Origin of the sequence: Thalassospira sp. TSL5-1 (genome assembly GCF_001907695.1) — a bacterium.
Classification (GTDB): domain Bacteria; phylum Pseudomonadota; class Alphaproteobacteria; order Rhodospirillales; family Thalassospiraceae; genus Thalassospira.
The window spans coordinates 1,437,526-1,601,296 of sequence record NZ_KV880638.1 but is presented as its reverse complement, the minus strand read 5'-3'; the positions used below and the strand labels follow the sequence as shown (position 1 = coordinate 1,601,296).

General features: G+C 54.7%; 151 protein-coding genes. 76 read left to right on the top strand and 75 right to left on the bottom strand.

Translation table 11 applies throughout. From position 1 onward, the window contains the following. The first annotated feature begins 657 nt into the window (after nt 1-657). Nucleotides 658-2,040 (top strand): M23 family metallopeptidase, encoded by a 1,383-nt coding sequence (locus tag LF95_RS16905; protein ID WP_252509801.1) that lies wholly within the window; start codon nt 658-660, stop codon nt 2,038-2,040. 273 nt (nt 2,041-2,313) lie between these two features. On the opposite strand, the gene LF95_RS16900 is transcribed toward LF95_RS16905, so the two are convergent. Both LF95_RS16900 and cyaY read right to left on the bottom strand, forming a co-directional pair. After that, the gene (locus tag LF95_RS16900; RefSeq protein WP_073956143.1) at nt 2,314-4,110 is read right to left on the bottom strand and encodes an ABC transporter transmembrane domain-containing protein; all 1,797 of its coding nucleotides are present in this window, start codon (nt 4,108-4,110) and stop codon (nt 2,314-2,316) included. 50 nt (nt 4,111-4,160) lie between these two features. Continuing rightward, on the bottom strand, nt 4,161-4,493 hold the full coding sequence (cyaY, locus tag LF95_RS16895; protein WP_073956142.1) for an iron donor protein CyaY: 333 nt from the start codon (nt 4,491-4,493) through the stop codon (nt 4,161-4,163). 224 nt (nt 4,494-4,717) lie between these two features. Between cyaY and rpmE the strand changes: the two genes are divergently transcribed. Together rpmE and LF95_RS16885 are read left to right on the top strand one after the other, a co-directional pair. Next, nucleotides 4,718-4,945, top strand: a complete 228-nt coding sequence (gene rpmE, locus LF95_RS16890) for a 50S ribosomal protein L31 (protein WP_073956141.1) — start codon at nt 4,718-4,720, stop codon at nt 4,943-4,945. Between the two features lie 227 nt (nt 4,946-5,172). Further along, a complete protein-coding gene (locus LF95_RS16885) occupies nt 5,173-6,915 on the top strand; it encodes an adenylate/guanylate cyclase domain-containing protein (RefSeq protein WP_073956140.1) in 1,743 nt (580 codons plus the stop codon). A 112-nt stretch (nt 6,916-7,027) separates the two neighbouring features. Here LF95_RS16885 and LF95_RS16880 read toward each other — a convergent pair whose 3' ends face one another. Both LF95_RS16880 and LF95_RS16875 read right to left on the bottom strand, forming a co-directional pair. After that, nucleotides 7,028-7,480, bottom strand: coding sequence for a DUF1465 family protein (locus LF95_RS16880; protein ID WP_073956139.1), 453 nt, complete (start codon nt 7,478-7,480; stop codon nt 7,028-7,030). Nucleotides 7,481-7,873: 393 nt separating this feature from the next. Then, nucleotides 7,874-8,068 (bottom strand): DUF1192 domain-containing protein, encoded by a 195-nt coding sequence (locus LF95_RS16875; protein WP_073956138.1) that lies wholly within the window; start codon nt 8,066-8,068, stop codon nt 7,874-7,876. A gap of 138 nt (nt 8,069-8,206) precedes the next feature. Here LF95_RS16875 and LF95_RS16870 point away from each other — a divergent pair, with 138 nt between their 5' ends. From LF95_RS16870 to LF95_RS16860, 3 genes are all read left to right on the top strand, one after another. Beyond that, nucleotides 8,207-9,250 carry an NAD(P)H-quinone oxidoreductase gene (locus tag LF95_RS16870; RefSeq protein WP_252509800.1) on the top strand — a complete coding sequence of 348 codons (1,044 nt, stop codon included), beginning with the start codon at nt 8,207-8,209 and terminating at the stop codon, nt 9,248-9,250. Between the two features lie 277 nt (nt 9,251-9,527). After that, on the top strand, nt 9,528-10,217 hold the full coding sequence (locus LF95_RS16865; protein ID WP_073956137.1) for a DUF1013 domain-containing protein: 690 nt from the start codon (nt 9,528-9,530) through the stop codon (nt 10,215-10,217). Nucleotides 10,218-10,379: 162 nt separating this feature from the next. Beyond that, the gene (locus LF95_RS16860) at nt 10,380-11,189 is read left to right on the top strand and encodes a DeoR/GlpR family DNA-binding transcription regulator (RefSeq protein WP_073956136.1); all 810 of its coding nucleotides are present in this window, start codon (nt 10,380-10,382) and stop codon (nt 11,187-11,189) included. Nucleotides 11,190-11,197: 8 nt separating this feature from the next. On the opposite strand, the gene LF95_RS16855 is transcribed toward LF95_RS16860, so the two are convergent. Beyond that, nucleotides 11,198-12,106, bottom strand: coding sequence for a LysR family transcriptional regulator (locus LF95_RS16855; protein ID WP_073956135.1), 909 nt, complete (start codon nt 12,104-12,106; stop codon nt 11,198-11,200). Between the two features lie 111 nt (nt 12,107-12,217). Between LF95_RS16855 and LF95_RS16850 the strand changes: the two genes are divergently transcribed. The 3 genes from LF95_RS16850 (at nt 12,218) to LF95_RS16840 (ending at nt 14,746) form a co-directional block, all read left to right on the top strand. Then, nucleotides 12,218-12,805 carry a GNAT family N-acetyltransferase gene (locus tag LF95_RS16850; RefSeq protein WP_073956134.1) on the top strand — a complete coding sequence of 196 codons (588 nt, stop codon included), beginning with the start codon at nt 12,218-12,220 and terminating at the stop codon, nt 12,803-12,805. A gap of 70 nt (nt 12,806-12,875) precedes the next feature. Then, nucleotides 12,876-13,523, top strand: coding sequence for a GNAT family N-acetyltransferase (locus LF95_RS16845; RefSeq protein WP_252509799.1), 648 nt, complete (start codon nt 12,876-12,878; stop codon nt 13,521-13,523). Further along, nucleotides 13,520-14,746 carry an MFS transporter gene (locus LF95_RS16840; RefSeq protein WP_073956133.1) on the top strand — a complete coding sequence of 409 codons (1,227 nt, stop codon included), beginning with the start codon at nt 13,520-13,522 and terminating at the stop codon, nt 14,744-14,746. Before LF95_RS16845 ends, LF95_RS16840 begins: the two co-directional genes overlap by 4 nt. A 138-nt stretch (nt 14,747-14,884) precedes the next feature. Here LF95_RS16840 and LF95_RS16835 read toward each other — a convergent pair whose 3' ends face one another. The 3 genes from LF95_RS16835 to LF95_RS16825 form a co-directional block, all read right to left on the bottom strand. Continuing rightward, a complete protein-coding gene (locus LF95_RS16835) occupies nt 14,885-16,795 on the bottom strand; it encodes a propionyl-CoA synthetase (protein WP_073956132.1) in 1,911 nt (636 codons plus the stop codon). A gap of 531 nt (nt 16,796-17,326) precedes the next feature. Next, nucleotides 17,327-17,491 (bottom strand): YdcH family protein, encoded by a 165-nt coding sequence (locus tag LF95_RS16830; RefSeq protein WP_073956131.1) that lies wholly within the window; start codon nt 17,489-17,491, stop codon nt 17,327-17,329. A 531-nt stretch (nt 17,492-18,022) separates the two neighbouring features. Beyond that, nucleotides 18,023-18,499, bottom strand: a complete 477-nt coding sequence (locus tag LF95_RS16825; protein WP_073956130.1) for a TIGR02444 family protein — start codon at nt 18,497-18,499, stop codon at nt 18,023-18,025. Nucleotides 18,500-18,748: 249 nt separating this feature from the next. Between LF95_RS16825 and LF95_RS16820 the strand changes: the two genes are divergently transcribed. Continuing rightward, the gene (locus LF95_RS16820) at nt 18,749-20,824 is read left to right on the top strand and encodes an FIST N-terminal domain-containing protein (protein ID WP_083607742.1); all 2,076 of its coding nucleotides are present in this window, start codon (nt 18,749-18,751) and stop codon (nt 20,822-20,824) included. Between the two features lie 72 nt (nt 20,825-20,896). Here LF95_RS16820 and LF95_RS16815 read toward each other — a convergent pair whose 3' ends face one another. After that, nucleotides 20,897-22,003 carry an ATP-dependent 6-phosphofructokinase gene (locus LF95_RS16815; RefSeq protein WP_073956129.1) on the bottom strand — a complete coding sequence of 369 codons (1,107 nt, stop codon included), beginning with the start codon at nt 22,001-22,003 and terminating at the stop codon, nt 20,897-20,899. Nucleotides 22,004-22,138: 135 nt separating this feature from the next. Here LF95_RS16815 and LF95_RS16810 point away from each other — a divergent pair, with 135 nt between their 5' ends. Beyond that, a complete protein-coding gene (locus LF95_RS16810; protein WP_073956128.1) occupies nt 22,139-22,345 on the top strand; it encodes a YdcH family protein in 207 nt (68 codons plus the stop codon). A 141-nt stretch (nt 22,346-22,486) separates the two neighbouring features. Here LF95_RS16810 and LF95_RS16805 read toward each other — a convergent pair whose 3' ends face one another. Continuing rightward, complete coding sequence (locus LF95_RS16805; protein ID WP_073956127.1) at nt 22,487-23,326, bottom strand: GGDEF domain-containing protein; 840 nt, start codon at nt 23,324-23,326, stop codon at nt 22,487-22,489. Between the two features lie 327 nt (nt 23,327-23,653). Between LF95_RS16805 and purE the strand changes: the two genes are divergently transcribed. Then, nucleotides 23,654-24,154 (top strand): 5-(carboxyamino)imidazole ribonucleotide mutase, encoded by a 501-nt coding sequence (gene purE, locus LF95_RS16800; protein ID WP_073956126.1) that lies wholly within the window; start codon nt 23,654-23,656, stop codon nt 24,152-24,154. A gap of 165 nt (nt 24,155-24,319) precedes the next feature. Continuing rightward, nucleotides 24,320-25,429: a 5-(carboxyamino)imidazole ribonucleotide synthase gene (locus LF95_RS16795; protein WP_073956125.1), complete on the top strand. Its 1,110-nt coding sequence runs from the start codon at nt 24,320-24,322 to the stop codon at nt 25,427-25,429. Nucleotides 25,430-25,497: 68 nt separating this feature from the next. Here LF95_RS16795 and LF95_RS16790 read toward each other — a convergent pair whose 3' ends face one another. Beyond that, nucleotides 25,498-25,716 carry a hypothetical protein gene (locus tag LF95_RS16790; protein WP_073956124.1) on the bottom strand — a complete coding sequence of 73 codons (219 nt, stop codon included), beginning with the start codon at nt 25,714-25,716 and terminating at the stop codon, nt 25,498-25,500. A gap of 40 nt (nt 25,717-25,756) precedes the next feature. Here LF95_RS16790 and LF95_RS16785 point away from each other — a divergent pair, with 40 nt between their 5' ends. Then, the gene (locus LF95_RS16785) at nt 25,757-26,401 is read left to right on the top strand and encodes a thermonuclease family protein (RefSeq protein ID WP_073956123.1); all 645 of its coding nucleotides are present in this window, start codon (nt 25,757-25,759) and stop codon (nt 26,399-26,401) included. Nucleotides 26,402-26,529: 128 nt separating this feature from the next. Here the strand turns inward: LF95_RS16785 and LF95_RS16780 are convergent, their stop codons facing one another. Together LF95_RS16780 and def are read right to left on the bottom strand one after the other, a co-directional pair. Continuing rightward, nucleotides 26,530-27,231: a COQ9 family protein gene (locus LF95_RS16780; protein WP_073956122.1), complete on the bottom strand. Its 702-nt coding sequence runs from the start codon at nt 27,229-27,231 to the stop codon at nt 26,530-26,532. A 1-nt stretch (nt 27,232) separates the two neighbouring features. Continuing rightward, nucleotides 27,233-27,799 (bottom strand): peptide deformylase, encoded by a 567-nt coding sequence (def, locus tag LF95_RS16775; protein WP_073956365.1) that lies wholly within the window; start codon nt 27,797-27,799, stop codon nt 27,233-27,235. 223 nt (nt 27,800-28,022) lie between these two features. Here def and rpsU point away from each other — a divergent pair, with 223 nt between their 5' ends. Then, entirely contained in the window at nt 28,023-28,226 is a 204-nt protein-coding gene (rpsU, locus tag LF95_RS16770) for a 30S ribosomal protein S21 (protein ID WP_008891676.1), read from the top strand. A 133-nt stretch (nt 28,227-28,359) separates the two neighbouring features. On the opposite strand, the gene LF95_RS16765 is transcribed toward rpsU, so the two are convergent. Then, complete coding sequence (locus LF95_RS16765) at nt 28,360-29,124, bottom strand: SDR family oxidoreductase (RefSeq protein WP_083607792.1); 765 nt, start codon at nt 29,122-29,124, stop codon at nt 28,360-28,362. A gap of 283 nt (nt 29,125-29,407) precedes the next feature. Here LF95_RS16765 and LF95_RS16760 point away from each other — a divergent pair, with 283 nt between their 5' ends. Then, nucleotides 29,408-30,247, top strand: a complete 840-nt coding sequence (locus LF95_RS16760; RefSeq protein WP_143182070.1) for a hypothetical protein — start codon at nt 29,408-29,410, stop codon at nt 30,245-30,247. Nucleotides 30,248-30,258: 11 nt separating this feature from the next. On the opposite strand, the gene LF95_RS16755 is transcribed toward LF95_RS16760, so the two are convergent. Continuing rightward, nucleotides 30,259-30,864, bottom strand: a complete 606-nt coding sequence (locus LF95_RS16755) for a hypothetical protein (RefSeq protein WP_073956120.1) — start codon at nt 30,862-30,864, stop codon at nt 30,259-30,261. A 270-nt stretch (nt 30,865-31,134) separates the two neighbouring features. Here LF95_RS16755 and LF95_RS16750 point away from each other — a divergent pair, with 270 nt between their 5' ends. Further along, complete coding sequence (locus LF95_RS16750; protein WP_215905691.1) at nt 31,135-31,734, top strand: LysE family translocator; 600 nt, start codon at nt 31,135-31,137, stop codon at nt 31,732-31,734. A 77-nt stretch (nt 31,735-31,811) separates the two neighbouring features. On the opposite strand, the gene LF95_RS16745 is transcribed toward LF95_RS16750, so the two are convergent. The 4 genes from LF95_RS16745 to LF95_RS16730 all read right to left on the bottom strand — a co-directional run bounded on the left by LF95_RS16745 (nt 31,812) and on the right by LF95_RS16730 (nt 35,533). Continuing rightward, nucleotides 31,812-32,372 carry a GNAT family N-acetyltransferase gene (locus LF95_RS16745; RefSeq protein ID WP_168173721.1) on the bottom strand — a complete coding sequence of 187 codons (561 nt, stop codon included), beginning with the start codon at nt 32,370-32,372 and terminating at the stop codon, nt 31,812-31,814. 145 nt (nt 32,373-32,517) lie between these two features. Then, nucleotides 32,518-33,915 (bottom strand): NAD(P)(+) transhydrogenase (Re/Si-specific) subunit beta, encoded by a 1,398-nt coding sequence (locus tag LF95_RS16740; protein ID WP_073956117.1) that lies wholly within the window; start codon nt 33,913-33,915, stop codon nt 32,518-32,520. A 15-nt stretch (nt 33,916-33,930) separates the two neighbouring features. After that, the gene (locus LF95_RS16735; protein WP_073956116.1) at nt 33,931-34,362 is read right to left on the bottom strand and encodes an NAD(P) transhydrogenase subunit alpha part 2; all 432 of its coding nucleotides are present in this window, start codon (nt 34,360-34,362) and stop codon (nt 33,931-33,933) included. Then, nucleotides 34,355-35,533, bottom strand: coding sequence for a Re/Si-specific NAD(P)(+) transhydrogenase subunit alpha (locus LF95_RS16730; protein ID WP_073956115.1), 1,179 nt, complete (start codon nt 35,531-35,533; stop codon nt 34,355-34,357). The genes LF95_RS16735 and LF95_RS16730 overlap by 8 nt, the downstream gene beginning before the upstream one ends. Nucleotides 35,534-36,400: 867 nt before the next feature. Here LF95_RS16730 and LF95_RS16725 point away from each other — a divergent pair. Continuing rightward, entirely contained in the window at nt 36,401-38,125 is a 1,725-nt protein-coding gene (locus LF95_RS16725; protein WP_073956114.1) for a hypothetical protein, read from the top strand. A gap of 79 nt (nt 38,126-38,204) precedes the next feature. Here LF95_RS16725 and LF95_RS16720 read toward each other — a convergent pair whose 3' ends face one another. Continuing rightward, the gene (locus LF95_RS16720; protein ID WP_073956113.1) at nt 38,205-39,581 is read right to left on the bottom strand and encodes an ABC1 kinase family protein; all 1,377 of its coding nucleotides are present in this window, start codon (nt 39,579-39,581) and stop codon (nt 38,205-38,207) included. A gap of 1 nt (nt 39,582) precedes the next feature. Further along, a complete protein-coding gene (locus LF95_RS16715) occupies nt 39,583-41,358 on the bottom strand; it encodes a M3 family oligoendopeptidase (RefSeq protein ID WP_073956112.1) in 1,776 nt (591 codons plus the stop codon). Nucleotides 41,359-41,524: 166 nt separating this feature from the next. Between LF95_RS16715 and LF95_RS16710 the strand changes: the two genes are divergently transcribed. From LF95_RS16710 to LF95_RS16700, 3 genes are all read left to right on the top strand, one after another. Continuing rightward, nucleotides 41,525-43,342, top strand: coding sequence for an AMP-dependent synthetase/ligase (locus tag LF95_RS16710; protein ID WP_073956111.1), 1,818 nt, complete (start codon nt 41,525-41,527; stop codon nt 43,340-43,342). A 259-nt stretch (nt 43,343-43,601) separates the two neighbouring features. After that, nucleotides 43,602-44,438: a substrate-binding periplasmic protein gene (locus tag LF95_RS16705; protein WP_168173720.1), complete on the top strand. Its 837-nt coding sequence runs from the start codon at nt 43,602-43,604 to the stop codon at nt 44,436-44,438. Nucleotides 44,439-44,566: 128 nt separating this feature from the next. Beyond that, on the top strand, nt 44,567-44,980 hold the full coding sequence (locus tag LF95_RS16700; RefSeq protein ID WP_073956109.1) for an ATP-binding protein: 414 nt from the start codon (nt 44,567-44,569) through the stop codon (nt 44,978-44,980). Nucleotides 44,981-44,989: 9 nt separating this feature from the next. Here LF95_RS16700 and LF95_RS16695 read toward each other — a convergent pair whose 3' ends face one another. Both LF95_RS16695 and clpB read right to left on the bottom strand, forming a co-directional pair. Next, on the bottom strand, nt 44,990-45,805 hold the full coding sequence (locus LF95_RS16695; RefSeq protein WP_083607740.1) for a DUF4197 domain-containing protein: 816 nt from the start codon (nt 45,803-45,805) through the stop codon (nt 44,990-44,992). Nucleotides 45,806-45,961: 156 nt separating this feature from the next. Further along, nucleotides 45,962-48,556 carry an ATP-dependent chaperone ClpB gene (gene clpB, locus LF95_RS16690; RefSeq protein ID WP_073956108.1) on the bottom strand — a complete coding sequence of 865 codons (2,595 nt, stop codon included), beginning with the start codon at nt 48,554-48,556 and terminating at the stop codon, nt 45,962-45,964. 437 nt (nt 48,557-48,993) lie between these two features. Between clpB and LF95_RS16685 the strand changes: the two genes are divergently transcribed. Then, entirely contained in the window at nt 48,994-49,761 is a 768-nt protein-coding gene (locus tag LF95_RS16685) for an MOSC domain-containing protein (RefSeq protein ID WP_073956107.1), read from the top strand. A 30-nt stretch (nt 49,762-49,791) separates the two neighbouring features. On the opposite strand, the gene LF95_RS16680 is transcribed toward LF95_RS16685, so the two are convergent. The 11 genes from LF95_RS16680 to LF95_RS16630 all read right to left on the bottom strand — a co-directional run bounded on the left by LF95_RS16680 (nt 49,792) and on the right by LF95_RS16630 (nt 65,737). Next, nucleotides 49,792-51,384: a type IV secretory system conjugative DNA transfer family protein gene (locus LF95_RS16680; RefSeq protein WP_073956106.1), complete on the bottom strand. Its 1,593-nt coding sequence runs from the start codon at nt 51,382-51,384 to the stop codon at nt 49,792-49,794. Between the two features lie 487 nt (nt 51,385-51,871). Continuing rightward, nucleotides 51,872-52,927, bottom strand: a complete 1,056-nt coding sequence (locus tag LF95_RS23555; protein WP_073956105.1) for a DUF4167 domain-containing protein — start codon at nt 52,925-52,927, stop codon at nt 51,872-51,874. Between the two features lie 394 nt (nt 52,928-53,321). Next, entirely contained in the window at nt 53,322-54,224 is a 903-nt protein-coding gene (prmC, locus tag LF95_RS16670; RefSeq protein WP_083607739.1) for a peptide chain release factor N(5)-glutamine methyltransferase, read from the bottom strand. Nucleotides 54,225-54,231: 7 nt separating this feature from the next. Continuing rightward, on the bottom strand, nt 54,232-55,314 hold the full coding sequence (gene prfA, locus LF95_RS16665; RefSeq protein ID WP_073956104.1) for a peptide chain release factor 1: 1,083 nt from the start codon (nt 55,312-55,314) through the stop codon (nt 54,232-54,234). Beyond that, entirely contained in the window at nt 55,311-56,681 is a 1,371-nt protein-coding gene (gene hemA / locus LF95_RS16660) for a glutamyl-tRNA reductase (RefSeq protein WP_073956361.1), read from the bottom strand. The genes prfA and hemA overlap by 4 nt, the downstream gene beginning before the upstream one ends. A gap of 7 nt (nt 56,682-56,688) precedes the next feature. Then, on the bottom strand, nt 56,689-57,930 hold the full coding sequence (hisS, locus tag LF95_RS16655; protein ID WP_073956103.1) for a histidine--tRNA ligase: 1,242 nt from the start codon (nt 57,928-57,930) through the stop codon (nt 56,689-56,691). Nucleotides 57,931-58,037: 107 nt separating this feature from the next. Beyond that, nucleotides 58,038-59,150 carry a flavodoxin-dependent (E)-4-hydroxy-3-methylbut-2-enyl-diphosphate synthase gene (ispG, locus tag LF95_RS16650; RefSeq protein ID WP_073956102.1) on the bottom strand — a complete coding sequence of 371 codons (1,113 nt, stop codon included), beginning with the start codon at nt 59,148-59,150 and terminating at the stop codon, nt 58,038-58,040. Between the two features lie 174 nt (nt 59,151-59,324). Continuing rightward, nucleotides 59,325-60,611: a helix-turn-helix domain-containing protein gene (locus tag LF95_RS16645; protein ID WP_073956360.1), complete on the bottom strand. Its 1,287-nt coding sequence runs from the start codon at nt 60,609-60,611 to the stop codon at nt 59,325-59,327. 168 nt (nt 60,612-60,779) lie between these two features. Further along, nucleotides 60,780-63,059, bottom strand: a complete 2,280-nt coding sequence (gene ptsP / locus LF95_RS16640; protein ID WP_073956101.1) for a phosphoenolpyruvate--protein phosphotransferase — start codon at nt 63,057-63,059, stop codon at nt 60,780-60,782. Nucleotides 63,060-63,064: 5 nt separating this feature from the next. Further along, nucleotides 63,065-64,093, bottom strand: coding sequence for an NAD(P)H-dependent flavin oxidoreductase (locus LF95_RS16635; protein WP_073956100.1), 1,029 nt, complete (start codon nt 64,091-64,093; stop codon nt 63,065-63,067). 423 nt (nt 64,094-64,516) lie between these two features. Next, complete coding sequence (locus LF95_RS16630; RefSeq protein WP_073956099.1) at nt 64,517-65,737, bottom strand: aspartate kinase; 1,221 nt, start codon at nt 65,735-65,737, stop codon at nt 64,517-64,519. Between the two features lie 328 nt (nt 65,738-66,065). On the opposite strand from LF95_RS16630, the gene LF95_RS16625 reads away from it, so the two are divergent. The 4 genes from LF95_RS16625 to LF95_RS16610 all read left to right on the top strand — a co-directional run bounded on the left by LF95_RS16625 (nt 66,066) and on the right by LF95_RS16610 (nt 68,746). Further along, nucleotides 66,066-66,746 (top strand): HAD family hydrolase, encoded by a 681-nt coding sequence (locus LF95_RS16625; RefSeq protein WP_073956098.1) that lies wholly within the window; start codon nt 66,066-66,068, stop codon nt 66,744-66,746. Between the two features lie 100 nt (nt 66,747-66,846). Continuing rightward, nucleotides 66,847-67,602 (top strand): bifunctional 2-polyprenyl-6-hydroxyphenol methylase/3-demethylubiquinol 3-O-methyltransferase UbiG, encoded by a 756-nt coding sequence (ubiG, locus tag LF95_RS16620; RefSeq protein ID WP_073956097.1) that lies wholly within the window; start codon nt 66,847-66,849, stop codon nt 67,600-67,602. Nucleotides 67,603-67,628: 26 nt separating this feature from the next. Further along, nucleotides 67,629-68,159, top strand: a complete 531-nt coding sequence (locus tag LF95_RS16615) for a GNAT family N-acetyltransferase (RefSeq protein WP_073956096.1) — start codon at nt 67,629-67,631, stop codon at nt 68,157-68,159. 32 nt (nt 68,160-68,191) lie between these two features. After that, complete coding sequence (locus LF95_RS16610; RefSeq protein ID WP_073956095.1) at nt 68,192-68,746, top strand: GNAT family N-acetyltransferase; 555 nt, start codon at nt 68,192-68,194, stop codon at nt 68,744-68,746. On the opposite strand, the gene LF95_RS16605 is transcribed toward LF95_RS16610, so the two are convergent. From LF95_RS16605 to LF95_RS16595, 3 genes are all read right to left on the bottom strand, one after another. After that, a complete protein-coding gene (locus LF95_RS16605) occupies nt 68,735-70,192 on the bottom strand; it encodes a GGDEF domain-containing protein (RefSeq protein WP_143182069.1) in 1,458 nt (485 codons plus the stop codon). The genes LF95_RS16610 and LF95_RS16605 overlap by 12 nt on opposite strands. Beyond that, nucleotides 70,161-70,385 (bottom strand): hypothetical protein, encoded by a 225-nt coding sequence (locus tag LF95_RS16600; protein ID WP_143182068.1) that lies wholly within the window; start codon nt 70,383-70,385, stop codon nt 70,161-70,163. Before LF95_RS16600 ends, LF95_RS16605 begins: the two co-directional genes overlap by 32 nt. A 195-nt stretch (nt 70,386-70,580) precedes the next feature. Further along, nucleotides 70,581-71,018: a DUF1178 family protein gene (locus LF95_RS16595; protein ID WP_073956092.1), complete on the bottom strand. Its 438-nt coding sequence runs from the start codon at nt 71,016-71,018 to the stop codon at nt 70,581-70,583. A 580-nt stretch (nt 71,019-71,598) separates the two neighbouring features. On the opposite strand from LF95_RS16595, the gene LF95_RS16590 reads away from it, so the two are divergent. The 4 genes from LF95_RS16590 to LF95_RS16575 all read left to right on the top strand — a co-directional run bounded on the left by LF95_RS16590 (nt 71,599) and on the right by LF95_RS16575 (nt 75,674). Then, nucleotides 71,599-73,086, top strand: coding sequence for an alkaline phosphatase (locus LF95_RS16590; protein WP_073956091.1), 1,488 nt, complete (start codon nt 71,599-71,601; stop codon nt 73,084-73,086). Nucleotides 73,087-73,160: 74 nt separating this feature from the next. Then, entirely contained in the window at nt 73,161-73,604 is a 444-nt protein-coding gene (locus LF95_RS16585) for a twin-arginine translocation signal domain-containing protein (RefSeq protein ID WP_073956090.1), read from the top strand. Between the two features lies 1 nt (nt 73,605). After that, nucleotides 73,606-74,331: an ABC transporter ATP-binding protein gene (locus tag LF95_RS16580; RefSeq protein WP_073956089.1), complete on the top strand. Its 726-nt coding sequence runs from the start codon at nt 73,606-73,608 to the stop codon at nt 74,329-74,331. Beyond that, the gene (locus LF95_RS16575; protein ID WP_073956088.1) at nt 74,328-75,674 is read left to right on the top strand and encodes an FtsX-like permease family protein; all 1,347 of its coding nucleotides are present in this window, start codon (nt 74,328-74,330) and stop codon (nt 75,672-75,674) included. Before LF95_RS16580 ends, LF95_RS16575 begins: the two co-directional genes overlap by 4 nt. 83 nt (nt 75,675-75,757) lie before the next feature. Here the strand turns inward: LF95_RS16575 and LF95_RS16570 are convergent, their stop codons facing one another. The 3 genes from LF95_RS16570 to LF95_RS16560 all read right to left on the bottom strand — a co-directional run bounded on the left by LF95_RS16570 (nt 75,758) and on the right by LF95_RS16560 (nt 77,930). Continuing rightward, on the bottom strand, nt 75,758-76,585 hold the full coding sequence (locus LF95_RS16570; protein WP_073956087.1) for a carbon-nitrogen hydrolase family protein: 828 nt from the start codon (nt 76,583-76,585) through the stop codon (nt 75,758-75,760). Between the two features lie 142 nt (nt 76,586-76,727). Continuing rightward, nucleotides 76,728-76,985, bottom strand: coding sequence for a glutaredoxin 3 (gene grxC, locus LF95_RS16565; RefSeq protein WP_073956086.1), 258 nt, complete (start codon nt 76,983-76,985; stop codon nt 76,728-76,730). 81 nt (nt 76,986-77,066) lie between these two features. Then, nucleotides 77,067-77,930, bottom strand: coding sequence for a ComF family protein (locus tag LF95_RS16560; protein ID WP_252509797.1), 864 nt, complete (start codon nt 77,928-77,930; stop codon nt 77,067-77,069). Nucleotides 77,931-78,205: 275 nt separating this feature from the next. Here LF95_RS16560 and LF95_RS16555 point away from each other — a divergent pair, with 275 nt between their 5' ends. Then, nucleotides 78,206-79,120: a methyltransferase domain-containing protein gene (locus LF95_RS16555; protein ID WP_073956085.1), complete on the top strand. Its 915-nt coding sequence runs from the start codon at nt 78,206-78,208 to the stop codon at nt 79,118-79,120. A gap of 10 nt (nt 79,121-79,130) precedes the next feature. Here the strand turns inward: LF95_RS16555 and LF95_RS16550 are convergent, their stop codons facing one another. Next, nucleotides 79,131-79,349, bottom strand: a complete 219-nt coding sequence (locus LF95_RS16550) for a DUF6500 family protein (RefSeq protein WP_073956084.1) — start codon at nt 79,347-79,349, stop codon at nt 79,131-79,133. Nucleotides 79,350-79,476: 127 nt separating this feature from the next. Between LF95_RS16550 and sfsA the strand changes: the two genes are divergently transcribed. Together sfsA and map are read left to right on the top strand one after the other, a co-directional pair. After that, entirely contained in the window at nt 79,477-80,199 is a 723-nt protein-coding gene (gene sfsA, locus LF95_RS16545; protein WP_073956083.1) for a DNA/RNA nuclease SfsA, read from the top strand. A 250-nt stretch (nt 80,200-80,449) separates the two neighbouring features. Beyond that, nucleotides 80,450-81,256, top strand: a complete 807-nt coding sequence (gene map / locus LF95_RS16540) for a type I methionyl aminopeptidase (protein ID WP_073956082.1) — start codon at nt 80,450-80,452, stop codon at nt 81,254-81,256. 81 nt (nt 81,257-81,337) lie between these two features. Here the strand turns inward: map and LF95_RS16535 are convergent, their stop codons facing one another. The 5 genes from LF95_RS16535 to LF95_RS16515 all read right to left on the bottom strand — a co-directional run bounded on the left by LF95_RS16535 (nt 81,338) and on the right by LF95_RS16515 (nt 85,844). Continuing rightward, on the bottom strand, nt 81,338-82,627 hold the full coding sequence (locus LF95_RS16535) for an MFS transporter (RefSeq protein ID WP_252509796.1): 1,290 nt from the start codon (nt 82,625-82,627) through the stop codon (nt 81,338-81,340). 70 nt (nt 82,628-82,697) lie between these two features. Continuing rightward, nucleotides 82,698-83,267 carry an isochorismatase family protein gene (locus tag LF95_RS16530; protein ID WP_073956081.1) on the bottom strand — a complete coding sequence of 190 codons (570 nt, stop codon included), beginning with the start codon at nt 83,265-83,267 and terminating at the stop codon, nt 82,698-82,700. Nucleotides 83,268-83,417: 150 nt separating this feature from the next. Further along, nucleotides 83,418-83,876: a MarR family winged helix-turn-helix transcriptional regulator gene (locus tag LF95_RS16525; protein WP_073956080.1), complete on the bottom strand. Its 459-nt coding sequence runs from the start codon at nt 83,874-83,876 to the stop codon at nt 83,418-83,420. Between the two features lie 228 nt (nt 83,877-84,104). After that, a complete protein-coding gene (gene fabF, locus LF95_RS16520; protein WP_073956079.1) occupies nt 84,105-85,373 on the bottom strand; it encodes a beta-ketoacyl-ACP synthase II in 1,269 nt (422 codons plus the stop codon). A 36-nt stretch (nt 85,374-85,409) separates the two neighbouring features. Next, nucleotides 85,410-85,844 (bottom strand): MarR family winged helix-turn-helix transcriptional regulator, encoded by a 435-nt coding sequence (locus LF95_RS16515; protein WP_073956078.1) that lies wholly within the window; start codon nt 85,842-85,844, stop codon nt 85,410-85,412. A 153-nt stretch (nt 85,845-85,997) separates the two neighbouring features. Here LF95_RS16515 and radC point away from each other — a divergent pair, with 153 nt between their 5' ends. Continuing rightward, a complete protein-coding gene (gene radC, locus LF95_RS16510) occupies nt 85,998-86,927 on the top strand; it encodes a RadC family protein (protein WP_252509795.1) in 930 nt (309 codons plus the stop codon). Then, complete coding sequence (locus LF95_RS16505; protein WP_073956077.1) at nt 86,927-87,319, top strand: VOC family protein; 393 nt, start codon at nt 86,927-86,929, stop codon at nt 87,317-87,319. The genes radC and LF95_RS16505 overlap by 1 nt, the downstream gene beginning before the upstream one ends. On the opposite strand, the gene LF95_RS16500 is transcribed toward LF95_RS16505, so the two are convergent. Next, complete coding sequence (locus LF95_RS16500; RefSeq protein ID WP_073956356.1) at nt 87,316-88,524, bottom strand: ROK family transcriptional regulator; 1,209 nt, start codon at nt 88,522-88,524, stop codon at nt 87,316-87,318. The genes LF95_RS16505 and LF95_RS16500 overlap by 4 nt on opposite strands. 123 nt (nt 88,525-88,647) lie before the next feature. Between LF95_RS16500 and LF95_RS16495 the strand changes: the two genes are divergently transcribed. From LF95_RS16495 to LF95_RS16475, 5 genes are read left to right on the top strand one after another with little or no spacing between them, the layout of a single operon-like run. Next, the gene (locus LF95_RS16495; RefSeq protein WP_073956076.1) at nt 88,648-89,889 is read left to right on the top strand and encodes an extracellular solute-binding protein; all 1,242 of its coding nucleotides are present in this window, start codon (nt 88,648-88,650) and stop codon (nt 89,887-89,889) included. A gap of 46 nt (nt 89,890-89,935) precedes the next feature. Continuing rightward, the gene (locus LF95_RS16490; RefSeq protein ID WP_073956075.1) at nt 89,936-90,820 is read left to right on the top strand and encodes a carbohydrate ABC transporter permease; all 885 of its coding nucleotides are present in this window, start codon (nt 89,936-89,938) and stop codon (nt 90,818-90,820) included. 2 nt (nt 90,821-90,822) lie between these two features. After that, nucleotides 90,823-91,671: a carbohydrate ABC transporter permease gene (locus LF95_RS16485; RefSeq protein WP_073956074.1), complete on the top strand. Its 849-nt coding sequence runs from the start codon at nt 90,823-90,825 to the stop codon at nt 91,669-91,671. Nucleotides 91,672-91,676: 5 nt separating this feature from the next. Continuing rightward, entirely contained in the window at nt 91,677-92,735 is a 1,059-nt protein-coding gene (locus LF95_RS16480; protein WP_168173719.1) for a carbohydrate kinase family protein, read from the top strand. A gap of 1 nt (nt 92,736) precedes the next feature. Then, complete coding sequence (locus LF95_RS16475; protein ID WP_073956072.1) at nt 92,737-93,825, top strand: ABC transporter ATP-binding protein; 1,089 nt, start codon at nt 92,737-92,739, stop codon at nt 93,823-93,825. A 93-nt stretch (nt 93,826-93,918) separates the two neighbouring features. On the opposite strand, the gene LF95_RS16470 is transcribed toward LF95_RS16475, so the two are convergent. Continuing rightward, nucleotides 93,919-94,485, bottom strand: coding sequence for a 4'-phosphopantetheinyl transferase family protein (locus tag LF95_RS16470; RefSeq protein WP_073956071.1), 567 nt, complete (start codon nt 94,483-94,485; stop codon nt 93,919-93,921). 341 nt (nt 94,486-94,826) lie between these two features. Between LF95_RS16470 and LF95_RS16465 the strand changes: the two genes are divergently transcribed. The 17 genes from LF95_RS16465 (at nt 94,827) to LF95_RS16385 (ending at nt 110,802) form a co-directional block, all read left to right on the top strand. Then, nucleotides 94,827-95,228: a hypothetical protein gene (locus LF95_RS16465; RefSeq protein ID WP_083607735.1), complete on the top strand. Its 402-nt coding sequence runs from the start codon at nt 94,827-94,829 to the stop codon at nt 95,226-95,228. Between the two features lie 19 nt (nt 95,229-95,247). Continuing rightward, nucleotides 95,248-96,063, top strand: a complete 816-nt coding sequence (locus tag LF95_RS16460; RefSeq protein ID WP_143182067.1) for a beta-ketoacyl synthase chain length factor — start codon at nt 95,248-95,250, stop codon at nt 96,061-96,063. Beyond that, on the top strand, nt 96,056-96,931 hold the full coding sequence (locus tag LF95_RS16455; RefSeq protein ID WP_168173718.1) for a lysophospholipid acyltransferase family protein: 876 nt from the start codon (nt 96,056-96,058) through the stop codon (nt 96,929-96,931). Before LF95_RS16460 ends, LF95_RS16455 begins: the two co-directional genes overlap by 8 nt. After that, a complete protein-coding gene (locus LF95_RS16450; RefSeq protein WP_073956069.1) occupies nt 96,918-97,181 on the top strand; it encodes a phosphopantetheine-binding protein in 264 nt (87 codons plus the stop codon). Before LF95_RS16455 ends, LF95_RS16450 begins: the two co-directional genes overlap by 14 nt. Beyond that, on the top strand, nt 97,178-97,441 hold the full coding sequence (locus LF95_RS16445) for an acyl carrier protein (protein ID WP_252509794.1): 264 nt from the start codon (nt 97,178-97,180) through the stop codon (nt 97,439-97,441). The genes LF95_RS16450 and LF95_RS16445 overlap by 4 nt, the downstream gene beginning before the upstream one ends. Then, nucleotides 97,422-98,009 (top strand): COG4648 family protein, encoded by a 588-nt coding sequence (locus LF95_RS16440; RefSeq protein ID WP_073956068.1) that lies wholly within the window; start codon nt 97,422-97,424, stop codon nt 98,007-98,009. The genes LF95_RS16445 and LF95_RS16440 overlap by 20 nt, the downstream gene beginning before the upstream one ends. Before the next feature lie 23 nt (nt 98,010-98,032). Then, nucleotides 98,033-99,736: an ApeI family dehydratase gene (locus LF95_RS16435; RefSeq protein ID WP_168173717.1), complete on the top strand. Its 1,704-nt coding sequence runs from the start codon at nt 98,033-98,035 to the stop codon at nt 99,734-99,736. Between the two features lie 15 nt (nt 99,737-99,751). Further along, on the top strand, nt 99,752-101,491 hold the full coding sequence (locus tag LF95_RS16430) for a glycosyltransferase family 2 protein (protein ID WP_073956066.1): 1,740 nt from the start codon (nt 99,752-99,754) through the stop codon (nt 101,489-101,491). Nucleotides 101,492-101,557: 66 nt separating this feature from the next. After that, nucleotides 101,558-101,965 (top strand): acyl-CoA thioesterase, encoded by a 408-nt coding sequence (locus LF95_RS16425; protein ID WP_073956065.1) that lies wholly within the window; start codon nt 101,558-101,560, stop codon nt 101,963-101,965. After that, nucleotides 101,962-102,600 (top strand): LolA family protein, encoded by a 639-nt coding sequence (locus tag LF95_RS16420; RefSeq protein ID WP_073956064.1) that lies wholly within the window; start codon nt 101,962-101,964, stop codon nt 102,598-102,600. The genes LF95_RS16425 and LF95_RS16420 overlap by 4 nt, the downstream gene beginning before the upstream one ends. Next, the gene (locus LF95_RS16415; RefSeq protein ID WP_073956063.1) at nt 102,597-105,014 is read left to right on the top strand and encodes an MMPL family transporter; all 2,418 of its coding nucleotides are present in this window, start codon (nt 102,597-102,599) and stop codon (nt 105,012-105,014) included. The genes LF95_RS16420 and LF95_RS16415 overlap by 4 nt, the downstream gene beginning before the upstream one ends. Continuing rightward, entirely contained in the window at nt 105,007-106,266 is a 1,260-nt protein-coding gene (locus tag LF95_RS16410; protein ID WP_073956062.1) for an NAD(P)/FAD-dependent oxidoreductase, read from the top strand. The genes LF95_RS16415 and LF95_RS16410 overlap by 8 nt, the downstream gene beginning before the upstream one ends. Next, the gene (locus tag LF95_RS16405; protein WP_073956061.1) at nt 106,263-106,973 is read left to right on the top strand and encodes a DUF3261 domain-containing protein; all 711 of its coding nucleotides are present in this window, start codon (nt 106,263-106,265) and stop codon (nt 106,971-106,973) included. Before LF95_RS16410 ends, LF95_RS16405 begins: the two co-directional genes overlap by 4 nt. After that, nucleotides 106,970-108,253, top strand: coding sequence for a beta-ketoacyl-[acyl-carrier-protein] synthase family protein (locus LF95_RS16400; RefSeq protein WP_083607731.1), 1,284 nt, complete (start codon nt 106,970-106,972; stop codon nt 108,251-108,253). The genes LF95_RS16405 and LF95_RS16400 overlap by 4 nt, the downstream gene beginning before the upstream one ends. A 55-nt stretch (nt 108,254-108,308) precedes the next feature. Further along, nucleotides 108,309-108,809 (top strand): hotdog family protein, encoded by a 501-nt coding sequence (locus tag LF95_RS16395; protein WP_073956060.1) that lies wholly within the window; start codon nt 108,309-108,311, stop codon nt 108,807-108,809. Nucleotides 108,810-108,826: 17 nt separating this feature from the next. After that, nucleotides 108,827-109,552, top strand: coding sequence for a 3-oxoacyl-ACP reductase FabG (gene fabG, locus LF95_RS16390; protein WP_073956351.1), 726 nt, complete (start codon nt 108,827-108,829; stop codon nt 109,550-109,552). After that, nucleotides 109,549-110,802, top strand: a complete 1,254-nt coding sequence (locus tag LF95_RS16385; RefSeq protein WP_073956059.1) for a beta-ketoacyl-ACP synthase — start codon at nt 109,549-109,551, stop codon at nt 110,800-110,802. The genes fabG and LF95_RS16385 overlap by 4 nt, the downstream gene beginning before the upstream one ends. Before the next feature lie 96 nt (nt 110,803-110,898). Here the strand turns inward: LF95_RS16385 and LF95_RS16380 are convergent, their stop codons facing one another. After that, nucleotides 110,899-111,750 carry a MipA/OmpV family protein gene (locus LF95_RS16380; protein WP_168173716.1) on the bottom strand — a complete coding sequence of 284 codons (852 nt, stop codon included), beginning with the start codon at nt 111,748-111,750 and terminating at the stop codon, nt 110,899-110,901. A 170-nt stretch (nt 111,751-111,920) separates the two neighbouring features. Further along, nucleotides 111,921-113,468 carry a helix-turn-helix domain-containing protein gene (locus LF95_RS16375; RefSeq protein ID WP_073956057.1) on the bottom strand — a complete coding sequence of 516 codons (1,548 nt, stop codon included), beginning with the start codon at nt 113,466-113,468 and terminating at the stop codon, nt 111,921-111,923. A gap of 356 nt (nt 113,469-113,824) precedes the next feature. Between LF95_RS16375 and LF95_RS16370 the strand changes: the two genes are divergently transcribed. The 3 genes from LF95_RS16370 to LF95_RS16360 all read left to right on the top strand — a co-directional run bounded on the left by LF95_RS16370 (nt 113,825) and on the right by LF95_RS16360 (nt 118,849). Further along, nucleotides 113,825-114,370, top strand: a complete 546-nt coding sequence (locus LF95_RS16370) for a PadR family transcriptional regulator (protein ID WP_252509793.1) — start codon at nt 113,825-113,827, stop codon at nt 114,368-114,370. Nucleotides 114,371-114,442: 72 nt separating this feature from the next. After that, a complete protein-coding gene (locus LF95_RS16365) occupies nt 114,443-115,630 on the top strand; it encodes an efflux RND transporter periplasmic adaptor subunit (RefSeq protein WP_073956055.1) in 1,188 nt (395 codons plus the stop codon). 24 nt (nt 115,631-115,654) lie between these two features. Continuing rightward, nucleotides 115,655-118,849 (top strand): efflux RND transporter permease subunit, encoded by a 3,195-nt coding sequence (locus tag LF95_RS16360; RefSeq protein WP_073956054.1) that lies wholly within the window; start codon nt 115,655-115,657, stop codon nt 118,847-118,849. Between the two features lie 193 nt (nt 118,850-119,042). On the opposite strand, the gene pssA is transcribed toward LF95_RS16360, so the two are convergent. From pssA to LF95_RS16340, 4 genes are all read right to left on the bottom strand, one after another. Next, nucleotides 119,043-119,900, bottom strand: a complete 858-nt coding sequence (pssA, locus tag LF95_RS16355) for a CDP-diacylglycerol--serine O-phosphatidyltransferase (protein WP_073956053.1) — start codon at nt 119,898-119,900, stop codon at nt 119,043-119,045. After that, complete coding sequence (locus LF95_RS16350; RefSeq protein WP_083607730.1) at nt 119,900-120,589, bottom strand: phosphatidylserine decarboxylase; 690 nt, start codon at nt 120,587-120,589, stop codon at nt 119,900-119,902. Before LF95_RS16350 ends, pssA begins: the two co-directional genes overlap by 1 nt. A gap of 437 nt (nt 120,590-121,026) precedes the next feature. Beyond that, on the bottom strand, nt 121,027-122,193 hold the full coding sequence (locus LF95_RS16345; RefSeq protein WP_073956051.1) for an Ig-like domain-containing protein: 1,167 nt from the start codon (nt 122,191-122,193) through the stop codon (nt 121,027-121,029). 314 nt (nt 122,194-122,507) lie between these two features. Then, entirely contained in the window at nt 122,508-123,545 is a 1,038-nt protein-coding gene (locus tag LF95_RS16340) for a hypothetical protein (RefSeq protein WP_073956050.1), read from the bottom strand. A 329-nt stretch (nt 123,546-123,874) separates the two neighbouring features. On the opposite strand from LF95_RS16340, the gene LF95_RS16335 reads away from it, so the two are divergent. The 3 genes from LF95_RS16335 (at nt 123,875) to LF95_RS16325 (ending at nt 127,033) form a co-directional block, all read left to right on the top strand. Next, on the top strand, nt 123,875-124,459 hold the full coding sequence (locus LF95_RS16335) for an LOG family protein (protein ID WP_073956049.1): 585 nt from the start codon (nt 123,875-123,877) through the stop codon (nt 124,457-124,459). Between the two features lie 152 nt (nt 124,460-124,611). Continuing rightward, on the top strand, nt 124,612-125,706 hold the full coding sequence (locus LF95_RS16330) for an NAD(P)/FAD-dependent oxidoreductase (protein WP_073956048.1): 1,095 nt from the start codon (nt 124,612-124,614) through the stop codon (nt 125,704-125,706). A gap of 247 nt (nt 125,707-125,953) precedes the next feature. After that, nucleotides 125,954-127,033 carry a cytochrome-c peroxidase gene (locus LF95_RS16325; protein WP_073956047.1) on the top strand — a complete coding sequence of 360 codons (1,080 nt, stop codon included), beginning with the start codon at nt 125,954-125,956 and terminating at the stop codon, nt 127,031-127,033. Between the two features lie 101 nt (nt 127,034-127,134). Here LF95_RS16325 and LF95_RS16320 read toward each other — a convergent pair whose 3' ends face one another. Further along, complete coding sequence (locus LF95_RS16320) at nt 127,135-128,064, bottom strand: LysR family transcriptional regulator (RefSeq protein ID WP_073956046.1); 930 nt, start codon at nt 128,062-128,064, stop codon at nt 127,135-127,137. A gap of 227 nt (nt 128,065-128,291) precedes the next feature. Between LF95_RS16320 and LF95_RS16315 the strand changes: the two genes are divergently transcribed. Further along, nucleotides 128,292-129,278 carry an EamA family transporter gene (locus tag LF95_RS16315; RefSeq protein WP_073956045.1) on the top strand — a complete coding sequence of 329 codons (987 nt, stop codon included), beginning with the start codon at nt 128,292-128,294 and terminating at the stop codon, nt 129,276-129,278. Between the two features lie 212 nt (nt 129,279-129,490). Here LF95_RS16315 and LF95_RS16310 read toward each other — a convergent pair whose 3' ends face one another. Further along, the gene (locus LF95_RS16310; RefSeq protein WP_083607729.1) at nt 129,491-131,128 is read right to left on the bottom strand and encodes a DHA2 family efflux MFS transporter permease subunit; all 1,638 of its coding nucleotides are present in this window, start codon (nt 131,126-131,128) and stop codon (nt 129,491-129,493) included. Then, nucleotides 131,128-132,231, bottom strand: a complete 1,104-nt coding sequence (locus LF95_RS16305) for an HlyD family secretion protein (RefSeq protein ID WP_073956044.1) — start codon at nt 132,229-132,231, stop codon at nt 131,128-131,130. Before LF95_RS16305 ends, LF95_RS16310 begins: the two co-directional genes overlap by 1 nt. 107 nt (nt 132,232-132,338) lie before the next feature. Between LF95_RS16305 and LF95_RS16300 the strand changes: the two genes are divergently transcribed. Both LF95_RS16300 and LF95_RS16295 read left to right on the top strand, forming a co-directional pair. Then, nucleotides 132,339-132,992 (top strand): TetR/AcrR family transcriptional regulator, encoded by a 654-nt coding sequence (locus LF95_RS16300; RefSeq protein ID WP_073956349.1) that lies wholly within the window; start codon nt 132,339-132,341, stop codon nt 132,990-132,992. A 254-nt stretch (nt 132,993-133,246) separates the two neighbouring features. Then, the gene (locus LF95_RS16295) at nt 133,247-134,464 is read left to right on the top strand and encodes an NADP-dependent isocitrate dehydrogenase (RefSeq protein WP_073956043.1); all 1,218 of its coding nucleotides are present in this window, start codon (nt 133,247-133,249) and stop codon (nt 134,462-134,464) included. Nucleotides 134,465-134,674: 210 nt separating this feature from the next. Here the strand turns inward: LF95_RS16295 and LF95_RS22840 are convergent, their stop codons facing one another. Then, nucleotides 134,675-135,331, bottom strand: coding sequence for a hypothetical protein (locus LF95_RS22840; protein ID WP_143182066.1), 657 nt, complete (start codon nt 135,329-135,331; stop codon nt 134,675-134,677). 151 nt (nt 135,332-135,482) lie between these two features. Between LF95_RS22840 and LF95_RS16280 the strand changes: the two genes are divergently transcribed. Both LF95_RS16280 and LF95_RS16275 read left to right on the top strand, forming a co-directional pair. Continuing rightward, nucleotides 135,483-136,019: an RNA polymerase sigma factor gene (locus LF95_RS16280; RefSeq protein WP_073956040.1), complete on the top strand. Its 537-nt coding sequence runs from the start codon at nt 135,483-135,485 to the stop codon at nt 136,017-136,019. Further along, a complete protein-coding gene (locus tag LF95_RS16275) occupies nt 136,016-137,011 on the top strand; it encodes a hypothetical protein (RefSeq protein WP_073956039.1) in 996 nt (331 codons plus the stop codon). Before LF95_RS16280 ends, LF95_RS16275 begins: the two co-directional genes overlap by 4 nt. Before the next feature lie 58 nt (nt 137,012-137,069). On the opposite strand, the gene LF95_RS16270 is transcribed toward LF95_RS16275, so the two are convergent. From LF95_RS16270 to LF95_RS16240, 7 genes are all read right to left on the bottom strand, one after another. Then, nucleotides 137,070-137,624: a hypothetical protein gene (locus LF95_RS16270; protein WP_073956038.1), complete on the bottom strand. Its 555-nt coding sequence runs from the start codon at nt 137,622-137,624 to the stop codon at nt 137,070-137,072. Between the two features lie 119 nt (nt 137,625-137,743). Next, the gene (locus LF95_RS16265) at nt 137,744-138,244 is read right to left on the bottom strand and encodes a hypothetical protein (protein WP_073956037.1); all 501 of its coding nucleotides are present in this window, start codon (nt 138,242-138,244) and stop codon (nt 137,744-137,746) included. Between the two features lie 145 nt (nt 138,245-138,389). Beyond that, nucleotides 138,390-139,262, bottom strand: a complete 873-nt coding sequence (locus LF95_RS16260) for a pirin family protein (protein WP_073956036.1) — start codon at nt 139,260-139,262, stop codon at nt 138,390-138,392. Between the two features lie 139 nt (nt 139,263-139,401). After that, on the bottom strand, nt 139,402-140,619 hold the full coding sequence (sbmA, locus tag LF95_RS16255) for a peptide antibiotic transporter SbmA (protein ID WP_073956348.1): 1,218 nt from the start codon (nt 140,617-140,619) through the stop codon (nt 139,402-139,404). Nucleotides 140,620-140,801: 182 nt separating this feature from the next. Further along, on the bottom strand, nt 140,802-141,404 hold the full coding sequence (gene wrbA, locus LF95_RS16250; RefSeq protein WP_073956035.1) for an NAD(P)H:quinone oxidoreductase: 603 nt from the start codon (nt 141,402-141,404) through the stop codon (nt 140,802-140,804). A gap of 201 nt (nt 141,405-141,605) precedes the next feature. Further along, nucleotides 141,606-142,613, bottom strand: a complete 1,008-nt coding sequence (glpQ, locus tag LF95_RS16245; protein ID WP_073956347.1) for a glycerophosphodiester phosphodiesterase — start codon at nt 142,611-142,613, stop codon at nt 141,606-141,608. Between the two features lie 262 nt (nt 142,614-142,875). Then, nucleotides 142,876-144,549: a M20/M25/M40 family metallo-hydrolase gene (locus tag LF95_RS16240; protein ID WP_073956346.1), complete on the bottom strand. Its 1,674-nt coding sequence runs from the start codon at nt 144,547-144,549 to the stop codon at nt 142,876-142,878. A gap of 122 nt (nt 144,550-144,671) precedes the next feature. On the opposite strand from LF95_RS16240, the gene LF95_RS16235 reads away from it, so the two are divergent. Next, a complete protein-coding gene (locus LF95_RS16235) occupies nt 144,672-145,088 on the top strand; it encodes an Lrp/AsnC family transcriptional regulator (RefSeq protein ID WP_073956034.1) in 417 nt (138 codons plus the stop codon). 85 nt (nt 145,089-145,173) lie between these two features. Here the strand turns inward: LF95_RS16235 and LF95_RS16230 are convergent, their stop codons facing one another. The 3 genes from LF95_RS16230 to LF95_RS16220 form a co-directional block, all read right to left on the bottom strand. Continuing rightward, the gene (locus LF95_RS16230) at nt 145,174-145,800 is read right to left on the bottom strand and encodes a HEPN domain-containing protein (RefSeq protein WP_073956033.1); all 627 of its coding nucleotides are present in this window, start codon (nt 145,798-145,800) and stop codon (nt 145,174-145,176) included. A 6-nt stretch (nt 145,801-145,806) separates the two neighbouring features. Beyond that, the gene (locus tag LF95_RS16225) at nt 145,807-146,847 is read right to left on the bottom strand and encodes a ParA family protein (protein ID WP_073956032.1); all 1,041 of its coding nucleotides are present in this window, start codon (nt 146,845-146,847) and stop codon (nt 145,807-145,809) included. 133 nt (nt 146,848-146,980) lie between these two features. Next, nucleotides 146,981-148,165 carry a vWA domain-containing protein gene (locus LF95_RS16220; protein WP_073956031.1) on the bottom strand — a complete coding sequence of 395 codons (1,185 nt, stop codon included), beginning with the start codon at nt 148,163-148,165 and terminating at the stop codon, nt 146,981-146,983. Nucleotides 148,166-148,446: 281 nt separating this feature from the next. Here LF95_RS16220 and LF95_RS16215 point away from each other — a divergent pair, with 281 nt between their 5' ends. Continuing rightward, nucleotides 148,447-148,779, top strand: a complete 333-nt coding sequence (locus LF95_RS16215) for a helix-turn-helix transcriptional regulator (RefSeq protein ID WP_083607728.1) — start codon at nt 148,447-148,449, stop codon at nt 148,777-148,779. Then, a complete protein-coding gene (locus LF95_RS16210; protein ID WP_252509792.1) occupies nt 148,766-150,085 on the top strand; it encodes a type II toxin-antitoxin system HipA family toxin in 1,320 nt (439 codons plus the stop codon). Before LF95_RS16215 ends, LF95_RS16210 begins: the two co-directional genes overlap by 14 nt. Before the next feature lie 5 nt (nt 150,086-150,090). Here the strand turns inward: LF95_RS16210 and LF95_RS16205 are convergent, their stop codons facing one another. Continuing rightward, complete coding sequence (locus LF95_RS16205) at nt 150,091-150,936, bottom strand: AAA family ATPase (protein WP_073956029.1); 846 nt, start codon at nt 150,934-150,936, stop codon at nt 150,091-150,093. A gap of 178 nt (nt 150,937-151,114) precedes the next feature. On the opposite strand from LF95_RS16205, the gene LF95_RS16200 reads away from it, so the two are divergent. Further along, a complete protein-coding gene (locus LF95_RS16200) occupies nt 151,115-151,909 on the top strand; it encodes an SDR family NAD(P)-dependent oxidoreductase (RefSeq protein WP_073956028.1) in 795 nt (264 codons plus the stop codon). 111 nt (nt 151,910-152,020) lie between these two features. On the opposite strand, the gene LF95_RS16195 is transcribed toward LF95_RS16200, so the two are convergent. Continuing rightward, nucleotides 152,021-153,631: a Rieske (2Fe-2S) protein gene (locus tag LF95_RS16195; RefSeq protein ID WP_073956027.1), complete on the bottom strand. Its 1,611-nt coding sequence runs from the start codon at nt 153,629-153,631 to the stop codon at nt 152,021-152,023. 88 nt (nt 153,632-153,719) lie between these two features. Here LF95_RS16195 and LF95_RS16190 point away from each other — a divergent pair, with 88 nt between their 5' ends. After that, entirely contained in the window at nt 153,720-154,376 is a 657-nt protein-coding gene (locus LF95_RS16190; protein ID WP_073956026.1) for a helix-turn-helix transcriptional regulator, read from the top strand. A 43-nt stretch (nt 154,377-154,419) separates the two neighbouring features. Continuing rightward, complete coding sequence (locus LF95_RS16185) at nt 154,420-155,280, top strand: tetratricopeptide repeat protein (protein WP_073956025.1); 861 nt, start codon at nt 154,420-154,422, stop codon at nt 155,278-155,280. 76 nt (nt 155,281-155,356) lie between these two features. On the opposite strand, the gene LF95_RS16180 is transcribed toward LF95_RS16185, so the two are convergent. Together LF95_RS16180 and LF95_RS16175 are read right to left on the bottom strand one after the other, a co-directional pair. Next, nucleotides 155,357-156,679: an MFS transporter gene (locus tag LF95_RS16180; protein ID WP_168173715.1), complete on the bottom strand. Its 1,323-nt coding sequence runs from the start codon at nt 156,677-156,679 to the stop codon at nt 155,357-155,359. A 90-nt stretch (nt 156,680-156,769) separates the two neighbouring features. Beyond that, the gene (locus LF95_RS16175) at nt 156,770-157,477 is read right to left on the bottom strand and encodes a TetR/AcrR family transcriptional regulator (protein ID WP_073956023.1); all 708 of its coding nucleotides are present in this window, start codon (nt 157,475-157,477) and stop codon (nt 156,770-156,772) included. 236 nt (nt 157,478-157,713) lie between these two features. Between LF95_RS16175 and LF95_RS16170 the strand changes: the two genes are divergently transcribed. Beyond that, nucleotides 157,714-158,619, top strand: a complete 906-nt coding sequence (locus LF95_RS16170; protein WP_073956022.1) for an AraC family transcriptional regulator — start codon at nt 157,714-157,716, stop codon at nt 158,617-158,619. Nucleotides 158,620-158,731: 112 nt separating this feature from the next. After that, entirely contained in the window at nt 158,732-160,105 is a 1,374-nt protein-coding gene (locus tag LF95_RS16165) for a DUF2254 domain-containing protein (RefSeq protein WP_073956021.1), read from the top strand. A gap of 158 nt (nt 160,106-160,263) precedes the next feature. On the opposite strand, the gene alaS is transcribed toward LF95_RS16165, so the two are convergent. The 3 genes from alaS to LF95_RS16150 all read right to left on the bottom strand — a co-directional run bounded on the left by alaS (nt 160,264) and on the right by LF95_RS16150 (nt 163,592). Next, nucleotides 160,264-162,918 (bottom strand): alanine--tRNA ligase, encoded by a 2,655-nt coding sequence (alaS, locus tag LF95_RS16160; RefSeq protein ID WP_073956020.1) that lies wholly within the window; start codon nt 162,916-162,918, stop codon nt 160,264-160,266. 158 nt (nt 162,919-163,076) lie between these two features. Continuing rightward, nucleotides 163,077-163,382 carry an NIPSNAP family protein gene (locus tag LF95_RS16155; protein WP_073956019.1) on the bottom strand — a complete coding sequence of 102 codons (306 nt, stop codon included), beginning with the start codon at nt 163,380-163,382 and terminating at the stop codon, nt 163,077-163,079. Nucleotides 163,383-163,451: 69 nt separating this feature from the next. Beyond that, a complete protein-coding gene (locus LF95_RS16150) occupies nt 163,452-163,592 on the bottom strand; it encodes an entericidin (RefSeq protein ID WP_073956018.1) in 141 nt (46 codons plus the stop codon). Nucleotides 163,593-163,771 lie beyond the last annotated feature (179 nt).

Here is a 163,771-nt window from a genome sequence, read left to right as displayed (position 1 = left end):
CAAGAAGTTAGCGCAAAAAGGGAAAACACACGAGAATAGCGGCAAAAATCACCGCAAATGGCAAACGCCCTCCCCACCCGCCAAGATTAAACCAGCCAGCTTTTGATCTGGGTAAAAGACGGTCACGTCAGAATTCTATACGGTGCCACTATAGATAAGACATATAAGTCACCATTTTCAGCAGTGCAGACCTGTTATTAACGAGAGGTAACCCCCATAGAGTTTAAGGGGCGGCCAAGGAAGATAGGCGAGTATCGCCAAAAGAGCTTGAAAGACGACAGGCATTTCGACGGTTTGTTAGGCTGAACTGCGCGATATGGCACATCCGCACCCTAAGTGACAAACAACGGAGGGCAAGAAAGGTGTTTGAGTGAAACGGATATAAACGGCGTGAAAATCAGATGATTAAGACATCGCCTTTTTCCTGCCACGGTCGCAGGGCAAATCGCGCCCGCCACGAAGGACTCTTTTCGCGGGGTTTTCAACACTTCTTAAACCATCCTGCTGGCACACTGACTTAGGCAACCAGGCATGGCCTTTTGGGAATTTGGGTTTCAAAAGTGCTAGCCATTTTGTATAAGATTTCCGCCGATGTTGCCAAAAAGAGCAACTCGCTGGGTACACTGCATTTTTTAAGGACAGGGGAGATCTGCGGCAATGGCCGGAAGACAATTTATATCGTTTGCTGCACTTGCGGCCATTCTTGGCGGAACAACCGGCTATATTCTTTCCAATTCAAACCCTGGCCATGACAGCCCGCTTTCTGCCTATGCCGCAGAAACAGCAAGCATGCCCAAACCAGCCATGTCGCCGAAACAAAAAGTTTCGGAGATTTCCGAAGTCTCTGACGAAATCGCATCGGTACCGGAAACGATACCGGAGCTTGAAGGTTCCGAAAAAAGTTCAGAAATTTCATCGCGGCAAAATACCGTCGTTCTGGAGAAGGGTTCCAACCTGATGGCCGTTCTGACCAGTGCCGGTCTTGACCGTTCGGTGGCTTATAATGCCATTGAAGCGCTGCGCGATGTATATAATCCGCGCAAATTACGGGCCGGTCAGGAATTTGACCTGGTTTATGCCAGCGAAACCAGCGGCGATACCGGCGACCTCCTCGATACTCTGCGCTTTCAGCCCGATGCCGAAACCATTGTGTCCGTCTCTCGGACCGATGAGGGCTTTAGCGCCTCGACCGACAAGGTTGAACTTTCCAGCAGCCCGAACGTTGCCAGCGGCACCATTGATCAAAGCCTGTTTATGGCAGCCGAAAAGAACGGCATGCCGATTTCGGTGCTGATGGAAATGATCAAGCTTTATAGTTATGACGTTGACTTTCAGCGCGACATCCAGCCTGGCGACAGTTTTGAAGTCATGTATGACGACATGAAAAACGCCAAAGGCGATTTGGTGCGGCATGGCGACATTACCTATGCCAGCATGACCATCCGGGGGCAGAAATACCGCCTGTATTCCTATACCGACAGTGACGGCAACCAGGATTTCTATAATGAAAAAGGCGAATCTTTCCGCCGTGCCCTAATGCGTACCCCGATCAATGGTGCGCGCCTGTCATCGGGCTTTGGCATGCGCAAGCATCCGGTTCTGGGATATAGCCGCATGCATAAAGGTGTTGATTTCGCCGCCCCGACCGGAACCCCGATTCTGGCCGCCGGGAATGGCACCATCGAACGCATTGGTAAAGTCGGTGGCTATGGCAACTATATCCGCCTGCGCCATAACAGCACCTATGAAACCGCTTATGGACATATGTCGCGTTTCGCCAAGGGACTGCACACCGGGTCGCGTGTCAAGCAAGGCGATGTGATCGGCTATGTCGGCATGTCCGGAACGGCAACAGGCCCGCATCTGCACTTTGAAATCCTCAAGGCAGAGCATCAGGTTAACCCGATCAATGTAAAAATGCCAAGCGGCCGTACCCTGGCAGGCAAAGAACTTGATCGTTTTCATGCCACGTCCGAACAGTTGCAAAAGCAATATGCGCAACTTGCCATCGAAGGCGCAAAGGTTGCCAGCGCCGACTAAGCCCTGTTTCGCGATATCACACTCCCCCACCCTGCCAGTCCAACTGGCAGGGTTTCTTTTTGGCTGTTTGTTGGAACTTGATCCGAAGGTTTGAAAATCGCAACGTAGAGCAAGGAGACATGGCAAGCGCCCCCCACTTATAAAATTTCGGCGCTATCGCCCACACTACGGGCTTGCATCGGCCCCAAAAAAACGGCCTGGCAATGACCGGGCCGTTTTTACGAAGGGGGATGCGTCAGCCGAAGCGGGCCAACTGATCAAAACGGTAAGACCTTATGCCGCATCGCGTTCAAACTGCAACTTTGCCAGACGGGCATAAAGAGGACTGGTTTCAAGCAATTCGTGATGCGAACCAATGGCAACCAGTTGACCATCCTCGACCACGGCAATCCGGTCCGCATGCAGGACGGTTGACAGCCGGTGCGCAATCACAAGGGTCGTGCGCGACTTCATGATGGTTTCCAGCGCCTTTTGCACCACCTGTTCGCTTTCGGCATCCAGCGCACTGGTGGCTTCGTCAAGCAGCAGGATGGACGGGTTGCGCAAAATTGCCCGGGCTATGGCAATGCGTTGACGCTGACCGCCGGAAAGGCGCACGCCCTTTTCACCCAGGAAGGTATCAAAGCCATCAGGCAGGCGATCAAGGAATTCGCTGGCATGGGCTGCTTCGGCGGCAGCACGGACATCCTCGTCACTGGCATCTGGGCGGCCATAACGGATGTTATCCCAGGCATTGGCGGCAAAAATCACCGGGTCCTGGGCGACAAGGCCCAAACGTTCGCGCACGGCAATCGGGTCCGCCTTGCGAATATCGACACCATCCACCGAAATCGTACCCGATGCCGGATCGTAGAACCGCAACAACAACTGAAAGACCGTGGTTTTCCCCGCCCCCGAGGGACCAACCAGCGCCACCGTTTCGCCCGCCTTAACATCGAGCGAAAAACCGGTAAGGGCGGAACGGTCCGGCCGGGCCGGATAGTGAAATGTGACATTTTCAAATGTCACATTGCCCTGATGGGCAGCCGGCATAGCCAAAGCATTGACCGGAGCGGCAATGGTCGGGCGGGTTTCAAGCAGAGCCACCAGGCGTTCAGCCGCACCAGCCGCACGCTGCAGATCGCCAATAACCTCGCTAATGGCGCCAACAGACCCCGCCACGACAACGGCATAAAAGACAAAGGCTGACAATTCGCCTGCCGAGATCGCGCCGCTTAGAACATCGTGGCCGCCGATCCAGAGGATGACACCAACGGCACCAAAAACCATGATAATGACGATGGCCGTCAGCAGCGCCCGGGCCGAAATGCGCGAAACCGAGGTTTTGAATGCCCCTTCAACATGGGTGGCAAATCGGCCAGTCTCGATTTCTTCATGCGTGTAGGCCTGCACCGTGCGCAGCGCATTGATCGATTCTTCGGAAAAGGCACTGACATCGGCAATGCGATCCTGGGAGTCGCGCGAGAGGCGACGGACCTTGCGACCGTAAAATATGATCGGCACCACCACAAGCGGCACCACCAGCAGAACAAGCGCCGTCAGTTTGGGGCTGGTGATGGCCAGCATGGCCAGGCCACCAACAAACATCAGGATATTGCGCAGCGCAATCGATACGCTTGATCCGATCACCACCTGCAACAGAGAAGTGTCGGTTGTCAGGCGTGACAACACCTCGCCGGTGCGGGTGACTTCAAAAAAGCCAGGATCAAGACGGATAATGTGGGCATAAACAGCGCGACGAATATCTGCCACGACACGCTCGCCAATCCAGGACACCAGATAAAAGCGCGAATAGCTGGCAAGCGCCATCAGGATAGTAAACCCGAACAGCACAAACAGCGCCTGGTCAAGCAGACCGCCATCACCATCAGCAAAGCCCCTATCTACCAGGAAACGCAAACCATTCCCCAGAGCAAGCACGGTGCCCGATGCCACAACAAGGGCAAGGGCCGCACCGGCGATCTGTAATTTATAGGGTTTGATAAAAGGCAGGATAGCCCGCAAAGAAGAGAGATCGCGGCTCCGATCTCGATCTTCGAGGCGGGGAGACTTTCGCGGAGAGGTCGCCACGGCAATATTCCAGTTCTATAATATCGACAGGAAAACGCCAGACCAAGGATTTAGTCCAGCGCGATCTTGTGACCGGTCTTAACAGCAAGATCGGTAGCAAGTTGTTCGTGCAAGGTCGTGGCCCCCCGGGTGGAGCGCCAGCTTTCGGTATCCTCGTCATAATCGTAATGGCTCGCACCACTGACGGGTGACGACATCCAGATCTGACGGTTAAGGGCATGCTTATTGATAATGAACTGTTCGCCCGAATCGAGTTCGATGGTCAGAATACCGGCTTCGAGGTCAACGTCAATCTTGTCGCCGACGGCATCGTCAATCACATCAGAGATATTTTCAATGGTCTCGTCCGCAAGGCGATGAAAAAGGGTTTCTTCAAGGGCCACAATCAAACTCCGTCTGTCAGGCGGGCGGGCTTTGGGCCCTGCCCGTGATCGTTTCGGTCTGCTGGCGCACCATACTATATAAGGGCAGTCACGCAAGTAACCTTCATCAAACTGGGGCGGGAAAATATTCGTTTTGCCATATCTGAGATATTTCCGGTCACAGGGGTTGCGTAAGCTGATTTTTTCCCTTATACACCGCGCTTCAAATTCCGGAGTGATAGGCGATGAAACAAGACATCCATCCCGATTACCATGAAATCACCGTTCAGATGACGGACGGCAGCACCTACACCACTAAGTCGACCTGGGGTAAACCGGGCGACGTCATGAAGCTTGACATCGATCCGAAGAGCCATCCGGCTTGGACTGGTGTTCATCGTCTTCTTGACAGCGGTGGGCAGCTTGCCAAGTTCAAAAAGCGTTTCGCTGGTTTCAATATCGGTAACAACTAAGAACACAAATCGCAATTCTGCGATTTTTGGGATTATCGCCCGCCGCATCAAGACGATGCAGCGGGCGTTTTTCTTTGTCTATGCCCCTTTATATATGACTGTGCATCCCTCATATGCCTTAATCAGGCTATGGTATGAGCGACGGTTTCTTGCCATAATCACACCGGGGACAGAATGATCAAAGCGGCCGACATGATTTACATGCGGTTTTCGCGGGGGCGCGAAGGATGAACCAGGTGATCACGCGCAAGCAGATCAGCTATGAAATCTACATCAAGGACCGGTCGGGAAAATGGGTGATCCACGCCCATTATAGCGGTGCGCAAAAGCAAACCGCCGAGGAAGAAACCCATCAGCTTGAGCGCGAATCCCATGTCATGGCCGTCAAGCTGATTCGCGAAGTTTACAATAGCGAAACCAATAGCGCTGACGAATATGTCGTCTATCAAACGCGGGATACGGAAAGCCGGGAAAAAATGGCTGCCGCCCGCACAGCCAATGCCATTGAGCATGTTGCCGAGGCCGAGGCTCCTGCTAGCGGCACGCCCCCTGCCCCCAAACAGAAAACCGAAAAAAAGCACAAAAAGAAAGATGTCGGCATTGTCGGCCTGATCCTTAAATTGATGCTGGCCTTTTGCGGTGCCATTGCCATTGGCCTGGCCGTGATGATTGGAACGGCACGATTGCTGGAATATCTGCCTGGTATGGGCGTTCATGTGAGCCAAGGGGTGTTTGAAAAGGCGAACTTTTTTGCCTTCATCCTGGGATTTATCGTATCCGTCACCCCGATGATGATGGCCTTGACGCGCAATTTCCGCACCAAAGACAAAAAAAGCAGCAAGAACGACAACAGCACCGACACGCCCCAACGCCCCATCCCGACGGGGCCCAGTGAAGAGCAAATGCGCCAGGCCCGCGCGGCAGCCTTGCGCCGCAGCCTGGAAGAAAACCGCTCGCTTCTGGACGAAACACCAGATGATGCGACGCCTTCGCGCTCCGAAGATAATTACAAAAACGACGACGATGCCAACCTTCCCCCAGAACCGGTGGCGCAAACCCCGGCCTTACAGGCAACACGTCAAACCATGCGGGATTTCATGGCCGGGTCGGTTGTTGCGATTGGCAAAACGCTACCGAAACTGGATGCCTATCACAAATTTGGCGTCAATCTGTATGTTGCGGGTGCGTGTGATGCCTGTGCGGAACGCAATGAATTGCCGCGTGAGCAGGGCCGTAACATCCTGAAAGACTGCGTTGCTGCCCTTGGAGCCAAGGGCAAAATGTCCGACACCTTTTGCGCCAGCCTGGAGCAGTATCTGCTGGAACCCAAATATAACGACATGTATGGCGCGGGTCGTGACTCGATGCTTGATTACATCAAGGACGAAAAAAGCCTTGCGCGGTCTGTTGCGCGTGCCCTGGATTCCTGGTCGGAAAAACCATCATCCGAGCCAACCAAAGGCGGCAAGAAAATTCATGCCCTGATGTTTACCGATATTGTCAATTCTACCCAGTTAACCCAGGAACTGGGCGATGTCGGCGCCCAGGAGATCATTCATGTTCATAACAACATCGTGCGCTCCGCTTTGCTGAACAATTACGGCAAAGAGGTCAAACATATGGGGGATGGGATCATGGCCGTATTTCCATCCTCCAATACTGCCGTTGAAGGGGCGCTGGAAATTCAGCGGCAAATGGCAAACCACAATGCCCGTGGTGATGGGGAATTTCATGTGCGCATCGGCATTAATGCGGGCGAGGCCATTACCGAGGAAAACGATCTGTTTGGCACGGTTGTGCAACTCGCCGCACGGGTATGCGCCGCAGCAAGTGGTGATGAAATCCTGGTATCACCGGCGGTAAAGGAAACCTATGCCGGAAAAAGGGCGCGTTTCAAATCGCTGGGAACCCGGGAACTGAAAGGATTTAGCGCACCGATCGAGATTTTTGCAGCCTTGAGCCGAAAGTAGACAGCCTTGAGCCGAAAGTAGGCAGCCTTGAGCCGAAGACGAGCCGCCCCTGAAAAACCAATTTCAGAAAACCCGACTTTCAAAAAACCAGGACAAAGAATGCGCTGCCTGATCACTCCTCGGAGCGGTGACGTGCCGCTACCTGAAGCTCCATACGGGCGGTGCGCATATACAGGGAATGAGCCCGTTCCATCAGGTTTAAAAGAGCCGGCGTGACTGATGAACACCGATCCCGCTCGTCCTGAATACAGATCTTGATGTCCACCATCAGATCGTCGTCATCCACAGCCTCTTCCCAGCCAATTTCCCCTGCCTCCACCGCGCGCACGGATAACAGCCACGCCATTGCACGAATCAGCCGCGTAGTCATCCGCATTTCCTCGCGAAACTGTGCAATGGCGGAATCACTGAGAATATCGAATTTTTCGCGACGGCGATGGGCAGACAAATAATCCCGCGCCTCGACCAGAAGGGTCAGGGCTTCGTCATAGGTGCGGGAAAAAGGAACAATGACAAAGTTACTGTCATAGTTGCTTTTGCCATAAAAGGGCGGATCATATGTCATTCAAAACATATTGGACTATCCAGATAATAGTTCAAGCATGTCTGATGTCAAAAAAGCGAAGAGGCCGCCCCGATGGGACGACCTCTGCCTCTACCTGCTAAACTTGCCGGACTGTTTTATTTTTTGCGAATCTATACGCTGGTCTATTGTGCGGTCAAGCGGATAAGTGACGGAAATGTGACCGTGCGTATTAGTGCGTATGGCCCCAAAAAGAAAAGAGCCGCCCTTTTACGGGCGGCCCAGTTTAACAGGGAGGCATCGAAACATCACGTTCGACAAGGGGTCAACACTGAACCCTTGATCTTACATATAGGGTGGCAGCATTAACATTCAATGAACCCAGGGTTTATTTTGTCAAATTTATGACAACCCCATGAATTGCCAGCTAAATCATCAGGTCCGAAACAGGGCCTCTGCCCCTTTTCGCACACCGTCACGCGCCACAAGCGTCTGTTCGACACGGTCAATTTCGCTTTGCAGGGCGGTTTTATAAGCCAAAAGGTTTTCAATCGACATATCATCCAGATTGCGGGGAATCCCGACAGACATACCGGCTGCGGCACTTGCCAAAATCTCTTTCTGATCCATTTTCGCCCTCCAGTGTTGTTTTGCCAAAAAGGACACTGCATCCAAGGCCATTGTTAGCATGAGGTTGCCGCCTTGGGGCACGGCCTGACAACCATATGGTAATAAAAGCCTTTCACGTTACGATCTGCAGACTAGATAATGACCGAACATCACTTTCGCCATAAAGGATACGCCATGAATGTGGAAAAAATTCCCGAAAGCATGAAAATCATCGCCATTGAAAATAGCGGGGAAAACGGCAGATTGACGCTGGAAACAGCCCCCTGCCCCACACCGGGAAAAGGCGAAGTTCTGGTCAAGGTCGCCGCTGCGGGTGTTAACCGGCCTGATTTAATGCAGGTTGCGGGTATGTATCCGCCCCCGCCTGGCGCGTCTGACATTCCAGGCCTGGAACTGGCCGGCCATATTGTTGCCTGTGGAGAGGATTGCGACGGCCTGGAACCTGGCATGGCCGTGTGCGCGCTGGTGGCCGGCGGGGCCTATGCCGAATATGCCCTTGTCCCTGCCCCGCAATGCCTGCCGGTTCCCAAAGGCTTGTCCCTGATAGAAGCCGCCTGCCTGCCGGAAACGTTTTTCACCGTCTGGCACAACGTGTTTGACAAGGCCGCCCTTCAGGAAGGCGAGGTGTTTTTGATACATGGGGGCACATCGGGCATTGGCACCACTGCCATCCAGATGGCAAAGGCCCTGGGGGCCACGGTGATTGCCACCGCCGGAAGTGCCGACAAATGCCAGGCCTGCCTTGATCTGGGGGCTGATTACGCGATCAATTACCGCGAACAGGATTTTGTCGAAGCGGTCAAGGACATGACCAACGGCAAAGGTGCCAATGTTATCCTTGATATGGTGGCGGGTGATTATATCGGACGCAATTTCAAATGCGCCGCCCAGGACGGACGCATTGCCGTGATCGCCTTTTTGGGCGGGCCAAAGGCCAATACCAACTTCCTGCCGCTTTTGACCAAACGTTTGACCCTGACCGGATCCACCCTGCGCGCCCAGCCGGTTGCAGCAAAGGGCGCCATCGCACAGCGCCTGCACAAAACCATCTGGCCGCTGATCGAGGAGGGTAAGATCAAACCGGTGATTTACCGCGAAGTTGCGTTTGATGCGGCACAAAGCGCACACGACATCCTCAAACAGGGCGACCATATTGGCAAAGTTGTCCTGAAAATGACCTGAACCGGCACCAAATCCGTTTAACAGGGCATTTAATGGCAAAAAATCTGGCGGGTAAAAATATTATTGCCCGTCAGATGCAACAGAATGTTGCTTTTAGCGGCGCATTGACCGAAAAGAACGCTGTGATGCGTTAGGGAGTCGCGCACGGCGAACCTATGGTTAACCTGCTGCGTTGCCGAATCATCAAAAGAGATTATATTCTGGGGCAGATCTTGCCGCGTTTTTGGGCTTTTACCCATCGCCGGTCTCCAGAAGTTAAATGATAACAGGAGGAATTATGGCTCAGCCCCTCATGCCGAAAGCAACTGCTGTATGGCTTATCGACAATACCGGCTTGTCATTCCGGCAGATTGCCGCCTTCACCGGGTTGCATGAACTTGAAATCCAGGCAATTGCCGACGGCGATGTCAGCCAGGGAATCGTTGGTCGCGACCCGATCGCCAATGGCCAGTTGACCCAGGCGGAAATCAGCCGTTGTGAAGCCGATCCACGCCAGATCCTGAAACTGGCAAAGTCGGACCTGCCGCGTCCGCGTTCACAGTCAAAAGGCGCGCGTTACACCCCGGTGTCCAAACGCCAGGATCGTCCGAATGCCATTGCCTGGTTGCTCAAGCACCACCCGGAACTGGCCGATGCGCAGATTTGCAAACTGATTGGCACCACCAAAGACACGATTGGCAAGATCCGCGATCGTAGCCACTGGAATTCAGCCAATCTCGTCCCGCGTAATCCGGTGACGATGGGTCTTTGTACCGAGCTCGACCTTGAAAAACAGGTCGTGATTGCGCGCAACAAGAACCCGGAAAAGATCGTTCGCGATGTCGAGCCCGATCCGCTGCCCGAAGAATTGCAGATCCGTCCGGAGCCGGAATATCCCGGTTCGGAAAAGGAAAAGCACAAAGACGAAGACCGCAACAAATCGTCGGTCAATTACAAAGAAGCTGCCGAGAACCTGTTCCGCAGCTGATTTGTCTCCATCGCATGTTAAAAAGGTCGCTGAAAGGCGGCCTTTTTCTTTTGGCCCCTCAAATTGTTTTCATATGAATGCAGCCGAACCGTCATATTAGTGAAATGCGCCTGCGCTAGCATTCATTCGCACCTTAAAACAGGCCAATAGAAAAACAATTTTATGCAAAAACGACCAACCGAACGTCAGGCCAGCATTGTCGAAACAGTCCGCGCCGACGGTTTTCGTACCATCGAAGACCTTGCCGACCGCTTTCAGGTGACAGCCCAGACCATCCGCCGGGATGTTAACGCCTTATGCGAAGAAGGGTTGCTGCGCCGCCGTCATGGTGGTGTCGAACCCGCACTGGAGCATGAAAACATCGCCTATCGGGCGCGCAAGGTTTTGCATGTGAATGAAAAACGCAAAATCGCCGCCCAGGTTGCCCGGCATATTCCAGATGGCGCGTCGCTGTTTTTTTCCATTGGCACAACACCGGAACTGGTGGCAAGCGCACTTTTGCAGCATCGATCGCTAAGGATTTTTACCAATAACCTGAATGTGGCCTATGTCGCCGCCACCAATGACAGCTTTGACGTCACACTCATTGGCGGGCGACTGCGCAACCGGGACCGCGATGTTCTGGGGCCAGAGGTTGAGGCATTTTTCAACAGCTACAAGGTTGATTACGGTATTTTCGGTGTGGGCGGCATTGATCCGGATGGCAGCCTGCTTGATTTTGACGAACATGAAGTGCGGGCACGTTCGGCGATCCTTGCCAACTCACGCCAAAACTATCTGGTCGCCGATCACACCAAGTTCGGCCGTAACGCGGTGGTTCGTGGCGGCAATATTTCGCAGGTTACCGCCTTTTTCACCAACACTGCACCCCCCGATGCCATGAGCGCGATGATTCACAAATCCGGTGTCGAACTACATGTGCCGGAACCTGACGCCGAATTTCCAACATTTTACGTCCCGGAAGACCATTAGACTTCAAGTTACGTGTCATTTTGCACATGGTCCTTTTGGGCAGCGGCGATAATGCCGTCCCGCACCGCCCGCAAACCCAGGGTTAGGGTTTTGTCCCGCCGCATCACAATGGCAAGGTCGCGGCCCATTGCCGGTTCCAGTGGGCGGGCCCGCACTGGCAGGTTTGACCGCCCGTCGATCACGGCCATTGATGGCAAAATCGATGCCCCCAGCCCCGCCCCAACCAGTTCCTTGATTGCTTCGACGCTGCCCAGTTCCATCACCGGGCGAAAATGGCTCCCGGCACGACGTAACCAGCCATCAGCAAGCGTTCGGGTATTTGCCCCCTGTTCAAACAGGACAAGCGGCATTTGCACCATTTCAGGGGGCGAAACCGGGCCTGGCGCCAAATGGTCGGCCGCAAAAATTGCCACGAACGGGTCTTTCATCACCGGGGTGATTTCAAGCGCACGGCTCGCCAGGGGTAAGGTCACAAAGCCGATATCCAGCTCGTTATTTTCGATCAAACGCGCCATATCGACCGTATTGCCAGTTTTCACCGATATTTCCAAGTCCGGATAATCCTGCTGAATACCGGCCAAAACCGCCGGTAAAAAGTAAATACAGGCCGTTGCGCCACATCCAATCCGCACCTGCCCCTTAACACCTTTTCCAAACGGCGCAACGGCATCCAGGGCATTGCGAACTGCCTGATCAATCGGGCCAATTTGCGCACGCAATACCTGGCCTGCTGCCGTTGGCATGGCACGTTTACCAATCCGTTCAATCAGCCTTACGCCAAGGCGCGTTTCCAAAAGTTTAACCTGCTGGCTAACTGCGGGCTGGCTCAGGTTTCGGCGCTCTGCCGCGGCTGAAAAACTGCCCAAATCCACCACATCGGCAAAGGCCTGCAATTGGTCAAGGTTGAACCCACGCACTATAAAAACACCTTATCATTTGCATAAAAATTCAAATGAACACTGATAGTAAAAAACAATCTATGTTTTGCCAATCCCCGACAATACATCACAACAATCAAAGTCATATCCATGTCGGACACACACACCCAAACAGCCCCCACCGCCGCCATGCCAGCAAGTGAACTCACCGAAAACACCGACATTGAGACCGGAAAATTTCTGATCCGCGATGCAGCCCCGTCGGATATCCCCGCCATTCAGGGTATTTACCGACAGGCCGTCGAAGAGGGTACTGCATCCTTTGAGGAAATTGCCCCTGACATTGAAGAAATGGCCCGCCGTCAGAAGGCTTTGCAGGAAAAGAACTTTCCCTATCTTGTCGCAATAGAGCGCGAAACCGGCCAGCTATGCGGTTATGCCTATGCCGGGCCTTATCGCCCACGCGCGGCCTATCGCCATTCGATTGAGGATTCCATTTATATCCTGCCGGAATTTCACGGTCAGGGCATTGGCAGTATTTTGATGCAGCACCTCATTGCCCGATGCGAGAAGGGACCGTGGCGTCAAATGGTCGCGGTTATTGGCGACAGCCAGAACAAAGGATCGATTGCCCTGCACCGCAAATATGGGTTTGAACTGGTTGGCACATTACGCAATATCGGCTTCAAACTTGACCGCTGGCTTGACTGTGTCTTGATGCAACGCCCCCTGAAGTAAGCAACACGGCACAACAATCAACGCATGTTTTGCGCATGCGATATAGCCTTTTGAAAACAGAGACATGCCAATGCCCGACACCCAGGAAATGCTGCCATCCTGCCAATCTGCTGGCTGCATTATTTCAGATATCGACAGCCCGAATACGCGGCATGGCACAATCAAAATCCGCGATGCTGTAACATCTGATATTCCCGCCATTCACCGCATTTACCGCCAGGCGGTCGAGGAAGGCACCGCATCGTTTGAGGAAATCACCCCGAACGAAACCGAACTGGCCCACCGCCTGGCCGCACTGCTGGAAAAAGGCTATCCCTACCTGGCTGCCATTGATGGTGAAACCGGCCAGCTATGCGGTTATGCCTATGCCGGGCCCTATCGCCCGCGGTCGGCTTATCGCCATACGGTCGAGGATTCGATCTATGTTGCGCCAGAATATCATGGCAAAGGCATTGGCAGCCTTTTGCTGCATCACTTGATCATGCGATGCGAGGCCGGACCGTGGCGGCAAATGATTGCCGCTGTGGGTGACAGCGCCAATAAGGGCTCGCTTGCCCTGCATCGCAAACACGGCTTCGTCATCACAGGCACATTTTACAATGTGGGTTATAAATTTGGCCGATGGCTTGATTCCGTGCTGATGCAGCGCCCCCTGCATTCCGCTGCCCCCCTGATACCTGCAGCAACATTACCACTCGAAACCCCCAGCACAAAATGATCACCACCGGGCTGGTCATTCGTCTTGGCATCGGCCAGTTAATTGGATGGGGCACCAGCTATTATCTGATTGGCAATTTTGGCCCCGGGCTGGCTGTCTTAAACGGCTGGAATGATGCCATCATTTATGCGGGTTTTTCCTTTGCCCTGCTGGTGATGGGGGCCGTATCCCCGCTATGCGGCCGCTTGATTGACCGTCATGGGGGCCGACCGGTCATGGTGGCAGGTGCCGTGTTTCACGCAGCAGGTTGTCTCCTGCTTGCCCTGACCAGCTCGCTTTGGGGCTATTTCACCGCATGGTTCTTACTGGGTATCGCCATGCGCCTCACCCTTTATGATGCCGCCTTTGCCACCCTGGCCCGTCTTGGGGGTGTCCATGCCAGACGGGCGATGGGGCAAATCACCCTGTTTGGCGGGTTGGCCTCCACAATCTTTTGGCCGCTGGGGCATTATCTTGATGCCCGCTTTGGGCTGATGGGGGCATTGTTTTGTTATGCCGGCTTTGCCCTGCTGGCAATCCCGCTGAACCTGTCGATACCGGCAAAAGGCAAACCTGCCAGCATAATGCCAGATCACGAAAAGCCGTCAGAACCCGTGCTCGTCACGATGGCAAACCATAAAATGGCCGCCGACACGCCGCTTGATCCACGTCAGCAAATGATGTGCGGGTTGCTCTATGCCTTTATCATGTCGCTGATCAATATCATTAATGCCGCCATGTCCGCCCATATGATACCGCTATTGGCAGGGTTGGGGCTGGTTATGGCACAGGCAATCAATATCGCCAGTTTGCGTGGTTTTGGGCAATTGGCCTCCCGGCTGGCCGAAATCCTGTTTGGGCGCAATTTCAACCCGGTAACGATCACCCTGTTTGCCTCCGCCCTGTTGCTCGTCTCCTTTATCATTGGCTTTGCCGCCGGGTTTTCGATCCTGGCTGCCATCGTTTTTTGCATCAGCTTTGGTGCGGCAAACGGCATCCTGACAATTACGCGCGGCACCGTCCCGTTACTGATTTTTGATCCCGCACATTATGGCACGCAGGTGGGCCGCCTGCTGCTGCCGGGCTTCATCCTGTCAGCCCTCGCACCATCATTTTTTGCCTTCGCAATTAATGGCGTGGGGGCCAAGGCAACCCTGGCCATTTTATGCCTGCTGGCGCTGGCAACCCTGGTTGGCGCAATCGCGCTTTATGCCGTTTTACATAAAAAGCCGTCCGCCACCTGAAAAGGTCGCGGACGGTCAAGGACATTCGGGCCCAACAAGGTAGGTACATCGGCAGGACAGGCCCGAACGGAGTGTTGCCCTGGCTACCGTCACATTGCCAATATCACCAATGTCACGGCAGTGATGGGATCAAAACACTTAGTTCCCGGCCGCCTCACGGGCGTAGCCAATATCGCGGAGCGCCGTGGTGATTTCGGGCAAAATCGCCGGATCATCAATCGTTGCCGGGGTCTTATAGCTTTCACCATCGGCAATCGAACGCATGGTCCGGCGCAGAATTTTACCCGACCGGGTTTTGGGTAAACGATCCACCACCGTGGCCTGCTTAAAGGCGGCAACCGGGCCAATCTGGTCGCGCACCATGGCAATCACTTCGGCGACTACTTCCTCATCCGGGCGGTTCACCCCGGCCTTTAACACCAAAAAGCCCAACGGCACCTGCCCCTTAAGGTCATCATGCACACCAATCACCGCACATTCGGCAACATCCTGATGGCCTGACAAAACCTCTTCCATTGCCCCGGTGGACAGGCGATGCCCGGCAACATTGATAATGTCATCGGTGCGCGACATCACGTAAATATAGCCATCCTCGTCAATGAAACCGGCATCGCCCGTGGCGTAATATCCCGGATATTCCGCAAGATACGAGGAGACAAACCGTTCGTCATTCTGCCAAAGGGTTGGCAGGGTTCCCGGCGGCAAGGGAAGTTTTGCGACCAGTGCACCAATCTTGCCACGCGGTACTTCGTGGCACCCTTCATCCACCACGCGCACATCCCAGCCGCATACCGCAACGGTGGGGGAGCCATATTTAATCGGCATCAATTCAATGCCGCGCGGGTTGGCGCAAATCGACCAGCCGGTTTCGGTTTGCCACCAATGGTCAATCACCGGCACCTGCAAATGCCGCTCTGCCCATTGCAATGTGTCCGGGTCGGACCGTTCCCCTGCCAGATACAGGGCCTCAAAACACGACAGGTCGTAATTTTTCATCAATTCGGCATTGGGGTCGTCGCGCTTGATGGCACGAAAGGCCGTAGGGGCGGTAAACAGCGCCTTGACCCCGTGCTGCGAAATAACCCGCCAGAAGGCCCCGGCATCGGGCGTGCCCACCGGCTTGCCCTCATACATCACCGTGGTGCAACCGGCCAAAAGCGGGCCATAAACAATATAGGAATGGCCAACAACCCAGCCCACATCCGATGCCGCCCAAAAAACATCACCGGCAGAAACCCCATAAATGTTTCTCATCGACCAATGCAGCGCCACCATATGCCCGCCATTATCGCGCACAACGCCTTTGGGCTGGCCGGTCGTGCCGGATGTATAAAGCACATAAAGCGGGTCAGTAGCCGCAACCGATACACAGTCAGCCGGGCTGGCGGCCGCACATTCATCGGCCCAGTCAAAATCGCGGCCATCGTTCATTTCGGCGGTTGCCTGGGGCCGCTGCCAGACAAAAACCGTTTCCGGGTTGTGGGTGGCCTGCTCAATCGCGCGGTCCAGCAAGGGTTTATAGGCAATCACACGGCTGCCTTCGATGCCACAACTGGCCGACAGGATTAGTTTTGGTTTGGCATCATTAATGCGGGTTGCCAGCTCGTGGGCGGCAAAACCGCCAAACACGACCGAATGAATGGCCCCGATCCGCGCACAGGCCAGCATCGCCATTGCCGCCTGCGGGATCATCGGCATGTAAATAATCACAAGGTCGCCCTTGGCAACACCGCGTGCGCGCATCGCCCCGGCAAGTTTCGCCACTTCGTCGCGCAATTCGGTATAGGTGTAGTGGGCAACCGTATCGGTGACCGGGCTGTCGTAAATCAGGGCATTTTGCGCCCCGCGACCTTCTTCGATCTGGCGGTCCAGCGCGTTATAACAGGTATTGACCATACCACCCACAAACCAGCGCGGTACCGGCTTGGCGTCCAGATCAATCACCTTGTCCCATTTTTTATCCCAGGACAGGGCATTGGCGGCATCCGCCCAGAATGTCTCACGATCAGCAATGGATTGGGCGTAAATATCCTGGTAGCGACCCGGCATTGGCGTTTTTCCTCCCGCTTTGCGGTCATTTTGACCATTTTTGGTACCCGGATTTTGCCTCCCTTCACATCGGGGGCAATACCGGTTTCGCGATGGCCCGATAATTCCGCATCATAATACCGATTTATTGTCAGCACTTCCCTTAGACATTGGTCGATCCCGGAGGAACAACAGCGTCACGCGCAAAATGTGAGCATTAAGGAAGAAAAGAAGGGAATTGGGACCACGGCCAGTTGGGCAACCGGCTGATGAAAAGAAGTGTATCGCGTCGCCTATCTTTACCAAAGGACGAATTGTAACAGCCTTGATCAAAGCAGCGTGACAGGTTTTATGAAAGCGGCGTTATCCCTGTAACAGGCAGGCATAACAGACCAGAAGAACGGGCCGAAATAAGCAGCCCGAACATATTTGCCGCCTCACGGTGTGGGCACAAACCGGAGGCGGCGTAAAAGGGGTGTTCTTTACATCGGCAAAAGCTACGTGTGATGGTTCAAATCCACGGCACTTTTACCAAAAACAGCATCATCCTTTTTAATGAGTGATCCGACTGATTTCGTCTTTGATTTCAAGTTTGCGCCGTTTGATACTTGTAATGCGCGTTAGATCAGGGGACGGTCGACATTGCTCCGCATGGAGCTCCTGCTCGAGCGTGGCATGTTTGGCAGTGAGAGCTTCGATATGGGATTGAACGCTCATTCGCCTACTCCTCATTCCTGACATTACCCACACCAAAATGGTAGTAATTCTGTAACGTAATTGCCAGTCTTTCCGCGCATGTTTTGTGCAATTTTATCGGTCGCTGGCTAATAACCTGTCGCAAAAAACGCAATTATCGACCGATTTTCAGTGACTTCGGAGCCCTCTATAACAATGTGATTTTCTTCACACAAACTCCCGAGTTATCACACGCCTACGATCAATCCCTACCGGGGCAATGCGTACGGACGAGAAAACAAAGACTATAAAAAATCCATTATTTTCAATAAGTTTTCACCAAACGACACGCCATTTCGACAAGAAAACCATTGCCCGGCCCTACGCCAAAACCCTCATAAATAAACGGATTTTGCGCCATCCTGCGCCCACTCACCCTGTGATTTCACGAGTCGCGGATCATAATCAACCCAAAGGCACACTGGCACCGCTTAACCCAAGATGTGCCGTTCACATCACACCGCCCCATCCAGGATCAAAATCGGGCAAAAGAATTGGTCGCCAAGCAAAATCTCAGCCTGCATCAACCCGTGCCAATTGACCAATCAGGAAACGCAGGGCTTCGTTACATTCATCCTGGCTCAGGTCAAAGCGGGTGGGCGAAAGATACGCTCGCATGGGCGCAGTGCGATCCTGGTTGGCGGGGATCACCTCAACCGCAGCGATCAGAATTTCCTGCTCCAGCCGTTCGGCAACCAGTTCATCCTTCTTAAGCTGCTCACGCAGGGCCTGCACCCCAACAGAAGGATCATCGCGTAAATAACGTCGGGTTGCACGCAAAGGCGAAATAACATTTTCGCGCCAGGCCCGCACCGCATCTTCCAGTGCGGAAATGCTGTGCGGAGCCTTGTCCTGCAAACCAAGCCAGGCCAAGAACAGCAACAAATTAACATCCAGCCCACATTTATCCTGCAATGACAGGCACATAGGGGCCACACCCGGCCGCCCGTAAAAGGCAACCGTAAAGTTCCACAATGCTTTGGCGTCCATTCTGCTCGGCTCTGCTTTATTTGCCATAACGGGCATCAACGTCCCTTCGGCATTTTTGTTTTTAAGAGATCGATATTAGCGCAAATCCGGTTCAATGAACCTGTTATTTTCGCTGGAATTGGCCCGTTTTAACCAAGGATTGATATAAAGCATCACCCCGCCTTCTTGAGAACCTATAATTCAAACCAAATATCACCATGCAGACTGGGGATACCGCACTCAGTACGGGCCTGGCTGCTGTGCTACACAATGAGGGTGGGGACAATGTTCAATTTTCTGCAAAAACGTTCTCAAAAAACTGCAGATACATCACTAACAAACAAGAGCGAACCAGTATATGACGAAGACAAAACCAAGCAAAAAACAATAATAAAGACTGAATATATTCGTGTTTTAAACACCAATTCGCATTTGTCCGGGCTTTCCGAAGACAGCTTCCGTTTCAATGGACAAAATGCCCATCTTGTTCTGGTTCTTGTATCTCCATATCTCGATTTTCCTGGCATTATCAACAAAATCAGTCGTTTATGTGCCGGAGCCACCGTTATCGCAACAACAACGGCAGGGGAACTTTGCAACACAAACAACACGGCACAGGAAAAGTTGTATTGCGCGGCCAAAGACGGATGGGACAATGTCGTGATGCAGGTGTTCGGGCCGGACATATTTGATCAAATCTCGATCCACAGCATCAATCTGGCGAATACCGATATCAGGTCCGGCAAACCATCAAAGTCACATGATCAGCGCGTAAAAGAAATTGAACAGAACCTTCAGCAGGTGCGCGTTCCTTTTGACATTGATGCCCGCGATACCTTTGCACTTACCTTCATTGACGGGTTGTCTGCTTCCGAAAACTATTTCATGGAAGCCGTTTATAAATGTAACCGGTTCCCGTGCATCTTTATCGGCGGTTCGGCAGGCGGAAAGCTGGATTTCCAAAAAACGCTGCTTTTCGATGGCAAGCAAGTATTGGAAAACCACGCCGTTATCCTTTTTGCCAAAACCACCAAACAGGTGAATTATGGCATCCTGAAATCACAAAATTTCAAGGCCACGGGAAAATCACTTGTTATCATTGAAGCAAGTACAGAGTTGCGCCAGGCAAAATCCGCCGTCAATGTTGATACGCTTGAGGTCATTCCGATTATTGATGCCCTGTGCGACATGATGAAATGTCGGCGGGACAATTTGGAACACAGTCTTCAGGGTTATACATTTGCGGTGCGCCTCAATGGCGAATATTTTGTGCGCTCCGTCGCCGAAATTGATTTTGCGGCCAATGTCGTAAACTTCTATTGTGATGTAAGTCCCGGTGACGAGCTTCATTTGCTTAAAGCAACAGATTTTGCCCGGCAAACCCGTGATGACATGGCGGATTTCCTCAAAGACAAGCCCAAACCCATCGCGGCCATCCTGAATGACTGCATTTTACGACGCCTTGGCAATCAGAATGCCCTATCCGCGCTTGATGGCGCCTGGAACATTCCCGTTGCCGGTTTTTCAACATTCGGCGAACTGCTGGGCATCAATGTCAACCAGACACTAACCGCCATCGTTTTTTTCAAAGCCGAGGAAAACCGCGAATTCCGCGACAGTTATGTTCATGACTTTCCGCTAAGATATGCCGGATTTTCCCGCTATTTTACGGAAACACGTCTGAAACGCCAGGGGTTGATCAATGATATGCGGCAGCTCCTGATTGGACGTCTGACCGAATTTATTGAAAAATCCTCTGACCAAAGCAGCCAGTTAGACCAAATCGTCAGTCAAACAGGCGAGCTGCGCGAAAGTGTTGAAAGCATGCAGCAGGACATGCACGCCCGTATTCAATCCGTCGCACAAGCGGATCAACATGGCCTGCTTGAACAGGAATTCACCAAGGTTGCAAATGTCGTTCAGCGTCTCAATGACATTGTCGGCATCATTGATGGCATTACCAGCCAAACCAACCTGCTCTCACTCAATGCCACCATCGAGGCCGCCCGCGCCGGTGAGGCAGGCAAGGCATTTGCAATTGTCGCCAATGAAGTACGATCACTCGCCTCGGATACAAAATCGGCACTTGAAAAAACCCGTGATTCGCTGACGGAAGTCGAACAATCGATGACGGTCCTCGGCCAGCATATTGCCGCCTCCGAAGAACGCCTTTCACGGGCCTCAAGCGATTACGACCAGATTTTTGGCCAGCTAGAGGCTCTATTTACCTCCTTCTCCGAGATCAACCGGGTGGTTGGTGACATTGGTGAAATGTCGCATGATCAAAAATCGGTTATGGATCAGGTGGAAGCCGATTTGCTACGCCTGCGCCGCATTGATACCTAACATCAGGGCCGGTTCCGGCGGACGGAACGGCCCTGATCCTAAGGCGATTTGCGCCTGATCAAGACGGATACTTTAAACGGTTTTGGCCGTTCTTTTCGTTTCGGGCGGCGTGCCCATATAGGCCCCCAACCCGATCGCGGTCGCAACCATCGTTTCGCCGGTATCAACCAGGCGCGGGCCGGTAATGACGTCGGCCATTGGCACATCAACAACGCGGCGCTGCTGCCAGGCAACAACCCGGTCAAACTTTCCTTGCGCAATCAAGTCAACCGCGTGCACCCCAAAGGTCGATGCAATCAACCGGTCACGCGGTGAAGGTGTACCGCCGCGCTGCACATGGCCCAGCACCGTCACACGGGTTTCCCAGCCTGTACGTTCGCCCAGTTTTTCCGCCAGCCAATGACCGACACCACCATAAACCGCCTTTTGTCCATCATGGCCCGATGTCACGGCATCGCCTTTATCGGTTTTGATCGCCTCGGCAACAATCACCAGCGCATGGTTGCGCCCGCGTTTGCGAATATTCAGGCAATGCTGCGCCATGTCTTCCAGGTCATAATCCATTTCCGGGATCAAAATCACATCCGCCCCACCTGCAATGCCGGCAAACAGGGCAATATGCCCGGCATCCCGGCCCATGACCTCCAGGATCATAATGCGTTCATGCGAGGCCGCGGTGGGTTGCAAACGGTCCATCGCATCCACCGCCACATTGACCGCCGTGGTAAAACCAACCGAATATTCGGTATGGGCCAAGTCGTTATCAATGGTTTTGGGAATTCCCACCAAATTAATACCGCCTTTTTGTGCCAGCTGGCGCAAAATCGCCATGCTGCCATCCCCGCCAACCCCGATCAGGGCATCCAGTCCCAGGGCTTCGTAACCGGCAATGACCTCGTCGGAGCGGTCGGCAAAGCTGCCATCGGGCATGGGATAATGAAACGGATTACCCTTGTTGATCGTGCCCAGAATGGTGCCGCCCAAACGCAACATGCCATCGTTATTGACATAATCATTCAAGGGAACGACCGAGGGCGGGCGCTGCAAAAGACCATGTGTGCCCTGCCGGATACCAACAACATCCCAGCCATATCCCAGCACGGCGCGGCGCACCACCGCCAGAATAACGGCATTCAGCCCGGCACAGTCGCCACCACTGGTTAAAATTCCGATCCGCATCAGACATCTCCCGTAACGGTTTTTCATCGTTTTTATAAAACAGACGATGGGGGCGGCACATTATTCATGTGGGTTCACGCCCGCTTTCTGATAGTATGGCAGACTGTTCGCGTCGACAAAGAAGCTGGATCAAAAATGGACGAAATCAATCAGATCGAGATTGAAAAAAAATTGGCTACTCTGCGCGAGGAACACCGCGACCTGGACATCGCGATTGCCGAAATGGCAAGTAATCCGCGCCACGATCAATTGCGCCTTGTCCGCCTAAAAAAACGCAAACTGGCCCTAAAGGACGAGATTCGCTATGCCGAGTCGCAAATCCTGCCCGATATTATTGCCTGATTTTACGGCTGAATTGATCACAAATTCCCGCTTCTGACCATATTTTTGCAACGCAACATCAAATGCTTGCGCTGTGCCCCTATGCTCGCCCCTCGCATATGCGTTTAACGGTATATTCCGGGTCAATTCAGTCTGTGCGGATTATTCCGGGCTGGATGTGCCTTGTATACGCGCCAGTGAATAGCGCAATTCGCGGTCAACCCCACCCATCACCGTGGTCAGGGATTCCCCGGGACCAATTTGATAGACCCCAAAAACCAGCCGGTATTCAACCGGCTGACCATCCCAGAAATAGGTTGCCCGATGCAGCCGGTCGCTGATCGCCTGGGTGCGACGCCAGCCTTCGGCAGCATCCACATTATACAGCAGGGCTGCAAAATCGTTGCAGCCCAGATAACCCACCTGATGGGGCGGCTGGATATATAACCGTAAAAATTCGGCCAGCTGCGCAATCATCGCGTCCTTGCAGGACTGCCCGTGTGTCTTGGAAAGGGTATCAAGATCGGCAATTTCGCACAGCAAAAGACAACGGGGCAATGCAGGCGGCGGTGACACCGCAATTTCATTTTCCAGAATTTGCATGAAAGACGGCCGCGACAGCAGGCCGGTAAACGGGTCCTGCACCGATTTACGCGCCAGTTCCTGCTGGTGTTTCTGCACGGTTTCAAGCTGTGTGACCAGCGTATCCACCCGCGACATCAGGCGCGAAAGGGCCCGTTCCACCGCTGGTGTTATCTGATCGGAGGGTATTCCCAAAAGATTGGCCGCATCCACCGGATCACGACCAGCACCACCAGAGCCACCAGACGCCCCCTCGCCAAAAGGGCCCCGCTTATCAGCAGAATGATCCTGACCAGAGGACGACGAACCACCACCATCGCCATCGGGCGTGGCACGACCATATGCCTGGGCGGCCTGAATGGCCTGTCTTGCGGCGGGGTTCCTTCCTTCGGAACCGGCACCGTAGGATGACAGTGTCATCCTGGGTTCTGTGACTTTCATGTCCGGGTTCTCGCGCTACCTGCGTTCTGGAACGACCTGACTGGCATTATTCCATATTGCATCGTAATACAATCAGGGGTTAAAATCCATTGCTAGAATACTATACTGATAGATATTCAACCTCAGCGAGGGTGAAGGTGAATTTCGGCGAAAATATGGGCGTTTTTGCCCCTCTTCGCCCCGATGCCGTTTTTATTGGCATTTCCCAGCACAGAGTGGCGTTGCGCTTGCATGACGGGACGACCTCCCTATAATGCGGCCTTCACAAAACAACGCCTCAAATCAGCAGAGAAACGGAGCCCCATCATGAGCGAACCCCGCCCGGCAATCGGCATTATCATGGGTAGTCAGTCTGACTGGGAAACCATGAAAAACGCGGCCGATATTCTTGATACGCTGGGGGTCGCCTATGAAACGAAAATCGTTTCGGCCCATCGCACTCCGGACCGTTTGGTTGACTATGCCAAAACCGCCAAATCCCGTGGTTTGAAGGTCATCATCGCCGGCGCGGGCGGTGCCGCCCATCTGCCCGGCATGACGGCGGCCATGACACCACTTCCCGTGCTTGGTGTTCCGGTGCAAAGCCGCGCGCTCAAGGGTATGGACAGCCTGCTTTCCATCGTGCAAATGCCCGGTGGCGTGCCGGTGGGAACCCTTGCCATTGGGGCTGCCGGGGCAAAAAATGCCGGGCTGATGGCCGCTGGCATCATGGCCCTGATGGATGACGCCCTGGCCGAGCGCCTGGATGCCTGGCGCCAAAGCCAGACCGATGCCGTTGCCGAAGAACCGGTTGACCCGGCAAGCTGATAATCGGGCCGATATGGCGCATCCCCAAGATGCGCCATTTTTGCGTATGTGTATTTTGACGCAGGCGCGATATAGTGCCCGCCGGTTTCAAAAGCGCGAACACCGCCTTTCGATACCCGATCACAATAACCCTGCCCTGACTGGCCGTTCCAATCCGAGGATTTCATGACCAACGACTTTGACAAACGCATCATTGCGCCTGGCAGCACCATTGGCATTATGGGCAATGGGCAACTGGGCCGCATGGCCGCCCTGTGTGCGGCAGAGCTGGGATACCGCGTCCATGTCTTTGGCCCCGGAAAAGACAGCCCGACCGAGCAGGTGTGCGACAAGGCCACCGTGGCCGACTATACCGACTTCACCGCCCTGAAGGAATTCGCCAATAGCGTCGATGTCGTGACATTCGAGTTCGAGAATGTCCCCTATGATGCGGTCAAGCTGCTCTCGGGCATTGTCCCGGTCCGTCCGGGCTGGCAGTGCCTGCATATTTCACAAAACCGCCTGCGCGAAAAAACCTTCTGTAACGAACATGGTATTGGCACCGCCCCGTTTGCCGCTGTGCGCTCGCTCGCAGATCTGGAAGAGGCTGTTGCCAAGCTGGGCCGCCCGTCGGTTTTGAAAACCACCGAAATGGGGTATGACGGCAAGGGGCAGGTTAAAATCACCGATGAAACCAACCTGGCCTCTGCCTGGGTGGACATGAATGGTAGCGAAGCCATCCTTGAAGGCTTTGTTGATTTTGAACGCGAGCTTTCCGTGATTGTGGCACGCGGGATTGATGGCAAAATGGCCTGTTTCTGCCCAGTGGAAAACCGCCATGCCAACCATATCCTTGACGTGACCATCGCCCCGGCACATATCCGCCCGGCCCTGCGTAGTGAAGCCGAAAAAATCGCCAAAATTCTGGCCGAAAAAATGGACTTTATCGGCCTTCTCGCTGTGGAAATGTTTGTCACCCGCGATGGCAAACTGCTGGTTAACGAAGTTGCCCCGCGCCCGCACAATTCCGGCCACTGGACGATTGATGCCTGTGTCACCAGCCAGTTTGAACAGTTCATCCGTGCCGTTTGCGGCCTGCCGCTGGGCGACCCGGAAAATCACTCGGATGCCGAGATGAAAAACCTGCTGGGCGAGGATATCGAAGCCTGGCAGGCAATTTTGTCCGACCCGGATGCCAAACTGCACCTTTATGGCAAGGCCGAAGCCAAACCGGGCCGCAAAATGGGCCATGTCACCTGGCTGCGCCCGGCAAAAACCGGTAAACCGGCCAAATAAACAGGCCGAAGCAACCCAACAAACATCCTACCCCTTCCTGATACCCCGCCTTCCCCAGGCGGGGTATTTTATTTGATAAACAGGATGATCGCGGCAATAACGGCGAAGATCACCAGCCCCCAAATTTCCATTTCCCCTGCCAATGCCGGTTTTACCGGCCCGCCATTGCCCGGCCATACTGGGCAGCACCACCCGCTCTTGGCTTGGATGCACCGGCTTACACCTGCACCCCGGCCCATCACCATCACATAGGCGGCATAATCTGCCTGCCAAAACTGGCATTGCATTTGCTCTTATCCCGGCAGGTTCTTTTTGAGGCGACGGACAATGCAAAAACTTACTGCCCTTCTGGCACTTCTTTGCACAATCATTCTGGCCCCGGCAGGCTGGACCGCAACGGCCCGGGCCAGTTCCATCAATCCCGGTGCCGCCGGTTTCCCGGTTGTAAACCGGGCCGATCAGCTTCAGTTCGGGGCGATGGCGGTGGATCTGTTTGGCATTCGCGCCCCGCAACCCGGCACGGTTTGCCGGGCAGAAGGCATTTCCTTTCATTGTGGCGATGCCGCAGTACAGGCCGTGCGCCGTATTGTTCAGGATTACGCCGTTTCCTGCGAAAAGGTTTCCAACAGCCAGCTTTTCCCGATGCTGACCGAATGCCATATCGGCCAAAGCGACCTCAACCGCCTGATCCTGCGGGCTGGCTGGGCGATGGTAGATATGAATGTGTGCGACAATTACCCGCGCTGCAAAACCTATATCGCCGATCAAAACTTTGCCCGCGACAACCGCAAAGGCATGTGGCTGGGAACCCCGCCCGAAAGCCTGGTCGTCGCCACCCGCAAATCCGACACCAAAACCGCGCCGGGCACCAATGCTGCCGCCCGCGATGCCATTTTTAAAATCGATCTTGCTGCCGAAATGAAGGCCCGCAACGCCCCGGACCGCACCCTGATCAGCTTTTTGATGCCCTAAATCGATTTGTCTTTAATCTGGCAATAATAACTGGCCTGCATCGCCCGTCCCCTAAAAAAGCCCCGCTGCGCAATCCAATCGCAGCGGGGCTTTATTGTTTGGGCTAGCCCGTCAAAGATATAACCGGCTTATCGCGCCCCACTAAACTGGCGGGCAATGCGGCCCGGCGTCGGAATGCAGGAAGCAATTTTGCGCCCGACACGAAACCCGGTTTCGGCCACCTTGCCTGCCTTGCCTAGGCTTGATTTCACCTTGGGGATCATCATGACATTGCCGATCCGGCGGTTCATGAAATCCCAGGTCTCCTTATGCCCGTCCGAGCTGTCTTCCAGCCAATACATCAGGGTCGATCCATAAACCCCGGCCAAAAGGCCGCGTTTGGTGTACCAGTTATGATCAGTCGAGGTATCGCCCGCCGCCTGCCACATCAAATCAACGGTTTTTGCCGTCATCCGCAGGCTTTTGGGCAGGTTTTGCGGCAATGACAAATGCGCAACTGCCGCCCGCACGGCATCCTTGTAAGGCTCGACCAAATCCAGGCGCACACGAATGGCCGCCCCGATACGGTCACGGATCTTCATCGATTTGATGTCCATCGCTGCCAGGCGGTCCATCATGTCACGATCGGTCAGGGCGACAAAATGTTCAATCACCTGGCCAATCCCGGCGGGGAACAGGCGGTCCACTTCCATTTCCGGCCAGCCCAAATCACCTGCAGCCGTGCGCAGCGTGGTTTTGCTCCAGCCGTCAAACGCAACATGTTCCAGGGCGGCGCGCACCAGTTGGTCGCGCTGCTCGGCGATACGGGCAAAACTTTCCTCAACGGACATGTCAATTCTCCTGTTGCGTATCATTGCGGCCCGAAACATCGGGCGGGTCGCGGCGTAATTCGTCGGTAAAGCCCATCAGGGTCATATCATCCATACGTTCAGGATACATGACTCCGATCAAATGATCATATTCATGCTGCACCACACGGGCGTGAAAACCACTGGCAATTTTTTCCACCGGTTCGCCATTTTCGTCGATCCCGCGATAGCGAATTTTGTCCCAGCGCGGCACATATCCCTGAAAATCAGGGATCGACAGACACCCTTCCCAACCGCCAACCTTTTGCGCATCATCCAGCGGTTCGATCTCCGGGTTGATCAAAACCGTCAGTGGCACTTCGCCATCATCATCGCCCTTTCCCGCCCGGCTGGGTGGCACAAAAAAGATCATCACCGCAAGCGAGCGAAATACCTGGGGGGCGGCCAAGCCAACACCGCCTGCATCGGCAAGGGTTTCGATCATATCGGCAACAAGGCGCGTTATTTCAGGGTCGTTCGGGTCATCCACCCGCTCTGCCACCTTGCGCAAAACCGGGTGCCCCATACGGGCAATTTTCAATATCGACATGGCATTATATCCAATCAAACCCTTTAGGGGGCTAAAAACTCCCCCATATATAAAGGGCAAAGCCGCACCGGGCAAACGTTGTGCGCGATCATGCAAGCAGCCCCTTTCCTTTTTCTTAACTTTGCACTATATAACAGCCACGGTCATTGGTGGCCGCATTAGCATCCGGTCGGCAAATCTGCCTTCCGGCTTATTGTGTATTATTGAAAGGAGCGTGGTTTCCGTGCAGGTAATCGTTCGCGACAACAATGTCGATCAGGCTCTGAAGGCGCTTAAGAAAAAGATGCAGCGCGAGGGCATTTTCCGCGAAATGAAACTTCGTCGTCACTTTGAAAAGCCGTCGGAGAAAAAAGCGCGTGAAGGGGCGGAGGCAATCCGCCGGGCTCGCAAGCTGGAGCGTAAGCGCATCGAGCGCGAAGGCTTCTAAAGTCTTTTTCACTTTCGGGGTTCCTCGAACGTGACTGTACGGTTGAATTTAGCGCGCTAAATTCGAACCCGTGCGCCAAACCCGCCTCGGAGCAATCCGGGCGGGTTTGGTTTTTTATACCCCTGATTTCAGATCAGGCAGCCTTGCAGATCGAATTGCCGCCATCGGCCAGCATGGCGGTTCCGGTGACAAAACTTGACGCATCGGATGCCAGGAACAGGGCCGCCTTGGCAATTTCTTCCGGCTCGGCAATCCGGCCCAGTGCATGGAACTTTTCTACCATCGCCCGTGCTTGCGGATCATTGGCATAACTTGCGGCCATCGGGGTATCCGTTCCGCCCGGCAGCAGCGCATTAACCCGCACATTGGCCCCGCCATATTCCACCGCCAGACATTGCGCCATGCCAATCAGGCCCATTTTGCTGGCGGCATAGGCCGTCATCCCCGCCAATCCGATGGTGTGCCCGACAAAGGTGGACGTAAAAATAACCGATCCGCCACCACGCTTCACTATTTCGGGCAGCTGATGCTTCGCCCCGAACATCGCCGAGGTCAGGTTGGTGCGCAATGCCTGGTCCCAGTCGTCTTGTTCAATATCGACCAACGCCCCGGGCGATCCCAGCGTCCCGGCATTGTTAAACCCGACATCAAGCCCGCCATATTCCCCAATGGCCGCATTGACCAGCGCCTTGGCGAACGCCTCGTCACAGACATCGCCTGCAAGGGCAAAGGCCTCGCCGCCCGCAGCGGTAATATCACGCACAACCGCATCAAGCCGATCAGCATTGCGTGCTCCAAGTACAAGCTTCGCCCCCTCGGCGGCAAACAGCCTGGCCGACGCGGCGCCGATCCCGGAACTGGCCCCGGTGATAATCACAATTTTGTCTTGAAGTAACATGATCTTTCCCATCCATCTGGCACCGACCCAAAGGCATGCGGCGCAATCAACGATGAAGAAAAGGTATGCCCAGCCCCGAAAATCTGCTCGCCAGTTTCGGACGCAACGTTTTAATCGTATTCAATGGCCTGGAACCTGGCCGAACCCCGGCCCTGTATTTGATCCCGCATGGCGGGTATTGTGGTTTATAGTCGGGGCCACCAGACTAGGACACCATTGCATCAAAATGCGAAGGCGCTATCTTCTCCCTAATAGCTGACATGCCTGATCAAAGGAGTATGACGTGCCATCCCACCTCCCGACACGGCCCTTGCCAAACACCGGCAAATTGCACCTTTTGCGCCCCCTGCTGGGCACGGCATTGGTGATGGCACTGGTAATGTTTATATCGGACAATACTGCCCTGGCACAAAACGCATCCCCATCGGCAGCGTCAGCGACAAAGACGGCAACATCCGATGCAGCATCCACATCCGGAACCCTGTCAGACACGACCGACGGCAACAAAAGCGGCGATACCGGCACCGCAAAGGACGCAGCACCAACCCCTGCGCCGCATTGTGACAGCGACCATATGTCACTGTGTGAAGATACCAACGAACTGATCTGGTCCAAGGGCTTTGCCGATAAAGTCGGCACCTTTGTCGGCCCCGGAACGGCAAGCTGGCTTGCCGGTAATGCCAGCCGGATTGATCAGATGATCCAGGTGTTAAGCGGCCCACCGCAAATCCGGCAAAAAATCGGCGATGACTTATGGCTATATGGCGCCTGTCGGGCCCATAGCTGCCCGGAAAAGGGTGCCGTAATTGTCACGGGCAAGGGCGACATCTCCGCAACGGCCATTTTGCATTTTGCCTGCACCACGACATGTCAGGATGACTATACCCTGACCATCCTGGGCCCCAAGGATGACAAAACCCTGACCGATGCCATTAAAAACTGGGCGCAAACCACCATCGATGACGACGCCCGTGAGTTTAAAAAGGCCACCCCGCCCAAAATTGCCACGATCGAACATCTGGCCCCCGGCGCCGCGACCAAAGACACATCAACCGACAAATCTGCACCCGCTCACTCAACTTCATCCGGCGACAAAAAATCCGCCCCGGCTGCGACGAAATAAGCGCCAACAGGTTACCCTTTTGGTGCGTCATCCCCCGGCCAGAGCCAGCGAAGCAGACCGTCAATCATCCCGGCCTTGTCAGCCTTGTCCGCAACGGGAACAGCCCGCACCAAAAGGCCAAACTGGGATCGGTAAACGGTGTAAACATCCTGCGTTGAAATGTCGGTATAGGTCGAACTGCCGTACTCGGCATCCACCAGGAAATTCCACGGCACCAGCCAGCTACTGACCGATCCGCTATATTTGGATGCCAAATTATAGGCCCGGTGCGGCCCACTATTTTGCGCCTCTATATCGGAAAACCGGCCTTCGAGCCGTTCCAGCCGATAACGCGCATCCATACCCAAAATATTGGCCCAGGGTTTTAGCTTCACAAACTGCGCATCCATACGAAACTGGTCGCCATAAATCACATATTTGCGCGGAATATCCTCGCCCGGCAGGCGCAAATAGGCATTGAATTCCTCTTTCCCCACCTGCTCGAACGTCACCGTCGCCACCGGCACTTCGTCGGTCAGGCGGGTATAGGTCAAAACAATCCCGAATATCGATAGCGCCAGTGCTGCTGATAGCAGCACAATCGCAAACAGGGATATTCTGACAACACGGATTTTCAAACCACACTCATCCCATCAGCTTCAAAACCGGGACCAGTGTCACCCGGTCTGGTTTTACAAACAAGCCCGAATGACAATACGCCAAACTGCCCAACAGCCCCGAACCACCGTGATTTGAACGAACTCCGCTCCTGTTTAAGGCTCGTCTTTAAACGTCTTATAAGTTATGGATGATGGAAAGGGCTTTCACGATATACTGTTAAGACATGATGATCGAAAGGTAGAGCCTTGAGTTTAGAAACATGGCTGGCATTCACAGGCGCGTGCATCGTGTTAACGCTCATTCCCGGTCCCAGCGTCCTGTTGGTCATCGGGCAATCCCTTACGCGGGGGAAAAGGGCTGCAGTCATGTGTATCATGGGTGATGTCATCGGCAGTATTGTGCTTATGGGCCTGTCCTTTGCCGGTGTAGGCGCAATCCTTGCAGCCTCTGCCACGCTTTTTCAAATCGTCAAATGGACAGGGGTGATCTACCTTGCCTGGCTGGGATACAGACAAATTGCCGAAGCCCGCCAAACCCCGACAACTGACACAGACGCAACCACCAAACCCGCCGAGGCAAACCAACCCCATTCCGCCTGGCGCAGCTTTTGGGCTGGCACCATAACCGCCATTCTGAATCCCAAAGCCATCATTTTTTATATGGCCCTCCTGGCACAGTTCATTAATCCACAGGCCGGCTTGGCGGCACAACTGGTTATCCTGACCCTGACATCCAGCCTTGTTGTCATGGTGCTTTTAACCGGCTATGCACTGCTTGCGGCACGCGCCGGACAGATATTTCAAAGCAGGCAGGCCCAAAAGCGCATTGGATATGCAGGCGGCACATTCATGATTGGCGGAAGCGTTTTAATGGCAACCACCCGCTAACGCCCTTTGCCTTTCATCGGTCAGAAGGCTTTCGCAAAAACCTTGCAAGCGCTTCACCGGGCTAAAGCGATTTGTCTTTAAACAGCTACGCTCTCAAACGTCGCACGGGTGATCTGGAAATAACGGCATAGTTCGTCGCGCTCCCGGGCAGAGGCATAATGGCAGCGGTCACCGGCCTGCGACATGCCCCACGACCGCATCACGCCAAACGAGGCGGCATTTTCAGGCTGCGCACCGGCCTCGATCACACCAACATCCAGCATCTCAAAGGCCGCCGCCAGCAAAACCGGGCCCATTTCACGCGCATAGCCTTTGCCATGTGCCTTTAGCCCCAACCAGTACCCGGCCCCGGCTCTTCTGCCATCATCCGCATCGCGAAACACGCTGAAATAACCAACAACAGCACCTGTTTCCCGCTCCACAACCACCAAAGGCAGCATGTTACCGGCCTGTGCTGCTTCACGGTCCCGCACAATGCGCGCGAAAGCCTTTTCCTCGGTATAGGGAAGCGGCCAGGATGCCAGCCAGCGCGAGATCTCCGGCACCATCAGCGCCGAAATCTGCCCGGCATCCGCTTCCTGCACACAACGCAGCGTCAAGCGGGGTGTTTCAAGGATGCAATCGCGAAAATCCGGCATAATCATCCTCCCATGCGGCGGCAAAACAGAACAGGCTATAGCGAATTTTACACATCACGCTGCCCGGAGCGAGCGGTTTTGTCGATGCAAAAAGGGGCAGCCCAATGGACTGCCCCTTCCGTCACTGTTTGATCAAAAAGATCAATCACGCATCCAGATGTCCGACGATTTCCTCGCACATCTTTTTGGCATCACCAAACAGCATCATGGTGTTGTCCTTAAAGAACAGTTCGTTCTGGATACCGGCATAACCGGCCGACATGCCACGTTTGATGAACAGCACCGTTTTGGCCTTTTCCACATCCAGAACCGGCATACCGAAAATCGGCGATGACGGGTCGGTTTTGGCCGCCGGGTTGGTGATGTCGTTTGCACCAATGACAAAGGCCACATCGGCGGTGCCGAAATCACGGTTGATTTCATCCATTTCGGCAACGTCTTCATAAGGCACGCCCGCTTCGGCCAGCAGCACATTCATATGACCCGGCATACGCCCGGCAACCGGATGAATGGCATAACGGACCTTCACACCTTCGGCCTTCAAAAGGTCGGCCATTTCGCGAAGGGCATGCTGCGCCTGGGCCACCGCCATGCCATAGCCCGGCACAATGATAACGCTCGATGCGTTTTTCATGATAAAGGACGCATCATCCGACGAGCCGGATTTCACCGGACGGTCGGAATCACCCCCCACAGCAGCGGCACCACCGGCCTCAGCGCCAAAGCCGCCGAGGATGACATTGAAGATCGAGCGGTTCATGCCCTTGCACATGATATAGGACAGGATAGCCCCCGACGCGCCCACCAGCGCACCGGTAATGATCAGGGCATTGTTTTGCAGGGTAAAGCCAATGCCGCACGCCGCCCAACCCGAATAGGAATTGAGCATCGAGACAACGACGGGCATATCGGCCCCGCCAATCGGAATGATCAGCGTGATGCCCAGCATAAGCGCCAGCACCACCACCAGCCAGAAGGCAAAGTGGCTTTCGGTCGAAACAAACAGAATGCCGACCACAACAATGGCGATGCCAATGCCAAGATTAAGCAGATGCTGGCCCGAAAACTGGACCGGCGTGCCCGAAACCAGGCCCTGCAATTTGCCAAAGGCCACCAGTGAACCGGTAAAGGTAATCGCCCCAATGGCAACGCCCAGGCCCATTTCAATCAGGCTGGCCGGGTGAATGTCCCCCACTGTGCCAATGCCATAGGCGCCGGGCGAATATAGGGCGGCACCGGCCACAAACACAGCGGCCAGACCAACCAGCGAGTGAAAGGCCGCCACAAGCTGCGGCAGGGCCGTCATCTTGATTTTAAGGGCAATAACCGTACCAATCGCCCCGCCAACCAGGATGCCGACAATAATGGTGGTGTAAGACAGCACTTCTGGCGAGGCCAGTGTGGTGAAGATCGCAATCGCCATACCGACCATACCCAGCATATTGCCGGTCCGGGCGGAATCAGGTGATGACAGGCCGCGCAAGGACAGAATGAAGCAGACCGAGGCGACCAGATACAGGAAAGCCGAAAGGTTTTCCGACATGATGTTTCCCCTTCCCTACTTCTTTTTCTTGAACATCTGCAACATGCGTTGCGCGACGATAAAACCACCGAAAATGTTGATCGAAGCCAACACCACGGCGACAAAGCCCATCACCTTGGAGATGTTCATATCCACCGGGCCGGACGCCAGAAGCGCACCAACAATGATGACCGATGAAATGGCATTCGTCACCGCCATCAGCGGCGAATGCAGGGCGGGGGTGACTTTCCACACCACGTAATAGCCGACAAAGCAGGCCAGAACAAAAACCGTCAGGCCAATCACGGTGGGGCTAACCCCGCCCGATGATGCGGCATGGGCGGCACCACTGGCAACGTCATGCGCGCCCGAGGCAAGCTGGTCGGCCAGTTTTGCGGCCTTTTCCGCCAAACCAAGGGCGGAATCCCGCACGTCATTGGCAGATTGTGTGACAGATTGATCAACCATTTTCTGCCTCCGTTTCCTTCTCGGCCTCACCACCAAATTTCGGATGAACCATTTTGCCATTCTGTGTCAGCATGGTTTCGGCGATGATCTGGTCTTCGCGGTTAATAACCATTTCCTTCTTTTCGCCATCCACCATCAGGGTGACAAAATTCAGCAGGTTTTTGGCATACATCGCGGTTGCATCGGCAGCGACGGAACTGACGATATTGGACGGGCCAATAATTTTAACGCCATTCTCCGTCATCGTGCTTTCGCCCGGCTTCACCCCGGCAACGTTGCCACCGCGCTCGGCGGCCAGGTCAATAATGATGGAGCCATTTTTCATGCCCGCCACCATATCGGCCGTGACAATTTCAGGCGCCGGACGGCCAGGAATAAGGGCCGTGGTAATCACGATGTCGGTTTTTGCCAAAACTTCCTTGAGCTTGGCTGCCTGCTTCTTTTTATAGTCGTCAGACATTTCACGGGCATAGCCCCCGGCCGTTTCGGCCGTGGCGGCATCATCATCCTCGACCTCGATAAAGGTGCCGCCAAGGGATTGCACCTGTTCCTTAACCGCCGGGCGCACGTCAAAGGCGGAAACCACCGCACCAAGGCGTTTGCCCGTGGCAATGGCCTGCAAACCGGCCACACCGGCGCCCACCACCACAATGCGAGTTGGCGCAAGGGTGCCTGCCGCTGTCATCATCATCGGAAAGATGCGGCCAAATTCGTGGGCGGCATCAATCACGGAACGATAACCTGCCAGGTTGGATTGCGAGGACAGCACATCCATCGACTGGGCGCGTGAAATGCGCGGCACCAATTCCATGGCAAAACTGGTCAGGCCGGCCTCGGCCATCTTGCCAATCAGCTCTGCCCGGTCATAGGGTTCGATCAAACCAATAACCGTGGCACCCTTTTTATAGGCGGCAAGCTCATTGGTTTTCCCCTCGACCATCGGCGGGCGCACCTTGAGGATGATATCGGCATCCTCAGTCGCGGCCTTCGCTGTTTTGGCAATGGTTGCCCCGGCATCTACATAGCGATCATCGGCAATGGATGCGTATTCGCCTGCACCGGTTTCGATCACCACCTCAAACCCCAGACCCGTATATTTTTTAACGGTGTCCGGTGTGATGGCAACGCGCTTCTCACCGGGCCATATTTCCCTTGGAACGGCCAGCTTCATCGCGTCGTACCTCCTTCCCTTTTTATAACAATCCTGTCTGGTATGTCGGTATTTCTTATTGTACCGCCCCTGTTTCCGGGGCTTTGGTATTGTTTTGTTAAACCCTTGTCCGGCAGGCCGGTTTCACGCCCTGGCATCATCACAACCCTTGGCAAAACGGCCTAATGACCTTTTCCCGCAGGGTGCCAAACTTCCGCCAAGGATGAAAAAAGGCGGCTCCTCTGAACAAACAGAAGAAACCGCCCGCTTTCCCACCACGCTTTCCGAGGCAACAAAGCCTTGGTGACAAACCGGGTCCCACCCGCCAGTGATGCTCAGGACAAACATTCACCAGCGCCCCGCTTTGTCTGCGTTGATTGCAAGATGCGACTTTCTTTTCATGATCTCAACAGCAAAACCTTGGAAAAACACCAGTTAACTTATTTATGGTTTACAATAACGATTTTCTTTCATGTGCGAAAAACCACACACATCTTTATCTGTGTGGAATAGGTGTCATTCCCGGATGAAAACAATCAACCTGCTGTTTTCCCTCACTTTCCTACATCCAGCATAGAACCCTTTACGGCAATAATACAACAACAATACACCTTAGGGTTTTCACCCCTGCCAAATTAAAGCACCATAAACCAATGCTTTCTTGGGGAAAGCTCGCAGTCAGTCCGGGAAATTTATTTCGGGAAACATCACATCAAAGTGGTTCTTAGAGCACTGTTTGCAGGCACAAACGGGAAAAAATACCCATTGCAGAAATACCGTTTGCGAATCGTCGCCAGCGTTTCTGGCGTCACAAGCTGTCGCGCATGCCGTCCAACAAATCCGGATTCCTTTCCGAAATCAGGGATTTTTTTAGAACGGGGACAGATCATGAGACAGAAAAAACGCCTTTTACATCTGGCAGGGGCAACCCTCGCCATCTGGAGTCTTTCGGTTCTTGCTGGCGCATCATCCGCCAGCGCGCAAACCTATTTTCCCGGCGATGTTGATAAAAGCCAATGCAGCCTGAGCAGCAAAGAATTTCAAACCTGGATCACATTACCGCTATTTGGCCTGACCAGCCCGGTTTATGACGAAACCAGCGGAATGCCCTATATCTTTCCGGTCAATGGCCCGGATTTTGCCGACAAAACCGCCAATCACTGCGACTTTTACAAATGGGGTGCCCAGATGTTTCTGTGGATGACCTCAACCATTGATGACGTCGGCAAACAGCCCGCCGAACCGCAATACCCGGCGACCCTGCCCTTTGTTTTCAACACCGAATTTTTCTATCGCCTGTCAAGCGACCACACAAAACTGCTTAAGCAAGGCGAAAGCGTTCAGGGCGACAATCTGGCCATCAGCCTGCGCGCCGCCAAAAATGACGAAGACGAAAGCATCGGCCAGGCAGGTGGCAATGGCGTGTTACTGACACAACCCCCAGCCGAAACAGGCAAACAATCCTCGCTGACCTATTACGGCATCCATACAAACCGGCAATATGGCTATTTCCTGAGCCTTTATAAAAACCTGTTGTCAGGCAAGACCAAGGGCACCCCGCTGGCATCGCAATTCCCCACCACGGCGGCGGAAACCTGCGCCATTTTGAAATATGCCGAACAAAACAACTATGTTGAAAAGGGCCTGATCCCGACCATTATCGAAAAGAAACTATGTCCGAAAAACAGCAATGATACAGCAATGATGGCAACAGCAGAACCAACCGCGCCGGCCCAGGGTTCATCGATCATTCCGCAAATCGAACCGGCTGTCGATTTTCTGTCACTGGCGGTCGAGGTTAAAACAAGCTGGGTCGAGGCCGCATCCCTGCCCACCGGCAGCAAAAACAAATATATCCGGCAAAACCTGCAAATTCCGATCTATGACCGCTCCGACCCCAACCACTGGATAGTCAAAGACTCTGCAACCCGTGAAATGGCGCTGGTTGGCATGCACGTTGTCGGGACGGTCAAGGGCCACCCGGAAATGATCTGGGCCACCATCGAGCATGAAAACAACGCGCCCAATGGCGTTTATTATTACATGAACGACAAAAACAAAGTCGTCGCGGCATCGGACCCAAAAACCAAAACCGGCTGGATTTATTCCGATGGCGACATTGTCGATACCGTCACCGAATATGCCAAGGGCTGCGATGATTCCACAATGCCCACCGGTTGCGTCGCCAAAAGCGACATTGTCAGCGCCGATGGCAATGATCCCATCGCGCCATCCAATGTGACCCGCCTGAACCCGTGGGGCATCAAACAGGTATCAAGCACCACCGAAACTAATGCCGTTTCGCAAACCACACAGATCATCTCGCTCAACCGCGATGTCAAACGCCACCTGAAGGCCCAAAGCCCCACCGACCCGCGCCAGTATTACTTCCTGAGCGGTGCCGTCTGGACCAGCGATGGCAGCATTCCCGAAAAAAGCACGGCAAAGGCCATTACCGGCTCGCCCATGCTGGCCAATACCTCAATGGAAACCTTCGAGCAAAGCTCGGGCTGCTTTGGTTGCCATAACACTTTCAAGTCGCCCAACGGTCTGAAAATCAGCCACATTTTTAATGGCATCAGCCCGGACCTGCCGACCGTTTCTGGCAAATAGGTCCCGGCTTTGGTTGATAAAACCGGCGGGGCCGGATCATAACGATCCGGCCCCGTACTATTGGCTTTATTCCTGCCAGTTATTCAGGGCGTTCCAGCCCCACCTTTTCAAGGGCTTCATTCTGGTTTTGTGCCAATTTGGCAACATCAAAATCTTGCACCAGATCATGGAAAATCCGGTACCAGTTCACCTTGGCATCCAGCCGTAAAAACACCGACCCCAGCCCCACAGCCGCCCGGTCCACCAGCACAAATTCGCGCGGCGGCTTTACACCACCCAAACGGCGCAATTCCGCATGCACCTTGCCCGCCACTTCCGCGCCATAGGCCACCGAATTACTTTCTTCCATCTTGCGTTCGCGGTCATCAAGCAACGGCCCATACACAAACCCTGCCCAGATGTTCAGCACATCGATCAGTTCATTTGAAAGGTTGGTAAAGCCCCAGCTTTCATAGGCCGCCACCGCCCGATCCCGGTCATTATCGCGCAGGGCATGATACAGCGAAATCACCGCCTCGACAAAACCCGGCTGGAACACGCGGATACAGCCAAAATCCAGCAAATTGACGCTTAGGTCATCACGCAGGGAATAATTGCCCAAATGCGGGTCACCGTGAATGACACCATATTTATAGAACGGCACATACCAGGCCCGAAACATGTTCAGTGCCACCTGGTTGCGTTCCGCCTCAGTCGGGTTACGATCAACAAAGGCCTGCAATTTACCGCCCTGAAGCCAGGTCATGGTCAAAAGGCGGCGGCTTGTCAGATCCATGACCGGTTCGGGCACATGCACATGGGCTTCATCGCGCAACATATGCCCATAAAGCGCCATTTGCCGCGCTTCACGTTCATAATCCAGCTCTTCACGCAGGCGCGCGGCCAGCTCCAGCTGGATGTTTTCCGCATCAATCGCGCTGTCATAACGCCGGTAAATGGCAAAGGCAGCGCGAAGCTGTTTTAAATCGGCCTCAACCGTTGCGGCCATATCGGGATATTGCAGTTTACACGCTACATCGCGACCATCGGGCAGGGTTGCCTTATGCACCTGCCCCAATGAGGCGGCAGCTGCGGCATCCTTGCCAAAATCGGCAAATTTCTCCTGCCAGCCCGCGCCCAGTTCGGTGCGCATCCGGCGTTTGACAAACAACCAGCCCATGGGCGGGGCATCGGCCTGCAGGCCTGCCAGCGCATCGGCATAGTCGCGCGGCAAAGCATCGGGGATGGTGGACAGAATTTGCGCCACCTTCATCAGCGGGCCTTTCAGCCCGCCCAAGGCGGCGGTTAAATCGGCAGCGTATCGACCATGATCAACCTCGCCGCCGAAAACCTTTCCTACCGCAAGGCGCGTCGCCAGTTTCCCGGCAGACGCACCGACGCGGGCATAACGACGCACCCGCCCACCAAAACGATTATCTTCGGATTGGCGAAAATCGTCGTCGTTATCATCGCTCATATCAGGAAAGTTCCTCCAGTTCGTCAATCAGGCGCTTGATCATGTTAAGCCCGCGCTGCCAGAAGGCCGGGTCCGACGCATCCAGCCCAAACGGTGCCAGCAATTCCTGATGACGCTTGGTGCCGCCGGCTTTCAGCAGGTCAAAATATTTCTGCTGAAACCCTTCTTCGGAATGCTGGTACACGTCATAAAGCGAATTCACCAGGCAATCGCCAAAGGCATAGGCGTAAACATAAAACGGCGAATGGATGAAATGCGGGATATATGACCAGTAATATTTATATTCCTCGTCATAACGGATCGCATCACCCAGACTTTCCTTTTGTACGTCCAGCCAGATCTCGCAGATCTCATCCACCGTCAATTCCGCTTCTCGGCGTTTGGCATGGACACGTTTTTCAAACTCGAAAAACGCAATCTGGCGCACCACGGTGTTGAGCATATCCTCAACCTTGCCTGCCAGCATGATGCGGCGCATCTTCGGGTCGCTTTCGGCGCGTAGCATCGACTGGAAGGTCAGCATTTCGCCAAAGACCGATGCGGTTTCCGCCAAAGTGAGTGGCGTATCAGACAGGAAATAGCCCTGTTCGCCCGCCAAGATCTGGTGCACGCCGTGACCCAGTTCGTGCGCCAGCGTCATCACATCGCGGGTTTTGCCATGATAATTTAGCAACAGATAAGGATGTGCCGACGGCACGGTCGGATGCGCAAACGCGCCCGATGCCTTGCCCGCGCGCGGCGGCACATCAATCCACGGGTTATCAAAAAACCGTTTGCCAATCGCGGCAAGGTCGCCAGAAAATTCTCCATAGGCCTTCAGCACGGTATCACGGGCCGTGTCCCAGGCAATTTCACGGTCATCATCTTCGGGCAGCGGTGCGTTCCGGTCCCAGTAATCAAGCTGATCAACACCAAACCATTTGGCTTTCAGCTTGTAATAACGGTGCGACAAATCACCATAGGACGACGTCACGGCTTCGCACAGGGCCTCGACCACATCGTCTTCCACCTGGTTGGACAGGTTGCGCGCACTAACCGGAGTGGCAAAACTGCGCAGGCGGTCATCAATTTCTTTGTCTTTGGCAAGGGTGTTGGTGATGTGCGAAAGCAATTTGATATTTTTGCCCAACACATCGCCAATGGATTTCGCGGCAACCTTGCGGTCTTCCACCTTGGTCGAGGACAGCATATTGGCCGCCTCAGACATCGTCAGGTCCTGACCATTGATGGGAAAGCGCAATTCGGCCATCGTCTGGTCAAACAGGCGGATCCACGCGCCTGATCCGGCCACTTCGCGCTCATGCAAAACCTGTTCGACTTCATCGGAAAGCTGGTGCGGGCGGAAAGACCGATTTTCATCAAGCCACGGGCGATAACGCGCCAAATCGGCACTTTCATCATATTTCGCCTGCAGGGCCGCTTCCTCGATCCGGTTCAGCTCCAGCCCGAAAAACAGGGTAAAGCTGGAAATCGTGGTGAGTTGTTCGCGAACACCCTGATAAAACTGGCCAATGGCCGGGTCGCTGCCGTCACCGGCATGAAGAAGGCCCGCAAACGAGCCAATTCGGCCGCAAATTTCCGAGATGCTTTCATATTCGGCAATGGCACCGGCCAGCGCATCGCCAGAAAGGCTGGCAAGTTTGCCCTGATATTCCTTCTGGAATGCCTCCGAACGCTGTTTGGCATCGTCGAGATCACGGCGAATGGCCGGGTCTTTGGCATCCGCATAAAGATCACTCAGATCCCAGGTCGGCAGGTTCTTGTTTATCGCGTTCATTGGTCCTCCAGATCGTTCGGAACATAAAAGTCTTTGCTGCGATATAAGACAAAGATATTTTCATCGCCAGCGCGAGCGGACAAAAAGATCAAAACAGTTGATCTTGCGGCCATTGGCACATGCGCCGTAAAGCTTATATATATGAAAACAATAACAGGGAAACGCCATGACGAATTTGCAGGATTATGCCCGTTGGCAGAACTTGCCTTCGATGTTTTTCGACCTGGCCGCGAAAAATAGTGACAAACCCCTTTGGTGGACCAAATCAGCCGAGACGGATGAATTTGTCCCCACCACCTGGCGCGAAGCTGCCCGCCAGGTCCGCGCCCTTGCCCGCTCCCTCTACAAATTGGGCGTTCGGCCCGGGGATCGGGTTATTTTGCTGTCGGAAAACCGTACCGAGTGGGGCATTGCCGATCTGGCGATCATGTGTGTGGGCGGGTTAACCGCCCCGGCCTATTCCACCAATACCGAACGCGACCATTTACATATCATCGAGGATTCCGGTGCCAGCCTGGCGATTATTTCCACCAAAAAACTGGCAAAGCCCTTTTTGCATGGTGCGCTGGATTCCGGGCGGTGCCGCCACGCCATCACGATAGAGGATTGGGGGCAAAATTTTGTGGGCGGCATCACCATTTCCAAATGGGATGACATGATTGCCCAGGGCGAGGCCCTGGATGACGATGTGGATGCCTGGGTTGCCAATATCAAACGCAGCGATACCGCCAGCCTGATTTATACATCGGGCACCGGCGGCGCACCCAAGGGCGTGATGCTCAGTCACGGGGCGATTATTAACAATTGCGCCGGAGCATTCGACATTATCGATGCCCTGGGGCTTGATGAGGAAATATTCCTGTCCTTCCTGCCGCTGTCGCATTCTTACGAGCATACCGCCGGGCTGTATTTTCCCATCAGCCTGGGCGCGCAAATTTACTATGCCGAAAGTCTCGATAAACTGGCGGCCAACCTGGCCGAAGTTCGCCCAACCATCATGACGGCGGTGCCCCGCCTTTATGAAATGCTGTATCAACGCATGAGCCGCACCCTGGAAAAGGAAGGTGGCTTCAAGCTCAAGCTGTTTAATCTGACGCTGCGTCTGGGCCGTAAAAAATATGAAGGGGAGCGCTTGAACCCGATCGAATGGGTCCAAAATCTGGTGTGTGAACTGCTGCTACGCCGCAAACTGCGCCAGCGGTTTGGCGGTCGCCTCAAGGCGATGGTTTCTGGCGGGGGGCCGCTGAATTATGAACTGGGTGTGTTGTTTGTATCGTGTGGCCTGCGCATTTTGCAGGGCTACGGCCAAACCGAATTCAGCCCTGTGGTGTCGTGCAACCGGGCGGAAAACAACAAATTGCGCACCGTTGGCCCGCCCATGCTGGGTGTTGAATGCAAAATCGCCCCGGACGGCGAAATTCTTTTGCGCGGCGAAAGCCTGATGCAGGGTTACTGGAACCTGCCCGAAACCACCGCCCAAACCATTATTGATGGCTGGCTTCATACCGGCGATATCGGCCAGTTGGATGATGAAGGCAACCTGATGATCACGGACCGCAAGAAGGACATTATCGTCAATTCCGGCGGCGATAATATCTCCCCCCAACGGATCGAAGGCTTGCTCACCCTTGAAACCGAAATTGCGCAGGCAATGGTGTACGGCGATGACCAGCCCTATCTGGTTGCCATTCTCTGGCCCGAAGAAGACGTGATGCGCGAATTTGCCCGCGCGAACGGGGTGGAAAACAAAATCGAAATCCTTTCGGAAAATGAAGACTTCCGCAAACTGATCCGAAAGGCCGTAGACCGAGTCAATACCCGCCTTTCCACCATTGAAAAAGTGCGCAGTTTTACCTTTGCCGACAGCGCCTTTAGCATCGAAAACGAAATGCTGACGCCATCGATGAAAATTCGCCGCCATAAAATTCGCGCGGCCTATGAACAACGCATGAAAGCGCTTTATCAGCGCAAACGCCAAAATTAAGAAACCCATCCACAAACGCACAAGCCAGGTATCTGTCAAAGAAATCTGGTTTGTGCGCTAAAGAGACATTGCTTTAGATCGGCACACTACGCCGATTGCCATACTTGTATCCGCATCATTGCCTCCCCAAATAGAAAAATACCGGCAACATACTATCGTACTGATTGCGCGAAACATGGCGTAAATTCATAATCAGGAAATGGAAAACTCACATCGCAATCAAGGGTCTCATACCCACAGGCAGGCGGGAATCTCCACCTTGCCAGCACTGTCATGCGCCGGTTTTTTCCTATTTTTCCTTGCCTGTTGCCTGCTGTTTCTTCTCTCATCCCCGGTTCGCGCCCAGCAGACCTGCCAGCATATCAAGGCCGGTTATAGCTATTATCCGCCTTTTTCCTATCAAACCGCAGATGGCCGGGAAGCGGGTGCCTCGGTAGAGGTTACCAAACGCGCCTTTGCCTACATGAATGTCGATATTGAACTGATACAAATGCCGTGGGCCCGCCTGTTACAGGAAGCCAAAGATGGCCATGTCGACCTCATCACGGCCGCCTACCGCACCGAAGAACGCCAGTCCTGGGCCAGCTACAGCAATATTCCCATTGGTTATGAGCGGATCGTCGCCATCCATGCCCAGACCTTTAACAAAGCCCACATTACCTTAAATGATTTACGCCGCAAACGCGGTTTGATCCGGCGCGGCGACAGCCACGGCCAGATGGTGGACACCGCCATTGCCAAACAGCAACTGGACGTTTTCGAGGTTCCCGAAATCGATGACGGCCTGCGCATGGTCAGTGCCGGTCGGGCCGACTATTTTCTAACCAGCGACGCCGTCGCCCGCAACATGCTAAAACAAAGCACCTTCCCCGAACTGGTATTTGACCGGCTGGAAGTTGATGGCGAGGCCCTTTATACCCTGTTTTCACGCAAAAGCGTCTGTCATCACCTGTTGGCCCGTTTCAACGAAACCGTCCGTGCTCTTTACCGTCACGATTTGATGCCAAACGCTCTGGTGCAGTATTTACGCTCCGTCGGATCACCCATTGTTTTGGGAATGGACAATAAAACCACCCCGTCAATGCTGGGAAACTGACTGCGAATACCACCAGATCAAAACCATCCATCCGCCTGTTTTAGAACAATATCATACTGGAACTTGCCGACATATTCTGCCAAGTTAAAGCTGATAACATCCTGAAATTTCCTCTTGGTTCCGGCGGCATGACGATAGAAAACACGCATCCCACCCTCACGCTGGTGCGCGGGCTTCCCGGCTCGGGCAAATCGACACTGGCCCGCCGTCTCTGCCAGGCCGACAACCACATCCAGCTGGAAGCCGATATGTTCATGACGGATGACACGGGAAATTACCGTTTTTCCAGAGCAAGGCTGGGCGAGGTCCACAAACGCTGCGAAACCGAAACCCTACGCCATTTGCGTGACGGCCACCATGTTGTGGTCGCCAACACCTTCAGCCAGGTCTGGGAAATGCAGCCCTATCTTGATATGGCATCGGATATGGGCATCACGATTCAAATCATCGAATGCCAGGGCCAGTTTAAATCCATCCATGACATTCCAGACCGCAATGTGCGCGAAATGCGCAACCGCTGGGAAAAACTGCCGCAGGTTTGATGGCAGATATCACTGCGCGGCAGAAAATACCTTTTTCAAAACATCGGTTGTCCATTGCCCCGGATTGTTGCGAATTTCGCCTTCCTGCTGGGCCAGGTAATGAAACAGCCCCTTCATCGCCGCATCGGTGGCATAATCAGTCAGAGATGTTTTGACGTCGGGCACCATTGGCAGGCTGTCATACTGGCCCAGCATCTGGTCATAAAGCTGCAAGGCTCCGGTATCAGACAGCGCGTCATTCATCACCGGGCGCATATCCTCGGCAATACGGGTCCCGGAAACTTTTTGCAAATATCGGGTCGCGGCATCATCCGGCCCTTGTAAAATTTCCTTGGCATCGGCGACCGTCATTTTCTTGACCGCATCGACCAGAATATCGCCAGCATTATCCATCGCACTTTCCGCGGCACGGTTCATGCGCAGTTCAATTTCATCGCCATAACTGCCCATCCCGGCCTTGGAAAGCAGGGTTTGTGCGCGTTTTACCGTGGCTGGCAGCGGGATATGCGCCACAGGATCGGCATTAAAGCCATCCTTTTTGCCCAGCATCGCCGTTACCGCACCAATGCCCTTATCAAGCGCCTGACGCAAACCATCGTCCACCACCCCCTGCGACAAACCGGAAAGATTGCCGTTTTTCGTACCAGTCGTACCGGTCGCATCCCCCGACGATGATGCCTCGCCGCCCATAACCGTGCCCAGCGCCTTTTTGGCTGAATTAAAAAACGAATTTTCCGCCTGTGCCGACGGCGTGATTGCCAAAACACCGGCCCCCATAACCATAACAAAAGCCGCGCACGTAATTCTTGATGAAAACAGGGACATAAAAGCAGGCTCCGGTTGGGTGAAATGATCGATAAAGTCTACCCTAACTGATCAAACTTCGCGGCTAAAATATGTTTGTACAAAAAACACCCGGCATCCAAAGATACCGGGTGTTTCAATTACGACCAATCAGGGGTGCAAACCCGGATGGTGGGGTTAATCAGACACTTCAACCTTCTTGCCATTAAGCAGCAACACGCCGCCTTCGGCCGAGACAGGCACCGTCATGCCATCGCGCACGCCACCTTCCAAAATTTGCATCGCCAGCGGGTTTTGCAAATAACGCTGGAACACGCGCTTGAGCGGACGGGCCCCATAAACCGGGTCATAGCCCTTATCGGCCAGCCAGCTTTTGGCGAAGTCATCCAGCTTGAGCGTGATCTTGCGATCCACCAACAGCTTCTCAAGGCGGCCCAACTGGATATCAACGATGTAATCCATCTGGGCACGTTCCAAACGATGGAACAACAACACTTCATCCAACCGGTTCAGGAATTCGGGCCGGAAGGACCCCCGCACCACTTCCATCACCTGGCTGCGCACTTCACTGGTATCGTGCCCTTCACCCAGATTAGACAAAATTTCAGAGCCCAGATTGGAGGTCAGAATGATCAGCGTATTGCGGAAATCCACCGTGCGTCCCTGCCCGTCCGTCAGGCGGCCTTCATCAAGCACCTGAAGCAACACGTTAAAGACATCCGGGTGGGCTTTTTCCACCTCGTCAAACAGCACAACCTGATAGGGGCGACGACGAACAGCCTCGGTCAATGACCCGCCTTCTTCATAGCCAACATAACCGGGAGGGGCACCAATCAGCCGTGCCACGGCATGTTTTTCCATGAATTCGGACATATCAATGCGCACCATTGCCTGTTCATCATCAAACAGGAACTGTGCCAGAGCCTTGGTCAGTTCGGTTTTACCCACGCCTGTCGGCCCCAGGAACAGGAACGAGCCAATCGGCCGGTTCGGGTCCTGCAACCCGGCACGGGCACGCCGCACCGCATTGGAAATGGAACGTACCGCATCATCCTGCCCAACCACACGTCTGCGCAGGACATTTTCCATATCCAGCAGCTTTTCACGCTCGCCTTCCAGCATTTTATCCACCGGAATACCCGTCCAGCGCGACACCACCGAGGCAATATGCTTTTCGGTCACGGCTTCGTCTTTCAGGCCGGTATTGGCCTGATCTTCCTCTGCCTTGACCAGCAGGCGTTCCAGTGCCGGGATTTCCTGATATTGCAACTGCCCGGCCCGCTCCAGGTGACCATCGCGCATCGCACGTTCCAGTTCCCCGCGGGCCTGATCAAGCTGTTCCTTGATATGGGTTGATGCCGCCAGTTCGTTTTTCTGCGCTTCCCATTTCGCGGTCAGCTCGGCAGATTTGTCCTCAAGGTCCGAAAGTTCCTTGTCCAGCCGACCCAACCGGTCCCTGGAGGCAACATCCTCTTCCTTTTTAAGGGCCTCGCGTTCGATTTTCAGCTGAATGATCCGACGGTCCAGTTCGTCAATTTCTTCCGGCTTTGAATCCAGCTCCATGCGTAGGCGAGATGCAGACTCGTCCATCAAATCGATGGCCTTGTCAGGCAAAAAGCGGTCGGTGATATAGCGGTTGGACAGGGTTGCTGCCGCGACCAGCGCGTTATCGGCAATACGCACCCCATGGTGAAGTTCGTATTTTTCCTTGATCCCACGCAGGATCGAAACCGTGTCTTCCACCGTCGGCTCGCTGACAAATACCGGCTGAAAACGCCGTGCAAGGGCGGCATCCTTTTCGATATATTTGCGATATTCATCCAGCGTGGTGGCCCCGACGCAATGCAGTTCCCCACGGGCCAGTTTCGGTTTCAAAAGGTTCGACGCATCCATCGACCCTTCGGATTTACCGGCCCCAACCAGGGTGTGCAATTCATCAATAAACAGGATCACCTCGCCCGCTTCGGCTTCGATTTCGGACAAAACGGCTTTCAGGCGTTCTTCAAACTCGCCACGGAATTTGGCACCGGCAATCAGAGCCCCCAAATCCAGCGACAGCAGCTTTTTGCTTTTCAGGGTTTCGGGCACATCCCCCTTCACAATACGCAGCGCCAACCCTTCGGCAATGGCGGTTTTACCCACACCGGGCTCACCGATCAAAACCGGGTTGTTTTTGGTGCGACGTGAAAGAACCTGCACCGCACGGCGAATTTCCTCGTCCCGGCCAATCACCGGGTCCAGTTTACCGTCACGGGCCGCTTCCGTCAGGTCGCGGGCGTATTTTTTAAGGGCGTCATACTGGCTTTCCGCACCGGAACTGTCTGCCGTGCGGCCCTTGCGCAAATCGTTAATCGCGGTATTCAGCTTTTGCGCCGTCACACCGGCATCCGCCAGCACTTTGCCCGCCACCGATTTGGCATCCAGCGCCAAAGTCAGCAACAGCCGTTCCGCGGTGACATAGCTGTCACCGGCCTTTTTGGCGACCTTTTGTGCTTCGTCTACCAGACGCGCAAATTCGCTGGAAAGGTAAACCTGTGCATTCGCACCCGTTACCTTTGGCAGCTTTGCCAGTTCCTGTTCGGTAAGTTCCAGCGCACGCTTGGCATCCCCGCCCTGTGCCTTGATCAGGTTGGCCGCAAGGCCTTCCTCGTCATCCAGCAGCACTTTAAGCAGGTGAATAGGAACCAATTGCTGATGATTTTCGCGCAGAGCCAACGACTGGGCCGACTGCAAAAATCCCTTGGACCGGTCGGTAAATTTCTCGAATTCCATTATCTGTCACTCCTTGAGCCAACAGGCACATTTCTGCGGACCTTCTTGGAAGCATCCGCGCCAATGATGGTGCTCCCATCTGCCCTTATCTTACAAGAACAGCACAGGAACATCCTTGATATGTGACAAGCTTTTGTCTGCGCAAGTACCCATTCTCACAAACAGGCAAGTTTTTCGCATTTACACTGATTTTAAGAAATCCAACCGGGCGAAACAGCAGGCAAATACCTGAAACAATTATTTATTTTAACACAACCCCACACGCATTTTCCATGCTTTTGCCAATAGCCTCCCCTCAGGCACCGCACATTGTATCACTTGAAAATCAGGACAATTGCGGGCTTGCCGAAGAAGGATGCAGTCTTTAACGTCAACCCTATCAGAATGACGATAAAGGCGTGCCACCACGGCCCTTTACCAACAAACAGGCAAATAAAATGGCAAACGGTGAACTTGGCGCCATCATGCGCTATCCGGTCAAGGGGCTTCGCGGTGTTGAAATAAACACGGCCACCATCAATGCAGGAACAATGATCCAGGATGATCGCCGCTACGTGCTGGCCAGCAGTACATCGCTTGGTCAGGGCGGGCTGGATGGCTGGGCACGCAAAAGCAATTTCCTGCAACTGGTTAACACGCCAAAACTTGCCGAACTGGGCATCGATTATAACGATGAAACCACGACCCTGGCTATTTCGCGCAACGGTCGCACCATTTGCAAAGGCAACCTCGAAGATGCGATGGGCCGCACCGTGATCGAGGATTTCCTCTCTGCCTTTCTGAAAAACGACATTGCCGGTTCGCCTAAAATCATGTCAGTACCCGGCACCCATTTTGGCGACATGGAACAGCCTTATATTTCGCTGCTCAATCGCGACTCGATCCGCGATTTTGGCGACCGCATCGCCAGCCAGCCTGTGGACCCGATGCGCTTTCGCGGCAACCTTTTGGTGGATGGCCTGCCCGCCTGGTCGGAACTGGAATGGCACGAAAACCAAAAAATCACCATTGGCGATGTTTCCTTTCGCATGATCCACCCCATTACCCGCTGCAAGGCCACCTCGATCAACCCCGATACCGCGCAATCCGATATCAATGTGCCGCTTTTGCTGCGCAAGGGGATGAACCACCTTTTTATGGGGGTTTATCTGGAAGCCACCAGCAGCGGCACGATCAAACCGGGTGACAGTATTTCGGTGGCCTGAGGTTAGGGTTCCAAAGCCTTTTTCTCGCTGTCAAAACGTGGGCGGACGGGTTGCCAAAAGGCGGAAGGCATCGTCTTCCGCCCATTGCAGGCGCGCGGCACGAATAGGCGGCAGTTCCTTGCAAAACAGCAATTGTGTGTCTGGCGGCATCCGGGCAACCTCGACCGAGGTCATCATCGGGTCCTTATCCCGGCTGCGTAAATGCACAGGAGCGTCGCTTTGCGTACTGCTTTTACCCGTATCGGCAAAGCGCGACATCGCCGTCAATCCGGCGGCCCAATCCAGATCAAACGCGCCATCCTGCCCGTAAATCTGCACAACATCGCTACGCCCCACCACATTTTCCCAATTGTGGCACACATCCATCACCGCGCTGACGCCGGAAAAACACGGCCACAATATCAGCCCCGCATTGCCATTGCCGCCCCCGCCCAGCAACCGTTCAAGCTGCACCATCCGCCCCAGCGTTTCGACCCGGTCCAACATCACCAGATATGACGGCAATTGCCGCCCATCACGACTGGAAATCAGCAATAACAGGCATCCCAGCATCGCCCGACACCAGGCCAGCAACGGAACGTCATAACTTTCGGGTGGCGTCCCAATAACAAATATCGATGCCCCCCGTTCGGTAATATCTTCCAGGGTAAAACTTGTATTGCGGGTGGCATTTTCAACCGGCCCCAAATCGAACACGGCGGTTGCGTTCCGGCAGGCTTCCAGAATTGCAGCACGCTGCTCTTCGGGCATGTCCAGGATCGACAGCGCGATATCGCAAATGCGCCCTTCCGCAACATCAATATCCATCAATTCACCCAGCAACGGGTAAAACCGATGCGGGGGCAATGTCAGGTTCCGGCGCATCTCGGCCAAGTGGCGGGCATTTTCATTTTCGTTACGATAGGTATGCAGGATCAGCCCCTGTAACAGGACACGCGCGACACGGGCATCCTGCGGGTCCAGATCTTGCACAAAATGCGGTGCCAGCAAAAGATCGGCAATCATGCCCGCATCCGTCACCAGCGATGCCCCCTCGGGACGCATAAAATCAAGCGGGTTGAACCTGTCCGATGTGCTGCCCGATCGCCCGAACGGGTCCAGCACAATCACCTTTTGTCCCAATTGGGCACGCCGGTCGCGCACGGCTTTGCACACCAGGCCGTCATTTTCAAAAACCAGCAAATTATCCCGGCTGGTCAGGGCATTGGGGATGACGCTGCTTTGGTAAAAATCAAGGGACGCATTGCAAAATGTCATCAGTCGCCGGACCGATTGCAAACCAATCATCACCGACGTTTCCAGCACCCGCCCCAAATATATTTGCGGGTCCGCCGCCAGCACACCAGCCTGCTCCAGGGTGCTCTTATCCGCCCAGTGGTCATTGCGTTTTTCTTCTGCGGCCTCTTGTACGGCGGATGGCTCAGCTGGTTTTGTGTTTTGGGGGCTGTCCGTCAAATAAGGGGCGAGCAGGCCCACAAATAGCCGAACCACCAGCGGTATCACGCCGCAGGTCAACCCGGCCAGAATCAGCGCCTCGTCATGTGCGGTCATGCCGATCACCACAACAAGCGCGCCCAGCGCCAGCATCAAAACCATCAATACCCTGAAGCCAGCAGGCCCCATTGCATCCTCCCCAATCACCCGCCCCAATCAACGGGATCTCATTCGCCTGCCCGCACAGGCTGATTTCTCAGCCAGCCCGACACTTCCCTTGCCGATTATTCCTGGTTACGGCCCGGTTTGCTGCCCGCTTTCTCGCTTCATCGATCCCGCTACACCCCGGCCGCCCACGCCTCGCCATTACCAGCGTGCCGGTGGCGGATGATTTTCGTGCCTTGGCACAATCACAACCGCCCCAAAAACAGAACGATCATTCCATATTTTTACTTGAAAATCAGAAAACGAACGGAAACCCGACGGCCAAACAGTACAAAACCTTATACCATCACAGGATGCAGGTTTATACCGAACGCAAAGCGCCTTGCACAGTCGCAGTGTGTAATAATCCGAAACTGTTTATCGATAAAAACCAACCCCACAAAGCAAAATCCCCGACCATGAAAGGATCGGGGATTTTAAAAATCATGCCATCATACAAAGCGATAATGGATCAGGCGGAAACCTTTTCAGTTTCGCTTTCGTTGCCTTCTTCCCCGTCTTCACGGCTGCCAACGCGGCTGCGACCACGGCGTGCTGTCGGATGACGGCCCCGTGTCCGGGTGGTCGAGGCAGCACGCTTGCGCGGCTTCTTCTCTTCACCGGTTTCGCCATCATCTGCTGCAACGGCATCCGCAGGGGCTGCAGAGGCGGAAGGAGCATCATCGCCACTTACCGCAACCGGCGCATCGTTATCGGTAGCGGAATTTTCAGCAGCCTTTGCAGCCGCCGTTTTGCGCGGAGCACGCGGCGTTGTGGTCCGCCGGGCGCGTGTTGCACGTTTCGGTGCAGCATCCGCATCAGCACCACCATCAACATCCGATGTTTCCGGTGCGCTTGCAGCGGCAACAGTGGCATCGTCCGCCGCAACACCAACGCCCTGATCTGCAGCACCCACCGTTTCATCGGCGGCATCCGCATTCTCGGCCTTGGGTTTGCGTGTGGTACGGGTGCGGGTTGTCCGCGGAGTCCGTGCCGGTTTGGCATCGTCCTGTCCGCTGGCCGCATTTTCCGGCCCGCTCTGGTTCACCGCTACCGCAACATTACCCGCATCACCATGCGTCGCAGCACCATTCTTTTCGGCGGCTACTTCCGGTGCGGAAGCATCGTCGTTGCGCTGCTCTGCATTGTTATGGCGGTTCCCGCGCTGATCGTTGTTGTGACGATCATTGTTATTGCGGTCATTATTGTTCCGATCGCCGTTGTTGCGATCGTTATTATTCCGGTCATTGCGGTCTGAACGGGGTTGCGAGTCACGGCGCTGGTTTTCCCATTCGATGGCCGACTGCAAAATGCGATAATAATGTTCGGCATACTGGTAATAATTTTCCGCCAGAACAGGATCGTCGGTGCAGTCTTTTGCCAGCGACACGTATTTTTCGTAAACCTGTTGGGCATTACCGCGCACACGCCCGTCCGGACCGTTACTATCGTAATTCTGAAATTTCGGATTTACAGGACGTTTATTAGGCTGTGGCCGCCCGCGCGGACGTTTATTGTTATTTCTCATATCAACATACTGTTGGCGTTGAGGACACCCGGGGGCATCACAATCGTGCCCCGGAACCAATCCGTCTGAAAAAACACATTTCCCGAAAAACAGTACCGGCCAAACGGTACCGTCTGAAATCAACCGAAGACCAATCTGAGGAACGGAGATTTGTTACTGTTTACAGGGGAACACGGCGCAATAAGAAAGCGCGTCAGGCACCCGGCCTGCTCAGGACAAACTATATGTCTTGCAGGCGTATTCCAACTGTTTTTTTCCGTTCTTTCAATTTTTTTACAACCTCTTCGTCTGAATTGACATACAGGTCATGCTATCCGTAAACGCAAATGCGTAACAGACGCACAATTAACCCCTTCTGCCCTGATAACAGGCATAATTTAATTAAAACAGCCGTTCAGGCAGGTCCATTATCGTTCTTTTGCCCGCTCACACATCGCACAATCCCGCCAAGGTCACGGCGGTCGGCGATGGCATCAAATCCGTGCTGTATCAACAGGGCCCGAACCGCATCTTCCTGGCCCTGGCCAATTTCAAAAATAACCTGCCCGCCAGGCCGCACCAACTGTGCCGCAACACCGGCCAAAATACGATAGGCCCCAAGCCCGTCAGCCCCGTCGCTTAACGCACCATAGGGGTCGTATTCGCGCACATCGGGTGCCAGACCCGCCATTTCATGATGCGCAATATAGGGTGGGTTTGATATCATGATATCAAACCCGGACGCGATTGTCTCTTGCGACAGGTTTTCCATCCAGTCCGACACCACAAATTCACAGCGCGCCGCAAGCCCCAGGGCAACGGCATTTTCCTGCGCGCAGGCCACCGCCCCGGCACTTATATCCACGCCCAGGCCCCGCGCCGCTGGCACATCACCCAAAACCGACAGGATCAAACAGCCCGTCCCGGTGCCAAAATCAATTATCTGCGGGGCATCAAACCGCCCGGCACATTCAATCGTCCATTCCACCAGCGTTTCACTATCGGGGCGCGGGTCAAGGGTATCTTCTGTCACCTTAAAGGTATGACGCCAAAAATCGCGTTTTCCAAGGATGCGCGATACCGGCTCGTGCGCCAGACGTCGGGCGATCATGGCGCGAAACTGCTGCGCATTTTCCGGCATCACACGGTCTTCCGGCCACGCCAGAATGCGGCTGGCATCCACCCCACAGGCCTCGGACAGTAAAATGCGCGCATCCAGCCGGGCATTTTCAGTACCGGCCTCGCGCAATGTCGCAACCGCCCAGGCCATTAAACTGCCCAGTGTGTCGGGGGCATGTTCCGGACGGTGGGGCATCATATCAGGCTCAATTCTCGATTTCGGCCAGTTTTTGCGCCTGATCTTCTGAAATCAGGGCATCAATCATTTCATCAACTGCCGGGCCTCCGGTGATAAAATCATCCAGCCGATACAGCGTCACGTTAATCCGATGATCCGATACCCGCCCCTGCGGGAAATTATAGGTGCGAATGCGTTCGGACCGGTCGCCAGAGCCCACCTGCGATTTACGGTCTGCCGCACGGGCGGCATCCTTGGTTTCGCGTTCATGGTCATACAGGCGCGTCATCAGCATTTTCATGGCCTTGGCCTTGTTTTTATGCTGCGACTTGTCTTCCTGACAGGATGCCACAACCCCGGTCGGAATATGGGTGACACGCACGGCACTATCGGTGGTGTTCACATGCTGCCCGCCCGCGCCCTGCGACCGATACGTATCAATGCGCAAATCCTTGGGGTCTATATGCACGTCAACTTCTTCGGCCTCGGGCAAAACCGCCACGGTTGCCGCAGATGTATGAATACGCCCGCCGGTTTCCGTGACCGGCACACGCTGCACACGGTGCACGCCACTTTCATATTTCAGGCGGGCAAACACGCCAGCACCCGAAACATTAACCACCACTTCCTTAAACCCGCCCAGGTCGTTTTCGTTAACGTCCATCAGTTCAAACCGCCAGCCACGCGTTTCGGCATAACGCTGATACATGCGATACAAATCCGCCGCAAACAGGGCGGCTTCTTCACCGCCCGTCCCGGCGCGAATTTCCAAAATGGCGTTCTTTTCATCTGCCGCATCCTTGGGCAGCAGCATCAACTTTACTTCGTGTTCAGCATCGGGCAGTTTTTCCAGCAATTCTTGGCGTTCGGCTTCCGCCATTTCGCGCATTTCACGATCGGAATCCGGGTCGGCCAGCAATTCCTTCACCCCGGCCAGATCATCATGCAGGCGTTGAAAAACCTCAATCTTTTCGACAACCGGCAGCAATTCGGCATATTCGCGCGACAATTTGGCAAAGCTGTCCGAATCACCCGCCCCGCCGGAAAGCAGGGATTTAAGCTCGTCAAACCGGCGCACAACACCATGCAGCTTTGCTGGGTCCAAACTCACGCTTTATTCTCCTGATCTGTATCTGCCGGGTCGAACGAGTCTACCGGGTCTGAATTGTCTTTCCGGCCTTCGTCATCCGGCGAAAGCGGAAACAACCGCCCAAGCAATTTCTGCGCCTTGACCCATTCCATTGTCCCGGCCCCACCCGTGGTGGCTGCTAGGTCTTTAAGGGCTTGTGTCGGTGCATGCAACAGCCGATTAACCAAAAGCCGGGTTGCCTTTTCCGCATCCCCATGACTTTCGGCCAATGCCGCTGCCCGCACCGCATCAAAATGCTGGCGCAATTCGGCAAGGGCGGGCACGGCGGCCCGTTCGGCCCGCACACGAACAAAATGGTCCACCTCGGCTTCCACCATCGCCCAGGCTTCGTCGGCCTTTTCCTCGCGTCCGCCGCGTCCTTCGGCGGCAATCTTTTCCAGGTCTTCCAGACGGTAGAAAAACACTTCCGAAATATCGTCAACCTGCGGGTCGATATCACCGGGAACAGCGGTATCAATCATCAAAACCGGGCGATATCGCCTGCGCTTGACTGCCGCAAGCGCAATATCGTGATTGATCAAATACCGGCGCGATCCGCCTGCCGTTAACACAATGTCGGCCTCGGCCAGCAACCGGTCCAGATCGCCCATATCCGACCAGTGGCATTCAAGACGTCGCGCCACCAGCCGCGCCCGCGCCGTTAACCGGTCGGCCACCATAATCCGGCCAATGCCGCGTTCGGCAAGGGAGGCGGCAATCAGCTCGCCCATATCGCCCGCCCCGGCCAGCAACAGCGAACAATTTCCAATATCCCCGTGCAAATCGCGTGCGACCGACTGCGCCGCCGCCGCAATCGATACCGCGCCCTGGCCAATACCAGTCTGGCTGCGCACCCTTTTGGAAATGGCATAGGCAGTCTGGTAAACCTGTTCCAGTTCACGGCCCACCAGCCCGTGGGCGCGGGCAATTTTGTGGGCATCCTTGATCTGGCCGAAAACTTCCGGTTCGCCAATCACCAAGCTATCGAGCGAGGATGACACGGCAAAAACATGCCGCAGGGCTTCGCGCCCGGTGCGAATATATAATTCCGCCGCCAACTGGTCCCGGTCCAGGTCGGCCCAGAGCGCCATCAGGTCGATCACCCGTTCCCGACCCCGTTCGGCTTCATTCGCCAACAGATGGATTTCGGTGCGATTGCAGGTCGAAACCACAACCGCCTGGCCCAGCCGAGCCTGGGTGATCACACCCAAAAACTGCGGCAAACGGGCTTCATCAATGAAAAGGCGGTCGCGCGTTTCCTCACCGGATCGCCGGTGGTTGGTTCCAACCACCATCAAGCGGTCCAGCGGCCAGTCTCCGGCTTCCTCGCGTGCGGCCGCCTCGCTCACCAGGTCATCACCTCTTGCCAATCACACCAATCAGGCTGTCAATCGCAACTTCCTGTTGCTCGCCCGCATCCAGGTCACGCAAAACGGCAATGCCTTTTGCCAGTTCATCGTCGCCGATGATCACGGCCATTTTGGCATTTGCCTTGTCTGCCCGTTTCAGGCGTTTTTTCATATTGCCCGAATAACCCAGCTCAACCGCAATGCCCGCCTCGCGCAGTTGCTGCGCCAGTATGCGGCAACGGCTTTCGGCGGCATCGCCCATCGGCACCAGGGCCACCGGGCGCGGTGCCGCGGGCACATTTTCCACCATCATCGCCAGGCGTTCAACACCGGCTGCCCAGCCTACACCGGCTGTTTGCGGACCACCCATTGTTGAAATCAGGCCATCATAACGGCCACCGGCCATAACCGTACCCTGCGCACCAAGGGTGCTGGTGACAAACTCAAAGCAGGTATGGCAATAATAATCCAGCCCGCGCACCAAACGCGGGTTAAGCTGGTAATTAATGCCAATATCGGCCAAACCGTCGGTCAATTGTTTGAAGAACGTTTGTGAATATTCGTTCAGATACTCACCAAACATTGGCGCATTCGCCACCAGTTCGCGGTCGCCTTCATCCTTGGAATCCAGAATACGCAACGGGTTTTTCTCAAGCCGGTTACGGCTGTCTTCCGACAGCTTGTCAAAATGGCCCTTGAAATAATCTACCAGCACGTCGCGGTACGCCGCCCGGCTTTCCGGATCACCAAGGGTGTTAAGTTCAAGGGTGATGTTATCCCACAAACCCAGCGCCTTAAGGATATGGGCGCCATAGGCAATTACCTCGATATCGCCAGCAACCTGTTCAACGCCCAGCAACTCCACACCGATCTGGTGGAACTGGCGCTGGCGGCCCTTTTGCGGGCGTTCATATCGGAACATCGGCCCGTAATAACACACCTTCACCGGTGACATTTGCTGCATGCCATTGGAAATATAGGCCCGCGCGATCCCGGCGGTGTTTTCCGGTCGCAACGTAATGCGTTCCCCGCCGCGATCCTCAAAGGTGTACATTTCCTTGGTCACAACGTCGGATGTATCGCCAAGAGTACGGGCAAAAACGTCGGTAAATTCAAAGATCGGCGTGGTCATGCGATGATAACCATACAGCTCGCCAATGGCGCGGGCAGTTTCCGCAATATGGTCCTGTACCCGGTTTTCTTCGGGTAAAAGGTCATGTGTGCCACGGACGGGTTGAAGCGATGCCACGTTCTATCTCCGATATTTTTGCTGTTTTACAAATCAGGCGGGACGCCTGCGCACGAAAATAGCCTTCCGCCGGGATGGCGGAAAGCCCTAATTGCGCTTTACGCCTGCTATTCTGCGGCGGCCTTGGCGGCCTCGATTTTTGCCGCCCGTTCCTCGACCAGTTCCACAATATGGTCCACCATTTTTTCGGTGCTGATATTATGGTCCGGGCGGCCGGAAATATACATTTTATGGTTACCGCCCCCGCCACCGGTCAGGCCGATGTCGGTTTCGCGGGCTTCACCGGGGCCATTGACGATACAGCCAATGATGGACAGCGAAATGGGGGTCGAAATATGCGCCAGGCGCTTTTCCAGTTCGGCCACCGTATCCACCACGTTAAAGCCCTGCCGCGCACAGGACGGGCAGGAAATGATTTGCACACCCCGGGTCCGAAGGCCCAGCGATTTCAAAATATCAAACCCGACATGGATTTCCTCGACCGGATCAGCCGACAGCGACACGCGCAACGTATCGCCAATCCCGGCCCATAAAAGGTTGCCCATCCCGATGGATGATTTCACCGTCCCACCGCGCAATCCACCGGCCTCGGTAATGCCCAGATGCAGCGGGTAATCACAGGCTTCAGCAAGGCCATAATAAGCCGCAACCGCCAAAAACACATCCGATGCCTTAACCGAAATTTTAAATTCGCGGAAATCAAGGTCTTCAAGAATGCGTGCATGGTTCAGCGCACTTTCGACCATCGCTTCCGGGCAGGGTTCGCCATATTTTTCAAGCAATTCGCGTTCCAGCGACCCGGCATTGACACCAATACGCATCGAACAGCCATGATCCTGGGCCGCCTTCACCACTTCGCGCACCCGGTCGGTCGAACCGATATTGCCGGGATTGATGCGCAGGCAGGCTGCCCCGCTTTCGGCAGCTTCAATCGCGCGTTTGTAATGAAAATGAATGTCGGCAACGACGGGCACACTAACCTGTTTAACGATGTCCTTTAACGCCAGCGACGATTCCTGATCCGGGCAGGAAACACGCACAATGTCGGCACCGGCTTCTTCAAGACGATGGATTTGCGCAACCGTGCCAGCAACATCCGTGGTCAGGGTGTTGGTCATGGACTGCACCGAAATCGGCGCATCCCCGCCAACCTCTACATTGCCGACACGAATTTTGCGGCTTTTGCGGCGTTCAATATCACGATAGGGGCGGACACTCATTTGCGGACCCGTAGCCTTTGTTGGAACACGGTGATCTTCAGGCCTGTATATAGCTTATCCCCTGCCAGGAAGAAACCGTTCCGCACAGGTTTTTCAACGTGTTTTTGTGACAGTTACGCAAAAGGCGGCCCAGGATAAGGCCGCCTTTTGTATTTTCGCGCCCATAACAGATGTTTACGGGGTCTTTTTCTCGGCAACAGATGCCTGAATATCATCAGGATTGAGCGAATAATCAGCAATGACCTGACCATAAGACCCAACCGGCAGGCTCTTGGCTCCATCAACGCTGATCGACAAAGCCCCGGCATTCCCTACCTCAAGCTTCAGGCCCGGACGGTTGGGAACACGGTAAACGTCACCGGCACTCAGCATCCGGGTCAGTAGAATATTGCCGTCATCCTCGCGAATACGAACCCAGCTGGTTTCGTTGGCCGAAATGGTCACGCGGCTATCGGTATTAACGGCACCAAAAACACGTCCACCACCGGCATCCCCCACTTCCGGTGCAGCAGGAACCGACGCGACCTCTGGCGTGCCAGCAGTTTGCGGGGTATTGGGCGCACGCGGTGGAACCGGAATATTGCCCTGATCCGGCATGACGGACGCTGCCTGACCAGAAGGCGCTGTTGCCGCACCATTTGTCGCAGCCCCATTTGCCGGGGCATTGGTGGCAACAGGCATGTCATTGGCATTTGCCGGTGACGCGCCCTGAGAGCTTCGAGAACCCTCGACACCTTGGGCATCCGCAACACCCGTTGCGGTGTCGCCTGCACCGGTGACAATACCGGTCTCGTTCATATCAGGTTCGGCAAACATGCCATCAACCGTGCCGGAAGCCTGATCATTCATGCTTTCGGATGCCTGCGCCGACGGAGAGGTCCCCATCTGCGGGCCCGAAGATGACGGGCCAACTTCGGCGGCATGAGCCTCGGCGGCATTTTCCAGCGTGCGTTCACGGCTCGCGGCACCATTTCCGGTCGCAACCGGTGCCGATTCCCCAGGTACAGCGCCATCCATTTTCATGCTGTCTGGCAAAGGTTCAACCAAATCGGCAATGGTTTTGCCCTGGCTGGATAAATAATACCAGCCGCCATACGCCACGATCCCCAGTACGGCGGCAATTAGCATCATTGCGCCACCGGGAACCCGGCTTTCCTGAACCGGCTTGGGAAAACTCAGCTGGCTGCGCACGGCAGGCGCATTGCTCTCTTCCTTGTAGCGGCGGACAATTTCCTTACCATCCAGCCCAAGGTGCTCTGCATATCCCTTAACAAAGCCCAAACCATATGGTCCGCCCGGCAGGGCGTCATAATCGCCGTTTTCAATCGCTTCAAGATAGACTTTGCGAATCCGCAACAGTTGCGCAACGCCCTCAAGGCTTTGCCCATGCGTTGTTCGCGTGTGCCGCAATAACCGGCCAACAGTCGTCTTTTCAGCGTTTAAATTAGCCTGTGATTCCATACTCATATCATTTGATGGTGCACTGCCAGGCAGCGGTTTGAACCGCAAGCGCCCTCTTGGTGGCACATCCAAATGATCTTCCTTTCGCTTTCCGATCGCCAACTCCCGCACCCCCACGTTACGATCCAGCAACAAACTAGCAAATACCCCAGCCAAAAGCGATTGTTTTTAAAGTTTTACACCATGATCTATTGCGAAAGCCTTAAGACCGGACCTAAGACTTTTGCTAGGGCTGTCAAGGAGCGAGAGAACGTATTGTTCAACACTTCTTGCATTCATACTTCTAACCATCTCCTTAACCGGACCAACCGATGCCGGCGCCATTGACAAACGCCGCACCCCCAGTCCGATCAATGCCATCGCCTCAAGCGGACGCCCGGCCATTTCACCACAAATGGTCAGGCGCACATTCCGGTCATTGCACAATCCCACAAGGTGCTTCAAAAATGTAAAAACACCGGGTGACAATGTGTCATATCGACCTTCAAGACGCGGATTTCCGCGATCTGCAGCAAACATGAACTGCAACAGGTCGTTGGTCCCGACCGAAAGGAAATCCACCTGGCCCAACAGGCTGTTTGCCTGCCATATCAGGGCCGGAACCTCCAGCATCGCACCAACCTTGACCGAACGTGGCACAAAGCCCCGTCCTGCTTCACGTTCAAGCTGCCGGTCAAGCAGTTGTTTGGCAGCTCTGAATTCTGCCACCTCTGCTATCATCGGGAACATGACATGCAAATCACGGTCATGGGCCGCACGGATCAGGGCACGCAACTGGTGCACCAGAACCGCCGGACGGTCCAGAGTGATCCGGATCGACCGCCAGCCCATCGCCGGATTTTCCTCGGTCATATCCTGCCAATAGGGCAATAATTTGTCACCGCCCACATCGAGGGTGCGAAAAACGACCGGGCGTCCTTCGGCCTGCTCGAAAATACGGTTATAAAGCCGTGTCTGGTCCTCGATATCGGGCATGGCAGATCGCACCATGAACGGTATTTCGGTCCGATAAAGACCAATGCCATCCGCACCGCTTTCAATCACATGGGGCACGTCAATCAGCAAACCCGCATTGATGTTAAGCGATATGCTCACATCGTCATGGGTTTGCGCGGGCAAATCACGCATTTGCGCATAAAGCGCCTTGCGCTCTGCCCGTGCCTTCAGGGCCCCGTCGATAACGGAACGCACATCCTCGCTGGGACGCACGAACAATTGCGCGTTGTCGGCATCAACAATAAGTGGATCGCCACCTTCGACCTTGTCAAGAACCCCCTTTACACCACCAAGCACCGGAATATCAAGGGCGCGGGCAACAATGGCAACATGCGATGTATGCGACCCTTCCTCAAGGGCAAGGCCGCGCAAACGGGTATGATCGTAATCCAGCAATTCCGCCGGGCCGATATTGCGCGCCACCAAAATGATATCATCCGGCAAATTGCCAAATGCCGGGGACTGGAACTGCCCGGAAAGATGCTGCAACAGCCGGTTTGCCAGATCTTCCAGATCATGCAGCCGTTCGCGCAAATAGGGGTCTGTTACCTGGGCCATGCGGGCACGGGTATCATCATGCACCTTTTGCACCGCGGCTTCTGCCGTCAGGCCGGTATTAACCGCCTCGGTAATGCGGTTCAGCCAGCCGGTATCCTTGGCAATCATACGATAGGCATCAAGGATATCGCCGGTATCGTCCCCGCCGCCCAGGTCAATCGCGCCAACGGCTTCGACCATGCGGTCAAGATGTTTTTGCAGGCCGCGCATGGCTGTGCGCAGGCGGGTCAGTTCCTCCTGCGGGTCCTCGGCGACCATACGGTCGATCACGATGCGCGGTTCATGCAAAACCGCTGTGCCCTTGCCAATGCCCGGTGCCAGCCGCGCGCCCGACAGGCGCAGGGGCAACAGGGCAATGCCATCCGCCGGGATCAGTTCGTCACGGTTAACCAGTTCGCCGCCAGCCACCATTTCGGCCAGCACCATCGCGACATTTTCAAGGGCTTCCTGTTCGTCCTCGGTATATTGGCGCTCGGTCCGGTTCTGTACCGCCAAAACCCCAATGATCCGGCCCCCACGCAAAATGGGCACGCCAATCATGGAATGATAAATTTCTTCACCGGTTTCCGGGCGGTAGGCAAAATTGGGGTGTGACTGGGCATCACGCAAGTTAAGCGGCCTTGCATGGGCCGCCACATACCCCACAATCCCCTCGCCTGTGCGCAGGCGCGTGCGATGCACGGCCTCGGCAGCCAGGCCACATGTGGCAAAAAGTTCAAGCACTTCGCCCGCCCGCATCACATAGACCGAACACACCTCGGCAACCATGTCGGCGGCGATGATGGTCACGATCTTGCCCAGGCGCTCTTCTGCACTGCCTGGTCCGGCCATAACGTCGCGCACCCGTTTTAACAGGCGACGCGGACCGGTAACTGCAGCGGGCGAAATGCTCATAAGGTTTAAATGTCTCTTTGTGCGAAGGATTGAACGGCCTGTTCAACAAGATCAGCCAGAATTTCCGAAACCGGCTGTTCTTTCTTTACCATACCAACCGATTGTCCCGCCATGACAGATCCGTTTTCAACGTCCCCGTCTACAACAGCACGGCGAAGTGCGCCCGCCCAGAAATGTTCGATTTCCAGCTGCGCGGCCCCCTGTTCGAGTTGACCGGCGCGGAACTTGTCAATCACCTCGCGCTGCACATTCATGAAGGCTTCGGTCCCCTTGTTGGTCAGGGCGCGCACCGGGATCACCGGGAAACGGTCATCAAGCTGCACGGTGGTCACGGCTTCACGCGCACTGGCACGGATAAAGGCCTTTTTAAAGGCCGGGTGGGCAATACATTCGCTGGCACAAACCAGGCGGGTGCCAACCTGCACCCCTGCGGCACCCATTTCCAGGAATGATGAAATCGCTTCACCCCGGCCAATGCCACCGGCACAAAAAATCGGCACATCGCGAATTTCGGGCAAAATTTCCTGCGCCAGCACGGTTAACGACACCGGGCCAACATGCCCGCCCGCTTCGCTGCCTTCAATCACCAGGGCATCCGCACCAGAGCGCGTCAGCTTTTTCGCCAGCACCAGTGCCGGGGCAAAACAGATAACTTTGGCAAATTCCTTGACCGCCTTGATCGAAGCGGACGACGGCAACCCACCGGCCAGCACCACATGACCAACATTTTGTTTACGGCAAACCGCAATCAGGTCATCAAGCTGCGGGTGCATGGTGATCAGGTTAACGCCAAACGGCTTGCTGGTCATTTCCTTGGTGGCGGCAATTTCGGCTTCCAGCAGTTCCGGCCCCATCGAGCCGCAGGCAATGACGCCAAAGCCACCGGCATTTGAAACCGCAGCCACAAGGTGACGTTCGGAAACCCACGACATCGCACCAGCCATGATAGCATATTCGGTACCCAGGAATTGCTTGCCGGGCGCCCACAGTTTTTCCAGGCGGTTGCGCGCTGCCGCAAATTTCGGATCGTTCATATAGTTTTACCCCAATTTAGGAATGCAGGACACGGCGTGGTCCCTGTCAGGATACAGTCCTGAAAATATCACCGGAAGGACAGTCAGCATGACAGTCAAAATCGGGGAAAAGCCATAAAAAGTGGCAATTTATTCCGGTTACGGCATCAAATACCGTCGCGATCTGCCAGACGGGCCATCCGTCGGATCGCCCGGATTTGCACGGTCTGCTCTCCCGCCAACCGCCGAAAGACACCCATCTTTCTACGGTTATGCTTCGCCCATCCGTACAAATCCGGGCGACCATTCAATCATATTTCAGGGTCTGCACCCCATGTCATCATAATGGCCGAAACAAAATGTTCCAGCCCCGATATGCTTTAAATATCGATCGTGTAACACCGCCCGGGCTTCAAATACAACCGGGCGGTGTTACAAAACAGTTTATTCGGCGTCCAGGCCATAGGCTGTGTGCAAGGCGCGCACGGCCAGTTCGGTATATTCTTCGGCGATGAGAACGCTGACCTTGATCTCGGATGTCGAAATCACCTGGATGTTGATGCCCTTTTCAGACAGAGTTTCAAACATCTTGCGGGCCACACCAACATGGGATCGCATACCAACACCAATGATCGACACCTTGGTGACGTCGGATGTGCTTAACAGTTCCTGATAGGCAATTTTATCGCGGTTGCCTTCAATCACCTTTAACGCACGCTGAAATTCACCGCGCGGCACGGTAAAGGTCATATCCGTGCTATTGCCATTTTCCGATATGTTCTGAACGATCATATCGACATTGATATTGGCTTCGGCCAGCGGGCCAAAAATGGTGGCAGCCGTTCCCGGCTTGTCGGCAACCTTCACCAGGGTAATCTTGGCTTCGTCCCGGCTATAGGCAATTCCGCTAACGACTTCCTGTTCCACGATTTCGTCCTCGTCTACAACAAGTGTACCTTCTGCATCACTAAAGGTCGACCGCACCTGTACCCGCACGCGATGGTTCATGGCCATCTCGACCGAACGGGTTTGCAGGACTTTCGCCCCCAGTGATGCCAGTTCCAGCATTTCTTCGTATGTAATTTTTTCGATCTTGCGCGCCTTGGGCACAATGCGCGGGTCGGTGGTGTAAACACCATCCACATCAGTATAGATGTCGCAACGATCCGCCCTTAGGGCTGCTGCCAGCGCCACCGCCGATGTATCAGACCCGCCACGCCCCAGCGTGGTAATACGGTTATCGGGTGCTATCCCCTGGAAACCGGCCACACACACCACTTCGCCACCATCAAGGCGTTTATCAAGTTCGGTGGTGTCGATCTCCCTGATCCGCGCCTTGGCATGGGCACCATCCGTCTTGATGGGAATTTGCCAGCCCAGCCAGGACCGCGCCGGCACATCCATGCTTTGCAGCGCCATTGCCAGCAGGCCAACCGTTACCTGTTCCCCCGACGAGACGATCACATCATATTCGCGTGCGTCATAAAGCGGGGATATGGCATCGGCCCAGCCAACAAGTTCATTGGTTTTGCCCGACATCGCCGAAACAACAACAGCAACCTGATTGCCCGCGTCAACTTCGCTTTTGACGCGACGGGCAACATTCTTGATTTTTTCAATATCGGCGACGGATGTGCCACCGAACTTCATGACAATACGGGCCATGAAAATTCCCCGTTATGCTTGCCTGCACATCTCGCCAGCCGAAATGCCAGGTCTTTGGTTTCCGCCAGTTTCACAGCTCACAAGCCCGTCATAGAAACAGGCCCTGATCAAGGCGGCGATATCAATACTGCCATAACGCCTGCGAAACAAGCATGAAGGCATTGTTAATCCCCGCGAACGCAACTTTTAATCAATCATCTGTCGCAAAGCTTAAAATAACGCATAAACGCTGGCTAAATCCCGCACAACTATGAAATTATCATGCGGGAATGATAAAATCGCCAAACCGGCTTTGGCGTCACCAAATCCCCCTGTTCCGGAGCCCCAAATGCCGCTGCAGTCCCCATCCGCTGTCATCGGGAAAACCATGATCATTTTTGATGTTGGCGAAACCCTGGTCAGCGAAACCGCCATCTGGCATCGCATTGCCGGGCATCTTGACCTGCCCCCTTTTACCGTGTCGGCTGCAGCAGGCATTGCGCTCGCGCGCAATTGCGGGTTCGAGGCCATCCTCAAACAATTGGGCGATTTTTCCGCCACCCCGGGTGAACCCTGGCGCCGCCCCGACCTTTTGTCTTTCACCGCCGACGACCTTTATGACGATGTGCTGCCCGCCCTTGAACGCCTTGCCTGCCACGGCCACAAAATTGGCATTTGCGGCAACCAGCCAGCGTCATCCGAAGAAATTCTGGCAAATCTGCCCTGCCAGATAGACTGGCTCTCAAGCTCCGCCCGGCTGAAATGCAAAAAGCCCGACCCGGCCTTTTTCCACGCCATTGTCGATCAAACCGGCCACGCTGCGGAAAATATCGTTTATGTCGGCGACCGGCTGGATAATGACATTTACCCGGCCCTTGCCCACGGCATGCAGGCCGTATGGCTGCTGCGCGGCCCGTGGTCCTTTGCCCAGTGGCACGAAAATGGCGTGCCCGATGGCATTTGCGCCATCAAATCCCTTGCCGAACTGCCTGCCCTGCTGGCACCCCAAACCAGCGCATCCCACCCCTGAAAAACCGTTTGGATCAAAGCATATGGTTGCGCCGCGCAGGCGGGCCGCGTAAACAGGGCAAGGATCAATTCTGTTATCTGTTGCCCGCCGGAGCCCTGCCATGTCAGCCCATGCCAACCGCACTGCCAATCCCGACGAAATTTCGCGTTTTTCCGCTATGGCGGATGAATGGTGGAATCCGGAAGGCGTGATGAAGCCGCTGCATAAATTCAACCCGGTGCGCCTGCAATTACTGCGCGATCATATCGCTGCGCATTTTGGCCGCGATGCCAGCGATATCAACCTGCTTAAAGGGCTGGATATTATTGATGTCGGCTGCGGGGCGGGTTTGCTGTCCGAACCGATGGCGCGTTTGGGAGCGAATATGACGGCCCTGGATGCCGCCGAAAACAACATCAATGTTGCCCGCGTCCATGCCGAACAGGGCGGGCTTGAAATTGACTATCGCCTGGGCACGCCGGAATCCATCGTCGATGAAGGCCGCCAGTTCGATGTGGTTCTGAATATGGAAGTCATCGAACATGTCGATGATCCGGCTTTTTTCATGCAGGCCTGTTCGGCCCTGCTCAAGCCCGGCGGCATCATGTTCATTGCCACATTGAACCGCACGCTCAAATCGCTGGCTTTGGCAAAAATCGGTGCGGAATATGTGTTGCGCTGGGTCCCGGCGGGTACGCATGACTGGCGCAAGTTTGTCAAACCCTCCGAACTTTCGCGCTATATCCGTGATTGCGGCCTGCAACTGACCGACATTACCGGCATTGCCTATAACCCGGTTCAGGATAAATGGCTGCCTGCCCCGCGTGATCTGGACATCAATTATCTGGCAATGGCGGTTAAACCCGCACAAGACTGACCTTCCAATCATCACGGGTTTCTCCCATGACCACCGCACGTCTTGAAACAAACCATCTGATTCTGGAACCTTTTGGCATGCCAGAACATATTCAGGCCTGGTGCGAAATGGACATGGATGCGGAAGTCATGCGCCATATCCGCCCGCCCAGCCCGAATATGGAATTTGCCCGCAAACGCCTGCAGAATGCGCAAACAGATAGCCCGGCCATTGTCGGCAATTGGGGCATTCGGGAAAAAGCCGGCAATCAGGTTGTCGGTCGCGGGTTATTGCGCTGGCTGCCCGATGAAAGTGCGGTTGAAATTGGCTATCGCCTGTCGCGTGCCAGCTGGGGCAAAGGCTATGCCACCGAACTGGCCCGGGCGATTATCCATTATGGCTTTGCCAGCTTAAACCTGCCCGCCATTTGTGGTGTGTATCAGCCTGGCAATCACGGATCGCGCAGGGTTCTGGAAAAATGTGGCCTGATTGATGCGGGCATAACGAATGTGCATGGTGGCACGGCCAAGCCTGTCATGATGCTGACCCTTGACCAATGGCGCGCGGCACACACCTGACCTGCCAGCGACAAACCCAAAAAGGAATTCCCATGTCGGACCGCCAACCCAGCCTGACAACCGACCGCTTGGTGCTTGAACCTTTTGGTGAAGATCACGTTCCCGCTCTGGCCCGCGCCAATATGGATGAACGGGTGATGCGCTATATTCGCGAACCCAGCCCGGATTACGCCTCGGCCGAGGCCAGCATCCGCAAAATCCTGTTACAGGATGACGGGGAACTGGGTATCTGGGGTGTGCGCCTGCGCGAAAATAACGAGGTCATCGGCCTGGGCATCCTGCGCCCAATGCCCGACAAAAGCGATGTTGAAGTTGGCTACCGTCTGACGGTGCCGCACTGGGGCAAGGGATATGCCACCGAAATCGCCCGTTGCCTGATCAATTACGGTTTTGGCACCGTCAAACTTGCAACCATCACGGCCACCTTTGATACGGAAAACAGCGCATCGCGCCATGTTCTGGAAAAATGCGGCCTGCGCGATGATGGCATGACAAAAGCCTATCATGCCCACGGCACCCCGTTGGTGCGCATCAACCGTGCTGATTGGAAAAATCAATTGCCCGGCCCTGGAACATCAGGCGATTAAAACCCGGTTGCGGCCAGCCCGCTTGGCTTCATACATCAATTTGTCAGCTTCCAGAATCAATTGGTCCAGATTGGAAAACGACGTCAAATTGCGGCTGATCACACCGGCACTAATGGTAATGAAAATTCGGGTGTCGGCCATGCTCCCCATCCCGAAAATTTGGGCCCCGGCAATGGCGTTGCGAATCTTCTGGGCAACGTCTTCTGCCGCCTGCGGTGAAATATGGGGTAATAGCACCGCAAACTCCTCGCCCCCCAGGCGTCCGATCAAATCGTTTTCCTGCAAATGCTGACGAATGACTTCGGCAACCTCGGCCAGCACAAAATCCCCGGTCGCATGCCCATAGCTGTCATTGATCTGCTTGAAATGGTCAATATCAATCAAAACAACGCTTAAACGGTCCTGCTGAACGCCAAGACGGTCCACCAGTTCGTTTCCCTGAGTGACAAACGCCCTTCGCGATAAAAGCCCAGTTAAAAAATCGTGGTTTGCGGCATGGTCAAGCTGCCGTAGCAAAACCGTGCGTGCCGCATTGATGCTGGCAACCGTCAACGGCCCAATCGCCAAAAGCGCAATCCCCAGCCGGGTGGAAACCACCGCCCAATAGGCATCCATATGGGCCGGCAGGTTAAATACAAGATTGAATTCCAGCACATAAATCAGGGACTGCGAGACGAGAAAAACAATAAAGGCCGTCACTTGCAAACGATATACCAGCGCGCACCACAAAAGTGCTGGCACCGGAAAAACAATGGCCCCTGGCCCACCGACGAATTGCACAAGCAGCAAACTGGCCAAAACCGCCAACACCGGCATATAGGGCTTTACCTTTTCCCAACCCGATGCAGCATCCCGCCACATGGCAACAATGTCGTTCAACACAGCGAAACGAAGCGACACCGTAAGCGCAAAAGGCAAAATCACGACAAAATTGGCAAATTCGGCACTGGACCAGAACAGGAATCCCATAACCGGTTCCGTGCCAAAATACAGTCCCGACACAACAGCGCCGACACTGCCCGACGCAATGGATGAAAGAAAACTGATAATGCCAAGACGACCGATCGACCGGGGGCGCAACAGGCTGATATCCTCAAAGCACAAACGCCGAAGCATCATCAGGGCAACCATCACGCCACACAAATTTGCCAACGCCAGCAACAGCGAGACCCAAGGGGTGCTGCCGGTGATATAATCCGCAGCAACATAACCCATACACGCCGCCAGCCAGCCCAAAAGCGTGTTAAAGCGCGGGTTGCGCACCAAAATCGCCGACAAAATCGCGTTGGCAGGCCACAAGGCAGCCAGCATATGCTCCGGTCGCGTCAGAATACCCAAAAGCGACAGGGCAAAAACAACACTCGCAACAATCACCGGCCCCTGCATGTAAGATACATACGGGTTGCGTGGCGATTTATCCCGAACGGACGACTTTGTTTCCTGCAACAACCTGCCCCTGACTACCACCTGCCGCCAGCAAACGACACAAACCAAAAACCAATACCGCTTCCTGAAACAGGATGCCCGACATCACGTAAAACGGCCGCATGTCCAGCGGGGGGAGGCCCCATTTGCCAAACAAACACACGCCAGATGAAGCCAGCACAGGTACAAAGCCAAACCGGCGGGTTTCTTGCACCGGCACAGGCATCCTGCCAGTAAAACTGCTGCAACCGTTTTCCGGTATCGACAAAAACTGCGCCAAAACGGCAGCAGTCATCCTTCGACGAACAACACCGCCATTGTTCACATGGTATCAGTTTATTTTTTAAACAGGTCCAAACCCGCCCGGCAAACAGCAAATTGCAAAAATATGATGACAAATTTGCCGCTGTCAGTTTTTCTTCGTTTTGTCTTCAATCCACGGCAGGGCATGCACATCAATCCCCTCTTCCACCAGTTCCGTGGCTTCCTTGAGGGTGGCTTCACCGTAAATGCCGCGTTTTTCCGTTTCACCGTAATGAATTTTACGGGCTTCCTCGGCAAAGCCCGCACCAACATTTTCGCAATTGGTTTCAACCTGGCGGCGCAATTCGTTAAGGGCCTGGTGGGTGGCTTCGGCAATTGCGGCCTTCTTGCGGTTTTCCTCGGCGGTTTCCTTTTGCCGCGATGTCCTTAATCGCGGTGCCATCAAGGCCTTGCCGACCTTGTCCGATCCACACATCGGACAGCAAAGCTCACCGCCAGAGGATTGTTCCTCATAGGCGGCACTATCGCGAAACCAGCCTTCAAATTCATGGTCATGGTTACATTTTAGCTGAAACAGAATCATGATTGTGTTTGGTCAGGTCGTGTTAAACATCTGTAACGAAAAGGACGATACAGGATATATGGCAATTTTATCGCAAAAGACCAGCACTACCATGCAAGCAGCGTGCTATTTCGACATAAAACAATAACAACATCACCGCCCGCCACCGCCCCCATACTTTTTCTTTGACGGCCCCCTGGGGCACGAAACACCCCCTACCCGCCAAAACATTCACAGCAACTCACCCCAAACACTTCAACTCTCCTTCAAACCCCCGTCAAAATCCGTAAAATCACCCTCAGATTTTCAAACTGTAGAAGGACTGTCAAACTACGGCCTGAATGGAAAAAAACAAGCTGCCTCCATGACAGATTCCCTATCAATTTCCGCCTTTTTCATTGATTTTTATGCAGTTTTTGATCTGTAAAATCTTTAATCACACCTCAAACTCATACCGAAATATGTTTGAATAATAACGCCATTTATTGTCACGATCCGATAACCATTCCGTCACAGAACTGTTGCACAGTGTTTTTATAATCCCGGCATGAATAAAGGGGGATCTGTTCTCTCTTTACAGTTTCACAAAGGGGGTTATTTGATGAAACGCGTTCTTTGGGCCACCGCCCTTGCCAGCACCATGTGCACAACTGTTGCCTTTGCCGCCGAAAAACTGCCGCAGGCGGACAATCCGTACTACACACAGGCACAACAGGACCTGCAACTGAAGCTGGCCGACAAGCCCAACACCAACAAGGCAAAAAACATCATTTTGTTTGTTGGCGACGGCATGAGCATTCCGACCGTCACCGCTGCCCGCATTTTTGAAGGCCAGATGCGCGGTGTTGACGGCGAAAGCAACAGCCTGGTTTTTGGTCAGTTCCCGAATGTGGCCCTATCCAAAACCTACACCAATGACGGCCAGATCGCCGATTCCGCCCCGACCGCATCCGCCATGATGAGCGGCGTTAAATCCAACAACGGCACCATCGGTGTTTCGGGCGACGTCAAACGCAAAGACTGTGCCGCACAGCTTAAAATGCCGACCACCTCGCTGGCTGAACGCGCCGAGCTGCTGGGCATGTCCACCGGGATCGTTTCGACCGCCCGTCTGACCCATGCCACCCCGGCTGCCGTTTATGCCCACACCGCTGACCGCAACTGGGAAAGCAACGCCGACCTGACCGAAGAAGCCATCAAAGACGGCTGCCCCGACATTGCCAGCCAGTTGATTGCATGGCCCGCCGGTGACGGTTTTGAAGTCGCCTTTGGCGGTGGTCGCCGCATGTTTATGGACAAAACAATGGCCGACCCGGAAGACAAGGGCAAAACCGGCCAGCGTACCGATGGCCGCGACCTGACCGCCGAATGGGTCAAACGTTATGGCGATGAAGGGGCGTTTGTCTGGAACGAAGAACAGTTCAAGGCAATTGACCCGGCCAAGAAAAAGCACGTTCTGGCCCTGTTTGACCGGTCGCACATGGAATATGAAGCCGACCGTGCAAAAGATGCCGGTGGTGAACCCAGCCTGGCAGAAATGACCGAAAAAGCCATCGACATGCTGTCGCAAAACGACAAGGGTTTCTTCCTGATGGTCGAAGCCGGTCGTATCGACCATGCCCATCATGCCGGCAATGCCTATCGTGCCCTGCGTGATACCGTTGCGCTGAATGATGCTGTCAAAATGGCGCTGTCAAAGGTCAAAACCGAAGACACCCTGGTCATCGTTACCGCCGACCATAGCCACACCATGACCATTTCCGGCTATTCCAAGCGCGGCAACCCGATCCTCGGTCTGTCCGAGGAAAAAGGCGACGATGGCAAGCCTTACACCACCCTTGGCTACATGAACGGCCCGGGTGCCCTGAAAGACGAACTCCGTTCCGACCTGACCAACGTTGATACCCAGGACCCGGACTTCCTGCAGCAGGCCCTGGTCCCGATGAGCAGCGAAACCCATGCCGGTGACGATGTTGCCATCTTTGCAACTGGTCCGTCGGCTTACCTATTCCACGGTGTTGTTGAACAGAACCTGATCTATCATGTGATGGATCACGCTGCCGAGATTGAAAAACAACTGGCTGACTAAGCCGGTCACACGTCATCTTTCAGGCCGGTCGCTCTTTCGGGGTGCGACCGGCTTTCTGCTTTGGAGGAATTCTCATGCGTATTGACCGTCGTCATTTCCTGACAGGCAGCGCCGCGCTGGTTGGCCTTGCTGCAACCGGAACCCTTACCGCCGCAAATGCCGCCGAAAGCCTTAAAATTCGCGACATTTACAAAACCCAGAACGAATTCTCCCAGCGGGCCCGCGACCTTCAGGGCAAACAAATCGACATTCCCGGTTTTATGGCCCCGCCGCTCAAGGCGGATGCCAATTTCTTTGTCCTGACCAAAATGCCAATGTCGGTTTGCCCGTTTTGCGAAACAAGTGCCGATTGGCCCAACGACATTGTCTTCGTCCGTATGCGCGAAAAACTGGAAGCCGTGCGTTTCAACCGCCCCATCCTCGCCAGCGGCGTCCTTGAACTGGGTGTTGCCAAAGACGCCGATACTGGCTTTGTCAGCATGGTGCGCCTGGTTGATGCAACCTTCGAGATCGTCTGACATGGCACAACCTGCATACGATGCCGCAAATTTGGGCAAAGGCACCAGCCCCACCCTTGACATCAGCGAACTGTCCCTGCGCTTTCCCCGCCAGGAAACCCCCATTCTTTCCCTGCCGCATCTCGCTGTGGCACCGGGCACAATTTTGGGCGTTGCCGGGCCATCGGGCTCTGGAAAATCATCGCTGCTTTATCTGTTAACCGGGCTGCTACGGCCCAGCCAAGGCTCCATCCATTGGGGCGAAACCGATATTACAGCCCTGTCCGAGGGGGCCTGCGATGCCTGGCGGCGCAAACATGTTGGTTTCATTTTTCAGGATTTTCATCTGATCGGCGAACTTTCGCCGCTGGAAAATGTCCTGCTTCCGGCCGGGTTTCATGGCTGGCGCATTCCGGCCGATTTGCGCAAACATGCGGCTGATCTGCTGGACCTGGTTGGTGTTCCAACCAATCGCGGCTCCGTGACCAATCTGTCCCGCGGCGAACAGCAGCGTGTTGCCATTGCCCGGGCCCTTTTGTTTGATCCGCCCATTTTGCTGGCCGACGAACCCACCGCCAGCCTTGATAAGGACGCAGCGGAAAACTGTGCCGATATTCTGTTTGCCAATGCACGCGACAATAACCGCACCCTGATCATCGTCAGCCACGACCATACCGTCATTGATCGCTGCCCGCGTGTCCTGCATTTCGACAAGGGTCAGCTTCTGACTGAAAACGAGGCCGCATGAACCCGTTTCCGATTGTTTTTGCCAGCCTGCGCCGACATTGGGTGATGAACCTGCTGTTTGTCGCCCTGATCGCGGTTGCCGTGGCAATTGGTGTGGGCATTACCGCGCAGGAACGCGCCCTGCGCCAGGGCAGTGCCCATGCGGCCGACAAATTCGACATTCTTGTCGCCGCACCCGGCAGCCAGACCGACATTGTCATGAATACGATCTTTCTGCGCCCCTCGGCAGTCAATCTGCTCGAAGGGCCGATCTGGTCCAAACTGCTTTCCGATGACCGGGTGGATTTTGCCGCCCCGCTGGCCTTTGGTGATTCCTGGCGCGATCACAGCATTATCGGTTCCACCGCGCAATTCATCGATTATCTTTCCGGCGGCCTTAAAGATGGCAGCATGTTTGCTGACCACGAAGAAGCCGTGATCGGCGTTGCCGTGCCGCTGGAAATTGGCGACAGCTTTGAACCCGCCCACGGCCACGGTATCGAGGCCGAAGAACACCATCATCACGGCGTTAACATCCGTGTGGTTGGCCGCATGCACGCCACCGGAACCCCTTGGGATAGCGCCATTATCGTCCCGGTCGAACAGGTATGGGAGGTTCATTCCCTCTCCACCGGCCATGCGGAGGATGAAGACCATGAAGACCATGATCATGATGCCAGCGCAGTCGCCACTGCCGATCATGACCATGATGAGGACCACGACGCCGCACATCACGATGAACATGCCGATGAGCATGAGCACGACCATGACGAAGACCACCCCGACCATGCAGTAAAACTCGGCCCGCCCTTTGACGGGGTAGACCTGCCCGGTGTTCCGGCAATGGTGGTGCATCCCAAAACCGTCGCTGGGGCCTATAGCCTGCGCTCAAGCTACCGCACCGATCACAGCATGGCCTTTTTTCCCGCCGAAGTGCTGGTTGAAATGTATGAAATGCTCGGCAATGCAGGTACGGTCATGCGCTGGATGGCGCTGGGCACCCAGGCGCTGGTGGTTGCCGCGATTTTGGCCGCCGTTTTGGCCCTAATGCAAATATACCGCAAACAGTTTGCTGTTTTGCGGGCCTTGGGCGCACCAAAATCCTATATTTTCGGCTCGATCTGGCTTTATGTCGCAACCCTTGTGGTATTTGGGGCCGCCATTGGCCTTGCTATGGGCTGGGCAGTGGCACAGGCGGTCTCGCAGGCCTTTACCGCCGAAACCGGCATGGCCATGCGCGCCACCATCGCCGCGCCCGAACTGACCTTGGCCGCAGGCTTCATCCTGATCGGCTTTGCCCTGGCCCTGGTGCCCGCCTTCATGCTCTATCGCAAACCAGTGGTCGATGCGCTGCGCGGCAGTTAAATTACCAGCGCACCGCAATCTATTTACTAAAAAGGACCGGCATCCAACCCGGTCCTTTTTAATTTTACACACCGAACGCGATATCAACTCACCGGACGATAGGCGTGGTCGTTCTTCAACGAAGGTACCATCGCGCGGACTTCCTTGACTCGCTCAAGGTCAATCTCGGCGGTGATGAATCCCGGTTCGGCACCGCCATCGGCCAGCACCACGCCCCAGGGGTCGATAATCAGGGAATGGCCGAATGTTTGCCGGTCGCCGGGATGATCGCCACATTGGGCGGCGGCAATGACAAAACAGCCGGTTTCAATCGCACGGGCGCGCAATAATGTATGCCAGTGCGCCTGCCCGGTAGTGCGGGTAAAGGCGGCGGGGACGGTCAAAATCTCCGCCCCGGCCTTGGCATAATCGCGAAACAGGTGCGGAAAGCGCACATCATAACAAATGGAAAGTCCGATTTTGGCCTGTCTGGATTCCACCAAACGGGCGGCATCGCCGGGGCGGAAGGTTTTGCTTTCGCGGTACGATTCCCCATTGGCAAGGTCCACATCAAACATGTGGATTTTATCGTAAGATGTCATCACCTGCCCGTTCGGGCCAATCACATAACAGCGGTTGGCAACCCGGTCTTCACCCGGCACGCTAACATGAAGCGACCCCACAACCAGCGTGCTTTCAAGCTCGGTAGCCAGATCCTTAAAAAACGCCAGCGCCGGATGGTCATCTTCGGCAAAGGCGGCGGCACGCACCTTTTCCCCACCAAAGGACATCATCGACACATTTTCGGGAAAGCTGATCAGGCGGGCCCCTGCGGCATGGGCATCACGGGCATAAATCGCGGCCCTGGCCAGATTGTCCTCCATGTTATCGCGGCTATTTACCTGCACACAGGCGGCAATAAAACGTGTCATGGTCGTTTCTCCTTTTTCGGCCAGCCGAAGTGACATTATCGTTTCAGGTTATGTCGCCAATGGGGCCGGTGAAAGGCAAAAAACAAAAAGGGCGGCCCGCCCGATGCGAAACCGCCCTTTTTCGGTAAACCGTGTCTGGTAATCAGGCCGACAGCAGCGGGTCCAGCCCGCCTTTGGCGTTAAGGGCCATCAATTCATCGCAGCCGCCAATATGCTCACCATCAATAAAAATCTGCGGCACACTGGTGCGGCCACCGGCACGATCCATCATTTCCTTTTTGCGGCGCGGTTCCATCATCACATCGATGACTTCATAGGCCGCATTCTTCTCGTCCAGAAGCTTGCGGGCACGCTTGCAATAGGGGCACCATTCGGTTGCGTAAACTTCAACTTTTGCCATGTGTTCATATCCTTCTCTTGCGGGTTCCTGACCCGGAAAATCCCGTTGTTACAGGCTATATAACAGATAATTTTGAATTCGTCAGCGTATGACCCGCGCAATTGTGATCAGGTCCACCTGCATGGCTCCGGCCCGTTTTAACGCCCGCGCACAGGCCGCTGCCGTCGCCCCGGTGGTTAAAACATCATCGACCAACACCACCTTGGCCCCCTTCAGCTGATATTTTTCTGCTCGCCGGTCTGACACAGCAAAGGCCCCCTGCACCTCGCGCTGGCGCGATGCACGGCCCAGCCCTGCCAGACTGCGGGTTTTGCGTTTGCGCGTGATCAAATCCGGCGCAAATGCAATGCCGGTCTGGCGCGACAGGGCCGCCGCCAACAGGCCCGACTGGTTATAACGCCGCATCAATAACCGGCTGCGATGCAGTGGCACCGGCACCAAAAGGCTGGCATTTTCCCAGTAATCCAGCCCGGCCTGCCACATCCAGCGGGCCAGAAGCGGGGTTAAATCGGTGCGGTCGCCATGTTTGTAACGTAAAATATAATCCCGGCTGCCATCATCATAAATCAGGGCCGCCCGGGCGCGGTCATAAGGCGGAATATGGCGCAGGCACGGGCCACACAAAACACCCTTGCCGTAATCCACCCCTGTGGCGATTTGGTCGCGCGCCTTTATGGCCCCGCCAAACATATCGGCCTGGTGGTTCACATCCCGCTCATCATCTTCGCCATCCTCATAATCAGACGACAGCATTTCAGACGGCATCAATTCAAACGGATAGCCGCAACAGGCACAAAAAGGCGGGGCGACAAAACGCAGGGCCGACCAGCAATTGGCACACAGGGCATGGGGCACATCGCCAATTGCGCCGCACCCGCCACACCGCGCCGGTAACAACCCGCGCAAAACCGCCTGCCAGGCAACCAGGCCAAGCCGCCGTAACACGCGATTATCCGCTTTGCCTGTCGTGATCTTCCCCAAAATGCGACCTGCCCTGTATTTATGCGCCCTATGTTTCTCACATCCCAACTGGTCCCTACTGGCACAGTTAAGCACGGGTGATGACGCATCACAATTATTCGTATTGGCTTTTCATTCGTCACGGTCCTGCCGCCCAAACGGGCTTGCAGGGCCGGTGCGTTGGGATGATCATTGCACCAATAGGCGGGCCGGTCTATTTAAGGGGCCAACATGGCAATTCCCGCATAACGGAGCCCGCAATGAGCGATCCGATCACGGTGTTTGATCGCCGTCTTTTAAAGCTGCGCCGCGACCGCGCGGCAACACGGTCACAGGATTACAATTTTCTGTTTGCCGAAACCGCCGAACGGCTGGCAGACAGGCTGGATGATACCACCCGCAAATTCCCCATCGCACTCGACCTTGGCTGCCATAGTGGCGAGCTGGGCCAGATTGTGGGCAAGCGCGGTGGCATTGAAACACTTTTTCAGTCTGACATATCGTTTAAATATGCCCGCAATGCGCAAGCCAAGCTGCCAAAGCGCCCCACCCTGGTCGCAGACGAGGAATTTTTACCCTTTGCGCATGGGTCGCTGGATCTGATTTTATCGAACCTGTCGCTGCATTGGGTGAATGATTTGCCCGGTATGCTGATACAGGCACGCCAGGCCTTAAAACCCGACGGGTTCTTTTTGGCATCGATGCTGGGGGGCGAAACCCTGAAGGATTTGCGCGACGCCTTAATGACCGCAGAGGCCGAAGAAGAAGGCGGCGTTTCGCCCCGCGTTTCGCCCTTTATCGATGTGCGCGATGCCGGGGCCCTGCTTCAGCGCAGCGGCTTTGCCCTGCCGGTGGTGGATATTGATGAAATCACGGTGGATTACCCCGACGCCCTGAAACTGATGCGGGATTTATCAGGCATGGGCGAAAGCAACCTGATTTTAAAACGCAGCAAAAAATTTACCAGGGCATCAACGCTGGCGCGTGCAGCCGCCATTTACCATGAACGCCACGCCCGCCCCGATGGCCGCATCAATGCCACCTTTCAGGTGGTTTATCTGACGGCCTGGGCCCCGGATGAAAGCCAGCCCAAACCGTTGCGGCGCGGCAGCGGCCAGGTCAGCCTGGTGGATTTTCTAGGTGATGTTCCCGACAAGCCCAAACCCGCCAATTAGGGCCTAAATTTTAATGCCCGCGTTCCAACATATCGCGGATTTTGACGGCCTTTTCAAAATGATCAAGTTGGTGGGTTTTTATCCACCAACTGGCCGCTTCCATCAAAAGGTCGGGGTCGTTATTGCGATTGGCGAAAAACGCATAAAATGACTGGCCAACATCGGGGCCTTTCTGCGCGATTTTACGGTCGCAAATTTCGATCATTTTCCGGCGAAGGCTATCGCGCATCTCAACCCTTTTAATTCTTGGGAGGCAGCAGGGGCTTGATATATGACGCAAATGCCGTGAAATTGGCAGTCCAAACTGCCAGCAATATTGACAGCCCCTGTCAGGACTGAATACCGAAAGGCCGATCATGCACCTGCCCAGCCCGCTTCTTCACGGCAAACTGATCCAGCGATACAAACGTTTTCTGGCCGATATTGAACTTGATAGCGGCGAAACCGTCACCGCGCATTGCGCCAACCCGGGTGCGATGACAGGCCTGAAGGATGCCGGGATTTCGGTGTGGCTTTCCACATCGGATAATCCAAAGCGCAAATTGAAATATAGCTGGGAGCTTTGCCAGGTGGGCGATGCAATGGTTGGCATCAATACAGCGCACCCCAATGCCATTGTTGAAGAAGCCATTTTGACCGGCAAAATCCCGGAACTGGCAGGCTATGAAACCCTGAAACGCGAGGTTAAATACGGCCAGAATTCACGCATTGATATTTTGCTGTCCGACCCGCAAAGGGGCCTTTGTTATGTCGAGGTCAAGAATGTGCATCTCAAACGCGATGAAGCCGTACCCGGCCTTGCCGAATTTCCCGATGCGGTGACCAAGCGCGGGGCAAAGCACCTTGATGAAATGGCAGAAATGGTCGCCCAGGGCCACCGCGCGGTCATGTTTTATCTGATCCAGCGTACCGATTGCGCCGCCTTCACCCTGGCCTCCGACATCGACCCGCATTATGCCGCACGTTTTGCCAGCGCCACCCAAAACGGGGTGGAAGCCATCGCCTATGACTGCCTAATCGATACGATATCCGTCACAGTCAATCAAAAGCGCCCGATTTTGCCCGGTAAAGCAGCCTGAAACACCGGTGAAACGTTGCCAGCGCATCATAATTTGCGTTTCGACAGCCAAAACATGACACAGAACAAAGCCTGAAGGCCATATCGCAGGCATGGTATGCTGATGTTCAATCTCTGGCGTATAATGTACGGGCAGCCATGCAGTGCAATCCTTGCTTATTGGACGGACAACGATTATTTCAGTAGGCTGCAAAACAAATTGATGAAAATGGGTTGCCCCCATAAGGACCGCCAACACAAGGAGAATTCGGTTGGCAAACGGAAAAGTTAAAATTCACGGCCCCGAAGCCTTTGAAGGGATGCGCGCCGCTGGCAAGCTGGCTGCGGAAGTTCTGGATTTCATTACCCCCTATGTCGTCCCCGGTGTCACCACCGGCAAGCTTGATGATTTGTGCGATCAGTATATTCGCGATCATGGTGCGGTTTCGGCCTGCCTGGGCTATCGCGGGTTTCCCAAATCGACCTGCACATCAATCAACCATGTCGTGTGCCACGGCATTCCCGGCGATAAAAAGCTGCAAAATGGCGACATCATGAATATTGATGTCACCGTCATTCTTGATGGCTGGTATGGCGATACAAGCCGGATGTACATTGCCGGTACGCCCAAGGTCATGGCGCAGCGCCTGGTTGATGTGACTTACGAGGCCCTGTGGCGCGGTATTAACGTGGTTAAGCCGGGCGCAACGCTGGGCGATATTGGCCATGCCATTCAATCCTATGCGGAATCCGAACGCTTTTCGGTGGTGCGCGATTTTTGCGGGCATGGCTTGGGCCAAGTGTTCCACGATGCACCAAATATCCTGCATTATGGCAAGCCGGGCCAGGGGCTGGTGCTGGAACCTGGCATGATCTTTACTATCGAACCGATGATCAACCAGGGCACCTATGAATGCAAGGTGCTGTCCGATGGCTGGACGGCGGTGACGCGGGACCGCAAACTTTCCGCCCAGTTTGAACATTCGCTGGGTGTGACGGATGATGGTTTTGAAATTTTCACCCGCTCCCCCGCCGGGCTGGAAAAACCGCCTTACGAAATCAGCGACGCGGCCGAATAAACCGGCGTGGTGATTTATCCACAGCAAAAGGGCAGACCGGATGATGTTCGGCCTGCCCTTTTTTCATAATGGAATGACTTGTTATTCAGCCGCGAGTGTCACCTTCGGGGCCTCGTTAACCAAAATCCGCCAGCGCCCATCAACACGGCGAAAGCGCATTTCGCGATATTTGAACAAATAAACCAGCGCCACCAGCGCCGCCGCAATACCCGAAACTGCGGCAACACCCAGCGCCCAGCGCGGCCCGTAATGGTCCGCCACCCAGCCCACAATGGGCGCACCAATCGGCGTTCCGCCCATCACAATCGCCATACGTATCGCCATGACACGCCCGCGCATCATTGGATCGGTTGAAAGCTGGATCAACCCGTTGCTGGAACTTAAAAACACCAGTGCCGCCATGCCAATCACCACCAGCGATGCGCCAAACAGGCCATAGCTGGGCATGACGGCGGCAAGGATGCAGGCCAGGCCAAAAACCAGTGCGCCATAAAACAGCAGGCCAATTTGCGGTGTTGCCCGCTGGGCTGAAAACAACGCCCCCATCACCGTGCCCACCGCCATCAGTGATGACAGCATCCCGAACTGCCCGGCACCGGAATGAAACACCGTCACCGCCATTGTTGAAATAAAGATGGGGAAGTTCAAACCAAATGTGCCGATCAAGAACAGCATCAACATGATCACCACAATGTCAGGCCGCCCGGCAACATAGCGAAAACCACCCACCAGGTTGCCCCGCCCGCGCAGGGGCCTGCGCGTCACATTCAAATCTTCCCGACGGATCAGAACCAGCGATGTCAGTACCCCGGCAAAGGAGGCGGCATTGAGCAAAAACACCCAGCCGGTCCCCACCACCGCAATCAAAACCCCGGCCACCGCCGGGCCAATCATGCGGGCGGCATTAAACGATGTGGAGTTCAGCGCAATGGCATTGGACAGGAAGCTTTCGGGCACCAGATCGGAAACAAAGGTTTGCCGGGCGGGCGCATCAAAGGCAGCCACACAGCCCAGCAAAAAGGCAAACACATAAACATGCCAAAGTTCGACAAGGCCGCTAATGGTGAGCAAGCCAAGACCCAACCCCAACAGCCCCATTAAAAACTGTGTCACCATCAGCAATTTGCGCCGGTCAAAATAGTCGGCAGCAAAGCCGGTAAAGGGCAACATCAAAAGCTGCGGGCCAAATTGCAGGCCCATGACAATGCCGACCGCCGTTGAATTATGATCGGTCAGTTCGGTCAGGACAATCCAGTCCTGGGCGGTGCGCTGCAACCAGGTGCCGGTATTGGACACAAGCGAGCCAGACGCCCACACCCGGTAATTATACACCGCCAGCGAGCGGAAGGTTCCGCGCATCGGATTTTTCATTTTACGTCCCCCCATAATCGGGCGGAGTAATGATTGGCCCGGAACTTCCGGGACCATTTTTCGGGGAATGTCATTTCCGGCCCCCTTCTTGTTCCAGGCAGGCCAGAATTTCATCGGTTGTGCCAGTTTCGCCCAGGCGCGGGAAAATGCGCGTCACACTGTTAACATGGGCCTCATGGCTCATGTCCGTCATGGCATCAGTCGCCAGGGCGACGTTAAGACCCAGTTCATGCGCCTGGCGGGCGGTGGATTCCACACCAATGCTCGTCGCAATGCCGCACAACACCACCTGTGTTATCCCCTGCCCGGCCAAATAATCGCCAAGGCCGGTGCCGGTAAAGGCCCCCCAGCTTTTCTTGGTCACTTTATGGTCGGTCGGGCAGCTATCAAGCTCAGCGGCCAAATCAGCCCATCCAGGCGGCAAATCCCCGCTGCGCGGGGGCTGTTCGTTCCGCCCCGGTGCCATACCCGCCACATTAACCAACACCACCGGCAGGTTACGCGCCCGAAATTCAGTCGCCAGCATCACCGACCTTGCCAGCACATCATCGGCAGAATGGGCCAGTGGATAAGCCAGAATACCCTTTTGCAAATCAATCACGATCAGGGCGGTTTTGGGGTCAAGGGCGGTAACAGACATGGGGCGCAATCCTTTTTGGTTGGGGCGAGATCAAAGGAGGCAAAACGTCACGGAAGGTCGCACGAACGGCGGGTAAAAGACGGCAAGTGGCACGGCAAAGAGAAAGAGGCAAAGGCAGGTATTGTAAGGCGGCAGTCCGATATCAAACGCTCAGCGGTCAACATCGACCATGCGTTGCAAAAGGCGGGTGGCCTCCGCCAGGGTTTGTTGCTCCTTTTGCGAGAAATTATCCAGAATGACATGATACAGCCAGTCTTCGCGCAAGGCGCGGCTGGCCTGTATCCATTCCCGGCAGGATGGGGTTAAAGACAGCAAAGTCTGGCGGCCATCATTGGGGTCCGGTGTCCCTTCCACCAGCCCGGCCTTGATCAGGGCGGTAATATGCGGCCCCATTGATTGCGGGCGCATTCCTTCGGCTCGGGCAAGCACGGTCACGGTGGCCGGGCCATCGGTTTCGAGATGGCGCAACACACATTTTTGCGTCCAGTTCAAATCGCCCAAATGCGCCTGTTTGCGCAATTTGCGGCGCAAACGGCCCAGCACGGCATGCAGGTCGGTTGCCAGGGCAAGGGCCGTTGGCGAAAGGGGATTTTCCGGATTGTAGGGCATGATGGCACTTTCAAATACAAAGGTAATCTACGAAGTTTACCTTTCTATATGGATGAAAATATCCCAAGCGCCAAAATTGTCAAGCCAGCCGGAAAACTATTTTGAAAGCATTCAAAATTGCGCTGTTGTGCGCCGTGTCCCCGCCAAACAAACACCAAAAAGGCCAGCCCGGCACAACGCCGACTGGCCTCTTGAAAGGCGATAAAACGCAGTTTTAGCGGTTAAAAATTAACCTTCATACGCACTTAACAACAAGGACGCATTAACCCCGCCAAAGCCAAACCCGTTGCACAGGCCATGCTTGATGTCGGCCTTGCGGCTGGTATTGGGCACAAAATCCAGGTCTTGCATGCTGTCATCAACATTGTGCAAATTAATGGTGGGCGGCAACATCCCTTCGCGAATGGCAAGGGCGGTGAAAATGGCTTCCACCCCGCCCGCAGCCCCCAGCAAATGCCCAATGGCCGACTTGGTGGACGAAACCGGAATTTTTGGCAAATCATCGCCAAATACACGGCGCAGCCCGGCGACCTCTGCCTGATCCCCCACCGGGGTGGAGGTGGCGTGGGCATTGATATAGCCAATGTCCGCCGGCGCGCGTTTTGCCATGCGCAAGGCCGCCTGAACCGCCAGCGCACAACCGGAGCCATCTTCCGGCCCGGCGGTAAGATGATAGGCATCGGCACTGGTGCCATAACCGGTAATTTCCACCAGCGGCACCGCCCCGCGTGCCAGTGCATGATCAAGCGTTTCAATCACCATCAACCCGGCCCCTTCACCCATGACAAAACCGTCCCGGTCACGATCAAACGGGCGCGAGGCCTCGGTCGGGGCGTCGTTGCGGGTGGAAAGCGCACGCACGGCGGAAAAACCGCTAATCGATAACGGATCAACGCAGCCTTCGGTCCCGCCTGCCAGCACCACCTCAGCCTCGCCAGAGCGGATAAGTCGCACGCCATCGCCAATTGCCTGCAAACCTGCGGCACAGGCGGTCACAGGTGTACCGATCGGCCCGCGAAAACCATAGCGGATGGAAACGTTACCCGAAGCCATATTTGCCAGAAAGGATGGCACGACAAAGGGCGAAATGCGCGATGGGCCACGGTCGTTCAACACCGATTCCGCATGAGTAATAACAGGCAGGCCGCCAATGCCGGTGCCAATCACGGTGCCGGTACGGTCCTTTGCCTCCTGGTCAAGGTCCAGCCAGCCCGCCTGGGTTAAGGCCTGCTGTGCTGCTGCCAGGGCATAAATCGTAAACAGGTCAACCTTTTTACGATCCTTTTTTGAAATGACGTCTTCTTCATTCAGGCCCGCCGGGTCATCGGCATGGCTGGGCACCAGCCCCGCAAACTTGGTGGAAAGATTGCTGCTGTCAAACCGGTGATTGGTCACAACACCGGACTGCCCGGCCACAAGCCGCTGCCAAACAGCATCAAGGCCGCATCCCAGTGGCGTTACCAGGCCCATCCCCGTCACCACAATCCGCTGTGTCATTTTAACCTATCCCTTTAAACATATTGATCAAAACCGTCAGCCTATCGCCGCCATTCGTGATAGCGCCTTTTGCACAGCCTGCCAGTCATTCGCGCCAAGTTCGCCCCGAATTTCCTTCTGGGCCTTTTGCCAGACAGGTAAAATCCGCCGGACTTTTTCTTCACCCTGCGATGTCAGGGAAAAAACCTGCATTCTGCCCTGCCCGGTTTTATTGGGGGCAATCAGGCCCTGACGTTGCAAAACGGCAAGATTGCGGGTCATGGCACTGCGTTCCAGGTCCATTTGCCGGGCCAGACTGCTAACCGATTGAAACCCGCCGCCGCCAATGCAAAACAAAAGCGACGCCTGCGTTGATTGCAAACCATAAGGTTTTAGCAGCAAATTGTAACGCCGTGTGATGGCGCGTGCGGCCATGCGGCTTTTTAACACCAAACATTCATCATTCAGGGCGTCGGGCAATGCTATTGTCATGTCTGGTGATTAACTTGTGCATATACACAAGTCAAATAAAATCACATTTTCCGTTTTTTGCCCGCTGCCCATGCGGTTGCCCACTGGACAGCAAAGACACGGCAACGCAAACTGCACCTGCAACGTCAAATTGCACGATGACAGGAGCCCGCCGTGAGTGCCCAAAAACCCCGTAATACCGCCACCGCCTCCATCGATGATGGCAGCCGGGTCTATTTTGACCCCAACGGGGAACTTGCCAGCCTGGCCTCAATGACCAGCGAGGCAACAGATTCTTTGGATCGCAAAAGCAGCAAGAATGACAAAAAAGCCCCTGCCAAAATGCAAACCACGACAAGCGATGCCGCCGCCGATGCGCGACAAGAGACCGACAGCACGGCCAGCAAAAACGAGAAAAACGCCAAAGCACCCAAACCCCATTATTTCGGCCATCGCCAGCGTTTGCGTGACCGCTTTTTAAAAGGGGGCAGTGCCGCCCTTGCCGAATATGAAATTCTGGAACTGTTGCTGTGCATGGCGATCCCGCGCGGCGATGTCAAACCGCTGGCAAAATCGCTGATTGACCGGTTTGGCAGTTTGGCCGCCGTGTTGGCCGCCAGCCAGGGTGACCTTGCCACCTGCAAGGGAGTGGGCGACGCCGCCATTGCCGCAATTAAAATTGCCGAAGCCAGCGCACAAATCCTGTCGCGCGAGCGGGCAATGGAACTCCCCGTGATCGCATCGTGGGAACAATTGATTAATTATTGCCGGGTACGGCTGGGCCATCGCAATACCGAGGAACTGCATTTGCTGTTTCTGGACCGTAAAAACCGCCTGATTGCCGATGAATGCCACCAGCGCGGCACGGTGGACCATACCCCGGTTTATCCGCGCGAAGTGATCAAACGCGCACTGGAACTTCATGCTTCCGCCCTGATCCTGGTGCATAATCACCCCAGTGGCGATGCCACCCCGTCACGCGGCGATATTGACATGACCCGCAAGATCGTAGATGCAGCAAAGGCAATGGAAATCAATGTGCATGACCACATCATTGTCAGCCGGTCAGGCTATAATTCGTTTAAAACACTGGGGCTGATCTGATGCCGCTTATTGGTCAATTTTCAATTGTCGTTGATGATTATGACGAAGCCATCGCCTTTTATTGCCATAAAATCGGGTTTGACTTGATTGAAGATACCGATATGGGGAATGGCAAACGCTGGGTTTTAATTGAGCCGCCGCGCGCGCCAGAAAACGCCACCCGCATTCTGCTCGCCAAAGCCAGCACCGATGCGCAACGCAACGCAATTGGCAACCAGACCGGTGGACGGGTCGGCTTTTTCCTGATGACGGACGATTTTGAGACGGACCATGCCCGCATGATTGAAAACGGTGTTCGTTTTTTGGAATCCCCGCGCCACGAACCCTATGGCATCGTTGCCGTATTTGAAGATTTGTACGGCAATAAGTGGGATTTGTTAAACCCCGCCTAATCTCGAACTTTTAACATGTTTTGAAAATCCGGGATCATTTCCTGATAAATCGGCAGGGCGGCGGCCCCGCGTGCCGCCGAATAGGTGCTGGCATCGCCAATATGAACGGGCAAATGGGCCCCCGTTGGCGTTGGGCCGTCAACATCCTGCAATTTTGTGACTTTTTGCCACAGGGAGGTCAAAATCGGTTCGGGCAGCAATCCGCCCAATATAATCGCCTGCGGGTTCAACATGCTGGAAATAATTTGGAATGTGGTTGTCAGATGCAATGCCGCCTGATCAATCCAGTGCCGCACTGGGGCATCATCAGGCGACAGGGCAGAAAGCCGGGTTAAATTGTGATCAAGAACCAGATCATCGCGATGGGCGGCATCAAATTCATCATACAACGCCAATAGCGATACATATCTCTCAAGACAGCCCTTCCGCCCACAGCCACATTTACGACCATTGGCCATAATCGGGATATGGCCAATTTCGCCCGCTGCCCCCTGGGCACCACGCACAATCCGCCCATCCAAAAACAGCCCCGCGCCAAGGCCATGCCCGATAAAGATATACACGAAATTATCCAGTTCCCGGGCTGTGCCATACAGCTTTTCGGAAATCGCCGCCGCATCGGCATCATTTTCAACAAAAACCGGGCACCCCGCCTTGGCGGTCATGGCGCTGGCAAGGTCAAAATTTTCCCAGCCCGGTGCAATACCAGTTGGCCCGGCAATGCCAACCGGGCCCGGCATCGCAATGCCGATGCCAATATTCCGGTCCGGATCCAGCCCGGATTTAACGATAATATCCCGGCTGGCCGCCACCAGAAGGTCCACCGTCTGTTGCGGGTCAGGATGATTGATGCTCAGGCTGGATCGCGCGCGCTCTTCCCCTAAAAGATCAACCAGAACAGCATCCATTTGCGTCCCGCTTAACTGAAACCCGATGGCAAAACCACCGTCGGGGTTCAAACGATACGGTCGGGCAGGCTGGCCGCGTTTTTGGCGCACCGGCTCCCCGGCCAGCAAAAGGCCGGCCTCCTCCAGCTCGGCAACAAGGTTGGAAACGGCCTGGGCAGACAAATGGGTAATGCGGGTAATGTCGGCACGCGACAGGCCCGCGCGGCGCCGAACCGCGTCAAGAACCGCGCGTCGATTATGGCTTTTGGCGTGCAGAAGGTTGGTGCCCAAGACACTTTCTGACAGCTGTTCTTTCATCACCATTGCCTTCCTTCGTTTTCTCCATTATTAATTACATCAAATTGAATTAATAATAAAGCCTGTGATCCAACAGATCACACCTCAATCGTTCCGTATCTCATTTATCAGGGAGATAAGAAGATGAAGATCAAAAATGTCCTCAAGAGTGCTGTTTTCGGCATCTTTGCCGTATCCGGTGCCGCGCATGCCGCCGATGTGACCCTGAACGCCCTGTTCATGGCCCAGGCCGCCTATAGCGAAGACGACATTCGCAACATGACCGCCGACTTCAAGGCCGCCAATCCCGGCGTTGATGTCAATGTCGAGCTGGTCCCCTACGAAGCCCTGCATGACAAGATTGTTCTGTCACAAAGTGCCAATGGTTATGACGTCGTGCTGTATGACGTGATCTGGCCCGCCGAATTTGCCCAATACAAACTGCTGGAAGATGTCTCGGACCGGATTGACGAGAAAACCCGCGAGGCTGTTCTCAAGGGGGCCTGGACCACGGTGGAATATGACGGCAAATATTATGGCATGCCCTGGATTGCCGATACCAAGTTCCTTTTTTACAACAAGGACATGCTGAAAAAGGCCGGATTTGACACTCCGCCAACCACCTGGGAAGAACTGGAAACCCAGGCCAAGGCCATCAAGGACAAGGGGATTGTCGATTATCCGCTGGTTTGGTCGTGGTCACAATCCGAAGCCGCGATTTGCGATTACACCACCATTCTATCGGCGATGGGCGGCAAGTTCCTGGATGCCGACGGCAAACCGGCTTTCAACACGGGCGGTGGCCTGAAGGCCCTGCAATATATGGTTGGAACCCTGGATGATGGCGTCACCAACCCCAATTCGCGCGAATATGCCGAAGAAGACGTCCGCCGCGTCTTTTCCAGCGGACAGGCCGCTTTTGCCCTTAACTGGGGCTATATGTACAACCTTGCCAATGACCCGGCAGAAAGCCAGGTTGCCGGCAATGTTGGCATTGTTCCCGCACCGGGCGCAAAGGGCATTTCAAAGGCATCGGCCGTCAACGGGTCGATGGGTCTTGGCATTCCCAGCAAAAGCACCCACAAGGAAGAAGCCTGGAAATATATCCAGTTCCTGACCTCGGAAAAGGTGCAGAACAAATATGCCCGCCTCAGCCTGCCGATCTGGAAGGCATCCTATAGCGACCCCGACGTAATCAAGGGCCAGGAACCGTTTGTCAATGCGGCCAAAACCAGCCTTGCCGTCATGGCACCGCGCCCGACAATGGCGGCCTATCAGGAAGCCTCGGCTGTTTTGCAGGAAGCCCTGCAGAATGCGATGCTGGGCACAAGCTCGCCCGCCGATGCCCTTGATGAGGCGGCGAAAACCATTTCGGACATGCAGTAATCCTCCTGCCGTTCTCTGACGTCCATTCGGAGCCGAAACCACCGCTATGATTACCCATCGTAAAACGGTGACGGCGTGGCTACTGCTGACCCCGATGATCGTGATGATCCTTGGGGTCAGCGGATACCCGTTGATCAAAACCATTTATTTCAGCATGACGGGGGCCAAACTGGTCGCCCCGGATTTGACCGATAGCTGGGTCTGGTTTCACAATTATGTGCGGGCTTTGTCTTCGGCCAATTTCCGCGAGGCCATTTGGCACACCACCTATTTTGCCGTTATTTCCGTTGGCGCGGAAGTCGTGATCGGCGTGATGGTGGCCTTGCTTTTAAACGAGGTATTTGTGGGTCGCACCCTGCTGCGCGCCATGCTGATCCTGCCTTTGGCCCTGCCAACCGTGGTCAATGCCATGATGTGGCGGCTGATTTACAACCCCGATTTCGGGGCATTGAATGCCCTGCTGGTGCAATTGGGGATGCTGGATGCCTATCGCTCCTGGCTGGGTGATCCGGCAACGGCACTGGATATGGTGATTATTGCCGATGTCTGGAAAAACTTCCCCCTGGTCGCACTCATTGCCCTTGCCGCCCTGCAAACCGTCCCCCGGGATTTATACGAAGCCGCAACCCTGGACGGTGCGGGCATGTGGAACCGGTTTTGGCGCATTACGCTGCCTGCCATTATGGGGCCACTTAGTGTGGCGCTGGTCCTGCGCACGATCGAGGCCTTCAAGGTGTTTGACATTATCTATGTCATGACACGCGGCGGCCCGGCCAGCAGCACCAAAACCGTCAGCTTTTATGTCTATCAGGAAGCCTTCGCCTATATGCGGGTGGGGTCCGGGGCTTCCTATGCCCTGATCGTGGTGCTGATCAGCGCCTGCCTGATTGCCGGTTACATGTATCTGATCCGCAAGCACGGAGAGGCCTGATCATGCAAACATCCCTGGCAAAAAAAATAGCGATTTATCTGGGCGCGGCCCTGCTGGCACTGGTCATTGCCCTGCCCGTCCTGTGGCTGTTTATCATGAGCATCAGTTCATCCACCCATCTGACAACCCTGCCCCTGGAATGGTGGCCCGATAGCCCAACCTTGGAAAACTATCGCAGCTTGCTGATCTATGCCGAAAACACCCCGTCGCAAAGTTTCCTGTATGCCATCCGCAACAGCATTTTCATTGCCCTTGCCGCGACAGGACTGTCAATTTGTGCGGCCATTCCCGCCGCATACAGCTTTTCGCGCATGCCCGGCCCGCGTCGTAAAAATCTGCTTTATGCCGTGATCGCCATCTTCATGCTGCCACCCGTCGCCCTTGTGTTACCGCTTTATACGGTCATGAGTGCTTTGGGGCTGCTTAACACGCATTTTGCCCTGATCGTGGTTTATTGTTCCATCCTGCTGCCCTTCGCGACCTGGCTGTTAAAAAGCAATTTTGACACGATCCCCGGCGATCTGGACGAAGCACCCATCATTGACGGGGCCAACCGGTTACAGGCGATCTGGTATGTCATCCTGCCCATCGCCCGCCCCGCCTTGGGCGCGGCTGTCATGATGTCGGTTCTGCTGTCCTGGGATGAATTTTTCTATGGACTGTTATTTACCAACGACATCCGTTCCAAAACCATCACGGTCGCCATTGCCGATTTGGCCGCCGGTCGCGTTGCCGATTACGGCCTGATTTCGGCTGCCGGTATTCTGGCTGCCGTGCCACCGGTTATTTTGGCCTTTTTCATGCAAAAAACCCTGGTTTCAGGGTTGGCCAGTGGCAGTGTTAAGGGATGAATGTCATGCGTAAAACACCCCAATCCCATAAGCCCCGCCGGCCCGATCCAACGCGCGAAATCATTTCCATTGGCACCATCAATGTGGACCAGTTGCTGGGCCCGGTGGACCATTGGCCCGACCGGGGTACCGAAACCGTCTATCCCGATTACGAAATGCGGGTGGGTGGCGGCGGCGGCATATTTGGGGCCGCCCTGATGGCCCTTGGTGCCCATCAGCGCATGGTGGTCAATATCGGCGATGATGAAATGGGACAATGGCTGAAATCGCAATTCGGCCCGCTGGCCGATCACTGGCACCACAGCAAGGCTGTGACATCCGTGACCATCGGCCTGACCCATTCCGACAAGGAACGAACCTTTCTCTCTAACGAGGGGCATAGCGCCCTTTTTGATGCCGACATGGCGCGCGCCATGCTGAAACATGCCGAATTAAAAGGTGCCATCGCCCTATTGGTTGGCAATTTCCTGATGCCGCGCCTGGTGCCTGACTGCACCCGTCTGCTTGGCGAATTACGCGATGCCGAGGCCATCGTCGCCCTTGATACCGCCTGGCCCACCGGCGGCTGGACCGATACGGTTCAGGACCACCTGCAAAACTGGCTGCCCCTGGTGGACATCCTGTTGATCAACGAGGTCGAAGCCGCCGGATTGCTGGGCATCACAATTGATGATTTTACCGCCAATGTCGATGCCCATATGCGGGCCATCAGCCCCAAACTGGCCCCCAACGGGATTGTTATTGTCAAACGCGGCAGCCAGGGGGCCTCGGCATGCCAAAACGACCATGTCCTTCATGCAGCACCCACTGAAAAAATCAACGTCATCGATACCGTGGGCGCAGGCGACTGTTTCAATGCGGGCTTCCTGCTGGCCTTTCAGCACGGCGTTGAACTGGCAAACTGCCTGCATGTCGGCATCGAGGTGGCAGGCAAAGCCATTGCCAGCCACCCGCGCCGTTATCCTGCTCTGCATGATTTAAACAGCCGCATTCGGGCGTTGCTCGAACAGCCCCACCACCCTGCATCCGATCAAATCACTTTCGATCAAGTGGAGAACGCCTGAGATGTCATCCATATCATTGTCAAATGTCACCAAGACCTTTGGGGGTGCCGACGTCATCAAAGGCGTTGATCTGTCGATCGAGGATGGGGAACTGGTTGTCTTTGTCGGGCCGTCAGGCTGTGGGAAATCAACCCTGCTGCGCCTGATTTCCGGGCTTGAGGAAATATCTGGCGGGGAAATTCATCTGGGTGAAAAACGGGTGGATCATCTTTCCGCCTCTGCGCGCGATATCGCCATGGTGTTTCAGTCCTATGCGCTTTATCCGCATATGACAGTGGCGGAAAATATTGGCTTCCCTCTTAAAATGGCCGGTAAATCCAAAACCGGGATCGAGGAAAAAACACACGAAATCGGCACCATTCTGCAATTGCTGCCACTGTTTGACCGCACCCCAAAACAGTTATCGGGCGGCCAGCGCCAGCGCGTTGCCATTGGCCGGGCTTTGGCGCGGGATCCACAAATTATTTTGCTCGACGAACCGTTATCGAACCTGGATGCCGCCCTGCGGGTTGACATGCGCATGGAGCTGGCCCGCCTGCATCGCACCCTGAAGGCCACCATGATTTATGTCACCCATGATCAGGTGGAAGCCATGACAATGGCCGACCGGATTGTGGTTTTGCGCGACGGGACCGTCGAACAGGTCGGGTCCCCGCTGGACCTTTATCTAAAACCGGTCAACCAGTTTGTCGCCGGCTTTATTGGCTCCCCCAGAATGAATTTCTGGACAGCCACAACCAACGAAAACGGTGATCTGGTCTTGCCATCGGGCACGGCCCTGCCCTTGCCTTACAAACTGGCAGCACAGCAACCGGTAACGGTAGGCGTGCGTCCCGAACATCTTGTTTTGGCAGCCGATGATGGTACGGCAACGTTGCAGGGTACGGTTTTATCGGTCGAACATTTGGGTTCTGACACATTTGTTCAACTGCATTGCGGGTTTGGTGATCCGGCGCAAAGTGACATCAATGTCCGTTTTGGCGGAATCGTTCCCGTCCGCATGGGCGAACGTGTGAACCTGTCTGTTGCCAGCCGGGATAACTGGCATATTTTTGATGCCAATGGCCTGCGCGTGGAAGATGCGGCTTAACCCCGGCCAACATTAAAAATAACGGCTCAAAACGCCCGACCACGCCGCGTGATCGGGCGTTTCCTGCGTCATGCCTTTAAAACGATTTGTCTGTCAGGTCCCTTGCCAAACCAATGCCCCGGCATAATCAGGCCATTCATCCAGATAAACCGTGTCAGAAGGCAGTTTTAGCGCCGGGTCATTAATGCCGGTGCATTTGAAAATCGCCTCATACACGCACCATTGCTGGTAAAAATCATTCTGGCGCGGATCCTTGGCAAGCTGGGCCATGCGTTGCGCATCGTGGCTATTGGAATTTTCCCGCCGGTCGCCAAACAGCCATTTTTCCAGCCGGGCAATTTTGCGCGCCAGGTCGCGATATTCAATATCAATGCCGACGGCACCCGCCAGGCAAAAGGCCACGGCAAAAATATCCCGGCTATGCGAAATGCTGGCCCCATAAAACCCGCTATTTTCCGTCCGGCGAATGGCAGGCTTGCCTTCGTCATCACGATGATAGGTCAGGCCGCTTTCACCCGTTACCTTTACCGCAAGATCACACAGGGCACCACGCGCCACATCCGATGTCACCTGTCGCCGTTCCAGGCGGTTTTCCGGCAGGTTATCAAGCCGTTTCCAGCCCCAGAAAACCCTGCCTTCAAAGGCGGACACTATTTGCATTGCGCCATCCTATTTCCGCATTTCGCCCTTTATCCTATCAGGGACACATCCCCTACACTGCCTTTTAGGACAAACGGCCCGACAGCAAAAGACCACAAACAACATAAAACAACCAGGAACAGCAGTGCGAAATGCGCGTTTACTGCAGGCCCGCCACAGCTGATCCTTGCGGTCAATTTGATCACATTTATGGATAGTATGCGGCGCACCCTGTTTACTTGATCACTTTCAATGCCCTACAACAGGATATCGAAAGTTGCAAAACGTGGCACTGCCCCCGTACAAAAGCATATTTCGCCACCCTGTTTTACACCATTGAAAGTATAAAGGAGCCTGACTGCATGATGCGTTCATTAAAATTTGCCGTGCTGGGCATGCTGACATTATTTGTTGTGGCTTGTACCGCGCCGATCATGCAGGTCGAAAGCCAGCCTTTTCCCGATGACACACAAAAGCTGACAATGGACCAGCTTCAGGACGCCATCATCAAAGCGGCCAGTTCGCGCGAATGGACGGTTAAAAAACTGTCGACAGGCAAACTGATGGCAACCTATGCCCCGCGTGACCACGTTGCCAAGGTCGAGATCGATTTTTCCCCGCAGGAATTTTCAATTCTGTATGTCGATAGCACCAATCTGAAATATAGTAGCGGCACCATTCATAAAAATTACAATCGCTGGATCAATAATCTCAAGGTTGATATCCAGCGCGAAGTTGCCGCGGCTGTTGCTGCGGCTTCCTGAGGAAAGCAAACAGTCCAAGATGCAGTCTATCCCGGCTTCTATTTCCCGATGGGCGCTTTGGCAGGACCATGCCACGCAACCGACCCTGACGACACATCTGTCTGGCGGAAAAGCAGCCGGGATTGACAATCAAGACCTGGCGCGCGGCATTGCGCCCGCCTGGCGCAGGCGCCTGGACCTTTTTGGCCGCGCCAGCGCCGAGGTTCTGGGCCAGGTGCTTGATGGCTTTCCCTCCGATGACATTCGCAATTGCCGGGTCATTTTTTCATCGCGACATGGCAATATCGAACGCACCCTGAAACTGCTGGGCCAAATCGCACGCGAGGAAATTCCCTCGCCCGCCGATTTCAGTATGTCGGTGCATAACGCACTGGTCGGCATTGCCTCGATCAATTGGGGCATCACACAATCTCACAACGCCATTTCGGCAGGCAATGACAGCTTCATCGCTGCCCTGACCGAGGGTTTGACTCAACTGGCAGATGCCCCGCAAAGCCCGGTTGTCCTTGTTTATATCGACCTGCCCCTGCCCGATGTTTATGCGCATAACGACCCAAAAGGCATGAAGGGCACTGCCTTTGCCCTGCGCCTGGAAGCCCCCCAAACGCCGACCACCCCGTCAGACGACGGCATGCCGCCGGTCACGCTGGAATTTGAGCCAATTTCCGTACCGCCGGAAAAGGCACCGGACCGCAACGCAACCTTTCCCTGCGCCCATGCCTGCCAAATGGCTGATTTTCTGGCCCCCCTTCAAACCAGTGCCGCAAACCGGCAGGGGGCAACATGCCTTCTCACCGGGCACAGCTTTGCCTGGAACATGGTGCATCATGGATAAGATACCCCCGTCCCGTGATCACCGCCCCGGCAATCCTCCCAACAAACGGGGGCAAAACCGGGGTGAGACATTTTTTGGGGGACTGATTGTAAAAATCAGTCAGGCCTGGCGGTTATTCGCCACGGGACTGGCTTTTTGCATTTTTGGCATTGGCGCATTATTGCTGGCCCTAACCCTGTTTCCCCTGATGATGCTGGTTTTGCGCGACCGGACAAAACGCCGGCACGCCGCACAGCTTGTCATATGTCGCAGCTTTCGGCTGTTTTGCTTTATCCTGGATATAACCGGGGTGGCATCGGTTGCATTTGACGGGCGCGAAAAACTCAATCAGGCGCACGGTAAACTGATTATTGCCAACCACCCCACCCTGCTTGATGTGGTGATCATTCTGGCGCAAATGGATCGCTGCCAGTGTGTGGTAAAACACCAGCTGTTTCGCAACCCGTTTATGGCGGGCGTTGTGCGCGCCGCCGGGTTTATTCGCAATGATGACAACCCTGAAAAACTGGTGGCAGATGCCGCCTGCCATTTGCGCAATGGTGATTGTGTCATGATTTTCCCCGAAGGCACGCGCACCGCCAGCGGCGAAATACTGGGGCCGTTGCAACGCGGTGTGGCAAATATTGCAATAAGCGCCCCTGCCGACTTGATTCCCGTGATCGTGCACTGTAATCACGACACCCTGAAAAAAGGCACACCGTGGTACCAAATACCACCCACAAAAATACATTATAATGTTCGTGTCGGATCGACTATACCCGTAACGGGAAAGACAGACCCGTCCGAAGGGCGTGCGCGCCAGGCCCGCGCCCTGACGGCGGTCATAAAAAACTATTTCTGCGACAGGCTAAGCCATGACCACGCTTGAGACCGAACTTAAAGCTTTCATCATTGAAACGCTTAATCTTGAAGATTTGCGCATCGAGGATATCGACAGTAACGAGGCCCTGTTTGTTGAGGGACTGGGCCTTGATTCAATCGATGCCCTGGAGCTGGGTGTCGCCCTGCAAAAAAAATACGATGTGCGCGTTGATGCCAAAAATGATGACGTGAAAACCCATTTTGCTTCGGTGCATAATTTGGCAAAATTCATTGAAATGTCGCGGGGGCAGGCATGACCACACCTGCCATGCAAAGCCGCGAGGATGTTTATCAGCAGTTGCACGATTATCTGGTGGATCTGTTTGAAGTGCCCAGCGAAGACATTTCACCCGACGCCCGCCTGTTCGAGGATCTGGACCTGGACAGCATTGATGCCGTGGACCTGATTGTAAAATTTCAGGAACTGATCGGCAAAAAGGTCCCGGCAACCGAATTTCGTTCGGTGCGCACGGTTGACGATGTAGTGGAAAAAATACATGCCCTGGTCAACGCCTAAGCGCATTCTTGCCATCCTGATTGCCGTGATCGGGGCGGCATATCCCGTGCTGGCCTATTACGGGCTATCACATTTTTCCGCCCGCATTGTGCTGGGCGTCCTGCTGGTTCTGATTGTCGCCCGTGCGGTGCTATTTTTGGTATCCAAAAAAATTGGTGCGGCCCTTGTGACCCTGGCCATTGCCGCCATCATTACCGGCATCAGCTATCAGACACACATGCAGGCCCTGCGGATGTATCCGGTTTTTATCAATCTGGTGCTGGCCGGCGTGTTTGCCCTGTCGCTCAAATACCCGCCCTCGATGATTGAACGCTTTGCCCGCTTGCGCCACCCCGACCTGGATGATTATGGCGTTGCCTATACCCGCAAACTCACCTGCGTGTGGGTGGCCTTTTTGCTGTGTAGTGCTGGCATTTCCACCGCAACGGCCCTGTGGGGCACACTGGAAGAATGGACCCTGTATAACGGGTTTATTTCCTATGTCCTGACAGGCATTTTATTTGTTGGCGAATGGCCGGTTCGCCATTGGCTGCGCCGGCGCCACGAAAACAGGAACCCGAGCGCATGAACGGCTTTCTGCCAGGGCTACTCATGTCAAAATCCCGCGAGACTGTTATTTGTTTCGAGGATAATACCGCCTTCGACCGTGGCATGATTGCCGCCGACATTGCCAAACTAACAACGTATCTGGGCAAAAATAACGCAGCAGCCAATATTGCCATCCATTGCCAGTCAACCCGCCTGTTTTTAGTTGCCCTGGCCGCAACCTGGCTGGTCCGGGGCATACCCGTGCTGCCTGCCAGCGACAAACAGGGCTATCTTGATGAAATAGCCGGTAGCTTTGACCTGTTTTTAAACGATGCCGCGATTGCCGCCATTTTGGCCGAACCCGAAAACCGCCTGATGGCACAGGGCCATATCGCGACACTGGCGCAAAATATACCCGCCCCTGAAACCTGCCGTGCGACATTTTATACATCCGGTTCCACCGGCGCACCCAAGGCCATTGGCAAAACACTCGCGCAGCTTGAGGCCGAAATGGCCCTGCAAACACCACTCTGGCAGGCAGACCTGACGGCAGGATGCCGCATATGGGGCCTGGTATCGCACCAGCATATTTATGGCCTGTTGTTTCGTGTGATCTGGCCGGTCATGACCGGGGTGCCTTTCATGGCGCGTCAGGCCCGGTTCTGGGAGGATATTATTCCCGGCCTTGGCACTGGCGACATCATCATTGCCAGCCCCGCCCATTTGCAGCGCCTGCACCCGGACCTGGCCGAAGCACAACGACCAGCACGGATATTTTGTTCGGGCGGACCGCTGGATCAAAAATCGGCAGGTCAGGCACACGCCGCCCTTGGCATTTGGCCCACCGAAATTCTCGGCAGTACCGAAACCGGGGGCATTGCCTGGCGCCAACAAACCACCACCGATACCCCGTGGCAGCCGCTGCCCGATGTCAAAACCAGCCAAAATGCCGAAGGCTGCCTGATGGTCGCCGCCCCGCATATTAACGGGGACAACTGGTATCATACCGCCGACCGCGTTGCCTTTGATGGCCTTGCCGGGCAAAACCGTTTTCGCCTTTTGGGCCGGGCGGACCGCATAGTGAAAATCGAAGGCAAACGCATTTCGCTGGATCGGGTGGAAACCCATTTGCGCAACCATGACTGGGTTGAAAATGCCGTTGCCCTGCTGCCCGATGATGCCGACAACCGGCTGGGGGCCATTGTTGTGCTAACCCCGCAAGGCCAGCAACATTTGCAGGCACAGGGTGCGTTTCAAACCGGGCGCAGTTTGCGCAGCCATATCAGCCATTACGAGGAAGACGCCGCCCTGCCGCGCCGCTGGCGTTTTGTGGACACCCTGCCAACAGACAGCCAGGGCAAAAAACCATTGCATTTGCTCCGCGCACTATTTGCGCAACCGGCACCCGCCACGCCGCCCGCCTTATTGCCGGGCATTGTGGCCCGATCACGCGAAAATGATAGCGCCCGGCTAACCCTGCGCCTGTCGCCAGATATGCTTTATTTTCAGGGGCATTTCCCCGGTTCGCCCATTTTGCCGGGTGTTGTGCAATTGCACTGGGCCGTTCACTATGCCCAGGATGCTTTCGATATTGTGATCACGGCTTATGAAGTTACCCAGCTAAAATACCGCAAAGTCATCACCCCGGATGATCAAATTCACCTTCAATTGACGCATGACGCCGCGCGCGGCCAGGTCAAATTCACCTATTCCTGCCTGGATGGCGACTATTCCAGCGGCATCCTCAAATTCTCGCAAGCCAGTTAAAGGACAGATGCCTTCATGCAGATTTGCGCGGTTATTCCGACCCATAACCATCACACGGTGCTGGCCGATGTGGTAAGCGCGCTGCGTGCCCACGACCTTGCGGTTTTTGTTGTCGATGATGGATCGGCCACCCTGGCGCGGGATGCCATTTCCCGCCTGCATGCCCCCCAAAACGGGGTCACGGTTTATCGCCTGAACGAAAATTGCGGCAAGGGCATTGCCGTAATGAAGGGCTTTGCTGCCGCCAAACGCCACGGATACAGCCACGCTCTGCAAGTCGATGCCGACGGCCAGCACGATTTGGCCCGCATCCCCGATATGCTGCGCGCGGCCCGCAATAACCCCAATGCCATTATTACCGGCAAACCGGTTTATGATGACAGCATCCCTACCGGGCGCAAACTGGGCCGCTGGATCACACATTTCTGGGTCTGGGTGGAAACCCTGTCGCTTCACATCAAAGACAGCATGTGCGGCTTTCGCGTCTATCCGCTTGATACCACCCTTCTGGTCTGGCAGCGCGAAGGTGTTGGCGCAAAAATGGATTTCGATACCGAAATCATGGTGCGCCAATATTGGCGCGGGGTGGATGTTGTCCATGTCCCCGTCGAGGTGATTTATCCCGAAGGCAATATTTCCAATTTCCGCATGTGGCAGGATAATGTGCGGATCACGCTGATGCACACCCGGCTGGTTTTGGGCATGATCCTGCGCCTGCCCGGCTTTGTTTTGCAGGGCTGCCGCTGGCAGCGTGGGCCCCAAAACACCGATCATCACCGCACGCATCCCCGTTTTTCCACCAAAAGCGATACCTCGCCCGCGCGCCACTGGGCCGATATTGACGAGCGCGGCATGTATTGGGGCATGCGGTTTTTGGGCTGGGTTTATAAAACAGGCGGGCGCTGGTTATGCCTTGCGGTCATGTTTCCCGTCATTGCCTATTTCTTTTTAACCGGGGAAACAGCGCGCAAGGCATCGCGCAAATATTTGCGCAAAATGGCGCGGGTAAACGGCACGCGCCCGCCGCGCTGGAGCGACAGTTTTGCCCATTTCTGGCGGTTTGGCGAGGCCGCCCTGGATAAGGTGGCAGGCTGGACCGGGGAAATGAAACTGGATGATATTGTTTTGCCAGACGGGCATGACAATATTTTTTCCTATATCCCCAAGGATCAGGCGATTGTTTTGCTGGTGTCGCATTTTGGCAATATCGAAATCATCCGTGCCCTTGCCAGCCGTGACCGCGACTTTCGCGTCAATGTTTTACTCCATCAAAAAAATGCCGCCCGCTTTGGCAAGGTGCTGAAAAAGCTGGCCCCGGAATCCCAGGTTAACCTCATCGAAGTCACCGAAATTGGCCCTGATACTGCCATCATGTTAAGCCAGAAGGTAGAACAGGGCGAATGGGTTGTGATCGCCGCTGACCGCGTTGCCATTGGCGCGCGCGATAAAACCGTGATGGTGCCGTTTTTGGGCGATCCCGCCCCATTGCCACAGGGGCCATTTATTTTGGCACATTTGCTGGGCTGCCCGGTTTACATGGCGGCAGCATGGCGCAATGAAGGGCGGTTTGAAATTGCCTGGGATAAACTGACCGACCGTCTTTTTTTGCCGCGCGCCACCCGCACCGAAGCCATCACCGACTATGCCACCCGCTATATGGCATGGCTGGAAAAACGGGTTCGAGCACATCCGTTACAATGGTACAATTTTTTTGATTTCTGGGCCCGTCCAGGGGATGAAAATGACCAAAAATAACAAGACTGTCCCAACGATGACCTTTGGCAAAAACCGGCCCCGTCACAGTGCAGGCCACACCCCAAAATGATCAGCGCCAGCATTACCGAAACCATCCAGTTTTATCATCTGGACCCGATGAATGTGGTCTGGCATGGCAATTATGTGCAGTTCTTTGAACAGGCCCGCTGCGCCCTGCTTGATCTGATTGACTATAACTACCCGCAAATGGATGCGTCGGGCTATGTCTGGCCGGTGGTCGACATGCGGGTAAAATATGTCCGCCCCTGCCGGTTCGGGCAAAAAATTCAAATCACCGCCACATTGATCGAATATGAAAACAGATTGAAAATCAATTACCTGATTACGGATGCCCAAACCGGTGAAAAACTGACCAAGGGTTTCACCATTCAGGTTGCAGTCGAAAAAGCCAGCGGCGAAATGCTGTTTCGCAGCCCCGACTTTCTGATCGACAAGCTGGAGGCAATGAATTGATCCGTGCCCGTTTCGTGCGTTCCCTGCTATTTATTGCATTTATCAGCAATACGGTGCTGTTGCCCCAACTTGCATTCGCCCGCCCCGGCGCAGCAGCCCTGGAAAAGGGACAATATCTTGCCGGGGAATTTTCCCTGGATCGTCACCTGGCAGGTTTTGACAACGGGCTAAAATCAAACGGCGAGTTTACGCTGGTTCCCGGAAGCGGGCTGATCTGGCAAACGACAAAGCCCTTTCCCGGCACCACCATTTTGGGCCCGGCGGGCATTACCAACATTGATGCCGATGGCGAAAAAAGCAGTGTTGTAGATGGCAATGCGCAATTTGGCGTGTTTGTCGATTTGATTTCATCGGTTTTGGAAGGCAACTGGTCGGCCCTGGAAAACCGTTTCCACGTTGAATTTTCCCCGCCGACACAAACGCCGTGGCAAGTGCGGCTGGTTCCGTTTGGCGAAAGCGCGATTGGCGGGCAGGTCATTGATATTGTTGCCAGTGGTACCCGCTATGTCGATCAGGTGCGCATAAACAAACCCGGCGGTGATTATGACGACATCACGCTAAGCGACCAGCAGGCAAAGGCCCTGCCATTGCCCAAAGACAAGGCATCCCTTCTGCCCGGAACCCCTGCGCAATGACAGGCCGCCACGCAACCGCCTGGATCATTTGCCTGGTGATGGCCGCTGCCTGGTGCGCCTGGCAAATTGGCGGCGGCCACACCCGGATTGATGCCGATTTCATTTCGCTGATCGGGCAGGAAAACCCTGAAGACAGCGACATGTATAATGATATCGACAATGTCCGCCATGTGCTGGCGCAGGATTCCCGCCGCGCCATTTTCATGGTTTCCGCCCCCACGCGGGAACGCGCGGTTAATGCCGCAACCGACCTTGCCGGGCGGCTTTCCTGGATCAACGGCACCGAAAAAGTCACCACGCCGGATGATCAGGCCGGACGCCTGCCCGAATTGCTGGCCTTTTTTCAACCCCATGCCACGGCCCTGCTTGCCCCGCAAGACCGCAAGGCCCTGAAGGCGGATCAGGGCGCAAAACTGTATCGCCGCGCCCTGCAAAGCATTTATTCCCCCACCAGCACCATAAATGCCCGTTCATTACGGGATGATCCATTTTCATTACTGCCGCATTACCTGGCGGCGATGGCAGGCAAGTTGGGCGATGGCAGCGGTGCTGTTCGTCGCGATGGGCGGTTTTATGTGCCGGTTATTGCCTCCCTTGACCCGCGCCTTGCCAGTTCGGACCGGGATGCCCAATGGGTGAATGATGCCAACCGGGTTGCCGCCAACCTGGAAAAAGCCACCGATATTGAAGTTGCCCGCAGCGGTCAGGTGTTTTTTGCCGCCGCCGAGGCCAGCCACGCCAAAGCCGATGTCAAACGCATTGCCATGCTCGCCACCACCGGCATTGTCTTTATGGTGGGGTTGGTGTTTTTTTCCTGGGGGCCGTTACTCGCCGCGCTGATTACGGTCGGCAGCGGCATTTTAGCGGGTATTACCGCCGTCACCATAATTTTCAACACGGTTCATGCCATTGCTCTGGTTTTTGGTGCGAGCCTAATTGGCATTGCCGTGGATTATGCCCTGCATTATGTCAGCATTGATCCGGCACGCGGTAATGCGCGCAAGCGCCTGCGGCTGATTTTGCCGGGCCTGACATTGGGGCTGATCACCTCCGTCGTCGGCTTTGCCGCCCTATCCATCAGCCCGACCCTGCTGCTCACCCAAATAGCCATTTATTCAGTCGCAGGGCTGATTGCTGCTTATTTGACCGTTATTTTCCTGCTACCGTTTTTGCCTGTGCAGCCGGTGCGCAATTACCTGCCCATTCGCCGGTCAGTTGCCGCCCTGCGTTATGCCCAATATCGCATCACGCCGCCCACCTGGGGGCGGTTATCGCTGGTGGTGGTGATATTGGCAGGTTTTGCCGCGTGCAGCCATTACATCACCAGCAATGACAGCATCCGCAATCTGGGGCATGGCAATGAAAGCCTGATCAAACAAACCATCACCATTCGCGATGTGATGGGCCTGGGGGCCAGCCCGATGTTTTTGCGCGTCGATGGCAAAACCGCCGAGGACCGCCTGCAAACCGAAGAAAAACTGCGCGAGAAACTTTCCCCGCTGTTGGAAAATGGTACGCTGAGCGGCATGGTCAGTATGGCCGATGTCATCCCGTCACAAAAACGCCAGGCCGAAAACATGGCTTTGGTGAACGATAAACTTTACACGCCCTTTGCCGCCCAACTGGCCCAGAACCTGCCAATTAAGATAAGCCCGCAAGCCCCGAGCGAAACATCCTTCCTGGTACCCGATGCCGCCACGCTCCTTGTTTTGCCCGAACTGGCCAACCTGCAATCGGGCAGCGGGGATTTGGTGCGCCTGCGCGGGGTTAAAGATGTGACCGCCTTGAAAACCGCGCTGGGCGACCTGGAAAATGTGCATCTGATCGACCCGGCCAGCGCCATTTCCGACCTGTTTGGCCGCTATCGCCACTGGGCCTATCTGGCATTGGGGGTTGCCATGTTTGCCGCCCTGGTCCTGGCGGTTTTCCGCTATGGCCTGCGCGATGGCATTTGTGTATTTGGCGCCCCCGCCGGGGCCGTTTTATGTGCGCTGGCGGGAAGCTTTGCCCTGGGGGTGCCGCACAACTTTTTTACCACAATGGCCCTGTTTCTGGTTTTTGCCATCGGGGCGGATTATGTGCTGTTTCTGGCCGAAAGCCGCCATAGCACGCATGACCAGGATACCAGCCTTGCGGTGTTACTGTCCCTGATCAGCAGTGTGCTGGCCTTTGGCCTGCTGGCAACCAGTTCGGTCCCCCTGGTCAGCGATATTGGCACCGTTATTGCCATTGGCCTGGTCGCCGCCTGGATATTGGCCCCTGTCATGGCGGGGCGGCGCAGCATGAACCCGGCGGGCCATTCGCATGATCTGGCATATGACGACGAAGACGAAGATACCGAAGATATGTATGACGATGACAGACCAGCCCACCGTAACCGGGCACATAACACACAGGGGCGTGGCAATGCGTAACTATGACATTGCCATTATCGGTGCAGGCCCGGCCGGGGCGGTTGTGGCAAAGTTTTTACACGATGCCGGTTTATCCGTCATCGTGCTGGAGGCAGCCCATTTCCCGCGTTTTGTCATAGGCGAGAGCCTGCTGCCCTTTTGCATGAATGTGCTGGAAAAATGCGGCCTGGCCGACACCATTGCGGCCCAGGCAGAAGCACAGGCCTTTCAGTTTAAAAACGGGGCGGCCTTTGCCCGGGGCGACCAGCAATGCAGCATCGATTTTCACGACCGGTTCGAGGATGACGGCTGGAGCACGACCTTTCAGGTCAAGCGCGATGCCTTTGATCAAACCCTGATTGACGCCGTCATCAAGGCGGGTGTGCCGGTCAAATTCGGGCATCGTATTATTGCAGCTGACCTGGCCGAGGGCGACTGCCACCTGACCTGGCAGGATGATAATGACCAAACCGACACCATTCAGGCTGGTTTTGTTGTTGATGCCAGCGGCTATGGCCGGGTTATTCCCAAATTGCGCGGAACAGCCAATACCGCCCCGCTGCCACCGCGCCGGGCCCTGTTTACCCATATGCGCGACCACATCACCGCGACCGAGTATGACCGCAACAAAATCCTGATCACGGTGCATCCCGACCACCACGATATCTGGTATTGGCTGATCCCGTTTGCCGATGGCACCGCATCGGTTGGCGTGGTGTACCCGCTGGACGATCAATCCCCCCTGGCCGATGCGCCAGATGCCCGCACCTATGAAAATGACGACGCGTTATTTGCCCGTCTGCTGGGCGAAACCGCGCTGGGCGCGCTTTTGCAAAATACCGAACAAACTCGCCCGCTTGCCGCCATTGCCAGCTATAGCAGCGGAAATGACCATCTTTATGGTGACGGCTATGTTTTATTGGGAAATTCAGCAGGTTTTCTGGATCCTGTCTTTTCCTCGGGCGTTACCATTGCACTCTATTCCGCCGAACTGGCTGCCAAAGCCCTGATTGCCCGCCATAACGGAGACGCGCCTGACTGGAAAAACGACTTTGCCAAGCCCCTGAATGCCGGGATCGCGACATTCAAATCCTATGTCGAGGCATGGTATGATGGCCGCCTGCAGCAGATTATTTTTAACCAGCCAGATCGCGATTTGCAGTTAAAACGCATGGTGGTGTCGATTTTGGCCGGATATGCCTGGAATATGGAAAACCCGCTGGTCGCCAAGACAGACCGATATTTGAACCTGTTACACGAGTTAAGCCTGTGAAATTTGGTCCTGCCTTTATCATTGCCACGTCCTTGTTGACGGCTGCCTGCTCCAAGCCGATGGAATTGCCCTTTGATTTGGGCACCATTGATTTGAGCACCATCGATTTTTCCAATTCGCAGCAAAAAGAACATGCAAAGCAGCATGAAGCGGCGCTGAATGCGGCCGAACCCGACCATATCGTGGCGCTGAACAATGATCAAAATGCCCTGTTTGTCTTGCCGCAAATGCCCTGGCCCAAGGATGCCAATCGGGTTGATGTGATCCAAAAGGTTCATGCCACCTGGCAAAACGGCCAGTCGGTTGATTTTCAGGCCCGCATTGGCCTGGCCCCGCGCCAGGTGCATATGGTGATGCTGGACCCGATGGGCCGTCGTGCCATGCAGATCAACTGGAGCGAACGGGACCTGAGCTTTGAGCAGGCCGACTGGATGCCCGATGCCTTTGACCCCGCCCGTATGCTCGTGGATATCATGATGGTTTACTGGCCCGCCGACATTGTGCGCGATGCCCTGCCTGCCAATATGGCAATGGTGTCGAACCCGGATACCCGCCAGATTGTCACCATCGACGAAAACGGCAAAAGCACGCCATACAGCGCCATCACCTATCCTGAAAAGGATCGCTGGCAGGGGGCGGCAAGCCTGCATAACCTGCGCGATGGCTATCAGATCGACATCCAGTCATCGCGGATTGACAGCCAATGACATCGACCGTTCCACACGGGAACACCGCGACGCCTGACAATTGCACAGACACCCCCAACCGGGCTGGCACACCGCAACACCCGGCCTGTTATCTGCATGCAATGGGCATGGTTTCCGCCCTTGGCATGACGGCAGATGAAACACGGCAAGCCCTGGCGGGCAAACGCGCGGCCAATATGGTTGAAGTTGGCAGCTTTTTGCCTGATCGCACCGTGACCGTGGGCATGATTGCGCGCGAACCTGGTGCCCTGCCTGCCCATTTGCAGCATCACGATACCCGCAACAACCGGATGTTATGGGAAGCCACCCGGCAGATTAATGATTGTATAGCCCAAACCATTGACCGTTTTGGCAAACAGCGCATTGCCGTCATCCTCGGCACCAGCACATCGGGCATTGATGAAGGCACACAATCCTATCGGGAATATCTGCAAAAAGGTGCCCTTCCCGAAGATTTTACCTATTCCGGCCAGGAAATTGGTGCCCCAGCCGATTTCCTGCGCGAGGCCCTGGGGCTGGGCGGGCCTGCCTATGTCATTTCCACGGCCTGTTCATCCAGTGCCAAGGTCTTTTCTGCCGGGCAGCGGTTGTTAAAGGCAGGGCTTTGCGACGCGGTGCTGGTGGGCGGGGTGGATAGCCTGTGTGGCCTGACCATTGCCGGTTTTGCTGCCCTGCAATCGGTGGCAGAAGGGCGCTGCCGCCCCATGAGTGCCAATCGTGACGGCATCAATATTGGCGAAGGGGCGGCCATTTTCATGATGCGGCGCGACCCCGCCGCCATCGCCGTGATGGGGGTTGGCGAAACATCGGATGCCCACCACCCCAACGCCCCACACCCGGAAGGCACCGGCGCACGGGCCGCCATGCTTGCCGCCCTTGACCAGGCAGGCATGACTCCGGCGGACATCACCTATTTAAACATGCACGGCACCGCCACCCCGCTTAATGACAGCATGGAATCGCGCGCCATTCACGACCTGTTTGGCGATCATGTACCGGTCAGTTCCACCAAACCCCTGACGGGCCATACCCTGGGTGCTGCCGGGGCGATTGAAAGTGCGATTTTATATCTGGCCCTGTGTGATGCACCACAGGGGGCCGCCCTGCCCCTGCATATATGGGATGGCAAGGCCGACCCGGACCTGCCCGCCATCAAGCTGGTTTCCGAACACAATAACCAACTGCCACCGATGCCAAAATGCGCCATGCTCAGCAATTCCTTTGCCTTTGGCGGCAGCAATGCCTCGGTTATTCTGGCAACCGGCTGGAACCAGCCCTAAAAACACCCAAACAGCCCATATCTGACAATTTTCAACCCAAACAAGGCCCATCGGAATGCCAAACCGGCACAGCCCCTCCGCCCCCGCAGAAACACCGGCACAAAATGGCTTTCCTGCCATTGAAAAGCTGGTGCCCCACGCACGCCCCATGTTGCTGATTGACCGCATTCTGGCTGCCGATGACACGTCCCTTAAGGCTGCTGTTCACATTGATGAAAACAGCATGTTTTATGACGCGGCAAACGGTGTTCCATCCTATGTCGGCATCGAATATATCGCCCAGACAGTTTCGGCCTATAGCGGCTGGCGCGCCTGGCAGGCCAGCAAAACCGGCAACAGCGAACCGCGCATCGGTTATTTGCTCGGCACCCGAAAAATGACATTGCAGGATGACTTTTTCAAACCGGGCGACCATTTGACAATCGATGTTGAAAATATCTTTGAAGATGGCGAAATGGGCGTGTTTGACGGCACCGTTTGCCGGGACGGGCAGATCATTGTCAGCGCGCGCATAAACGTGTATCAGCCAAAGGCAGAAGATACGCCAACATCATAATGGAATATCAGGGTTCGATGACAGACACCATTCTGGTAACAGGTGCCAGCAAGGGCATTGGCGCGGCAACCGCCCGCCGCCTCGCCCGTGATGGCTTTGACATTATTGTCCATTATCATTCCGACCGCGCCGGGGCCGATGCGGTGTGCGCCGATATTGCCGCCCTTGGCCGCAATGCCCGCCCGATACAATTCGATATCGCCAATCGCGACCAAACCCGCACCGCAATCGAGGCCGACCTTGCGCACAACGGTGCCCCCTATGGTGTGGTTTTAAATGCCGGGCTAACGCGGGATGCGGCCTTTCCAGCCCTTGAAGATGACGAATGGGATACGGTGATCAATACCAATCTGGGCGGTTTTTACAATGTCATCAAGCCGCTGGTGATGCCAATGGTTCAGCGTCGCAAGCCCGGCCGTATTGTCGCGCTCACCTCCATTGCCGGGATTGCCGGTAATCGCGGGCAGGTTAACTATGCCGCCTCCAAGGCCGGGATTATCGGGGCTGTCAAATCGCTGGCACTGGAACTGGCGAAACGCAATATCACGGTCAATGCCGTTGCACCGGGCATTATTGAAACCCAAATGACCGCCGATCTGCCCGAGGCCGACTTGCGCGCCATGATCCCGCTGCGCCGGTTTGGCAAAACCGATGAAATTGCCGCCACAATCGCCTTTTTATGCAGTGACGATGCCGCCTATATTACCCGCCAGGTCATCAGCGTGAATGGGGGCATGTTATGACCCGCCATTTTCCCCGCCGTGTGGTTGTGACTGGCATGTCAGGTGTTACCGCCCTTGGCAATGACTGGCACAGCATTCGCACCCGCATGAATAACGGCGAAACCGGCATTTGCCGAATGGAAGAGTGGGAAGGCAAATACGACCTGCGCACCCGCCTGGCCGCCCCGGTACAGAATTTTTCACTGGCGGGCAAATTTGGCCGCAAACAGTTGCGCAGCATGGGCCGGGTGGCGCAAATGGCGCTTGCCGCCACCGAAAATGCCCTGATGGATGCAGGCCTGCGTGATGATCAAGCCATTTTGCAAGGCGGGCGGATGGGCATTGCCTATGGCTCATCCTTTGGCAGCACGCCGCCGGTTTTGGGCTTTACCCAGCTTTTTGAAACAGGATCATCGAACGGCATTACCGCAACCAGCTATATCCAGATGATGAGCCACACGGCGGCGGTCAATATAGGCGTGCTGTATGGTATTTGCGGGCGGGTTATTCCCACATCAACCGCCTGCACATCGGGCAGCATGGGCATTGGTTATGCCTATGAAGCCATCAAATATGGCATGCAGGATGTAATGATTGCCGGCGGGGCGGAGGAACTGTGCCCGACAATGGTGGCAGTGTTTGATACCCTGTTTGCCACCAGCACCAATAATGACGATGCCAGCCACACCCCGCGCCCCTATGACGCGCGGCGCGACGGGCTGGTGATTGGTGAAGGGGCCGGCACCCTGATTTTGGAAGAATACGAACATGCCCGTGCGCGCGGTGCGACGATTTATGCCGAAATTGCCGGTTTCGCCACCAATTCGGACGGCACCCATATTACCCAGCCCGCGGCTGATAAAATGCAGGTTGCCTTGCAAGGGGCCCTTGATGATGCCGGGCTGGGTGCCAGCAACATCGACATCGTGAATGGGCACGGCACCGCCACCGACCACGGCGACCTTGCCGAAACCCTTGCCACGCGGGCAGTGTTTAACCGCGAAGTGCCGCTACATACCCTAAAGGGGCATTTTGGCCATTCGCTGGGCGCGTGCGGGGCAGTCGAGGCCTGGCTGGGCATTGAAATGATGCGCGAAGGCCGCTTTGTTGCCACCGCCAACCTGGAACAGGTGGACCCGCAATGTGGCGAGCTGGACTATATCAAAGGCAGCGCCCGCCATATTGACGCAACGCACGTCATGTCGAACAATTTTGCCTTTGGCGGTATCAACACATCGCTGATTTTACGTAACGCCAACGCCATTACCTGATGGCATGTTCCCCATTGATGCGGCAACGGCAGACAGTGCATCCGGTGGGGGACGGATCTGGTTGCACTGCCTGCTTTGCCAGCCTGGCAACGGGGATTAAAACTGGTAAACCAGCCCCAGGCCAACACCATAAATCACGTCATCCTCGATGATTGAACTGTCGGTATATTCATTGGGCAGGAAGGTGGCGCTGGCGTTGGCACGCACCATCATCTGTGCCGTCAATTGATACGCCACCGACGCATCAAGATGCGGCAAAAAGGCACTATCGGCCGAATAGGCCGCACGGTCGGCACGGGCCTCGTTGGGGCGAACCTCGACATAATAATTGTTCAGGTCGGAATCCCGCCACATCACACCACCGCCCAGTTCATACTTGAACCGACCGGTTTGAAACGGCACCTTGTAGGTCGCATCAAACTGCTTGCCCTCATGTTCTCCGCTGACATCGTGCAAAAACTCGATATGGGCATTACCCGGGCCAAACCGGCGGTCATAGGCCACGCCGGTTTCAAAGGCCCAGTCACGTTCATGCAGGCCGCGCAAATAGCTGCTGTCATCATCATCAAACGGCTTCATGCGCACATTTCCCAAAATGGAAACGCTGCCCCAATTGCCCTGAACGATTTTGGCCCTGATGCCATCAAGACCAACATGCAGGCGTTCGCTATCAAAGGCCAACGTGGGCAGGCCACCAAAATCGGCGTTATCCGCCCCACGATAGGGGGATGTACGAACCGTGCCCAATGCTCCCAACCGAAAGCGCCCCTTCAACCACTGATCGCGATAGGACGTGGTTTGCGTGCCCTCGTCGCCCTTTGCCGGCATAGTGGTGTTGACCGTCTTTGATGCGGTTGCGTCATCGGCCTTTGCGACAACAGGCAATGTGACCGCCAATGTCACCACCGCCAGGCTCACCGGCAACAGGCCGTAACGTAAATGATACACTTTCATATCCTGAAGATATCTCCGTCATTTATTTGTCATGATCGGTTTTTTAAGGGCGCAGGCCCCCACGCAGTTTGCTCGTGTCCCAATCTTCAGACCAACATGCCGGTTTTATGGCAGTGCGGCGTCCGCGCAGATACGTTCGGACGTGCAAAACGTGCGAATGCGCATCAGGACGTGCCATTTTCCTTTCTTCTCAGGCTACTGGGGGTTTCGCCGGTGATTTTTTTAAAGGCAAGGTTGAAAGTCGATTTTGAATTGAACCCCACCGTCATGGCCACATCCAAAATGGGCCGGTCCGGTTCGCCCAGCAAAATCCGCCGAGCTTCGGCAATGCGGGCACTGTTCACAAAATCAAAAAAGTTCTGGCCGATATGGTGATTCAAAACATAAGAAAGCTGGTTGGGGGAAATGCCCACAGCACGCGCCAGCTTGGGCAGTGAAATCATCGGGTCATGCAACAAATCCCCCTGCCCGTGAATGATCATAAGGCGACGCTTGGCCCGCGCGGCATCATCTTCATCCATTAGGGGGCGGGGAACGGTCGCATCTACCGGCAGAGATATGCCCGATCCCTTTGCCCCCTCAGCACCTGATACCCCCGCAGCACCGGTTGCCCACAAAGCATCATCAGGCCCGGCTGCCCCCGCCTGATGGCGCATATCGGGCGGTATAGGCGCACCACCGGGTTGACCGGCCAAACCATTGAATGATCCTGTCGCCTCACCGGCAACCAGGGCGGAGTCGTTTTTGTCCAGAAAGTGACGAACTGGCGACTCTGTATCCCCTGAATTTCCGCCACTTATTTTTTCGCCCTCACCTTTATCATATAAACTGATTAATGTGACATTTGGCTGACTGGCAACCATCCCGTCCCGCATTACTCCGCCACCATAACCCTGTCGGGCCTGTTCGGCTGCGTCAATATCATCATCAATACCGTAACCGTCGGTGTCATCCCAATCGGGCAGTACAAAAACAACCTGATGTGCTGCCAATGTGTAACTCAGCCAAAAAAACACCAGCAGGAAGGCCACGTTTAAAAACTGAAACGACCAAAGCCAGCTTCCCCAGCGAAAGTCGGCAGCCATCTCCTGCACGACAAAAACCAGAAAAATAAACAACACGCTGCCCAAAACACTGCGCAACCAGCGCACCATATCTTCGCGTTGGGCACCAAGCTGCTTTTGGACTTGCCGGAAATAGCGCATCGCTACCCGCCAGAGTAAAACAACATAAATCGCCGCCTGCACATACAGACCAAAATGAATAATGTTGAGCAAAGCAACCATAAGCGGGCTGGTTTTTTCGGCCAGTTCATAGGTCAACGCGCCATTGACCGGCATTGTCCCGACGCCCGTCAGCAACCAGAATGTCAAGTTGGCAACAACAGGCACAGTCGCCAGATGCAGCCCGTAATTCAACTTTGTGCGGCCTGAAACCTCGCAAAAATAAAGATAGATCGCAGGCGCAATCACAAAATTGAATGGCAGAAAGAAAAGAGTCCCGTAAAAATTAAGGGCGGGTCCGCTAAAAACATCCAGAACATCTTCAATCAGGTTCGCACTGACAGCAGCGATAAACAGTATCATCCAGCGATTGGCCCGGTAGGCACGCCGCCCCTCGGACAACAACAAAACGCCCAGGAAGCCCGCCTGCATCAATCCCAGCACCGAGATGAACAGGTCAACACCCTCATAGAAACCAACTGTACTCAAAATACTTCCATCCTGCACAAGCCATACTGGGCATGCTTTCTGGCCGGTCTGGCATTTGCGGTCCCTTATGCAGGCCCGATTATATCCATTCTATATGTCCGAATAGAATTTCGTGCGTCCGATCCTGCATGAACGGACGCCTATTGGGTAATTTTCAGTCAGTTTCCTGCCAACTGCCAAGCCAAATTATCATAGACACAACCTGTACGAAATTTTCTATTCCGTGACAAAACTGAAATTGACTATATCGGTTCGATATATAACAATCCGTACTATATCGGACTGATATATTAAATTCATGAATAAAGGCATCAAAAACGGCGATGGATATCCGGTCACTATGTCTCGGCGCGCTAATGGCGGGCGACGCCAGCGGTTACGAGATCCGCAAAATGTTTGAAGACGGCATTTTCAGCTATTTTCAAATGGCTTCCCTTGGCTCGATCTATCCGGCCCTGACAAAACTGGGTCAGGAAGGCCTGGTAACATTCACCGCACAAGAGCAGGAAAACCGCCCCGACAAAAAGGTCTACAGCCTGACCCCGGAAGGCCGCCGGACTTTCTTGCGCACCCTGTTTCAAACCCGCCCCGGCGAGGACCGCTACCGATCGGATATTTTATTTTTGCTGTCCTTTGCCCACGAGCTTCCGGTTGAACTGTGCGAAGCCCTGATTGACGAATATGCCGCCCGCCAGGAAACCATACTTGACCGCATCCAGGAAGCCTGCCCTGCGACAGCCCCAAATGCACCCGCAAATGCCGAAAATCCCTGCCAAAGGGCAGGTCGCGATTTTATTGGTGGCCTGGGGGAAGCGGTTTGCAAGGCAACGCTGGATTTTATCAGCAAAAACAAAGAACCGTTTTTAGACGAATTACGCAACCGCCACTCCGGCCAGCCCTAACCCCGGGCAGCCCATGCCGCCCCAGCGGCGGCAACAAAAATTAGGCACAGATCTTTTAGGAACGCGAAACCCATGAATGCTTCACGTTTGATCGCCATCGCGCTGGTTGTTGGCGCGGCACTGTGGATCGGTTCAAGCATGATCCCCGGCGCGGAACCCGCCCCGGCACAGGAAACCGCAGCCACCGCTGCCAAAGGCGCTGCCGATAATGGCGATCCATCCCAAACAGCAGCCCCTTTGCCGTCTGTCCGGGTAATGGCATCAAGCGCACAGGACCATGTTCGGCATTTGGTCCAGACCGGCAGCACCGAGGCAGCGACCAAATCCGACATTCGCGCACAAACATCGTCGCGCATTATTGAAATTGCTGTTGAAAAAGGTGCAACGGTTAAAAAGGGCGACATGATCGTGCGGCTTGCTGCCGATGACCGCCCCGCGCGGCTGGAAAAGGCGCGTGCCCTGGTCGATCAGCGCGAACTGGAATATGACGCGGCCAAAAGCCTGGCAAAAAAGGACTATCGTTCCAAAACCGGCGTTGCGGAATCCAAAGCCGCGCTTGAAGAAGCCCGTGCCGATTTAAAGGCCATCGAGGTTGAACTGACCCAAACCACCATTCGCGCCCCGTTTGACGGTGTTATTGAAACCCGCCCGGCTGAAATGGGCGATCTGGTATCGGTTGGCGACATCATCGCCACCATCGTTCAACCGGACCCGATGCTGGTGGTTGCCCATATCCCCGAACATTCCATCGGGGCGCTGCATGTGGGACAACTGGCACATGTGCGCCTGTTTGACGGCCGCACCCGACAGGGCGTTGTGCGCTATACCGCCATTGCCAGCAACAATGATACCCGCACCTACCGCATCGAGGTGGAAATGGACAATGCCGATCATTCCATTCCCGATGGCATGACGGCAGAACTGGTTATTCCCGTTGGCACGGATAAAGCCCACCAAATCGCGTCCTCGTCCCTGACACTGAATGATCAGGGTGAACTGGGCGTGCGCGGTGTTGAACAGGGCAAAGTCGTGTTTTACCCCGTCAGCCTGCAGGGCGGCGACCGCGAAAAGGTCTGGGTCAGTGGCCTACCCGAGAAGATCGACCTGATTGTTGTCGGCCAGGACTGGGTCAAGGAAGGTACGAACGTAACAATTGACCGGATTGACCATATTCCGACCAGCGCCACACCGGCCACCGGCACCGCAAAAGCTCAAACAGCCGAAGCGAGCAACACCAGCACCAGCGTTTCTGGCAACTGACCGGCGCGCAAAGGAAATTCAACCATGTCTCTTATTGATCTTGCGCTAAACCGTTCGCGCACCGTCATAATGACGCTGATCCTGCTGCTGGTGGCGGGCTGGGTTGGTTATAACGCCATCCCCAAGGAAGCTGACCCGGATGTGCAAATTCCGATCCTGTATGTACTAATCCATCACGAGGGGATTTCCCCCGAAGATGCCGAACGCCTGCTGTTGCGCCCGATGGAACAGCAATTGCGCACCATCGAAGGTGTCAAGGAAATGCGCTCGCAGGCCTATCAGGGCGGGGCATCGGTCACGCTGGAATTTTACAGCGACGTCAATATTGACGATGCTTTGGCCGATGTGCGCGAACGGGTGGACATTGCCAAATCCGACCTGCCCGACGATACCGACGACCCCGAAGTCCACGAGGTAAACCTGTCGCTATTTCCGGTCCTTGTGGTCACATTGTCCGGTGATGTGCCGGAACGCAGCCTTTTACGCCTGGCGCGGAACCTGAAAGACGATATTGAGGGCATTCCTGCGGTTCTGGAGGCAAACCTTGCCGGTAATCGCGAGGAACTGGTGGAATTTGTCATCGATCCCATGAAGATCGAAAGCTACCGCCTCCGGGGTGTTGATATTGTCTCGCTGGTGCGCAATTCCAACTCGCTGGTGGCCGCAGGCGCGCTTGATACCGGTGCCGGGCGCTTTAACATCAAGGTTCCAGGCCTGTTTGAGAATGTCGATGATATTTTGAACATGCCGCTGCTGGTCGATGGGGATTCGGTGATCCGTTTCCGCGATATTGGCGAGGTGCGCCGCACCTTCAAGGATGCCACCAGCTTTGCCCGGTTAAATGGCCGCCCCGCCATTGCGATTGAAGTTTCCAAACGGGTGGGCGAAAACATCATTGATGTGATTGATGCGGTCAAAACAGTCACCGCCGAAGATGCCGCCGCCTACCCCGAGACGGTTAAAGTCACCTACTCGCAGGATAAATCCTCCGACATTCGCACCATGCTCAATGACCTGCAAAACAGCGTCATCCTGGCAATCCTGCTGGTGATGGTGGTGGTCATCTGGTCGCTGGGCTGGCGGTCCGGCCTGCTGGTGGGGCTTGCCATTCCCGGCTCGTTTCTGACAGCGATCCTGATTTTGTGGGGCCTGGGCATGACGGTGAATATCGTTGTCCTCTTCTCGCTTATTCTCGCGGTTGGCATGCTGGTCGATGGTGCCATCGTTGTCACCGAATATGCCGACCGTAAAATGCTTGACGGGATGCACCGCAAACAGGCCTATCCGCTGGCGGCCAAACGCATGGCGATGCCCATTATCGCCTCGACGGCCACCACACTGGCGGCGTTTTTACCGCTTGCCTTCTGGCCCGATGTGGTGGGCGATTTCATGAAATTCCTGCCCATTACGGTGCTGTTTACCCTGTCGGCCTCGCTGGCAATGGCACTTATTTTTGTGCCAACGGTCGGCGCATGGTTTGGCAAACCCGGCACCAGTTCCAACGAAGCCCTCGATGCCGTGGCCGCAGGCGAAACCGATAAACTAAAAAAACTGACCGGCGGGACCGGCTTTTATATTCGCGTGTTGCAAAAATCGCTCAGGGTTTACTGGCTGATCATTCCGGCTGCCTTCGTGATCCTGATTGCGATGTGGATGGCTTTTGACTCATTTGGCAAGGGGTTTGAATTTTTCCCCTCTGTCGAGCCGGAGAATGCCGCCGTACAAATTCGCGCACGGGGCAATATGTCCTATTACGAACAGGACGCCCTGGTGCATCAGGTCGAAGACCGCATCCTTGCCCTTGATGACCATTCCGAGAGTGGCCATCACTGGTTTGATACGGTCTATAGTCGGGCTGGGGCATCCGCCCAGGGCGGTGGTGACAGCCCGGAAGATGTAATTGGCGTGATCCAGCTGGAATATGCCAATTGGCAATTGCGACCCAAAGCCAGTGAGATAGAACATAAAATCCTTGAAGCCACCCGGGATCTGGCGGGCATTCAGGTTGAAATCCAGGCTGCGGAAGCCGGACCGCCCCAGGGCAAGGATGTTCAGATCCAGTTGCGTTCGCTTTACCCGGAGCTTCTGGATAAAACTTCGGCCGAAATTATGGCCGGGCTGCAAAAAATCGGTGGTCTTTACAATTTTGAAGACGGCAAATCACCGCCCGGCATTGACTGGGAATACAAGGTGGACCGTGCCCAGGCCCTAAAATTTGGCGCGGATATTGCCACCATCGGCAATACGGTCAAGCTGGTGACAAACGGTATTTTGTTTTCCACCTACCGGCCCGATGATTCGACCGAGGAAATTGATATTGTGGGCCGCTTCCCGGAAAATCGCCGCACCCTGGAGGAATTGCAACGCCTGAATATTGTCACCGACAAGGGGCTGGTGCCGGTTTCAAATTTCGTCACCCGCACCGCAGAACCCAAAACCGGCACCCTGCATCGGGTGGACAGCCGCCGCGCGCTCACGGTCAAGGCTGACGTCACCGAAGGCATTTTGGTCGATACCAAGGTGCAAGAAGTCAAAGAATGGCTGAAAACCCTTGATATTGACCCACGTGTCAATGTCGAGTTCAAAGGCCAGGACGAAGAACAGCAAAAATCGGCAGCCTTCCTTCAGAATGCCTTTTCGGCTGCCCTGTTTATCATGTTCATTATTCTGGTAACGCAGTTTAACTCGATCACCAGTTCGCTTCTGATCATGGTCGCCATCATCATGTCGACGGCCGGGGTGTTGGGCGGATTGCTGCTTACCGGTCAGCCCTTTTCGATTGTCATGAACGGAATCGGCATTGTCGCGCTGGCAGGCATCGTGGTTAACAACAATATCGTGCTGATCGATACCTATGACCGGCTAAAACTAACGGCGGACAGCATCGAAGATGCCATTCTGCAAACCTGCGCCCAGCGCCTGCGCCCGGTGATGTTAACTACCGTGACCACCATTTTGGGCCTGGTGCCAATGGTCCTGCAAATCAATATCGACTTTGTCACCCGCGAATTTTCCATTGGGGCCCCTTCCACCCAATGGTGGGTGCAGTTGGCAACCTCGATTGCCTTTGGCCTTACCTTTGCAACGGTTCTGACACTGGTCTTTACCCCCTGCGCCCTATTGATGGTGGGCAGGATCGGCCAACGCTGGCAGCACTGGCGCAATAAACGCAACATGGATCGGAATGATCACAGCGGGCCCAAAGGCTTCCCCCAATGATGAAGGGGTAACAACCAAGCCCCCCAAAAAACCCTTTACAAAAGCTGCTCCTGACAAGGGCTGCTTTTTTGCAGGCCCGACCATAGCCCTGCCAGCCCCAAAAAAACACAGGGCCAGCCGACGACGCTGGCTGGCCCTGTTTTAAGGGAATTTCACCTTGCAGGGTCGCGAATGCGCCCTATACCCGAAACCGTTAGTTCTGGTGAACGCGGTTCAGGCCATCTTCTGGGTCGTCATCGGACTGACCGAGATCTTCTTCTTCCTCGGTTTCATCTTCGCGCTGCTGTTGTTCAACGCCCATGCGACGATAGGACCGATAACTGAAAAGGAAGGTCGCAAAATAAACACCGGCAATGACCGACAGGGTCAGCCAGGGCGACGAAACCAGAAACGCGACCGACGCCCCGAATGCCAACATTAGCGGCAAGACCCAGGCACGCGGGACTTTGACCTTTTTAAAACTGAAGGTCGGCATGCGCGAAACCATCAACACCGCAATCAACACAATGTAGGGGGCGGTGATAAAGGGGGTATCAAAAATACCTTCGCCGAACTGGAAGCTTAACACAATCGGCCACATCGACAGGGCCGCTGCCGCCGGGGCGGGAACCCCGGTAAAAAAGCGATAAGCCCAGGTCGGCATTTCCGGTTCGCCCAGCATCTGGGTATTGAACCGGGCCAGACGCAACGACATGCACACGGCAAATAACAGGCACAGGGCCCAGCCGATTGGCCCCAACTGATGCAGCGACCAGAAATACATCAACAGGGCCGGGGCCACACCAAAGCAGACAAAATCCGAAAGCGAGTCAAGTTCGGCACCAAAACGGCTGGACGCATTGAGCATCCGGGCCAGCCGCCCATCCAAACCATCGATGATCCCGGCAATCAGAATGGCAGTAACAGCGGCTTCCCAATGGTCCTGCATGGCAAACCGGATCGAGGTCAAACCCGCGCACATCCCCATAAGGGTCGCGACATTCGGGGCCAAACGGGACAGGGACAGTGCCTTGAACCGCCGCGGCCGGTTGCGATTGGGACCATAGGGCATTAACGAATCTCCCCGGTTGCGGGTGTTGCTTCGGTTTCAGATACGTCCGCCAGCACCGTTTCACCAGCAACGGTAAGCTGACCAACACAGACCTTCGGTTCCACACCGGCAGGCAGGTAGACATCCACGCGGGACCCAAAACGGATCAGACCAAAACGTTCGCCTGCCTTGAGGATCGAACCACGACCGACATCACACAGAATACGGCGGGCGACCAAACCGGCAATCTGAACCACGCCAAATTCACGGCCTGCTCCATCGCGCACCAGCAAAATCTGGCGTTCGTTATTTTCCGATGCCTTATCGAGCTCGGCATTGACAAACTTGCCAGGCACATACGCCTCGCCTACCACTTCGCCATTCACCGGCGAGCGATTAACGTGCACGTTAAACACATTCATGAAAATCGAAACACGGGTGCGCGGCGACTGGTCTTCAAGTTCCAGTTCCTTGGGCAGCGGTGCCTGCGAAATCATGCAAATGCGGCCATCCGCCGGGGCGATGACCAAATTGTCGCTGGTCGGCGTCACGCGGTCGGGGTCGCGGAAGAAATAGGCGCACCACAACGTCAGAATCACACCAATCCAGCCAAGTGGCTCGGCAATCAGAAACAGGATCACGGTCACGGCGGCGAAAATTGCAATAAATTTCCAGCCTTCGGAATTGATCGGCACAAGAACGGATTTCAAAGTTGTCTTCCCTGGTTGCAATGCAACGCACCGGTCAGCGGCACGTCTGGCATGTTCTTATCACTGGCAATCCATGTCCATCAACAAGGGGGATCACCGGAAAAGCACTTTTTTCGCAACACGATCACCCTGCGATCCCTCACCTTGCCTGTCCTGGGCGGGCATTTCTGTGAAAATCATCACGTTTCGCCCCGCATAAAGGCCAATAAACCGCCCGATAATCGGCTAAGCACAAAAGGGCAAAAACGGATTTACCCCCTCATACATCTCGCGAAATCAGACACCACGCCAACGGCCCGGTATCATGGATTTATCGGATCATCGGTTGATACCCGGCCCCGATCGTTGCCCTGATATAAGCCGGGAAAAGGCAATGTCGATGGCAAAAGGACAAAACAGCAATAACGCCCAAGACGCTATTGCTGTTTCAGATCGGTTTAATTCGCCTTTTTCTGTTCGGGCAAGGCAAAAATCTGCCCCGGATAAATCAGGTCGGGATCGCGGATCTGGTCTTCGTTGCGATGATAAATCACCCAATACTGGATACCATCCCCATAGGCCCGCCGCGCAATGCGCCACAGGCTGTTGCCCGGCTGCACAACATAGCGCGATCCCGGTTCCATCGCCTTTTTGGCATCGGCACGCTCGAAGGGCAATTCGATCCGGGCAACCACCTTGCCCTGTTTATCTACCTCGTCGGCACGCAATTTATACTGTCCGGGATCAATATCGGCACCAAGGGTGACGGCCCAGTCGCCCTTGTCGTCTGACAGCGCATTCCCGACAAATTTGTTATCCAGATAAACCCGGATATTATGGTCAGGATCCGCATCGCCAGACATGGAAACCTGGCCCTTTTCGTCATAATCCACCACGCCTACACTCAACCGTGGCCGGGTGTTGGCAATTTCCGGCAGGCCGGCATCGCGGGCAGCCTGGTTGGCCGCCTTGGCAATTTCACTATTTTCAGCAACCGCCCCTGGCCCCTGCAATACAGTTGCCGGGCCTTTCCCCTCGGATGGGACACGCAATGCAATGATCGGCTTTTTACCGTCATCGGTCTTAGCAGTATCATCGCCGTCTTTCTGGGTCACAATCGGCGCTGTGGTTTCCCGGGATGGATTTTCCGGGATCAGGACCACAACATCCTCGTTGCCGCTTTTAATTTTTCCATCCTTGCTTTCGCTTTCAACCGAAAGCTCGCGGTCGCCCGGTTCCAGGGGCCTTTCTGGCAAAATCACCCATTCGCCACGGTCATCGGCCGTAGCTTCGCCAATGACGTCCTCGCCTTCGCGCACACGCACCTTGCTGTTGGGTTCAGCGCGACCGGCGATAACCGAATTGCCATCCGGGCTGACACGCACAACGTCAAAACTGGGATCGGAAACATCCGGTGCCTTGTCATCGTCAGACGCCTGTGCCGTTGTATCGGGCTTTGGTGCCGCACTCTGCCCGCTATTTCCAGCATTATCTGCCTGGGATGGCGGTGCAGATGAAACCGTATCGGCATCATCATCGACAGAACCGGTAAGCGTATAATTCAAAACGATAGCTGCAATGATCAGCAAAACGCCGATAATGACGAGGATATAAGGTCGTTTCACCGGAAAAATATCCTTGAACGATGGTTATCTTTTGTTCGCCGAAGGTCAGAATCACGTCTAAACGCGGCATTCATCATAGAAACCGGAATTCCGCCCCCACCCCCGACACGGTAATCGGAAACTTGTACTACTTTCATCGCACAGTTTCCATACCGTAACAAAGCCGGAATTGCATCATGCCGTTGCAAATATGAAAATTGACCCGTCATAATCGTATCTGGGCGTTAATATTCCCGATTTCAAGCCATTTCCCGGTGGATTAACCGATTATGGGGCACAACCGTCACAAAGCTGCCCTTAAAGCCCTGCCTGCTTTACGGCTGCGACATTGACGCCCCGATATAGGCCACCAAAGCCGCCATAAACACCGGCAATGCCAATGCCAGCCCCCGTACCAACGCCGCCCCGGCCCAGGCAAGGCCGGCTTCGGCTCCGGTTGCATCACCATTTGCCACGCGGTCCAGGCGCAACGCCTTTTGCAATATCGTGGCCCCTGCCCCGGCAAACAACACCAGCAACAACACCGCATGGGCCACCAGGCTGGCCGGGGCGCGCAAAATGGCCGTGGCACCGGCCACCATAATCGCCCCCACCATCGACAACCACACAGCGGCGCGATATTGCGGTGCTGCCTTTTCGGAAATCAACGCCATCAGCAACGCCACTGCCATTGCACCGTACAAAATTTTCAAATCGCGCAGGCCAAACTGAACGGCAATAACGCCCATGCCCAGCACCAGAGCCAAAAACACCGATAGCGCACCTGGCCCGCGATCCGGCGGTTGTGATGTATCGGTTGTGGTTTTGTTTTTACGGGTAGTGGTGACCTTGGCCGATTTGCCCTTGGGCTTAGCCTTGCCGCTTGTCGATACGTCATCGGCGGTATCGGCGGTAAAATCGGGCAAAGTCACATAGGCCAGCACCATTGCCACCAGCAGGTAAACCGCCCATGCCAGAACCGAAACAGAATTTGCCGTTTCAGGGCGGGCCACCCGCGATAGCAGGGCTGCCGTGCCCCCGGTTTCATCACCCAGCACCAGCCAGCCCCCACCAACAATGACAATTGCGGCCAAAACCGATGATATGCGCGCCGAAAACCGCGCCACATCAATCATGATCCCGGCCAACCCGCCAATCAGAATAACCGCCAGCACCGCCCCGGCCCCGCCGCGCATGCCTTCAGGCAGGCCCACCGCCGCCGGAACCGCCACCAGAATGGCGGGAATTATGGCAGAGAGCACAATACGCCGTGCCACAGGACGATCCAGCCCCAGCCAGAGGGCAAGCATCAAAACCCCGGCAATCACACCGGAAACAAGAATGGCAAACCAGAAGGGACTGTCGACAAACACGCTGACTTAACCTGCCTTAATAACTTTCAGTTTCTGTTTCGGGCGTACCGGCCACACCTATCACATCTGCCACAAAGTGCCGTTACGCATCTGCACAGAGCGGGACCGACACAATACGGCATATTGCGGCACAAATCGGGCTGCGCTTTTGCCGCGGGAATTTGCGCACTGCAATCGCGGCGGGCAAAGACCTTTCGGAAAATCGTTTTTTGACATCAAGATATCATTGACGGCGCAGGCATATCATACGGTAAGCTGGCGATGAAAGAGACATTGAGAATGCTTAAGGTTTCTTTCCTGCAACAAGATAACAAGAAAGGCAGGCCGCCATGACGAAAATAAACTCGATTTGTGTATTTTGCGGTGCATCAAACGGTGTGAACCCCCAGCACAAGGAAAACGCCATCGCCTTTGGCAAAATGATGGCCGAACGCGGCATGACCCTGATTTACGGCGGCGGGCGCATTGGCCTGATGGGTGCCGTTGCCGATGCGGTCATGGAAAATGGCGGCAATGTTGTCGGCATTATTCCGGCCCATCTAGACGATATCGAAGTCGGCCATGCCGGGCTTTCGGAACTGATCGTGTGTAAATCCATGTATGAACGCAAGGTGGAAATGTTCCGCCGGTCTGATGCCTTTGTCACCCTGGCTGGCGGATTGGGCAGCCTTGACGAAGCCTTCGAGGCCCTGACCCTGCGCCAGCTTGGCATTCATGACAAGCCGCTGGTGTTTTTAAACGCGCTTGGCTACTGGGATAAATGCCTGGATATGATTGATGGCATCATCGAGGAAGGCTTTGCCCGCCCCAGCAACCGCCAGCTTTATTCGGTGGCCGATACGCTGGAAGGCGTGTTTGAAAAGCTTTCCGCCGAACCGGGACCGAAATTTGATCCCAAGGAAAAGCTGCTGTAACAGGCGGCAGGATCGTTTGATCTGACCAGATCAGAACAAACCATACGTCACAAAGGATCACAAAGGGTGCCACGTTGCACCCTTTGCATTTTTAGCGCATCTTTTGTTCCTGTTGGCACGGCAGTCGCCTTAAAAACATCAGGAACGCAATAATGACTTCCCCCCATGTGACGATCATTGGTGCAGGCATTGTCGGGATGACAGTGGCCTATTTCCTGGCCCGCGCCGGGGTATCTGTCCGTCTAATGGATCGCGAAGAAACTCCAGGACGGGGCGTTACCGACCGATCCTTTGGCTGGATCAACTACATCACCCGCGACCCCGCCGATGACCCTGCCGCGCATCGTTATTGCCGTGCGGCGTTTGACCGTTACCATGCCCTGAACACAGATTTTGACGGCAGGCTTTTTTCCCCGGCAACAAGCTCCCTGCTATGGACAGATGATGCCCGGCAAACCCTTGATCTGGTCCATCGCCACCAGCAACACGGTGCTGCACCCCGTGCGCTCAACCGTGCCGAATTTGCCAAACTGGCCCCCTTTGTGATCAATCCGCCCGATTATGCGGCCTATTGCGCCCATGATTTTGCCCTGCATCCACGCAATGTGATGGCACATTACTGTCAGGCGCTTAAAAGGCTGGGCGCTGAAATGATGTTTGGTCGCAACGTGGAGCAGATCGTTGTGCAACACAACCGGGCCAGCGCCGTTGTAATTGATGGCGCAGCACTGGCAACCGATCGGGTTATTGTTGCATCGGCAACGGGCAGCATCCCGCTGCTTGCCCCCTTTGGCGATCAGCACGGCATTATCGCGTCACCTGCGGTTTTAATCACCCTGGAGGCAGAAATTCCCGGCTTTCACGGCATTTTATGCGGACCGGAGCTTGAAATACGCCAACTTGAAAAGAACCGTTTCATCATTGCCGAAGACATGCCCAAAAACCCGACCAAAACCGCCTTGCAGGATTTGGCCGATCAAACACTGGCATCTGTATGCCGGGTGTTTCGGGGGGGTAAAAATCCGCGCATCCTGTCTGTTCAGATCGGGGATCGCCCCGATAGTATTGACGGAAAAGCCCGGATTGGTCGCGTAAAACATATTGAAAATCTGTTTCTGGCAATCGCCCATCCCGGTTTCATTTTGGCACCCGTCATGGCCCAATACCTGACTGACCAGGTTTTGGGCCGCGAAGATAGTTATGAGATTCCAACCGGTATTATTGATATCCAGGCTTACGCTGTATGACAGTTGCAAAAACTCAAAAGCATCCCTGCGTGTATATCCCCGATAAAACGGATATTACCTGCCGCTTTGTGAACAGAAACACATCGTTTTATGGTGAGTCGCAAGAATACATTTTTTAACGATTTGAAGCGCAATACAAGCTTATTTACATTAAATAACATTAAATTAGATATTTGACATAAATCATGGTTATCAAGAGGTTGCAGTGATGATGTAACCGTTCCCATACAAGAGAGAGGGAACGATCATGAACACCGCCCGCACCATCGTCCGGCTGCTGGGGGCCTCTGCCCTGTGCGTCGGATTTGTTAGCCATGCCCTTGCGGCCAACCAGGGGGACGATGCCGCCCTGCGCACGGCTGCCAGTGGATATTTTGAAGTTGTCCCGTCTGCCGTGCCTGCGGTTAAAGGCAACCCTGTGACCCATGAAAAGGTCGAACTGGGCAAAATGCTGTTTTTTGAACCGCGACTGTCGTCAAGTGCGCTCATTTCCTGCAATACCTGCCACAATCTGGGGATGGGGGGTGATGACAACCTTGAAACATCAATCGGTCACGGCTGGCAGAAAGGCCCGCGTAATGCCCCGACGGTCTTAAACGCTGTATTTAACATCGCCCAGTTCTGGGATGGCCGCGCAGCCGATTTGAAGGCACAGGCCAAAGGCCCGGTTCAGGCCGGTGTCGAAATGGCCAGCACGCCGGACCGCGTGGTAACCACCCTTAAATCCATGCCGGAATATGTCGATCGCTTTACCAAGGCATTCCCCGGTGAAAAAGACCCTGTAACCTTCGACAATATGGCCAAAGCCATCGAAGCCTTTGAAGCCACCCTGATCACCCCGGCATCCCGGTTTGACCAGTTCCTTGAAGGCAATGATGCCATCCTGACCAAACAGGAAAAAGAAGGCCTGGCCCTGTTTATGGATAGCGGCTGTGCCTCCTGCCATAATGGCGTAAATATCGGCGGGAATGGCTATTACCCGTTTGGCGTGGTTGAAAAACCGGGGGCGGATATTCTGCCAGCCAATGACAAGGGCCGGTTTGCCGTCACCCATACCGCCGATGACGATTATGTCTTCCGCGCAGGTCCCTTGCGCAATATCGAACTGACCGCGCCTTATTTCCATACCGGCAAGGTCTGGGACCTGGAACAGGCGGTTGGCATCATGGCAACCAGCCAGCTTGGCACCGAACTTGACGACAAATCAGTTGCCGCCATTGCCGCATTCCTGCGCACCCTGACCGGGCAAGAACCCCAAATCGTGTATCCAATCCTGCCTGTCAGCACCCATGCAACACCACTGCCCAAGGAAATGATCGCAAAATAAACCGATAAACGATTGTATCGTGCAAGCCCGCCCCTAAATTGGGGCGGGCTTTATTTTTTCTCGTTATTTGCAACAGGTGAACTGTTCACGACATTCAAACCTCAAACCAAATTGCATTGATGCGCGGCATGGCCCGCAGCGCCACTCAGGCGAAAATGCTGGCTTTTGAAACACTCCACCACCCAGTCGCTGGCAAGAACAACACCTTCGGCCTTGCGCAAGTCACGATGAACAATCAGCCATATGTCGGAATTCAAGGCCGAAATCGGTTGGGAAACGCGGGTCAGACGGGGGTCTTCGTCGCCCATAAAACACGGTAAAATACCAGCCCCGATACCGCTGCGCAGGGCCTGTTGCAACATCGGGGTTGTTCCGGCGCGAAAAACCGGCTTGGCATCGCCCAGATGTCCCAAAACCCAACGCTGGCTATCATAAAGATCAAATTCCTCGGCAAAGCAGGCCCAAGGGGCATCAATGAAAAGGCGATCCCGGGTCATTGCCAGCATGCTGGCCGCCAGGGCCGGTGCGGCATAAACCGCGCAGGCAATCGAGCCCAGCTTGCGGGTGATAAAATCGCCCGTCAGGGGCAAACCGTGACGCACGGCCACATCGGCCTCGCGCTTGGTTAACAGCTGCGTATCATCCGACTGGCGAATTTCGGCAAACAGCCCCTCGGGCCGGGTGCCGATTTCACCCGATAAAAACAGCGCCGACCATGGGCTTGCGGTCAGACGGACCTGTCGGTCGCGCATGCCGGAAATGGCGTCACCATGCCGATGAAATGCCAATGCCGCCGTTTCCATTGCTTCGGCCCGGGGCATCAAATCCCGCCCGGCTTCGGTTAGGCGCAGGCCTTCGGGCAGGCGGTCAAACAATGTAACCCCCAGGCTTTCTTCCAAAACGGAAAGATGCCGTCCGACGGTGGGCTGGCTTATGCCCATTTCCTGCGAGGCCGCACGCAGGCTACCCGCGCGGGCAATGCCCAGAAACATGCGAATATGGTCCCAGTCCGGCATTTTAACTGTCAGCATTTGACCTGTTCCGATCCCTTAACAACGATCATTCTTCACCCTGCATGGCTTGCCGCATCCCCCATCCACACCCCGGAACGCAAAATGTTCATGATTGCGCGGTTCGTGTCGCGGCCTTGCCGCCTCGGTGATACAAATATGAATAACCCTGCATAAAATTGAAGCATAGATATTCATTTTTAAACCTGCAAGACTACACATGTTCATACAAATTTGAGATTTTTCATATGCCTGTTTTCATACTGCTTGTGGTCAACATGCTCACATGGGCGTTATTGCTGGTGGCAAACCGTCTTGCCCTGCTGCAATTCCATGCCGATGCCTATGCCATGACCTGCTGGCAGTTGGCTTTTGGCGGGCTGGCACTGATTATTTTGTCACCGGGACGCAAAATTCCCTGGCGGCAGTTTTACCTGCCGCTGAACTGGCTGTATGGCATGTTACGGGTGTTGACGGGCGTCACATGGACGGCGGCCCTGCTGTATATATCATCGCCGCAAAGTGGCATTATGTCGCAAAGCGGCATGCCGCTGGCCGCCCTTGCCGCCATGTTGTTCCTGGGACGTCCGCCGCATAAAACCGAATGGATCGGGCATGCACTTTTACTTGCTGGCGTGTTGCTGATGTCGTGGCATTTACCGGGCGGATTTTCCAATCCGGCCGTGTGGCTGATGCTGGCAAGTGAAATCACATCCATCTCGTCATCCATCGTCGCGGAAAAGCACCCCTATAATCAGGTGCGCGACAGTTGGGCGCATTTGCGCTTTACCGGCGTTTTATTGCTGGTCACATCGGTCATTTTCCTGGTTTTCCCGCCGCTGATCGGCCTTGTCCTGCCGTTCGAGATGCCATTTTTGTCACTGGAAAATTTCTTTGGCTGGCCCACCCTGATTTCGGGCTTCCTCGTCGGTGTACTGTTTCGGGGCCCGGCAATGGTGCTGACCCTGCGGTCGATCAAGCTGGCCGGGGTTGAAACCTATTTTCTCGCGGCAAGCTCGCTGACCTTTATCCTGATGGGGATCGAATTTATTACCGCGCGCTTTACCACCGTGCCGACACCGGAACCCGACGGAATTTTCTGGGTCTGCGCGGCCTTTATGACAGGTGGAATTATCACCATTACCCTGAGTCGCCGCTACGCCCGCCAAAAACGCGCCGCCAGCACGTCGTCACAAAAGCTACCCCCCGCTACGGCCTGCGCGGCACAAAAATAGACATTTTTCCCCTCCCCCGCCCCGCCGGACAGACGGCGCCAGTTTATGCTGGCGTCGTTTGTTCGTTTTGGACGGGTTCGGGGTCCATAAAACCAAAACCCCCGAACGGCGCAGGGCCGTTCGGGGGTCGGAAAACCGCGCAGGCGGGGTCGGGGGGGGAAACATGCGCGGTTTATCGGGTGACAAATGAAACGCTACCAGCCCTGTTCGGGTTAATGGGCTGGTGCGGCCTCTGCCGATATTTGTGGTTTCTTTGCCAATGGCAGCAACATCAGGGCAAGAACGAAGGCACCCGCCATTGCCAAATGAACATCGTTAAAGGCGATCATGGTCGATTCCCGCATGATAATATTGCCAATCGACTTCATGGCCGCCGTTGCCGGTTCGGCGATCCCCATCGCATCGTAACGTGCGGTCAATGTATGCAAGTATTTCTGATACATCGGATTGGCCGGATTGATATATTCCGCCAGGTGCGCCCAATGCAGGTCGGAACGGTTATCAAGCAACGTATTGATACAGGCCAGACCAATTGCGCCGCCCAGATTACGTGTCAGGTTAAACAAACCCGACGCATTCTTGATTTTGTCATGCGGCAGAGTCCCCAGCGCCAAATTGGTAATGGGCAACATGCAAAACATCAGGGCAAACCCCCGCAACGCCTGGGGCACAAGCAATTCATCAAAGCCCAACTGGCTGTTTTGAAAGCCGTTCAGTCCAACGCCTACCGCAAACAGTGCCAAACCAAAGCCCAGCAAAACACGCGGCGGCAAAACCTTCATCAGCCGCCCCGCAATAGGGGCAGAAAGGAACTGGCAGGTTCCGGTCACGGCCATAATGGTGCCGATTTGCAAGCTGTCGAAACCGCGCACACGGGCCAGTTCAAGCGGCAAAATATAGACACTGCCATAAAGCCCGATGCCCAGCGTAAAGCTGAAGATACAGCCCATCGAGAAATTGCGATCAGTGAAAGAGGTCAGATCGACAATCGGCTTTTCGTAGGTGAACATCCGCCATAGAAAATAGAACCCCGACAGCGCACAGATCACCGTGCCGTAAGCTATGGCCTGATCATCGAACCAGTCATTACGCGGGCCTTCATCCAGCACAAATTCCAGACTGCCCAGAAACACCGCCATCGCGACCAGACCTTCAAAGTCAAACCCCTTAAGGAGCGACCGGTCGCCCTTGTCGATATGCAGGGTCATGGCAACAACCGCGCCAACAATAATGCCCGGCACCACATTGATCAGAAACAGCCAGTGCCAGGACAGCGACTGGGTCAGATAGCCGCCCAATGTGGGCCCGACGGTGGGCGCCATTGTCGCAATCAGCCCGATCAAGACACTGGCGCCATTTTGCCGCGATTTCGGGAAGATAATATAAGTGGTGGCAAAAACCGTCGGAATCATCGCCCCGCCCAGGAACCCCTGAAGGGCGCGAAACAGAATCATACTGTTGATCGACCAGGCCATCGCACTAAAGATGCTCATGATCGTGAAACCAGCAGCCGAAAGCACAAACAGCCAGCGTGTCGAAATCAGGCGCGAAAGAAAGCCCGAAAGCGGAATCATTACCACTTCGGCAATCAGATAGGAGGTCTGAACCCAGCCAATTTCATCCGGGCTGGCGGAAAGACCCGCCTGAATATCTTCCAGCGAGCTGGCAACGATCTGAATATCGAGGATGGCCATGAACATGCCAATGACCATCGCGATCCAGCCAATAAAATGCAGGGGATCAACATGGTCCGGGCCAAGAGCAGGTGCCGGGGCGGCCTTGGCGTGTGCAGGGGCAGCCGCACCGTTTTCACCACCGTCCTTGCGCGAAGTCTGGCTGCCACTTGCCATTATTGCAGCTCCGATACATCGCGGATCTGGGCAACGCGCGGGTCAAGGCCAGTGCCCGCGGCGTGCATTTCGCCAGAGGCATCACGCACATCAACATCCACCACCACCGACAGGCCCGGGCGCAAGGCATCGGCAACCGGGCTTTTATCAAGCCGGATGCGAACCGGCACGCGCTGGGTGATTTTGGTGAAATTGCCCGTCGCATTTTCGGGCGGCAGCAGGCTGAATTGTGCGCCCGTGCCCGGGGCAAAACTATCGATCACACCGGTAATTTCGCTATCGGGAAAGGCATCGACCTCCAGTTTGACCTTTTGACCCGGCGCCATGTGGCCGATTTGCGTTTCCTTGAAATTGGCAACGGCATACACACCCGGCAACGGCACCAAAACAGCCAATTGCTGGCCGGGCTGCACCAGCGCACCAAGCTGAACCGACCGATTACCGATCACGCCGTCAAAGGGCGCATAAAGGCGGGTATCATCCAGCGACTGCTGGGCAAGGTCGAGATCGGCACGGGCCTCGGAAACACTGCGTTCGGTTTCAACTTTCTGTGCCTTCAGCACTTCAAGCTGGCCTTTTTGAACCGCAAGGGTCGCTTTTGCTGCATTAACCTGGGCAATGGCCTTGTTGCGATCGGCCACGGCATAATCATATTTTTGGCGGCTGGCAGCCCCCTTTTTGACCAGGTCTTTATAACGGTCAAAATCTTCGCTGGTTTTGCTATGTTCCACCTCGGCAATGGCAACATTGGCCTGGGCCTGATCAATCGAGGCCTGTTGCAGGGCAATTTGTTTGTCCATTGTGTCGAGTGCAGCAATACGAGACTCGAGTGCCGCTCGGACCTGGTCATATTTCGCCATGTAATCGGCATCATTGATCACCATCAGAAGGTCGCCCTTCTTGACACTCTGGTTATTTTCAACCAGCAGGCGGTCAATATAGCCCGACACCTTGGGCGAGATCGCCACCTGGTCGGCATGAAGATAGGCATTGTCGGTTTCTTCATGGAAGCGACCTTCTGTCACCCAATAGAAACCGTAATACACACCACCGCCGATTGCCGCCAAAGCAATGACTGGCAGCAGGATTTTTTTCACGCTCATTTTATGTCTTCGTTCCTTTTGGTATTGATCAGTACCATTTCGTGCAATATGGTACCGGCCAGTACCCTTGGTCAAGTTCTAAATTGACCCAAAAATGGAATGGCACCTTGTCCGAAACAAAGAAGATTGATCCGCGCACAGAAAAACGCCGCGAAGCCATTATCGAGGCCGCCCGCGAACTTTTTTGCGAATATGGTTTGTCTGGCACGACGCTGGAAATGATCATCGCTGAGGCCGGTGGGTCCAGACGAACGATTTACGAGCTGTTTGGCAACAAGGATGGCATATTCGAAGCGGTGATTCGCAATTGTACGGCGCGAATCACCCAAATCATGCGCGACTTGCCGCTTTCGGAAAAACCGCTGCGCGACACGTTGATCGAATTTGGTGAAAACCTGATGACGGCCCTGACCCGTACCGACACCTTGCGCTATTTGCGCATGTTTCTAAGCGAAGTGCCGCGCTTCCCGCATCTGGGCAAAGTCTTTTATGAAAGCGGGATGATGACCGGGCGGCGCCTGCTGACCGAATATTTCACCCAACAAATCAAACTTGGCCGCTTTCCCGACCACGACCCGGAACAGGCGGCACGCTTTCTGGTCAGTCTGATCAAGTCGGATTACGATTTTCGCCAGTTGACCTATGTCGGCTGGGAACCCAGTGCCGGTGATCTGAAACAACATGTTACCTTAGCGGTTGACATGTTTCTGGCAGGATACGGGCAGGGCAAACCGATTGCCGAACAACGCCGCCCTTCTTAACGCACTTAAACGCTTTTACCGGTTTGGCAACTTCCCGGTTCACGGCAAAAATGGCGGTTTTCAGGGCTGTAGACTATTTGATGAATTATCTTGCGCAGGAAGTTGCGCGAGCCTATTTGATTTTGCGGTCGCATCCTGTATGTTGCGATCTCCCGACGCGGCCAGGGCGCTCCCTCGCGCGCCGGATAGTTTGACCCACCTTGTCAAATGGCAGCCGCGCTGATACCTGGCAGCGGCCAGAAAGGGAGTATTTTATGAGCAAGATTCAAGTGAAGAACCCGGTCGTCGAGCTTGACGGCGACGAAATGACCCGCATCATCTGGGACTTCATCAAAAACAAACTGATCCTGCCCTATCTCGACATTGATCTGAAATATTACGATCTGTCGGTCCAGAAACGTGACGAAACCAACGACCAGATCACCATTGATGCCGCAAATGCCATCAAGGAACATCGCGTTGGCGTCAAATGCGCCACCATCACCCCCGATGAGCAGCGCGTTGAAGAATTTGATCTGAAGAAAATGTGGAAGTCGCCGAACGGCACCATCCGCAACATTATTGGTGGCACTGTTTTCCGTCAGCCGATCATTTGCTCAAACGTGCCGCGCCTGGTTCCGGGCTGGACCCAGCCGATCGTGATCGGCCGTCACGCTTTTGGTGACCAGTACCGTGCGACCGACTTCAAGGTTCCCGGTGCAGGCAAGCTGACCATCAAATTCCAGCCGGCCGACGGTGGCGAGCCGATCGAACATGAAGTGTTCGATTTCCCGTCCTCGGGTGTCGCCATGTCGATGTACAACCTTGATGACAGCATCAAGGGCTTTGCCCGTGCTTGCATGAACTATGGTCTGTCGCTGGGCTGGCCGGTTTACCTGTCGACCAAAAACACCATCATGAAAGCCTATGATGGCCGTTTCAAAGACCTGTTCCAGGAAGTTTTCGACGCCGAATTTGCCGACAAGTTCAAAGAAGCCGGCATCACCTATGAACACCGCCTGATCGACGATATGGTCGCCTGTGCCATGAAGTGGAACGGTGGTTTCGTTTGGGCCTGCAAAAACTATGACGGCGACGTTCAGTCTGACACCGTTGCACAGGGCTTTGGCTCGCTGGGTCTGATGACCTCGGTTCTGATGACGCCGGATGGGCAGACCGTTGAAGCCGAAGCCGCACACGGCACCGTGACCCGCCACTACCGTCAGCACCAGCAGGGCAAAGAAACCTCGACCAACCCGATTGCGTCGATCTTTGCCTGGACGCAAGGGTTGAAATACCGTGGTGAATTCGACGGGACCCCGGAAGTTGTCAAATTTGCCGAAACCCTTGAAAAAGTCTGTGTTGACACCGTCGAATCGGGCTTCATGACCAAGGACCTGGCATTGCTGATCGGCCCGAACCAGAAATGGCTGACCACCAACCAGTTCCTCGACAAACTTGACGAAGGCCTGAAAACCGCAATGGGCATGTAATTGCCCGGCAGGTTTGCCTTTGAAAATACGAACCCCGCCAGATTTTATTCTGGCGGGGTTTTGTTTTCGCGGCACCGGATCGAGGGACAGCATCTCCGTTAAGGACCAAACAAAAAGAACCCCGCCAGTCAAAACTGGCGGGGTGTTAGTTTGCACGTGTCCCAACGAGCGGCAGGGCTCAGAAACGACAGAATCAAACGTTTCGAGCCATCAGGTGCCGCTGGTCCCGGTCGTGCTTCCCGTGACACCTTGTGCGCCTTGCGGCGCGGTACTGTCGGGGCAGTTCCCGCCAGCACATAATTCCTTTGCGGGCTGTCTCGCCACCAGGTTTGTCTTTTGCCCGGCTTTTTGCGACAACGACGGCCAGCCTTCCTTTATAAACTTTCGTTCCTGGTCGGGCCCGATGTCCGACCCGGCCGGTGCGCCAAACATGTGCCAAATGACACCGGGCAAATCCCCCGCCATATCCGGAATATCACGAATACCGGGCGGCAGATCGCGCGTTGCGCGTGCGCCCCTGTCTCGCAATTCATATCCGGCATGCCCTTTTGCAACCGTGTCATTCTGTGGCAATGAACCAGTGTCTGGCGCACCAACCGTGTCGTCCCCATGAGGAGACGGGCCAGATACGGGCATGCCCGCACCAGGCCAAATTATTGTATCCTGCCCCGATGCGGCCCCCGCAGCATCAGAAGATACACTTGTTTTCAAAACCCTTGCCGCACCATCCGTCGCGGTGAAAAAAGGCCAAAAGCCATCACGCGCCGTTTGGGCCGACAAAGGCGTAACCGCCAAAACGATTATTGCGACACCGCCCATCGCGGCAGGCAACAACCATCGAAGCAGCACCATCTGTCCCTGGGACATCCGCTTTCTCCCGATGCGAAACCCCGTTTTTGTCTGCTTTCAGGGGAACAACGTTCACGTTGCCCTATTTCTTCCAAAAACTTTTTAAAAAATATGCGGAATAAAAATTCGCCCCTACACGTTGTCCCTTCACACGACTTATCTGGATGCCATGCAGACACATAGGTTCGACCCGGCGCTTCGCGACGAAATGTCCCGTTTGCTGCCCCGCATACTTCGTTTTGCCCGGTCCCTGACCCGCGATAGTGCGGCGGCTGAAGATCTGGTGCAAAACGCCTATATCAAGGCTGTTGAAAGCCTGGCACAATTTACACCCGGCACGCGCCTGGATAGCTGGATGTTCAAAATTGTGCAAAACACCTGGATTGACGAAAAGCGTCGCGCACAACGCAACGGCAATGTCATATCATTGCAAGATGCCCGCGACGCCGGCATGCCAATGCAGGGCCACGGGGGCAGTGACCGCGTTTTTTTACGTGCTGCCCTGGCCAAATTGCCCGCGGACCAGCGATCCGCACTGACACTGGTTTTGGTTGAAGGATACAGCTACCGCGAAGCTGCCGAGATATTAAAGGTGCCCGATGGCACAGTGATGAGCCGCGTTGCCCGCGCCCGCCGTGCGCTGATTGATTTGCATGACGCCGACCATTCTGTACTACCGCACGAGATTAAACGGGGGATTCCATGACCGCACTCATTACACCCAATGACGATTTGCTGATTTCGGCTTATCTGGATGATGAACTGGACGCCCCGGCGCGCGAAAAACTGGAACTTCGTCTGGAGCATGATGCTGCCCTGCGCGAACGCCTGGAGATCATGGCGTTTCAGGCTGACCAGCTTGCGGACGGATCATATGGTGAAGATGTCCCACCGGTCCTTCAGAACCGCATTGATGCCATTCTGGATGCCGGTTTTGGCCTGCATGGCTCCGACAAGAACCAACGCATCCATACCTTTTTGACCGACGAAAAATTTCTGTTCCCGGCCACAGGTAAAAATGGCCCGGATACACCGAACAGGCAAAATAGTGACGATCTGCTCACGCTTGCCACCTATCAGCAGCAAAACCCTGTACCCGCGACACACGCCCTGACCCGGCAGGCGCAAAACAGCCAGAGCGAAACGGGCGATACCATGACCGCGATGTATGGCAAATATAACGGGTATGATCAGGACAGCACCGTCGAACACCGCCCGCAACCTCGCAGTACGGGAAAAACCTTTGCCCGCTGGTGGGCCGGGGCTGGCATGGCAGCGGCCCTTGCCATCGCCTTTTTCGCCGGCAGCATTTACCAGCGCACAACAACGGTCACTCAACATCCGGTTATTGCCACCAATGGCAAAGATAGCACCAAGCTCGATAGTGCCGGGCTGGATATGCTGATCAATGAAACGCTCGAAACCACCCAAAGCGGACAGGTCAAAAAGGCTGCTCTTGCCACGGATTCGGAAAAAATCGGCAAAACATCCATCGAACCGCTTAGAACCTTCCAGCTTAACGGACGCTTCTGCCGCGAATACCGCGCCGATATTGACATGGGCCAGAAAAAACCAATCACCTTCTTTGGCCGCGCATGCCGCGACCCCAAGGATGGCTGGCAAACCGTTTACCGCCTGTTCCCCGGCGCTGCCGCTGATTTGGGGTCCGAACCGTTAGCGGCACATCAGAACCTTTAGGTCTTTATGTCTGACCAAATGGAAGTGGAAATGGATAGAGAAACTGCGTATCGCGCACTCAAAGCAGCTCCTCATCATCGTCATCTTCTATCTCGGTGACGGGAAACAAAGGTGAATTGAACGGATTATAATTCTCAAAACCAAAATATTTCCCATAGCGATCGACAAACATTTCATTCATAGCCCTGAGATCATTGTCATTTTTTATCGATCTTGAAACGTAATACTGGATCATCTTAAAACAACAGACCAGCCTATCTCGTTCCAAATCCACAACAAATCCCAACTCATATTCATCCAAATCTTCCAGCCCCGGATCAACAATGTTTGTTAGAACATGAAAAGTTCCGCCCTTTTCACTATATGTCACCCGGAATTTCTTTCTCGAACCAGATTCATATATTTGGTAGATATACGAATCTTTTTGTTGTGTTGCTTCACCTAAAGCTTTGTAACCTTGTTTGTTCGTCCCTGCAGCAGCAGAAAAGACCTCGCCCCATAATTTTTTCAAAACACCAAAAGAAACAAAGTTCTCCGACCAATCCCCGAAGGGAAAGTCTGGAATCTTTTTGTATTTTTCAAGAAGTGCGTCAATGCAGGTTTCCGGCGTCATATTTCGCAACTAAATTACTTAAAATTTACATTTACATATCATGCGAATAGAAAAAATTTTATCCTATCATCTTTCATACCAGCATCACAAAACAACGGCGCATTATATAAATTAAAATCTCACCAACCAAAGTATTTTCCATATCTCTCGATGTACATCTTATTGTGGCGTTCTACATCAACACTATTTTCCGGAAGATTGTGGATAAAATGCCTGATCATTTCAAAGAAACAAACGAGACGGTCTCTATCCAGGTCTGAATTGATATTCAACTCATACTTGTCATCCCTTGGCTGCATCTCCGGCGGATATACCGTTTCAAGAATCCCGCCATCACCGCCAATCTTCGTTTTTAACGCAGGCCAGGATGGAGTAATCCAAACAACAGCATTCTTCTTTACATGTTTAACTCGATAAATGAACGAGTATTCATCCTGTTGTGCATCACCATAAGCAACATAATCGGCAAATAATTTTCCGGCAGAAGCTTTGAAAATTTCATCCCAAATATTGATAAGCGCATAAAACGAACCCGCGTTTTGCACCCAGTCGTCAAAGGGAAAACCTGGATATTTTTGATATTTTTGCAGCAACCTATCTATGTAATGCTCGGGCGTCATGATCAGGCTATAAACAAACTCGTTTTACCAAATGTATTGTCATCATATCGCATTTTGATGATGACACAAAACACAACGGGCGAAGGAGTAAACTCCCTCGCCCGTTGTGCTTGAAATGCGTTTCTTTTGCCGAAATAACGTAACGTCAGCCCTGTCCGACGGCTTTTTCGCGCACGAAGCGGCCGCGCTGGAAATCTTCAAAGGCCTGCATCAGTTCTTCGCGGGTGTTCATTACAAACGGACCGTGACGGGCAATGGGTTCGTCAATCGGTGCGGCCGCAATCAGCAACAATCGTCCGCCTTCGCTACCGCCCTTCAGCAATACCGCATTGCCATCCTTGAGCACCGCCAGATGATGGGTGGGCAGGGAACGACCGGCAACCTCGCCATCGCCAATGAACATATAGACAAGGGCGGCGTGCCCCTCTGGCACTGGCAGGGTCACTTCGGCATTGGGCGCCAGTTTGACATCCATAAACACCGGTTCGGTCGAAATACCCGAGACCGGCCCGGTTTTGCCAAAGGCGGAACCGGCGACCAGACGAATATCCACGCCTGCTGCCGGGCTGACTTCGGCAACCTCATGGGCCTCCAGGTTCTGGTAACGCGGACGTTGCATTTTGTCCTTGGCGGGCAGGTTGATCCAAAGCTGAAAACCCTGCAACAGGCCATCTTCCTGTTCTGGCGTTTCGGAATGGATAATGCCGCTGCCGGCCGTCATCCACTGCACCCCGCCAGAGCGTAAAACGCCCTCTGACCCAATGCTGTCATTATGGCGCATCGCCCCTTCGACCATATAGGTCACGGTTTCAAAGCCCCGATGGGGATGTTCGGGGAAACCGGCAATATAGTCATCCGCCTTGTCGCTGGAGATCGAGTCCAGCATCAAAAACGGATCGAGCATTGGCAAAGCAGGCGAGCCAACAGACCGTTTCAGGCGCACACCGGCCCCATCCGAGGTATCCATTGCCCGGATTGTCCGGGCGACCTTGCGCAGGTTAACATCGTCATTTTTCATCGGGAAAGCTCCCTTTCTTCAAAATCGGGCACCACCGCGTGGTGGTGAACAGTTACTTTGAATCTGGCACAAAAAAGCGCCCGAACAACCTCTATTCGGGCACCTTATTGTTTCCCCAAACGGGACAATCAGCGCAAAATCAGTCCGTTACCAACGAAACGGAGGCCTCAAAGGCCCGCAGACGTTTATAAATCGACAGCAATTCGATAATCGTGGTCCAGGCATCAACCAGATATTGAAAAGAGCCGGAGACCTGCCCAAAGGCGGTTAAAACCTGCTGAAGCACCCCAAAGGTGAAGCCAATGGTCGCCCCTGCCGCAATCGTGGGAATGAGAATGGCGATGGCAAAAATGCCGTCTGCCTGGATATATAACCCGCGAAAAACATTAAAATAGGTGTAGTGCCAATAAAGCCGGAAATAGTTTTGCCGCACAAAGCCGAACAATTCGCGCACGGTTACGGGGTCGGCACGGTGTTCGTGATCCTCGCCATAGACCAGTTCCTTGCGATAGGCCGCCTCGACCCGCTGATTATGAAATTCCAGCCCCGGCAACTTGATCCCGACAAGGGCCAGCAGCAATGTGCCAAAAACCGACCAAATGATGGCTGCCGTCACCAGGGGAGCGGGAATTTCGCCCACCAATGGCAGGGTGGTGACATATTTTGACAGGCCCCACAATACGGGTAAAAACGCGATCAGCGTCATGATTGCGCTGACCAGTGAGATGCCCAGCCCCTCGATCACGCTGGCAAAGCGCATGGTGTCTTCCTGAACACGCTGGGCCGCGCCTTCGGTATGGCGCAATTTTTGCCAATGCGACATGTAATAACTGTTCATCGCCGTGCGCCAGCGAAAGATCCAGTGGCTGACCAAAAAACGCGTCAAGACAAACAGGAACATGGCGCACAGGGCAATTTCGGCGAATTGCCCGATTAGCAAATACAAATCAACGGCATGTACCACTGCTTGGCCCGACAGGGCATTTTGCACATCATCAAAAAACGGCCGACGCCAGTTATTGATGGCAACCGAGACTTCGACATCAAAAAAGGTGGTGAAAATGATAATCGCCGAACCGAAGACCGACCATAACTGCCACGGATTATCGGAACAAAAACGCCAGACCAGACCAAACAGGCCAACGGCAATAAAATAATAGGCACTAAACCATAAAAAGGTCGGCGTTGCGAAATAGGCAATGCCGACAACCTGTCCATCGGCGGATGAGGCAACGCCAAGCCCCAAATATTGCCCCCATTGCTGCCCGCCGCCATACCAGATGGTGGCGGCAATGACAGTCCAGATAAGGGCACTTGAGAAAAACAGTCTGGGACGGGGAAAAAAGGACTGGAACACGGGAAGCTCCGTTTTTTTTTGAGACTTTAAAAAACGAAATGATCCCGAACCAAGGCAATTCCACGACGCGATTATGGTAATTGCGCCGAAAATTGCCCTAATTTCAAAATAATTCCAAAACAGAAAATGCCGCACCGGATACACAACCGATGCGGCATAAGTCCGTTTTAAGGCTGATTGTTTCAGCCTGCCAGCTTGGCGGCAAGTTCGGCCACATGCTTGCCCTGGAAGCGGGCAATATCAAGCTCGTTTTCGGAAGGCTGGCGCGAACCATCGGCGCCTGCCAGGGTCGTTGCGCCATAAGGCGAGCCACCGGTGATCTGGTCCATTTTGGTCAGACCTTCACAGCTATAAGGTACGCCAACCAGCACCATGCCATGATGCAACAATGTGGTGTGGGTCGAGGTGATGGTGGTTTCCTGACCGCCATGCTGGGTGCCGGTGGAAGCAAAGACCGAGCCGATTTTGCCAATCAGCTTGCCCTGTGCCCAAAGACCGCCGGTCTGATCAAGGAAAGTGCGCATCTGACCGCACATATTGCCAAAACGGGTGGGAACGCCAAAAATGATGGCATCATAATTTGCCAGATCATCAACCGAGGCCACCGGCGCATCCTGATCAAGTTTAGCCCCGGCACCCTTGGCAACATCCTCGGGCATTGTTTCAGGCACGCGCTTGATATCAACCGTGGTACCGGCAACACCGACCGCGCCTTCGGCAACGGCCTTTGCCATTGTTTCGATATGACCATACATCGAATAATAAAGCACCAGTACTTTTGCCATTCCATGCCTCCTGTTTGATAAGATCGCTGGCCGCGTTCCGGCCAAAACATCGTCCGCATCATGCGCCCTTTCCACCCCAACGAAAAGGCCGGGATTGGAAACAGTGTATTTCACCCCAAAATGGCAAAAAGGCCGGAACATTTTTGGTTCCGGCCCGTTCGTCTTTGCTGCCCCCTGTTGGCGAATAACAGGGATTGGAACCTATTCCGGCGTTGCCGCCAGATAATCCACCACCTGGTCGGGGAAGTCGGTAAAGGCGCCGTCAATGCCCGCATCGTCAAAAACAGCCGTCATCACAATGCGGAAATCTCCCGCCCACTTGGGCAACTGGTCGGCGCGCAGGGTATAGACATGAACCGGTAAATGGCGGCGCTGTGCCGCAATCAAGGTGGGCGACATGACGGCATGTCCATCCTCGCTAAGACCTTCAATCACCTGATCCAGCGACGGGCCGATGGCGTCCACCACCTTGGACATTTCCTCCACACCCTCATCGGTTTTCAGGAAATCAAAATCGACATTCGGGGCGATTTTCCAGCTATTTTCGCCCAATAGCTGCACCAGACGCCCCTGATAATTCAGATCATTACGGATGCGTTTGGTTTCGTTCCAGTCAAAAGACTGGATGTAACCATTGGATTCCCGCGTGCCATAACCCCATTTTTCCATCACCTTGATCACGGCCTTGGAAATATCCTGACCCTGGGCCCGGTGCCAGGCAGGGTCCTTGATTTCGGCGTAAACGCCAATATCGCGATTGGTGGATTTGTTAAGCCCCTGGATCAGTTTGATTTCTTCTTCAAAGGTCGGAATTTTGAAAATGCCATATTCCAGCGGAAAGCGGTCAGGATAAACCTGCTTGCCGGTTTTGGCATCCGTCCGCTCGTGAACATTCAGGGTTTTAAGCTCTGCCAGGGTAAAATCGATCGCATAAAAACGGCCATCCTTGCGGTGCCGTTTGGGGAATTTTTTTGCCACATCAGTAGTGGTATCAAGGTGAATATCGTGCAGGACAACCGGCACGCCATCCTTGGACATCACCACATCCTGTTCGATAAAATCCGGGTCCATGCCATAGGCCAGGGCAACCGCCGGGAGGGTATGTTCCGGCAAATAACCCGATGCCCCGCGATGGGCAATCACCACATGGTCATCGGTCACAGCCTGCGCCATTGCCGGTGAAAAGGCCATCATCGCGGCACACATCATGCCGGCGGCCCATGCCGCAAGCCGGGGCGCACGCCTGCACCGTTTGTTCCCGTATCGATTGATCCCGATTTTTGCCTTTGCCGCCCTATTCGCCAGCATTGCCCGGACCATCTGCAACTCCTTCATTCCGAAACGAATTTTCGCGATAGTGACGTGGACAAGCGGCAGGATCAAGGCAGTTGCATCACATATTTGCCCCTTTATCAGCCCAAGGTAGAAAATTTCGTAAAATGTTCTTTTTCGTCCTACCTGCTGACAGACCTTAAGCTAGCAGTTTTTTGGCTATTTCAGACAGAAAATCCGGCAGAACCTTATAACAATAAGGCGCATAAAGCCGCTCCAGACGCTGATGATATTCGCGCCCCCACGGGCCAATATTGACCACCGGATATTCCAGCGCATCGGCCACTGGCTGGTCCACCAACTCCCCTACCGGGGTATTTTCGGCGATAACTTTCGATTCGTCACTTTCTGGACATTTTCCGAAAAAAGACATATCCGAAATGCCGCCAAAATAACCCCGATCAATGATTTTGGTGTCATGACGCGCCTCGATTATCTGCCGGGCTTCATGGATGGCTTCGATAAAATCACGATCCAGTTTTCTATCTGTATCGAGATGAACCGCCGGGTAATGCAGGCTGGCATTGCCGGTAATAATCGCCGGGGCCTGCAACCGGGCCTCGGCCATTGCGGCCAATACCAGCATACGCGAACGTAACAACGGATTGTTACTGTAGCGGTATTCATCCTCCACCGCCGCAATACGGGCCATCCCCGCCTCCCCGCCAACCGTTCTCGCCATCTCGATTAACTGCGCATAGGAAATAACCTCCAGCGGGCGATAGGCCATTGGCGCGGGTTCACCATTGGCTTCGGCGTGCCGGGTGGCGCGGTCAAACAAACGATCCAGCGCCCGATTGGCAGTTGTTTTAACAATATCGGCAAATTCACCCAGGGCATCGCTGGCCGATTTACTTTGTATCAACCAGTTGAACGCCATCCAGACATGTTCGGGCGTGGTGACTTCGTAATTTTCGCGCAAATCCCGGCATTCCAGGCATACCGGCGGCGGGGCGGTTACGTTGCGGGCATGATCAGACAGGTCATTATTGCCCTCTATCGCCTGCATGATTTCGGCACTCATGACATGGGCGCTGATCCCGTCAAACGGATAACCCACATGGGTCGGCTGGCCAACAATCATGGCAAAGGGCATGATCTTGCCGATCGAGCCATGAAAAATCGCCCGGCCGATTTCGCCATTTTCGTAATCACTGCTGGCATCAAGGTTAATGCCGCCGACAATATCAATGTCCCAGCGGCGCACCAGTTCGGGCAAAGCATTGCGCAGGCTGCGCATACCGCAACTGTTGCGTTCTTCATCCGGGGTCAGACACAGCACCACATTGCCATTGCAGTCTGCCTGACAAGCGAAATGCTCCAGAAAGGCAATACCCGCCGCATCGCCGCTTTTCATATCCAAAAGCCCGCGACCGGGAACGAAATCCCCACTTTGCAAATCACGCAGGGCGAATTCTTCCTTGGCAGTCAAATCAGACCGGCTGGAAAGATCGGCAATCAGGGCGGCGCAGAGTTCATCGGGCGAAAAGGCCAGATGTTGTAGGTCATGGAAATTCTCAATCGAGACAACATCATAATGCCCGGCCAGCGCCAGGGTTTTGCGCCCGGTTCCGCGCACCAGCGCCACCACATTTTTTGCCATTGCCGTGCCATTTGCAACCAGATGGCTGTCAATAACGGCAATGTCATCGGGATTTTCCTGAAAATAGGGAATTTCACGCAGCAGCCCCACCAGCTTTTCGGCAAAATCGGCCTCGTCCCTGGTGCCGGTCACACTGGGCCAGCGGGTCAGACGTTCGGCAATGTCGCGGGTGCGGGCTTCGGGGGCCCAGTGGCCTGTTGCTGCGCTCATGATTGTTTTCCTGCCTGACATTGCATCAAAGCGCCAAATTAGCGCGATGCCCCGCCAATGAAAATGCAGAATCAATGCAATTATACGCCATACACTGACGAAAACAGCAATGAACCCCAAAAATGGACGATCTGGACCGCAGCCTGATTGCCGAATTGCGCATTAATGCCCGCGCATCGGTGCCCAAACTGGCCGACCTTTTGGGCGTGGCACCGGGCACGGTAAAATCGCGCATGACCCGTCTCGAACAAAACGGCGTCATTGCCGGTTACACCGTGCGATTGCACGAAGATGCCAGTGATGGCACCATTCGCGGGGTGATAATGATGGAGCTCTCGGGTCGCAACGTGAAGGCCCTAGTGGCAACATTACGCAAAACCCTCAGCTTTCGCACCCTTCACACCACCAATGGTGAATGGGACCTGATTGCTGAGGTTAAAGTTGGCAGCCTGCCGGAATTTAACCGCATCGTTACCCATATCCGCAGTATGGACGGCATTGCCAAAACCGAAACCTATTTGTTTTTGGGGCCTACGTAAACATTCAAATCAAATGTATATTCATGAAACAAAACCCAAAATTAGATCAAAAATAATCGCACACGAGAACAACGATGTTTTATCCTCAAACACACGAATCAATTGCCCTCACGATGCGATCAATATGCATTTTGACAAAGTCAACCTCACCGCGCGCAACAGGTCTCAACCCTCGAGGAAAAGTATTATTCAAATCACCCTCATGCACAATCTTATTTCTTCTATCGCAAATTAAGTCTAACTGAGACTTAATATCCTGCTTCATGTTTTTCAAAGACCTTCCGTCGGCACCCAGAATTTGACAAACAGCGTCCCACAATACTATAGGAGAGATCATCCTGACTCCGTCCGCAATACTATTTGATCTTTGAAAAGTTAACGCACTTAGATACTCACGGACATCTAAATCAAATGCATTATCTACTTCAAAAGCATTTACAGAACCCCTAATTCTCAGCAAAGTACTCGCTTTCAATTTATAACGCTGAAAGCCATCACAAATGGCCCTATTTCCTTGAAATATCGACAACATATTTTGAGCAACCAGTTCATGCACGTAAAGATCGAGTGCGCTGACTCTCATCGACCACTCGGCACGCAACAAATCACTTAAGTCAACAACACTAGATGTATTGCTATTTAAATACAAAAATAGAGACTGCAGCTGGTCACACCTAGACCATACTCCCTCATAATATTGAATCGGCTTCATTTACAACTATTCCGAAAGCAAAATCACATTCTCGGCACAGTCACGGAATGCTTTTTCAAAAGCACTCATTGACCTCTCCGTCTGATCCCAAACTGCACCCGTTTGGTTAACCTTGCTTTTCTCAAGCGCATAAACTGGAACTTGATGCTCTTGAGACAATGCAATTAAACTATTAAAATCAGCAACTTCCAGAATAGGATTCCATGGCTTTGACCCCGTAATTTCTTCGAACAAAACCGCATCAAGCAAATCATTTTCGATTAACATTGGAATTAATTTATCTTTCAAACCTGAGGTCAAATCATCGATCCAATGCTGAAATGCGCTGCTTGCCCTACCATTACGCGGCCTATATTTTTGAACGATCGCGCCGATAAATGACGTATTTGTGTTTGGAAAAGGATAATCTGCGTCAGTCAAAACATCGAGAGAACTAGCTGTGGTTGCCCATTTCTTCCAACGAGGTAACGTCTTTGTAAGAGATGACAATGCCATTGAAGAAAAATAGTCAGGATGAAGTGGCACGATGAAATGATCACTTGTCATCAAGAGATTCTGATTAATTGGCCCCAGGCTGGGACTCATATCAACCAACACAAAGTCTGCATTATATTTCTCGGCTGTACGGTCCAACATATAACGAATAGACCCAGGAAGATTTTTAAGAGCAAGAAGGGAACCGCTGAGCTCCTGAGCAATACCTAGTGTTGTCTCATATTCCGCTATTCCAATATGCCCTGGCAACAAAAAAAGGTTTCCATTCCCATTAACACACATGCACTCTGAGCCATCTATTTTGAATGGTTTAGACTCAAAGGCTGGGGAGAGTGCGTCTTTAACATTATTCGCTGGACTAGAAGTGTACACACCATCCAAGTCCTCGACACCTTTAAATCCTAAAACCATTCCTGTCAGATTACATTGAGGATCAAAATCAGCAATAATGACACGCTTACCAAGGCTCCCCAGCATCCACCCAAGATTAAATACCGTTGTCGTTTTACTCACACCGCCCTTATGATTAAACAAATTTATTATTTTTGCCATAACACTTACCTATAAAAATACCATTACAGCTATTAACACATCAACATGGCATTTTTTCAAGAAAAAAAAACTTGCAAAAAAAATAAATTAATTCTAAATAACGAAATTCTCATCGACAAGTCAGCATTAGATTCTAACGAGACAATTCGCCCGTCATCCGATCCAACCCCTCCAGGGTCAGCGGATACATCCGGCCTTCCATCATCTTGTGCAAAAGCTGGATCGAGGGGGTGTAGTGCCACCATTTTTCCGGCTGGGGGTTAATCCAGGCGGCGTGTTGAAAATGATCCAGCAGGCGCTGCATCCAGACCTGGCCTGCCTCGGCATTCCAGTGTTCGACGGAGCCACCGGGATAGGTAATTTCATAAGGGCTCATGGTGGCATCGCCGACGAAAACCAGTTTGTAATCACTGGAATAGGTATTGATCACATCCAGCGTTGAAATCTGTTCGCTGCGGCGACGCGCATTGTCCTTCCACAAACCTTCATAGGGGCAGTTGTGGAAATAATAATATTCCAGATGCTTGAATTCGGTTTTCACCGCCGAAAACAGTTCCTCGCACACGCGGATATAATCATCCATCGAGCCGCCAATATCAAACAGCATCAAAACCTTTACCGCATTGTGCCGTTCGGGCCGCATTTGTACATCCAGCCAGCCCTGCCGGGCCGTTGAGCGGATGGTGCCTGCCAGGTCCAACTCGTCGGCCGCACCGGTGCGCGCCCATTTGCGGAGTTTGCGCAACGCCACCTTGATGTTGCGGGTGCCAATTTCAACGCTGTCATCCAGGTTTTTAAATTCGCGTTTATCCCACACCTTGACCGCCCGACGATGGCGCGATTTATCCTGCCCGATACGCACCCCTTCGGGATTATAACCATAAGCGCCAAAAGGCGATGTGCCAGCCGTGCCAATCCATTTATTGCCGCCCTGATGGCGTTTTTTCTGTTCTTCCAGGCGCTGCTTTAATGTTTCCATCAGCTTGTCCCAGCCCCCAAGGGACTGGATTTGTGCCTTTTCTTCGTCACTTAAATATTTCTCGGCCAGTTTGCCCAACCATTCTTCGGGGATTTCCGCCGAAATTTCCGCCCCCGCGTCGGCCAGACTGGCAAGGCCCTTGAAATGCGCCCCAAAGACCTGATCAAACTTATCAAGGTTGCGTTCGTCCTTCACCAGCGACGCCCGGGAAAGGTAATAAAAATCCTCGACCGAATATCCGGCCACCCCCTTTTCCATCGCTTCAAGCAGCGTCAGATATTCCCGCAAACTGACCGGCACCCGGGCCTCTTTGAGCTTGTAGAAAAAACCGGTGAACATACTACTTCCATCCCAATCAAAGAAAAGGACCGCAAGGATACCAAACGCGGTCGGAGAATTCGAGGCTACAGCACAGAATAACCGACATCAGAGCCCCCCCAAAGCTATTGGGCCAGAAAATGCAAACCCCATACAAAATGTATAGTTAATTATACATTTAGGCCTTTTTGTATAATTTAATGGACATTTCCTTGACCAACCACAGTAAAACCTCTCACAATGTTCAGTAAATTGAACATTACACTTCACATACCTGTTTTATTGAACAAAAATCATCTGCCATGAAACGCAAAAGAAGCTACTCGCGCACCACCCGTCATGCCTTGTCTATTTTAGGCAGCATGATCCGTATTGGCCGAACGGAACGCAACATGACAGCGCAGGAACTGGCGGATCGGGCGGGTATTAGCCGCACCACCCTGCACAATATTGAAAAGGGTGCGCCCGGCCCTGAAATTGGCACGGTATTTGAGGTCGCCCATCTTGTTGGCGTGCCGTTATTTGACGCCGATGACCGGGTTGTGGCCCTGCAGGAGACCCGCCTTCGCGAAAAACTGACACTTATGCCGCAAGCAGTGCGGCCAGTGACACAGGAGGTGGATGATGACTTCTGATGTTACCGAAGCGCGGGAAGCCTATGTCTGGATATGGTTGCCCGGCGAGACGGAGCCTGTCGTTGCCGGACGTATCACACAAGACGGCGACCGGCTGGTTTTTACCTATGGGGCAAGCTATCGCAGCCGCGAAAATGCCATCGCAATTTACAGCCCGGAACTCCCCCTGCGCCAGGGAACCATCGCCCCCCTTGCAGGTTTGACAATGGCAAGCAGCCTGCGTGATGCGTCCCCCGATGCCTGGGGAAGACGGGTGATCATCAACAAATTGACAGGCAACAAACCAAATGCGGCCCATGCCCCGTCCTTCAATGAACTGACCTTTCTTTTGCAATCCGGGTCAGACCGGATCGGTGCACTGGATTTTCAAACATCGGCCACACACTACCAGCCCAGACAGGCGGCAGAAGCAATACTTGAAGATTTGCAACATGCGGCGGATCATGTGGAAAAGGGCCTGCCCCTCCCCCCGGCCCTTGATCTGGCAATCAATCACCGCACATCGATTGGCGGCGCCCGCCCCAAAGCCCTAATCAAGGATGGGCAGAAGAAATTTGTTGCCAAATTCTCGTCCAGCTCAGACCTGTATAGCGTTGTAAAAGCCGAATTTATCGCCATGCGCCTGGCAAAACTGTGCGGATTGAATGTTGCGCCTGTATCCCTGACGCAGGCCGCCAACAAAGATACCTTGCTGATCGAGCGGTTTGACCGCCTTCAAACCCAAGGAGGCTGGACACGCAAAGCGATGGTTTCGGCCCTGACCCTGTTGGGTCTGGATGAAATGATGGCCCGATATGCGTCCTATGAAGATCTGGCCGAAATCATCCGACATCGTTTTGCAGCCCCCAAAAAAACCCTCAAAGAGCTTTATGGCCGGATAAGTTTTAACATCCTGTGCGGCAATACGGACGATCACGCCCGCAACCATGCCGCATTTTGGGATGGCAGGATGCTGCACCTCACCCCCGCCTATGACATTTGCCCCCAGGGGCGCACCGGCAACGAGGCCACACAGGCCATGCTGATCAAAGACGACAAACGGGCCAGCACAATAGCAAGCTGCCTTGCCGCAGCGGCCGATTATCACCTGCGTGAAGATGAAGCCGCATCAATCATCGAGCAGCAAATGACCACCATCGCCGATCAATGGGACCATATCTGTAAAACCGCACAACTCTCGCCAGTTGATCGCACCCTGTTTGCAGGGCGGCAATTTCTCAATCCCTATTGTATCGACAGCCTCGGCACTGGTCACAAGGGGCTGCAAGATACCTTTCGACAAGCCCGCGCCCGGATAATGAAATAATTCGCTTACCGGCCTTCACGCCGTGCCATAAAAGCCAAACGTTCAAACAGATGCACATCCTGTTCGTTTTTCAAAAGCGCACCATGAAGGGGCGGCACGGCGGTTTTGGCGTCTTTGGCGCGCAGGGCTTCAGGGGGCAGGTCCTCGGCCATCAGCAGTTTAAGCCAGTCCAGCAATTCCGAGGTTGAGGGCTTTTTCTTGAGCCCGGCCACATCGCGCATGTCGTAAAACAGGTTCAGCGCCTCGCTGACCAGCCGTTTTTGAATATTGGGGAAATGCACATCAACGATTTGCGCCATCGTTTCGGCATCGGGAAAGCGGATATAATGAAAGAAACAGCGGCGCAAAAAGGCGTCGGGCAGTTCCTTTTCATTGTTTGACGTAATGATCACGATCGGTCGATTGGCTGCCGTGACCATTTTTTGTGTTTCGTAGACATAAAATTCCATGCGGTCGAGTTCCTGCAGCAGATCGTTGGGGAACTCGATATCGGCCTTGTCGATCTCGTCAATCAGCAATACCGGGGCGTCATCGGCCTCGAATGCTTCCCATAACTTGCCTTTGACGATGTAATTGGCAATGTCATGCACCCGCTCGTCCCCCAACTGGCTGTCGCGCAGGCGGGAAACGGCATCATATTCATAAAGCCCCTGCTGGGCGCGGGTGGTGGATTTGATCGACCAGGTAATCAGCTTTTTGCCCAGCGATTTGGCAATTTCCTCGGCCAGCACGGTTTTGCCCGTGCCCGGTTCGCCCTTGACCAAAAGCGGACGCTGCAAGGTGATGGCAGCATTGACCGCAACCATCAGGTCCTCGGTCGCAACGTAATTTTCCGTACCCTGAAACTTCATATCATTCTGCCCTGCAACATAAGTTGACGTTTACGTTAACCTAAGGTGTCCACCGCTTTTGGGCAAGAAGGCAATTGACGCCAACGGCGCCAACGGCCCCTTCTGTCGTACCTGCCCTTGCCCCAGGCTTTCAACAAATTATGTAGATACAACACATTATTATAGAAAGGATCGGGTTATGAAAATTGATTTAAGCGGTAAAAAAGCCCTGGTAACAGGATCGACCGAAGGCATTGGCTTTGCCATTGCAGCGGGCCTGGCCAAGGCAGGCGCCGAAGTGATTATCAATGGCCGCAAGGATGACAAAACAGCAAAGGCACTTGAAAAACTGAAATCCCAACTGCCGGACGCCACCCTTCACGGGGTTGCCGCCGATCTGGGCACGGCAGAGGGATGTGACAAGCTGATCAAGGCAGTGCCGCATCTGGATATTCTGGTCAATAATGTGGGTATTTTTGGCCCGCAGGACTTTTTTGAAACACCCGATAGCGACTGGCAGAATTTCATGGATGTCAATGTGATGTCCGGCGTGCGGCTATCGCGCGCCTATTTGCCAGCCATGGAAAAACAGGGCTGGGGCCGGGTTGTGTTCCTGTCATCGGAATCCGCGCTGAACATCCCTGCTGACATGATCCATTATGGTGTGACCAAAACCGCCTATCTGGCGCTGTCCCGCGGGCTTGCCAAGCGCATGGCAGGCACGGGTGTGACCGTCAATGCCGTACTGCCCGGCCCCACCCTGTCGGAAGGGGTGGAAACCATGCTGGCCGACGATGTGCAGAAAACCGGCAAGGATATTGAAGACGTCGCCAAAGATTTCGTTATGAAAGCGCGCCCCACATCGATCATTCAGCGTACCGCCCATGTTGATGAAGTTGCCAATATGGTGGTGTATGTGGCATCGCCGCTGTCATCGGCCACAACGGGGGCGGCCCTGCGGGTAGATGGCGGTGTTGTCGATAGCATCGCCTGACGGGATCGCATTTTTATAAAAGTTGCCCCCGTTGTGCTGTGGCGGCACAACGGGGGCGTTTGTCGCCCTGGGATGCGGGATGCAGACGCGAGGGAGCGTAGCGAAAATCGCCTATCCCCGACCGACAAAAGTTGTGGACTGATAGGCAACCCGCACCGCACGGCGGCGGGGAAATTCGCTGCTGACATAACGATGCACCGCCACCAGCATATCCTTGCGCCACGGCGCATCGGGGAACAGGGCCAGTTCGGAACGCACCATCGAGATGGTTTTGAGACGATGGACCGATTCAATAAAATCGGTGCATCCATGATAGAGCACTTTGCTGTGCAGCAAATCACCCAAAATGGTTTCGCTATCGCCTTCCCAGTCAATACCGGAGCGACCAGCATAATCCGCCGGGTCGCCATCCTTATGGACATATTTGGCATTGCGGCCGATGAAACAGCCAATTTGCAACAAACCATCACCCCACAATTCCGGCAGTTCGGTGGCCAGTTCGCGCACGGCCTGGGCGGTTGTCATGGCATGGGTCACATCCAGCCAGTTGACATTGGTGCCAATTGGCATGTTGGTGCGATACATCACGCTTTCATCAAAATGGCGCACCTGCCAGACGGCGGCTTCCATCAGGGCGTGATAACAGGCCTGCGGGTCTGCAGCGGACTTGCGCACCCGTGACAATACCCGTGCCACCGGCAGCCCCAAAAAATCATCCCGGCTTGCCGGTTCGCGATCCACATGCTCGTCCCAATCCTTGCGCACGACATGGAAGGCGCGAAATTCGGGGATCAAATCCTCGCGGGTGACGGTGCACAAATGGCGGGTTAACGGCAAAATCAGGCTTTCGAGCACATCACCGCCCAAAATGTCGATCAAAGGGGACACCTTTGACACATAAATCACCGAATGCCCAAAACCGGCATAATGGCGCATGGCACAGCGGGCAAAGGCCGGGCGCAGATCATCCCATGTCATGCCATCGGCCAGAGCACCACGCACCAAAGCGACGGCGGTATTTTCATCCTCGGCCTCGATGGCGCGGGAAAATTCGGCCTCGGACCATGTCGCAACGTCGGTGGTGAACGGATAAACCGGACGATAGGCACTATCCCAGGCAATATGGCCTAAAACTTCGGACAGGCAGGCAAGGCGTTCATACGGGTCGGTCAATTCCTGCCGGTAGGCCAGCCAGTCCGCCGCACCGGGCATGGCATGGGTGGTGCCAAATTCAAACCGGTCCATGCGCAGGGCAAAGGCCTTTTTCACCGCAACCAGCGGATCAACGCCGATCATATCCAGGCGGGCGAGCTCGCGGCTCAGGCGGCTATAATCATTTTTATGCAGCGCCTCGTCCAGATTGGACAGAATTTCATCACGCTGCTGATTTTGCGGGGGTTCGGTCATATCCAGCTCCACGATACCATCCTCATTTATCCGCACCGGGTAACGGCGTAACTTATCACCGCCCACCAGGGTATCGCCATTTTCCAAATCAAATTTCCAGTTATGCCAGTTGCAGGTCAACACACAGCCATCGCTAACCGTGCCTTCCATCAGCGGAAAGCCCTCATGCGGGCAGCGGTTATTGCAGGCATAAAGACCGGTTTCGGTCTGGAAAATGGCGACCTGACGGCCATCAAGACGCACCAGCTTGCGCCCTTTTTCCGATAATTCCGCCAATGTGGTGGCAGCAACCCAGTTGTCATTCGTCGATGTCATGGCGCCCTCTTTTAAAAGATTATTCTTTAAAAAATACGCTACGCCATCCCCCTTGCCATTTCAATAGAAAATTCTTTATAAAAGACACATGACAAAACGTAATCCCAAAGCAGCCGATGGCGAAACCCGCCGCGCCATCCTCGATATGCTTAAAAAAGGCGGCCCTGCCCGTGCCGATACAATGGCCGAAAGCCTGGGCATATCGGCAATGGCCGTGCGCCAGCATTTAAAAACCCTGGCCGAGCAGGAGATGGTCAGTGAACAGCAAATGGCCGCAACCAAGGGGCGACCGGCCAAACTGTGGGCATTAACCGAACAATCGAACAAGGCCTTCCCGGATGGGCATCAGGAACTGGCGGTATCGCTGATTGACTGCATGCGAGATACCTTTGGCCCGGACGGGCTGGCGCGCATTATTGAGGCCCGGGCTGAACAACAGAAAATGATTTATAAAACCCGCCTGCAAAATGCCGGGGAAGACCTGGAATCGCGGGTCGCCGCCCTGGCCGCCGCACGCGAGGCCGAGGGATATATGGCCGAACTCCAGCAGGATGCAGAGGGCAACCTGTTGCTGGTGGAAAACCATTGTCCGATCTGCTCGGCGGCATCGGCGTGCCGGTCGCTTTGTGCGCGGGAACTCGAAGTGTTTCAATCCGTTCTGGGACCGGATATATCTGTTGAGCGGACAGACCATATTCTGGCAGGCGCACGACGCTGCGCCTATCGCATCTCGGCGCGGCCCTGAACGCTGTTGCGCCAACAGATAAACGCAGAACAGGAAAACATGGATGAGCACGGCGGAATTTACCAAAATGGGGCTGGAAGCCCTGTCACACGGGCAATATGACGCCGCGATCAACATGTTGCGCCAGGCACTGGGCCGCGACCAAAACGACCTGCCCGCCCGTTTTGGGCTGGCACAGGCCCTGCATCGGCGGGGCAATTTGACCGAAGCAACCTATGAATATCAAACCGTTTTGCGCACCGAGCCAGACCATCCGATGGCCCTGCGCCAATTGGCCGAAGTTTATTTGCTGTCAGGCAAACCGCGCCAGGCGCTGAATAATCTGGATATTGCCCTGCGTGCCACCCCAGGTGATGCAGATTTGTTAACCGCACATGGCATGGCCCAGCTTGAACTGGGGCGTCATGGCACAGCCCTTGCCGATTTTCATAGTGCATCGCGTCTGCGCCCCGGCAATGGCATGATCCATCATATGATCGCACTGTGTTACCGGGCGAAAAAAGACAGTGAAGGTGAACGTCGTGCGCTAGAGCAACTATTGCGCATCACCCCCCACTCACTGGCCTGCCTGAATGATCTGGGCCGTTTGGATATGATTGATGGCGATTACAATGCCGCAAGGGATTATTTTGATCGTGCCCTGCAAGTCGCCCCGACATCGCCCACCGCCCTTGCCAACCTTGCGGTTGCCCTGACGGTTCTGGACGATGAAACCGCACCGGACGCCTGGGCAAAGGCCCTTGCTGCCGATGAAACCGCCCCGCCAGACGGTGTGCGCAGTGCGGCCATTGCCCAGCTTCATGGCCTGGCACAGGACCTGTTTAGTGCCGATGCCAATGCCGATACCGCCGGGCAACGCCAATATCTGGCCAATGGCACACTGACCATGTCCACCATCGTATAACCCGTGACTAAAGCGATTTGTCTTTAACAAATGGGACGGAGGGCAGCATGGATACTGCCCTCTCCGCGCGAAATCCCTAATGGGATGCAGCACTGCTTTCAACGTTGCGCCCCAAATCGGGCATGGCACGCTTCCAGGCCATAATGCCTGCCACACATATCAGGGCGGCGACAGCCCCCATAAAAAATGGCGATGGGGATGACTGCCCCGACAAAAGCCCGCCGACCAGCACGGCAAAGGCCTCGGCCATCACATGGACGGAACGATAAATCCCCAGGGCCTGCCCCTGTTCATGGGCCCCGGCAGCGTCGGATACAAACAGGCTGGTGGTGACTTCGCACCAGGCAATGCCAAAGGCCGCCAGGCACATCGGGGCAAATATCCAGATCAGACCATCGGGCAGCAAAAAGGTGATGATGCCCACGGCCAAAAACAAATGTGCCACCGCACTGACCCCGGCCAAGCCGATGCGTTTGCGTGCAGGTTCCACCAACAGGCCCGCCGCAATAAGCGGGATGGAAATAATGGCCGAACACATCCCCAGAAACGAACTGCTGACATCGTGGTTTTGCACCAGATACACGCCGAAAAAGGCAAAAAAAACATAAACCGCGACATAGCTGAAAAACGAAATGACAAAGCCGGGCAACAGCCGTTTATCCCGCACGGTTTGCCAGACGGAACGCACGGGAAGAGCCTGCGCATCGTCGCTCACGGGGTCGGCGGTTGCCGAAAGCTCCACGGCCAGTGCCCCGTTCAGGTCCTGCGTGGCAGAAACGGGTGGCTTTGCCTTACCCCGACGGCGGGCATAACCCGGAATGCGCAGGGCGAAAAACACCACCAGCAAATTGATGCCAAACATGCCAGCGGCAAAAAAGAACGGCCAGGAAACGTTAAAGCCCGCGTAAATCGAGGAATCGGATAAAAAACCGCCCAAAAGCGGGCCAATAATCCAGCCGACATTAATCGCCACCGTGATCAGGCCAAAATTGCGCACCTTGTTTTGCGGCGTGCTGATGTCAGATGTAATGGACTGGGCAATGGCCATATTGCCTTCGCACAGCCCCGAGACAAACCTTCCTGCCAACAATAATGGCAGGCTGGATAACGCAACCCCGCCTGCCGTAACCAGATAGCCGCCCGCTGCACCGGCCAGCGAGCCCAGCAAAACCGGCCGCCGCCCGATCCGGTCCGACCAGCGGCCCAGCCAGGGCGACCCAATAAACTGGCCGATCGGATAAAGCGCGATGGCAACACCCAGCAATAACGGGCGATATTCCACCGGAATGGAAGGGTCCAGAAAACCCAGTTCCGGTTTTAAAAACATCGGACCAAATACCGGAAAAGGCAGGCTGAAACCGGCAAAACCGAACAGGACGGTCATAAAGACCGCGATCATTAATTTACGTTCCTGGGGCATGGGATATTTAAACTCTGTCCTGAAAAATCGTTAGATGCCGTGGCGACGGGCATCGGCGATCGTTTTTTATTAGGAGGTGGGCAATGCAAAATGAGCCGGCACGTAACGTCGGCCCAAATCGTGGACAAGGCTTGTTGCCTCTTCGGCCTGCCACCCCGCACCGGTTAAAATGGCCGACAGACCATCGCAATAAGTTTCAAAGGCATTTTCACGCAGCAAACTGCCATAATGGGCATCGGTAATTTCCGAAAGGGCCAGGGCATTCATGCCAAAAGACAGCGCCCAACTGGCGAGATTAAGCATCCTGCCCCGGTCCCGCACCGGATCCCCGCGCAATGTCGGGGCCGCATCGTCCAGAAATCCCTGAAACATCAGGGTAATATCATCCACCTTGCGCAACAGTTCCTGATGACGGCCGACCGTTGCCCGCCGCCAGATTGATGGCGACATTGCCAGATATTCCATTTCAAATAGCTGCGGGTTTTCGATGGAAAACAGAATGTCGAGCAGGCTTGCAACAATAAATTTTTCCAGCGCCGGGCCGTCATGATTGCGCGCCGTTGCCAGAAACTCCTTGCGGATCATGCCGGCCCGCACAGCAAGGCCCAACAAAAGGTCTTCCTTGCTGGCAAAATGAACATAAAGGGTGCCTACCGAAATTTCGGCCGCCCGGGCAAGGTCCGACATTTTCAAATCAAAGAAGCCATACTCGCCGATCAATTCCTGCGCACGGTCCAAAATGACCTTTTCCCGTTGCTGTCGCTTTTCCTGCTTCATGTCCGCCACCTCAAAATGATTTAAAATCGAATTTGGTTCATTTTTTCACTCACGGCAATGAAATTTTTTGCAGACCTGCCCTGAAATTCGATAAAATTTATATATTTCAATTATTTATATAAATACATCTATTCTGATTCCCGGAACTAAACTGGCAAAATGACAAAACCGCAATCCTGGACAGGTATTGAATCGCGTCACATGGCAAAATGGTTTTGCAATAACAGGAAAAGACCATGCAGAACGACGCGCCAAAGCACCGGCCGCAACACCAAAATCGGCATCTGACACGCTTTACCCGTGTCATCGACCATATTGATGCCAACCTGTCCGACCCGCTGGACGGGGAAATACTGGCCGATATTGCCGCCTATTCGCGGTTTCATTTTCACAGGCAGTTTGCCGCCCTGTTTGGCCTTGGGGTGGGGAGATATGTTCAACTGGCCCGCTTTCACCGTGCGGCACAACAACTGGCCTTTCGCCCGCAAAAAAGCGTGCTCACCATCGCCCTGGAGTGCGGGTTTGAAAGCCCGGAAGCCTTTAGCAAGGCCTTCAAAAAGTGGCATGGACAAAGCCCCAGCGATTTTCGCCAAACCCCGAACTGGGATAAAGCCAGGGCGCTTTACCAGCCCCTTATTGACGCACGGCACATAACCGCACGCAAAGGTATGACAATGCCCCATGTCGAGATTATCGATTTTCCGCAAACCCGTGTGGCAACCCTGCGCCATCACGGTGATCCGGCCTTTGTGGGCGACAGTATTCGCCGTTTTATTGCCTGGCGCAAACGCCACGCCCTGCCGCCGCACAAATATGCGACCTATAACATTGTTCATTCCAACCCGAATGAAACGCCGCCCGATGCCTTTATGTTTGATTTGTGCGTGGCAACCCGGATCACCATCAATCAAAACCCCGAAGGCATTTTTGAACAGACCATTCCTTCCCTGCGCTGCGCCCGTGTGCGCCATACCGGCCCGGATCACACCCTGAATGATACCATCTTGCCGGTCTTCGCCCACTGGATGCCGCAGACAGGCGAAAATGCAGGTGATTATCCGATTATCTTTCACCGGCTGTCGCTGTTTCCCGATGTTGTGGCCCCGCAGGCAACAACAGATATTTATATTCCGCTGGCCTGACATCTATGCCCGGGGAACCGCTAGCATTTCAAAGCGTTTCATATCATTGGTTGGAGTGTGACCGCACATCTGTCCAGCCTGCCGCCTTTGGGGCCTGCACCGGGAAAAACATATGTTTGAACGCCTGATCCGCACTTGGGAACGCCTGCGCCACAGCCTGTGGATCGTGCCATTGCTGTTTGGCCTGACAGGGGCGCTGCTGGCCGCGGGTATCATGCAACTGGCCGACTTGCCTTTTGCGCGCATACTTGCGCCCGTCTGGCCGCTTTTTTCCAACATCGACGATGTTAAAAGCATGATCGGCATGTTGCTGCCCGCCCTTGTCACCATGTTTACCCTGGCGCTGTCGATCACGATGGTGGTGCTGACCCTGGCAGCACAAAATCTGGGCCCGCGCCTGATCCGCAATTTTATGGGCGACCGTGTTACCCAATCCATGATTGGCATTTTTGTTGCCAATATCACCTTTTTTGTCACAGTCCTGCTGATGATGGGCGGCCTTGCGGCGGATAATCAGGTCTCACAAATTGCCGGGCTGCTCGGGGCGGTGATTTTTGTGATCAGCCTGTTTTCGCTTATTGTGTTTGTGCATCATCTTGGCCGTTCCATTGTGGCTGATCAGGTGATTATCGAAACAGGCGACCGGCTGGAAAAAACCATATCCGACATCCAATCGCGCATTGGCCCCGCCATCGTTGCGGCACGCAACGCGCAAACACCCCTGCCCGAAACGGTTGATATTGATCCGCAAACCGCCATTCAGGCAACGCGATCGGGCTATATTCAGGGCATTGATTATGATGGCCTGTGCCAGCGCATTGCCGCCCGCCATGCCTGTGTCGAACTGATCCGCCAACCCGGGGAGCATGTGATCAAAGGGCAGGTTCTTGGCCGCATTTTATGTGACAGGGACCAGCTTGAAACGCTATGCCCGCAAATCACCCGCGATGTCGCGCAAACCGTCATGATCGGCAATTTCCGCACGGCAGCCCTGGATGTGGAATTTTCGCTGCGTCAGATTGTCGAAATTGCCGTTCGTGCCCTCTCGCCGGGTATTAACGATCCGTTTACCGCCATTGCATCGATCAACCGCCTGGGCCGGGCCTTACGCAGTACACTGGCTTTTGCCTACCCGGCCGGGTTATGGACGGATGATAAAAACATCGCCCGCCTGAGCGGCCCTGTTGCCGATTTTTGCGGCATGCTCAGTGCCGCAATTGATCAGATCCGGCAGGCTGCGGTGCAAAAGCCCGATGTGCTGATCCCGATTGCCCAAACCCTTGAAGGGCTGATCCCGTTTATCAACAACGTCAATCAGCGCGATGAAATCCGCCGTCAGGCAAAAATCATCATCCGCACCGCCCAACGCAACATTGGCGAACCCGATGACCGCCACGATGTGGAAACTGCCGCCCGCCGCGTTTTGCGCCGCAGTGCCGAATGGCAGGAAAACGCACTTGAAGAAGACCCTTCTCAGGCAAACTGAAAGGGTTCAGGTCAGGCTGCAAGCGCCGTTCCGCCAGTGATTTTACTTCCATTGGAATTCTCTGTCAGAGCCTTTAATGGAAATGTAAAAGCGCAAAACAAAACCCCGTTGCCGGGTTGGCAACGGGGTTTTGGATATTTGCATCATTGCAGGGCCAATCAGCCCGCCAGCGCCGCCTCAATCGCAGCAAGGGCCTGTTCGGCCTTGTCGCCATCGGGTCCACCGCCCTGGGCCATATCCGGGCGGCCACCGCCACCTTTGCCACCCAGTTCGGCAACACCGATGCGCAGCAGGTCAACCGCATTGTGGCTGGCAACCAGGTCCTGGGTCAGGCCAACAACGATGGAGGCCTTGCCGCCATCCAGCGCGATCACGGCAGCAATGCCCGATCCCATCTGGCTGCGCAATTCATCGACCATGCCCTTCAGTTCCTTGGCCGGAATGCCTTCGAGAACCTTGAACGCGGTTTTAACGCCGTTAATTTCCTTAAAGCCTGCATCACCACCGGCGCCGCCGGCACCACCAGTTGCCAGCTTTTTGCGCAGGTCGGAAACTTCGCGTTCCAGACGGCGGCGTTCTTCCTGCAGGGCCTGCACACGGGCAGGCACATCTTCGGGCACCGCCTTCAAATCACCGGCAACGGATTGCAACAGGCGATCCCGGTTTGCCATATAGCCTGCAGCATCGGCACCACTAAGTGCTTCGATACGGCGGACACCGCTGGAAACGGCACCCTCGGAAACGATTTTGAACAGGCCGATATCGCCGGTGCGTTTGACATGGGTGCCACCGCACAGTTCCAGCGAATAGGCAAATTCCTTTTCTTCCGGCAGGCCCATGGAAACAACACGGACTTCATCGCCGTATTTTTCACCAAACAGCGCCATCGCGCCCAGTTCAATCGCCTCATCAGGCGTCATCAAACGGGTAACAACTTCGGTGTTTTCACGCACCAGTCTGTTCACATCGGCTTCGATCACGGCAATTTCTTCCGCCGTCACCGGTTTCGGATGGGATACGTCAAAGCGCAGGCGCTCGGGGGCCACAAGCGAGCCCTTCTGCGTCACATGGTCGCCCAGATGTTTGCGCATCACGGCATGCAGGAGATGCGTTGCCGAGTGATTGGCACGCAGTTTTGAACGGCGTTCATGGTCAACCCGGAATTCGGCGGCATTGCCGGTTTTGATCTCGCCCGACACCACCTTGCCCAAATGCACATGCAGCGCACCGAGTTTTTTCTGGGTATCGGCAATTTCGATCACCGCACCATTTTCCGTGCGGATCACACCGGCATCACCCTGCTGACCACCGGATTCGCCAAAAAACGGCGTCTGGTTGGCCAGAATGGCCACCTGGTCACCTGCCTTGGCCGTTTCAACTTCTTTGCCATCCAAGATGATGGCAGTCAAAACGCCTTCGGCAGTTTCGGTTTCATAACCCAGAAATTCGGTCGCCCCAAAACGGTCATTCAGGTCAAACCACACCTCTTCGGTCGCCGCTTCGCCCGAACCGGACCAGGCCGCACGGGCCTTGGCTTTCTGTTCGGCCATTGCGGCAGAAAAACCGTCTTCGTCGATCTCGATTTTGCGGGTTTTAAGCGCATCCGCTGTCAGATCAAGCGGGAAGCCATAGGTATCATACAGCTTGAACGCCACATCGCCGGGCAGAACCGCCCCTTCGCCCAGATCAACTGTGGCATCATCGAGCATCTTGAGGCCACGATCGAGCATGGTTTTAAAGCCATGTTCTTCAAGCTTCAGGGTTTCTTCGATCAAGGCCTGGGCCCGGACCAATTCCGGGTAGGCAGCGCCCATTTTGCGCACCAGTGCCGGAACCAGTTTATACATTAACGGGTCTTTGGTGCCGACCATGTGCAAATGACGCATCGCGCGGCGCATGATGCGGCGCAGAACGTTCCCGCGACCGGCATTGGACGGCAAAACGCCATCGGCAATCAGGAAACTTGTGGAACGCAAATGGTCCGCCACCACACGGTGGGACACATTATACGGCCCATCCGGATCGGTATTGGTGATGTCGGCCGATGCCTCGATCAGGGCGCGCATCAAATCGATATCATAGTTATCGTGTTTGCCCTGCAAGACAGCGGCTACACGTTCCAGGCCCATGCCGGTATCAATGGAGGGTTTCGGCAGATCCAGACGGCGGCCATCCGCCATCTGTTCGTACTGCATGAAAACCAGGTTCCAGATTTCGATGAAACGGTCGCCGTCTTCTTCGGCACTGCCCGGAGGACCACCCCAAATGTGATTGCCATGATCAAAGAAGATTTCCGAGCACGGACCACACGGGCCGGTATCGCCCATCGACCAGAAATTATCCGAGGTGGGAATGCGGATGATACGATCATCACTCAGACCGGCGATTTTCTTCCACAGGCCATGGGCTTCATCATCGGTATGATACACCGTTACCAGCAGCTTTTCCGCCGGGAGGCCGTATTCTTTGGTGATCAGGTTCCAGGCGAATTCAATCGCGTTTTCCTTGAAATAATCGCCAAACGAAAAATTGCCGAGCATTTCAAAAAAGGTGTGATGACGCGCGGTATGACCGACATTTTCCAGGTCATTATGCTTGCCCCCGGCCCGCACGCATTTCTGCGAGGTGGTCGCGCGGGAATAATCGCGATGCTCCTGGCCGGTAAAAACGTTTTTAAACTGAACCATCCCGGCATTGGTAAACATCAGGGTGGGGTCATTGCGCGGCACCAGCGGGCTGGAAGACACGACCTCGTGGCCGTTCTTGCCGAAGAATTCCAAAAACGTGGTGCGGATATCGTTAACGGTCTGCATCTCTCTCCAACCCGGAAAACGCGGAACAAAATACCCACCTAGACTGCGGGTTGACTGCACTGTTTAGCGGCTCGTCTCTGCCCTGTCCAGTCGGGGAAAAGGGCTAAACGCTTAAAAGGTACGTTTCAAGCACTATCGCGTAAGGGATAAGCCCCGGATCAGCCGAGAACCGGGCGCATGAAACTGCGTTCATAGCTGATGATGGAACGGTTTTTCTGTTCAAGTTCCAGCGTTGCCACACATTCGGCATCATCAGCCATCTGATTGCGATAGGTTTCGTAGGCCGCCAGACTTGGGAAACTAAACAGGGCATAGGCAATATTGCTGGCCCCCTCATGGGGCAGAAAATAGCCATGATGCGTGCCGCCCATGCGATTGACGATGGGAATCCAGCGGCGAGCATAATCCTCGAATTCGGGGATTTTGTGCATATCGATAACGTATTTCAGATAGCAGGTGATCATGTGACCTTCGCAAATCGCGTCACGAGTAAGCAAACCAAAGAACAGCGAACCAGGATGCTCGGTTGCCGTTTAATTCGCTTTTTTCTGAATATTCTGCCCCAGCTTTTCCAGATCCTTGCCAAAACCATCGGCGGTTTCACACCCCGCCAGGGCCGCCCCAAACGCAACCATCAACAGAATCGCCATAACCTTGCGGACCCGTTTTTCCATCTTCGCTATTCTCCAACCTGGGCCAGATGCCCGTCAGCTTTTACCAGTTGCAACATCCGAAGCCTCCGCATCAAGCAGACGGCATTTCAATGTTCCTGCAAAACAACGCGCAAAATATAACGAAATCATGGCGTCCCCTACAAAAATCGTTGCTGGCAAAAAAAGAGTCGCGGGATTGA

Coding starts and splice junctions, on each gene's coding strand:
- LF95_RS16905 (WP_252509801.1), top strand. CDS start 658: ATGGCCGGAAGACAATTTATATCGTTTGCTGCACTTGCGGCCATTCTT.
- LF95_RS16815 (WP_073956129.1), bottom strand. CDS start 22,003: ATGCGGATCGGAATTTTAACCAGTGGTGGCGACTGTGCCGGGCTGAAT.
- LF95_RS16725 (WP_073956114.1), top strand. CDS start 36,401: ATGAGACAGAAAAAACGCCTTTTACATCTGGCAGGGGCAACCCTCGCC.
- LF95_RS16235 (WP_073956034.1), top strand. CDS start 144,672: ATGGACGATCTGGACCGCAGCCTGATTGCCGAATTGCGCATTAATGCC.
- LF95_RS16515 (WP_073956078.1), bottom strand. CDS start 85,844: ATGACAATAGCATTGCCCGACGCCCTGAATGATGAATGTTTGGTGTTA.
- LF95_RS16865 (WP_073956137.1), top strand. CDS start 9,528: ATGGCTCAGCCCCTCATGCCGAAAGCAACTGCTGTATGGCTTATCGAC.
- clpB (WP_073956108.1), bottom strand. CDS start 48,556: ATGGAATTCGAGAAATTTACCGACCGGTCCAAGGGATTTTTGCAGTCG.
- LF95_RS16385 (WP_073956059.1), top strand. CDS start 109,549: ATGACCCGCCATTTTCCCCGCCGTGTGGTTGTGACTGGCATGTCAGGT.
- LF95_RS16270 (WP_073956038.1), bottom strand. CDS start 137,624: ATGACGCCGGAAACCTGCATTGACGCACTTCTTGAAAAATACAAAAAG.
- LF95_RS16860 (WP_073956136.1), top strand. CDS start 10,380: ATGCAAAAACGACCAACCGAACGTCAGGCCAGCATTGTCGAAACAGTC.
- def (WP_073956365.1), bottom strand. CDS start 27,799: ATGTCGATATTGAAAATTGCCCGTATGGGGCACCCGGTTTTGCGCAAG.
- LF95_RS16835 (WP_073956132.1), bottom strand. CDS start 16,795: ATGCCGGGTCGCTACCAGGATATTTACGCCCAATCCATTGCTGATCGT.
- LF95_RS16315 (WP_073956045.1), top strand. CDS start 128,292: ATGCCTGTTTTCATACTGCTTGTGGTCAACATGCTCACATGGGCGTTA.
- LF95_RS16745 (WP_168173721.1), bottom strand. CDS start 32,372: ATGCCGGATTTTCGCGATTGCATCCTTGAAACACCCCGCTTGACGCTG.
- LF95_RS16455 (WP_168173718.1), top strand. CDS start 96,056: ATGGATAAGATACCCCCGTCCCGTGATCACCGCCCCGGCAATCCTCCC.
- LF95_RS16555 (WP_073956085.1), top strand. CDS start 78,206: ATGAGCGATCCGATCACGGTGTTTGATCGCCGTCTTTTAAAGCTGCGC.
- LF95_RS16590 (WP_073956091.1), top strand. CDS start 71,599: ATGAAACGCGTTCTTTGGGCCACCGCCCTTGCCAGCACCATGTGCACA.
- LF95_RS16450 (WP_073956069.1), top strand. CDS start 96,918: ATGACCACGCTTGAGACCGAACTTAAAGCTTTCATCATTGAAACGCTT.
- ptsP (WP_073956101.1), bottom strand. CDS start 63,059: ATGAGCATTTCGCCCGCTGCAGTTACCGGTCCGCGTCGCCTGTTAAAA.
- LF95_RS16310 (WP_083607729.1), bottom strand. CDS start 131,128: ATGGCAAGTGGCAGCCAGACTTCGCGCAAGGACGGTGGTGAAAACGGT.
- LF95_RS16275 (WP_073956039.1), top strand. CDS start 136,016: ATGACCGCACTCATTACACCCAATGACGATTTGCTGATTTCGGCTTAT.
- LF95_RS16810 (WP_073956128.1), top strand. CDS start 22,139: ATGGACGAAATCAATCAGATCGAGATTGAAAAAAAATTGGCTACTCTG.
- LF95_RS16210 (WP_252509792.1), top strand. CDS start 148,766: ATGATGACTTCTGATGTTACCGAAGCGCGGGAAGCCTATGTCTGGATA.
- LF95_RS16710 (WP_073956111.1), top strand. CDS start 41,525: ATGACGAATTTGCAGGATTATGCCCGTTGGCAGAACTTGCCTTCGATG.
- LF95_RS16150 (WP_073956018.1), bottom strand. CDS start 163,592: ATGGAAAAACGGGTCCGCAAGGTTATGGCGATTCTGTTGATGGTTGCG.
- LF95_RS16470 (WP_073956071.1), bottom strand. CDS start 94,485: ATGCAAATAGTGTCCGCCTTTGAAGGCAGGGTTTTCTGGGGCTGGAAA.
- LF95_RS16335 (WP_073956049.1), top strand. CDS start 123,875: ATGACGAAAATAAACTCGATTTGTGTATTTTGCGGTGCATCAAACGGT.
- LF95_RS16475 (WP_073956072.1), top strand. CDS start 92,737: ATGTCATCCATATCATTGTCAAATGTCACCAAGACCTTTGGGGGTGCC.
- LF95_RS16465 (WP_083607735.1), top strand. CDS start 94,827: ATGATGCGTTCATTAAAATTTGCCGTGCTGGGCATGCTGACATTATTT.
- LF95_RS16485 (WP_073956074.1), top strand. CDS start 90,823: ATGCAAACATCCCTGGCAAAAAAAATAGCGATTTATCTGGGCGCGGCC.
- LF95_RS16190 (WP_073956026.1), top strand. CDS start 153,720: ATGACAAAACGTAATCCCAAAGCAGCCGATGGCGAAACCCGCCGCGCC.
- LF95_RS16790 (WP_073956124.1), bottom strand. CDS start 25,716: ATGCAATGCCAGTTTTGGCAGGCAGATTATGCCGCCTATGTGATGGTG.
- LF95_RS16805 (WP_073956127.1), bottom strand. CDS start 23,326: ATGACACTGTCATCCTACGGTGCCGGTTCCGAAGGAAGGAACCCCGCC.
- LF95_RS16170 (WP_073956022.1), top strand. CDS start 157,714: ATGCAGAACGACGCGCCAAAGCACCGGCCGCAACACCAAAATCGGCAT.
- LF95_RS16795 (WP_073956125.1), top strand. CDS start 24,320: ATGACCAACGACTTTGACAAACGCATCATTGCGCCTGGCAGCACCATT.
- LF95_RS16305 (WP_073956044.1), bottom strand. CDS start 132,231: ATGAGCGTGAAAAAAATCCTGCTGCCAGTCATTGCTTTGGCGGCAATC.
- LF95_RS16265 (WP_073956037.1), bottom strand. CDS start 138,244: ATGACGCCCGAGCATTACATAGATAGGTTGCTGCAAAAATATCAAAAA.
- LF95_RS16320 (WP_073956046.1), bottom strand. CDS start 128,064: ATGCTGACAGTTAAAATGCCGGACTGGGACCATATTCGCATGTTTCTG.
- ispG (WP_073956102.1), bottom strand. CDS start 59,150: ATGAGTGTCCGCCCCTATCGTGATATTGAACGCCGCAAAAGCCGCAAA.
- LF95_RS16715 (WP_073956112.1), bottom strand. CDS start 41,358: ATGAACGCGATAAACAAGAACCTGCCGACCTGGGATCTGAGTGATCTT.
- LF95_RS16875 (WP_073956138.1), bottom strand. CDS start 8,068: ATGGATCAGAAAGAGATTTTGGCAAGTGCCGCAGCCGGTATGTCTGTC.
- LF95_RS16445 (WP_252509794.1), top strand. CDS start 97,178: ATGACCACACCTGCCATGCAAAGCCGCGAGGATGTTTATCAGCAGTTG.
- LF95_RS16870 (WP_252509800.1), top strand. CDS start 8,207: ATGACCGAACATCACTTTCGCCATAAAGGATACGCCATGAATGTGGAA.
- LF95_RS16785 (WP_073956123.1), top strand. CDS start 25,757: ATGCAAAAACTTACTGCCCTTCTGGCACTTCTTTGCACAATCATTCTG.
- purE (WP_073956126.1), top strand. CDS start 23,654: ATGAGCGAACCCCGCCCGGCAATCGGCATTATCATGGGTAGTCAGTCT.
- LF95_RS16330 (WP_073956048.1), top strand. CDS start 124,612: ATGACTTCCCCCCATGTGACGATCATTGGTGCAGGCATTGTCGGGATG.
- wrbA (WP_073956035.1), bottom strand. CDS start 141,404: ATGGCAAAAGTACTGGTGCTTTATTATTCGATGTATGGTCATATCGAA.
- LF95_RS23555 (WP_073956105.1), bottom strand. CDS start 52,927: ATGAGAAATAACAATAAACGTCCGCGCGGGCGGCCACAGCCTAATAAA.
- LF95_RS16185 (WP_073956025.1), top strand. CDS start 154,420: ATGAGCACGGCGGAATTTACCAAAATGGGGCTGGAAGCCCTGTCACAC.
- LF95_RS16165 (WP_073956021.1), top strand. CDS start 158,732: ATGTTTGAACGCCTGATCCGCACTTGGGAACGCCTGCGCCACAGCCTG.
- LF95_RS16180 (WP_168173715.1), bottom strand. CDS start 156,679: ATGATCGCGGTCTTTATGACCGTCCTGTTCGGTTTTGCCGGTTTCAGC.
- LF95_RS16735 (WP_073956116.1), bottom strand. CDS start 34,362: ATGGTTGATCAATCTGTCACACAATCTGCCAATGACGTGCGGGATTCC.
- LF95_RS16850 (WP_073956134.1), top strand. CDS start 12,218: ATGTCGGACACACACACCCAAACAGCCCCCACCGCCGCCATGCCAGCA.
- LF95_RS16370 (WP_252509793.1), top strand. CDS start 113,825: ATGGCGGGCGACGCCAGCGGTTACGAGATCCGCAAAATGTTTGAAGAC.
- LF95_RS16240 (WP_073956346.1), bottom strand. CDS start 144,549: ATGAGCGCAGCAACAGGCCACTGGGCCCCCGAAGCCCGCACCCGCGAC.
- LF95_RS16585 (WP_073956090.1), top strand. CDS start 73,161: ATGCGTATTGACCGTCGTCATTTCCTGACAGGCAGCGCCGCGCTGGTT.
- LF95_RS16500 (WP_073956356.1), bottom strand. CDS start 88,524: ATGAAAGAACAGCTGTCAGAAAGTGTCTTGGGCACCAACCTTCTGCAC.
- ubiG (WP_073956097.1), top strand. CDS start 66,847: ATGTCAGCCCATGCCAACCGCACTGCCAATCCCGACGAAATTTCGCGT.
- LF95_RS16410 (WP_073956062.1), top strand. CDS start 105,007: ATGCGTAACTATGACATTGCCATTATCGGTGCAGGCCCGGCCGGGGCG.
- LF95_RS16765 (WP_083607792.1), bottom strand. CDS start 29,124: ATGTTACTTCAAGACAAAATTGTGATTATCACCGGGGCCAGTTCCGGG.
- LF95_RS16645 (WP_073956360.1), bottom strand. CDS start 60,611: ATGGAATCACAGGCTAATTTAAACGCTGAAAAGACGACTGTTGGCCGG.
- LF95_RS16615 (WP_073956096.1), top strand. CDS start 67,629: ATGACCACCGCACGTCTTGAAACAAACCATCTGATTCTGGAACCTTTT.
- LF95_RS16840 (WP_073956133.1), top strand. CDS start 13,520: ATGATCACCACCGGGCTGGTCATTCGTCTTGGCATCGGCCAGTTAATT.
- LF95_RS22840 (WP_143182066.1), bottom strand. CDS start 135,331: ATGTCCCAGGGACAGATGGTGCTGCTTCGATGGTTGTTGCCTGCCGCG.
- LF95_RS16430 (WP_073956066.1), top strand. CDS start 99,752: ATGCAGATTTGCGCGGTTATTCCGACCCATAACCATCACACGGTGCTG.
- alaS (WP_073956020.1), bottom strand. CDS start 162,918: ATGCAGACCGTTAACGATATCCGCACCACGTTTTTGGAATTCTTCGGC.
- LF95_RS16825 (WP_073956130.1), bottom strand. CDS start 18,499: ATGGACGCCAAAGCATTGTGGAACTTTACGGTTGCCTTTTACGGGCGG.
- glpQ (WP_073956347.1), bottom strand. CDS start 142,613: ATGATGTGTGCCGCGATGATGGCCTTTTCACCGGCAATGGCGCAGGCT.
- LF95_RS16880 (WP_073956139.1), bottom strand. CDS start 7,480: ATGACATATGATCCGCCCTTTTATGGCAAAAGCAACTATGACAGTAAC.
- LF95_RS16425 (WP_073956065.1), top strand. CDS start 101,558: ATGATCAGCGCCAGCATTACCGAAACCATCCAGTTTTATCATCTGGAC.
- grxC (WP_073956086.1), bottom strand. CDS start 76,985: ATGGCAAAAGTTGAAGTTTACGCAACCGAATGGTGCCCCTATTGCAAG.
- LF95_RS16680 (WP_073956106.1), bottom strand. CDS start 51,384: ATGGGGCCTGCTGGCTTCAGGGTATTGATGGTTTTGATGCTGGCGCTG.
- LF95_RS16610 (WP_073956095.1), top strand. CDS start 68,192: ATGTCGGACCGCCAACCCAGCCTGACAACCGACCGCTTGGTGCTTGAA.
- LF95_RS16685 (WP_073956107.1), top strand. CDS start 48,994: ATGGCAAACGGTGAACTTGGCGCCATCATGCGCTATCCGGTCAAGGGG.
- LF95_RS16720 (WP_073956113.1), bottom strand. CDS start 39,581: ATGAGCGATGATAACGACGACGATTTTCGCCAATCCGAAGATAATCGT.
- rpmE (WP_073956141.1), top strand. CDS start 4,718: ATGAAACAAGACATCCATCCCGATTACCATGAAATCACCGTTCAGATG.
- LF95_RS16195 (WP_073956027.1), bottom strand. CDS start 153,631: ATGACATCGACGAATGACAACTGGGTTGCTGCCACCACATTGGCGGAA.
- LF95_RS16435 (WP_168173717.1), top strand. CDS start 98,033: ATGTCAAAATCCCGCGAGACTGTTATTTGTTTCGAGGATAATACCGCC.
- LF95_RS16885 (WP_073956140.1), top strand. CDS start 5,173: ATGAACCAGGTGATCACGCGCAAGCAGATCAGCTATGAAATCTACATC.
- LF95_RS16440 (WP_073956068.1), top strand. CDS start 97,422: ATGCCCTGGTCAACGCCTAAGCGCATTCTTGCCATCCTGATTGCCGTG.
- LF95_RS16830 (WP_073956131.1), bottom strand. CDS start 17,491: ATGAGCGTTCAATCCCATATCGAAGCTCTCACTGCCAAACATGCCACG.
- LF95_RS16200 (WP_073956028.1), top strand. CDS start 151,115: ATGAAAATTGATTTAAGCGGTAAAAAAGCCCTGGTAACAGGATCGACC.
- LF95_RS16215 (WP_083607728.1), top strand. CDS start 148,447: ATGAAACGCAAAAGAAGCTACTCGCGCACCACCCGTCATGCCTTGTCT.
- LF95_RS16230 (WP_073956033.1), bottom strand. CDS start 145,800: ATGAAGCCGATTCAATATTATGAGGGAGTATGGTCTAGGTGTGACCAG.
- pssA (WP_073956053.1), bottom strand. CDS start 119,900: ATGCCCTATGGTCCCAATCGCAACCGGCCGCGGCGGTTCAAGGCACTG.
- LF95_RS16505 (WP_073956077.1), top strand. CDS start 86,927: ATGCCGCTTATTGGTCAATTTTCAATTGTCGTTGATGATTATGACGAA.
- LF95_RS16550 (WP_073956084.1), bottom strand. CDS start 79,349: ATGCGCGATAGCCTTCGCCGGAAAATGATCGAAATTTGCGACCGTAAA.
- LF95_RS16395 (WP_073956060.1), top strand. CDS start 108,309: ATGCCAAACCGGCACAGCCCCTCCGCCCCCGCAGAAACACCGGCACAA.
- LF95_RS16730 (WP_073956115.1), bottom strand. CDS start 35,533: ATGAAGCTGGCCGTTCCAAGGGAAATATGGCCCGGTGAGAAGCGCGTT.
- LF95_RS16490 (WP_073956075.1), top strand. CDS start 89,936: ATGATTACCCATCGTAAAACGGTGACGGCGTGGCTACTGCTGACCCCG.
- LF95_RS16845 (WP_252509799.1), top strand. CDS start 12,876: ATGCCCGACACCCAGGAAATGCTGCCATCCTGCCAATCTGCTGGCTGC.
- LF95_RS16480 (WP_168173719.1), top strand. CDS start 91,677: ATGCGTAAAACACCCCAATCCCATAAGCCCCGCCGGCCCGATCCAACG.
- LF95_RS16530 (WP_073956081.1), bottom strand. CDS start 83,267: ATGTCTGTTACCGCCCTTGACCCCAAAACCGCCCTGATCGTGATTGAT.
- LF95_RS16225 (WP_073956032.1), bottom strand. CDS start 146,847: ATGGCAAAAATAATAAATTTGTTTAATCATAAGGGCGGTGTGAGTAAA.
- LF95_RS16635 (WP_073956100.1), bottom strand. CDS start 64,093: ATGAACGATCCGAAATTTGCGGCAGCGCGCAACCGCCTGGAAAAACTG.
- LF95_RS16175 (WP_073956023.1), bottom strand. CDS start 157,477: ATGAAGCAGGAAAAGCGACAGCAACGGGAAAAGGTCATTTTGGACCGT.
- LF95_RS16700 (WP_073956109.1), top strand. CDS start 44,567: ATGACGATAGAAAACACGCATCCCACCCTCACGCTGGTGCGCGGGCTT.
- LF95_RS16535 (WP_252509796.1), bottom strand. CDS start 82,627: ATGAAAAATCCGATGCGCGGAACCTTCCGCTCGCTGGCGGTGTATAAT.
- fabG (WP_073956351.1), top strand. CDS start 108,827: ATGACAGACACCATTCTGGTAACAGGTGCCAGCAAGGGCATTGGCGCG.
- LF95_RS16595 (WP_073956092.1), bottom strand. CDS start 71,018: ATGATTCTGTTTCAGCTAAAATGTAACCATGACCATGAATTTGAAGGC.
- LF95_RS16400 (WP_083607731.1), top strand. CDS start 106,970: ATGACATCGACCGTTCCACACGGGAACACCGCGACGCCTGACAATTGC.
- LF95_RS16360 (WP_073956054.1), top strand. CDS start 115,655: ATGTCTCTTATTGATCTTGCGCTAAACCGTTCGCGCACCGTCATAATG.
- LF95_RS16365 (WP_073956055.1), top strand. CDS start 114,443: ATGAATGCTTCACGTTTGATCGCCATCGCGCTGGTTGTTGGCGCGGCA.
- LF95_RS16495 (WP_073956076.1), top strand. CDS start 88,648: ATGAAGATCAAAAATGTCCTCAAGAGTGCTGTTTTCGGCATCTTTGCC.
- LF95_RS16695 (WP_083607740.1), bottom strand. CDS start 45,805: ATGTCCCTGTTTTCATCAAGAATTACGTGCGCGGCTTTTGTTATGGTT.
- LF95_RS16280 (WP_073956040.1), top strand. CDS start 135,483: ATGCAGACACATAGGTTCGACCCGGCGCTTCGCGACGAAATGTCCCGT.
- LF95_RS16820 (WP_083607742.1), top strand. CDS start 18,749: ATGAGGGTGGGGACAATGTTCAATTTTCTGCAAAAACGTTCTCAAAAA.
- sfsA (WP_073956083.1), top strand. CDS start 79,477: ATGCACCTGCCCAGCCCGCTTCTTCACGGCAAACTGATCCAGCGATAC.
- LF95_RS16260 (WP_073956036.1), bottom strand. CDS start 139,262: ATGAAAAATGACGATGTTAACCTGCGCAAGGTCGCCCGGACAATCCGG.
- LF95_RS16570 (WP_073956087.1), bottom strand. CDS start 76,585: ATGACACGTTTTATTGCCGCCTGTGTGCAGGTAAATAGCCGCGATAAC.
- LF95_RS16325 (WP_073956047.1), top strand. CDS start 125,954: ATGAACACCGCCCGCACCATCGTCCGGCTGCTGGGGGCCTCTGCCCTG.
- LF95_RS16780 (WP_073956122.1), bottom strand. CDS start 27,231: ATGTCCGTTGAGGAAAGTTTTGCCCGTATCGCCGAGCAGCGCGACCAA.
- fabF (WP_073956079.1), bottom strand. CDS start 85,373: ATGACACAGCGGATTGTGGTGACGGGGATGGGCCTGGTAACGCCACTG.
- LF95_RS16740 (WP_073956117.1), bottom strand. CDS start 33,915: ATGTCGGAAAACCTTTCGGCTTTCCTGTATCTGGTCGCCTCGGTCTGC.
- LF95_RS16295 (WP_073956043.1), top strand. CDS start 133,247: ATGAGCAAGATTCAAGTGAAGAACCCGGTCGTCGAGCTTGACGGCGAC.
- LF95_RS16625 (WP_073956098.1), top strand. CDS start 66,066: ATGCCGCTGCAGTCCCCATCCGCTGTCATCGGGAAAACCATGATCATT.
- LF95_RS16205 (WP_073956029.1), bottom strand. CDS start 150,936: ATGAAGTTTCAGGGTACGGAAAATTACGTTGCGACCGAGGACCTGATG.
- LF95_RS16415 (WP_073956063.1), top strand. CDS start 102,597: ATGACAGGCCGCCACGCAACCGCCTGGATCATTTGCCTGGTGATGGCC.
- LF95_RS16575 (WP_073956088.1), top strand. CDS start 74,328: ATGAACCCGTTTCCGATTGTTTTTGCCAGCCTGCGCCGACATTGGGTG.
- LF95_RS16630 (WP_073956099.1), bottom strand. CDS start 65,737: ATGGCCCGTATTGTCATGAAGTTCGGTGGCACATCCGTCGCCGATATT.
- LF95_RS16580 (WP_073956089.1), top strand. CDS start 73,606: ATGGCACAACCTGCATACGATGCCGCAAATTTGGGCAAAGGCACCAGC.
- LF95_RS16525 (WP_073956080.1), bottom strand. CDS start 83,876: ATGCCCTACAATCCGGAAAATCCCCTTTCGCCAACGGCCCTTGCCCTG.
- LF95_RS16155 (WP_073956019.1), bottom strand. CDS start 163,382: ATGATCACCTGCTATCTGAAATACGTTATCGATATGCACAAAATCCCC.
- prmC (WP_083607739.1), bottom strand. CDS start 54,224: ATGATGCCCCACCGTCCGGAACATGCCCCCGACACACTGGGCAGTTTA.
- LF95_RS16220 (WP_073956031.1), bottom strand. CDS start 148,165: ATGTTCACCGGTTTTTTCTACAAGCTCAAAGAGGCCCGGGTGCCGGTC.
- LF95_RS16460 (WP_143182067.1), top strand. CDS start 95,248: ATGCAGTCTATCCCGGCTTCTATTTCCCGATGGGCGCTTTGGCAGGAC.